The organism is Streptomyces sp. Ru71, from assembly GCF_002920535.1.
Classification (GTDB): Bacteria; Actinomycetota; Actinomycetes; order Streptomycetales; family Streptomycetaceae; genus Streptomyces.
The window spans coordinates 1-203499 of the sequence record NZ_PQSS01000004.1; the positions used below are offsets into that span (position 1 = coordinate 1).

Here is a 203499-nt window from a genome sequence, read left to right on the forward strand (position 1 = left end):
GGCGTAGGTGATGGTGCGGGTGTCGCCCGGCTCGCCCTCCCAGTGGAAGGCGACCTGGTCGCCGTAGCCGGCCTCGACATGGCGGTCCACGCAGTTGTACGCCACGTTCAGCCGGCCGCCGGTGAACCAGCGGGCGTAGGGCGCGTCCGACCAGTCCAGCACCTGGTGCCACTCGGTGTCCCAGTGCAGCCGTCCCGCCTGCTCCGCCCAGTACGCCAGGCGGTCGGCCGCGGCCCCGTCCGACGGTACGGGCACAGTGCTCGGGATCTGGGGGCGGACGCGGTCGTCGGAGCGCGCAGACATGGGGATCCTCCAGTGGGGTGCATGTGTCGGGGACGGGCCGGGAGCGCGGCTGGCCCGTCCGCGGGTGGCCACAGTGGCCGGACAGGGTTGGCGTGAGGTTGGCGGCGGCGTGCGCCTACGGACGCGCGGCGGTCCAGCGGCTCACCACGCGCAGCGCGAGACGTGGCTTCAGCGGTGCCGCGGTCCCGCGGCGCACGGCGCCCTGCCAGACGCCCCAGCCGTAGGCCAGGTCGTCCAGGCGGCGGAGCACCGTGTACGCCGGTGGGGACAGGGAGGTGCCGGAGCGGCGGTGGTCCACCAGCCCCTCGACGACGGCCGCGGCGATCAGCACATGCCGGGCACGGCGGTTGACGGCGGCCGCGGCGAGGGCGACCGGCCAGTGGTGCCGGGTCGCGCAGCGCAGCAGCTGCTCGGCGGTGCCGCGCAGCGCCGCGAGCGCCAGCAGGGCGCCGGCGCGGGCCGGGTGGTCGGCGTCGGGCATCCTGCGGGCCACGCGCAGCGCGGTCAGGCCCGTCAACGCCGCCGCCAGTGCCACCGGGGCGGGCCTGCCGCGCGCCAGCAGGGCGCAGGCGGCCAGCGACCAGGGGGCGGCGTACAGCGGCGGCACCCGGTCGGGGTGACGCAGCGCCAGGTCCGCGGCGCCGGTGCCGTATCCGGCCCGTTGGGCGAGCCAGCTGCGCAGGTCGGTGCGGTGCCGGTGGCCCACCCGGGCGGCGGGGACATAGCGCAGCCGCCAGCCGGCCTCGTGCAGCCGTATGCACAGGTCGACGTCCTCGGCCACGCGCAGGGTCTCGTCGAAGCCGGGGCCGAGGGCCGCGCGGCGGACCACGATGGTGGCGCTGGGCACGTAGGAGAGCGCGGACACGGGGACGACGGGCCCTTCGGCCACGCCCATGTCCAGCGGCGAGCGGAGCTCCTCGTACCGGTCGAGCAGCCCGGGGTCGGGGACCGGCAGCGCGACCACCCGGGGTGCGGCGAGCGCCAGCGCGGGGTCGGCGAACTGCGCCAGCAGCGGGGCCAGCCAGCCCGGCTCCGGCACCACGTCGGAGTCGCAGAACGCCACGTACGGGGTACGGGCGTGGCGCAGCCCGGTGTTGCGGGCCGCGGCCGGGCCCCGGTTGTGCGGGTGGGTCAGCAGCCGGGCGCCGTGCCGGCGGGCCACCTCGGCCAGGGCGGCGGGGTCCCGGGAGCCGTCGTCCACGACCAGCACCGGCAGGTGTGCGGTCGCCGGGTCGGCGCGCAGGGCGGCCAGCAGGTCGTCGAGCCGGGCGGCACGGTCCCGGACGGGGACCACGACGGTGGTGTCGCCGGCCGGTACGGGGGCGGGGCGCGGGTGGACGAGCCCGGCGTCCAGGAGCCGCCGGGCGAGCGCCGCGCTCGTCGCGTCCGTGACGGTGAACCGGCCGTCGCCGAGCCGGCGGACCGCCGCGTCGGTCAGTCTGACCAGCCGCAGCGGTGAACCGCCCACCATGAGCCGTCCGTCGCGGGACCGGTGTGTGCCGGGGGCGAGTTCGACCGTGAAACCGTGCGGCAACGTGGTGTCGGACGGCGATGGCAGCCGGGCACCGAGCGGTCGCGGGCGTACGAGTGTCATGCGGTGAAGCCTCCGTCCGCGTGCAGTACGGAGCCGGTGACGGCGAAGGAGTCGGCGGAGCAGGCCCAGGCGACCACGGCGGCCACCTCCTCCGGTTCCAGGGGGCGTCCGGTGAGCTGCTGTTCGGCGAGCTTGTCGACCTCGGGCAGCTCGTAGAGGTCGGCCGTGGCGCGCAGCATGTCCGTGCGGGTGGAGCCGGGGGACACGGCGAGCGCGTTCACGCCGGTGTCGCGCAGGTCGCGGGCCAGGCCGCGGACCAGTCCGACGACGGCGTGCTTGGCGGCGCAGTAGGCGCCGAGTCCCCACAGGCCGCGGTGCGCGGCGGCCGAGGCGAGGGCGACGAACCGGCCGGTGCGCGGCTGCGGCCTGCGCAGCAGGGCGGGTACGGCGGCGCGGGCGAGGTGGGCGACGCCCAGGACGTCCACCTCCAGCAGGGTCCGCCACTGCGCGTCGGTCTGTTCCCACACCGGGCCGCCGCCGAGCATGACGGCCGCGGCGGCCACGGCGGCGTCGAGACCGCCGAGCTCGCGCTCGGCCACCTGCACGGCGGCCCGCAGCGCGGCCGGGTCGCGCACGTCCGCCTTGACGGTGCGCACCAGGGGGAACTCCCGGCCCAGGGCCCGCAGTTGTTCCGGGGCGGCCAGCGGGTAGGGCACCTCGGGGTCGTCCTCGCAGCGGTCCACGGCGACGACGGCCCAGCCCTCGCGGGCCAGCCTGCGCACGGTCGCCGCCCCGATGCCCCGGGCGGCACCGGTGACCACCGCGACCCTCGGGCCGGTCATCGCCGCGCTCCCACCGGGGCGAGGGCGGGCCGGCGCTCGGAACGGCCGAGCCGGCCCCGCCCGGAGACCCGCCAGGCCCGGATGTCGGCGGCGAGGCGGTCCGCCATGACGTCGAGGAGCCGCTCGCCCTCGCCCGCGCGGGCCCCGGCGGGGTCGCCGAGGACTCCGGACGGGCTGACCCCGCGGACGGACTCGGTGACCAGCCGGTCCATCAGCACTTCGACGGGCTCGGTCGGCCCGGCGACGGCCCGCTCGCCCTGGACGGCCGCGCGCCGCAGCCGCAGCATCATCGAGGTCTCGGCGCGGCCCGCGTGGGCGTCCGAACCCGGTGGCAGGCACGGCCACCAGGCCACGTCCCGGCTCTCGCCGCGCAGCCCGGTCACCGCGTCGGCCAGGCTCACCAGGTTGCCGCCGTGCCCGTTGACCACGAGCAGGCGGCCCGCCCAGCGCAGCATCGAGCGGCCGATCTCGGTGACGAGCAGGCGCAGCGCGTCATGGCCGGCGGACACCGTGCCGGGGAACCCCTCGTGCTCGCCGCTGGCCCCGTACGGCTGGGCCGGGGCGACCAGCACGTCCACCTCGCCCCGCAGCCGGCCGGCGGCCCGCCCGGCGACCGCCGTGGCCACGGCGGTGTCCGTGTCCAGCGGGAGGTGGGGGCCGTGCTGCTCGCAGGAGCCGAGGGGCAGCAGCACCAGCGGGCCGCGGTCGGTGAGGTCCGGCCAGGCGAGGTCGGCGAGCCGGGTCGCGGGACCGGGTGGCGTCGCGGGGGCGGGCTCGGCCGGCATGTCAGACCGCGCCCAGGGTGCGGGTGAAGCCCGGCGGGATCACCAGGTCGTCGCGGCTCAGCTCGTGCACGGAGGAGCGGCCGAGGCCCAGCAGGGCGGAGTCGATGCCGCCGCGCAGGATGTCCAGGACGTTCTCCACGCCGCTCTGCCCGCCGGCGGCCAGGCCCCACAGGTAGGCGCGGCCGATCATCACGGCCTTCGCGCCGAGCGCCAGCGCCTTGACCACGTCGCTGCCCCGGCGCACGCCGCTGTCCAGCAGGACCTCGACCTGACCGCCCACCGCGTCCGCGACGGCGGGCAGGGCGCGGATCGGGGCCGGGGTGCTGTCGAGGTTGTTGCCGCCGTGGTTGGACACCGAGATCGCGCTGACGCCCGCGTCGACGGCGCGCAGCGCGTCGTCCACCCTGCAGATCCCCTTGAGCAGGAACGGCCCGTCCCACTGCTCGCGCAGCCAGCGCACGTCGTCCCAGGAGGGGGGCGGGGTCTGCATCCACTCTCCGTAGGCGCCGAAGAACGTGGGCGCGTCCCCGCCCGGGTCGGCGAGGTTCGGCGCCGTGAGGTCGGGGAGCCGGCCGGACTTCACGAAGTCCAGCAGCCAGCGCGGACGCCGCACGGCCTCCGGCGCGAACCGTGCCATGGCCTTGAGGTCCAGCCGCTCCGGGATCTTCGGGCTGCCCCAGTCCCGGCCGTGCGAGAAGGACCAGTCGAGGGTGACGATCAGCGCCTTCGCGCCGTATGTGTAGGCGTGCTCGATGCGTTGCAGCATCGCGTCCTTGGAGCCCATCCAGTACATCTGGAAGAACGTCTGGGGATTGGCGGCGACGACGTCCTTCAGCGGCTTGCTCGCGAAGGAGCTGAGCCCCATCGCCGTGCCGCGGGCAGCCGCCGCGCGGGCGACGGCCACCTCGCCGTCGGGATGCACGGCCTGCACGCCGGTCGGGGAGATGATCACCGGCAGGGAGATCTGCTCGCCCAGCACCGTCGTCGACTGGTCCCGCTTGGCCGACAGCCCGGCCACATGGGGTGCGAAGCCCAGCTCCGCGAACGCCGCGGTGTTGTCGTCGTAGGAGGTGCCCTTCTCCGAACCGGCCAGCAGGGCGCTGTAGACCGACTTCGGCAGTCGCTTGCCGGCCCTTCGCTGGGCCTCGGCGACCGTCTCGAACCACCCGCTCATCACTCGTCTCCTCTCATGAACACGTGTTCGTCGGCAGCCCGGCCAGCGGGCTCTCGTCACACAGGCGGTCCGGGCGGCCGGTCCGCAGGGCGGGCATGCCCAGCGCGACCGTCCGGTGCGAGTGGTCCTTGCCCTGGCGCGGCAGGGCGCCTGGGTCCACGGCCGACAGCGCGGCGGCGCCATGGCCCTTGACGCACTCCGGGTCGGGGCCGTCCAGCGGAAGGCCGGTGAAGAACTTCGCCGCCATGCAGCCGCCCTGGCAGGTGTCGTAGGCCGGACAGCCCGAGCAGGCGCCCCCGGTGGAGGGCCTGCGCAGCTCGGCGAAGAGCGCCGACTCGCGCCACACCCGGTCGAAGCCGCCCGGCGAGCGCACATTGCCCGCCTTGAAGGCGTCGTGGATGGCGAACGGGCAGGCGTACACGTCGCCGACCGGGTCGATCAGGCACACCACCCGCCCCGCCCCGCACAGGTTCAGCCCGGGGATCGGCTCCGAGCCGAGCGCGTTGAGGTGGAAGAAGGAGTCACCGGTGAGCACCCGCTCGCCGTGACCGAGCAGCCAGGAGTAGATGGCGTACTGCTGCTCGGCGGTGGGGTGCAGGTCGTCCCACACGTCCGCGCCGCGCCCGGACGGCCGGAGCCGGGTGATGCGCAGCTGGGCGCCGTAGCGGTCGGCGATCGCGGCGAAGTCGTCGAGCTGGGACACGTTCTGACGGGTCATCACCACCGAGATCTTGAAGTCCCGGAAACCCGCCTCGGCGAGGTTCTCCATGGCCCGGATCGCCATGTCGTAGGAACCCGGGCCGCGGACCGCGTCGTTGACCTCGCGGGTGGCGCCGTCCAGGGAGATCTGCACATCGACGTAGTCGGTCGCGGCCAGCCGCCGGGCGCGTTCGGGGGTCAGGCGCAGTCCGTTGGTGGAGAACTTCACGCCGACCTGGTGGGCGATCGCGTAGTCCAGCAGCTCCCAGAAGTCGGGGCGGACCGTGGGTTCGCCGCCGCCGACGTTGACGTAGAAGACCTGCATGCGCTGGAGCTCGTCGATCACGGACTTGATCTCGTCCGTGGACAGCTCCAGCGGGTCGCGCCGCCCGGAGGAGGACAGGCAGTGCGCACAGGACAGGTTGCACGCGTAGGTCCACTCCCAGGTCAGGCAGATCGGGGCGTGCAGCCCGCCCTTGAACTGCTCGACGAGGGCGGGCACGCGCTCGGTGGGTGGGGGGTCGTGAAGGGTGGTCATCACCGCGCTCCGGTTCCACTGCGCTGGGGAATGATCATGTCGGCGGCTGCCAGGGAGGCCAGCGCGCGCAGGAAGGCGCCCCGCCGGGCGTCGGGCACCCCGGCGAGGGCGACCCCGACGCTGGGGTGACGGCCGAGCTCCTGGACCAGTTCGACCAGCTCGGGCGCCTTCAGGAAGGACAGCCGGCGGTTGCCGAAGTGGTAGGCGAGCGCCCCGAACGGCTCGGGGCGCAGGGCGACGGAGGGGTTCAGCCGGTAGGGGCGTGCCGCATCGAACGCCGGGGACGTCATGACGGGGGCCTAGTAGACGCCGCACATGCCGTCGATCGAGACCTCTTCGACGAGGACCTCCTCGACGAGCTCGTCGGCGACGTTGACAGTGTCCTGCTCGGCCTTGATCTGTTCCTCGAACACGACAAACCTCCTGAACGGTAAGGGGATCGGGATGCGGCCGGCTCCGCCCTGCGGTGCCCGGGCCGTACTCGACGCTACGGGCGCCTCCCCGCGCCGCTCGCCCTGCTTCCGGCCGCCCTCACCCTGTCCGGTCGGACAGGTGTGCCCGTGCCGGGGCCGGTTGCCGGCGGGGTGTCCCGTCCGATCGGTCAGGTCGCGCCCTGTCCGTCCGGTGCCGCGCTGCCGTCCGAGCGGCCGGTGTCGCCCCGCGCCGCGTTCCCGGAGGGTGAGTCACGCCACCAACTCCGGCACGTCCGTGCTCCACCCCGGACCTCCATGCCGCCGGCCGGCTTGGCCCGGTGGAGCAGTCGACGCAGGACGCGCGGCCCGCCCGCGCGGAGAGGACAGTCGCGATCATGCAGGTCGAAGAACTTCTCAAGCCGTTCCCGATCAAGGAATTCCACCCCTTCCCCCGGGCGCTGATGGGCCCGGGCGCCCATGAGCTGATCGGTCCGGAGGCCAAGAAGCTGGGCTTCAAGCGCACGCTGGTGATGACCACCGGTCTGCGCGGCAGCGACACCGTGCACAAGATCGTCGAGTCGCTGAAGTACCACGGGCTCGAAGTCGTCGTGTACGACAAGGTCGAGTCGAACCCCAAGGACTACAACGTCATGGACGCCGTGGCGCTGTACCAGGAGAACAAGTGCGACTCGTTCGTGTCGATCGGCGGCGGCTCGTCGCACGACGCGTGCAAGGGCGCCCGTATCTCCGTCGCCCACGACGGCCGCAGCGTCAACGACTTCGAGGGCTTCAACAAGTCCGAGAACCCGAAGAACCCGCCGCACATCGCGGTCTCCACCACGGCCGGCACCGGTTCGGAGACCTCGTGGGCGTACGTCATCACCGACACGACCACGGACCCGGACAACCCGCACAAGTACGTCGCCTTCGACGACGCCTCCGTGGCCAGCCTCGCCATCGACGACCCGACGCTGTACTACGACTGCCCGCTGGACTACACCGCGCAGTGCGGCTTCGACGTCCTCGCCCACGCCTCCGAGCCGTACGTCTCGCGGCTGAACTTCCAGCCGTCGCTGGGCAACGCGCTGCACGCCATCCGGCTCACCGCCCGCCATCTGCGCCAGGCCGTGTGGAACGGCCAGGACCTGGCCGGACGTGAGGGCATGATGTACGCCCAGTACATCGCGGCGCAGGCGTTCAACTCCGGTGGCCTGGGCATCATCCACTCCATCTCGCACGCGGTCAGCGCCTTCTACGACACCCACCACGGGCTCAACAACGCCATCGCGCTGCCCCGGGTCTGGGCGTTCAACATGCCGGCCCACTACGAGCGGTTCGCCGACATCGCCGAGGCGATGGGCGTGGACACGCACGGCATGACGAAGGTGCAGGCCGCCGAGGCCGCCCTCGCCGCGGGCATCCGGCTGCTGCGCGACGTCGGCATCCCGGAGAAGTTCACCGACGTCGAGCAGAACACCTACTCCAAGAACCGCCTCGGGCAGGGCCCGACGAAGTTCTACGAGCAGGCCAAGGTGATCAAGGGCGACGCGGCCGACGTCGACCGCATCACCCACCACGTCCTCGGCGACGCCTGCACCCCGGGCAACGCCAAGGAGTGCACGTTCGACACCGTCCGGCCCGTCGTCGAGCACTGCATGAACGGCGACCTGGACGACCTGCTCGGCTGAGCACCTCATGCCCGGGAGCGGGGGGCTGGAGGTCGCCCCCCGCTCCCGCCCCACCGGACGGAGGAACCGTGCCCGCCACACCCGACAACCCCGCGTTCGGCTCGGTCGAGGACGTCGCCGAGCGGTTCGCCGCCCACGGCTACATCGCCGACCGGCGACTCGCCACCACCGTGTTCCTGCAGACCAGGCTGGACAAGCCGCTGCTGCTCGAAGGCCCGGCCGGCGTCGGCAAGACCGAGCTGGCCAAGACGCTGGCCGCCGCCACCGGCCGCCGGCTGCTGCGCCTGCAGTGCTACGAAGGGCAGGACGAGAGCCGCGCCCTGTACGAGTGGGACTACGGCAAGCAGCTGCTGTACACCCAGATGCTGCGGGACAAGATCGGCGACCTCACGGCCGACGCCCCCGACCTGGCCTCCGCCGTGCTGCGGATCGAGGAGCAGGACAGCGTCTTCTTCTCCGACCGGTTCCTCGCACCCCGCCCGCTGCTGGACGCCGTGCGCGGCGAGCAGCCGGCCGTCCTGCTGATCGACGAGGTCGACCGGGCGGACGAGGCGCTGGAGGCGGTGCTCCTGGAGTGCCTGGCCGAGTACCAGGTGTCCGTTCCGGAGATCGGCACGTACACCGCGAAGGTCCCCCCGTACGTCGTGCTGACCTCCAACAACACCCGCGACCTGTCGGCGGCGCTGAAACGCCGCTGCCTGCACCTCTTCCTGGACTACCCGGACGCCGAGCGCGAGCTGGAGATCGTACGCGCCAAGGACACCGGGCTGCCCGAGGCCGCCGCCCGCCACTTGGTGGACGTCGTGCGGGGCCTGCGCGAGCTGCCGCTGCGCAAGAGCCCCAGCATCTCCGAGACCGTCGACTGGGCCCGCACCCTCGCCGTGCTGGGCGTCGACGAACTCGCCCCCGCGGTCCTCGCCGACACCGCCAACGTCGTCCTCAAGTACGAGCGGGACCTGCACCGCGCGCTGGACGTGCTGCCGCGCCTGGCCGACCCCAACCGCACGCTGCCCGAACCCGGCCGGCACCACGGGCACCCGCACCACGGCGGCCACCATCACCACGACGGCGACCACCACGACCACGGCGGGCACGGCGAGGTGGACGGCCGTGCCGTCCGGGCCGCCATGGACCGGCAGGGCCGGCACGACGAGAACTACTACGGCGCCCCCGGCGCCGGGCCGGCGCACCGCACCACCCCCGGTGCCGGCCAGGGCGCCCGCTCCTTCGCCGCCATCGCGCGGCGCCGCACCGACTGAACCCGGGAGGCCTGCATGGAAGCCGGTGTGCACCGATTCGTCCGCGTGCTGCGGCTGTTCGGCCTGCGGGTCTCCGTGTCGGAGGCCATGGACGCCATGCGCGGGGCCGCCCAGCCCGGCGTGCTCGTCGAGCGCGAGACGCTGCGCGAGGCACTGCGCATGACGCTCGTGAAGGACCGCCGCGACCACCCGCTGTTCGACGACCTGTTCACCGCGTTCTTCTCCCTGCGCCCGGTGGACGGCGGCGCCGACGGCCACGGCCACAGCCATGCGCACGACGACCTGTCCGACACGGGTGAGCTGGAGTCGTACACCGTCTCCGAGGAGCCCTCGAAGACCCCGGAGCAGGGCCACAGTCACGGCAAGCCGTCCGACATCCGCGACTTCTTCGACCAGCAGGACCTGGCCCAGCAGTACAACCTGCACCAGGAGGCCAACAAGATCGACCTGGCCTCGATGACCGACGAGATCGTGCTGTCCGAGGACGGCGCGAGCGGCTCGCGCGACGACAGCCCGTCCGTCCAGCTGGAGACCGAGCGGCTGCACGGCGCCGGCATCCCCGGACGGCTCGCTCCGGCGACCGGGCAGCCGATCGGGACGACCCTGACCGTCGCCCAGCACGACGCCCTGCTCGGCTGGCTCGCGGAGCATCAGGACGATCCCGACGACCCGGAAGCAGGTGCGTGGCGCCGGCAGCTGATGGGTGTCGTCGAGAACCTGCCCGAGTTGCTGAAACGGCATCTGGACCGGCTGGCCGAACTGCGGTCGGTGGCCGTGGAGTCCGCCCGGATCGCCGAACGCGCCCGCCTCGAAGCGATCGACGAGGAGGAGCGCGGGCAGCTGGAGGAGGCGCTGCGCCGGGTGGGCCGCACCGTGCACGGCGCCCTCACCAGCCGCAAGCGCAACACCCCGACGGGCCGCGTCCATCCGGGCCGCACCATGCGCCGCAACATGCGCTTCGACGGCGTCCCGTTCCGGCCCGTCACCGTCACCCGCGCCGAGGACAGGCCGCGCCTGCTGGTCCTCGCGGACGTCTCCCTGTCGGTGCGGGCCACCGCCCGCTTCACCCTGCACCTGGTGCACGGGCTGCAGTCCCTGTTCGGGCAGGTGCGCAGTTACGCCTTCGTCGACGAACCCACCGAGATCACCGAGCTGTTCGCCGAGCACCCGCTGGAGCGGGCGCTGGGGCTGGTCTTCGACGGGCTGCCGGCCGGCGGCCTGCTGGACGTGGACACCACCTCCGACTACGGCCGGACCTTCGAGACGCTGCTGACCGAGCACTCCGCCGCGCTGGGCCGCCGCACCACCCTGCTGGTGCTCGGCGACGGCCGCGGCAACGGCAACCCGCCGCGCACCGAGGCGTTCGCAGAGATCACCCGCCGGGTGCGGCAGACCGTCTGGCTGACCCCGGAGCCGCGCTACTCCTGGGGCCTGGGCGCCTGCGACCTGCCCCGCTACGCCGAGTACTGCGACCGCGTGCAGGTGGTCGCCGACCTCGCCGGGCTGGAGCGCACCGCCCTGCGCATGGCGGCGGAGGCGACCGGCCGATGAACACCACCGCACACCGTCAGGGGGAGCCGTCGCCGTGAGCGTCCCGAGCCTGCGCAGCGCCATCGCCGCGCGCCGTATCGACCCGCTGGCGCCGAGCGCGCCCGGCCTGTACGCCGACCACCTGGTACGTGTGGTCCGCGACGGCCCCGCCGCCGGGGGCTGCACCCCGCGCCCCATCGTCCGCACCGCGCACTTCACCCTGCGCCGCCGCGGCCGCCGCGTCGAACTGGGCCACTCGCTGCGCCCCGAACAGCTGGACAACGACCTCGCCGGACTGCTCGCCGAGGAGCTGTTCGCCCCCGGCTGGCTGTCCGGCAGCGACGTCTTCGAGCGGGTCTTCACCGGGGTGGTGCGCTCCTGCGTGGACGGCCCCCTGCCCGCCTGGACCACCTTCTACGACAACACCCTGGCCCGCATCCAGAAGTACTGGCAGGACCCCGAGCCGGCCGAGCACTCCTCGATCGCCGGGTTCGCCCCCGTGTACCGGCGCACGCTCGACCTGGTCCCCGCGGGCAGCGTGCTGGACCTCGGTTCCTGCTTCGGCTTCCTGCCGCTGCTGCTGGCCGAGCGGGACGCGCGGACGGTGATCGCCTCCGACCTCTCCCCCGGCACCATGCGCCTCCTGGGCACGGTGGCCCGCGCCCGGGGCCTCGCGCTCGACGCGCTGGTCTGCGACGCGTCCCGGGTGCCGCTGCCCGACGGCTCGGTGGACACCGTCACCGTCATCCACGTCCTGGAGCACCTGGACCCCGGGCACGGTGACGCCGTCGTGCGGGAGGCGCTGCGGCTGGCCCGGCGCCGGGTGGTGGTGGCCGTGCCGTACGAGGACGAGCCGACCGCCGCGTACGGGCACGTGCGGTGCTTCTCCCCCGAGCAGCTCGCCGCACTGGGCCGCCGCACCGGCCACGGGTTCTCGGTCGACACCTTCCACGGCGGCTGGCTGGTCGTCGACCACGGCTGAGCGAAAGCTCCCCCCAAGAACTGCGCCGCCCCGAAGAGAAACACCCCGACGCAAAGGAGCGTTCCATGGCCCTCTCGGAAACGGAAACGGCGGACTCCGCCGCAGCGCACGCCAAACCCCGGCCGCAGGCCACGCCGGGACCGCTGGACGGGGACCCGGCACTGATCGGCGTGCCCACGTTCATCGTGGGCTCGATCGCCCTCGGCCTCACCCTGGTCGGCTATGTCCCGGCGGGCACCGCCGGAGCACCGCTCGCGATCATCCTCGCGGCCACGGCGCTCGGCCAGCTGATCGCCGCGGTCTGGGCGGCCGCGCTCGGGCAGAGCGCCGTCGCCGCGATCTTCGGTGTCTTCACCGGGTTCTGGCTCAGCTACGCGGTGCTGGTGCTCGGGCTCACCCACGGCTGGTTCGCGATCGCCGGGTCCGCCGCGACCAGGACCCAGGCGCTGTTCCTGATCTCCTGGCTGGCCACCATCGTGCTGCTGACCCTGAGCACGCTACGGCTGCCGGCCGCCTTCACCGTGCTGTTCACCCTGATCGACCTGGCCCTCGCCCTGGTGCTGTCCGCAACCCTGAACGGCTCCAGCACGCTGCAGACGGCGGGCGGCTACACCGTCTTCGCCTTCGTCGCGGTCGGGTGCTACCTCTTCTGGCACGTGACCTCGCTGGCCACCGGAGGGCGCGGCCTACCGCTCGGCCGTCCGGCCGTGAGCTGACGAGCTGAAGGCAGGGAGCGGGGACCGCCGGCGGGCGCTCCCCGCTCCCTCGCGTCAGATGACGCCCGACTTGCTGGCCTCGTAGACGACTTCCGCCCTGCTCCCGGCGTCCATCTTCCGCATGATGTTGCGGACGTGGAACTTCACCGTGGTCTCCGAGATGTACAGCTCCGCGCCGATCTCCCGGTTGCTCAGCCCGTGGGCGAGCAGCCGGAGGACCTTCAGCTCCCGTTCGGTGAACTTGGGCCGCTCGGGCTGCACACGCATCGAGCGCACCATCGCCGCCGCCGCGTGCGAGTCGAAGGCGCTCTCGTTGCGGGCCACCGCGCGGAGGGAACGCAGCAGTTCGGTGGTGTCCACGTCCTTGACGACATAGCCGCGCGCACCGTGCTGGATCGCCTCCACGACCAGCTGGTCGTCGAGGAACGTGGTGAGCACCAGCACCGCCAGGTCCGGGTGGCGCCGGGTGAGCCGGGCGCACAGGTCCAGACCCTCGGTGTCGGCAGCGGTGGAGAGCTTCAGGTCGAGCAGCACGATCTCCGGACGCGTCCGCTCGACGACGGCGTCGGCCTCGGCGGCCGTGCTCGCCTCGCCGACCACCTCCAGGTCGCTCTCGCGTTCCAGGATCGACCTGAGCCCGTGCCGGACGATCGCGTGGTCGTCGACCAGCACGATCCGCAGGACCTGCGTGGGTGCCTGAGCCGGCTGTTCGGCCGTCATCCGCTGCCTCCCGAGTGCTTCACCGGCAGCGGGACGTCGACCCGCAGCAGGACGCCTCCCATCCCCGACCGGCGGATGGACAGTCGGCCGCCGAGCTCCTCCGCCCGGGCGACCATGTTCGCCAGCCCGCGGTGGCGTCCGGCGAGATCGGTGGCCCTCGACAGGCGCAGGGCCCGGCGCAGCTGCGCCGGGTCGCCGCCGCCGTCGTCGGACACGGTCAGCACCACCGCGTGCGGCTGATACCGCAGGCGGACCAGCGCCCGGCCCGCCTTGCCGTGCGTGGCCGAGTTGAACAGGGCCTCGCCGGTGATCCGCAGGAGCGACCGCTCGGCGTCGGGCGGCAGCGGTGCCGGCCGGCCCGCCACCTGCACCCGTACGTCGAGGTCGGTGGGCAGGTGCACCGTGGACAGCCGCTCCAGCAGCACCGGAAGCGGCCCCGCCGGCTCCTGCGAGGTGTGGTGCAGCGCGTAGATCGCGGCGCGCAGCCGCTCCACGGCCTGCCGGTTGAGGTCCTTGGCGCCGGCGAGCCGTTCGGCGATCCCGGCGGCCTCCCCGCCCAGGCCCGCCAGCTCGGCCCGGCACACCTCCACCGTCATCCCCGCGCTGAGCACGTACTGGGAGACGCTGTCGTGGAGTTCGCGTGCGATGCGCCGGCGTTCGTCGTCCAGCGCCTGCCGCTGCATCGCGTCGAGCAGCCGCGCCTGGGTCTCGGCCAGCTCGGCGCTGCGCGCGGCCAGATCCCGGGCCTGCCGCTCCGCCGCCTCGGACAGTTCCTCGGCACGTCCGCGCAGGGTGGTCGCCGCGTGGAACAGGAACGTGTGGTGCAGCGCCACGGCCGCCTGGTTGGCGAGGACCCGCAGGATGGCCAGGTCGGTGTCGGCGACCTCGACACCGGCGCCGGGCTGTGCGGCGATCCCGCCGACCGGTTCGTCGTCCAGGGTCATCGGCGCGCGCACCCAGCCCCGGCCGCGGGAGGGCTCCTGGGCCTCCCAGGGGCGGGTGCGCAGCAGCTGGAGGTGCTCGCGCACCTCGGCGGGTAGGCGGGTCTCGTCGTCGATGAACACGTCGTCCGTGTACAGCAGGAACCGGGGCCGGGCGGCGCGCAGCGCGCCGTCGGCGACGGCCAGCAGCAGCCAGCGGGCGCGCAGATGCTCGGCGGCGGTCCGTACGACGGCCTCGACCAGGGCGCGCGGGCCCTCGGCCGTGCGCACCAGGGCGCGGGAGATCCCGTCGAGCGCCTCCACCGTCCGCTCCAGCCGCTCGGTGGAGCGCACGTACGCGGGGTAGAACGACCGCTTGCCGGACCTCAGTCCGGTGAGCACTCCCAGGTCGGAGGTCTGCGGGGAACGTTCGGGGTCGTTCACCGGGATCGCCTCACAGAGCCTCGCGGAACAGTGTCTCCACGTCCCGCACGTCGACGTCCCTGGGGTTGGTCGCCATGCAGGCGTCCTTGAGCGTCGTGCGGGCCAGCACCGGCACGTCGCGCTCGGCGACCCCGAGACTGGCCAGTCCCTTCGGCACGCCGACGTCGTCCGCCAGCGCCCGTACCAGGTCCGCGAGCTGTGCGGCCACCTCGTGCGGCGGCACACCGGCGACCGGGAGGCCGGCCGCCGCGCCCAGCGCGACGAAACGCTCCGGCCAGGTCTCGGCGTTGAAGCGGATGACGTGCGGCAGGAGCACGCCGTTGACCACGCCGTGCGGGGCGTCGAGCAGGCCGCCGACCTGGTGGCTCATGGCGTGCGTGGCGCCGAGGATGGCGTTGGTGAAGGCCATGCCGGCCTCCAGCGAGGCCTGGGCCATGGCGAGCCGGGCACCGAAGTCCTTGGGGCGGACCTGGGTGCGCACCAGGTTCGCGGTGATCAGCTCGACCGCGTGCAGGGCGTGGATGTCGGTGAGCGGATTGTGCGCCCGGGACACGAACGCCTCGATGGCGTGCGTCAGGGCGTCCAGACCGGTGGCCGCGTTGAGCCAGTCCGGCATGGTGGTCAGCAGCCGCGGGTCGATCACCGAGATCTCGGGGACCAGGGTGCGGCTCACGATGGTGATCTTGATGTGGTGGGTGGTGTCGGTGATCACGGCGAACTGGGAGACGTCCGCCCCGGTGCCCGACGTGGAGGGCACCATCACGGTCGGCGGGATGGGCTGGACGACCTGGTCCACGCCCTCGTAGTCGAGGATGTGCCCGCCGTTGCCGGACAGGATCGCCACGCCCTTGGCGGCGTCGATGACGGAGCCGCCGCCGACCCCCACGATGACGTCGCAGCCGCTGGCCGCGTAGCGCTCGTAGCCGGCCTGGATCTCGCCGTCCTTGGGATTGGGCGTCACGTCGCACCACACCACGGGGCGCAGCCCGGCCCTGCGCAGATGGCCCACCGCCTCGTCCGCCCAGCCCGCCTCCATCAGCCCGGGGTCGGTGACCAGGAAGGGGCGGCGGCCGCCGAGGCGCAGCGCGCAGTGCCCGAGCTCCGTGAGCGAACCGGGCCCGAAGACGACCTCGGGCACATGGAACTTGGCGAGCCGGGCGGACCGCCTGACGGCGTCAGCGCTGCTGCGCTGCGGCCCCAGGAGCTCGCACTGGCACTCGTCACGGCTCCAGTCCGCGCTCGGGTCGTTACCGCCCGCCACCATGACACTTGACCTGGTCGACATGCGACCTCCCAAAGGGCGTCGAGCCCGCAACGCACACGCAACCTTGATTTTACTGCCCGGTTGGCCGATAACTCTGTCGTCAGACCGAAGACCACGCTAGGCGCGCGCACCCACGTGCGACACCTGTCCGATCGGACAGGGTGGACGGACCGGTCGGGCGGGTGCGCCGACTCGGTCCTCGGGGACAATAGCGGTCGTCCCCGTTCGACGGCAGGGGAAATGCAGATGTCACACAGCAGTGACCTCCGGCGGCGCAGGGCCACGCTGGAGAGCGAGTGGTCCCGCCTCGTGCCGCAGATGAGGACGGCCGGATCACGACCGAGCGGTGCCGCGGCACTGCGCCCGGACGTCACCGAGTCCTGGGTGCGCTCCCTGAGCAGCGTCGACCCGAACCGGGACAGTGCCCCGGTCAGCGACGAGGAAGTGCACCACCGCTGGAGCGGCTCCCCGCTGCGCCGCCCGGTCGGCGACCTCGCCGACGAGCTGCGCACCATCGCCGAGGACGCCGGGTTCGTCACCGCGGTCACCGACGAGTCCGGCACCATCCTGTGGACGTGCGGCGGACGCACCATGCGCCGGCGGGCCGAGCGCGTCAACTTCGCGCCCGGCGGCCGGTGGGACGAGCAGGCCATGGGCACCAACGCCCTCTCCCTCGCCCTGCGCACCGGCCGCCCCAGCTCCGTGTTCTCCGCCGAACACCTGGTGACGGCCCTGCACGGGTGGGTCTGCTACTGCGCACCCGTGCACGGGCCGGACGGCCGCGTCCTCGGCGTTCTCGACATGTCCACGACCTGGGACCGCTCGAACCCCCTCGCCATGTCCACCGTGCGCTCCCTGGTGGCCACCGTCGAGGCCCGGCTGCGGACGGAGCCCCAGCTGGTCCCCCGCGACACCCCCGGCCCTGTGCGCCTCACCTGCCTCGGCGCCGAGACGGCCGTACGCGACGGCGTTCCCCTCCTGCTGCGGCCCCGGCAGCTGGAGATCCTGACCCTGCTGGCGCTGGAGCCGGACGGGTACGCCCCGGAGCGGCTGCGCGAGGCCGTGTACGGCGACCGGGCGGTGTCCGCGTCCACGTTCAAGGCGGAGATCTCCCATCTGCGCCGCGCCCTCGACGGCGGGGTCAGCACCCGCCGCTACGCGCTGACCACGCCCGTGTCCTGCGACGCCACCGACGTGCTGCGCGCGCTGCGCGACGGGGACACCGACACCGCCCTGCGCCTGTACCGCGGCCCGCTGCTGCCCCGCTCCCAGGCGCCGGGCATCGAGGAGTGGCGCACCCACCTGGAGGTGGCCGTGCGCGAGGCGGTACTCGCCAGCGCCCGGCCGGAGCACGCACTGCGGTACGGCGAGCGGGCCCCGTACGACGTGGAGGTGCACGAGCACGCGCTGCGTCTGCTCGACCCGCGCGACACCCGCCGCGCCCTGGCGGCCGGCCGCCTCACCTCGGCGCTGCGCCACTGACACCCGGCCCGGCGCCGGGCGCGCTGGGCGCCAACCTCGCGCCAACCTCGGGACCTCACAGTGAACGGCAGCACGACGGCGTGGGCCGTCGGACCGCACTCACCATCCCCCCGAGGAGAGCCGCCATGGTGTACGCGCAGCCGGGAACGGACGGCAGCATCGTCAGCTTCGCCCCGCGATACGACAACTTCATCGGCGGCGACTGGGTCGCCCCCGTGGAGGGCCGGTACTTCGAGAACACGACGCCGGTGACCGGCAAGACGTTCTGCGAGGTCGCCCGCTCCACCGCGGCGGACGTCGAACTCGCCCTGGACGCCGCTCACTCGGCCGCCCCGAAGTGGGGCCGTACCTCCGCCGCGGAGCGGGCCGCGGTGCTGAACCGGATCGCGGACCGGATCGAGGCGAACCTGGAGAAGATCGCCGTCGCGGAGAGCTGGGAGAACGGCAAGCCGGTGCGCGAGACGCTCGCCGCCGACATCCCGCTCGCCATCGACCACTTCCGCTACTTCGCCGGGGTGGTGCGCGCCCAGGAGGGCAGCATCGCCGAGATCGACGCGGACACGGTCGCCTACCACTTCCACGAGCCGCTGGGCGTGGTCGGCCAGATCATCCCGTGGAACTTCCCGATCCTGATGGCCGCGTGGAAGCTCGCCCCGGCCCTGGCCGCCGGCAACTGCGTGGTCATCAAGCCCGCCGAGCAGACCCCGGCCAGCCTGCTCTACGTCATCGACCTGATCGCCGACCTGCTGCCGCCCGGCGTGCTCAACGTCGTCAACGGCTTCGGCGTGGAGGCCGGCAAGCCGCTCGCGTCCAGCCCGCGCATCGCCAAGGTCGCCTTCACCGGCGAGACCACGACCGGCCGGCTGATCATGCAGTACGCCAGCGAGAACATCATCCCGGTCACGCTGGAACTGGGCGGCAAGAGCCCGAACATCTTCCTGCCCGACGTCATGGCCGCCGACGACGACTTCCTGGACAAGGCGGTCGAGGGCTTCGTGATGTTCGCGCTCAACCAGGGCGAGGTGTGCACCTGCCCGTCCCGCGCCCTGGTCCACTCCTCGATCTACGACGAGTTCATGGCCCGCTGCGTCGAGCGCACCAAGGCCATCGTCAGCGGCGACCCGCTGGACCCGGCGACCATGATCGGCGCCCAGGCCAGCAACGACCAGTACGAGAAGATCCTTTCCTACATCGACATCGGCAAGCAGGAGGGCGCCGAGCTCCTCACCGGCGGCAACCCCCGCGCCGTGGCCGGTCTGGAGGGCGGCTACTACATCGAGCCGACGATCTTCCGCGGCACCAACGACATGCGGATCTTCCAGGAGGAGATCTTCGGCCCGGTGGTGTCGGTGACCACGTACGACTCGGTCGACGAGGCCCTGAAGATCGCCAACGACACGCTGTACGGCCTCGGCGCCGGCGTGTGGACCCGGGACGGCAACACCGCCTACCGCCTGGGCCGCGAGATCAAGGCCGGCCGCGTCTGGACGAACTGCTACCACGCCTACCCCGCGCACGCGGCGTTCGGCGGCTACAAGAAGTCCGGCATCGGCCGTGAGACCCACAAGATGATGCTGGACCACTACCAGCAGACCAAGAACCTGCTGGTCAGCTACTCCGGCCAGAAGCTCGGGTTCTTCTGATGGACGCCCGCACCAGGCGCGTCGAGCTGACGCCGGCCGCCGAGGACCTGGTGCGGCGGCTCGCCGGGATCCACGGGCCGGTGATGTTCCACCAGTCCGGTGGCTGCTGTGACGGCAGCGCACCCATGTGCTATCCGCGCGGCGAGTTCCGGGTCGGCGCCCAGGACGTGCTCCTGGGCCGGGTCGCCGGGGACACCCCGTTCTGGATGAGCGCCGACCAGTACGCCTACTGGCGGCACACCCACCTCACCGTGGACGTGGTCCCGGGCCGGGGCAGCGGCTTCTCCCTCGAAGCACCCGAGGGCGTGCGCTTCCTGCTGCGGTCCCGGGTCCTCTCCGACGAGGAGTGGGAGCGCATCGAGGCGGAGCCACCGCTCCCGACCGGGGCGGACGCCCTCGACTGACCGGGCGGCCGGGCGTACGACGTCCACCGCGCCGGCGCAGGCGGTGGCGACGGCGGGGGGCCGGACACCCAGGGTGTCCGGCCCCCCGCCTCCCGTCCGGGCCGGTGGCGCCCCCTCCATCCGGAGAGGGTGAGTGCGCCCCTTCCACCAGCTACGCGGCGACGGACCACCACATAGCCTCAAATGGCCTGCAGTACCAGGCGGATCCCACCGACAGGGCCGGCCATGTCGCCCTCTCCCGCCAGATTCGGGGTCGACCATGTACACCACCACCCTCAACGAGACGAGCAGGCCGCTCGCCGGTTCCTCCCCGCGGGCGCGCTCCGCCGCCCGCCCGCTCGGCGTCCCGCACCTGACGACTCCGGCGGGCCGTCCCCCGCAGGGCGGGGCGGCACTCGCCCGGGAGGCCGTCGTGGCCCTCCCGGCGGAGGTCCGCTGGGTTCCGGTGGCACGCCGCTGCATCGTGGCCGTCCTGGCCCAGTGGGGAGTCCCGGCCACCGACCGGGAGGCCGCCGAGCTCGTCGTCGGCGAACTCGCCGCGAACGCCGCCGAGCACGGCCACCGCGACATGACCGTCCGGGTGTCCCTGCACGCCGGGGACCTGTGGATCTCGGTGACGGACTCGGGCGCCCCGGGCCTGCCCCGGCCCGCCGGCGACGCCGACCCCGATGTGCACGGCCGGGGGCTCGCCATCGTCGAACTCCTGGCCCGGCGGGTGCTCGTCCGGCAGGGCCCGCTCGGCCGGCGGGTCGACGTCGCCCTCCCCCTGAACGGCCGCTTCGGCTCGGACGGTTGACCGGTTCCCCCGGGCGGTTGACCGGAGCGTGATCCTGGGCATCATCCCCTCCCGTCCCCCCACACCTGTCGGGAGCCCCCATGCTGCGCGGCATCGACGTGAGCGCCTACCAGTCCTCCTCCTACGGCACGGACGGCCTCTCCTTCGTCTTCATCAAGGCGACGGAGGGGCGTTCGTACGTCAACCCCAAGCTCGCCGCCCAGACCAAGCACGGCCGCGACGCGGGTCTGGTCGTCGGCTTCTACCACTTCCTGTGGCCGGGCAACCTCACCGCCCAGGCCGAGTACTTCCTGAGCAAGGCCCCGGACCGGCCCGGCGACCTGCTCGCCGTGGACTGGGAGACGACGGGCGAGGGCACCCACGCGAGCAACGCGGAGAAGGACCGTTTCCTCCGCAAGCTGAAGGAACTCAGGCCGCACAACAGGGTGGTGCTCTACTGCAACCGCCACTACTGGCTGAACGTGGACACGACCTCGTACGCCGGCGACGGTCTGTGGATCGCCGACTACGTCACCGCGGGCAAGCCCCGCATCAAGGCCAAGTGGCGCTTCCACCAGTACACGGACGACCCGCACGACAAGGACGTGGCGAACTTCCCCAGCCGCGCCGCACTGCGGGACTGGGCCACACTCTAGGGTGACCCGCATGGATGGCAGAGTCACCGCGGTCAGCAGCAACGGCGTCTACTCGTTCACCAAGCCCAACCGGGAGAGTGTCACGCTCGTCGCCGGGTTCGGGGTGGAGGGGGACGTGCACGGTGGGGCCACGGTGAAGCACCGGTTCCGGATGGCCAAGGACCCCTCGCAGCCGAATCTGCGGCAGGTGCATCTGATCCACGGGGAGTTGTTCGACGAGCTGCGGGCCGCCGGGTTCGAGGTGGCGGCCGGGCAGCTCGGGGAGAACGTCACCACCCGGGGGATCGATCTGCTCGGGCTGCCCACGGGGGCGCGGCTGCTGCTCGGGGACGAGGCCGTCGTCGAGGTGACCGGGCTGCGCAATCCGTGTGCGCAGATCGACGGCTTCAAGAAGGGGCTGCTGAAGGAGGTCGTCGGGCGGGGCTCCGACGGGCGGCCGCGCTTCAGGTCGGGGATCATGGGCGTCGTCGTCGCCGGTGGCGTGGTGCGGCCCGGGGACAGCGTCAGGGTCGGGCTGCCGGGCGGGCCGCACCGGGCGCTGGAGGTCGTCTGAGGCGGCGGCTGTCAGCCGCGGAAGTCCGCCGGGCGCTCCGGGCTGGCCGCCTCCAGCGCCCTGGTCACCGCCTCGACGTCGCCCCGCATGCCGGAGACCGGGGTGCCGGGCTGCTGGCGCCAGGAGTCGTCGAGGCCGCCGGTGTCGACGGTGTCGAAGCCGAGTTCGTCGATCAGCGCCCGGACCTTCGCCTTGGCCGCCTCGTCGTCCCCGGCGACCGGCAGCGCGATGCGGTCGGGGTCGCCGGCGGGACGCGGCCGCTCCAGGAGGTCCTGGGCGTAGGTGGCGTTGAACGCCTTGACCACCGGGTGGCCGAGCTGCTGCTCGGTCCAGCGGCTCTCGGTCAGGCCCTCGTCCTCGATCGCCGCGATCCGGCCGTCGCGCTGCCGCGGGTAGTAGTTGCAGGTGTCGACGACCACGACGTCGTCGGCGGCCTCGTCGAACAGGCCCTTCGGCAGGTCGGGGACCGCCTTGAGCGGGACGGCGACGATGACGATCCCGGCGCCCCGGGCGGCCTCCTCCACCCGCACGGGCGTCGTCCCGGTCTCCTCGGCCAGCTCGGTGAGCGTGTGCGGGCCGCGCGAGTTGGCGACGGAGACCTCGTGGCCGAGGGCGGTGAGCCTCCGGGTCAGGTTGCCGCCGATGTTGCCCGCACCGATGATGCCGATCTTCATGGCTCAGCCCTTCAGGTTCGCTGCGCTTGGTTCGGTTTCCGGGCGAGAACCCGGCGTTATGCCCGGCTATTCCCGGTTTGCGGGCCGAACGGGTGACGGCATCAGATCCGCACGACGATCTTGCCGGTGTGGGCGTTGGACTCCATCAGCCGATGGGCGTCCCGGATGCGTTCGAGGCCGTCGAGGACCTCCCCGACCACCGGGCGCAGGGTCCCGTCGGCGAGGCCGGAGCCCAGGTAGTGGGCGGCGCGGCGGCGGCCTTCGGCGGTGCCGGTGAGGACGAAGTTGCTGTAGCCGTGGACGGTGAGGGGCCACTGCATCGGCAGCACCGTGGGCTGCCCGTCCAGCCAGCCGTAGCAGATCAGGTACCCGTCCTCGGCGGCCGCCCCGCCCAGCGCCGCGAAGCCCGGACCGCCGATCGCGTCCAGGACGATCCCGGCGCCCTTGCCGCCGGTCAGCCGCCGGGTCTCGGTCACCACGTCCTCGTCGTCGGTGACGATCACGTGCTCCGCGCCCAGGTCGAGCAGCCCCTTGCGCTTGGCCTCGGTGCGGGTGGTGACGACGGGCACCGCGCCGGCCCGCCGGGCGACCTGGATGGCGGCCGTGCCGACGCCGCTGGAGCCTCCGGTGATCAGCACATGGTCGCCGGGTGCCATACGGGCCCGCTCGACCAGCGCGCCGTACGCCGTCGTGTACGTCAGCCAGGCCGCGGCGGCCGTCACCTCGTCGACGCCCTCGGGGCGCGGTACCAGGGTGTGCTCCGGCATCAGGACGCGGTCGCCGTAGACGCCGTGGGTGTCGAGCGGGAAGTTGGCGGCGGTCAGCACCGGGTCGCCCGGCGCGAAGGCGGTCACGCCCTCGCCGACCGCCTCGACGGTGCCCGCGGCCTCGTAGCCGTTGCGGGCGGCGGGCAGGGTGGGCTGGTAGAAGTAGCCGCCCGAGCGCAGAAGGGCCTCGGCGCGGTTGAGGGCGACCGCGGCGACCCGGACGAGCACCTCGCCGGGGCCGGGGTCGGGCAGTTCGGTCTCCTCGACGACCAGGACGTCGGGACCGCCGATCTCGTGAAAGAGCACGCTGTGCGCGGAAGTTGGCATGCCGTCGACGCTACGGCCGCGCGGTGAGACGATCCATGCCCGTCTGTCTCGGTTTTCTGTCCGTGCGTCTCGCCGGTGGCGGTGCGGCGGTACGGTGCGGGGCATGGACGTACTCAGCGACGCCGTCGCCGCGATGCGCGCCGGGCGGCCGCACTCGGGCCTGCGGTACAAGTACGGCCCCTGGGGGACCCGGTTCCAGGCCACGGACGGGGCCGGCTTCCACGTGGTGCTGCGCGGCTCGGCGTGGCTGCTTCCGGCCCAGGGCGAAGCGGTCGCGCTCGGCCCGGGGGACGTGGTCTTCCTCGCCCACGGACGCGGACACGGGCTGGCCAGCGCGCCGGGTGAACCCCTGGAGGACTTCGGCCTGGGCGCGGACGGCCGCTGGCCCGATCCGCCGCCGCCCCCGCCGGGAGCGCCCGAACCGCACACGGTCATGCTGTGCGGCGCGTATCTGCTGGACCGCAGCCGCGCCCACCCCTTGCTCACCGAGCTGCCCGAGGTGGTGCACCTGCCCGCGCGGGTCGGCGCCCCCGGCGGGCTGCGGGCGGCGGTGGAGCTGCTGGGGCAGGAGCTGGCGGAGTGCCGGCCCGGCTCCTCCGCCATCATCGCCTCGCTGCTGGACACCCTGTTGCTGTACATCCTGCGCGCCTGGTGGGAGCGCGAGCCGCGGGACGCCGCGCACCAGGGCGGCTGGGCGGCAGCGCTCGCCGACCCGGCCGTCTCCGCCGCCCTGCACGCCCTGCACGACGACCCGGCCCGACCGTGGACGGTGGAGGAACTCGGCGCCCAGGGCGGCCTGTCGCGGGCGGCGTTCGCGCGCCGGTTCACCGCGCTGGTCGGCAGGCCCCCGCTGGCGTATCTGACGTGGTGGCGGATGACCACGGCGGGCCGGCTGCTGCGCGCGGAGGACCTTCCGCTGCGCCAGATCGCCGAACGCGCCGGGTACACCTCGGAGTTCGCGTTCGCCAAGGCGTTCAAGCGGGAGTACGGGGTGGCGCCGGGGCAGTACCGCAGGAGCGCGTCCTAGTCCGGCGGGAAGGGGTTCTCCAGTTCCCTGCCGACCAGCGCCACCGCCTCCTCGGCGTCGCCGTCGGCGATCGCCCGGCAGATCGCCTCGTGAGCGTCGTCGGCGGTGTTCGGGTCGTCGTGGCGCAGGCCGGTCAGGGCGAGGAGTTCCACGAGTCCCTTGCGCAGGACGGGCGTGAACTGCGCGAACAGCCCGGACAGGACGATGTTGTGCGCGGCGGCGACCACGGCCGCGTGGAAGGCGATGTCGGCGTCGACGAAGGCCTCGTCGTCGGCGTCGGCCGCCGCGCGCCGGCGCTCCAGTGCGGCGCGGATCGCGGTGACGTCCTCGTCGGTGCGGCGCTGGGCGGCCAGCCGGGCGGCGTGCACCTCGACGGCGGTGCGGACCTCGTAGACGTCGGTGACCGCGGCCCGGCGCAGCTGGGCGGGCCAGTCCTCGGCCGGTTCGGTGGCGGTGACGAAGACGCCGGCGCCGTGCCGGGGCCTCACCAGCCCGGCGCCGGCCAGCGCGCGCAGCGCCTCGCGCACGGTGGAGCGGCCCACGCCGAGTTCCTTGGCGAGGGTGGTCTCGCCGGGGAGTTTGCTGCCGACGGGCCAGGTGCCGTCGGCGATCTGCGCGCGCAGCCGTTCCGCGGCCTGTTCGACCAGGGGGCTGGGACGGAGGGGGCCGGCCGGGGTCACCGGGGCCCTCCCGGGTGTGCGATCACCGTTCACTTCTCCAACTTGTCTGAGGAGTTCGCCGTTTCCACTTGTCTGAGGAGCTGAGCAGTCGCTAGCGTACCGATCATGACGCTTCGCGGTCTCCTTCTCCTCGGCTGCCGCGGCGGGGTTTGACGCGACCGGCGCCCCGCCGCGGGACGCCGTGCTGCCGGTCACCGTCCGACCGAGCCGAAGGGCAGCCGACGATGACCATCACCACCGACCGACCCCTGTGGAACCCCCAGCGTCCCAGCGGGATGCCGTACCACCGCTACCGCCCCTTCCACGAACGCGTCCGCGTCCCCGTCACCGGCCGCGCCTGGCCCGACGCCCGGCTGGAGCGGGCCCCGCTGTGGGTGCCGGTCGACCTGCGCGACGGCAACCAGGCGCTGGCCGAGCCGATGGACACCCCGCGCAAGCGCCGCCTGTACGACCTGCAGGTCTCCATGGGCTTCAAGGAGATCGAGGTCGGCTACCCGTCGGCCAGCCGCACCGACTTCGACTTCGTCCGCCACCTGGTGACCGCCGGCGCCGTCCCGGACGACGTCACGCCCGTCGTGTTCACCCCGGCGCGCACGGACCTGATCGACCGCACCTTCGAGGCGATCGAGGGCCTGCCCCGGGCGGTGGTCCACCTGTACGTGGCGACCTCGCCGGTGTGGCGGGACGTCGTCCTGCGCCGGGACCGGGGCAAGGTGCGGCGGATCGTGCGGGAGGCCGCCGAGCTCATGGCCCGCCGGGCCGGGGACGCCCCGCACATCCGCTTCCAGTTCTCCCCCGAGACCTACAACCTCACCGAACCCGACTTCGTGCTCGAACTGTGCGACGGCCTGACCGAGTTCTGGGACGCGTCCCCGGACCACCCCGTCACCCACAACCTGCCCGCGACCGTGGAGATCGCCACCCCCAACGTCTACGCGGACCAGATCGAGTACGTCCACCGGCACCTCGCCCGCCGCGACAGCGTCATCCTCTCCGTCCACCCGCACAACGACCGCGGCACCGGTGTCGCCTGCGCCGAACTCGCCGTGCTCGCGGGGGCGCAGCGCGTCGAGGGCTGCCTGTTCGGCAACGGCGAGCGCACCGGCAACGTCGACCTGGTGACCCTCGCGATGAACCTGTACGCCCAGGGCGTCGACCCGATGATCGACTTCGCCGACATCGACGCCGTACGGGAGACCGTCGAGCACTGCAACCGGCTGCCGGTGCACCCGCGCCACCCCTACGCCGGCGACCTGGTGTACACGGCGTTCTCCGGCACCCACCAGGACGCCATCAGCAAGGGCCTGGACCACCACGCCCGCACGGCCAAGGAGCTGGGCGTGCCGGAGGCGGACGCGCCGTGGGAGGTGCCGTACCTGCCGATCGACCCGGCCGACGTGGGCCGCTCCTACGAGGCGGTCATCCGGGTCAACTCCCAGTCCGGCAAGGGCGGCATGGCGTATCTGCTGCGCACCCGTCACGGCCTGGACCTGCCGGCGCGCATGCGGCCCGACTTCTCGCGGATCGTGCAGCGGGCCACCGACGACAGCGGCCGTGAGGCGACCCCCGGCGAGCTGTACGCACTGTTCCGGGGCGCCTACCTCACCGAGGGCGAGATCCGGCTGGGGGCCTGGTCCGCCCCCGGGGACGGCACCGGCTTCGTGTGCACCCTGCACACCGGCGAGCGCGGCTACGACCTGGAGGGCACCGGCACGGGCCCGCTCACCGCGTTCGCCGACGCGCTGGCCGGCGCGGGGTACGCCGTCCAGGTGCTGGAGGTCGCCGAGCACCCGGTGGAGGCGGGCACGCTCGCCTACGCCGAGTGCCGGGTGAACGGGGTCACGGCCTGGGGCGCGGGCGAGGCCGGCTCGGCGCTCACGGCCCAGGTGCGGGCGGTGCTCTCGGCGGTGAACCGGGCGGTGGCCGGGTGACGGACGTCCTGCGCGCCGAGGACGTCCACGTGGTGCGCGAGGGGCGGCCGATCCTGCGGGAGGTGTCCCTCACCGTCCGCGCGGGTGAGCACTGGGCGCTGCTCGGCGCCAACGGGGCCGGCAAGTCCACGCTGCTCAGCCTGCTCGGCGCCCGCGTCCACCCGACCCGGGGCCGGGTCGAGGTGCTGGGCCGCCGTCTGGGCCGGGTGGACCTGCGGGAGCTGCGCGCCCACGTCGGCCATGTCGACCCGCGCCACGCGCCGGCCGGGCCGCTGCGGCTGCGGGACGTGGTGCTGACGGGGCTGACGAACTCCCCGGCGCTGCTGCCCCGCGTGCGCCCGACCCTGCAGCAGGAGGCGCGCGCCGACCGGCTGCTCGCCACCCTCGGCCTGGGCGAGCTGCGCGAGGCGCGCTGGCCCACGCTCTCCCAGGGGCAGCGCGGCCGGACCCTGATCGCCCGCGCGCTGATGCCCGAGCCCCGGCTGCTGCTGCTCGACGAGCCCGCGACCGGCCTGGACCTGCCGGGCCGGGAGCAGCTCATCGAGTCCCTGGACGCACTGCGCCGCGAGCACCCCCGGCTGGCGACGGTCCTGGTCACCCACCACCTGGAGGAGCTGCCGGGGCACACCACGCACGCCCTGCTGCTGCGCGACGGCCGCGCCCTCGCCCAGGGTCCGGCCGCGGACGTCCTCACCGGCGACCAGCTGGGCAAGTGCTTCGACCTGCCGCTGGAGCTGGAGCGGCACGGCGGCCGCTGGAGCGTACGCATCCGGCACCGGTCATGACGAGGGGGCGCCCGCCGGTGACCGGCGGGCGCCCCCTGGTGCGTCACGTCACTTGTTCAGGTGCGCCCAGAACTCGTCGAAGGACAGCAGCTTGTCGCCGTTGAGGTCACGGGACTTGATGATGGCCTCGGCCACCGCCTCGGTGACGTTCCAGTCACCCTCCTGGGCCAGGGCGGTCTTGAACTCGGCGGCGGTGATGAAACCGTCACCGTCCGCGTCGATCCGCTCGAACTGCTTACGTGCTTCCTCGATGTCCGCCACCGATCCGCCCCTTTATGTCGCGTTTCTTACTCGTGCCGGCGTAGTGCCGCAGGTCAGATTAACGGCCCACGCGCGCACTGAGTGCGGCGACCACCCACGCGAACTCCTCCGTGTGGGCCGACCGGCGTTCCTGTCCGTTCACGACGGCCGACAGCTCGCGGTACCGCGCGAGCCGCGCGTTGGAGACGGCCGTCAGGCGTTCCAGGACCGCCGCCGGGTCGGCGTCACCGAGCAGCCCGCGTAGCACCTCCCCGGCCTCGGGCCTCTCGGGGGCGATGCCGGCCCGCAGCGCCTCCCCGGCGAGCTGGACCAGGCGGCTCATGAACCACAGCGACGACCCGGGCGGGACGTCGGGCCCCCGGTCCGCCGCGTTGAACTCGATCATCCGGCGCATCAGCGCGCGGAACTCCGGGTCCTGGATCAGCTCGGCGAGCTCCACCCAGGCGTCCACCTGCTCGGGCGTCGGGTCGTCGGGCAGGTCGGCAGCCGTGAACCGGAGCCGGGTGCGGATGTCCGGGTCGGCCGTGTCGAGCCCGTCGAAGACCTCCGCCATGAAGTCGTCGACGATCCGCCTGCGCTCGGCCGCCGACAGCCGCGCCAGTTTGTTCATCAGGGTCATCTCCTCCGCCGTCGAGCCACGTCGTGCCACGCTCGACAGCACCGCCCGGGTCACCTTCAGCGACCGGATCTGCGCGTCCAGCGCCGCCACGTGCGCGGCGGCCACCTCGGCGACCGTCCGCTCCCCGGCCAGCACCTTGCGCACGTCGTCCAGGCCGAGGCCCAGCTCGCGCAGGGTGCGGATCAGCTCCAGGCGGGCGGCGGACCCGGCGTCGTAGAGCCGGTAGCCGCCGGACGAGCGGGTCACCGGGGTCAGTACGCCCTCGTCGGACCAGTAGCGGATGGTCCGCACGGTCAGGCCCGTGGCGCGGGCCAGCTCGCCGATGGTGAACAGACCGGTGCCGTCTTCGATCATGTGTGTGAGTCTGGGCCTTCCAGTGGGTGGAGACTCAAGGAGCACAGCGGTGGAAACCTTGGCGGACATTGTCGACGCGGCGGCACGCGGCGTCTTCCCGCCGCCGGACGGCGGCACGACGGTGGTCCCGCAGGAGAACGCGCGGGACGCCGGGGTGCTGTCCTTCACCGCGCACTCGGTGATCTTCACCGACGAGGACCCGGAGTGGGTGCACGCCGCCCTGGAGGCGACGGACTGCGACCGGCTGGCGGCGACGCTGAACCCGCTCTTCCTCGCCGCGTTCCTGCGGCGCACCGGCCGCACCACGGAGACCGTCGACGCGCTGCTGGTGGGCTCCGCGCTGCCGGGCGAGCCGGAGGTGGCGTTGAAGGAGATGGCCGGCGACCACCCCCGTATCGCCTACGCCCGCCGGCGCCGCGACGAGGTGCGTGCCTGGTCGGCGGACGGCGGGGTGCTGGTGCTGGGCCGGGGCGTGGCCGGACGGCTGGAGGTGTCGGTGGAGATCGACGAGGACGCACGGCACCGGGGGCTGGGCCGGGCGCTGGTGACGGCGGCCCGGCAGCTGGCCGGGGAGCCGCTGTGGGCGCAGGTGGCGCCGGGCAACGCCCGCAGTGCGCGGGCGTTCCAGGCGGCCGGCTACCGGCAGGTCGGCGCGGAGGCGCTGCTGCGCTCCCGGTGAGGGCGGTCAGCGGAAGATGCCGGTGTGCCCGAGGGAGTAGCGGCCGGGCTGCGGATAGACGGCGAGGCCGTGCGGGCCGCTGCCGACCTTGATGCGGGCGAGCTGCTCGCCGGTGCGGGTGTCGATGGCGTACACCTCGGCGTCGTAGCGCCCGGACAGCCACAGCACCTTGCCGTCGGCGGAGACGCCGCCCATGTCGGGGCTGCCGCCCTGGGGCAGGCGCCACTTCTTGGTCAGCTTGTTCCGGGTGAAGTCGAAGACGGAGACGGTGCCCTCGCCGCGGTTGGAGATGTACATCTCGCGGGAGTCGCGGCTGATGTAGAGGCCGTGGGCGCCCTTGCCGGTGGGCAGCAGCGTGGGCGTGGTGAACCTGTCGCCGTCCAGGACCCACATGCCGTCGGCCATCATGTCGGCGATGTAGAACCTCTTGCCGTCGGGTGAGATCTTGACGTCCTGCGGCATGGCGCCGTGGAACGGCAGCTTCTGCTGCCCGATCACCTTCATCGAGGCCGTGTCCACCTTCAGCAGCTCCCCGCTGAACTCGCAGGAGACGATGAAGTAGCGGCCGTCCATGGAGTAGTCGGCGTGGTTGACGCCGTAGCAGGAGACGGGGACGGTCTTCACCGGCTTCATGGTGTGGGCGTCACGGAAGACCAGTTCCCGGTCCAGGGAGGCCATGACGACGGCGTACTTGCCGTCGGGCGTGAAGTAGAGGTTGTACGGGTCGTGCACGTCGACCGTCTTTCCGGCCTTGCCGGTGCGCGGGTCGATGGGGGTCAGGGTGTTGCCCTTGTCGTTGTTGACCCACAGGGTCTTCAGGTCCCAGGACGGCACGACGTGCTGCGGCTGGCGGCCGACCGGGATCGTCTCGGTCACCTTGTACGTCTTGGGGTCGATGACGGTGACCGTGTCCGACTCGGTGTTGGGCACGTACACCCGGGAGGGGAAGTCCTTGACCACCGGTGAGAGCTTGCCGGGGCGGTCGGCGGCGTAGACGTCCTTCGGGTCGAGGACGGGCGGCATGCCGGGCAGGCCGGGCACGGTGTTCTGCTTCCTGGCCGGGGCGGGCAGGGCCGCCTCGGTGGTCTCGGCGGCGGTGTGCCCCTTGCCCGGGCTGCCGCAGGCGGCGAGGACGGCGAGCGCGGCGCCGGCGATCAGGGTGCGGGTCGTTCGCTTCAGGTGCATCAGCCGATCAGCTCCGTGGTGGTGACCGCGCGCAGGCGGCGACGGTCGAGTTCTTCCAGTACGGCGGGGAGCGCGGCGACCGTGTCCCGGTAGCCGAAGTGCAGGCTCACCACGGAGCCGGCGCGGACCTCGCCGAGGACCTTGCGGGCGACGGCGGCGGCGCCGGGCGCGGTGTAGTCGAGGGAGTCGACGTCGTAGGACAGGACGTGCGGGTAGCCGGCCTCGGCGGCGAGGCGGGTGACGAGCGCGGAGGCGCGCGGGGCGCGGGAGGGGCGGAACCAGGTGCCGATGGAGCCGGTGAGCTTCCTCAGCCGGTCGGCGCAGCCGGTGATCTCGGCGCGCGCCTCGGCTTCCGGCATCGCGTTGATGTCCACGTGGCGCTGGGTGTGGTTGCCGAGGTCGTGGCCGCCGTCGAGGATGCGGCGGGCCAGCTCCGGGTGCTGGTCGAGCCAGGTGCCGACGGCGAGGACGGTGAGGCGGGCGCCGTGCCGTTCGGCCTCGGTGAGCAGCGCGCGGGCGGTCGCGGGATCGCCCTGTCCGTGGAAGGTGAGGGCGACGCGGGGCCGGGTGCGGGGGCCATGGCCGATCTGGGCGGGCTGGTTGGGGTAGGCGCGGGGGGCCGGGGCCGCCTGCGGCGAGCGGGCGGCGCTCTCGGGGTGGGCCGCGACGGGCCGGACGGCGGCACCGTGCGCGGAGCAGGCGGGGGTGAGCGCGGTCCCGGCGAGAAGTCCGGTGCCGGCGCGCAGGGCCGTGCGGCGGTCGGGTACGGTCACCCGACCATTTAAAGGGCGAAGTGTCGCAAATAGGGCTATTCACCCGGTCGCCGCACCCAGCGCGGGTCGCTGTCCTGCGAGGAGCGGCGTGTTCCGGCCGTCGGGCGCGGGTACATCGTTCGGGCCATGGCCGGACACCGCGTCGCCGGGAGGGCCGCATGCGCCGTGCACCCCGCGCCCTGGCCAGGACCCGTGTGATCGGAGCCCTGGTCACCCTGGCCCTCGCCGTCGCTGAGATCCCCTTGGCCGCACTGGCGTTCCGGGAGCACAAGCTGTGGGCGTACGGCCTCTTCGAGCTGCTGCTCGTCGCGGGGGTGGTGAGCCTCGCCATGACCGTCCTCGGCGACGACGACGATCCTCCGGGCCCTGGCGGCGACTACCAGGGCGACGGCGGAGTGGGCCTCGGCATCTGAACCGCCGGCCGGCCCCGCCGGCTCAGCGGTCGCCCACCCGCATCTCGAACCAGGTCGTCTTGCCCCGGGGCAGCAGGTCCACGCCCCAGCGGTCGGCGATCCGGTCGACCAGGAACAGGCCCCGGCCGCTGATGTCCATCTCACGGACCGGCATCAGACAGGGCAGCCCCCGGGAGGGGTCGCGGACCTCGACGCGGATGCGACCGCGCGGCCGGCGCATCCGGAGGCCGAAGACGCGGGCGCCGGTGTGCCGGACGGCGTTGCCGACGAGTTCGGAGACGAGCAGGACGGCGTCCTCGGTGAGCTTGGGGGTCAGGCCCCAGTGGCGCAGGATCACCACCTGGGTCAGCCGGCGCGCGGTGGCCGCGGACTCGGGGCGGGACGGCAGCGGCACATCGTGTTCCGCCGGATTGCCGAACAACTCCAGCGCCTTGAGCGCCCGTTCGTCCTCCACCGCGGGCGACCAGCGCGCCGCCGCCACAGCACGGCCGTGTCCCCGCGGCTGCTCGATGCCCTCCAGCCCCGCCATGCCCCCATCATGGCCGTCCGCAGGGGACTTGGGGGGCGTTCTGCTGGAATACGCCCCCCGGACGCCCCCGTTCCACGCCTTTCGGACGTCATATGCGGCTGGCATTTCGGGGCTTACCGCAGCCTGGCTGACCTGGGACGACGGCTCGACCGGAGGCAATCGACAGGCTCCCTCGACGCAACAGGCTTAAGGTCGCCTTAAGGCTCCCATAAACCGCTCCATCGAGGGACACCACATCGGACGGAACGTCAATTGCAGGTGGACGGCGGCCGGTTCAGAGGAACTTCGCCTTGCCCGGGCCCTCCTCCACGAAGCTCTTCATGCCCCGCTCGCGGTCCTCCGTGGCGAACAGGCCCGCGAACCAGTTGCGCTCGACCGCCAGGCCCGTGTCGATGTCGGTCTCCAGACCGGTGTCGATGGACTCCTTCGCCGCGCGCAGCGCGATCGCCGGACCCTGGGCCAGCTTCGCCGCCCACGCGTGCGCCTCGGCGTACACCTCGGCGGCGGGCACCACCCGGTCGACCAGGCCGAGCGTCAGCGCCTCGTCGGCCTTGACCATGCGGCCGGTGAAGATGAGGTCCTTGGCCTTGGACGGGCCGATCAGCCGGGACAGGCGCTGGGTGCCGCCGGCGCCCGGGATCAGGCCGAGCAGGATCTCCGGCTGCCCGAGCTTGGCGTTGTCGCCGGCGATGCGGTAGTCGGCGCACAGCGCCAGCTCGCACCCGCCGCCGAGGGCGTAGCCGGTGACCGCGGCGACCACCGGCTTGGGGATGCGGGCGACGGCCGTGAACGCGTCCTGCAGGCCGCGGGCGCGCAGGACCATCGCCGTGTGGTCCATGGCCTGCATCTCCTTGATGTCCGCGCCCGCCGCGAACACCTTCTCGCCGCCGTACACAACGACCGCGCGCACGTCGTCGCGGCGGCCGGCCTCCTCGGCGAGTTCCTTGAGCCTGTCCTGCGTGGCGACGTCCAGCGCGTTCATGGGCGGGCGGTCCAGGCGCAGCGTGCCGACGCCTTCGGCGACTTCGAGATGTACGGTCATGCCAGCAGGTTAACGGGGACTAACGGCTACGGATCGAGTGCGCTCGCTCACACCCGGCCGGGGGTCTGGGGGTTGCCCCCCCAGGCAGGCACAGCACCACCACTGACGACATCGGGCCCGGTGCCGTAGGTCACAGCACCGGGCCCGTCGCGCCGGAGGAACTACTTGGTCCACTCCGACCACGGCATGTTCCAGCCGTTGAAGCCGTTGTCCGGGTCGACCGTGCGGTCGTGGGAGTTCTTCACGACCACCACGTCGCCGATCATCGAGTGGTTGAAGAACCAGGCCGCCGGCACACCGCTGTCGTAGCCGCCGCGCACGTCGCGCAGGCCGACGCAGCCGTGGCTGGCGTTGTAGTTGCCGAACGCGTCGCCGCCCCAGTAGTTGCCGTGGATGAAGGTGCCGGAGGTGGTCAGGCGCATGGCGTGCGGGACGTCCTTGATGTCGTACTCGCCGCCGTAGCCGACCGTCTCGCCGTTCATCCGGGTCACCGTCAGCTTCTCGCTGATGACCATCTGGCCGTTCCAGGTGTCGTAGCCGGGCTTGCCGGTGGTGACGTTCAGGGTCTTGACGACCTTGCCGTCCTGGGTGACCTGCATGGTGTGCTTCTTGGCGTCCACGTAGGAGACCTGGTTGCGCCCGATGGTGAAGGACACCGTCTTCTTCTGCTTGCCGTAGACGCCGGGGCGGCCCTCGACGCCGTCCAGGTTCAGCGTGACGGTGACCTTGGTGCCGGACTTCCAGTACTGCTCGGGACGGAAGTCCAGGCGGTCGTTGCCGAACCAGTGGCCCTGGACGTCGACCGCCGGCTCGGTCTTGATCTTGATGGCCTTCTCCACGTCCTGCGGGTGCGTGATGCCCCGGGAGAAGCGCAGCGAGAACGGCATGCCGACTCCGACGGTGGAGCCGTCCTCCGGGGTGAAGGTGCCGGTGAAGGTGTTCTTCGGGGTCAGCGTGGTGAACGCCGAGTCCTCGGCCGCCGTACGGCCCTCGGTGTCCTTGGCGACCGCGTGCACCTGGTACCGGGTGGCGGCGGCCAGATGCGTGGCCGGCGTCCACGTCGCGCCGTCGGCGGAGAGCGTCCCGTCGACCTTGGTGCCCTTGGCGTCCTTGACGACGACCTCGGTCAGCTTCCCCTTGGCGGCGCTGACCTTGAGCGCCCCGCTGGTGTCGACGGCCGTGGCGCCGTCCTTGGGCGCGATGCTGACGACCGCCTCGGACTGCTTGTCCCGCGCGGCCGAGGCGCCCTGGCCCTTGCCGTCCTCCGTGTCCGAACCGCCGCCCCCGCCGCACGCCGTGACGGCGAACAGCACCGCGCCGGCGGCCAGCGCCAGTCCCGCGCGGCCCCGTCCGCGCGCCGCAACCGATGCCCCCGATATCGGCCCGATGTTCAAGTTGTTCTCCCTCCCCCGGGCCGGTCAAGGCCCACACGCCCCGCGCGTCGCGCGCGCATACGGCGCATATTAACTGCCCGGTCAGGAGCGTCGGCGACCCCGGATTGTCACCGTTGTGTCCCAACTCCCCCCCCCGGGCCCGCTCAGCGCACGGCGCCGCCCGCCTTCCACTCCCGCCAGCCCATGTTCCAGCCGCCGAGGCCGTTGTCGGCGGCCACCGTCTTGTCCTTGCTGTGGACGACCTCCACCACGTCCCCGATCAGGCTGCGGTCGAAGAACCAGCCGGCCGGGGTGTCCGAGCCGCCGCCCTTGGCGTCGCGCAGGCCCACGCAGCCGTGGCTGACGTTGGTCCGGCCGAAGACGTCCTCGTCCGCCCAGTAGTTGCCGTGCAGGAAGGTGCCCGACTCGGTCAGCCGCATGGCGTGCGGCACGTCCGGGATGTCGTACTCGCTCTTGCCGTCGGTCTTCTTGAAGCCGACCGTGGCCCCGTTCATCCGGGTGACCTCCAGCATCTCCATCACCACCATCTTCCCGTTGTAGGTGGTGTTCTTCGGTGAGCCGGCGGTGATCGGCACGGTGGTCAGCAGCTCCCCGTCCCGGCGCACCTGCATGGTGTGCTCGGCGGCGTCCACCAGCGACACCTGGCTGCGGCCGATGGTGAAGGAGAACGTCCGGGACTGCAGCCCGTAGACCCCGCGCGCGCCCTCCACGTCCCGCAGGGCCAGGTCGACGGTGACCCGGGTGCCGGGCTTCCAGTAGCGCTCGGGGCGGAAGTCGACGCGGTCCTTGCCGAACCAGTGCGGGCGGATCTCCACGGCCGGCTCGGCCCGCACCCGGATCGCCCGCTCGACGGCGGCCCGGTTCTCCAGCTCCCGGTTGAACTCGATGGACACGATCATCCCGGTGCCGACGACCGAGCGGTTCTCCGGGGTGACGTACCCGATGAAGCGCTCGCCGGGGACGTAGGTGGTGAACGTGGCGTGGCGGGCGGAGCGGTTGCCGTGGCCGTCGACGGCGACCGCGTCCACGGTGTACCGGGCGGCCAGCGCGAGCCGGTCGTCGTCGGGGCGCCAGGTGCGGCCGTCGGCGGAGAGGTGGCCGGGCACCGGGGAGTCCTGGGCGTCCTGGGAGACGACGGCCTTCACCGACTCCAGCCGGCCGTCGGGCACCGTGACGCGCAGCTTCTGCCCGGGCCGTACGCCCTTGGCGGCGTCGTCGGGGGTGATGCGGATGGCGTCCTCGGGCGCGCGGGGTTTGCCGAACACCCGGTCCAGTCCGCCGGAGCCGTCCGAAGTGCAGCCGGCGGCCCCGGCCAGCAGTCCTGCCCATGTCAGTACGGCGGCCAGCGCGGCCCCCGCGCGCCGCGCGCGCCCGTGTACGTGCCTCACGAGCAGCCCAACGAGCGGGGTCGCCCCGGGGAAACGTGAGTGCGAGGCACGGTCTGGGCAGAACTGAGGGGAGGACGACGACACGACGGGGAGCACGGCCTGGGACGCCGTACGCCCCGCAACGGGTCGCGCCATGAGCCGCGGGAGGCTGAAGGGTGTCCAGCGCAGCCGAGCAGGAGGCGGTGAGGGCAGGGCGTGCCGCCGAGCAGGGGCGCCCGGCCGCCGCTGTGAACGGGGCGGAGCGCCTGCCGCTGTGGCCGGGCGCTCCCACGCCGCTGGGCGCCCGCTTCCGGGTCGGCCCGGACGGGGTGGCCGGCACCAACTTCGCGCTGTGGGCGGGCGGCGCCGAGGGGGTGGAGCTGTGCCTGTTCGACGCCGACGGCGTCGAGCGGCGGGTGCGGCTCACCGAACTGACGCACGAGATCTGGCACGGCTTCGTACCCGGCGTGCTCCCCGGCCGGCGCTACGGCTACCGGGTGCACGGCCGCTGGGACCCCTGGACCGGCGGCCGCTGGAACCCGGCGAAGCTGCTGCTCGACCCGTACGCGCGGGCGGTGGACGGAGAGTTCCGGCTGCCGCCGGAGGTGTACGGGCACGTGCGGGACTGGCCGGACCAGCATGTCGCCGACACCGTGCGCGACGAGCGGGACTCGGCGCCGTACGTCCCGAAGGGCGTCGTGGTCCATGACGACGACGACTGGTCCGACGACCGCCGGCCGAAGACGCCGTGGGCCGACTCGGTGATCTACGAGCTGCACGTGCGCGGCTTCACCAAGCTGCACCCCGGCATCCCCGAGGAGCTGCGCGGCACCTACGCCGGTCTCGCCCACCCGGCGGCGATCGAGCACCTGACGCGGCTCGGCGTGACGGCGGTGGAGCTGCTGCCCGTACACCAGTTCGCCCACGAGGACCATCTGCTCAAGCGGGGCCTGCGCAACCACTGGGGCTACAACTCCATCGGCTACTTCGCCCCGCACGCCGCCTATGCCGCCTCCGGCACCACGGGCGAGCAGGTCGGGGAGTTCAAGCGGATGGTGCGCGCGCTGCACGCGGCCGGCATCGAGGTCATCCTCGACGTGGTCTACAACCACACCGCCGAGGCCGGCGAGTACGGGCCCACCCTGTCCCTGAAGGGCATCGACAACCGCGGCTACTACCGTCTGCAGTCCGACGCGCGCCGGTACGCCGACTACACCGGCTGCGGCAACACCCTGCACGTCGTCCAGCCGCAGGTGCTGCGGCTGATCACCGACTCGCTGCGCTACTGGGTGACCGAGATGGGCGTGGACGGGTTCCGCTTCGACCTCGCGGCGGCGCTGGCCCGCTCCATGCACGACGTCGACATGCTCTCCCCGTTCCTGGCGGTCATCGCCCAGGACCCGGTGCTGCGCCGGGTCAAGCTGATCGCCGAGCCGTGGGACGTGGGCTCCGGCGGCTACCAGGTGGGCGCCTTCCCGCCCCTGTGGACGGAGTGGAACGACCGCTACCGCAACGCCGTACGGGACTTCTGGCGGCACGCCCTGCCCGATGTGCGCGAGATGGGCTACCGGCTGTCCGGCTCCAGCGACCTGTACGCCTGGGGCGGCCGGCGGCCGTACGCCTCGGTCAACTACATCACCGCGCACGACGGCTTCACCCTGCGCGACCTGGTGACCTACGAGCGCAAGCACAACGAGGCCAACGGCGAGGGCAACCGGGACGGCAGCGACGACAACCGCTCCTGGAACTGCGGCGCGGAGGGCGAGACGGACGACGAGGGCATCAGGGCACTGCGCCGCCGCCAGCTGCGCAACCTGCTGACCACCCTCCTGCTGTCCACGGGCGTGCCGATGCTGGTCGCCGGCGACGAGATGGGCCGCACCCAGCGCGGCAACAACAACGCCTACTGCCAGGACAACGAGCTCGGCTGGGTGGACTGGCGGCTGCTGGACGAGCCCGGCTGGAAGGCCCTGTTCGACCTGACCTCCCGGCTGATCGCGCTGCGCCACCGCCACCCGGTGCTGCGCCGCCGGGCCTTCTTCTCCGGCCGGCCGCAGGCGGCGGACGGGCTGCGGGACCTGGCCTGGTTCACGGCGCGCGGTACCGAGATGACCGAGCGGGACTGGTACGCGCCCGCCGCGACGCTCGGCATGTACCTCTCGGGGCGGGACATCCCGGGCCGCGACGAGCGGGGGGAGCCGATCCTCGACGACAGCTTCCTCGCCGTGCTGCACGCCGGCGAGGGCCCGGTGGAGTTCGTCCTGCCGGGGCCGCCGTGGGCGGAGCGGTACGAGGTGGTCGTGGACACGGCACGGGAGGAGCAGGCGGAGGCCCCGGGGGCGGCGCACCCGGCGGGCACGGCGATCACGGTGCCGGGGCGGTCGGTGCTGCTGCTGCGGGTGTACTGACCGACAGCCGGGCCCCGGCCTCCCCCTGTGAGGGGTGGCCGGGGCCCGGTGGTGCGATGCGGTGTTCCTGTCGATTCAGCCGAAGGACTTGATCGTGTTCCAGTTCACGGACAGCACGACCCGCACGGGGGCGTTGGTGTTGGTCCGGGACGGGTGGTAGATCCGGGTGTAGCCGTCGGAGGCGAGGCGGGCCCAGATGTCGGGGATCCCGTCGTTGTTGACGTCCGGAATACCGATGGCGGTGGGCACGTTGGCCTCGGTCCAGCTGGTGCCGTAGGCCTCGTCCTTGCCGGTGAGGGAGTTGGCGGCCACCTTGATCGACTCCAGGTCGACGCTGCCGGCGACCGTGCCGGGCTTGCCGTCGCGCTGGTACATGTTGCCGTTGTCCAGGTTGCGCCACAGCAGGTCGGGCGTGCCGTCTCCGTTGATGTCGGCGACGTTGACGATGTCACGGCGGGCCCAGGCGGTGCCCTCCATCAGCGTGGCGGTCTGGAAGGTGGCGCCGGTGTAGCCGGACAGCGTCCAGAACGCGGTGCCGGCCCGCAGCACCAGGTCGGGCAGCTTGTCGCCGGTGATGTCGCCGACGGCCTTGATCTGCGTCCAGGTCGAGGGCGCCGGGGCGTTGGACGGGAGGCGGACCTCCAGGCGCTGGGTGACGTCGTAGCTGCCGTAGCCGTCGCCCGGGTAGAGGTAGAAGTGACCGTCGGGCGACACCGCGAACAGGTCGGTGGAGCCGTCGCCGGGGTAGGCGTCCTGGTAGTGCGTGATCAGGGCGGCCTTGCCGGTGGCCGGGTCGTACCAGTGGCCGGCCGGGTCGGTCTTCTTGTTCTCGTCGTAGGAGGCGGTCAGGCAGTTGTACAGGTCGCCGTCGTCCCCGCCGACGCAGTTGCGCAGGTTGCCGTCGGCGTTGACGATCAGCAGGTCCGGCTTGGCGTCGCCGCCGGTGTCCATCGGGCCGTCGGCGGTGTCCCGCGGCGGCACGTAGAAGGTGTAGTCGGTGCGCTGGCTGGCGTTGCCGTTGACGTCGTAGGCGTACACCTGAAGGGTGTTGGGGCCCGCGTGCGCCGGCGTGAAGTCGGGCAGCGTGGCCGTGTTGCTGGTGGCCGGCACGTAGACCGGGTTGTTGCCCTCGATCGACCAGCGGAACTGCGAGGCGCCTTCGGAGGTGAACTTGACCGCGCCCTTGCCGCCGAACTTCACCGTGGCCCAGGTCTGCCCGTCGGGGGTGGCCTCGGGGAAGACGTCGCTGTCCACGGTGGGCGGCGGCGGGGCGCTGCCGTCGACGGTGAGCCGGCAGGGGTCGGTGCCGGGCGGGAAGTAGGAGGAGACCAGGCCGCCGGAGTCCTCGGCGCGCACGTCCCAGGAGTAGGTGGCCTTGTCCTCCAGCGGGAAGGTGGACGGGATGGTGAGCGTGGCCGTGCCGCTGCTGTTCGGGGTGACCAGGGTGCCCGAGGGCACGGTGCCTCCGGTCTTCCAGAAGCGGAAGCGCAGCTTGCTCAGGTTGCCGTCGGCGTCCTTGGCCGTCGCGGAGAGCACGACGTTGGTCTTGCCGACGGTCACGCCGCTGCCGCCGACGGAGCAGGTGCCGCCGGGCGTGGACTTGCCGCCGGTGGGCTCGGACGGCGGCCGGTTGTAGACGACCTCCATGGCGGCGCTGGTCGCCTTGAACTTGCGCCAGGTCTGGACGTCGGTCTCGGTGGTGGCGCGGATGCCGAAGGTGATGTTCGACCAGCCGCTGTCGGCGCCCTTCTGGGCCGCGTCCTTGACGTTGAAGGACTCGTACTCGTCCGGGCAGGAGGTGGAGGACCAGCCGTGCGCGAAGGACTTCTTCTGCTGCACGGTGGACCAGCTCGGCTGCTTGTTCCAGGTGGTGCCGGAGGAGATCGCCCCGGTGATGGCGAACTGGAACTCACGCTCGGTGCAGGACCAGGAGTGGTTGTTGAGCACCTTGAAGGCCGCGGAGGAGATCGTCGCACCCTTGAGGCTGGAGCTGTAGTTCATCCGCCAGAAGGAGCGGGCGGTGCCGCCGGTCTCGCTCTCGTGGCCGACGCGGGCGTCGGAGGTGCCGGAGGAGAAGTTGGTGCCGTTCCAGAAGCTGGTGTTCGGGTACGGCTTGTAGGCGACCGTCCAGGCCAGCCAGGCGGAGTTGAGCGTGGGGTCGACGAAGACCGGGAACTTCGTGGACGCGTTCGTGAACAGGCCGGTCTGGGCGGCGTTCAGGTCCAGGCGGGTGGTCCCGGTGCCGTCGCCGTCGAGCTTGACGGGCAGGGGGGCGCTGTGGGCGCCGGGCTCGATGCCGCTCAGGCCGGACAGCTTCAGCACGTCGGCCGGCGTGGCGGTCGAGGTGCGCGGGGTGCCCTTGCCCTCGTCCAGCTCGGGGTCGCGGCCGGAGGAGTCCCACGCGAAGGGGGTGGGAATGGAGCCGATCTCCTTGCCGGACTTGTCCTGGACCAGGACGCGGCCGGTGCCGGGGTCGTGGTGGAAGACGGCCGTGGCCGAGCGCAGGCCGTAGGCGACGGTGGCCAGTGCCTCGGACTGCGCGGCTTCCTTGTTCTTGACGATCAGGAGCTGGGCGAAGCCGCCCTCCTCGCGGGCGACCAGCAGCAGGTCGACGCCCGGGAGTACCTCGGAGTACAGGGCGCGGGGACCGTCGAGGACCGGCTCGGGCAGGGTGCCGGGCCAGGTGTAGGCGACGGTGTGGCCGGCGATGTCGACCTCGGCCAGCACCGTGTCCTTGACGTCGGCCAGGGGTGAGCGGGCCAGGGAGCGGTCGGCGTGGCCGGTCCTGGTGCCGCTGGAGAAGCGGATCGGCTGGGCGGCGTTGACGGGCTGTACGCCCAGGTTGCGCGGGGCGTTCTTCACCCGGCGCAGCCGGTTGTCGATCGGCGCCCACGTGCCCGTCGCGGTCTTCGCCCGCGTCGGCGTGGCCGTCATCAGGGTGCGCATCTTGCCGTCGGGCAGCGCCCAGGTCTGCGAGGTGGCGGTGGTCGCGGTGTCGACCAGCACCTGCTTGCGGGTGCGCTTGGCCTCGGCCTGGGCGGCGCTCTCGTCGCGCGGGCCGGTGGAGGCCGGGCGGGCGTCGGTGGCCTTGCCGGCTTCGGGTGGTGAGGCTTCGTCGGGTTGCCACCAGGGCAACAACGCTGCGGTCAGGGCGGCCAGTACGAGGCCGAGGGTGACAGCCAGCCTGGTGCGCGTGCGCACGAAGGGGCTGAGAAAACGAGGCGGCGCGGACACGGCGGCGGTCTACTCCCGTGTGGACCAGGCGGATACGGACAGCACGAACGGCCCCGGTCGGCAGGCCGCGGGGCAAGGTCGCGCACACGATCACACGTTCTTCATAGCCAGTCCATGTATGGAGAATTTATGAAGTTGTGACGATTACAAGGGGAGTACTTGACTCCGCCTTGAAGGTGCCGGACGTGCGGCTTTTGTGTACCTGAAGTGCACCCGACAATACGAGTGGTCACGTTTGTCGACTTGTACCCGAAGGTGACGATCAATCAGTTATCGCGGCGTGGCGCATGTCACTCGGACGTGAGGAACCGCGCGGAATCAGTGTTGAAGCGTGTGGCGGTCATGACAGAGGGTGCGGATTCCATCTGTCGTTTTTCTCGCATGCCTTGGTGGGGTCGACGCGAATGCGCGCTCAAAGTCCACCGTCGTGGCTGGGGCGTTGGCGCCCCGCAGCGACGGAGTCACAACGACGGCGCCGCCGGCAAAGCCGCGCGGCGACCGTCCTTTTGTTGTCCACGGCCTTGTTGGTGACCAGTCTCGGAACGGAGGCCTGGGCGATACCGGGTCCCGGTATGAACCGGGAGGAGGTCAAGCTCCCCGACCTGCCCGAGCCCACCGCGCTGGACGCGGACGAGGAAGCGGAGAAGAACCTCACCACGGCGCCCGAGGTTCCGATCGACCCGTACGCGCCGACAGCGGTCACGCCGTGGGCGGCGGACACGGGTGTCGCCACCCTGGCGGCGGACGCCACGCCGGGCACCACGGTTCCCGTCGACGACCTGCCGATCGCCGTCGGCGTGCCGGTCGGCACCGACCCGGCCGCGATCGACGGCACCTGGAAGGTCGACCTGGCCGCGCCGACCGCGTCCCAGGACGCGAACGTCTCCGGCATGATCATGAAGGTCACGCCGCCGGCCGACGCCGACCCGACGGCCCAGGTCTCGATCGCCGTGGACACCACGAGCTTCGCCGACCTGTACGGCCCGCAGGCCGCCGACCGCTTCGGCCTGGTCCTGCTGCCCAACTGCGTCATGGACGCCCCGGACACCGGTGACTGCGCGCCCGACAGCGGCACGACCACCATGTCGGGCAAGACCGAGGTGCAGCCGGAGCGGCTGCGCAGCTCGGTCAAGGTGGTCCCGGCCGACAAGGCCCCCACGAAGACCAAGGCGGCGAAGAAGGCCGGCAAGCGCAAGATCCTCACCGGCTCGGTGCCGGTCGGGGACCTGCTCGGCGGCGACGCCGGTGCCACCACCTCCGGGGCTTCGGTCCGCACGGCGTCGTACAAGAGCGGTGACGTCCTGCCGGTCGTGGACGCCTCGGGCCCGCAGGTCATCGGCGCGATGGACACCGGTGCCTCGGCCTCCGGCGACTTCACCGCGTCGCCGCTGCTGTCGTCCGGCGACTGGGCGGCGGGTTCGTCCTCGGGCGCGTTCACCTACTCCTACGACGTGCAGGTGCCCGAGACGGCCGGCGGTCTGATGCCGAAGATCTCGCTGGGCTACTCCTCGCAGTCGGTGGACGGCCGCACCTCGGCGACGAACAACCAGGCCTCGTGGATCGGTGACGGCTGGGACTACAACCCCGGTTCCATCACCCGCACGTACGCCAACTGCCGTGAGGACTCCAAGAAGGACGGGTCCAACAACAAGACCCACCGCACCGCGGACCTGTGCTGGGGTTCGATGAACGCCACCCTGTCGCTGGGCGGGATGACCACCGAGCTGGTCTGGGACAAGACCCAGGGCAAGTGGTTCACCGCCAACGGCGACGGCTCGAAGATCGAGCGGCTCACCAGCACGGACAATGGCAACGGCGCCTACAAGGGCGAGTACTGGGTCGTCACCACCAAGGACGGCACCCGCTACCACTTCGGCCTGAACAAGCTCCCGAACTGGACCTCGGGCCAGCCGACCACCGACTCGGTGCTGACCGTGCCGGTCTACGGCAACCACGACGGCGAGGACTGCTACAAGGCCGGCGACTGGGCCCACTCGTGGTGCACCCAGGGCTGGCGCTGGAACCTCGACTACGTCGAGGACATCCACGGCAACGCCATGTCCCTGTGGTGGAAGAAGGCGCAGAACTACTACGCGCGCAACTTCGACTTCAAGGCCCCGGTCGTCTACGACCGCGACGGCTGGCTCGACCACATCGACTACGGCCAGCGCAAGGACACCCTGTTCTCTGCGACCGCGCCGGCCCGGGTGAACTTCACCGTCGCCGAGCGCTGCATTGACGAGGGCACCCTGACCTGCTCGGACGCCAACTTCGAGGACAAGGATCCGGGCAAGTACCGCATCTGGTACGACACCCCGGCCGACCTGAACTGCAAGCAGGTCACGTCCACTTACAAGACGAAGTGCTGGAACGCCGGCCCCTCCTTCTGGAGCCGCAAGCGGCTGGTGCAGATCCAGACCTCCGCTCAGCGCCGTACCGACACCACCGCCCGCCAGGTCGTGGACCGCTACACGCTCACCCAGAGCTTCCCGGTCCTCAAGACCGGCCCCAACACCGCGCTGTGGCTGGAGTCCGTCCAGCGCACGGGCTACGCCCGCAACGGCAGCACGGACCGAAGCGTCACCATGAACGCGGTGCGGTTCGAGTCCAACGCCGAGGACATGCCGAACCGGGTGATGCGCCCGAACGACCCGCGGCCCGGCTTCTCCCGGCTGCGGATCGCGCGTGTCATCAACGAGTACGGCGGCGAGACGGTCGTCACGTACAAGAAGGCCGAGGGTGACTGCGCGACCGGCACCAACCTGCCGGACAAGAAGGACACCGCCGCGCTGAAGGCGAACACGCGGCTGTGCTACCCCTCGTTCTGGTCCCCGGACCCCGAGGTCGAGGACATCGACTGGTTCCACAAGTACGTCGTGGAGTCCATCGAGGAACTGCCCAACGTCGACGGCGCGTTCGCGACGAAGACGGCGTACCAGTACAAGAACCCGGGCTGGAAGCTCGCCGACCAGGAGTTCACCAAGAAGTCCACGCGGACCTACTCACAGTTCGCGGGCGTCGAGCAGACCACGGTGATCACCGGTACGGACGACGCGACGATCGGCTCGAAGCGGTCGAAGGCGGTGACCAGGTTCTTCCGCGGCATGGGTGACACCGTGTCGATGAAGGACATCACCGGCACCGAGATCGCGAAGGACCGCGAGGCGTTCGCCGGTCGCATCGCGGAAGAGCTGGACTACGACAACGCGACCGACGCCGACACCGAGTGGGTCTCGCGCTCCATCACCGTCCCGGAGGCCACCGAGCTGGCCCACCGCGACCGTGACGACGGCCTGGACCCGCTGCGCGCCTGGCGCGTGACCGAGCCCGACGAGATCGCCTACACCAAGTCCTCCGGCAGCAACAGCGACGACACCCGCACCGAGCGGATCGTCAAGACGCACACGACGTACGAGTCCACCTACGGCCTGCCCGTGCTGGTGGAGTCGCTCGGCGACACCGGCAAGACCGGCGACGAGTCGTGCACCAAGTCCGAGTACGTCCACAACACGGCCAAGAACCTGATCGGCCTGTCCAAGCAGGTCCTGGTCTCGCCGACCACCTGCGCGGCCGCCGACTTCGCCAACCTCGGCTCGCTCAGCAGCGGCACCCGTACCGCCTACGACGGCCAGGGCTACGGCGTCGCGCTCGCCGACACCACCAAGGGCGAGGCGTCCGAGACCTGGTCGATCAACGGCGCGGGCACGGGCTGGCAGTCCGACGGCACGACCGAGTTCGATGCCATAGGCCGGGTCACCCGCACCACCGACACGGACCACAAGACGTCGGGCCTGCTCACCTACGAGCCGGCCAACGGCCAGGTCTTCAAGGTGACCGAGACCAACGCCCTCGGTCACTCCGAGGTCCGTGAGATCGAGCCCGGTCGTGGCACCACGACCAAGACGACGGACGCCAACAACCACGTCACCCAGGCCGAGTTCGACCCTCTGGGCCGCCTTGAGAAGGCCTGGTCGGCGGACCGCGCCCCGTCCGACACGGCCGTGCCGGACTTCAAGGCCGTCTACACCGTGCCCGAGTACAAGGAGGGCGAGGACCGCAAGCCGTCCTACGTCACCACGTACACGCGCGGCTACAACGACCACATCGAGACCTCCGTCACCCTCTACGACGGCCTCGGCCGCGAACGGCAGCAGCAGGAGGAGGCGGACGGCGGCGGCTGGCTGATCACCGACACGCTCTACAACAGCTCCGGTGAGGTCTGGCAGACCAACAACGCCTACCTGACCTTCGAGGCCAAGCCGGGCGAGCTGTTCACCCCGGAGGCCGACACTCAGGTCCCCAACATCACGCGCTACACCTACGACGGCTCCGGCCGCGTGCTGCAGGAGACCCCGGTCCTCAAGGTCGCCGACCCGCTGACGGGCGAGGCCGTCTCCAAGGAGGTCCCGGAACGGGCCATCCGCTACGAGTACGGCCTGGACTGGTCGAAGGTGAACAACCCGCAGGGCGTCTCGTCCTACCGGGTCTACACCGACGCCCTCGGCCGCACCCAGCGCGTGGACACCTTCAACCCGGCGGCGCCCGACGGTTTCACGTCGATGCGCTACCAGTACGACACCCGCGGCCAGCTGGTGAAGGCGGTCAACTCCGCCGACGCCACGCACGCGTGGACGTGGACGTACGACCACCGCGGCAACATGGAGACCGCGACGGACCCGGACACGGGCACGACGCGGACGGCGTACGACAGCCACGACCGGCCGTTGACCACGACCAACCAGCGCGGCACGGTCTGGAACGGCTACGACGCCATCTCCCGCCCGACCGAGCAGCGCCTGAACAACGCGACCGGCACCCTGCTGGCCAACTTCACCTACGACCTGGCGCCCGGCGGCAAGGGCATGCCCTACACCGCCACCCGCTACACCGACGGTGAGGCCTACACCCAGCAGGTCGACGGCTACACCAAGGACTACCAGCCGACCTCGACCACGCTGACCCTGCCGGACAGCCTGGCCTCCACCTGGGGCCTGGACAAGTCGTACACGTACTCCCACCAGTACAGCGACAACGGCATGGTGGAGAGCTCCACGCTGCCGAAGATCGGCAAGCTCGCCTCCGAGAAGCTGGTCGTCCGGTACAACAAGGACGGCAAGCCGCTGTCCCTGTCCGGCAAGGACTGGTACGGCTCCGAGACCGTCTACGACCCCTACGGCCAGGTGCTGCGCTCCACGCTCGGCGCCCAGCCCTACCGGGTGTGGACGCAGAACACTTTCGACGAGTCCAGCGGTGAGCTGAAGGACCAGCAGGTCTACCGGGAGAAGGGCGCCACCAACGGCGGCGACACCTCCCTGCTCCCCGGCAACCTCGTCTCCAAGCGCTCCTACACCTACGACCCCTCCGGCAACGTCACCTCCATCAAGGAGGGGGCCACCGGCATCGACGAGCGCCAGTGCTTCGTCTACGACCCGCTGGGCCAGCTCAAGACGGCCTGGACCGCCAAGGACCAGTCCACCTGCACCGCTCCGAAGAACGCCGACGGCTCGCTCAACGTGGCCCCCGGCACCGACAAGTCCGGCTACTGGCAGGAGTACGAGTACGACCTCCTCGGCAACCGCACCAAGCTGACCGAGAAGGACCTCACCGGCAACACCGCCAAGGACGCCACGACCACCTACGCCTACGGCAAGGCCGACGGCACCCAGCCTCACACGCTGACCAAGGTGTCCAAGACCTACACCACGCCGGCCGGCGCGCAGGTCAAGGCCGAGGCGGAGCGTCTGTACGAGCTCACCGGCGAGACCAAGTCCGTCACCTCCCTCCAGAACGGCGACAAGCAGTCGCTGACCTGGACCTATGACGGCAAGGTCGACCGCATCACGGGCGCGGGCAGCGGCGGCAAGACCCCGTACGTGGGCCTTGCCGACAAGTGCCTGGACCTCAAGGGCGGCCTCGCGGTCGCGGCGACGGCGATCCAGCTGTACGCCTGCAACGCCTCACCGGCGCAGAACTGGCGCTTCAGCCAGACCCCGGGCGGGACCAACCCCGACCAGGGCACGCTGAACGTCTACGACAAGTGGTGCGTCCAGCCCGCCGCCAACACCGCGGGGTCGGCCGTCCAGCTGCAGAAGTGCGACGGCTCGGCCGGCCAGGAGCTCAAGCGCAACGCCTCCGGTCAGCTCACCCACGTGGTGTCGGGCCTGTGCCTGGCGGTCCAGGGCGCCAACTCGGCGAACTCGACCCCGGTCGTGCTCGCCACCTGTGACGGCACCAAGGCCGAGCAACTCTGGTTGCCGCAGAACGACACCCGCTACATCTACGGCCCCGACGGCTCCGCCCTGCTGACCATCAAGGGCAAGCAGGCCACGCTCAACCTGGGCGAGGCCGAGGTCACCGTCCAGAAGGGCGGCGTCCTGGTCAACACCCAGCGCACCTACTCCTCGGCCGGCGGCGCGGTCATGCGCTACGCGTACGGCACCGGCGCCGAGAAGCTGGTCGCGATCACCGGTGACCACCAGGGCACCACGTACGCGGAGGTCGCCCTCGACGGCGGCATGTCGGTGCGCATCCGCAAGCAGGACCCGTTCGGCAACCAGCGCGGCGCCGACACAATCGGCGTCAACCGGCAGTCGCACACCGGGTTCCTGGGTGCGGCCGAGGACAGCGCCACGGGCTTCGTCCAGCTGGGCGCCCGGATGTACGACCCGGTGGTGGGACGCTTCCTGTCCGCCGACCCGGTGCTGGACCTCAACGACGTCCTGCAGTCCAACGGGTACGCCTACGCGCACAACAACCCGGTGACCTTCTCCGACCCGTCGGGTGAGGCCATCTCGCTGACGGCCTCGGAGCGGGCCGCGGCCCTCGCCGGCGCGGGCCTGTCGGCGGCGCAGGTCGCGCAGGCCCAGGCCATGATGGGCAAGTCCTTGACCTCGGTGATCCTGGCCGTGGCGTGGGAGACGCTGAAGGACTTCATCGGCATCAACGACGCCATGGCGTGCTTCGGCGGTGACATGTGGTCCTGCGTCGGCATCGTGGTCGACGCGATCCCGTGGACCAAGCTCGGCAAGATCCCGTCGGTGATCAAGGCCGTCAAGCGCACCATCAAGGCGGTCGAGTCCTTCCGCGCGGCCAAGAAGGCGGCGGAACTCGTTCTGAAGGCGGCCAAGGCGGCCGAAGCCGCAGCGCTGAGAGCCAAGAAACTCGCCATCGAGCGAGCGAAGAAGCTGGCAGCGCAGAGAGCGAAGAAGAAAGCGGCCGAAGCAGCCAAACGAACAGCCGACAAGGCGGCGGCAGCCGCCAGGAAGACCGGTAACCCCCGCCACAAGGCGGCCCAGGCCAAGGCGGCCCCGAAGTCGTCGTCGCACAGCGGTGGCGGCAAGGGCGGCGGTGGCAAGGGCAGCGGCAAGGGCGGCGGCGGCAGCGGCGGCTCCAAGCCCGGCGGCAAGTCCGGCGGCTCCTCCAAGAACAACGGAGGCTCCAGCGGCAGCGGCGGTTCCGGCAAGGTCGACGGTGACGGCGACACCTGCAACAGCTTCGTCCCCGGCACCAAGGTCCTGATGGCCGACGGCACCACCAAGCCGATCGAGAAGGTCAAGACCGGCGACAAGGTCGTCACGACCGACCCGAAGACGGGTGAGCGCCGGATCGAGACGGTCACGGCCGAGATCAAGGGCCACGGCCTGAAGCACCTGGTCAAGGTCGTGATCGACACCGACGGCTCGAAGGGGAACAAGACGGCCCAGGTCACCGCGACCGACGGCCACCCCTTCTGGGTCCCGGGGCTGCACGCCTGGGTCATGGCCACCGACCTGCGCGCCGGCCAGTGGCTGCAGACCAGCGCGGGCACCTACGTGCAGGTCGCGGCGATCGAGCGGTGGACGGCCGCTGTAGCGACGGTCCACAACCTCACCGTCAGTGACGTCCACACGTACTACGTGGTCGCGGGCGGTACTTCGGTCCTGGTCCACAACTGCAACAACGTGGCGCTCGGGTACCAGAAGTCGGGCACCGCCAAGTGGGCCGAGAGCGAAGGCTTCACCCACTACATGGACCCGAAGTACATTAACGACTGGAGCACGCACGTCAGGAACGCCATCGACGATCCCGACACCGTGATCCACGTGTACATGGAGGACTTCGAGGGAGGCTTCGAGGGCATGGCCACGCGGGGCCTCGCGGGCGGAAAGGGCGTTCACGCGACGCAGCAGGAAATGGCCTGGATCGCCCGAGCCGTGATCGGCGGACGGAGATCCTGGAACAACGTCCGGTTCTACGACAGGAACGGCCGCGTCGACGTGGACGAGCCCATGTGGCACGAGGGCAAGTGGTACACCGCGTGGACCCTGGAGTGGGCTCCCTGATGACGGACCCCATCGGCCCGTCGGACCCCGCGGGGTCCGACGCCTCCGCCGAGGACTCCCGTCTTCGGTACTACCCCGATCTCGTCGAGAACGGGGGGCTCCGGCCGGCGATCCTCGCGATCGCCGGCGGGCGCCGCACCCAGCTCGGTGTCCCCACGGCAGAGCCGACCCCGTCGGCCTCGCCGTGGGGCACGGCCGAGTTCAGCTCGCCACGGGGAGCCATGCGGGTCGTCCTCGGGTACGGGGTCCGCAGGTTCGCCGTCTCCCTGGACGGCCAGGGGCACGTCTGGGCGAGCGGCAGCACCACCGACCTGTCCCAGGTGGTCGACGTACTGGTCGCCTGGCGGCAGGGTGCCGGCTTGAGGGAACTCGCCGAGCGGTTCCCCTTCATGGAGCCCGGCAGGCTGAGCCAGGCCTACGAGGACGGCAACCCCGTCCAGGCCCAGTGGGACGCGGTCATCGGTGACGACGCCTTCCGCATGTACCGGGAAGTGCTGCTGGCCCTGCGCGAACAGGCGGGTCTGCGCACGTTCTTCCCGTACGTGTCCCACTGGACCCTGCACCTGGACCAGGACCCCCAGGACGCCGAGGCGCAGGAGATCCTGATGCGGCCGGTGACCGACGGCGAGGGCTTCGTCGTCTGGTCGTCCGACGCTCCGGAACGACAGCGGGAGGTGCGCGCCCTGGACGACGTGGTGCGCACGGTCCTGTCGCTGGCGGGCGAGCTCTAGAACCGCCTCACGCGCACCCCGAAGGCCCCGCCGAATGGAGACATTCGGCGGGGCCTTCGGCTTGGACGGTGCCAGAGCCGCTCAGGCGTCCGGAGCACCCGCGGCCCCACCCGAGCCGCGGCGCCACGTGAACGCGCTGTGAAACCGCTCCGTCACGTATTGACGCCCACCCCCGCCCCTGACACCGTGCGTGATCATGAGGCTCTCCGCTGTCCGCACAGGGGTGTGCGTCGCGCTCGTGGCGCGACGCCATGTCGACCTGTGCCGTCAGGCCAGCGCGATCTGTAGCTGACTCTCCTTCCTCTTCCTTTCCTCTCCCGTTCGGCTTTGCCGTGCCCCGCCGTGGGTCACGGCTGTCCTTGAGGACCCTCCATGCCCGAAATATCCCGTCGCGCTTTCACCGGTCTCGTCGGTGGCGGTGCCGTCACCGCCGTCGCCGGTACGGCCTCCGGCGCCGAGGCCGCGCCGCCCACCGAGCGGCCCTTCCGTGCCCGCCCCGGCGCGCGCCCCGGCAAGCGCCCCAACATCCTGTTCGTCTTCGCCGACGACCTCGGCTGGGCCGACCTGTCCGTCTACGGCGCCCCGCACATCAGGACACCGAACCTGGACCGGCTCGCCGCGCAGGGGGTGCGGTTCACCGACGCCTACTCGGGCTCGGCGACCTGCTCCCCGACCCGGTTCAGTCTCTACACCGGCCGTTTCCCGGGCCGTACCAAGGGCGGGCTCGCCGAGCCCATCGCCAACCGCAGCCAGGGCCTCGACCCGCACCACCCCACCCTCGCCTCGCTGCTGAAGAAGGCGGGCTACTCCACCGCGCTGATCGGCAAGTGGCACTGCGGCTGGCTGCCCGACTACAGCCCGACCAAGTCCGGCTGGGACGAGTTCTTCGGCAACTTCGGCGGCGCCCTGGAGTACTTCTCCAAGCTGGGCCAGCTCGGCGACTACGACCTGTACGAGGGCGACGCCACCTACCAGGACCTGCGCTACTACACGACCGTGCTGACCGAGCGGGCCGTGGAGTTCGTCGGCCGGCGGCACGAGCGGCCCTGGCTGCTGAACCTCAACTTCACCACCCCGCACTGGCCGTGGCTCACGGAGGAGGACGAGGAGACCGGCGCCGAGATCGCCGCGAAGATCCGCACCGGGAACGTGCTCGGCGCGCTGCTGCACAACGACGGCGGCTCGGTGGAGAAGTACAAGGAGATGGTGGAGAGCCTGGACGCGGCCGTCGGCGAGGTGCTGGCCGCGCTGCGCCGCTCCGGACAGGAGGACGACACCGTCGTGGTGTTCTCCTCCGACAACGGCGGCGAGCGCTTCTCCTACCAGTGGCCGCTCAGCGGCGCGAAGGCCTCGCTGCTGGAGGGCGGTATCCGGGTCCCGACGATCCTGCGCTGGCCGGCCCGCGTCGACGGCCGTCAGGTCAGCCATGTCCCCGTGTACACACCGGACTGGACGGCGACCCTGCTCCAGCTGGCCGGTGCCCGCCCCGACCCGGCGTACCCGCTGGACGGCCACAGCCTGGCCGGGTACCTGCTGAACGGCGAGGAGGTGCCGCAGCGGGACCTGTTCTGGCGGGTGCGCGGCAACCGGGCCCTTCGGCGCGGCGACCTCAAGTACTACCGGGACGCGGCCGGCAAGGACCACCTGTTCGACCTCGCCGCCGATGCCCGCGAACAGGCCGATCTGGCTCCCGACCGGCCGGAGTTGCTCGCCGAGCTGAAGGCGGCCTGGGAGAAGGTGGACGCGACGCTGCTGCCGTACTAGCCGAGGATGCCGCGGTCGTAGGCCACCGCCACCGCCGCCGCGCGGTCGTTGACGCCGAGCTTGGCGTACAGATGGGTGAGGTGGGTCTTCACGGTGGCCTCGCTGATGAACAACTCGCGGGCGATCTCCTTGTTGGAGGTGCCCCTGGCGACCAGCGCCAGCACCTCCCGCTCGCGGGCGGACAGCGGCTCGTTGCCCGGGGCCCTGGGCGCGCGGACCGCCGAGACCAGGCGGGAGGCCACCGCCGGGGAGAGCACGGTGCGGCCCTCGGCGGCGGCGCGCACCGCGGTGAACAGCTCCTCGCGGGGCGCGTCCTTGAGCAGATAGCCGGTGGCGCCCGCCTCGATCGCCGGCAGGGTGTCGGAGTCGGTGTCGTACGTCGTGAGCACCAGCACCCGGGCGCGGGCGCCGCGCCGGGTCAGCTCCCGGATGGCGTCCACCCCGCCGCCGCCGGGCATCCGCAGGTCCATCAGGATCACGTCGGGGTCGAGGGCGGCGGCGCGCTCGACGGCCTGCACGCCGTCGGCGGCCTCGCCGAGGACCGTGAATCCGGGGGCGGCGGCGAACATGCCGCGCAGTCCGTCCCGGACCACGGGGTGGTCGTCGACGATCAGCAGGGAGATGGCGGGCGCTTCATCGGTCATGGCGCACCAACGGTACGCGAGCCGACAGCGCCGTGCCGTGCCCCGGTTCGGTCTCCACCGTGAGGGAGCCGGCGATGCGTTCGGCGCGGGCGCGCATGCCGCCGAGCCCGAAGCCGCCGGTGTCGCTGCGCTCGGGCAGGGCGAGCGGGTCGAAGCCGCGGCCGTCGTCGCGGATGTCGAGGACGACCTCGTCGCCCATGAAGGACAGGGTGACCCCGGCGCGGGTCGCGTCCGCGTGCCGGGCGGTGTTGGCGAGGGCCTCCTCGGCGATGCGCAGCAGGGTCGCGGAGACCTCGTCGTGCAGCTGCTCGGCGGTGCCGGTGACGGTGAAGTCGGCGCGCACCCCGGTGCGTTCGCCCCAGGCGGCGACCGTCTTCTTCAGCGCCTCGGGCAGCTCGTCGCGGTCCAGGGCGGCCGGGGCGAGGTTGTGCACGGAGCGGCGGGCCTCGCCCAGGCTGTGCCGGGCCAGGTCCAGGGCGCGGACCGTGTGCTCGCGGGCCAGCCGCTCGTCCGGGGTGTTCACGACGACCTGCAGCTGGGCGATGATCCCGGTCAGCCCCTGGGCGAGGGTGTCGTGGATCTCGGCGGCCAGGCGCCGGCGCTCGTCGGCGACGCCGGCCTCGCGGGCCTGGACGAGCAGCTGGGCGTGCAGCGCGGCGTTCTCGTCGAGGGCCTGCTGGAGGGCGGTGTTGGTGCGTTCCAGTTCGACGATGGTGTCGGCGCGGGCCCGGGAGCGCTCCTCCTCCTGGTGGGTGAGGTGGCCGACGACCATCCACAGCACGTTGTTGACGACGAGCATCCCGAAGAACACGCCCCACTGCGTGACGTTCTTCGGCGGCATCCCGCCGGACTGCGAGCCGGCCAGGGTGAGCGAGGTGGCGAACAGGCCGATGCGGTGCCGGCGCCGGCCGGGGATCAGCTCGTCGGCGTCGAAGTACCCGGTGACGGCGTACAGGGCGAAGAAGGGGTTGAGCCAGGTGAGCGCGAAGGCGATGGCCCAGCGCACCGCGTAGAACACCGTGCCCGCGCGGGAGGGCGTCCGGCGGCGGCGTCCGCCTCCGGCGGCGGGGCGGTGGGGGCGCCGGTCCCAGTACAGGTGAAGGAGCAGCGCGGCGCCGACCAGTGCGCCGGCCGCGTACCGCTCGGCGGGTCCCGCCATGAGGTCCTGGGTGGCCGCCGCGATCAGCGTGGCGATGCCGAGCATCCCGTACGGGCCCCAGCGGTGGAACTGGTCCCACCGCTGTTCGAGCTGTGTGTCCTTGGCGACCATGCCTTCAGTCTGCATACGGCCCCCCTGCGCGCCGCGCACTCGCCTACTCCCAGCGGAACCAGCGCACGGCCGCGCCCGTCAGCAGGACCGTCCAGGCGGCGAGCACCGCGAGGTGGCCCCAGCCCGGCCAGTGGCCGGCGGCGGCCTGGTTCAGGGCCTGCGCGGCGGCGCCGAACGGGGTCCAGCCGACGATCCGGGCGAGGACGTCCGGCATGGCCTGCACCGGCACCCACACACCCGCGCAGAACATCATCGGGAAGAACACCGCGGAGCCGATGGCCCCGGCGATCCTCGTGGTGCGCGACAGCGCCGTGACCACCGCGCCGAGCGCCAGCGCGGCGCCGAGTGCCAGCAGCAGGGCGAGCAGATAGCCGGCGCTCTGCCGGGGCAGCGTCACGTCGAAGGCGACCCGGCCCACGGTCAGCGCGAGCAGCGCGGAGAGCAGGGCGGCACCGCCGTACACCACCATGTGGGCGGCGAGCAGGGCGGCGGGGCGGACGGGCGTGGTGGACATGCGGCGCAGGATGCCGCGCTCGCGGTAGCCGGTGAGGGTCTGCGGCAGGCCCTGCACCCCTCCGACGATCAGCCCGAGCAGCACCGCCACCGGGACGTAGACGTCCACGGTCCGCAGTCCGCCGAGGGAGTCGTCGCTCTGCCGGAAGGAGGGGATGGAGCCGAGGATCGCCAGCAGCAGGGTGGGGAAGAGCAGGATCCAGAAGATCGCGCCGGGCTCGCGGCTGAACAGCCGGGCCTCGGTGCGCAGCACGGCGGGGTTCAGGGCGGTCATCGGGCGGCCTCCGTCAGGTCCAGGTACGCGTCGTCGAGCGTGGCGTCGGTGACGCGCAGCTGGTGGGCGGTGATGTGGTGGCGGGCGAGGAGCGTGATCACGGCGTTGACGGTCTCGTCGGTGCCGGAGAGCGTGACGCGGCCGTCCTTGTGCTCGGCCCGGGCCAGCGCGGGCAGCGCGGCGAGGGCGCGCTCGTCCAGTGGCGCGGACGGGGTGAAGCTGATGACGGTGGCGCCGGCCGAGCGGCGGATGAGCCCCTCGGGGGTGTCCAGGGCGGCGACGCGGCCCCGGTCGATCACCGCGACGCGGTCGCACAGCCGCTGGGCCTCCTCCATGAAGTGGGTGACCAGCAGGACGGTGACCCCGCTCGCGCGCACGTCCTCGATCAGCTGCCAGGTGTCGCGGCGGGCCCGCGGGTCCAGGCCGGTGGTCAGCTCGTCGAGGACGACGACGCGGGGGTTGCCGATCAGGGCGAGCGCGATGAACAGGCGCTGCTTCTGCCCGCCGGACAGCTGGGCGAAGCGGGTGGTGAGCTTGTCCGTCAGGCCGAGGCGCTCGGCGAGCGGCCGCCAGTCGAGCGGGCGGTCGTGGAAGGCGGCGTACAGCTGAAGGGCCTCGCGGACGGTGAGCTTGGGCTGCAGCTCGCTCTGCTGGAGCTGGGCGCCGAGCACGCGGGCGACCTGCTCGTGGTCGGCGACCGGGTCGAGGCCGGCGACGCGGACCCGGCCGGCGTCGGGGACGCGCAGGCCCTCGACGCACTCGACGGTGGTGGTCTTGCCGGCGCCGTTCGGGCCGAGGATGCCGAAGATCTCACCCTCCCGGACCGTGAACGAGACGCCGTCGACGACCGCGCGGCCGCCGTAGGACTTGCGCAGGCCGGTGACTTCGATGACGGGGTTGTCGGGCATGGCACCAGCGTCCCGGTCCGGCCCCGTGCCCGGCATCGGCCGTCGCGCTCGATGCGGCATCGGCCGATCGGTTGATGCGGCGCTACGACCTCACCGGTCCCGTCCCGCTTGCGGGGGCTCGCACCGCAGGTCGTAGGACCAGCGGCGGAGCGGGGTCCGGCCGAAACTCGGTGGGCGATGTCAGTGGCGATCCGTAGAGTCGCTGCTGATGGCGACGACACGTGCAACCACCTCGGACCGGTCCGCCGTACGGACGTTGCTGCGCCTGTGGCCGTATGTGCGGCCGGTGCGGGTGCGGCTGTTCACCGCTGCGGGCGTCGCGGTCACCGCCTCCCTGGTGGGGCTGGTGATCCCGCTCGTGCTGAAGTGGATGGTGGACGGCCCGGTCGCCGACCGGGACCCGTCCGGGGTGTGGCTCGGCGCGCTGTACCTGCTGCTGCTCGGCGTCGCGGAGGCGCTGCTGTTCGGACTGCGCAGATGGCTGGTGGCACGGCCGCTGTCGCACGTCGAGGCGGAGATGCGGGCGGATCTGTACCGGCATCTGCAGCGGCTGCCGGTGGCCTTCCACGACCGCTGGGCGTCCGGGCAGCTGCTCTCGCGCGGCACCACGGACCTGATGCTGCTGCGCATGTTCCTGGCCTTCCCGCTGACGTTCCTGCTGGTCAACGGGGTGACGATCCTGGTCGGCGTGCTCATCATGCTGGCCCAGGACTTCACGCTGGGGCTGGTCGTCCTCGGTCCGGCGGTGCCGTTGATCGTGATGTGCGTGGTCTTCGAGAAGCGGTACGCGGACGTGGCGCGGCTCGCGCAGGACCAGGTCGGCGATCTTACGACGGTCGTCGAGGAGAGCGTGCTCGGCATCCGGATCATCAAGGGCTTCGGCCGGCACCGCAGCCAGGCGCGGGCCTTCCGGGAGCTGTCGCGGACCCTGCGCGGCACGGAGCTGCGCAAGGCGCGGCTGCTGGCGGTGATCTGGGCGGTCATCGTGACGCTGCCGGAGGTGGCGATCGGGGCGGCGCTGGTGGTGGGGGCGGTGCGGGTGGCCGACGGGTCGCTGTCCGCCGGCACGCTGGTCGCGTTCCTGTCGACCGCCCTCGCGCTGCGCTGGCCGGTGGAGTCCATCGGCTTCCTGCTGGCGATGAGCCAGGAGGCGGCGACGGCGACGGAACGGTACTTCGAGGTGATGGACGAGGTGCCGGAGTCCTCGGAGGTGCCGGCGCGCACGCGGTACGACGAGGAGGGGCTGCGCCTGCACCAGGTGACGTTCCGTTACCCCGACGCACCCGCCGACGCCCCGCCCGTCCTCGACCGGGTCGACCTGCACATCCGTCCCGGCGAGTCCATGGCCCTGGTCGGCGCGACCGGCAGCGGCAAGACGACGCTCACCGCGCTGATCCCGCGGCTGCACGAGGTGACCTCCGGGCGGATCACCCTGGACGGCGAGGACATCGCGGCCATGCCCCGCGAGGAGCTGCGCGCCAAGGTGGCCGTCGCCTTCGAGGAGCCCACCCTGTTCTCGGCGAGCGTCGGCGAGAACGTGCTGATGGGCGCCGGGGGCGCGGCCGGCGCACCGGAGCTGGAGCGGGCCCTGGCCGTCGCCCAGGCCGACTTCGCGCACGCCCTGCCGCAGGGCACCGACACCCAGGTCGGCGAGCAGGGCCTGAGCCTGTCCGGCGGGCAGCGCCAGCGGCTCGCGCTGGCCCGCGCGGTGGTCGGCCGGCCCCGCTTCCTCGTGCTGGACGACCCGCTGTCCGCGCTGGACGTGCACACGGAGGCCGCGGTGGAGGCCGCGCTGCGCCAGGTCCTCGCCGGCACCACGGCGCTGATCGTCGCGCACCGCCCCTCCACGGTGCTGCTCGCGGACCGCGTCGCGCTGCTGTCGGACGGCCGGATCACCGCCGTCGGCACCCACCAGGAACTGCTGCACACCAACGCCGAGTACGCGCACCTGATGTCGGGCCTGGACAGCCCGGAGGAGGACGACAGATGACGGCCCCCACCACGTCCGTCCCCGCCGCCGACGACACCGAGCCAGCCCGCCGGGGGAAGGACCGCGACCCCTTCGACCGGGACGTCCTGCCCTCCCCGCCCGGCGCCACCGCGGCGCTGCTGCGCTCCCTGCTGGCGCCGATGAGGGCGCGGGTCGCACTGACCGTGCTGGTGCTGCTGCTCCAGCAGGCGGCCGTGCAGGCGGGCCCGCTGCTGGTGGCGTACGCCATCGACACGGCCGTACCGGCGTTCCGCGACGACCGGCACGGGCCGCTGATCGCGGTCGCCGTCGGCTATCTGCTGTGCGCGGCGGCGTCCGGGGCGCTGCAGTTCGTGTTCATCGCGGCCTCGGCACGGGTCAACCAGGACGTGCTGCTGGACCTGCGCGGCCGGATCTTCCGGCACGCCCAGGCGCTCAGCGTGGACTTCCACGAGCGCTACACCTCGGGCCGGCTCATCTCCCGTTCCACCACGGACGTGGAGTCGCTGCGGGAGCTGCTCAGCGAGGGTCTGCAGGAGCTGGTCACGGTCATCCTGTCGTTCGTGTACATCTCGGCCATGCTGCTGTGGCTGGATCTCGGCCTCGGCGCGGTCGCGGTGGCCTCGTTCGTGCCGCTGTACCTGCTGGTGCGGGTGTACCAGCGGCGGGCGGGCGAGGTGTACCGGCGGCGGTCGACGGCGATCGCGTCGGTGATCGTGAAGTTCGTCGAGACGATGAACGGCATCCGGCCGGTGCGCGCCTTCCGCCGGGAGGCGGCCAACGACGCCGAGTTCGCCGTGCTGAACCAGCGGCACGAACGCACCAACGGCGACGCGCTGCTGGAGATGGCCCGCTATGTCGTCGGCTCCCGGCTGATCGCCAACACGGCGGTCGCCGGAATCGTGCTGTGGGGCGCCTACCGGGTGGCCGAGGACTCGCTGGAACTCGGCGTGCTGGCGGCGGCGGTGCTGTACCTGCGGCGGCTGTACGACCCGATCGACCGGCTCGGGATGTTCCTCAACTCCTACCAGTCGGCGGCCGCGTCCCTGGAGAAGATCGCCGGTCTGCTCGCCCAGACCCCGTCCGTGCCCGAGCCGTCGCAGCCGAGGGAGCTGCCGCCGCTCGCCGGTGAGCACCCCGGCCGCGAGGTCGTCTTCGACGGGGTCCGCTTCGCCTACCGCACCGGCGGCGAGGTGTTGCCCCGCTTCGATCTGACGCTGCCGGCCGGGCAGACGGTGGCGGTGGTCGGCTCGACCGGCGCGGGCAAGTCGACGCTGGCCAAGCTGCTCGCCCGGTTCTACGACCCGACCGAGGGGCGGGTGCTGCTGGACGGGGTGGACCTGCGCGACCTGGCCGTGCCGGAACTGCGGCGCGGGGTGGTGATGGTGACGCAGGAGGCGTTCCTGTTCTCCGGCACGGTCGCGGAGAACATCGCCATCGGGCGCCCGGAGGCGAGCCGCGAGGAGATCGAGCGGGCCGCCAAGGCGATCGGCGCGCACGAGTTCATCAGCGCGCTGCCCGACGGCTACGACACCGACGTGCGCAAGCGGGGCGGCCGGATCTCCGCCGGGCAGCGGCAACTGGTCGCGTTCGCGCGGGCGTTGCTGGCCGATCCGGCGGTGCTGATTCTGGACGAGGCGACCAGTTCGCTGGACATCCCGGGCGAGCGGGCGGTGCAGCGGGCGATGGCGACGGTGCTGCAGGGGCGTACGGCGGTGGTGATCGCGCACCGGCTCTCCACGGTGGAGATCGCCGACCGGGTGCTGGTGATGGAGCACGGGCGGATCGTGGAGGACGGCACCCCGGCCGATCTGGTCGCGGGCACGGGCCGCTTCTCGGACCTGCACCGGGCGTGGCGGGACAGCCTGGCCTGACGGCCCCCGCCGCGCCCGCCGGGCCGTGATCCGTTCGACGCTCAGGCCACCAGTCCGCATACCGAACATGAACATCCGGACAACGGACGATTTCCAGCCAACTTGCTGACGCGCTCCTGACAAGAGCCGAGATCTCCTGCCACTCTTCCCACGGCCACTGCACAGCAACCCCACAGCCCCTCGCTGTGCCGTGAACCGCACCGCCGCTTGTGTTTTTCGCGCACCTCCCTGTTCTGCCCGGACGGCTCGATCGGCCGCCCGGTCTCCCCCTGGCCGCGCGACCCGCGGCCACGCAGAAGGAGTCAGTGTTGAGAAGCAGTTCCTCGCGCAGACGCACCTCCCACGCCCTGCACCGCCGCGCCGCCGGCGTCGCCCTCGTCGGCGTCTCCGCCCTGCTCGCCGCAGCGGTCCAGTCGGGTGCCGCGAGCGCCGCTCCGGCCGCGCCGGCGGCCGGCAAGGCCAACCCGGCGCACATGGCCGTCAAGCTCTCCCCGTCGCAGCGCGCCGAGCTGCTGCGCGACGCCGACGCCGCCAAGGCGCAGACCGCCACCCGGATCGGCCTCGGCGCCCAGGAGAAGCTGGTCGTCCGTGACGTCGTCAAGGACGCCGACGGCACCACGCACACCCGCTACGAGCGCACCTACGCCGGCCTGCCCGTCCTGGGCGGCGACCTGGTCGTCGACACCGCGAAGTCCGGCCAGACGCAGCGCGTGATCAAGGCGACGAACGCCCAGCTGAAGGTCGCCGACCTCAACGGCAAGGTCGCCCGGGCGGCCGCCGAGCGGCAGGCCGTGCAGCGCGCCAAGGCCCTCGGCTCCTCCAAGACCTCCGCCGACACCTCCCGCAAGGTGATCTGGGCGGCGAGCGGCAAGCCGGTGCTGGCCTACGAGACGGTCGTCGGCGGCCTCCAGGACGACGGCACCCCGAACCAGCTGCACGTCATCACCGACGCGGCCACGGGCGCCAAGCTCTACGAGTACCAGGGCATCGAGAACGCGACGGGCACCGGCAACACCCAGTACAGCGGCACCGTCTCGCTGACGACGACCCTGTCGGGCTCGACGTACACGCTCAACGACGGCGACCGCGGCGGCCACAAGACGTACAACCTGAACCACGGCACGTCCGGCACCGGCACGCTGTTCTCCCAGACCACCAACACCTGGGGCAACGGCACCACGTCCAACGCCGCGACCGCGGGCGCCGACGCGCACTACGGCGCCGCGACCACCTGGGACTTCTACAAGAACACCTTCGGCCGCTCCGGCATCCGCAACGACGGCGTGGGCGCCTACTCCCGGGTGCACTACGGCAACGCGTACGTCAACGCGTTCTGGGACGACAGCTGCTTCTGCATGACCTACGGCGACGGCTCGGGCAACGCCGACCCGCTGACCTCGCTCGACGTGGCCGGCCACGAGATGAGCCATGGCGTCACCTCCAACACCGCCGGCCTGAACTACTCCGGCGAGTCCGGCGGCCTGAACGAGGCCACCTCGGACATCTTCGGCACGGGCGTGGAGTTCTACGCGAACAACACCTCGGACGTCGGTGACTACCTCATCGGCGAGAAGATCGACATCAACGGCGACGGCACCCCGCTGCGCTACATGGACAAGCCCAGCAAGGACGGCGCGTCCAAGGACAGCTGGTACTCCGGCATCGGCTCGGTGGACGTGCACTACTCGTCCGGCCCGGCGAACCACTTCTTCTACCTCCTGTCGGAGGGCAGCGGCGCCAAGGTCATCAACGGCGTCAGCTACAACTCGCCCACCGCGGACGGACTTCCGGTCACCGGCATAGGCCGGGACAAGGCGCTGCAGATCTGGTACCGCGCGCTGACCACGAAGTTCACCTCCACCACCAACTACGCGGGCGCCCGCACTGGCACCCTCGCGGCGGCCGGTGAGCTGTACGGCACCACCTCGGCCGAGTACAAGGCGGTGCAGGACGCCTGGGCGGCGGTCGCGGTCGGCTCCCGCTCGGGCGGTGGCGGCGGTGGCGGCACGGTGTTCGAGAACACCGCCGACGTCTCGATTCCGGACAACGGCCCGGCCGTCACGTCCTCCATCAACGTCACCGGCCGCACCGGCAACGCCCCGTCCAACCTGCAGGTGACGGTGGACATCGTGCACACCTGGCGCGGTGACCTGGTGATCGACCTGCTGGCCCCCGACGGCACGGCCTACCGCCTGAAGAACTCCAGCGGTTCGGACTCGGCGGACGACGTGCACGCGACGTACACGGTCAACGCCTCGTCCGAGGTGGCCAACGGCACCTGGAAGCTGCGCGTCCAGGACGTGGCCTCCTACGACACCGGCTACATCGACGGCTGGAAGCTGACCTTCCCGTAAGCCGCACAGCCCCGCGACAGGGTGCCGCCCCGGTGGTTCGACTCCCCGGGGCGGTGCCCGTTTTTTACATTCCCGAAACGTTTACCGGACAGTCACTTTTCGGCCAACATCACCAAGAGGGCATGACATGTACGCGCCCTAGATGCCAGTCTTCCCTCACCCGCCGCACAACCTCACGACCACCTCGGCCGGTTGCCCCACAACCGGACCGGTCTCCCCCACAAGGAGCTTGTGTGTCCAGCCCCTTCGCGCGTCACAAGCGCACCACTCTGGCCATCGCCACCGCCGTCGCGGCCGGAGCTCTCCTCACCACCGGTCTGACCACCGGTTCCGCGGCCGCACAGACCCCGGCCCCGCTCGCGGCGGCGCCGGTCCAGCTGTCCGCGGCCGCGCACACCTCCCTCATCCGGGAGAAGCAGGCCGAAGCCGCCGACACGGCCCGGCAGATAGGCCTGGGCGCCCAGGAGAAGCTGGTCGTCAAGGACGTCGTCAAGGACGCCGACGGCACCACGCACACCCGCTACGAGCGCACCTACGGCGGGCTGCCGGTCCTCGGCGGCGACCTCATCGTGCACCAGGCGGCGTCCGGCGCGGCCAAGGGCGTCACCAAGGCCGTCAACGCGGCCATCAAGGTCGCCTCGCTCACGCCCGCCCTGGCCCCGGCCAAGGCCGAGAAGCAGGCCCTGACCGCCGCCCGGGCGGCCGGCTCGCAGAAGACCGCCGCCGACTCCTCCCGCACGGTGATCTGGGCGGCGAGCGGCAAGCCGGTGCTGGCCTACGAGACGGTCGTCGGCGGCCTGCAGGACGACGGCACCCCGAACCAGCTGCACGTCATCACCGACGCGGCCACCGGCAAGAAGCTGTACGAGTACCAGGGCATCGAGAACGCGACCGGCAAGACGCTGTACTCCGGCACGGTCACCCTCAACTCGGTGCAGTCGGGCTCGACGTACCAGCTCACCGACACCGCGCGGGGCAGCCACAAGACCTACAACCTGGCCCGCAAGACGTCCGGCACGGGCACCCTGGTCGCCAACTCGACCAACATCTTCGGCACCGGCACCGCCTCCACCTCCTCCTCCGACCAGACCGCGGCGGCCGACGCCGCCTACGGCGCCGCGGAGACGTGGGACTTCTACAAGAGCACCTTCGGCCGCAACGGCATCAAGAACAACGGCGTCGGCGCCTACTCCCGCGTCCACTACGGCAACGCCTACGTGAACGCGTTCTGGGACGACAGCTGCTTCTGCATGACCTACGGCGACGGTGCCGGCAACGCCGACCCGCTGACCTCCCTCGACGTGGCCGGCCACGAGATGAGCCACGGCGTCACCTCCAACACCGCCGGCCTGAACTACTCCGGCGAGTCCGGCGGCCTGAACGAGGCCACCTCGGACATCTTCGGCACGGGTGTGGAGTTCTTCGCCAACAACGCCTCCGACCCCGGTGACTACCTCATCGGCGAGAAGATCGACATCAACGGCGACGGCACCCCGCTGCGCTACATGGACAAGCCCAGCAAGGACGGCGGCTCCGCCGACTACTGGTCGTCCACCGTGGGCAACAAGGACGTGCACTACTCGTCCGGTGTCGCGAACCACTTCTTCTACCTCCTGTCGGAGGGCAGCGGCGCCAAGACGATCAACGGCGTGAGCTACAACTCGCCGACCTACAACGGCTCCACGGTCACCGGCATCGGCCGCGCCAAGGCGCTGCAGATCTGGTACAAGGCGCTCACCACGTACATGACGTCCACGACCAACTACAAGGCCGCCCGCACGGCGACCCTGAACGCGGCGTCGGCGCTGTACGGCTCCACCAGCACCGAGTACAAGGCGGTCGCCGCCGCCTGGTCCGCGGTCAACGTCGCCTAGCGCACACGGCGGCACCCGGAACGTCTGCGTTCCGGGTGCCGCCGTAGTCTTGGGCCCCATGTCCTTCACGTACGAGGCGGTCGGCGCGACCCGGGACGACCTCGCCGCCTGCCCGCCCGGCTTCCACTCCCTGCACGTGCGCACCCGGCTCGGCGAGGGCGAGGCGGTCTTCCACCGCGCCGCCGAGGCGGTCCTCACCTGGGAGCTGCACCGGGCGATGGGCGTCGGCATCAACGCGAGCGCCGACCGCGCGGCCAAGGACGTCGACGTCACCGTCACCCTGGCCGGCCTGATCAAGGCCCCCTGCCGCATCGTCTGGGCGACCGAGGAGCCCCGCCGGGCCGGCTGGGCCTACGGCACCCTGACCGGCCACCCCGAATGCGGCGAGGAGGCCTTCGTGGTCGACCGCACGGGCGACGGCACGGTCTGGCTCACGGTGGCCGCCTTCAGCCGCCCGGCCAAGTGGTACGCCAAGGCGGGCGGCGCGGCCACCCGAGGCCTCCAACACGCCTACGCCCGCCGCTGCGGCACGATACTGCGCCGCCTGTGCGCGCCGCAGGACGAGTCCTGACCCCCCGCCGGGGCCCCGACCCGGGAACCGGCCGGAGGCGCCACGCGCGCCACGACGCAACCGCAACGGGCCGCCGCAGGCATTCAGGGGCGCTGGGCTGTGCTCGATATGCGGCTGCGCCGCGTGGGCGCGAGTACCCACCACGGCCCGCGCCCGGACGACAACCCCTTACCGAAGCAGCACCCCGGCCCCCTCCCCCAGCTCCTCAGCCGGCACCGTCAAAAGCCCCAGCTCCGCCCCGGACGCCAGCAGCCGGTGATCCGGCAGAATCCGCACCGTGTAGCCGTAGGGCCCCGTCCGGTCCAGCGACAGCGGCCCTTCGTAGGTCCACACGCCCTCCATGTCGGGCCCGCCCACCGGCTTGAGCGGCACCGCCGTCCCCCCGGTGATCCGGTCCTCCGCGTCCACCCGACCGGAAACGGCCTGCACCTCCACGTCGTCCGGCCCGAGCGACCCCAGCCGCACCCGCACCCGAAGGGTGAGCGTGGTCCCCAGCTCGGCCGTGGCACTCGTCGCGGACGTCTCCACGTGATCCACGGAAACGGCCGGCCAGGCCCCCCGCACCCGGGACTTCCACTCCGCCAGCTCCCGCGCCACATCCGGTGTCATCACCCGGTGCGACTGCGCGGCCGGCAGGTACAGCCGCTCCACGTACTCCCGGACCATCCGCCCGGCCAGCACCTTGGGTCCGAGATGCGTCAGCGTCTGCCGCACCATCTCGATCCACCGGTCCGGCAGCCCACCGCGCCCCCGCTCGTAGAACCGCGGAGCGACCCGCTGCTCCAGCAGTTCGTACAGCGCTGCCGCCTCCAGGTCGTCCCGCCGGTCCGCGTCGGTGCCCACCCCGTCCGCGGTCGGAATGGCCCACCCGAAGTCGGGCTGGAACCACTCGTCCCACCACCCGTCCAGCACGGACAGATTGAGACACCCGTTCAGCGCGGCCTTCATCCCGGACGTCCCGCACGCCTCCAGCGGCCGCAGCGGATTGTTCAGCCACACATCGCAGCCGGGGTACAGCTTCTGCGCCATGGCCATGCCGTAGTCGGGCAGGAACACCACCCGATGCCGCACCCGCGGATCGTCGGCGAACCGCACCAGCTCCTGCACCAGCCGCTTGCCCCCGTCATCGGCGGGATGCGCCTTCCCCGCGACGACGATCTGGATCGGCCGCTCGGGATGCAGCAGCAGCTTCCGCAGCCGCTCGGGGTCCCGCAGCATCAGCGTCAGCCGCTTGTACGACGGCACCCGCCGGGCGAACCCGATGGTCAGCACGTCCGGGTCGAGCACCTGGTCGACCCAGCCCAGCTCGGCCGCGCCCGCGCCCCGCTGCCGCCAGGACGCCCGCAGCCGCTGCCGCACCTCGGCCACCAGCTGCTCCCGCAGGTCCCGGCGCAGGTCCCAGATCACCTGGTCGGGGATGTCCGCGACGGAGTCCCAGCGGTCGGAGCCGCCCACGGTCAGCGCGTCCTCGGCGCGCTGCGCGCCGATCTGCCGGGCGCCGAGCCGGAACACCTCGGGGGCGACCCAGGTCGGCGCGTGCACCCCGTTGGTGACGGAGGTGATCGGCACCTCCTCGGGGTCGAACCCCGGCCACAGCCCGGCGAACATCTCCCGGCTCACGCGGCCGTGCAGCACCGAGACGCCGTTGGCGCGCTGGGCGAGCCTGAGCCCCATGACGGCCATGTTGAACAGGTTCGGCTCCCCGCCGGGGTAGGTCTCCCGGCCGAGCCGCAGCACCCGGTCGACGTCGATGCGCGGCAGCTCGGCGTCGGGCCCGAAGTGCCGGGCGACCAGGTCACGGTCGAAGCGGTCGATACCGGCCGGCACCGGCGTGTGCGTGGTGAACACGGTCCCGGCCCGCACCGCCTCCAGCGCGGAGTCGAAGTCGAGCCCGGTGTCGCACAGCTCGGCGATGCGCTCCAGGCCGAGGAACCCGGCGTGCCCCTCGTTGGTGTGGAACACCTCCGGCTCGGGGTGCCCGGTCAGCCGGCAGTACGTCCGTACCGCCCGGACACCTCCTATGCCGAGCAGCATCTCCTGCAGCAGCCGGTGCTCGCTGCCGCCGCCGTAGAGCCGGTCGGTCACCCCGCGCTCGCCGAGGTCGTTCTCCTCGACGTCGGAGTCCAGCATCAGCAGCGGCACCCGGCCCACCTGGGCGACCCAGATCCGGGCCAGCAGCGAGCGGCCGCCGGGCAGGGCGAGGGAGACCTGGGCGGGGGTGCCGTCGGCCTCGTCGAGGAGGGTGACGGGCAGCTCGTTGGGGTCGAGCACCGGGTAGTGCTCCTGCTGCCAGCCCTCCCGGGACAGGGACTGCCGGAAGTAGCCGTGCCGGTACAGCAGGCCCACCCCGATCAGCGGCACACCGAGGTCGCTGGCCGCTTTGAGGTGGTCGCCGGCCAGGATGCCGAGGCCGCCGGAGTACTGGGGCAGCGCGGCCGTGATGCCGAACTCGGGCGAGAAGTAGGCGACCGCGGCGGGCAGTCCCGCGGGCTGGGCCTGGTACCAGCGCTCGCCGCTCACATAGTCGTGCAGGTCGCCGGCGACCGCGGTGAGGCGGCGCAGGAAGCGGCGGTCCTCGGCCAGCTCCGCCAGCCGCGCGGGGCGCACGCTGCCCAGCAGCCGGACCGGGTCGCCACCGCTGGCGGCCCACTGTTCGGGGTCCACGGACTGGAACAGGTCGCGCGTCTCCGTGTGCCAGGACCAGCGCAGATTGCGCGCCAGCTCGCTCAGTGGACGCAAGGGTTCGGGGAGAACGGGTCGGACGGTGAATCGACGGATCGCCTTCACAAGTCACCTCGACGCTGGTGGCTGCCGCCGGCCCACCGCGAGGTGCGCCGGCTCGTCCCTTACGACGGTACCGGCGCGGGTGCCCGCCTCGCTGGGGGCTCCGCGCGCAGACCCCCGTTCGGCCTGAATCGGTCGGGGGTAGACGCACGGCTGGAAACAGTCCGGTCTTGTGCGTAGACATACGCGTGAGTAGTTAACAAAGTTCCGGATTGCCCACCCGAACAGTGTGGGAAGGCTCCAGCGGTAGCCATCGGGGTACCCCTCCAGGCACAACTGCAGACCAGATCTCCCCACAGTCATCCGCCCACCCACGTTGACGCGGACAGGAGCGGTCATGCCCGCCACGCACCACTCGTCAGCACCCCCGAGTCCGAGCACCGCCGCGCCACCCCGGACCAGCGCGCCCGCACCCCCGCCCACGGCCGTCGGCCGGATACCCGTCCTCGACGTCCGCCCGCTCGTCCAGCACGGCCGCCGCCCGGCCAAGGCGGTCACCGGCGAGTCGTTCGAGATCTCGGCCACCGTGTTCCGCGAGGGGCACGACGCCGTGGCCGCCAACGTGGTCCTGCGGGACCCCGAGGGCCGCCCGGGCCCGTGGACGCCGATGCGGGAGCTGGCGCCCGGGACCGACCGCTGGGGGGCCACCGTGACCGCCGGGGCGCCCGGCCGGTGGACGTACAGCGTGGAGGCGTGGAGCGACCCGGTCACCACCTGGCGCCACCACGCGAAGATCAAGATCCCGGCCGGCATGGACACCGAGCTGGTCCTGGAGGAGGGCGCGCGGCTGTACGAGCGGGCCGCCGAGCCGCTGAGCGGTGAGCAGCGGGACGTCCTGCTGGACGCCGTGGCCGCCCTGCGCGACGAGTCCCGTCCCTCGGCGTCCCGGCTGGCCGCCGCGCTGACGCCCGAGGTGGACGCGGTGCTGGCCGCGCATCCCCTGCGTGACCTGGTCACCGCCTCCGACCCGCTGCCGCTGCAGGTGGAGCGGGAGAGGGCGCTGTTCGGCAGCTGGTACGAGTTCTTCCCGCGCTCGGAGGGCTCGCCCGAGCAGCCGCACGGCACGTTCCGCACCGCGGCCCGGCGGCTGCCGAAGATCGCCGAGATGGGCTTCGACGTCGTCTACCTGCCGCCGATCCATCCCATCGGGACGACTTTCCGCAAGGGGAAGAACAACACCCTGACCGCCGAGCCGGACGACGTCGGTGTGCCGTGGGCGATCGGTTCCCCGGAGGGCGGGCACGACACGGTGCATCCCCGGCTGGGGACGATCGAGGACTTCGACTGGTTCGTGGCGCGGGCGGCCGAGCACGGCCTGGAGGTCGCCCTGGACTTCGCGCTCCAGTGCTCGCCGGACCACCCGTGGGTGCAGAAGCACCCGGAGTGGTTCCACCACCGCCCGGACGGGACGATCGCGTACGCCGAGAACCCGCCGAAGAAGTACCAGGACATCTACCCGATCGCGTTCGACGCCGACATGGACGGTCTGGTGGCCGAAACCATTCGGGTGCTGCGGCACTGGATGGACCACGGCGTGCGGATCTTCCGCGTGGACAACCCGCACACCAAGCCGGTCGTCTTCTGGGAGCGGGTGATCGGCGACATCAACGCCTCCGACCCGGACGTGATCTTCCTGGCCGAGGCGTTCACCCGCCCGGCGATGATGCACACGCTGGCCCAGATCGGCTTCCAGCAGTCGTACACGTACTTCACCTGGCGCAACAGCAAGCAGGAGCTGACGGAGTACCTCACCGAACTCTCGGGGGAGGCCGCCTCCTACATGCGGCCCAACTTCTTCCCGAACACCCCGGACATCCTGCACGCCTACCTCCAGCACGGCGGCCGTCCCGCGTTCGAGGTGCGCGCGGTGCTCGCCGCCACCCTCTCCCCCACCTGGGGCATCTACTCCGGCTACGAGCTGTGCGAGAACACCCCGCTCAGGGAGGGCAGCGAGGAGTATCTGGACTCGGAGAAGTACCAGCTCAGGCCGCGTGACTGGGCGGCGGCCGAGCGGGAGGGGCGGACCATCGTCCCGCTGATCACCCGCCTGAACGACATCCGCCGCCGCAGCCCGGCCCTGCGGCAGCTGCGCGATCTGCACTTCCACCACGCCGACCAGGACGCGGTCATCGCGTACTCGAAGCGGAGCGGTTCGAACACGGTTCTGGTGGTGGCGAACCTGGACCCCCACCACACCCAGGAGGCCACGGTCTCGTTGGACATGCCGCAACTCGGCCTGGACTGGCACGAGATGACGCCGGTGCGCGACGAGCTCACCGGCGAGACCTATCACTGGGGCAGGGCCAACTACGTGCGACTCGAACCGGGTTTCCGGCCCGCGCATGTCTTCACCGTCCTGCGACCGTCCACCCCGCAGACCGGAGGGTCACCCACACAATGATCGTCAACGAACCCGTCCCGGACACCTTCGAGGACACCCCGGCCAAGGACCGGGACCCCGACTGGTTCAAGCGTGCCGTCTTCTACGAGGTCCTCGTCCGGTCCTTTCAGGACAGCAACGGCGACGGCGTGGGCGACCTCAAGGGCCTGACCGCCAAACTGGACTATCTGCAGTGGCTGGGCGTGGACTGCCTGTGGCTGCCGCCCTTCTTCAAGTCACCGCTGCGGGACGGCGGCTACGACGTCTCCGACTACACGGCCGTGCTGCCGGAGTTCGGTGACCTGGCCGACTTCGTGGAGTTCGTGGACGCGGCCCACCAGCGCGGCATGCGCGTGATCATCGACTTCGTCATGAACCACACCAGCGACCAGCACCCGTGGTTCCAGGAGTCCCGGCGCGACCCCGACGGGCCCTACGGCGACTACTACATGTGGGCCGACGACGACAAGCAGTACCAGGACGCGCGGATCATCTTCGTGGACACCGAGGTGTCGAACTGGACCTTCGACCCGGTGCGCAAGCAGTACTTCTTCCACCGGTTCTTCTCCCACCAGCCGGACCTGAACTACGAGAACCCGGCCGTGCAGGAGGAGATGATCTCCGCGCTGCGGTTCTGGCTCGATCTCGGCATCGACGGCTTCCGCCTGGACGCGGTGCCGTATCTCTATGCGGAGGAGGGCACGAACTGCGAGAACCTGCCCGCCACGCACGAGTTCCTGAAGCGGGTGCGCAAGGAGATCGACGCGCACTACCCGGACACGGTGCTGCTGGCGGAGGCCAACCAGTGGCCGGAGGACGTGGTCGACTACTTCGGCGACTACGCCAAGGGCGGCGACGAGTGCCATATGGCCTTCCACTTCCCGGTCATGCCCCGCATCTTCATGGCCGTGCGCCGGGAATCGCGCTACCCGGTCTCCGAGATCCTGGCGAAGACCCCGCCGATCCCCGACGGCTGCCAGTGGGGCATCTTCCTGCGCAACCACGACGAGCTGACGCTGGAGATGGTCACCGACGAAGAGCGCGACTACATGTACGCGGAGTACGCCAAGGACCCGCGTATGCGCGCCAACATCGGCATCCGCCGCCGGCTCGCGCCCCTGCTGGACAACGACCGCAACCAGATCGAGCTGTTCACCGCCCTGCTGCTGTCCCTGCCCGGCTCGCCGATCCTGTACTACGGCGACGAGATCGGCATGGGCGACAACATCTGGCTCGGCGACCGCGACAGCGTGCGCACGCCCATGCAGTGGACCCCGGACCGCAACGCCGGCTTCTCCTCGTCCGACCCGGGGCGGCTGTATCTGCCCACGATCATGGACCCGGTCTACGGCTACCAGGTCACCAACGTGGAGGCGTCGATGGCGTCGCCCTCCTCGCTGCTGCACTGGACCCGCCGCATGATCGAGATCCGCAAGCAGAACCTGGCCTTCGGGCTCGGCTCCTACACCGAGCTGCCGTCGTCGAACCCGGCGGTGCTGGCCTTCCTGCGCGAGTACGAGGACGACCTGGTGCTCTGCGTGAACAACTTCTCCCGCTTCGCCCAGCCCACCGAACTGGACCTGCAGCGGTTCGAGGGACGGCACCCGGTCGAGCTGTTCGGCGGGGTGCGCTTTCCGGCCATCGGGGAGCTGCCGTACTTGCTGACCTTGGGCGGACACGGCTTCTACTGGTTCCGGTTGCGCAAGGACGCGCCGTAGAAGACCGGGCGGGGCGGTTTCCACCGCCCCGCCCGGGGCACGCATCAGTAACACCCCGCCCTCACCCCCCGTCCCCCGGGGAAAGGACGTGACGCCATGGCGGAAACGGTCACTGTCTCGGGCACCACCAGCCCCGGCCTCCTCGCGTCACTGGATCCCCTGTTGCGCGAGTGGCTGCCGAGGCAGCGCTGGTTCGCGGGCAAGGGGCGCCCGGTCACCGGGTTCTCGCTGGTCGCGGCCACCGAGCTGCTCCCGCCGTCCGGCCGGCTCGGCCTCTACCACCTGCTGGTGCGCGCCCACCAGCCGCTCACCCTGGGCGCGGCCCCCCACGCCGGCGACTGCTACCAACTGCTCATAGGCGTGCGCGAGGCGCTGCCGCCCCGGCTGGCGCCCGCGCTGATAGGCCATGTCACCGACGGTCCGCTCAGCGGACGCACGGTGTACGACGCCCTGTACGACCCCCGGCCCGCCGATGTGCTCCTGGAGGCCCTGCGCTCCCAGGCCCGCATCGGCGGGCTGCGTTTCGAGCGCGCTCCCGACCAGGACATACGGCCCGGTCTGGTGCCGCGCGTGATGACGGCGGAGCAGTCGAACTCGTCCGTCGTCTACGGCGACACGTTCATCCTGAAAGTACTGCGGCGGGTCGTCCCCGGGACCAACCCCGACCTGGAGCTGCCGCTGGCCCTGGCCCGCGAGGGCTGCGCCCGGGTGCCCGCGCCGACGGCGTGGATCGAGGCCGACGTCGGCGGTGAGGTCCTCGACGGTGACGTGTCCGGCGCCAGTTACGTCCTCGGGGTGCTCCAGCCCTTCGTCCAGGGCGCGACCGACGGCTGGGAGCTGGCGCTGCGGCAGCTGGCCAAGGGTGAGGACTTCGCCGCCGAGGCGCGGGCCCTGGGACGCGCCACGGCCGAGGTGCACACGGCGCTGGCCCGGGCGCTGCCCACCGTCACCCTCGGGCACGCGCAGCTGGAACCCATGGTCCAGGGCATGATCGAGCGGCTGGAGAGCGCCGTCCAGCAGGTGCCGGTGCTCGGCCCGTACGCTCCGGGCCTGCGCACCGCGTTCGAGGCGCTGGCCGACCTGGCCGCCGAGGGGCACACCTGGACCGCGCAGCGCGTCCACGGCGATCTGCACCTCGGGCAGTGCCTGCGCTCGGCGGCCGGCGAGTGGTCACTGATCGACTTCGAGGGCGAGCCGGCCCGGCCGCTGGCCGAGCGGCGGATGCCGCAGCCGGTGGTGCGGGACGTGGCCGGCATGCTGCGCTCCTTCGACTACGCGGCGCACTCGGCGGGCCCGCCGGCCCCCGAATGGGCACGGGCCTGCCGTGCCGCGTACTGCACCGGTTACGCGGAGGCCGGCGGCTTCGACCCGCGCACCGACCCGGTCCTCCTGCGTGCCTGGGAGACCGACAAGGCGATCTACGAGGTCGTCTACGAGGCCCGGCACCGCCCCGACTGGCTGCCGGTGCCGATGGCGGCGATCGAGGAGCTCGCCGCCGCGTCCGAACTGACCTGAGCGACTTTCGATGCGCCTTCCGACCGACGTCCTTTCCAGGAGGCTCCGCCCGTGACCCCCCGTCGACAGTCCAGCGGTCCGGATCCGGCGAACACGCCGCGCCAGGCGGCCGAGGAGACCGGCGCGGTGCACCGCGCCGCCGTGAAGAAGACAGCGAAGAAGGTGGTCGAGAAGACGGTGCGCGAGGCGGTGCGCGAGGCCGCCGCCGAGCAGGAGGTGCCGCAGAAGGCGGCGGTGCCCGCCAAGAAGGCCGCCCGGCAGGCCGCCGCGAAGAAGGCGGCGAAGAAGGTCCCGGCGAAGCGGACGCCCGCGAAGAAGGTCGCCGCGGTCAAACGTCCCGCCGAGGCGGATCCGGCCGACCCGCCGGCCACCGCGCCGCGGGCCGTCCCGGACGGTCCGGATCCGGAGGTGACCGTCCCCGTCCCCGTCGCTCCCGCCCTGGACCTCGGGGACCGTGAGCGGCTGCTCGCCGGTACCCACCACGACCCGCACGCCGTGCTCGGCGCCCACCCGGTGGCCGACGGGGTGGTGGTGCGGGCCCTGCGGCCCTACGCGCGCTCCGTCACCGTGGTCGCCGACGGCGTGCGCGCCGAGCTGCACCACGACGGGGACGGCTTCTTCTCGGGCCTGCTGCCGCTGCGGGAGGTCCCGGCGTACCGGCTGCTGGTGACGTACCGGGACGCCGTGCTGGACACCGAGGACGCCTACCGCTTCCTGCCCACCCTGGGCGATCTGGACCTGCATCTGATCGGCGAGGGCCGGCACGAGCAGCTGTGGCAGGTGCTCGGCGCGCATCCGATGACGCACCAGGGCGTGTCCGGCACCCGCTTCTCGGTGTGGGCGCCGAACGCGCGCGGGGTGCGGGTGGCCGGCACCTTCAACTTCTGGGACGGCACCGCCTTCCCGATGCGCTCGCTGGGCTCGACCGGCGTGTGGGAGCTGTTCGTGCCCGGCATCGGCGAGGGCGAGCTGTACAAGTTCGAGATCACCCGCCCGGACGGCTCCAGGACGATGCGCGCCGACCCGCTGGCCCGCCGCACCCAGGTCCCGCCGGAGACGGCGTCGATCGTCACGTCGTCGCAGTACGAGTGGGGCGACGGGGACTGGCTGGCCCGCCGGGCCGAGGTGCCCGCGCACGAGGCGCCGTTCTCGGTGTACGAGGTGCACCTGGCGTCCTGGCGGCCGGGGCTGACCTACCGCGAGCTGGCCGATCAGCTGCCGGCGTACGTCAAGGACCTCGGGTTCACGCACGTGGAGCTGATGCCGGTCGCCGAGCACCCCTTCGGCGGCTCCTGGGGCTACCAGGTCACCGGCTTCTACGCCCCCACCGCCCGGCTCGGCACCCCGGACGACTTCCGGTACCTGGTGGACCGGCTGCACCAGGCCGGCATCGGGGTGCTGATGGACTGGGTGCCGGCGCACTTCCCGCGCGACGACTGGGCGCTGGCGGAGTTCGACGGCCGGCCCCTGTACGAGCACTCCGACCCGCTGCGGGCCGCGCACCCGGACTGGGGGACGCTGGAGTTCGACTTCGGCCGCACCGAGGTGCGCAACTTCCTGGTGGCCAACGCGGTGTACTGGTGCGAGGAGTTCCACATCGACGGGCTGCGCGTGGACGCCGTCGCCTCGATGCTCTACCTGGACTACTCGCGCGAGTCGGGCCAGTGGACGCCGAACCAGTACGGCGGCCGGGAGAACCTGGACGCGGTGGCGTTCCTGCAGGAGATGAACGCGACCGTGTACCGCAGGGTGCCGGGCGTGGTGACGGTCGCCGAGGAGTCCACGGCCTGGGACGGCGTCACCCGTGCCACCCACCACAAGGGCCCGAGCGGCTTCGGCGGGCTCGGCTTCGGGCTGAAGTGGAACATGGGCTGGATGCACGACTCGCTCCAGTACATGAGCCACGACCCCGTCCACCGCAAGTACCACCACCACGAGATGACGTTCTCGATGGTGTACGCGTACAGCGAGAACTACGTGCTGCCCATCTCGCACGACGAGGTGGTGCACGGCAAGAAGTCGCTGGTGTCGAAGATGCCGGGCGACTGGTGGCAGCAGCGCGCCAACCTGCGCGCCTATCTGGCCTTCATGTGGGCGCACCCCGGCAAGCAGCTGCTGTTCATGGGGCAGGAGTTCGCGCAGGGCTCGGAGTGGTCCGAGGCGCGCGGCCCGGACTGGTGGCTGCTCGACCCGTCCTACGGGGCCGAGGCCGACCACCGGGGCGTGCTGGACCTGGTCCGCGACCTGAACGCCCGCTACCGGGCGACGCCGGCGCTGTGGCAGCGGGACATCCATCCCGACGGCTTCCAGTGGATCGTCGGCGACGCGGCGGAGGACAACGTCTTCGCGTTCCTGCGCTACGACGCCGACGGCAGCCCCCTGCTGGCGGTCTCCAACCTCGCCCCCGTGGTCCGCCCCGACTACCGCCTCGGCGTTCCCGACGACATCCCCGCCTGGCACGAGGTGATCAACACGGACGCGGCCCGCTACGGCGGCAGCGACGTCACCGGCCCCGACCCGGTCAAGCCGGAGCCGCAGGGCAGCCACGGCCGCCCCGCGAGCATCCGGCTGACCCTGCCGCCGCTGGCTACGGTGTGGCTGCGGCCTGCCTGAGCCCGTCGGGCAGCTGCCCGGTGTGCAGGACGCCGAGGCGCTGGGTGGCCCGGGTGAGGGCGACGTACAGGTCGCTCGTGCCGTAGTGGCCGGGCTCGACGACCAGGACGGAGTCGAACTCCAGGCCCTTGGCCTGGCGCGGGTCGAGCAGGACCACGGTCCGCGTCAGGTCGGGCTCCGCGCCGGCCGTCACGCCGTCCAGCCGGGCGGCGAGGCGGCGGTGCAGCTCGCGCGGGGCGATCACGGCGAGCCGGCCCTCGGCCGGGGTCAGCTCGGCGACGGCCTTCTCCACCGCGCCGGGCAGGTCGTCGGTGCCGCGCACCCAGGGCCGTACGCCGGTGCTGCGCACGGACTGCGGGGGCTCGAAACCGGGGTGCTCGGCGCGCACGACGGCCGCCGCCAGCTCCATGATCTCCGCGGGGGTGCGGTAGTTGACGCCGAGGCGGGTGTGCTCCCAGCGGTCCTCGACGTAGGGCGCCAGGATGCCCTCCCAGGAGCCGACGCCGGCCGCCTCGGCGGTCTGCACCGGGTCGCCGACCAGGGTCATCGAGCGGGTCGGGCAGCGGCGCATCAGCAGCCGCCAGGCCATCGGCGACAGCTCCTGCGCCTCGTCGACAATGATGTGCCCGAACGCCCAGGTGCGGTCGGCCGCGGCCCGCTCCGCGGCGGAGCGGTGGTCGGCCTCCTCCTGCCGTTCGGCGAACCGCTCGGCGTCGATGATGTCGTGCGCGGAGAGCACCTCGGAGGACTCCGGGTCGTCCTCCTCCTTGTCCTCGAACTCGTAGGTGCGCGAGGCGTAGGAGACGTCGAGGACGCCCTGGGCGTAGGCGATCTGGGCCTCGCGTTCCCGGTCGGCGCGGGCGCGGGCGAGGCGGTCGTCCTCGCCGAGGAGTTCGGCGGCCTCGTCCAGCAGCGGCACGTCGGCGGTGGTCCAGGCCCGGGTGACCGGGCGGCGGACGGCGGCCGCGTCCTCGTCGCTCAGGTATCCCTCGGGGCCGGCGAGGAAGTCGGCGACCAGCCGCTGCGGGGTCAGCCACGGCCACAGCTGGTCGATGGCCGACCAGACCTCGGGGTTCTCGGCGAGCTCGTCGCGGATCTGGGTGATGTCGCTCGCGTCGAGCAGGCTGGAGCCGTCGTAGGGGTCGGTGCCGACGCGTTCGGCGTACAGCTCGGTGAGGGTGTTGAGGATGTGCCCCTCGAAGTACTCGCGGGCCACGTTGTGCGGCAGCTTGGCGGCGCGGGTCTTCTCCCGGGCGACGTTCACCAGGCCGTCGTCGAGCATGAGGACCTCACGGTCGTGCTCGATGGCGATGACCGGGTCGGGCAGCGCCTGCCGGTCGCGTACGACGGCGGCGAGCACGTCGGCCATGTCCGCGCGGCCCTTGACCGCGGCGGCCTCGGGCGTGTCCGTGGCGGTGGCCCGCACGCCGGGGAACAGCTCGCCGACCGTGGCGAGCAGCACGCCGGTCTCGCCCAGGGCGGGCAGCACCTCGCCGATGTAGCCGAGGAAGGCCGGGTTGGGTCCGACGATCAGCACGGCGCGCTTGGCGAGCAGCTCGCGGTGCTCGTAGAGGAGGTAGGCGGCCCGGTGCAGGGCGACGGCCGTCTTGCCGGTGCCGGGGCCGCCCTCGACGACCAGGACCCCGCGGTGGGGTGCCCGGATGATCTCGTCCTGCTCGGCCTGGATGGTCTGCACGATGTCGCTCATCCGGCCGGTGCGTGCCGAGTTCAGCGCGGCCAGCAGCACGGCGTCGCCCGCCGGGTCCTCGTGGCCGGTGCGCTCCCGGTCGCCGACGTCGAGGAACTCGTCGTGCAGGTCGGTGACCTTGCGGCCCTCGGTGGAGATGTGCCGGCGGCGGCGCAGCCCCATCGGCGTGTGCCCGGTCGCCACGTAGAAGGGCCGGGCCACCTCGGCACGCCAGTCGAGGAGGATCGGGGTGCGCTCGGTGTCGTTCTCGCGCAGCCCGATCCGGCCGATGTGGTGGCTGGTGCCGTCGGTGAGGTCGATACGGCCGAAGCACAGCGAGCCGTCCACCGCGTTCAGCGCGGCGAGCAGCCCCGAGCGCTCGGCGACGAGGATGTCCCGCTCCAGGCGGGCCTGCATGGGCTTGTCGCCCTGCGCGAGCGCGTCCTGGACGGCGGCCTCGGTGTCGCCGCGCAGCGCGTCCACGCGCGCGTACAGACCGTCGATGAATTCCTGCTCGTGCCGCAATTCATCGTCCGGAAATTCGCTGTTTGACAATTCCGCTCCCGCCCGGATATACTGTGCTCACAAAGCTTCTCCGTGACCTCTTTTCAAGGAAGTCACGAACCAATGAATATACGCAAAGAAATCCCCCGAGCGCAATTGCTCGGGGGATTTCTTCTGTTCGGGGGCGGTCAGAGCACGTCGGCGAGCTCCTGCAGCAGCCGCCGCTTGGGCCGGGCGCCCACCATCGACTTCACCGGCTCCCCGCCGGAGAACACCAGCAGGGTGGGCGTGGCCATCACGCCGTACCCGATGGTCGTCTCCGGATTGCGGTCCACGTCGATCTGCACGATCTTGATCCGTCCGGCCTCCTCGGCGGCGACGGCGCTCAGCACCGGCGCGAGCTGCCGGCAGGGCCCGCACCACTCGGCGGTGAACTGCACCAGCACCGGAAGCCCGGCCTGCAGCACCTCGCGCGCGAAGTCCGCGTCGGTCACCTCGGCCACCCCGTCCGCCTTGATCATCTCTCCTGCCCTCCCAGCTCGCACCGCGGCTCCGGACCCCCCGGAACCAGCGCCTCGGCGGCCAGCTCGCCCAGGGCGTGCTCGGCCTTCGCCAGCTGCGCGGCCACGGTCGCCCGCACCCCGCTCAGCTCGCCGATCAGCGCGTCCAGCTCGGCCAGCTTGCGCCGGTAGACCGCGACCGACGCCGGGCACGAGTCCCCCTCGGGGTGCCCGGCGCGCAGGCACTCCACGAACGGCCGGGTCTCCTCCAGCTCGAACCCGACGTCCTGCAGCGTCCTGATCTGCTCCAGCAGCTTCAGGTCCCGCTCGTCGTAGGCGCGGTGCCCGTTGGCGTCCCGGCGCGCGGGCAGCAGCCCCCGTGCCTCGTAGTACCGCAGCGTCCGCGTGGTGGTCCCGGCCCGTGCGGCCAGCTCGCCGATTCGCATGTCCGCGACCGTATGCCTTGACGCCGGCGTCAAGGCAAGCGCGGCAGCAGCGGCTTCTGCGCGACCGGGGAGGACAGCACGATCGACGTGGTGGTCCGGCCCAGCGCCGAGATCTGCTCCAGCACCTGCTCCAGGTGACCGGTGTCCTCCACGGCGACCTTGAGGATCCAGCAGTCCTCGCCGACCACGTGGTGCACCTCGATGATCTCCGGGCGGGCGATCAGCTCCAGGGTCCTGGGGTGCTTGAGGGTGTACCCGCCGTGCGGATCGACCCGCACGAAGGCCTGGATGCCGTAGCCGAGGCGGGCCGGGGTCACACGGGCGCCGTAGCCGGTGACGACCCCGGACGCCTCCAGCCGGCGGACCCGCTCGGTCACCGCCGCCGGGCTCAGCCGCACCCGGCGCCCCAGCTCGCTGAGCTTGATCCGGCCGTCGGTCTGGAGCAGTTCGAGGATCTGCCGGTCCACTGCGTCGAGGGCCGCCGAAGTTTCGTTGGCGGTGGCGCGTGGATGCCGAGGTTCTTTCGGTGCGGCAGCCGGAACTCCCATGGTTCCCCCTTCAGTGCGGACACGAGTGCCGAAAGAATTATCGATGTTGATCCACTCCAGGGGGATGCGATGCGTGAGGTTCTGGTCATCGGTGGAAACCGCTATTTCGGCAAGCGGCTCATCGAGCGGCTGCTGGCCGCCGGGGACCGGGTGACGGTCCTCAACCGGGGGTCGTCCGCGGCGCCGGCCGGGGCGGAGCACCTGGTCGCCGACCGCGACGACGAGAGTGCGCTGCGCTCGGCGCTGGGCTCGCGCACCTTCGACGCCGTCGTCGACCAGGTCTGCTACACGCCGCGCCAGGCTCAGATCGCGCGGCGGGTGTTCAGCGGCCGCACCCGCCGGTACGTGATGACGTCGACGGTCGAGGTGTACGAGTACGAGGACTCCGTGGCGCCCGTGCGGGAGGACGCCGTGGATCCGCACACGGTCGCCGTCGACCTGGAACTGCCCTGGGACGACCCGGAGTTCCTGGAGTCCCACTACGGCGAGGGCAAGCGGCAGGCGGAGGCGGTGTTCGCGGCGGCGGCACCGGACCTGCCGTGGACGTCGGTGCGGGTGGCCCATGTGCTGGGCGGCGCCGACGACTTCACCGGCCGCCTCACGCACTACGCGGACCGCGTCCGGGCGGGCGAGCCGATCCGCGTCCCGCCGGTCAACCGCCCGGCGACGTACATCCACGTCGAGGAGATCGCCGACTTCCTGTTCTGGACGGTGGGCCAGGACTTCACGGGCCCGGTCAACGCGGCCTCGCACGGACTGCTGACCACGGACGACCTGTGCGCGGAGGTCGCGGCGCACCTGCCGGAGGGCAAGACCGTGTTCCGGCCGGTGGAGGTCGGCGAGGTCTCCCCGTTCTCCTTCGCCCGCTTCTACGGCATGGACAACTCCCGGGCCGTCCGGCTCGGTTTCCCCTTCTCCCACGTACGGCAGTGGCTGCCCCGAGCCGTCGCCGAGACCCTCGGAAAGGACCTCTGACATGCGTGACCGCCTTCTGGGCGACGTACGGGTGAGCGCGATCGGACTCGGCGCGATGCCGCTGTCGATCGAGGGCCGCCCCGACGAGGAGCGCGCCGTGGCCACCGTGCACGCGGCGCTGGACGCGGGCGTGACCCTGCTGGACACCGCCGACTCCTACCACCTGCCGGGCGCCGAGCCCGGCCACAACGAGCTGCTGGTGGCCCGCGCGCTGGCGGCGTACGGCGGTGACACGTCCGGCGTGCTGGTGGCGACGAAGGGCGGGCGGGGCCGGCCGGCGGACGGCAGCTGGACGGTCGACGGCTCCCCGCGCCACCTGAAGTCCGCGGCCGAGGCGTCCCTGAAGCGGCTCGGCGTGGAGGCGATCGGCCTCTACCAGCTGCACAAGCCGGACCCCGTCGTCCCGTTCGCCGAGTCGGTCGGCGCCCTGCGCGAACTGCTCGACGAGGGCAAGATCCGGCTGGCCGGGATCTCCAACGCCACCGTGGAGCAGATCCGGCAGGCCCACGAGATCCTCGGCGACAAGCTGGCGTCGGTGCAGAACCGCTACTCCCCCGCCGTCCGCGACAGCGAGCCGGAACTGCGCCTGTGCGCGGAGCTGGGCCTGGCGTTCCTCCCGTGGAGCCCCCTGGGCGGCATCTCCCGCAGCTCCCTGGACGGCCCGTCCCGCCTGGAGGGCGAGAACCGCTTCACGGCCTTCCACACCGTGGCCCGCGACCGGGGCGTCAGCCCCCAGCGGATATGCCTGGCCTGGCTGCTGTCCCACGCCCCGAACATGCTCCCGATCCCGGGAGCGAGCCGCCCGTCCACGATCCAGGACTCGGCGGCCGCGGCGGACCTGGCGCTGAGCACGGAGGAACTGGGGCGGCTGGAGGCGTCGGTGGAGGTCACGGCCCCCGGGGTCTAGAGAGCGACCTTGGCCGCCGCCTCCTTCACCTCCAGCAAGGACTCGCTGCGGCGTTCCTCGTCGAAGGCGCGGCGGCCGCCTCGGAGGCCGAAGAGGCGTTTGGCCAGGGCGATGTAGAGGACCGCCAGGATGTTGAGGACCAGGGTGGCGATCTTCAGCGCGCTGACGTGCTCGGTGAGTTCGTAGATCTCCAGCGGCAGGAAGGCGGCGGTGGCGACCACCGTCAGGTACTCCGCCCAGCGTTTGGCGTACCACAGGCCGACCGCCTCGACGATCTCGACGATCGCGTAGGCGAGGAGGAGGCCGGCGACGAGCAGGAGCGTGGAGTGCTGGTAGCCGAACGCCTTCTGGACGGAGCCGACGACCGGCGAGTGGTCGAGGTCGTAGTGGAAGTGGCGGAAGACCGGGCGAAAGACGTCGAGGTACTCGTCGAAGAGCCGGCGCACCGCGTCCTGGCTGTTGGAGAACTTCCACACCGCTGCCGCGACCAGCACGATGAACACCCCGCGCAGCACCCGCTCGATCGCGAGGAAGCGCAGGATGAACAGGTCCCGCAGCACCTTGCCGCGCGGCACCAGCGGCGCCTCGGCGGCCGGGCCCGAACCGTGCGGCTCGCCGAGGACGAAGTCGCCGCAGCGCAGGCACCGCCACACGTCGCCGAGCGCGGTGTCGGCGTGCAGCCGTACCCGCAGCCGGGGGTCGTCCGGCGCGTACGTCACGTGGCCGCGCCGCGCGCACGTCCGCCGGTTCCAGTCGATGTTCATCCCCCGAGCCTCCTGTGAGAAGCGTGCCGCACCATGACCGGTGCGGCACGCTAGGGGAGGAGGTTAAGAGTTCGGTGAGATTCAGCCGGCCTTGCTGAGCTGCGGCTCCTTCTCCTCGGCCGGCTGCTCCGCCCGCGCCTTGTCCCGGCGCGGCAGCAGCACCGCGACGAGCACCGTGCCGGCGCCCAGGATCACCACGCCGACCAGGCTGGTGTGGGCGACCGCGTCGGCGAAGGAGGAGCCGACGGCGTGGCTCATCTGCCCGGCGCCCTCGGCGAGTTGCTGCGCCTGCGCCTTGAGCTGCGCGGCCTGCTGCGGGCTGCTCGCGTGCGCCGCCTGCTCGGCGAGCGCGCGGGCCTTGTCGCCGATGCCCTGCGCGACGGCGTACCCGGCGCCGACGGAGTCCTGCGCGGTGGTGAGGGCGTCGGCCGGCAGCTTGCTGCCCTTCGTGGCGTCCGCGAGGTGGTCGGAGTACGACGTGGCGAGCAGCGAGCCGAGGATCGCGATGCCGAGCGAGCCGCCCAGCTCCAGCGAGGTGTCGTTCACCGCGCCGCCCACGCCCAGCTCCGCCTCCGGGAAGGAGCCCATGATGGCGTCCGTGCAGGGCGACAGGGCGAGGCCGATGGCCAGGCCGAGGATGACCAGGGGCGCCACGAAGTCGCCGTACGACGATCCCGCGTCGACCTGGGTCAGCAGGGCGAGGGCCGCCGTGCCGCCGACCATGCCCGCGCTCACCGTCCACTTCATGCCGACCCGCGGGGTGAGGTACCCGGTCAGCGCCGAGCCGACGAAGACCGCGCCGGCCAGCGGCAGCATGCGCACACCGGTGTCCAGGGCGTCGTAGCCGAGGACGAACTGCAGGTGCTGGGTGAGGTAGTAGAAGGCGCCGAAGACGGCCAGGAAGAACAGGGCGACGGCGAGGTTGGAGCCGGCGAAGCGGCGCTCGGTGAAGCGGCGCACGTCCAGGATGGGGCGCGGGTGGCGCAGCTCCCACAGGACGAAGGCGATCAGGGCCACGCCGGCCACGACCGCGGCGGTCACCGCCTTGGCTCCCCAGCCGAAGTGTGGGCCCTCGATGATCATGTAGACCAGCGCGCCGGTCCAGATCACCGACAGCAGGCCGCCGACGTAGTCGATCCGGTCGTGGTGCCCCGCCTTGGAGGGCGGGACCAGGACGAAGGCGGCGACGATCGCCACGGCCGCGATGGGCACGTTGATCAGGAAGGTCGAGGACCAGCCGTGGTCGCGCAGCAGCGCCCCCGCGACGACCGGCCCGGCGGCGATGGCGAGCCCGGCGGTGGCCGTCCACAGCGTGATCGCCTTGGCGCGTTCCTTGCGCGGGAACGTCGCCGCCAGCAGGGACAGCGTGGCGGGCATGATCAGCGCCGCGCCGACGCCCATCACGGCACGGGCGGCGATGACCGCCGTGGAGCTGTCGGCGAGGTAGCCGGCCACCGCGCCGCCGCCGAACACGACGAGCCCGAGGACCAGGGCGCCGCGCCGGCTGTACTTGTCGCCGATCGCGCCGAGCAGCAGCATCAGCGCGGCGTACGGGACGGTGTAGCCGTCGATGACCCACTGCAGGTCGGCGCTGGACAGCCCGAGGTCACGGGTCATGTCGGGCGCGGCGACCGTGAGGGCGGTGTTCGCCATCACGATGATCAGCAGGCTGAGGCAGAGGACGAGGAGCGCCCACCAGCGCCGGCGGTAGGGGCCCTCCATCCTCTCGACCGGTTCGTTCATCACGAGTCGCATGGCAGGGATCGCCTTCCTGGACGACAGGACTTGCACAATGGCGTGCAACTGCACAACCATGTGCAATGTACGTCCGTTGCACAGGACTGTGCAAGTCGACGGAAGTCCCGCTCCCGGGAGGAGGGCAGAATGGCTGCCATGACCACGGGTAACACCAGCCGCGCCGACGCCAACCGGCGCCGCATCCTCGACGTCGCCCTCGCGGAGCTGCTGCGCGACCCCGACGCGTCCATGGACCAGATCGCGCGCGCCGCCGGTGTCGTACGACGGACCGTGTACGGGCACTTCCCGAGCCGGGAGGCGCTGATCAGCACGCTGGTCGACGACGCGGTCGAGGCGCTGGCGGCCGCGCACGCCGAGGGCCGCGAGGGAGTGGAGGACCCGGCCGAGGCGGTGGCCCGCTCCGTGCTCGCGGTGTGGGAGATCGCCGACCGCTATCGCCTGCTCGTCGCGCTGGCCCAGCGCACGGTCACCATGCAGGGCATCCGGGAGCGCCTCGGCCCGGTCCGCGAGAACGGCATCCGGCTGCTCCAGCGGGGCCTGGACGAGGGCGTCTTCGCCTCAGCACTGCCGGCACCGGCGCTGGCGTACGTGCACGAGCAGATCCTCTTCGCCCTGATGGAGGCCGTGAACGACGACCTCCTCCCCGCGGCGGACGCGGGCCGCTCGGCGGCGGTCACGGTCCTGACGGCGGTGGGAGTACCGGCAGCAAGGGCGACGGACCTGGTGGAGAAGCTGGCGGCCGAGACCTGAGAAACGCCAAAAGGACACCCGGCAAAGGTTCAGGCAATGCCGGGTGTCCTGGTCAAAGGCGGGAGTGCAGCCCACCTAGGGGCGCGGGGAACTGCGCGACGAGCCACGGACGACCCGCACCCGCAGAACCACGCAAGCCCCCACGGCGCTATGCGTTGGCCAACTGCTTCTCCGGCACCGTCTCAACCTCGGAGTCATCGAGCAGCGTCCGCTCATCGAACGGCACCTCCCCCGCCAGCACCGCGCGGACGCGCTCCGTGTCGATCTCCTTCGTCCACGTCCCGATCAGCACCGTCGCCACCGCGTTGCCCGCGAAGTTGGTCAGCGCGCGGGCCTCGCTCATGAAGCGGTCGATGCCGACGATCAGCCCGATGCCGTCGACCAGCGCCGGCTTGTGCGACTGCAGGCCACCGGCCAGCGTGGCCAGGCCCGCCCCGGTGACGCCCGCCGCGCCCTTGGAGGCGACCAGCAGGAACAGCAGCAGCGGGATCTGCTCGCCGATCGACATCGGCGTACCCATGGCGTCGGCGATGAACAGGGACGCCATGGTCATGTAGATCATGGTGCCGTCGAGGTTGAAGGAGTAGCCGGTCGGCACCGTGATGCCGACGACCGGCTTGCTCACGCCCAGGTGCTCCATCTTCGCGATCAGCCGCGGCAGCGCCGACTCGGAGGAGGAGGTGGACAGGATCAGCAGGAACTCGCGGCCCAGGTACTTGAAGAACGTGAAGACGTTGAGCCCGGCGACGATCCGCAGCAGCGCCCCGAGGACGACGAACACGAACAGCGCGCAGGTGACGTAGAAGCCGAGCATCAGCACGGCCAGCGACTTCAGCGCGTCCACGCCCGCCGAGCCGACGACCGCGGCCATCGCGCCGAACGCGCCGATGGGCGCCGCCCACATCACCATCGCCAGGACGCGGAAGACGAGCCGCTGGATGTGCTCGACGCCGCGCAGCACCGGCTGCCCGGCCTTGCCCATGGCCTGCAGCGCGAACCCGCACAGCAGCGCGACCAGCAGGGTCTGCAGCACCTCCCCCTCGGTGAAGGCGGACACGATCGTCTTCGGGATGATCCCGAGCAGGAACTCGGTGGTGTCCTTGGCCTCGGCGTCGACCTGGGCGTGCCCGGCGTTCTTGACCGCGTCGGTGACGGCGAGGCTGGAGCCGGGCTCCAGGATGTTGCCGACGACCAGGCCGATCGCGAGCGCGACCAGGGACATCGCCAGGAAGTAGCCGAGGGCGATGCCGCCCACGGCCCCGACCTTGGCGGCCTTGCGCACCGAGCCGATGCCGAGCACGATCGTGCAGAAGATGATCGGCGAGATCATCATCTTGATCAGGTTCACGAAGCCCGTGCCGATGGGCTTCAGTTCGACCGCGAAGTCGGGTGCGGCGAGCCCGACGACGATACCGAGGGCGACCGCGACGATCACCGCGATGTACAGGTAGTGGGTGCGGTCCCGCTTCACAGCGGGCGCGGCTGGTGCCGTTGGGGATGTGCTGGCGGCCACGGCTGCCCTCCTTGACGTCTTCGTCGGCATCACCGGCGTGCGGCTCACGTCCGGGCGTTTTGGGGATTGCCGTGACTATCTCCCGGCCCTGTGAGGGCGGTCACCCTTCCGTTCATTTAGTTCACAATCAGCCGCCGAGGCAGACTGACGGCATGCGCATATCCGTTCGCAGACCCCGCAGCCTGGCAGGCCAGCTGTTCGCCATGCAGGCCGTGCTGCTCGCGGTCGTGGTGGCCGGATACGCACTGTTCAGCTACGTCAGCGACCGCAGCCAGGCCGAGCAGGCGGCCGGCCGGCAGGCCACGGCGGTGGCCCGGTCGGTGGCCGATTCCCCGTCGGTGCGCTCGGCCATCCGCACGTCCGATCCGACGGCCGAGCTCCAGCCGTACGCGCTGCGGATCATGCGGGACACCGACGTCGACTTCGTCACGATCATGAACCCGCAGGGCATCCGCTGGACCCACCCCGACCCGAACCAGATCGGCAAGCGTTTCCTCGGCAACACCGCCCCCGCCCTGCGCGGCGAGACCTTCACCGAGACCTACACCGGCACCCTCGGCCCCTCGGTCCGCGCGGTCACGCCGGTCGAGGACGACGACAAGCGGATCGTGGGCCTGGTCAGCGCCGGCATCCGGGTCGAGGCGATCAGCGCACGCGTCCAGGACCAGGTGACCGCCCTGCTCGGCGTCGCGGCGGGGGTGCTGGCCCTCGGCGCGATCGGCACCTACGTGATCAACGCCCGGCTGCGCCGGCACACCCACGGCATGAACGCGGCCGAGCTGAGCCGTATGCACGCCTACCACGAGGCCGCGCTGCACGCCGTACGCGAGGGGCTGCTGCTGCTCGACGGGCAGTACCGTGTGGCGCTGATCAACGACGGCGGACGGGAGCTGCTGGGGGTGAGCGGGGACGTGGTGGGCCGGTCGGTCGCGGAGCTGGGGCTTCCCGCGCCGCTCACGGGGGCGCTGCTGGCGTCCGAGCCGCGGGTGGACGAGGTGCACCTGACGGCGGAGCGGGTGGTCGTCGTGAACACCTCGCCGGTGTCCGGCGGGGAGCGCCGCGGCACGATCGTGACCCTGCGCGACGTCACCGAACTCCAGTCGCTGATGGGTGAGTTGGACTCCGAGCGCGGCTTCACCCAGGCGCTGCGCTCCCAGGCGCACGAGGCGGCCAACCGCCTGCACACGGTCGTCTCCCTGATCGAGCTGGGCCGGGCCGAGGAGGCGGTCGACTTCGCCACGGCCGAGCTGGAGCTGGCGCAGGCCCTGACCGACCAGGTGGTGGCCGCGGTGAGCGAACCGGTGCTGGCCGCGCTGCTGCTGGGCAAGACGGCGCAGGCGAACGAGCGGGGCGTGGAGCTGGTGGTGTCGTCCGACAGCCGCCTGGACGACGGGCTGCTGCCGGCCGACCTGTCGGCCCGGGACCTGGTGACCATCCTCGGCAACCTGATCGACAACGCCGTCGACGCGGCGCAGGGCGGGGTGGCGCCGCGGGTGACGGTGACGGCGTACACGGACGCGTCCGAGCTGGTGCTGCGCGTGGCGGACACCGGGCCCGGCGTCGACCCGGGCCATGCCGACCTGGTCTTCCAGCGCGGCTACTCCACCAAGCCGTCCGGACCGGGCGGGCGCGGCCTCGGCCTGGCCCTGGTCCGCCAGACCGTGTACCGCCACGCGGGCACGCTCACGGTGGCGGAGGCGGCCGAGGGCGGCGCCGAGTTCGAGGTGCGGCTGCCGCTGCGGGTCGGCGCGAGCACCGGGGGCGACGCATGAGCACCGAGCGGCCGCCGATCCGGGTCCTGGTCGTCGAGGACGACCCGGTCGCCGCCGACGCGCACGTGATGTACGTCGGCCGGGTGCCGGGCTTCACCGCCGTCGGCAAGGCGCACACCGGTGCGGAGGCCCGCCGGTTCCTGGACCGCGCGCCGGTCGACCTGCTCCTGCTCGACCTGCACCTGCCCGACGTGCACGGCCTGGCCCTGGCACGGTCGCTGCGGGCCGCCGGCCACCACGCCGACGTCATCGCCGTGACGTCGGCCAGGGACCTGGCGGTCGTACGGGAGGGCGTCTCGCTCGGCGTCGTCCAGTACGTCCTGAAGCCCTTCACCTTCGCCACCCTGCGCGACCGCCTGGTCCGCTACGCCGAGTTCCACGCGGCGGCGGGCGAGGCCAGCGGCCAGGACGAGGTGGACCGCGCCCTTGCGGTGCTGCGCGCCCCGGGCCCGGCGGCGCTGCCGAAGGGGCTGAGCGCGCCGACCCTGGAGCGGGTGACCATGGCGCTGCGCGAGCAGGGGGAGGGCCTGACGGCGACGGCCCTGGCCGAGACGGTGGGCATCTCGCGCATCACCGCCCGCCGCTACCTGGAACACCTGGTGGAGGCGGGCCGGGCGGACCGCAGCCCGCTGTACGGCCAGGTGGGCAGGCCGGAGCTGGTGTACCGGTGGGTGTCGCAGGGGCGGTGAGGCCGGCGGCACGCGCGCTGTCCCCCGGCGGCCGGAGCGGCGTCAGGTGTCGAGCCGCAGCAGCTTGCCGAGCAGCGTGGAGAGCTGGCCGCGTTCGGCCGGCGTGAGGTCCTTGAAGGTGTCGTCGAGGAAGGCGGGGACGGCGTCCTCGGCTTCGGCCAGGAGCCGGCGGCCCGAGTCGGTGATGGTGACGGCGTAGGCGCGGCGATCGCCCGCGTCGCGTTCGCGCCGCACGTGCCCGGCCTTCTCCAGGCCGTCGCAGATGCCGACCATGACGCTGCGGTCGATGCGCAGCTGGTCGCTCAGCACCCGCTGTGAGGTGGGCCCGACGTCGGCGAGCATCTTGAGCACCAGGTGCTGCCCGACGCCGATCCCGGTCTCGGCGGCCCGGGCCTCCGCGGCACGGGCGACGGCGGCGGAGGCCCGGCACAGCGCGATGTCGAGACGCTCCGCGGCGAGTGTCGGGAAGTAGACGGCCTCGCGGTCCGCGGTCCTGGGCGCCATTCGGCCCACCTCCTCTGCCTCTGCGTGTGCGGCGGTCGTCGTCGAGCCTACCAAGAATCGTCTGCGTCCAGATTGTTTGCGCGCCACCCAAGTCATTTGTATGCTCGCCAATCATCTGTAAGCAAATTGTTTGCCCGCAGATTGACGCGGTGATCACTGACGCCCGCACCCGAAACGCGAGGAAGCGGCCATGACTCTGGACCTGACCCCGGACCAACTGCTGTCCACCACCCGCGCCGTGCGCAAACGCCTCGACCTGGACCGCCCGGTGCCGCGCCACCTGATCGAGGAGTGCGTGGACCTGGCCACGCAGGCGCCGACCGGCCGCAACCGGCAGCGCTGGCACTTCGTCGTCGTCACCGAAGCCGACCAGCGGCGGGCCGTGGCCGACATCTTCCTGCGCGCCCTCCCGCTCGCCACCGGCCACCCGCTGACCGAACGCGACGCCTGGCGCATGCACTACCACCCCGGCTCCACCGAGCGCGTCTTCGACGGACTGCGCCATCTGGCCGCCAACATCCACCGGGTGCCGGCCTTCGTCATCCCCGGGGTGGAAGGACGCACCGACCACGCCCCGGTGAGCGTGCAGGCGGGCGCCTGGGGCTCGATCCTGCCGGCGGTGTGGAGCTTCATGCTGGCCGCCCGCGCACGCGGCCTGGGCACCACCTGGACGACGGCGCAAGGCCCACTGGAACGGGAGCTGGCCGAGGTGCTCGGCGTCCCGTACGACGACGTCATGCTGGCCGCGTTCCTCCCGCTGGCCTTCACCCTCGGCACCGACTTCAAGCCGGCCCGCCGGATCCCCCGCGAGCACGTCCTGCACTGGGACCACTGGGAGAGCCGCCCGGCCGGACCCGCCCGGCAGAGCACCCGCTCCGCGCCGGCCGCCGTCAATCCGCCGCACACACATTGACCTGACTAGACCACTCAACTTACGTTCGCACCGCAGCAATCTCCGCGTCACAGCCTCGTGAGCCCGCTGGAGGTCATGCCCGTGCGCCCCACCGCCGCCGTCTCGGCGCTTCTGACGACCGTTCTCGCCTCCGCCGCGCTCACCGCGTGCGGGGGCGGGTCCGGCAGCAGCCCCGACACCGTCAAGGTCTCCTTCAAGCAGTCGACCGACAACTCCGTCCATGTGATGGACGACTATCTCGCCGGTATCAAGAAGCAGTTCGAGGCCTCCCACCCCGGCAAGAAGGTCGAACTCGTCCCCATCAAGGCACCGGACTCGGAGTACTACACCAAGCTCCAGCAGATGCTCCGCTCCCCCAAGACCGCGCCGGATCTGGTCTACGAGGACACCTTCCTCATCAACTCCGACATCACCAGCGGGTACTTGAAGCCGCTCGACGCGTATCTGGCGAAGTGGCCCGACTGGCAGCAGTTCATCGACACGGCCAAGGCCGCCGCGAAGGCCCAGGACGGCAGGACGTACGGCGTTCCGGACGGGACCGACACCCGGGGGCTCTGGTACGACAAGGGCGTCTTCGCCAAGGCCGGGCTGCCCGTGCCCTGGCAGCCGAAGACCTGGGACGACGTGCTGTCCGCGGCCCGCGCCATCAAACAGAAGGTGCCCGGTGTCACCCCGCTGAACGTCTACACCGGCAAGCCGGCCGGTGAGGCGGCCACCATGCAGGGGTTCGAGATGCTGCTGTACGGCACCGGGGACGGCACGAGCGATCCGCTGTACGACGCCGGCAGCAAGAAGTGGGTGGCCGGCGGGCAGGGGTTCAAGGACGCGCTGGCGTTCGTCGAGACCGTCTACAAGGAGAAGCTGGGCCCCGACGTCTCCACCGCCCTCGACCCCAACATCCAGACCATCGTGCGCGGTGAGCTGCTGCCCAAGGGCAAGCTGGGCATCGACCTCGACGGCTCCTGGCTGCCGCAGGACTGGCTGCCGGGGGCGGGACACGAGTGGCCGCAGTGGTCGCAGAGGCTGGGGCTCGCCGCGATGCCCACCCAGCACGGGCAGGCGCCCGGCAAGGTGAGCATGTCCGGCGGCTGGACCTGGTCGATCCCGGCCAAGGCCGGCAACCCCGACCTCGCCTTCGAGTTCGTCAGAACCATGCAGACCAAGGCCAACGCCCAGAAGTGGTACATCGCCAACTCGGGCATCGCGGTGCGCCGGGACGTCGCCGCCGACCCCGCGTACGCCGGCGCCCAGCCCGGCATCAAGTTCTTCACCGACCTCGTCGCCAGCACCCACTACCGGCCCGCCTACCCGGCGTACCCGAAGGTGTCCACGGCGATCCAGGAGGCCATGGAGGGCGTGACGACCGGGGACGTGAGCGTGGAGAAGGCGGCGGCCGGATATGACGAGGCCCTCAAGGACGTCACCGGCGGCCAAGTGGTCGAGAAATGACCTCCCGCGTCCTGCCCCGCACCCTTCCCCTCGTCCCCGCCCTGGTCCTGCTGCTGCTCTTCCTCGCCGGGCCCATCGCCTACTGCGCGTACATCGCCTTCACCGACCTCCAGCTCACCGGGCAGGCCCACTCCTCCTTCGTCGGGCTGGACAACTTCCGCCGGGCCTTCGGCGACGAGGACTTCCTCAACGCCGTATGGCTGACCCTCGTCTTCACCGTCGTGTCGTCGCTGCTCGGGCAGAACACGCTGGGGCTGGCGCTGGCCGCGCTGATGCGGCGGGCGTCGAAGCCGGTGCGCACACTCACCGGCGGGATCGTGGTGACGGCCTGGGTGCTGCCGGAGGTGGTGGCCGGGTTCCTGCTGTACGCCTTCTTCCGCAAGGAGGGCACGCTCAACGCGATCCTGGACGCGCTGCATCTGCCGTCCCAGAACTGGCTGTTCACGCTGCCGATCCTCGCCGTGTCCTTCGCCAACGTCTGGCGCGGCACGGCGTTCTCCATGCTGGTGTACTCGGCCGCGCTCGCCGAGATCCCGCAGGAGATCACCGAGGCCGCCGAGGTCGACGGCGCCGGCGGGTGGCGCCGGCTGTGGCACATCACGCTGCCGATGATCCGGCGGTCCATCGCGACCAACCTGATGCTGAACACCCTGCAGACGCTGTCCGTGTTCGGGCTGATCTGGGTGATGACCCGGGGCGGGCCCGGCGGGAGGAGCCAGACGCTGCCGCTGTTCATGTACGAGCAGGCGTTCCAGAACAGCATGATCGGCTACGGCACGGCGGTGGCGCTGCTGCTGCTCGTCGTCGGCTCGCTGTTCTCGGTGGTGTATCTGCGGCTGCTGCGGACGGAGGTGTGAGCACCGCCATGGCCCGCACGCTCACCTCCCGCCGCGCCGCCCGCCGGCTCGCCGCCGATCTCGGGCTGCTCGTGGTGGCGGCCGCGTTCTGCCTGCCGCTCGCCTGGGTGGTGCTGTCGTCCGTCGATCCGCACGCCGATCTGCGCGTGAAGGTGCCGGACGGGGTCACGTCCGGCAACTACGACGCGATCCTCACCTCGGACATCACCTTCACGCCGCTGCTCAACAGCCTGATCCTGTGCGGCGGCGCGACCGCCCTGACCGTGGTGTGCGCCGCGCTCGCCGCCTACCCGCTCTCCCGCTTCCGCTCCCGGTTCGCCGGACCGTTCCTGCTGACGGTCCTGTTCGCGACCTGCCTGCCGATCACGGCCGTCATGGTGCCGGTGTACGCGCTGTTCGTGCAGGTGAACCTGATCGACACCATGCAGGGGACCATCTACTTCTTCGCCGCCTCCCAGCTGCCCATGGCCATCTGGCTGATGAAGAACTTCATGGACGGCGTGCCGAAGGAGCTGGAGGAGGCCGCCTGGACGGACGGGGCGTCGTCGCTGCAGTCGCTGGTGCGGATCGTGCTGCCGCTGATGGGTCCCGGACTGGCCGTGGTGACCGTGTTTTCCTTCGTGATGATGTGGGGCAACTTCTTCGTGCCGTTCATGTTGCTGATCACCCCGGACCAGATGCCGGCGTCGGTGAGCATCAACGAGTTCTTCGGCAACCGGGGCATGGTCGCCTACGGTCAGCTGGCGGCGTTCTCGGTGGTCTACTCGACGCCGGTGATCGTTCTGTACGTGCTGATCGCGCGGCGGATGGGCGGCGGTTTCGCCCTGGCCGGGGCGGTCAAGGGGTGACACGTGCCGAGAAGGGTAAAACCTACGGAACCGTAGCTTCCTACAATCCGTGATCCTGTCCGAACCGACCGTAGTCATTCCTTGAACGCCGCTCTAGGTTGTGCCGGGTGCGCCATCCCTCATCTCCCTCGAACCCGCCCGGCCCCCCGTTCAACGCCCTGGCCGCCCGCCGGCTGCGTGCCGCCCTCGGCATGGGACCCGAACACGTCGCCCACGGCATGCGGGTGTCGTACGGACTGCCGTACGTCACCCCGGATCTCGTGATCGCCTGGGAACGCGGCATGACCGCCCCCACCAATGCCGAACTCACGGCGCTGGCGGGCATCCTGTGGTGTGCGCCGGGTGAACTCATCGCCCGTCCGCGCACCCTGCGCGAGCACCGCATGGCCCGCGGGGTGGCCCCGGAGGACGTGGCCCGGGTGGTGGGCATCGACCTGCGCTCGTATCTGCGCATGGAGGAGACCGGGGACTGGCGCGGCAACGAGCGCCAGTCCGCGGCGCTCGCCGAGGTGCTCCGGCTGTCGCTGCCGGACTTCGTGGCCGTCACCGGGCGCGAGGAGCGCCTCGCCGAGCTGCTGCGCAGTGCGACGACCATCCGCTGGCAGGGGTATGTGCGCCCGGTCGCCAAGGTCGCGCCGCTGGACCGGGGCATCCTGGAGGAGGTCCTGCAGGAGCTGCACGAGGACTACCAGGGCCACATGGCCGCCACCCTCAGCTGGGGCGGCGGCAGCAGCGACTCCCAGGAGACCGGCCGCGCCTTCCTGGAGGCGATCGTGGAGAACTTCTGGGCGGCCGTGAGAAAGAGAACCGGCTAGAGAAACGAGAACCGGCCGGCGGAGGGTCTAGAAGACCGACTCCGCCTCGTCCATGCGGTCCTTGGGGACCGTCTTCAGCTCGGTCACCGCCTCGGCCAGCGGGACCATCACGATGTCCGTGCCGCGCAGGGCGGTCATCTTGCCGAACTCCCCGCGGTGCGCGGCCTCGACCGCGTGCCAGCCGAAGCGGGTGGCGAGGACCCGGTCGTACGCGGTGGGCGTGCCGCCGCGCTGGACGTGCCCGAGGATGACCGGCCGGGCCTCCTTGCCCAGGCGCCGCTCCAGCTCGTGCGCCAGCGCGGTGCCGATGCCCTGGAACCGCTCGTGGCCGAACTGGTCGATCTCGCCCTTGCCGTAGTCCATGGTGCCGTCGGCCGGGTGGGCGCCCTCCGCGACGCAGACCACGGCGAACTTCTTGCCGCGCGCGAAGCGCTCCTCGACCATCTTCACCAGGTCGGCCGGGTCGAAGGGGCGCTCGGGCAGGCAGATGCCGTGCGCGCCGGCGGCCATGCCGGACTCCAGGGCGATCCAGCCGGCGTGCCGGCCCATGACCTCGACGACCATCACGCGCTGGTGGGACTCGGCGGTGGTCTTCAGCCGGTCCATCGCCTCGGTGGCGACGCCGACGGCGGTGTCGAAGCCGAAGGTGCGGTCGGTGGAGGAGATGTCGTTGTCGATGGTCTTGGGGACGCCGACGACCGGCAGGCCCGCGTCGGAGAGCATGCGGGCCGCGGTCAGCGTGCCCTCGCCGCCGATCGGGATGAGCGCGTCGATACCGAAGTCGCTGACGATGTCGGCGGCGTTCTCGCAGGCCTCGCGCAGCCGGTCGCGCTCCAGCCGGGAGGAGCCGAGGATCGTGCCGCCGCGGGCGAGGATGCCGCTGACGGCGTTCAGGTCGAGGCTGCGGTAGCGCCCGTCGAGCAGGCCGGCGTAGCCGTCCTCGAAGCCGATGACCTCGTCGCCGTAGTTGTCCACCGCCCGGTGCACGACCGACCGGATGACGGCGTTCAGGCCGGGGCAGTCGCCGCCTGCGGTGAGAACTCCGATGCGCATCGTGCTGTGTCTCCTGCTCGCTGTGGGTACCGGTGAGCTCCTCCCGATTGTTCCACGTCCCTGACCAGCGGAACGTCTTGACGGGCGCCTTATCTGTGTCCAGGGGTATTGTCAAGAGGGTTCCGCTCACCTCCGTGGGCGATTTTTGTACACGGAGGTGTACGCCGCGGACGCAGGCCCCCTGGCCGTGGATCTCACAGACGTAGACCTCACAGACGAAACGGAGAGCACACGTGACGCGCAGCGTGTACGTGACCGGTATCGACCGCGGCGACGGCCGCCAGGTCGTCGAGCTGGGGGTCATGGAACTCCTGACCCGGCAGGTCGACCGGGTCGGCGTCTTCCGCCCGCTCGTGCACGACGGCCCGGACCGGCTCTTCGAGCTGCTGCGCGCCCGCTACCGCCTCTCCCAGGACCCGGCGACGGTCTACGGCATCGGCTACGACGAGGCGTCCGCGCTCCAGGCCGAGCGCGGCACGGACGAGCTGGTCGCGGTGCTGGTGGACCGCTTCCACCTGGTCGCCCGCGACTACGACGTCGTCCTGGTCCTCGGCACCGACTTCGCCGACACCCAGCTGCCCGACGAGCTGTCGCTGAACGCGCGCCTGGCCAACGAGTTCGGCGCCTCGGTGATCCCGGTCGTGGGCGGCAGGAAGCAGGGCGCCGAGGCGGTGCTCGCCGAGACCCGCAACGCCTACCGGGCCTACGACGGCCTGGGCTGCGACGTGCTCGCGATGGTCACCAACCGGGTCGCCCGCGAGGACCGCGACGCGATCGCCGAGCGGCTGGCCGGCCGGCTGCCGGTGCCCTGCTACGTCGTTCCCGACGAGCCCGCGCTGTCCGCGCCGACCGTGTCCCAGATCGCGCACGCGCTGGACGCCAAGGTGCTGCTCGGCGACGACTCGGGCCTGGCCCGCGACGCGCTGGACTTCGTCTTCGGCGGGGCGATGCTGCCGAACTTCCTCGGCGCCCTGACCCCGGGCTGTCTGGTCGTCACCCCCGGCGACCGCGCCGACCTGGTCGTCGGCACGCTGGCCGCGCACAGCGCCGGCACCCCGCCGATAGCCGGCGTGCTGCTCACCCTGAACGAGGTCCCCGGCGAGGACATCCTCACCCTCGCCGCCCGCCTCGCCCCCGGCACCCCGGTGCTGTCGGTGTCCGGCAACAGCTTCCCCACCGCCGCGCAGCTGTTCTCCCTGGAGGGCAAGCTGAACGCGGCCACCCCGCGCAAGGCGGAGCGGGCGCTCGGCCTGTTCGAGCGCTACGTCGACACCGCCGACCTCAACAAGCGGGTCTCCGCGCCCAGCAGCGACCGGGTCACGCCGATGATGTTCGAGCACAAGCTGCTGGAGCAGGCCCGCGCCGACAAGCGCCGGGTGGTGCTGCCGGAGGGCACCGAGGAGCGCGTGCTGCACGCCGCCGAGGTGCTGCTGCGCCGCGGGGTGTGCGACCTGACCCTGCTCGGCCCGGTCGACCAGATCCGCAAGAAGGCCGCCGACCTCGGCATCGACCTGGGCGACACGCAGCTGATCGACCCGGCGACCAGCGAGCTGCGCGACGCCTTCGCCGAGAAGTACGCGGCCCTGCGCGCCCACAAGGGCGTCACCGTGGAGCTGGCCTACGACGTCGTCTCGGACGTGAACTACTTCGGCACCCTGATGGTCTCCGAGGGCCTGGCCGACGGCATGGTGTCGGGCTCGGTGCACTCCACGGCGGCCACCATCCGGCCCGCCTTCGAGATCATCAAGACCAAGCCGGACGCGTCGATCGTGTCGTCGGTGTTCTTCATGTGCCTGGCCGACAAGGTGCTCGTCTACGGCGACTGCGCGGTCAACCCGGACCCGAACGCCGAGCAGCTCGCCGACATCGCGATGCAGTCGGCGACCACGGCCGCCCGGTTCGGCGTCGAACCGCGGATCGCGATGCTGTCGTACTCCACCGGCACCTCCGGCGCCGGCGCCGACGTGGAGAAGGTGCGCGAGGCGACCGAACTGGCCCGGCTGCGCCGCCCCGACCTGAAGATCGAGGGTCCGATCCAGTACGACGCCGCCGTGGAGCCGTCGGTCGCGGCGACCAAGCTGCCCGGCTCCGAGGTGGCCGGACAGGCCACGGTGCTGATCTTCCCCGACCTCAACACCGGCAACAACACCTACAAGGCCGTGCAGCGCTCGGCCGGCGCGATCGCGGTCGGGCCGGTGCTGCAGGGCCTCAACAAGCCCGTCAACGACCTGTCCCGGGGCGCGCTCGTCCAGGACATCGTCAACACCGTCGCCATCACGGCGATCCAGGCCCAGTCCCCCACCGAGAAGGCAACACAGCAGTGACCGGCACCCGCGTCCTCGTCCTCAACTCCGGCTCGTCGTCGGTGAAGTACCAGCTGCTCGACATGCGCGACAGCAGCCGGCTGGCCGTGGGGCTGGTCGAGCGGATCGGTGAGCAGACCTCCCGGCTCAAGCACACCCCGCTGGCCTCGGGCGGTGTGAGCCGGGAGTTCAACGGCCCGATCGCCGACCACGACGCCGCGCTGAAGGCCGTCGCCGAGGAGCTGTCCAAGGACGGCCTGGGCCTGGACTCCCCCGAACTCGCCGCGATCGGGCACCGGGTGGTGCACGGCGGCAAGCAGTTCACCGAGCCGACCGTCATCGACGACAAGGTGCTCGCGGAGATCGAGCGGCTGATCCCGGTCGCCCCGCTGCACAACCCGGCCAACCTGACCGGTATCCGCACGGCGACGGCGCTGCGCCCCGACCTGCCCCAGGTCGCCGTCTTCGACACCGCGTTCCACACGACGATGCCGGAGTCGGCCGCGCGCTACGCCATCGACGTCGAGACCGCCGACCGGCACCGCGTGCGCCGCTACGGCTTCCACGGCACCTCGCACGCGTACGTCTCCCGGGCGACGGCGAAGCTGCTGGGCAAGGCACCCGAAGAGGTGAACGTGATCGTGCTGCACCTGGGCAACGGGGCGTCGGCCTCGGCCGTGCGGGGCGGCAGGTGCGTGGACACCTCCATGGGACTCACGCCTTTGGAGGGCCTGGTGATGGGTACGCGCTCCGGAGACATGGACCCGGCCGTCATCTTCCATTTGATGCGTGTTGGTGGAATGTCCGCCGACGAGATCGACACTCTTCTGAACAAGAAGAGCGGACTGATCGGGCTGTGCGGGGACAACGACATGCGGGAGATCCGCCGCCGGATCGACGAGGGCGACGAGCGTGCGCGACTCGCCTTCGACATTTACATTCACCGGCTGAAGAAGTACATCGGCGCCTATTACGCCGTGCTCGGGCGGGTGGACGCGGTGGCCTTCACGGCCGGGGTCGGGGAGAACGCGGCGCCGGTGCGCGAGGCGGCGATCGCGGGCCTGGAGGAGCTGGGCCTGGCGGTCGACGGCGAGCTGAACGCCGTACGCGGTGACGAGCCGCGGCTGATCTCGCCGGAGTACGCGCGGGTTGCGGTGGCGGTGGTGCCGACGGATGAAGAACTGGAGATCGCGACGCAGACATACGCACTGGTCGGAATGAACAACTGAACTGAGCGCACCTGAGCAATAGGGCACTCATTTGTACTTTCCGCCAGACGGAATATTCCGTAGCGAAACAAACCGATAGGATCGCCCCATGCGCCGTTCGAAAATCGTCTGTACTCTCGGCCCCGCGGTCGACTCCCACGAGCAGCTCGTCTCGCTGATCGAAGCCGGCATGAACGTGGCCCGCTTCAACTTCAGCCACGGCACCCACGCCGAGCACCAGGGCCGGTACGACCGCCTGCGTGCCGCGCAGAAGGAGACCGGCCGTCCCATCGGCGTCCTCGCCGACCTGCAGGGCCCGAAGATCCGCCTGGAGACCTTCGCCGAGGGTCCGGTCGAGCTGGAGCGCGGTGACGAGTTCGTCATCACGACCGAGGACGTTCCCGGTGACAAGCACATCTGCGGCACCACGTACAAGGGTCTGCCCGGTGACGTGGCCAAGGGCGACCAGGTCCTGATCAACGACGGCAACGTCGAGCTGAAGGTCATCGAGGTCGAGGGCCCGCGGGTGCGGACGATCGTCATCGAGGGCGGCGTCGTCTCCGACCACAAGGGCATCAACCTGCCCGGCGCGGCCGTCAACGTCCCGGCCCTGTCCGAGAAGGACATCGAGGACCTGCGGTTCGCGCTGCGCATGGGCTGCGACCTGGTCGCCCTGTCCTTCGTCCGCGACGCCAAGGACATCAACGACGTCCACCGCGTCATGGACGAGGAGGGCCGCCGCGTCCCGGTCATCGCCAAGGTGGAGAAGCCGCAGGCGGTGCAGAACATGGAGGACGTCGTGATGGCGTTCGACGGCGTGATGGTCGCCCGTGGCGACCTGGCCGTCGAGTACCCGCTGGAGCAGGTCCCCATGGTGCAGAAGCGCCTGATCGAGCTGTGCCGGCGCAACGCCAAGCCGGTGATCGTGGCGACCCAGATGATGGAGTCGATGATCACCAACTCCCGCCCGACCCGCGCCGAGGCCTCCGACGTGGCCAACGCGATCCTGGACGGCGCGGACGCGGTCATGCTGTCGGCGGAGTCGAGCGTGGGCGCGTACCCGATCGAGACCGTCAAGACGATGTCGAAGATCGTCACCGCGGCCGAGCAGGAGCTGCTCAGCAAGGGCCTGCAGCCGCTCGTGCCGGGCAAGAAGCCGCGCACGCAGGGCGGTTCGGTGGCCCGCGCGGCCTGCGAGATCGCCGACTTCCTCGGCGGCAAGGGCCTGGTCGCCTTCACCCAGTCCGGCGACACCGCCCGCCGTCTGTGCCGCTACCGCGCGGTCCAGCCGATCCTGGCGTTCACCACCGACGAGAACACCCGCAACCAGCTGACGCTGAGCTGGGGCGTGGAGCCGTACGTGGCGCCCTTCGTCAACAGCACCGACGAGATGGTCGACCTGGTCGACCAGGAAGTGGTCAAGATGGGCCGCTTCAACGAGGGCGACATCGTGGTGATCACGGCCGGCTCCCCGCCCGGCGTCCCCGGCACCACCAACATGGTCCGGGTGCACCACCTGGGCGGCAACAACCGCGACTGACCCCGCGGGAGTTCCCGTACGGCGCTGAGGGCGCCCCCTGTGACAGGGGGCGCCCTCAGCCTTTGTGCGGCTCCCGAACGGGTCTGTGGGGACGCTCGGCGGGTCCTGCGGGAGCGCGCTCAGTCCGTGTACAGATGCATGCCCGGCACGTGCAGGGTGCCGCCGAACTGGGCGGCCTGGGTGACCTTCACATTGGTGAAGTAGATCAGCGGGATGTTCAGCGGCGGCGGGCTGTCCGGGCTGAACGTGATCGGGATCAGGCCGAAGAGGTTGCCGGAGATGGACTCCGTGTACATCACCGTGGAACCGTTGCGGATGGTGGACGTCGAGCCCTTGGCCGCCTGCACGTGGTAGGTCTTGCCGGAGTTCTTGTCCTTGACGATCTGGTGCAGGTCGCCGATGTCGGTGCCGCCGGAAATGACGTACTTCAGCACCTTCTTGGTCTTGCCGCTGCTGGTCTTCACCTCGACGACGCCCTGGTAGTCGGCGCTCTTCAGCAGCAGCGAGCTGGCCTGGAGGTACCAGGGGTCCTCGGCCACCGGCACCTTGTTGTCGACGCCGCCCTCGTCCTCGGTGGCCGCCACGCAGTCGTCGGGGGTGGCGCTCGCGGAGGGGCTCGGCGTGGCGGTGGCCGCGTCGGCCGCCTCGCCGACCGCGTCGGTGGTGTCCTTGACCGTGCCGGTGACGTTGTCAGTCGTGTCCTTGACCGTGTCGGTCGCCTTGTCGGTCGTGTCCTCGACCGTGCCGGTGACCTTGTCGGTCGTGTCCTTGACGGTGCCGGTCACCTTGTCGACCGTGCCCGTGGCGGAGGCCGAGGGCGAGGCGGTGGGCGTGGAGCCGGCGGTGGGCGTGGGCGAGTTCTTGTCGCCGCCGCCGAAGATGCCGGTGATGGCGTCGCCGATGCCGTCGAGCAGGTTCTTGTCCGTCGCGGACGGCGACGGGGTGGGCGTCGAGGACGTGCTCCCCGTGGACCCGGTGGACCCGCCGGACTTCGGGGACGCGGACGAGGCGGACGGCGAGGGCTCGGCCTTGTCGCCGGAACCTGAATCCGGCGAAGAGGACGGGCCGTCGGAGGCGTCCGGGGAACCGGTGGCCGACGGCTCGGGACTCGCGTCGTCCTTCGAGCCGTCCTTCGCCTCGTCGCTCTGCGAGGCGGACGGCGACGGGGTGGCCGAGGCGTCCTCGCCGTCCTTGCCGAGCGCGTCGACGCAGTCCTGGTAGTCGTCGGCCAGCTTGGACGTCGCGGTCGGCGCGTGGTCGTCGGCGACGGCGAGCGTCGGGGTCATCCCCATCGCCATGAGGACCGCGGTGGGCATCGCCGCGACGGCTATCGCCTTGCCGGCCGGCAGGTGGAACCGGGTGAACAGCGGCTTGCGCGGGGCCGCGTGGCGCGGGCCCGTTCTGTCGTGGGCGGCGGCACTCTCGGTGCGGACCTCGTCAGCCGACACGGCGCCCCCCGTCCGAGTCCTCGGCCGCCGGCGGGGCGGCCGGGTCCAGGGGCGCGTCGTCCGACTCCTGCCGCGCCGCACCGCGCTGCGGCCTGGCCGGCGCCCAGGAGACGGCGAGGGCGCCGCCGATGAGCGCCAGCAGGAAGCCCATCAGGAAGCCGCCGATGTTGGAGACCACCAGGGACACCAGGGCGAGGAGGATCGCCGCGACGCCGGCGAAGACCCGCGTCGCCTTCTGGAACCACATCGTCAGGCCCAGCGTGATCAGCAGCACGCCGATGATGAGGGAGCCGGCGCCGGCGGTGGTCGCCATGGCGATCGACATGGTGCCCAGCTTGAGCGTGGCGTAGGGGAAGTAGGCGATCGGCACCCCACCGAGCAGGGTGAACAGGCCTGCCCAGAACGGCCGGGTGCGCCGCCAGTCACGGAATCGCAGACGCAGCCGGGTGACGTTCCCGGCGCTCTGGACCGGAATCTCGGCACTCATGGAAAACAGCTCCCTGGGTCCGGTGGAAGTACGTACCGGCTCGGCCGCAGGCGTGCAGAAGCCGGAATGTGGAGTCGGGGGTGGCGCGGACGGCGCGTTGCCTGGTGGTGCGGGGCGGGGAAGCGAGCACTCCCCCGCCCCGCCTGGTATCAGCTCAGCTGTGCCAGATCACCGTGCGGCGGCGACCGTCAGTAGCACTCCATCTTGGAGTCCGTACCGAGGCGCATCTTCAGGCCGCTGAGCTTGAAGGTGCCGGCCGTGGTCGCCCACGCGGTCTGCTTGACGTCGGTCAGGTCGGCCGAGTCGGCCTGCTGGGCGAAGCCGCCCGGCAGCACGTTGTCGCCGCTCTTGACGGCGGGACCCTTGTTCTGGTCCTGGACCGCCACACCGATGTCGATGTTGTTGAACGTGGCATCGGCGTCGAGCTGCGCGACGTCGATGTACAGGTTCTTCGCCTCGACCTTGTGGTCGGCGTCCGGCCCGGCCTCAAGACGGAGGTAGATCGTCTTCCCTATGAGGGGGATCTCCGTCTTCACGGACTGACACATGTTGGTGATCTCGGCCGTCTTGAACGACGAGATCGCGACCGGACGGGCCGTCTTGGTCTTGCCGTCGGTCGAGGTGTAGCCCGTGTCGATGCCGCCGTACTGGGCGAAGCCGTCACCGTGCAGCTTGCCGGCCGACACCTTGAACTCCTGGCCGGACACGCTGAAGGACGCGGCGAGCGCACCCTGAGCGAGGCCGACACCGATCGCCGCCGCGGCTGCCACGCTGGGCACCATGACGACGGCGAACCGCTTCCATCTGGTCCCGCCACGCACCTGGGACTCCATATTTCCTCCTTCTCGGACGTACATCTCCTGACCGCCTCAAGCCCCCTAGACGGCGGCTCAGCCGGGCAGGGATGGGAGAAGTGCTACGTCCTCGGGAAGGAGCGCCGCGCTCGGTGGCGCTGGAACGCGCCCGAATCACCGGCGATCACCCCCGAGCGACAACCACTGGTCGCGCCTGACACGCATCACGCACAACCTTGCTGGACAGGCTTCACCGACGGGCGAAGACCCCCCTGTCCAAGAGCCGGCGCCACTGCCGTCGGCTCTGCTCGGTGGGGACCCAGGAAGTCCCGCCACCCGATTGGCTGTCGGGCTACGGGAATGGACCGAGCGTCGCCGATCGTGGTGCATTCTCGCCGCCGACACAAGGGGGTTCGTTACTCGCTAGTAACGGCCGGATCACCGCTCGGCGACCCACAGGTCTCAGGCGGCGACACAGGGTGGCTCCAGCCCTCGGGACAAAACCGTTGATCGCTGGACAGAATCTGACAGAAGCACTGCCTGGACTTACTCGTAGTAACAGCGGCCGCGATTACCAAGATTTGGTAAAGCGCGGCCGCAGTGGAGGCGTCTCGGCGAACTTTTCACTCGGGCATCACATGCCCTCGCGTTTAGCGACTGGTCGGCGCGGGGCCCCCGCGCGGGCTCAGAACAGGGCCCGCGCCAGCGCCCGCCGGGCCGCGGTCACCCGGGGATCGTCGGCGCCCACGACCTCGAACAGCTCCAGCAGCCGCAGCCGTACGGCCTCGCGGTCGTCGCCCACCGTGCGCTGCACGGTCTCGACCAGGCGCCCGAAGGCGTCCTCGACATGGCCGCCCACCAGATCCAGGTCGGCGGCGGCGATCTGCGCCTGTACGTCGGCCGGCTTGTCGGCGGCGTCCTTGCGCACCTGCTGCGGGTCCAGGTTCTGCACCCGCTGGAGCAACTCGGCCTGGGCGAGGCCGAGTTTGGCCTCGGGGTGGGCGGGGTCGTCGGCCAGCACGTTCTGGTACGCGCGGACCGCACCGGCCAGGTCGCCCGCGTCCAGCGCCTGCGCGGCGGCGTTCAGCGCGGCGTCGTAGGGACCCTCGGTCCTGGCGTCGGCGGGGGTGCCGCCCGGCTCGGCGTTCGGGTCGACGGTCAGGCCGGTGATGCCGAAGCGCTGCTCGGCCACGGCCACCAGCTGGTCCAGGGTCTGGCGGATCTGCTCCTCACCGGCCGCGCCCTGGAAGAGCGGCAGTGCCTGGCCCGCGACGACGGCGAAGACGGCCGGGATGCCCTGGATCCCGAACTGCTGCATCAGCATCTGGTTGGCGTCGACGTCGATCTTGGCGAGCACGATGCGCCCGTCGTACTCGACGGTCAGCCGCTCCAGCACCGGGCTCAGCTGCTTGCAGGGCTGGCACCACTCGGCCCAGAAGTCGATGACGACCGGCACCTCGGCCGACCGCTGTACGACGTCCCGCTCGAATCCGGCCTCATCGACGTCGAAGACGAGGTCCGCCGGGGAGACGGCGCCCGCCCCGCCCTGCCGCGCCGCTTCCGCGCGCGCCTGCTCGGCCTTGGCCTTGGCCTCCTGGGCCGCCTTCACCGCGGCGAGGTCGACGACGCCGCTCATGGACATGTTCCGTGGCTGCATGCGTCTATCCTCCCCCGTCCGCGTGCCTGCGTGAAAAACGATGTGAAAAGCCAGGCCTGGCCGTTGTGTACTGTGCGGCGCCGGGTCCCCACCCACGCGCCTGTGGTCGTCGCCCGTGTACGTCCCTCACAGGCTTTCGCTACGACTCGTAGCGTAATGGCATCCGCCGTCCGCGCGACACCACTCCCCGGTGATCTCCCTCACGGCCGCACCGGGAAAAGCCGGACAACGGCCGGATATGGTCGGGGCATGCAGAGCCGCAGCCCCGCCGCCCGACCCGGCCGTCCGCGCAGCGCCACCGCGGCCACCGCCATCCTGGCGGCGACGCGTGAGGCGCTGGTCGAACTGGGCTGGTCCAAGCTCACCCTGGGAGACGTGGCGACGCGCGCCGGGGTTGCGAAGACGACGCTGTACCGCCGGTGGTCGGGCAAGAACGAGCTGGTCGTCGACGCGGTCGCGGAACTCTTCGACGAGCTGGAGCTGCCCGACCGGGGCAGCCTGGCCGCCGACATAGAGGGCGTCGTCCTCCAGTTCGCGGCGATCCTGGCCCGCCCGGAGGCCAAGAGCGGTCTGATGGCGGTGGTGGCGGAGTCCACCCGGGACGACGCCCTGCGCGAACGCATCCGCGAGTCCATCGTCGAACGCCAGAAACGGCTGGTTCTGGAGGGTCGCGCGCGAGCCCAGGAACGCGGCGAGCTGCCTCCCGAGAGCGACCCCGAGGAGGCAGCCCGCACGGCCGACCTGATCTTCGACGTGGTGGCAGGAGCGGTGGTCCACAGAACCCTGGTCAGCGCGGAACCGGCAGACGAGACCTGGGTCCACAACTTCACCCGGGTACTGCTACTGGGCCTGACGCACTCCGGATAGGCGCACCTACCCCGCCCCGGCCAGCCGCAGCACCGGGGGCCGGGGCAACGCCGGGCACCTGGCCCAAGCCCCGGCCCGCCACCTAGAACCCCGCCGGCTCCGTGTACACCCCCCACTCGTCCCGCAGCACCCCGCAGATCTCACCCAGGGTCGCCTCCGCCCGCACCGCGTCCAGCATGGGCTCGATCATGTTCGCCCCGGAACGAGCCGCAGCCAGCATGCCGTCCAGAGCAGCCCGCACCGCGGACTCGTCCCGCGCAGCCTTCCGCTCGGAGAGCACCCGGACCTGCTCCCGCTCCACCTCATGGCTCACCCGCAGGATCTCCAGATCCCCGGTGACGGACCCGGTGTGGACGTTGACGCCCACGACCCGCTTCTCGCCCTTCTCCAGAGCCTGCTGGTACCGGAACGCGGACTCGGCGATCTCGCCGGTGAACCACCCGTCCTCGATCCCGCGCAGGATGCCCGAGGTGATCGGCCCGATCGGGTGCTGCCCGTCCGGGTGCGCCCGCAGCCCCCGCTCCTTGATCTGCTCGAAGATCTTCTCCGCGTCGGCCTCGATCCGGTCCGTCAGCTGCTCGACGTACCACGAACCACCCAGCGGATCGGCCACGTTGGCGACCCCGGTCTCCTCCATCAGCACCTGCTGCGTGCGCAGCGCGATCTCCGCCGCCTGCTCGCTCGGCAGGGCCAGTGTCTCGTCGAGGGCGTTGGTGTGCAGCGAGTTGGTCCCGCCGAGCACCGCGGCGAGCGCCTCCACGGCCGTACGCACGACGTTGTTGTACGGCTGCTGGGCCGTCAGCGAGACACCGGCGGTCTGCGTGTGGAACCGCAGCCACTGCGACTTCTCGGACTTCGCCCCGTAGACGTCCCGCATCCACCGCGCCCAGATCCGGCGCGCGGCGCGGAACTTGGCGATCTCCTCGAAGAAATCGACGTGCGCGTCGAAGAAGAAGGACAGACCGGGCGCGAAGACGTCCACGTCGAGCCCGCGCGACAGCCCCAGCTCCACGTACCCGAAGCCGTCCGCGAGCGTGTACGCCAGCTCCTGCGCGGCCGTCGCCCCGGCCTCGCGGATGTGGTACCCGGAGACGGACAGCGGCTTGTACGCGGGGATCTTCGCGCTGGTGTACTCCATCAGGTCGCCGATCAGGCGCAGATGGGGCTCGGGCTGGAAGAGCCACTCCTTCTGGGCGATGTACTCCTTGAAGATGTCCGTCTGCAGCGTGCCGTTGAGCACGGACGCGTCGACGCCCTGCCGCTCGGCGGCCACCAGGTACATGCAGAAGACGGGCACGGCGGGCCCGCTGATGGTCATGGAGGTGGTGACGTCCCCGAGCGGGATGTCCTTGAAGAGCACCTCCATGTCGGCCGCGGAGTCGATGGCCACGCCGCAGTGCCCGACCTCGCCGAGCGAGCGGGGGTCGTCGGAGTCGCGGCCCATCAGCGTCGGCATGTCGAAGGCCACGGACAGGCCGCCGCCGCCGTTGCCGAGGATCATCTTGTAGCGCTCGTTGGTCTGCTCGGCGTTGCCGAACCCGGCGAACTGCCGGATGGTCCACGTACGCCCTCGGTATCCGGTCGGGTACAGCCCGCGGGTGAAGGGGTACTCCCCGGGCCAGCCGATCCGCTCGAAGCCCTCGTATGTGTCCCCGGGTCGGGGCCCGTACACCGGCTCCACGGGATCGCCGGAGAGCGTGGTGAAGTCAGCGTCGCGCTTGCGCGCGGCGTCGTACCGGGCCTGCCAGCGTCGGCGGCCCTCCTCGATGGCGTCAGCGTCCATACCTTCGAATTTACTAGGACGTCCTAGTAAATGTCGATGGCTGACCGCCGTACAGGTGTACGGCGGTGGGGTCCGGGGCCCGCAGGACCGGCGCGGTCAGGCCTTGGCGGCCACGGGGGCCGGGTCGCCGGCCGCGGCCTCCAGCTCGCGGCTGATCCTGCGCTCGACGAAGAAGGCGGCCGTCGGGATGGTGCCCGCGAGCAGCACCCACAGCTGCTTGCCGACCGGCCACTTCGCCTTGGAACCGAGGTCGAAGGCGAAGACCAGGTACAGGACGTACAGCCAGCCGTGCGCGATACCGACGACCTTGACGAAGCTGTCCGCCCCGTCCATGTCGATGCCGTACTTGGCGACGCAGCCCAGGGTCAGCAGGACCAGCAGCACGCCCGTCACGTAGGCCATGACGCGGTAGCGGGTCAGCACGCTCTTCTTCATGGCTTCGAGCGTAACCGCCCGTTCCGGGAGATCTTGCCCGGGGTCACGTGGACCGGGTCACTCCCGGGTCACTGCTCCTCGAAGTCCTTGGCGGCGATGCGCAGCGGGCGCAGCAGCGCGAAGATCTCCCCGCACTCCTCGGCGTCGTACACCCCGAGGCCGAAGTCCATCGCCATCAGGTCGCGGGTGGCGGCCTCGACGACCTCGCGGCCCTTGGCGGTGATGGAGGCCAGGGTGCCGCGGCCGTCGTTGGGGTTGGGCCGCTTGGCCACCAGACCGGACCTGACCAGGCGGTCCACGGTGTTCGTCACGGAGGTGGGGTGCACCATGAGGCGCTCGCCGATCTTGGACATCGGCAGCTCGCCCTCCTTGGAGAAGGTGAGCAGCACCAGCGCCTCGTACCGCGCGAACGTCAGCCCGTACGGCTTGACCACCGCGTCCACCTCGGCGAGCAGGATCTGGTGCGCACGCATGATCGACGTGATCGCACCCATGGCCGGGACATTGCCCCAGCGCTGCTTCCACAGCTCGTCTGCGCGGGCGATGGGGTCGAACGGGAGGCTCAGAGGCTTCGGCACGTCATCAGACCCTACCGGTCGGTCATATGCCGGTCAGCCCCGTCTCGCGTTTCGGTCGCCGCCGCCCGCCTCCGCGTCCGCCGGGCCCCGGCCGCCAGCAGCGCGCAGACCGCGCTGCCCGCCACCCCGGCGCCCGCGACGGTCGCGGTCACCCCGGCGAACTCGGCCACCGCGCCGGCCAGCGCCATGCCCACGCCCTGGGTCGTCATCAGGCCCGCGGTGAGCAGGGTCATCGCCCGCCCGCGCAGCTCCTCGGGCACGTCCCGGACCAGCCACTGGTCCAGGCCCAGGGTGTAGGCGGCACCGGCCCCGGAGACGACGAGCAGCGCGAGCGACGCCGCCGGCCCCGGGTGCAGCGCGTACCCGGCGTAGGGCAGCAGGCTCAGGCAGACCAGCGGCAGCGCGATCCGCTCGCGGGCGGCCGGACGCAGCCGGGAGCCGGCCAGCACCTCGCCGGCGATCGTGCCGACCGGCAGCGCGCACATCAGCAGGCCCAGCCCGCCTGAGCCGACGCCCAGCTCGGCGGCGTACGGCGCGGCCAGCGCCTCCGGCACGACGGCGAACAGCGGCGGGATCCAGAACAGGAGCAGCAGGGCCCTGACCCGGCGGTGCGCGAGCACCTGCCGCGCCCCGCGCAGCGAGTCGGCGACGAGGGCCCCGCCGTCCCGCGCCCGGGCGGGCCGCCGCCGGGTGCCGAGCCGCAGCAGCGCGGCGGAGGCGAGGAAGGTCCCGACGGTGATCAGCAGGGCGTGCCGCGGCGATACGGCGGTGAGCAGCACGCCGCCGAGGCCGAACCCGGTGAGCAGCGCGCCCTGCGAGACGATCCGCAGCAGGGAGCGGCCGAGCACGAACAGGTCGCCGTCGCCGAGGATGTCGGCGAGGGTCGCCATCCGGGTGCCCTGGAAGACCGGCGCGACGACGGCGAGGCAGCAGCGCAACGCGAGCAGCACGGCGATCCCGGTACCCGGGGCGGCCATCGGCACCACGCACCCCGCGCACACCAGATCACACACCACGAGCACCCGCCGGGCGGGGTACCGGTCGGCGAGCCCGGCGAGCAGCGTCCCACCGACCAGGTTGGGCAGAAACCCGAGCGCGAAGGTGAGCGCACTGAGCAGCGGCGACCCGGTCCTGTCGAATACCAACACGGACAACGAGATCTCCGCGACGACCAGCCCCAGCAACGAGAACGCGTGCGCGGCGAAGACGGCCCGGAACTCACGCACCGCAAAGAGCCCCCGGTAACCGACGGCCCCCACCCCCACCCGGAGCGCGGGCGGGGGCGTGGCTGTGGGCGTGGGGCCCGGGTGGGGGCCGGTCGGTTCGGGCATGGGCAGAAGGCTGCCCGGCAGGCCCGCACCGGCCTAGACTTTCGGCTCTGGCCGAATCTTCCGGAGGCGTCCGTGTCGCCGTCGCGACTGCACTTCGCGGAGGGTGACTTCCTGCGCTGCCGCTTCGCCCTGTCGCCGCTGTGGGAGACCCAGGAGGTCGTCCGCACGCTCAAGCGGACCGAGCGGCACGGCTATCACGCGCCCTGGCTGCGCAGGACCCGCGAGGCGGCCGGCCGGCTGGACCTGGGCGCGCTGTGGCTGCTGATGCCGTGGCGCGGCCACTCCCCCGACTGGCTGTGCCCGCCGCCCACGGGCCCCGCGGCGACGTTCGAGGAGGAGATCGCCGCGGTGCGCGCCGCCGATCCGGAGGCCGCCCGCGCCGACACGGCCCGCTCCCTCGCCGACACCCCGGGCGCGCTGGAGTCGGCGCGGGGCCGGGCCTGGCTCGCGGACCCGGAACTGATGATCTCGGAGCTGGCGGACGCGCTGGAGGAGGTCTGGCACACCCTGGTGGCGCCGGACTGGCCCCGGCTGCGCGCGCTGCTGGAGGCCGACATCGCCTTCCACTCCCGGCGGCTGGCCGAGGTCGGCCTGGGCGGGCTGCTGCCGGAGATCAACCGGGGCTTCGGCTGGCACGCCGGGACGCTCACGGTGGAGTACCGGGGCGAGCACGAGCGGCATCTCGGCGGGCAGGGCCTGGTGCTCATGCCGAGCGTGTTCATCTGGCCGGACGTGGTCAGCACCTTCGAGCCGCCGTGGCAGCCGACGCTGGTCTACCCGGCGCGGGGCATCGCGGGACTGTGGGCCGAGCCTGCCGACCGTGCCCCCGACTCGCTGGTGCGGCTGCTGGGCCGCGGCCGGGCCGCCGTTCTGACGGCCCTGGCGGACCCGGCGAGCACCACCGCCCTCGCCCACCGCCTCGGCCTGGCCCCGTCCTCGGTCTCCGCCCATCTGACGGCACTGCGCGAGGCCGGCCTGCTCACGGCCCGCCGCTACGGCCACCAGGTGCTGTACGAGCGGACCCCGCTGGGGATGGCGCTGGCGGCGGGCGGGGACTGAGGGTCTGGTCGGCTACTGCTCGGCCGCCAGGTGCCGCTCGACCGTCTCCACCTTGGAGGTGAGGCCGTCGGTCACACCGGGCCGGATGTCGGCCTTGAGGACCAGGGACACCCGAGGAGCGCGCGCCTCGACGGCGGCGACGGCCCGCTTGACGACGTCCATGACCTCGTCCCACGACTCACCCTCGATCGAGGTGAACATCGCGTCGGTGCGGTTGGGCAGCCCGGACTCGCGGACCACACGGACGGCGTCGGCGACGTACTCCCCCACGTCCTCGCCGACGCCGAGGGGCGTCACGGAGAAGGCGACGATCATGCTCCCACCATTCCTTCCTTGCGGGCCCGGGCGGCGATGACGGCGTCCTCGGCCTCGCGGCGCAGCTTGCGCTCGGCGAAGAAGCCACCGGTGGGCAGGACCGACAGCACGAAGTAGAGGGCGGCGGTCTTCAGCGGCCACTTGGCGCGGTTCCAGGCGTCCGCCCAGAAGATCACGTAGAGCACGAAGAGAACGCCGTGGACCATGCCCATCACGGGCACCGCGTCGAAGTCCGTGGTCCGCTTCAGCACCGAGCAGACGAGCAGGATCAGGAAGGACACGGCCTCGGGTGCGGAGACCAGGCGGAGGCGGCGGAGGGCGGTGGCGGTCTTGATGTCCACGGGTCACCTTCGGTCGGGGGGTACGGCTGCCGTTTGTGAACGGACGCACAAGCGTTCACCCATTGTGGCAAACCCCGCCCGTAGGGGTCCGCTCAGGGTCGTTCTCCACCCACGGGCCCTGTCCTCTCCCACCACCGCACGGCTACTTTCTGCGCGTGGCGATGTTCCGACTGCAAGGCAGCAAGGTGCTCGCCGTCGACATGACCGGGGACGCCGTGAAGGCGAAGAACGGCTCGATGGTCGCGTACGACGGGCAGATGGCCTTCAAGAAGCTGTCCGGGGGCGGTGAGGGTCTGCGGGGGATGGTGACCCGGCGGCTCACCGGGGAGCAGATGACGGTGATGGAGGTGAGGGGGCAGGGGACCTGCTGGTTCGCGGACCGCGCGGCGGAGATCAATCTGGTGACCCTCCAGGGGGACAAGCTGTACGTCGAGTCGAGCAATCTGCTCGCGACCGACGCCGCTCTGCGCACGGGCACGACGTTCACCGGGCTGCGCGGGGCCTCGCAGGGCAACGGGCTGTTCACGACGACGGTGGAGGGGCACGGCCAGGCGGCGATCACCTCGGACGGGCCGGCGGTGGTGCTGCGGGTGTCGCCGCAGTACCCGCTGAGCGTGGACCCGGGCGCGTACATCGCCCACCAGGGGAATCTGCGGCAGTCCTTCCAGTCGGGTGTGACGTTCCGCACGCTCATGGGCGAGGGCGGCGGCGAGGCCTTCCAGATCCGGTTCGAGGGGGACGGGCTGGTGTACGTGCAGCCGAGCGAGCGCAACACGATCGCGGGGGACGTCTGAGATGGCCTTCCGTGAGATCAACTCCAAGATGGTCGAGGCCACGGTGGCACCGGGGCAGCGGCTGTACAGCCAGCGCGGGGCGATGCTGGCCTACCGGGGCGAGGTGTCCTTCACCCCGAACGTCCAGGGCGGCCAGGGCGGGCTCATGTCGATGATCGGGCGGCGGATCGCGAACGAGGCGACGCCGCTGATGACCGTCGAGGGCAGCGGCACGGTGCTGTTCGGGCACGGCGGCCACCACGTCCAGGTCCTCCACCTCACCGGCGACACGCTGTACGTCGAGTCCGACCGGCTGCTCGCCTTCGAGGGCACCCTGACGCAGGGCACCGTGTTCCTGGGCGCGCAGGGCGGCGTGATGGGCATGGTCCGGGGCCAGGTCAGCGGGCAGGGGCTGTTCACCACGACCCTCAAGGGCCACGGCGCGGTCGCCGTGATGGCGCACGGCGGGGTCTTCGAGATCCCGATCACCCCGCAGCGGCCGGTGCACGTCGACCCGCAGGCCTATGTCGCCCACCACGGCGACGTGCGCAACAAGCTGTCCACCGCCCTCGGCTGGCGGGACATGGTGGGCCGCGGCTCCGGCGAGGCGTTCCAGCTGGAGCTCAGCGGCAGCGGTGCGGTCTACGTCCAGGCCTCGGAGGAGAAGCTGTGAGCACCCCCTACGGCGCCGGGCCGGTCGTGCACGACCCGGCGACCCTGCCCGCCGACGACAACGTCAACGCGTACACCTTCTGCGTGGAGCTCAAGGGCAGCCAGTGGTTCCTGCAGAAGGGGAAGATGATCGCCTACTACGGGGCGATCGAGTTCAACGGCATCGGGCACGGCCGGCTGGACCGTCTGGTCCGCACGGCGTTCCATTCGCCTCTGCACGCGAGCGACTGGGTGGTGGCCGAGGGCTCGGGCAAGATGCTGCTCGCCGACCGGGCCTTCGATGTCAATTCGTATGACTTGGATGACGGCAATCTGACCGTTCGCTCGGGCAATCTGCTTGCTTTTCAGCCAAGTCTGTCGCTCAAGCAGTCGATCGTGCCGGGCTTTCTGACCCTGATCGGAACCGGGAAGTTCGTGGCCGCATCTAACGGTCCGGTGGTGTTCATGGAACCCCCGCTCCGGGTGGACCCCCAGGCGCTCGTCGGCTGGGCCGACTGCCCGTCCCCGTGCCATCACTACGACCACGGGTACCTGACGGGTGTACTGGGCGGTCTACGTGCGATGACGGGCCTGGGCGGGGTGTCCGGAGAGGAGCATCAGTTCGAGTTCGTGGGGGCGGGCACGGTCCTGCTCCAGTCGACGGAGACACTCATGGCGGAACAGCCGTCGGGGGCACCTCCCGCACAGCCGGGGGTACCCGGTGCCGGCGGGGCGCACGGTCCGGCCGGAGGGCAGTCGGGGGTACCGCGCCTTCCCGGACAGCTGGGCGACCTCCAGCGTCGCTTCGGGCTGTGAGCGGTAGTCTGCGGAGTGTGACGTCGAACGCGTGCGCACTGTCACACCACCCTCAGTAGTTCGCCTTTCAACTTCTTAGGTAGACTTCATTCATGGAGACCGAGACGGCCACCCGGTGGCTGACGGATGCGGAGCAGTGTGCCTGGCGTACTCATCTGGACGTCAACAGGCTGCTGACGTACCAGCTCGAAAAGGATCTGCAGCCGTTCGGCCTGACAATGAACGACTACGAGATCCTGGTGAACCTCTCCGAGTCGGAGGACCAGCGGATGCGGATGAGTGACCTCGCCTCCGCCACGCTGCAGTCCAAGAGCCGGCTCTCCCACCAGATCACGCGCATGGAGAACGCGGACCTCGTGCGCCGGGAGAACTGCGAGTCCGACCGGCGCGGACTGTACGCCGTGCTCACCGAGCACGGCATGGAGACGATGAAGAAGGTCGCACCCCACCACGTGGACTCCGTGCGCCGCCACTTCATCGACCTCCTGTCCCCGGAGGCCCTCACCGAGCTCGACAAGGCGCTGAGGCCGATCGCAGACCACCTGCGCACCCAACGCGGCCGCCCCTGAGAAACGCGATTGGCTGGTCGCGCCGGTTCCCTCGGCGCCCCGTGAGGGGCGCGGGGAACTGCGCGACCAGCCACGACGCGTCCGCAGCCGGGGGACGGCCGTCAGACCGACGGCGTCGCCCCCTCGGTGAGCCCGGCGACCAGCTCGTCCGCCGCCCGGTAGGGGTCCAGCTCGCCGGCGACGATCCGCTCGGCCAGCGTCGGCAGATGCCGATCCCCGTGCAGATCGCCGATACGCTCCCGCAAAGCCGTGACCGCGATGGTCTCGACCTCGCGCGCCGCGCGCGCCAGGCGGCGCTCGGCGAGAACCCCGCGCTCCTCCATCCACGCGCGGTGCTTCTCCAGCGCCTCCACGACCTCGTCGACGCCCTCGGCACGCGCCGCGACCGTCTTGACGATCGGCGGGCGCCAGTCGCCGGCGGCGCGGGCCTCGCCGAGCCCCAGCATGTGGTTCAGCTCGCGGGCGGTGGCGTCGGCGCCGTCGCGGTCGGCCTTGTTGACGACGTAGACGTCACCGATCTCCAGGATTCCGGCCTTCGCCGCCTGGATGCCGTCGCCCATGCCCGGCGCGAGCAGCACGACGCTCGTGTCCGCCTGGGAGGCGATCTCGACCTCGGACTGGCCGACGCCGACGGTCTCCACCAGGATCACGTCGCAGCCCGCCGCGTCCAGCACGCGGATCGCCTGCGGGGCGGCCCAGGCGAGGCCGCCCAGGTGGCCGCGGGTCGCCATGGAGCGGATGTAGACCCCGGGGTCGGAGGCGTGCTCCGACATCCGCACCCGGTCGCCGAGCAGGGCGCCGCCCGAGAAGGGGGACGACGGGTCGACGGCCAGGACGCCGACCCGCTTGCCCTGCTTGCGGTACGCCGTGACCAGCGCGGAGGTGGAGGTGGACTTGCCGACGCCGGGGGAACCCGTCAGGCCGACGACGTAGGCGTTGCCGGTCAGCGGGGCCAGCGCCGCCATGACCTCCCTCAGCTGCGGGGACGCCCCCTCCACCAGGGAGATCAGCCGGGCCACGGCACGCGGCCGGCCTTCCCTGGCCTGGGCCACCAGCGAGGAGACGTCCTGCATCACTGCTCCGTTCACATCAGGGTCGTACGAGGAAACGAGACTCAGGCCTTGGGTACCCGCACGATCAGTGCGTCACCCTGGCCGCCGCCGCCGCACAGCGCGGCCGCGCCGACCCCGCCGCCCCGGCGCTTGAGCTCCAGCGCCAGGTGCAGGACGAGCCGGGCACCGGACATGCCGATGGGGTGGCCCAGGGCGATGGCGCCGCCGTTGACGTTCACCTTTTCCGTGGACACCCCGAGGTCCTTCATTGACTGCACGGCGACCGCCGCGAAGGCCTCGTTGATCTCGATCAGGTCGAGGTCGGAGACCTCCAGGCCCTCCTTCTTCAGGGCGTGCAGGATCGCGTTCGACGGCTGCGACTGCAACGAGGTGTCCGGGCCCGCCACATTGCCGTGGGCGCCGATCTCGGCGATCCAGTCCAGGCCCAGCTCCTGGGCCTTGGCCTTGCTCATCACGACCACGGCCGCCGCGCCGTCGGAGATCTGCGAGGAGGTGCCGGCCGTGATGGTGCCGTCCTTGGTGAACGCCGGACGCAGCTTGCCCAGCGACTCCGCGGTGGTGTCGCCGCGGATGCCCTCGTCCTTGCTGAACAGGACCGGGTCGCCCTTGCGCTGCGGGATCTCCACCGGGGTGATCTCCGCCTCGAAGATGCCGTTCTTCTGCGCGGCCGCCGCCCGCTGGTGGGACAGGGCGGCGATCTCGTCCTGCTCGGCGCGGCCGATGCCGAGACGGGTGTTGTGCTTCTCGGTGGACTCGCCCATGGGGATGTTCTCCCACGGGTCGGTCAGGCCGTCGTAGGCCATCGCGTCCAGCATCTGCACCGCGCCGTACTTGAAGCCGTCCCGGGACTTCGGCAGCAGGTGGGGGGCGTTGGTCATGGACTCCTGACCGCCGGCCACGACGATGTCGAACTCGCCGGCGCGGATCAGCTGGTCCGCGAGGGCGATGGCGTCGAGGCCGGAGAGGCAGACCTTGTTGATGGTGAGCGCCGGGACGTTCATGGGGATGCCCGCCTTGACGGCCGCCTGACGCGCCGGGATCTGGCCCGCGCCGGCCTGGAGCACCTGGCCCATGATCACGTACTGCACCTGGTCGCCGCCGATCCCCGCACGGTCGAGGGCGGCCTTGATCGCGAAGCCGCCGAGGTCGGCTCCGGAGAAGGACTTCAGTGAGCCCAGCAGTCGCCCCATGGGCGTCCGCGCGCCCGCGACGATCACCGAGCTGTTCGTTGCAGTTGCCATGAGCTGCGATCCCCTTACCGGCCCGCACGGCCGAGGAGTGAACGAGGGTTTACTTCGAATGTACTGAGTGGCACTCCGTGCCGTCACCGGCCCGTCGGTGTGATCGCGCGCACGTTGCGTAACCACTCGCCGAGCGCTCCACTAACAGCATGCTGACGCGAATCGACCACATCGGGATCGCCTGCCACGACCTCGACGCCACCGTCGAGTTCTACAAGGCGACGTACGGCTTCGAGGTGTTCCACACCGAGGTCAACGAGGAGCAGGGCGTGCGCGAGGCCATGCTCAAGATCAACGAGACGTCCGACGGCGGCGCCTCCTACCTCCAGCTGCTGGAGCCCACCCGCGAGGACTCCACGGTCGCGAAGTGGCTCGCCAAGAACGGCGAGGGCGTGCACCACATCGCCTTCGGCACTGCAAACGTGGACGCCGACTCCGAGGAGATCCGCGGCAAGGGCGTCCGCGTCCTGTACGACGAGCCCCGGCGCGGTTCCATGGGCTCCAGGATCACCTTCCTGCACCCCAAGGACTGCCATGGCGTCCTGACAGAACTGGTCACTTCCGCCCCCGTTGAGTCGGACGAGCACTGACCCTCGTACATAAGGGCCGGTAGGGTTGGGTGCGGTCGCCGCCCAACCCAGCGGCGTACCGCATGTCCGGGGTCCGGTTTAGGGGGACGGGCGACGGGGCAGCAGCCCATGCTCCGCCGTTGATCTGACACCATTCCCCGGGGGCCCCGTTCGGCGGATGGACGGAGCTCGTTGGAGAGACTTGCGACCAGGGGACGGATGGGACCGCGCAGTGCGGGGCTACGAGAGCCAGGAGCGGGAGCCGGCGGCTGACGTCGACCACCTCACTCGGTTCGAAGCCGAGATGAAGCGGCTGAAGACCGAGCGGGAAAAGGCGATCCAGCACGCCGAGGACCTCGGCTACCAGGTCGAGGTGCTGCGCGCCAAGCTGCACGAGGCGCGTCGCACCATCATGTCCCGGCCCGCCTTCGACGGCGGCGACATCGGCTACCAGGCCGAGCAGTTGCTGCGCCAGGCGCAGATGCAGGCCGACCAGATCCGCGCCGACGCCGAACGCGAGCTGAGCCAGGCCCGCGCCCAGACCCAGCGCATCCTCCAGGAGCACGCCGAGCAGGCCGCGCGGCTCCAGGCCGAGCTGCACCAGGAGGCGGTGACCCGCCGCCAGCAGCTGGACCAGGAGCTGGCCGAACGCCGGGCGACGGTCGAGTCGCACGTCAACGAGAACGTCGCCTGGGCCGAGCAGCTGCGCGCCCGCACCGAGGCGCAGGCCCGCCGGCTCATGGAGGAGTCCCGCGCGGAGGCCGAGCAGGCCCTGGCCGCCGCGCGCGCCGAGGCCGAGCGGCTGACCGCCGAGGCCCGCCAGCGGCTCACCAGCGAGGCGGAGACCGCCCGCGCCGAGGCCGAGCAGATCCTGCGCCGCGCCCGCGCGGACGCCGAGCGGCTGCTCAACGCCGCCTCCACGCAGGCCCAGGAGGCCACCGACCACGCCGAGCAGCTGCGCACCTCCACCGCGAGCGAGTCGGAGGCCGCGCGCCGTCAGGCGCAGGAGCTGAGCCGCAGCGCGGAAGCCCGCATGGCGGAGGCCGACGCGGCGCTGCGCGAGGCCCGCGCCGAGGCGGAGAAGCTGCTCACCGAGGCCAAGGAGGCCGCCGCCAAGGCGCTGGCGAGCGCCGAGGCCGCCAACGAGACCCGTACGCGCACCGCCAAGGAGCAGGTCGCCCGGCTGGTCGGCGAGGCCACCAAGGAGGCCGAGACCACCAAGGCGGAGGCCGAGCAGCTGCTCGCCGACGCCCGCGCCGAGGCGGAGAAGACGCTCGCCGAGGCCGTGGAGAAGGCCCGCAGCGTCACCGCGGAGGAGTCTGCCTCCCAGCTGTCCAAGGCGGCCAAGACCGCCGAGGACGTGCTCAACAAGGCGTCCGAGGACGCCAAGCAGACCACCAAGGCCGCCGCCGAGGAGGCCGAGCGGATCCGCCGGGAGGCCGAGGCCGAGGCGGACCGGCTGCGCGCCGAGGCGCACGAGATCGCCGAGCAGCTCAAGGGCGCCGCCAAGGACGACACCGAGGAGTACCGCGCCAAGACGGTCGAGCTGCAGGAGGAGGCCCGCCGGCTGCGCGGCGAGGCCGAGCAGCTGCGTGCCGACGCGGTCGCCGAGGGCGAGAAGATCCGGGCCGAGGCCCGCAGGGAGGCCGTCCAGCAGATCGACGAGGCGGCCAAGACCGCCGAGGAGCTGCTGGCCAAGGCCAAGGCGGACGCCGACGAGCTGCGCCAGACCGCCACCGCGGACAGCGAGAAGGTGCGCACCGAGGCCATCGAGCGGGCGACCACGCTGCGCCGGCAGGCCGAGGAGACCCTGGAGCGCACCCGCGCGGAGGCCGAACGGCAGCGCGCGGAGGCCGGCGAGCAGGCGGAGGCGCTGAAGGCGGACGCCGAGCGGGCCGCGCGCGAGCTGCGCGAGGAGACCGAGCGGGCCATGGCCGCCCGGCAGGCCGAGGCCGCCGAGGAACTGACGCGGGTGCAGTCGGAGGCCGAGGCGCGGCTCGCCGCCGCCGAACAGGCCCTGAGCGACGCCCGTGAGGAGGCCGCCCGCATCCGCCGGGAGGCCGCCGAGGAGAGCGACCGGCTGCGCGCCGAGTCCGCGGAACGCATCCGTACGCTGCAGCAGCAGGCCGAGACCGAGGCCGAGCGGCTGCGTGACGAGGCCGCCGCGGACGCCTCCGCCTCCCGCGCGGAGGGCGAGGCCGTCGCCGTACGGCTGCGCTCGGAGGCCGCCGCCGAGGCGGAGCGGCTGAAGTCGGAGGCCCAGGACAGCGCCGACCGGCTGCGCGCCGAGGCGCAGGCCGCGGCGGAGCGGCTGGCGGCGGAGGCGTCGGAGACGCTGGCCGCGGCGCAGGAGGAGGCCGCCCGGCGCCGCCGGGAGGCCGAGGAACTCCTCGGCTCCGCCCGCCAGGAGGCCGACCAGGAGCGCGAGCGGGCCCGCGAGCAGAGCGAGGACCTGCTGGCGGCGGCGCGCACCCGGGTGGAGGAGGCGCAGGCCGAGGCGACCCGGCTGGTGGAGGAAGCCGACCGGCGTGCCTCCGAGATGGTCTCCGCCGCCGAGCAGCACGCGCAGCAGGTGCGGGACTCCGTGGCCGGGCTGCACGAGCAGGCGCAGGAGGAGATCGCCGGCCTGCGCAGCGCCGCCGAGCACGCGGCGGAGAGGACCAGGCGGGAGGCCGAGGAGGAGGCGGACCGGGTCCGTTCCGACGCCTACGCCGAGCGGGAGCGGGCGAGCGAGGACGCCTCACGGCTGCGCCGGGAGGCGAACGAGGAGGCTCAGGCCGCCAAGGCGCTCGCCGAGCGCACCATGGCGGAGGCCATGGCCGAGGCCGAGCGGGTGCGTTCGGACGCCGCCGAGCACGCCCAGCGGGTGCGCACGGAGGCCTCGGACGCCATCGCGCAGGCCGACCAGCAGGCGGCGCGTACGCGGGCGGACGCCCGGGAGGACGCCAACCGCATCCGCTCGGACGCCGCGACGCAGGCCGACACGCTCATCACCGAGGCCCGCAACGAGGCCGAACGCCTCACCACCGAGACCATCACCGAGACGGACCGGCTGCGCGCGGAGACCGTCGCGGAGGCCGAACGCGTCCGCACCGAGGCGCTCCAGGAGGCCGAGCGGCTGCGCGCCGAGAGCCGCGAGGAGGCCGAGCGGCTGCGCACGGAGGCCTCGGAGGTCCGCAGCGAGGCCGAGCAGACCGCCGCCCGTACCCGGGCGGACGCCCGGGAGGACGCCAACCGCATCCGCTCGGACGCCGCGGCCCAGGCCGACACCCTCATCTCCGAGGCCCGCAACGAGGCCGAACGCCTCACCACCGAGACCGTCACGGAGGCGGACCGGCTGCGTGCCGAGGCGGCCGCCGAGGCGGAGCGGGTCCGCGCCGAGTCGGTCGCCAAGGCGGAGAAGCTGGTCGGGGACGCCACCGCGGAGGCGGAGCGGCTGCGTGCCGAGGCCGCCGAGACGGTGGGCAGCGCCCGCCAGCACGCCGAGCGCGTCCGCACCGAGGCCGAGCGGGTCAAGGCGGAGGCGGCCAAGGAGGCCGAGCGTCTGGTGACGGCCGCCCGCGAGGAGGCCGAGCGCACCCTGGACGCGGCCCGCAAGGACGCCAACAAGCGCCGCAGCGAGGCCGCCGAGCAGGTCGACAAGCTCATCACGGAGACCACGGCCGAGGCGGACAAGCTGCTCACCGAGGCGCAGCAGCAGGCGCTGAAGACGACCGCGGACGCCGAGGCGCAGGCGGACACGATGGTCGGCGCGGCCCGCAAGGAGGCCGACCGGATCGTCTCCGAGGCGACCATCGAGGGCAACACCCGGGTGGAGAAGGCCCGTACGGACGCCGACGAGCTGCTGGTGGGCGCGCGCCGGGACGCCACCCAGATAAGGGAGCGGGCGGAGGAGCTGCGCGACCGCATCACCTCCGAGATCGAGGAGCTGCACGAGCGGGCCCGCCGTGAGGCCGCCGAGACCATGAAGTCGACCGGCGACCGCTGCGACGCGCTCATCAAGGCCGCCGAGGAGCAGCTGGCCAAGGCGGAGGCGAAGGCCAAGGAGATCGTCTCGGAGGCCAACTCCGAGGCGGGCAAGGTCCGTATCGCCGCCGTGAAGAAGGCCGAGGGCCTGCTGAAGGAGGCCGAGCAGAAGAAGGCCCGCCTGGTCAAGGAGGCCGAGGAGCTCAAGGCGGAGGCGGTCCGCGAGGCGCGGCGCACGGTCGAGGAGGGCAAGCGCGAGCTGGAGATCCTGGTGCGCCGCCGCGAGGACATCAACGCCGAGATCTCCCGCGTCCAGGACGTGCTGGAGGCGCTGGAGTCCTTCGAGGCCCCGGCGTCCGGCAAGGACTCCACGGTCAAGGCGGGTGCGACGGTCGGCGCCCCTCGTTCGGGTGGCAAGTCGTCGGACGGCTAGCGCCGGAGGGGTCCGAGAGGGCAGCCTGGGTCGACGGCACGGAGGGGAAGCGGAAGTGACGCGGCGGTGTTCCGGGTGGTTGAGCGGGGGCTTTGACCATGTCTTGGCAAGTGGTCCGCCGTTCAGCCACCCAAAAGGGGTGTCATTCTCCAGATCAAACGCGTATCCGCTCGATGACACGCCGTTCTGACCCCTAGGATTCCACCTATCACCTCACCGGTCTCATTCGACAGGAACCCCATGAGCGACACTTCCCCCTACGGCTTCGAGCTTGTGCGGCGTGGGTACGACCGCGCTCAGGTGGACGAACGTATCTCCAACCTCGTCTCCCAACGTGACCAGGCCAACGCCCGCATCACCGCTCTGGAAAAGCGCATCGAGGAGCTGCACCTCGAAACGCAGAACGCTCAGGCCCAGGTGACGGACGCCGAGCCGTCCTACGCCGGCCTCGGCGCGCGCGTCGAGAAGATCCTGCGCCTCGCCGAGGAAGAGGCCAAGGAGCTGCGCGAGGAGGCCCGTCGCGCGGCCGAACAGCACCGCGACCTCGCCGAGTCGGCGGCCCAGCAGGTGCGCAACGACGCGGAGTCGTACGCCGCCGAGCGCAAGGCGAAGGCCGAGGACGAGGGCGTCCGGATCGTCGAGAAGGCCAAGGCCGACGCGGCGCAGCTGCGTGCCGAGGCGCAGAAGGACGCGCAGTCCAAGCGCGAGGAGGCGGACGCCCTCTTCGAGGAGACCCGCGCCAAGGCCGCCCAGGCCGCCGCGGACTTCGAGACGAACCTCGCCAAGCGCCGCGAGCAGTCCGAGCGCGACCTGGCCTCCCGTCAGGCCAAGGCCGAGAAGCGGCTCGCGGAGATCGAGCACCGCGCCGAGCAGCTGCGCCTGGAGGCGGAGAAGCTGCGCACGGACGCCGAGCGCCGCGCCCGCCAGACGGTGGAGACGGCCCAGCGCCAGGCCGAGGACATCGTGGCCGACGCCAACGCCAAGGCCGACCGCATCCGCTCGGAATCCGAGCGCGAGCTGGCGGCGCTCACCAACCGTCGCGACTCCATCAACGCCCAGCTGACGAACGTCCGCGAGATGCTCGCCACGCTGACCGGTGCGGCGGTCGCTGCCGCGGGTACGCCCGGTGAGGACGAGCCTGTTTCTCGTGGGGTGCCGGCGCAGCAGTCCCGGTAACTGCAGGTCTTGCGAAGCCCCCTGCCTTTCCACTGGCGGGGGGCTTCGTTCCGTCTTAGCGTGGCCGCATGATCGAGCTTGAGGGGCTGACCAAGCGGTACGGCGAGAAGGTGGCGGTGAACAATCTGAGCTTCACCGTCAGACCCGGCATCGTCACCGGCTTCCTCGGCCCCAACGGCGCGGGCAAGTCCACCACCATGCGGATGATCCTGGGCCTGGACCGGCCCACGGCCGGGGATGTGCGGATCGACGGCATCCACTACCACCAGCTCAAGGACCCGCTGACGTACATCGGCGCGCTGCTGGAGGCGAAGGCCTGGCACGGCGGGCGCAGCGCCTACAACCATCTGCTGTGCCTCGCCCAGAGCAACGGCATCCCGGCGAGCCGGGTGCGCGAGGTGCTGGAGACGGTCGGTCTGACGGCGGTGGCGAAGAAGAAGACCAAGGGCTTCTCGCTGGGCATGGGACAGCGGCTGGGCATCGCGGCCGCGTTGCTCGGCGATCCTCGGATCCTGATGTTCGACGAGCCGGTCAACGGCCTCGACCCCGAGGGCATCCACTGGATCCGCAATCTGATGAAGTCTCTGGCGGCGCAGGGGCGGACCGTGTTCGTCTCCTCCCACCTGATGAGCGAGATGGCGCTCACCGCCGACCATCTCGTGGTCATCGGGCAGGGCCGGCTGCTGGCCGACACCTCGATGGCCGACTTCATCGCCCGCAACTCCCGCGCCTACGTGCGCATCCGCACCCCGCAGCGCGAGCGGCTGCTCGACGTCCTGCACCAGGCGGGCATCACCGCCGGGGAGACCGGCGGCGGGGCGCTGGAGGTGGAGGGCGGCAAGAGCGAGCAGATCGGTGAGCTGGCCGCGCGGCACCAGATCGTGCTGCACGAGCTGAGCAGTCAGCAGGCCTCCCTGGAGGAGGCGTTCATGCAGCTGACCGCGCAGGCGGTGGAGTACCACGCACACGACGGCACACCCCCCGCGCGGCAGGAGCCGTGGGGGGCCGGCTGGCAGAAGGGAAGCTGAGCCATGGCGGCGGTCCAGGTCATCCGTTCGGAGTGGACCAAGATCCGGTCGGTGGCGTCCACCGTCTGGACGCTGTCCCTCGCCGTGGTCGTCACCATCGCCCTCGGCATGCTCATCTCGGCGCTGTCGAAGAACGAGTTCGGCAATCTGAGCCGGCGCGACCAGCTCTCCTTCGACCCCACCTTCATCAGCTTCGCCGGGATGACGCTCGGCCAGCTGGCCATGATCGTGTTCGGGGTGCTGGTGGTGTCGAACGAGTACAGCACCGGCATGATCCGCGCGTCACTGGCCGCCGTGCCGCAGCGCGCCACCTTCCTGTTCAGCAAGGTGGCCGTGGCGACCGGGCTGGCCCTGGTCGTCGGCATGGCGACCAGCTTCGTGGCGTTCTTCCTCGGGCAGGCGATGCTCGGCGAGTACCGGGCCTCGATCGGTGACCCGGGGGTGCTGCGGGCGGTGTTCGGCGGCGGGCTCTACATGACGCTGATCGCGATGTTCTCCATGGGCGTGGCCGCGATGCTGCGCTCGCCGATGCTGTCGCTGGGCATCCTGATGCCGTTCTTCTTCCTGATCTCCAACATCCTGGGCAACGTCAGCGCGACGAAGAAGGTCGGCCAGTACCTGCCCGACCAGGCCGGCAGCCGGATCATGCAGGTCGTCACCCCGCTCGACGACACCACCCCGTACGGCCCCTGGGGCGGCCTCGGGATCATGCTGGCCTGGGTGGCGGCGGCACTGCTCGGCGGCTTCGTCCTGCTGCAGCGGCGTGACGCGTAGTCTTTGCCTTCTCTTGGCTGGAACCGTCAGCGCCTGGATATCCTCCTAACCCTTACGGGGGCGTGTGCCCCGCTGTCCTGAACCTTGCGATGGGTGCGGAGCATGATCGAAGCAGTCGGCCTGACGAAGCGCTACGGCGACAAGACCGCTGTGTACAACCTCTCCTTCCAGGTGCGGCCCGGTGCCGTCACGGGCTTCCTCGGGCCGAACGGCTCGGGCAAGTCGACGACCATGCGGATGATCCTCGGCCTGGACAACCCCACCGCCGGGTCGGTGACGATCTGCGGCCACCCCTACCGCCGGCTGCCCAACGCGGCCCGTCAGGTCGGCGCCCTGCTGGACGCCAAGGCCGTGCACGGCGGCCGCTCCGCCCGCAACCACCTGCTGAGCCTGGCCCAGCTGTCCGGCATCCCGGCCCGCCGCGTCGACGAGGTGCTCGGCGTGGTCGGCCTGCAGGACGTGGCCAAGCGGCGCTCCAAGGGCTTCTCGCTCGGCATGGGCCAGCGGCTCGGCATCGCCGCCGCGCTGCTCGGCGACCCCCAGGTGCTGCTCTTCGACGAGCCGGTCAACGGCCTCGACCCCGAGGGCATCCTGTGGGTGCGCAACCTGATGAAGGCGCTCGCGGCCGAGGGGCGGACGGTGTTCGTCTCCTCCCACCTGATGAGCGAGATGGCGCTGACCGCCGACCACCTCATCGTCATCGGGCGCGGCCAGCTGCTCGCCGACATGAGCGTGCAGGACTTCATCGCCGCCAACTCCGCCGGCTTCGCGCGCGTGCGCACCCCCGACACCGAGCCGCAGCAGCGCGAGAAGCTGACGGCCGCGCTGATCGAGGCGGGCGGCCAGGTGCTGCCCGAGCAGGACGGCGCGCTGCGGGTGACGGGGCTGGTGCTGCCGCGCATCTCGGACATCGCCCACGAGCACGACGTACGGCTGTGGGAGCTGAGCCCGCACCAGGCCTCCCTGGAGGAGGCGTACATGCGGATGACGCAGGGCGCCGTGGACTACCGCTCCACGATCGACCAGAAGGCGGGCCTGCAGCAGCCGCTGCCGCCGGGCGCCGAGCCGCCGATGCCGGTGCCGGGCCAGGGCCAGCCGGGCTGGTACGCCCCGCCGCCGCCCCAGCAGGGCGGACAGCCGTTCACCCCGCCCCAGGGCCGGCCGGGCCCCTACGGCGCCCCGCAGGCGCCCGCCGCCCCGGGCGCGGCCCCGGCCAACCCGTACGCACAGCCGGCCCCGGCGCCGCAGGCACCCCCGCAGCCGGCCCCCGCGCAGCCCACCGCGCCACCGGCCGCCGCGCCACAGGCCCCCGCGCCCGCCGCCGCCCCCTCCGCCGAACCCACCACCGCCCAGTCCGAGGACGCCCGATGAGCTCGCCCCAGATCCCGACGCCGCAGGCCGCGCCGACCTGGCAGACCGCGCCCGGCGCCCCCGTCTACACCTCGCCGATCCCGATCGTGCGCACCCACCTGGGGCACGCCATCGCCTCGGAGTGGACCAAGCTGCGCTCGGTGCGCTCCACGATGTGGACCCTGGGCGTGTTCGTGCTGCTGGTCGTCGGCATCGGTCTGCTGACCGGCGCGCTGGTCGCGGCCAACGCCTCGCCGGAGAGCATCGCGGACACCAGCGCGCTGCCGTACGGGCTCTTCGGGGTGCTGTTGGGCAGCGTGTGCGTGATCACCCTGGGCGTGCTGACGACGGCCTCGGAGTACGGCACCGGCATGATCCGCACCACGACCGTGGCCTGTCCGGCGCGCGGGCGGGTGCTGACGGCGAAGGCGATCGTGCTGTTCGCGGTCACCTTCACGGTCACCCTGCTGTCGACCGCCTTCGTCTCCTTCGCGCTGAGCGGCATCCTTACCGACGCGGCGGAGCCGACCGGCGGGGAGTGGTTCAAGGCGACCGTCGGCGTCTCGCTCTACATCGCGCTGCTCGGCCTGTTCTCGTTGCTGATCGGCTCGATCATCCGGCACTCGGCCGGCGCCATCACGATCATGATCGGTCTGGTGCTGGCGCCGCTGGTGATCGCCCTGTTCATGGTGACGGAGTCGCTGCAGAAGGTCCGCGAGTTCCTGTTCGACTACTCGATCCCGACCCAGCTCGGCGTGTTCTACACCACGTCCATCGGCGAGTCCGGCCCGTCCGGCTGGGACCCGCTGTGGATCGCGCTCGCCGCGACGGCCGCCGCGTTCGCCGGGGCGTGGGCGCTGCTGGAGAAGCGGGACGTGTAGCCCGTACTCAGAACTTCGGCGCGTTACGGGACCGCTGCACCCGCGTGGTGCGGCGGTCCCTGGCGTTCCAGCAGGCCTTGTGCCAGTGGCGCCGGTCGTCCACACCCGCGTGCTCGGGCCAGGCGACGACGTGCGGGACTCCGTCGGGGATGAGCTGGTCGCAGCCCGGGCAGCGGTAGCTCTTGCCCTGGGCGCTCGCGCCCGCCACGTGCCGTACGCTCCAGTCCTCGCCCTGCCAGCGCACCGACGACTGCCAGCCGCCGTAGCGGTTCGCCTGGTCGTCCTCTGCGCTGCGGCCGAGCGAGCCGGAGCCCTTGGGACGGTTGCGACGCGGGGACACGGAACACCTCACGGAGCTATACAGGAAGCACGGGCCGCATCCAGCGTACGCGGCACGCTCCGGGGTACTCCCCGGCCCAGGGCGGGCCGAGCACCCCCGCAAGTCCCCCTGTGGGGCGGCCCGTTCCCCGGGATTCTCCCGACAATCCGCAAATTACTCCGCCAGGCCGTGTCCTCGGCACGTGTCAGACGGTTATGCCGGGTGGGGGAGCTCCGCGTCGGAGCCGAGGAAGCAGGAAAAGCGATGCGCGTTGGTAGTTTCGTGTTGGCGGCCCAGTTCCCCGGTCAGGGCCAGGGAGAGGCGCTGCACCGCGCGGTCCGCTCCGCCGAGGTCGCCGAGGAGGCGGGGCTCGACACGGTCTGGCTGGCCGAGCACCACTTCGTGCCGTACGGCACATGCCCGTCCGCGATCACCCTGGCGGCGCTGCTGCTGGGCCGCACCCGCAGGCTGCGGGTGGGCACGGCGGTCAGCGTGCTGCCCACCGTCCATCCCGTCGCGCTCGGCGAGCAGGCCGCGCTGCTGCACCTGACGAGCGGCGGCCGGTTCTCGCTGGGCGTGGGGCGCGGCGGGCCATGGGTGGACCTGGAGGTGTTCGGCACCGGCCTGGAGGCGTACGAGCGCCACTTCCCGGAATCACTCGATCTGCTGATGCGCTGGCTGCGCGAGGCGCGGGTGTCGGCGGACGGCGAGCGGTTCCGCTTCCGCGAGGTGCCCGTGGTGCCGCGGCCCTCGGAGGCGCTGTCGGGCGCAGCGGGTCCGGAGGTGGTCCTGGCGTGCACCTCCCCGTCGAGTGTGCGGCTGGCGGCCGAGCGGGGGCTGCCGATGCTGCTCGGGATGCATGTCGGCGACGAGGAGAAGGCCGAGATGGTCGCCCTGTGGGGGCGGCACGCGCGGGCGGCGGGCCGCGGCGAGGACGAGATCCGGGCGGCGGCGCATGTGTCGGCCGGCGTCTGCCAGATCGCCGACCGGCGCACGGACGCGGAGGAGACCCTGACGAAAGCGATGCCGGGCTGGCTGAAACAGGGCCTCGACGCGCATGTCACGGTCGACGGCCGGCACCGCCGGATGCGGGACCCGCTGGCGTACACCGAGCTGCTGTGCGGGCTGCACCCGGTGGGCACGCCGCGGCTCGCCGTGGACCGGCTGGCCGCGACCAGCGAGCGGACCGGTATCTCCCGGTTCGCCCTGCTGGTGGAGGGTTCTGGCGACCTGGCGACGACGGAGGAGAACGTCCGGCGGCTGGGCGCCGAGGTACTCCCCCACCTGCGCTGACGGCCGCCCTGGGAGCTTGCCGCTCCGGTACCGACGTCTGCACCTCCCAGATACGGAGCGGCAAGCGGGTGGCTCACTGCGTCAGCAGTCCCGCAGCTCCGGGGACTGGTTCAGCAGCTGGTTGCGGATCGAGGTGAAGCGCGCCAGCGTCTCGTCCACCGAGGAGTCCATCGGGAACACCGCCACGCGGTGGCAGTTCTGGAAGGCCAGCCGCACCCCGAAGTGCCGCTGCAGCGCACCGCGTATCGCGTCACTGGCGAGCGCGCGCAGCAGCTGGCCGCGCGCCTGCTCGTCCGGCGGGGGCGTCTGGTTGTCGGCGAACTCGCCGCCGTCCACCTTCAGCTGGGCCACCAGGGAGCTGATCATCTCCCATGCGTAGGGCAGGGAGGTCCGGACGCAGTCGACGAATGCTGCTTCGTCGACCTCGCCTCGCTCGGCCTGTTCGAGTAGGGCCGGTGAGACGTCGAGCGACATGGGTTCTCCTCTCGCACCCCCGCCGAGCAGGGGTTGCCGGACACGGAAAGGGGAGCCCGCGATGCCGAGATACCGAACACGGTGAGTACACGCATAGCGACCTCCCGTTTTCTACGGTAGGCAACAGACCGTGACCGCACCAGGCGAATGGGCAGATAGGAACGCCCAGTTGGGCACACAATCGGCCAGTGTGGAACAGGCGGAATCAGGGAGATTAGGGGCGGCTCACAGGGCGAATCGCGTGCACCCGCGTCCGTCGAGTAGCGTTGCCGACCATGCGTCTCGTCATTGCCCGATGCTCCGTGGACTACGCCGGCCGGCTCACCGCCCACCTGCCCTCCGCACCCCGACTGATCCTGGTCAAGGCGGACGGCAGCGTCTCCATCCATGCCGACGACCGGGCCTACAAGCCCCTGAACTGGATGTCGCCGCCGTGCACGCTGAAGGAGGGCACGGGCGAGGAGGAAGGCGTCTGGACCGTCGTCAACAAGGCAGGCGAGAAGCTGATCATCACGATGGAGGAGATCCTCCACGACTCCTCGCACGAGCTCGGTGTCGACCCCGGCCTGATCAAGGACGGCGTGGAAGCGCACCTTCAGGAGCTGCTCGCCGACCGCATCGAGACCCTCGGCGAGGGCTACACCCTCATCCGGCGCGAGTACATGACCGCGATCGGCCCGGTCGACATCCTGTGCCGGGACGCCGAGGGGCAGACCGTGGCCGTGGAGATCAAGCGGCGCGGCGAGATCGACGGCGTGGAGCAGCTCACCCGGTATCTGGAGCTGCTCAACCGCGACCCGCACCTGGCGCCGGTCCGCGGCATCTTCGCGGCCCAGGAGATCAAGCCGCAGGCCCGGGTGCTGGCCACGGACCGCGGCATCGGCTGCCAGGTGCTGGACTACGACGCGCTGCGCGGCATCGAGGACGACAAGCTGCGGCTGTTCTGAGCACGCCTGCCCCACGGCGGTGAGGGCCGGGTCCGTCTGATGCGGACCCGGCCCTGTCGCGTATCCCCGGCTGCGGCGTGGTCAGGCGCTCACGGTCGTGCCGGACACCGACGGGGAGCCGTCCGGGGACGTGCTCGACGCCGGCGCGCTCGCCGAGTCGCTGGTCGTCGGTGTCGTTCCACCACTGGTGGTCCCGCCGGTGGTGTCGCCGGTCGTGCCGCCGGTGGTGTCGCCCGTGGTCCCGCCGGTGGGGTCGCCCGTCGTGCCGCCGGTCGTCCCGCCCGTCGGGTCACCGGTCGTACCGGTCGACGTCCCGCCGGTGGGGTCGGTGCTGGTGCCCCCGGTCGGGCTGCCGCTGCTGCTGCCGCCGGTGGGGCTGCCGCTGCTGCTCCCCGTCGACCCGCCGGTGGAGCCGCCGGTGGTGGTCGTGCCACCCCCCGGCACGCTGGAGGACCCGCTGGGCCGCGGCTTGCCGGACGTGCCGCCGGAGGTGCCGCCGCCCGCCGGCTTGGCGCTCTCCGACGGTCCGGCCGTCGGCGTCGGGTCGTCCGCCGTGCCGTAGGTGCCGTCGGGGCCCGGGTCGGTGGGACGGCTGGTGGCCTTGCCGGTGTCGCCGTCGGCCTTGCCGTCGTTCTTCTGCGGGACGTCCGCGCCCAGCTCGCCGTCGTCGACGCCCTGGCTCGCGGACGGGTTGACGCCGACCTGGTCGGAGGGGGTGTGCGCGTCGTTGTCGGACGTCGCGCCGAGGGTGACCACCGTGCCGAGCACGGCCACCAGCAGGGCGCCCGCGCCGGCCGCGACGAGGTTGCGCCGGGCCATGCTGCGCAGTCCGCCGCCCTTGGGCTTGGCGGCCGGGCCGTACGGTTCGGCCTGGTGGGTGACGAGGGTCCCGGTGTCGCCCTGGGCGGGCCGGGGCAGCTGCGGGAACGGCGCGGGCACGCCGGCGGCCGGGGAGGCGGACTCCTCGGAGCGGGCGTCGGGCACCTCCTCCCCCGCCGTCACCGGGAGGCCGGGCACATCGCCCGCGCGGTCGGCGACCAGGGCGAGGGCGCGGCGCCCGGCGACGGTGCCCCGCTTGTCGGAGACCGCGCCGCGCAGCGCGACGGACGCCTCCAACTCGGCGCGGGCCCGGTCGAGCTGTCCGGCGCACACCGCGAGGACCCCCAGCTCGTGGTGGAACCAGGCCTGTTCGGCGACCTCGCCGGCCAGCCGGGAGGCCTCGGCGCCCGCGCGCAGGGCCCGCTCCCAGGCGCCCCGGTCGAGGCCGGCGGCGAAGGCGGGGGCGGCGGTGCGGGCGAGCTTGACGGCGGTGTGCTCGCCGTCCTCGTCCGCGCCCGCGGAGACGATCGGGGTGAGCGCGGCGAGCACGGCGTCCGCCTCGGCGCAGACCCGCTCGGGGGTGACCGAGGGGTGTCCGGCCCACCAGGTGTAGTGCCGGGCGGCGGTGCGGGCCTGCTCGGTGGCGTCCTCGGCGTATCCGGCGGCCTCCAGCTGGGTCTGGACGCCGGCGGCGAGCCGGTAGCGGGAGCCGACCGGGGAGACCAGTCCGCAGGCGGCGAGTTCGCCGAGCGCGGCGTCGGCGTGGGTGTCGCCGACGAGCGCGGGCAGATGCGCCTGGTGGGGCACCTCGCCGCCGAGGGCGACGGCGAAGCGCAGGGTGGCGCGGGCGGAGGCGCTGAGCCGGGAGGCGAGCAGCGGGGCGGGCGCGGCGGCCTCGCCGAGGGAGGGCAGCGGTATGTCCTCGCCCGGCTCGGCGGGCACCGGGGCGTCGGAGGGCACGGCGTCGTCGAACACGCCGTACTCGTCGACCGCTTCGGCGCCCGCGCGCAGCCGGTCGCGCTGCCGCAGCAGGGCGCCGGCCTGGACGAACCGCAGCGGCAGGCCCTCGGACTCGAACCACAGGTCGCCGGCCCAGTTGGACTCGTCCTCGGTGAGGGCACGGCCGACGGCCTGTTCGATCAGCTCGATGCCGCCGGCCCGGTCCAGGCCGCTGAGGAAGACCTCCTCGACGGCGGAGTCGGCCAGGGGCGCGGGCACGTCCGGGGTGGCGGCCAGCAGCCAGGCGCACTCGGGGGTGGCGTCCAGCAGCTCGTCCAGCGCGGCCCCGCCGAACTCCAGGTCGTCCAGGACGACGACGGCGCCGATGTCGCGGACGTACTCCAGCAGTTCGTCGCGGCCCGGGCGGTGCCGGGGCGCGTCGTGGACGGTGCGGAACAGGTCGTGCAGCAGCTCGTCGGCGGTGCGGTGGAAGCCGCTGAGTCGGATGACGCCCTCGGGGGCGAGGTCCGCGCAGTCCTCGGCGACCACGTCGAGCAGGCGGGTGCGGCCGGAGCCGGCCGGCCCGGTGAGGCGTACGGAGCGGCCCCGGGCCAGCAGGCGGACCAGGCGCTCGCGCTCCTCCTGACGGCCCAGCAGCGGCAGCTCGGGCCGGGCGGGGCCGGGTGGCACCGGCGGCGCGGCGGCGCGGTCGGCCTCGGCGCGGTCGGCGGCGCTGCGCCGGGTGGGCCGGCCGGGCCGCTCGGCGGGCGGGCACGGCTCTATCTCGCTGCCGTCGACGGGGTTGACGGTGACCAGCAGATCGCCGGAGACGAGCTGGACCATGCGGGCCTGCGCGGGCCCGTGCTGGCCGAGATCGGGTGTGAGGGGGTCCCTGGACGGACGTGGGCGCGGCGGCTGGCCGTCGCCCTCATGGCCGTACTCCTCGGGGCCCCGGGTGTTCGGGTCCATAGGTTCAAGCCCCCCAAAAGCGTCGTGTGGCGGTAGCCCCTCCCGGCCTTGCTGCACACTGCGCTGTCGCTTCTGGTCCGGTGCCCGGTCGAGGGTTGCGGGCGGCGGGCAGACGAACCGTAAACCTTCGCTCAGTATCTCCGACAGCCCGGGGTACCGTGCCGTCCGAGACGTCACAGTCTCGTGAGGATTGGGCGCGGGGGGCGTTTCGCCGGGTCTAGGCCGCGCGCCGAGTGCCCCCGTGCGCCGGGGTCACACCCGGGGCAGCGAATCCACCGCGAGACCGCCCTCGATGGCGAGGATGCGGTGCAGCCGGGTCGCCACCAGCAGGCGCTGCATCTGCGGGGGTACGCCGCGCAGCACGAGGCGGCGGCCGCAGCGGCCGGCCCGGCGGTGGACGCCCATGATCACACCCAGTCCGGTGGCGTCCCAGAATTCCAGTTCGGACAGGTCGAGCACGAGGTCGCCGACGCCGTCGTCGACCGCCGAGTGCAAGGCCGTACGGGCGTCCGCCGCGCTGCGGACGTCGAGGCGGCCCCCGACGACCAGCTCGGCGTGGTCGCCCCTGATGTGCATATGCGCTCCTCGTGGGTGCGGTGGCGTACTCCGTGAGTGCTGTGCCAGGTCTGACTGCGTCGGTGGCAGTGCGGTTGCTGGCTGTAAGCGAACCGATACCTGATTCACCCCGGAGGGTTACCTCTCCGGGGTGAGTGCGGTGATCAGTACGTGTAGAAGCCCTGCCCGCTCTTGCGCCCGATGTCACCGGCGTCCACCATCCGGCGCATCAGCTCCGGCGGGGCGAACTTCTCGTCCTGGGACTCGGTGTAGATGTTGCTGGTGGCGTGCAGCAGGATGTCGACGCCGGTGAGGTCGGCGGTGGCCAGCGGGCCCATGGCGTGGCCGAAGCCCAGCTTGCAGGCGGTGTCGATGTCCTCGGCGGTGGCGACGCCGGACTCGTACAGCTTGGTGGCCTCCACCACGAGGGCGGAGATGAGACGGGTCGTCACGAACCCGGCGACGTCGCGGTTGACGACGATGCAGGTCTTGCCGACGGACTCGGCGAACTCGCGGGCGGTGGCGAGGGTTTCGTCGCTGGTCTTGTAGCCGCGGACCAGCTCGACGAGCTGCATCATCGGCACCGGCGAGAAGAAGTGCACGCCGACGACCCGCTCGGGGTGCTCGGTGGCCGCCGCGATCTTGGTGATCGGGATGGCGGAGGTGTTGGAGGCGAGGACGGCCTCCGGGCGCACGATCTTGTCGAGCGCGCGGAAGATCTCGTGCTTGACCTCCAGCTTCTCGAAGACGGCCTCGACGACGATGTCGGCGTCGGCGGCGGCGTCCAGATCGGTGGTGGGCGTGATCCGGGCGAGCGCGGCCTCGGCGTCCTCGGCGGCGAGCTTGCCCTTGCTCACGAACTTGTCGTACGACGCCTTGATGCCGTCGGTGCCGCGGGTGAGTGCCTCGTCGGTGACGTCGCGCAGGACGACGTCCCAGCCCGCCTGCGCGGAGACCTGGGCGATGCCGGATCCCATGAGACCGGCCCCGATGACGGCGAGCTTCCGTGCCACTGTGCGACTCCCCTGATACGCGCTGTCGTGGGGCCCCGGCGTCCCGTTCCCCTCGTCCGCTGCGGTTGCGAGGGTGCGCCCGGCGCCTCGGGTCGGAACTCACCAGGCGCCGCCGGGCAGGGGAAGGGTCACTCCGGGGCCAACATCTCTCCGGCGGACACTAGCGCCCGTGAGGGGCGGCGCGGCGGAGTTAGTAACGCGTTTCACGTCTCACGGGGTGAGACACCGGTCACGTCGGGGGGCGGGGCGAGTTGACGCGGCGTCGGCGGCCGCCGGGTCTCGCGCGCCCTGGGGTGCCGCCGCACGGGCGAAGGGTCCCGGAAAGACCCTTTGTGCCGCTTGTCCGCGCGCTGGCACCGCGGTTCCCGTCTGCTGTATATCCGTGCGCCTCCCCTGCCGGCTCGTGAAGGAGTACGCCCGTGAGACCCCGTTCCGCCGCCGCCCTGGCCGTCCTGCTCGCCCTCGCGCCGGCCGGATGTGCCGGGTCCGGCGGCGACGAGGGCGGCCCGACGACCGCGGGACGGCCGCCGGCCTCGTCGCCCTCCTCCTCCGCACCGGCCCCCCGGACGGCCGGGGAGTTCCTCGCCCGGGCGAGGCAGGCCCTGTCCGCACGACACGGCTGGACCTTCACCGTGAAGGGCAGCGAGAGCCTGACGTCACCGGGCGGCCGCAGCAGCGCCGCCTACACGGCGACGGTGGACCGCACCCAGTCCCCCGAGGCCCTGCACTCGACGGGCACCACCCGCGCCAAGGGAACGAGCAAGCCGGAAGAGGTCTACGTCGTCGGCGGGACCGGACACGTCAAGAAGGGCGACGCGGCCTGGAGGAGCGGCCCGCTGACGGACCCGGAGATCGCGGACACGGTGGAGGACCCGGTCGCCGCACTGGAGGCGTTCGGGGGCTACGACGGCGTCACCGTGCACCGGTCGGCCGACGGGGTCGAACTGCGGGTGACCGTGGTCTCGGCCGCCCTCCCGGACGTCAGGGAGCGGGCCGTGGTGAAGAAGGCGGTACGCGAACTCACGCCGACCCTGGAGCGGTTGCGCGCGGCGGGTGTCACGGCGCGACGGGACGGGACGGGACGGGATCAGGGTGGACCGGGTCGAGGAGGTCCTCACCCTCGACCCGACGACGTACCGCCTCACCTCCCACCGCTTCCGGTGCGCCTTCGTCATCCCCTCCAGCGCGGGGAGCCTGCGCTACGGCCAGGAGGTGACGGAGCGGACCAAGGGCGTCTTCCCGGGAACCATCTCGCTTCCTGCGGGAGTGGGCTGAGCGAGACGGGCGGTGGGCCCGGGGCCGCCGGTCAGTCGACGCGGTCGCCCAGACCCAGCACCGCCGGGTTCCTGCCGGGGAAGTTCGTCGGCATGCCCGGCACCTCGATGGTGCGCCCGTACACGCCGGCCAGGAAGGCGACGGCGCCGACCGGGAACTCGTACCACTCGGCGTTGTCCGTGCGGACGACCACCGGCCATGCGTCCGGGCCCGCGGGGCTCGTCCTCCAGTAGAAGGCGTCCCCCGCGTTGGACGACGCCCAGGAGATCAGACCGCCCGGCCGGGGGTAGGGAACGTAGCCCTCGGTGTCGCCCATCTCGTACAGGTCCTGGAGGATCTCGTCGTCCCTGGATGCCGACGCCCAGGGCTCCTCGGCGCCGGGCGTCGGAAGGGACACCATGAGGAAGTCGTCGATGACCAGCACCGGGTACGCCTCCGCCAGGGACCGGAAGTCGGAGGGCAGCGCCGTACCCAGGGCCGCCGTGAGGGCGGCCCAGTCCACGGCACGCCCGCCCGGCGCACGCCACCGCGTCATGGCCGGAAGCGCGGCCTCCAGCGATGTGAGTGTCTCCGTCACGGTCAGCCGATCGCGATGCGCGGGTGGGCGCCGGGGCTGATCCAGCCCATGATCTTGTCCATCGTCGCGCGCGGCACCGACACGCAACCGGCCGTCGCTCCGGACCCGTTGACGTGGAGGAAGATGCCGGCTCCCCGGCCGGGCGTGGCCGGCCACCGGTTGAAGTTGACGACCAGGGCCTTCGCGTACTGCGTCGGATAGTTGATCAGGTGCTCGCTGCCCCGGTCGCCGGACTCGGTGAGCGGGAAGTCGGCGCCCTGCTCGCCGTGCATCGAGTTGTAGAACCTCGACTCCGGGTCCTCCACCCACCAGTCGTCGGAGTCGACGACGTGGTACGGCATGCTCGTGCCGCTGGACTCGACGCCGAAGCCCTCGGTGATGGTGTAGGTGCCCGAGGGCGTGGTGTACGTCCCCTGCCGGCGCGTCGAACCGTCCGTCACACCGTTCGAGCCGACCCGTCCGGCGCTCGTCGTGAACTGCGCCTTCCACCCCGACGATCCCTTGGACCAGGCCGTGACCGTGGCGTAGGAACCGCTCGCCTTGACGGTGATGACCTGGGTCGCGTCGCCCACCTGGACGGGGACGGGGAAGTCGGGGGCGCTCGACGTCCGGGAGCTCTGGGCGTCCCCGCTCCCGCTCCCGGACGCGGCCGTGGACGCCGTCCGCTGCGACGAGGCGCCGGCGCTCGGCTCGGCGGACGCGGAGGCGGACGCGGACGCGGACGACGAGGCCGACGCTGACGCGGACGCCGACGGCGACGCCGAACCGGATGCCGACGCGGACGCGCTCGCCGATCCGCTCGGCGTCGCGGCCAGGTCGCCGGCGTCCGCCGCCACCTGCTCCGCGGACGGGGCGTCGCCCCCGTCGCTTCCGCAGCCGGTCACGAGGAGCAGCGCCCCGCCGGCGGCGGCCGCGGCGAGCGCTCTGCGGGTGCGGAGGGAGGACCGCTGGACGAGGGGCAGTTCGGGTATGTCGGGCAGCACGAGGAAACCTTCGAGGGGTAAGGGGCTAGGGGGAAACGGGCGCCGGGCGGGGTCAGCCCCGTGTCTCGCCGCCCGCTGAGGGGAGCGCGCCGGAGCAGGTGGCGCGGCCGAACGAGCCGCTGGCCGTGGCGCTCTGGACGTGGCGCCCGCGGATGGCGAGGGCACAGCGCGCGGTGCCGCCGTCCTCGCCGAGCACGATGCTGATGACCGGGTCGTGGCCGACGGGTACGTCGACGCTGGTCCGCCAGGGCAGGTGTGCGCCCCGGACCACGGTGGCCTTCCCGGACTCGCTGCGCGCCTGGAACGTGAGGTCGGCGGTGCCGGTGCCGGTGACCTCGTAGGTGACCGGGGCCGTGGGCGTCTGCGGGTGCGCCGACCGCTTGTCGTCGTCACCGCCGTCGAGGACGCCGTACAGCACCAGTCCGCCGCAGGCGGCCAGTACGGCACCGGCGATCAGCAGCCCGGCGCGGTCGGGGCGGCGGAACCAGGAGCGCGCGCTTTCCGGCGCATTCGGGGATTCCGGCGTTTCCTCAGACGATTCGAGCTTTTTCGCGGCAGCCCGCACCGACGGCTTTTCCTCACCCATGGGCATTCCCTTTCCGCTCCGGAACCGGCCCCTTATACGCGATGGCGTACGGCGCTCGCAAGCGAAGGGACAAAACGGGCGCCGATATTCCAGGATTGCCGAACTGTCGGACTTGCGAAGTCACTTGACGTGCTGTCACCAGCGTGATTACAACCTGCGGCGCCGCTACGTCTGGCCTGCTCATCGACGCATGCCGGACGTTTTCGGACACCTTTCATAACGTCTGAGAAAGGGAAAGGGTTGCAGTGAGACCCACAAGGGGCAGGCTAATTGCGTGCCTGGTGGTGGCCGCACTGACAAGCAGTGCGCTACCCCAGGTCGCGTATGCGGCGCCCGCACCGGACGACGGCAACGGCACATCAATTGTCGACGCCGTCAAGGGCTGGTTCACGGGCGACGACGACGATCAGAATGCGGGCAGGCCTCCGTCGCACGACGAGCTGGGCGTGGCCGACCGGCAGAAGCTGCCGAAGGGCGCGAACGCGCCCAAGGCCGTCCGCGTCAAGGAGCTGACGGACCGGCGCACCTCCAGCGCCCGGTTCTGGCAGCTGTCGGACGGCCGCGTCGAGGCGGAGCTGTCGGCGGTGCCGACGGCGTACCGGGACGCGAAGTCGAAGTCCTGGAAGACGATCGACACCACGGTCCGCGGCTCCGACGCGCCCGGCTTCGACTTCGCCAACACCACCAACGAGGGCCGCAGCTGGTTCGGCGGAGACTCCGGCCGGCTGGTCCGCTTCCAGGCGCCGGACGGCCGCAGCGTCACGCTGGGACTGGCGGGCGCGGGCAGGAAGCTCAAGCCCACGGTCAAGGGCGACAAGGTCACCTACCGGGACGCCGTGAACGGCGCCGACCTGGAGTACGGCGTCGGCCCGGGCCGGGTGAAGGAGAACATCACCCTCACCGAGCGGCCCACCGGACCGCTGACGTTCACCTTCACGCTCGACACCGCCGGGCTCACCCCGAAGGCCCGCAAGGACGGCTCGATCGCGCTGTACGGCGAGCTGCCGAACACGCCGGTGATGGTGATCCCGGCGCCGTACATGACGGACGCCAGGAAGGCGGACGCCTCGGTCTTCGGGAAGACCTACAGCACCCGCGTCACGCAGAAGCTCGTGAGGGACGGCGACGGCTGGAAGCTGACCGTCTCCCCGGACGCGAAGTGGCTCGCGGCCAAGGAGCGGCAGTACCCGGTCGTCATCGACCCCACGATCACGATCGCGCCCTCCCCGTCCGCCTCCCAGGACACGATGGTCCTGTCGGACTCGGCGTCCACGAACTTCAACACCTCGTGGAAGCTGTCGGCCGGCAAGACCGACACGGGCATCTCGCGCTCGCTGATCAAGTTCCCGCTGAGCGAGATCCCGTCGGGCACGAAGATCGACTCCGCCCGCCTGGAGATGTACTTCGACCAGGCGCACACCACCAACGCCAACGATGTCACCATCGGCGCCTACCGGGCGACCGGCGCGTGGGACGAGTCGACGGCGACCTGGTCCAACACCAGCTCCCTCGTGGGTGAGCTGTCCGGCACCAGCGTCCAGGTCGACGACGGCGACGCGGGCACGACCGCCGCGACCGGCAGCTGGCCGGCGTCCACGTCGACGCTCAAGCAGTACGGCGTCAACGGCGACTACCTCGCCAACAAGGACTCCGTCGCCGGGGACACCTACACCTGGCAGCCGAAGATCCCGGAGACCGCGTCGTACCGGGTGGACGTGCACTACGTCGCCGCCACCGACCGCGCCACGAACGCGCCGTACACGGTGACCTCGAAGGCCGGCACGGCCACCTACACGGTCAACCAGCAGTCCGGCACCAACGGCGTGTGGGCCTCGCTGAACGGCGGCACGCAGATCGACTTCAACGCCGGTACGGCCGGCAAGGTCGTCCTCGGCGACGGCCCGGCCTCCACCTCCACCGCCGTCATCGCGGACGCGGTGCGCTGGGTGAACCCGGCGTCGATCGTGAAGAACACCGGCGAGTACAACCAGTGGCACAAGTTCCCGGTCACGGACACCGTCCAGGGCTGGCTGAACGGCACGTACGCCAACAACGGCTTCGTGCTCAAGGCCACGGACGAGTCGTCCACCGCCCCGACCGGCGGCCCGCGCTACGAGGCCGGTGACGGCGACTACGGCGGTGAGACGGCGACGATCCCGCGGCTGACGGTCACCTACGGCAAGGTCGGCACCGCCCTGAACTCGCCCACGGTGATCCACTCCACGGGCCCGGAGCTGAGCTGGAAGGCGTACACCAACACCACCGGCGACACCGGCTACGACATCGCCGAGTACCAGCTGCACCGCTCCACGCAGCAGGCGTTCACCCCGTCTGCGGCCACCCTGGTCGCGCCGATCGACAAGAGCGCCACGGCCTACACGGACACCACCGCGACCCCGACCCCGGACTCCTCCTCGGTGGAGATCGGGCGGTCGTACTACTACCAGCTCGCGGTGAAGACGAAGAACGGCCAGCTGCTGGGCTCCCCGACCCGGATCGTCGGCGTGCCGAAGGCGGGCCGCACCATGCGGCTGATCCAGGGCACGACCGGGGTCACGGACACCACGCTGTCCTCGGGCCAGCCGACCACCAACGAGGACACCATCGCCTCGTACGGCATCGGCCAGAAGTGGCTGGAGGTCGGCAACAACTCCACCACCTACGGCAAGGCCCGGGCGGCGCTGAAGTTCACCACCAGCGCGATCCCGACCACGGCGACCGTGCTGGAGTCCCGCCTGTTCATGTGGGGCGCGGAGACCACCACCGGCACCAACGGCGCCGTCTACGAACTCCACGGCCTGACCAAGGACTTCAACGAGACGCAGGCCACCTGGAACAACGCCACCTCGACGACGGCGTGGACCACGGCCGGCGGTGACTACTCCGCCACCGTCTCCGACACGGTCGCGCAGGTCTCCGAGGTCGGCCGGCACTGGTGGGACGCCACGTCCCTGACCCAGGGCTGGATCAAGACGCCGACCAGCAACAAGGGCGCGCTGGTCAAGCTGAAGGACGAGTCGGCCACGGGCCCGCAGGAGCGCACCCTGTTCCTGGCCTCGGAGGCGGCCGACCCGCAGCTCGGCCCGCTGCTGCGGGTGATCTACGTCGACTCCACCACGGAGGACACGTACTACGCGCCGACCACCCCGGCCCGGATGACCCCGAACTCCACGTACACGGTGGACTTCACGGTCACCAACACCACGTCGAGCGCGTGGGCGGCCGGTGAGCGGGTCCTGTCGTACACCTGGAAGCTCCCCGACGGCACGGACGTCACCACGGGCGGCAACCAGGCGTCCACGGCGATCCCGGCGCTCTCGCCCGGCCAGTCGGCGACGATCAAGGCGACGGTCAACACGCCGATCAACTCCGACAACGGCAACAAGCGCACCGACTACGTGCTCGGCTGGGACGTGAAGAAGGTCTCCGACGGCTCCTGGCTGTCGGTCACCAACCCCTCCATCCAGCCGCTGAAGCAGAACGTGGCGGTGGAGGACCCCACCTCCAACACCCTGGGCCTGGAGAAGTTCTACTCCTACGCCGGCAAGAACACCGGCGCCGGCTCGACGGTGATGAACAACGTCGCCTCCGGCAACAGCGTCTGGTCCTACGACGCGATCAACAACCCGGGGCGCGGGGTCAACACCTTCTTCCGGGTGGCGTACAACTCCCTGGACACCTCGGACACGGTGCTCGGCTACGGCTGGTCCGGGCAGGCGTCCGGGCCGCTCAGGCTCGGTGCCCCGCTGGACTTCCACCCGAACCCCAACCCGACCGAGGTCAGGCTTCCGGACGGCGACGGCACCACACACGTCTTCCGCAAGCAGGCCGACGGCACCTGGAAGGCCCCGGCGGGCGTCCACTTCAAGCTGGACTTCAAGACCGGCACGGACTGCACCCCGGACAAGGACGACACCACCGACGCCTGGACGCTGACCCGTCCGGACGGCATGCGGTTCCTCTTCGGCTGCGACGGCTATCTGACGTCGGTCGTCGACAACGACGGCAACACGCAGACGTACACCTACGAGGAGCGCAAGTCCAACAACAAGCCGACCAAGTTCCTCACCTACATCACGGACCCGGTCGGCCGGCAGTCGCTGACGGTCGACTACTACAAGAAGGGCGACGCGTCGTACGAGTACATCGACGACACGGGCGCCAAGGTCAGCGGCACCAACCTGACCAACTCCAAGATCTACGACCACATCAAGTCCGTCACGGACATCTCGGGCCGGAAGCTCACGTTCTACTACACGACCAAGGGCCTGATGGGCCGGATGGTCGACGGTGAGGACTCCTCCCAGCCCAAGGTCTTCAAGTTCACCTACGACGCCACCCAGGGCAACAAGAACGTCAAGCTGGTCACGGCCACCGACCCGCGCGGGCACGACACCAAGCTGGCGTACTACGCCCCGCAGACGGGTGACGACCCCAAGTACCACTGGTGGACCAAGACCGTCACCGACCGGCTGAACGGCACCACCGGCTTCACGTACGCGGCCGACACGGCGAACACCAAGTTCACCGACACCACGGTCACCGACGCCGAGAACCACACGACGAAGCACGTCACGGACGACTTCGCCCGCCCGGTGCAGATGACGAACGCCAAGTCGCAGACCACCAAGCTGGCCTGGGACGCGGACAACAACGTCACGTACCTGGAGGAGGCCAACGGGGCGAGGGCGGCGTACTGCTACGACGCCAAGACCGGTTACCCGCTGCGCCAGTGGGACCCGGAGACCACCAAGTCGTGGACGTCGTTCAACCCGACCGACTACTGCGACCCGGCGAAGTACCCCTCCGGCGCGACCGCGTTCGAGTACCAGACGCGGGCCGACGGCTACTCCGCGAACCTGTACCGCAAGACGTCCCCGCTGGGCAACGTCTGGCAGTTCGGCTACGACAACTTCGGCAACCCCACCTCGGTCACCGACCCGGAGGGTGTCGCGACGACGTCGGTGCCGGACGACTTCATGTCGACGACCACGTACGACGCGTACGGCCAGCCGCTGACGGAGACCGACGCCAACGGGCACACCACGAAGTACGCCCAGTACAGCGCGTCCGGTTACCCGGAGAAGATCACCGACGCGAAGAACAACACGACCACGTTCGTCTACGACGAGCGCGGCAACACCCGTGAGGTCGTCAACGCCAAGAAGGACGCGAGCGGCCAGGGCGCCAAGGTCACCCAGGACTACGACTACTTCGGCCGCCCGCTGGCGAAGAAGGAGCCCAAGGACCAGGCCGCCGGTGTCTTCATCACCACGCCGGCCCCGGTCTACGACGCCAACAACAACATCGAGAAGGCGTACGCCCCGAACGGCGCCGTGACCACCACGGTCTACGACGCCGCCGACCAGGTCACCGACCAGCTCGACCCGGTCGACACCACCGGTGACCCCGAGCGGCGCACGACGACCACGTACGACAAGGTCGGCAACGTCCTGACGGTCACCGAGCCGAAGGGCAACCTGACCACGACGGCCGGCGACTACACGACCACGTACTCCTACGACGAGATCTACCAGCCCCTCGCGTCCGTGGACGCCAAGGGCAACAAGACCTCGGCCGTGTACGACAACGTCGGCAACGTCGTCACCGTGATCGACCCGAAGAAGAACGCGACGGCCGACACCACGGACTTCACCACGAAGTTCGAGTACGACCTGGACCACCGGGTCGTGAAGACGACCGACGCGGCGGGCAAGTTCACCACCGTCCACTACGACCTCGACGGCCGCACCGACCGGACGACGGACGCCGAGAACAACACCACCGAGTACACCTTCGACCGGCGCGGCCTGACCACCCAGGTCAAGGTCCCGTTCGACAAGGACGGCTCGGGCAACATCACCTACCGCACGACCAAGTACGAGTTCGACGAGGTCGGCAACCAGACCAAGGTGATCAGCCCGCGCGGCGTCGAGACCACCGACGACGCGACCGACTTCACCACGGAGACGGTCTACGACGAGCTGAACCGGGTCAAGGAGACCCTGAGCCCGTTCGACAAGGACGACTCGCGGTACTCCACGCCGGACCACACGTACTACACGTACGACGAGGTCGGCCAGCTGAAGGAGGTCTCCGCCCCGCCGTCGCAGGGCCAGACCGTCCGCAACATCACGTCGTACGAGTACTACGACAACGGCTGGGTGAAGTCCTCGAAGGACCCCTTCGAGATCACCACGACCTACGACTACAACGAGCTCGGCCAGCAGACGAAGAACACGCTGACTTCGTCCGGCGGTTCCTCGCAGCGCACCATGACCTGGGACTTCTATCCGTCGGGCAACCAGAAGGCGCGCTCCGACGACGGTGTCCCGGTCGGCAGGCAGGTCGTGGTCGTCGACTCCACGGACGCCAACAACACCGCGACGCAGGGTGCGTGGGACTCCTCCCAGGCGCTCGGCCAGTGGGGCTACGACGTCCGCACGAGCGGCGCGGGCACGGGTGCGGACACCTTCACCTGGCAGCTCAACATCCCGCAGGACGGCACCTACGAGGTCTTCGTCCGCTACGGCGACGTGACGGGCGCGGCCACGAACGCACCCTTCACGATCACCCACTCCACAGGCTCGGCGACCAAGCCGGTGGACGAGTCGAAGAACTCCGGTCAGTGGGTCTCGCTCGGCTCGTACAGCTTCACCGAGTCCGGCACCCAGAAGATCACGCTGACCGACAACGCCAACGGCACGGTCGTCGCCGACGGCATCAAGCTGGTCCGCTCCAACACCGGGGAGACCGACAACGAGAAGAAGGACTTCACCTACACCTACGACCCGGACGGCCTGCTGAAGGAGGTCAAGGACCTCTCGCCGGGCGCCAAGGCCGACACGTACTCCATGACCTACGACGAGCTGGACCAGCTCGCGAAGGTCGAGGAGAAGCTCGGCACGACGGTCAGGAACACCACGTCCCTGACCTATGACGCCAACGGCAACATCGCCTCGACCACGCACGACGTGACCTGGTCGAAGCTCGACTACGACGTCCGCGACATGATCTCCAAGGTCACCAACGCGGACTCGCCGACGGCCGGCAACCAGCAGATCTCCACGTTCACCTACACCGACCGCGGCCAGCCGCTGAAGCAGGTCAAGCCGAACGGCAACACCGTCGACTTCACCTACTACCTCAACGGCGCGGCCAGGTCCCAGGTGGAGAAGACGTCGGCGGGCACGGTCGTGGCCAGCCACGACCTGGAGTACGACCCGAACGGCAACCGCTCCAAGGACACCGCGAAGCTGATGAACGCCGACAACGCGTCGGCCTACGTCAACACGGTGTCGAGCTTCGCCTACGACCCGCAGGACCGCATCCAGCAGGTCACCAAGACCGGCGACGGCGCGGGCACCGAGTCGTACGTCTACGACGGCAACTCCAACGTCGTCGAGCAGACGGTGAACGGGTCGACAACCACCTCGGTCTACGACCGCAACCGCCTGCTGAAGACCACGACGGCGGGCATCGCCTCCACCTACAACTACGACCCGCTGGGCCGCCTGGACACCGTCTCGTCCAACGGCTCGGTGCAGGAGAAGTACACCTACGACGGCTTCGACCGCATCGCCAAGCACACCGCGGGCAGCGGTGCCTCGGCGCGGACGACGACGTACGTGTACGACGCCTTCGACCGCACGGCCTCCGAGACCACGTCCGGGCCCAACGGGAAGACGACGCTCTTCACCTACCTGGGCATGGAGGACAAGGTGCTGCGGGAGGAGGTCGCCGGCAAGGCGACCAAGTCCTACCAGTACGCGCCGTGGGGCCAGAAGCTCACCCAGATCAAGCACAACACCGACGGCAGCAAGGAGTACTCGCACTACACGTACCACCCGAAGGGTGACGTCGAGGCGATCACCAAGCCGGACGGCACCACCCGGGCGACCTACGGCTACACCGCGTACGGCTCGGACGACGAGAAGCAGTTCACCGGCGCCGACAAGCCGGACGCGGCCAACCCCGACAAGGACGCCTACAACGAGTACCGCTTCAACGCGATGCGGCACGACGACGGTTCCGGCACCTACGACATGGGCTTCCGGAACTACGACCCCGGCCTGAACCGGTTCCTCACCCGGGACATGTTCGGCGGCGCCCTGGACGACATGGACCTGACCACGGACCCGTACACGGGCAACCGGTACGCGTTCGCGGGCGGCAACCCGATCTCCTTCGTGGAGCTGGACGGCCACCTGTTCGGCATGTCGTGGTCGGACATCGGCCACGCCACGCTCGACGTGGTCGGCATGGTCCCGGTCGTCGGCGAGGCGGCCGACGTCGCCAACGGCATCTGGTACGCGGCCGAGGGCAACTACGTCGACGCGGCCCTGTCCATGGCCTCCGCCATCCCCGGCGCCGGCAACGCGGTCACCGCCGCGAAGTGGGCGAAGAAGGGCGCGAAGGCGGTCGACGCGGTCAAGAGCGGCAACAAGGCGGCCAAGGCCGGCAAGGCGGCCAAGGCCGAGAAGGCGGCGTCGAAGGGCGGCAAGGCCAAGTCCGCACCGAAGCACGCCAAGCCGAAGGGCAAGGGCAACGGCGGTTCGGCCGCCAAGTCGTGCAAGAAGGGAGCGAAGAAGAACAGCTTCGTTCCCGGCACCAAGGTGTTGATGGCCGACGGCACGGCCAAGCCCATCGAGGACGTCAAGCAGGGCGAGTACGTCCTGGCCTCCGACCCGGAGACCGGCATCCTTCAGGCCCGTATGGTCACCGACACCATCTCCGGTGACGGCGTCAAGCACCTGGTCACCCTCACCGTCGACCCCGACGGCAAGAACGGCGAGGCCAAGCCGACCACCATCACGGCCACGGCCAACCACCCGTTCTGGCTGCCGGACTACGGCAAGTGGGTCGAGGCCGCTGACCTGAAGCCCGGAATGTGGCTGCAGACCGCGGCCGGCACCTGGGTCCAGGTCACCGCGATCGACGACACGTACCGTACGCAGCGGGTCCACAACCTGACCGTCCAGGGCCAGCACACCTACTACGTCCTCGCCGGCGGGGCACCGGTCCTCGTACACAATGCGGGCTGTGACCCGGTAGAAGTCACCGTCCGGTACCAGGAGGGCATGTCCAAGACGGAGTTCGCCAAAAAGGCGCAGGCATTGCAGAAACTGGGTGATGAGGGGGCACTTTTCAAGGCTCCGAACCCGGTCGCGCGCAACTCCGCCGTCACAAAGAACTACAAGGGGGACCTGATTCGGCGGGTGTACGACCAGTACGGCTCAACGAATCCGGAATTCGCCGACAAGCTGAAGGACCGGATCCTGAACCGCATGGATCCCGACCATGTGCACGAGCTGCAGCTCGGTGGTCCGGACACGGCTGATAACCTCAAGATGCTGGACCGCTTCACGAACTGGCACGTAGGTACTCAGCAGATCTGGCCACAGATCAAGAACCTGGACGACTTCACTCCGATCAAGATCAGGATTGAGTGGTGATCGAGACATGAGCAATGAGCTCCAGCGGGTTGTCGAGGCCCTGAGAGACTCGATGGGCAGGCGGCCGGAATGGCGCATGATGAACTCGCTGCCCGCTGGGGCTCAGCCCAGAGAAGTTTCAGCCGAACTGCCGGAATCACTCAGGAATTTCCTTCTGGTCGCGAACGGTGCCACCTGCGGTGACGTCACCATCTTCTCGACCAGCGTGATTGACCAGATGCAGTTCTATGCGGACCCGATTCCAGATGCTCAGGTGACCCTCGGCCGCGAGGAGTGGCTGTGCGGCGGAGTCATCTCTGACGAACCGTTCTTCGTGAACCGCTTGAGCGGAGAAGTCTGGTACTTCCCGGACACAGGGGTCGAGTGGTGGCAGTCTCCGTCGTTCGAGATGGCCGCCGAAGACTTCACCTCCTTCTTCTTGGAATTCGTGGCAGGACCGCGCTATGTGGACCTGTCCGCCACAGGACGCGAAGACCAATGGGCTGAAATGCTCAGCCACTTGGGCCTCCTGGACTAGATATCCCATGGTGGCCGACGCGCCGGCCGCAGTTCGGGAAGCGGCGTCAGGCGAATGAGCGACCTGTTCCGGTGGAACATCCGGTAACGCTGTGGCCGGGGAGGGACCATACCTCCCCGGCCACAGGTCTGTTGGGAAGGCAACGCCGAGCGCCGGAAGCCACCAGGGCAACCTACGGCTTGGCCAGGCATTCGAACCACACCGTCTTGCCGTCGCCGACAGGGCGCGGCGTCACGCCCCACCGGTCCGTGACCGACTCCACCAGCAGCAGGCCACGCCCTCCCTCGTCCAGTAACTCCCCGCTCCCCCGCGCCGGCAGACCCGCGCAGTCGTCGGAGACCTCCACCCGTACCGCGCCGGGCAGCAGCAGGAAGCAGATTCCACAGCGCCGGCCCGGCACGTGCCGGACCACGTTGGTCAGCAGCTCCGTCAGCGCCAGTTCCGCCGCGTCGGCCACGTCGGGCAGGCCCGAGCCCTCCAGATACAGCCGCAGGATGCGGCGCAGATGCCGCACCGAGTGCTCACCCAGCGCGAACTCGGCACGGTAGCGCGGCTGAAAGTCCCTCGTCCGTGGGCCGGTTACGTCGTTCATGCCCCCACACTGCGACGGGTCGCTTACGCTCGACTACGCAGCGAAACCAACGCCGTGAGGTGTTGCAGGCCGGAGGTACGACGTGGCCAACGTCCAGAATCTCGACCCCACCGCTTCCCCGCTCGACTACTACGGCTGGGAACTGCGCCGCCACCGCGAGGCCGCCGGCATGAGCCAGGGCCAGCTCGGCGAGGTCATCTTCTGCACCGGCTCACTGATCGGCCAGATCGAGACGACGAGACGGGTCCCCACACGGGACTTCTCCGAACGGGTCGACGCCGCGCTGGGGACGGACGGCCTGTTCTCGCGCCTGGTCGGGCTCGTGCTGCGCAGCCAACTGCCCACCTGGTTCCAGCCGTACGCCGAGATGGAGGCGAAGGCGACCTACATCTCCACGTATCAGGCGCAGCTCGTGTACGGGCTGTTGCAGACGGAGGAGTACGCGCGGGCCGTGCTCAGCGTGGACTGCCACACCGACCTGGACCGGATGCTGGCGGCACGGATGGAACGCCAACGCATCCTCCAGCGAGACCAACCGCCCGCGCTCTGGGTCGTGCTGAGCGAGGCCGCATTGCTCTTGGAGATCGGCAGCCCTGACGTCATGCGCCGCCAACTCACTCACCTGTTGAGTTTCCGGCAGAACCCCTGGGTGCAGATCCAGGTGCTGCCGTTCTCAACGGGGCAACACACCGGCATGATGGGGACGTTCACCTTACTGAGGTTCGATGACGACCCCGACCTCTTCTACGCGGACGGCTACGCCCAAGGCCACATGACAGCCGATCCGAGCGTGATCAAGGAGCGTTCGGTCGGTTACGCTCGCTTGCAAGCCTCGGCCCTCTCCCCCGAGGACTCGGCGAGACTGATCACCCGCTTGATGGAGGAACGCTATGCGCCCCCGCACAGCACCGAGGAACGTTCAGTGGCGTAAGTCCAGCTACAGCGGAAGCAACGGCGGCGAGTGCCTCGAAGTCGCCGACAACCACACCACCGTCGTCCCCGTCCGGGACAGCAAGAACCCCGCCGGCCCCGTCCTGCTCATCGGCGGAGCCGCCTGGCAGGCGTTCGTGGACGGGCTGCGCTAGGCCCACACGGCCTTCACCACGACGTGGCCCGCCGCGGCCGCCCGCCCGTAGAAGCCCCGCAGGTCCCGGTGGTGGTCGAGGAACTCCTGCCTGGCCAGTGACGCGTCCTGGAAGAGACTCAGCTTGGCACCGGCGGTGTTCCACAGCTCGTCGAAGGAGACGGCGGCGAGGAAGTCCGCCGCCTGTGACACGCCGGGCTGGTCCAGGATCATCAGGGGCGGGTCGAAGAGGTCCGCGCTGTGGGCGACGGGGCGGCCGCCGTAGATCGGCAGCGTCCAGGACTGATCGGCGCCGCTTCCGGTCGACTCAGCCGCGGCGTAGAGGTCGTTGACGGAGTTGAAGACCTTGTTGATCGAGCGGGCGATGCCCGCCGCGTACTCGCCGGGGAGGTTGTCCCAGGCCTCGGACATGAACGCCGCCAGCCAGGTGTGGTCGTCCCGGATCTCGGACGCGGCGACGGCCCGCAGGTGCAGGTGAATGCTCACGGCGACGAGTGTCCCAGGTGCCAGGAGCGCGCCTCACGCCCCCCGCACCGCATACTCCAGCACCCGTTCGCTGAGCAGCTCCTCGACCTCGTCGAGGAGCTGGAGCGTCTCCCGGGACACCTCCGCCGGCTTGCGCTCCTTGAGCATCTCGCGGCCGATGGAGGCGAACACCGTCGCGTAGATCCAGCAGATCTGGCCGGCCATGAGGTCGGGCAGCGGGTCGTCGGCGGCGGCGCCCGTCTCCTCGCACAGCGCCGCCCGCAGGTTGTCGTGGCTGTCCTGCTGGAGCATCCACAGCCGGGAGCGCAGCGTCGGCGCCTCATGGATGACCCGCATGAACCGGCTGTACCCCTCCATCAGGCCGACGCGCGGTGAGACGGCCTCGACCTCCTCGCGCAGCTCCCGCAGGACGGCGCGCGCGGCGGACTCCCCCACGTCCCGGCCCCGGACCCAGCGGGCCAGCCGGTCGACGACGCCGGCCGAGCGGTCCAGGAAGAGGTCCTCCTTGGCGGGGAAGTAGTTGTAGACGGTGTTGACGGAGACGTTCGCCGCCTCGGCGATCTCCGCGACCGTCACCGCCTCGAAGCCGCGCTCCAGGAACAGCCCCGTGGCGACATCCGAGATGTACTGCCGGGTCTGCCGCTTCTTCCGCTCCCTGAGCCCCTCTGCCATGCCCTCATCCTAGCTTCGCTGGGGCTGCTGAAAACTTGGAGTCATTGCAAAATTTCAGAGACTCTGTTTTTCTGTGGAGCATGCCAGCAGTCATCAGCGCGTCCGGACTGGCGCGCACCTTCACGACCAAGCGCGGCCCCGTCGAGGCCGTGCGCGGTATCGACCTGACCGTCCACGAGGGCGAGATCCTCGGCTTCCTCGGCCCCAACGGCGCCGGGAAGACCACCACCCTGCGGATGCTGACCACCCTGCTGAAACCGACCGGCGGCACCGCCACCGTCGCCGGGCACGACCTGGCGACCGACCCGGTCGGCGTGCGCCGGGCCTGCGGTTACGTCGCCCAGTCCGGCGGCGTCGACCCGCAGATCGGCGTCCGGGAGGAGCTGGTCACGCAGGGGCGGATGTACCGGCTGACGAAGAGCGAAGCCGTCGCCCGCGCCGAAGAACTCGCCCGCGACCTGGGCCTCACCGAGCTGCTCGACCGCACCTGCGGAGCCCTGTCCGGCGGGCAGCGGCGGCGCCTCGACATCGCCATGGCCCTCACCCACCGCCCCCGCGTGCTCTTCCTCGACGAGCCGACCACCGGCCTCGACCCCGGCAGCCGCGCCGACCTGTGGGACCTGGTGCGCCGGCTGCGCGACGAGCACGGCACGACCGTCTTCCTGACCACGCACTACCTGGACGAGGCCGACGCCCTCTCGGACCGCCTGGTGATCGTCGACAAGGGCACGGTCGTCGCCGAGGGGACGCCGGGCGCGCTGAAGCTGCGGTACGGCGGCTCGATCGACGCCACCCTCCAGGACACCTTCCTCGCCATCACCGGCCGGGGGCCAGCCGCCCCGGCCGACGCCGCCCCGGTAGCCGTATAGGACGCCACCGATGCTGTTGCACGACACCGGCCTGATCTACGGCCGCTATCTGCGCCAGACCCTGCGCTCCCGCTTCGCGATGCTCTTCGGCGTGCTGATGCCGCTGCTGTACCTGCTGTTCTTCGGACCGCTGCTCACCGATCTGCCGCTGGGCGGGAAGGGCAGCTCATGGCAGGTGCTGGTGCCTGGCCTGCTGCTCCAACTCGGCCTCTTCGGCGCCCTGTTCGCGGGCTTCATGATCATCCTGGAGAACGGCCAGGGCGTCGTCGAGCGGATGCGGGTCACCCCCGTCAGCCGGCTCGCGCTGCTGCTCGGCCGGGTGCTGCGGGACGCCACGGTGTTCGTCTTCCAGGCGGTGCTGCTGGTGCTGGCCGCACTGGTGATGGGGCTGCGGGCTCCCGTCCCCGGGGTGCTCATCGGCTTCGGCTTCGTCGCGCTGCTGACTCTGTCGCTGGCGTCGCTGTCGTACGCGGTGGCGATGAAGGTGCGCAGCCCGCAGGAGTTCGGGCCGCTGATCAACGCCGTCTCCATGCCGTCGATGCTGCTGTCCGGGCTGATGCTGCCGATGACCCTGGCTCCGGCCTGGCTGGACGTCCTGTCCCACTTCGTGCCGTTCCGCTACATGGTGGACGCCATGCGCGACGCCTACGTCGGCGAGTACGCCACCGCGCACATGCTGTACGGCGTCGTCGTCGCCGTCGGATTCGCGGCGCTCGCCGTGACAGTGGGCACACGAGTGTTCCGGAAGGCCGGGGCGTAACTACGCTGGCCGCATGGTCAATCTGACGCGCATCTACACGAGGACCGGCGACAAGGGCACCACCGCCCTGGGCGACATGAGCCGGGTCCCCAAGACCGACCTGCGCATCTCCGCGTACGCCGACGCCAACGAGGCCAACGCGGTGATCGGCACGGCGATCGCGCTGGGCAACCTCGACCAGGAGATCGTCAAGGTCCTCACCCGCGTCCAGAACGACCTGTTCGACGTGGGCGCGGACCTGTCGACGCCGGTCGTGGAGAACCCGGAGTTCCCGCCGCTCAGGGTCGAGCAGTTCTACATCGACCGGCTGGAGGCGGACTGCGACCGCTTCAACGAGCAACTGGAGAAGCTGCGCTCCTTCATCCTCCCGGGCGGCACCCCGGGCGCGGCGCTCCTCCACCAGGCCTGCACGGTCGTACGCCGCGCCGAGCGCTCGACGTGGGCGGCCCTGGAGGTCCACGGCGACATCATGAACCCCCTGACGGCGACCTACCTCAACCGCCTCTCGGACCTCCTGTTCATCCTGGCCCGCACGGCCAACAAGGAGACCGGTGACGTGCTGTGGGTGCCGGGCGGCGAACGCTGAGCCCTCAGTCGGACCGGGCGGGCGCCTTCTTCGGGAACAGCGTGTAGCTCGCGGCGATCAGGGCGTTGATGCCGATCACCCAGAGCATCCGTGTCTGCCACACCCGCAGCGAGCCGGTGTCACCGTCGTCGCCGACGTACCAGACCGCCGCCTGGAGCAGGGCCAGCGCGACCACGGAGGCGAGGATCCAGCGGCCCGCGACCTTCCACTCGTGGACGGCGCGGGCCGTGCCGTACTTCGGGGGGCGTGCCGGCGGCGGGCCGTCCGCGAAGCGGTGGGCGAACCTGGCGTCGGCCCACTTGATCGTCGCGTGTCCGAGGCCCGCCGTGAAGCCGATGTACACCGCCGCGAGACCGTGCCGCCAGTTCGGCTCGGCGCCGTTCTTCAGGTCGATCGCGGTGACGGCGAACAGCACCACCTCCAGCAGCGGCTCGCACAGCAGCAGCGCGAGAGAGGTGCGCGGCATCCGCAGCAGGTAGCGCGTGGCCAGTCCGGCCGCCAGCAGCACCCAGAAGGCCACCTCGCAGGCGATGACCAACCCGACGATCACGGTTCGCTCCTCTCGCTCACCCCTCCAGGGTTCCGTGGCCCCGCGCCGGTTTCGTCGTCGCCGGTGACGATCTCGCGGTACATCGAAAGATGCAGTCCAGGACCCTGCCCGGGGTGCACGCGCAGGGGGTGCCGGCCGTGTTGGATGGGCACCATGGCCGTACGACTGTCCCGCCCGCACCCGTTCGACCGCCGGGTGGCACTGTGCGGGCTGCTGGGCGGCCTGCTGCTGTGGGGGATCGGCCTGGGCAACCGGGACGCCGCCGAACCGAACGCGCTCCTCGACGGCCGCTGGCCGATCCTGCCACCGCTGGTGGTGATGGCCGGCTGCGAACTGCTGCGGCGGTCCGCGCCCCGCACCGCGCTGCTCGTCGGCACGGCCGCGCTGGCCGCCGACACCCTGACCCAGGGGAACCTGGCGACCGTCCTCATGTTCACGGACGTGATGTACGCGGCCGTCCTGTACGGCCCGGCCGCCTCCGCACGCCGCATCCTGTGGATCACCGGACTGGTCACCGCGGCCGCGACCCTGGTGCCGCTCGCCGTCTGGCGAATGCCGGAGGCGGTGCTGATCGGTGTGCTCACCGGCATCGTGACCTTCGGGCCCGCCTCCACCGGCTGGATCGTCCGCAACCACCGCGACGCCGCCGAGGCCGCCCGGCTGCGCGCCGAGCAGACGGCGCTGCTGGCCGAGATGGACCGGGCCCAGGCCGTCACCGCCGAGCGCGCGCGGATGGCACGGGAGCTGCACGACCTGGTCGCGGGCCCATCTGTCCGCCATCGCCATCCACTCCACCGCCGCCCTGTCCATCGACGACCCGGCGACCACCCGGCAGGCGCTGGCCGTCATCCGGGAGAACAGCGTCGACGGGCTGGCCGAGATGCGGCGGCTGATCGGCATCCTGCGCGACGGCAGCGGCGACGACGAACCGGCCGCCGCCCCGACCGTCGACGGACTCGGCGCACTGGTCGACGGTGCCCGCGCCAACGGCCTCGACGTCCGCCTGGACGCGCGGCACGGTCCCCTGCCCGTGCCTGTCGGCCTCGCCGCCTACCGGATCGTGCAGGAGTCCCTCACCAACGCCCTCAAACACGCCTCCCCCGGCCCCGTCACCGTCGCCCTGACGCGCCGGGACGGCCGCCTGGACGTCGGCGTGACCAGCCCCTACGACGGGCCCGCCGGTCCCCGCGCACCCGGCTCCGGGGCCGGGCTCGTCGGCATGCGGGAGCGGGCGTCGCTGCTGGGCGGCACCTTCCAGGCGGGTCCCGAGGGCGCCGTCTGGGTCGTACGGGCGATGCTGCCCCTGCCGGAAGGAGACCACCAGTGATCCGTGTCCTCGTCGCCGAGGACCAGTCCGCCGTGCGCGCCGGGCTGGTGCTCATCCTGCGCAGCGCGTCCGGCATCGAGGTGGTCGGGGAGGCGGAGGACGGGGAGCGGGCGGTGGCCCTGGCCCGGGAGCTGCGCCCGGACGTGGTCCTGATGGACGTTCAGATGCCGCGGCTGGACGGGGTGGCGGCGACCCGTCGGGTCGTGGCCGAGGGGCTCGCGGACGTGCTCGTGCTGACCACCTTCGACCTCGACGCGTACGTCTTCGGCGCGCTGCGCGCGGGCGCGGCCGGGTTCCTGCTGAAGAACACCGAGGCCAAGGACCTGATCGAGGCGGTGCGCACGGTGGCCCGGGGCGAGGGCATCGTCGCGCCCGCGGTGACCCGGCGGCTCATCGCCGAGTTCGCCGCGCGGCCGGCCCGCGGGACGGGCGCGGATCCGGCCGTTCTCGACTCCCTCACCCGGCGCGAGCGCGAGGTGCTCTCCTGCCTCGGCGAGGGGCTGTCGAACGCGGGGATCGCCGAGCGGCTGGACATGGCCGAGGCGACCGTGAAGACGCACGTCAGCCGCCTGCTGGGGAAGCTGGAGCTGCGCAGCCGGGTGCAAGCGGCGGTGCTGGCGCAGGAGTTGGGGATCTGACAGCAGCCGCATCCGGCGGAATGTCAACTGGTCCAGACCTATTGACCCTTGGTCCAGACCTTTCTATTCTCGCGGCACCGTGGGCGTGAAGGCTCAGTCATGCCCCTGACATCCCCACATACAGAGGAGGCGCAGCATGCGCTTCAGACACCGGGCCGCGGCAGGGTTCGCGACCCTGTTGCTCCCCCTGGCCGGTGTGGTCGGTCTCGCGGGTCCCGCCCAGGCCGCGACCAACGCCACCGCCACCTTCACCAAGACCAGCGACTGGGGCACCGGCTTCGGTGGTCAGTGGACCATCAAGAACACCGGTACCAGCTCCATCGCCTCCTGGACCGTCGAGTGGGACTTCCCCGCCGGCACCAAGGTCACCTCCGCCTGGGACGCCACGGTCACCAACTCCGGTGACCACTGGACGGCCAAGAACGTCGGCTGGAACGGCACCATCGCCCCGGGCGCGTCGGTGTCCTTCGGCTTCAACGGCTCGGGCCCGGGCTCCCCGACCAGCTGCAAGCTCAACGGCGACAGCTGCGACGGCACCACCGTCCCCGGTGACGCCGCCCCCTCCGCCCCGGGCACCCCCACCGCCTCCTCCGTCACCGACACCTCGGTGAAGCTCAGCTGGGGCGCGGCCACCGACGACAAGGGCGTCAAGAACTACGACGTCCTGCGCGACGGCACCAAGGTCGCCACGGTCACCACGACGTCGTACACCGACACCGGGCTGACCGCAGGCACCGACTACTCCTACACCGTCCAGGCCCGCGACACCGCCGACCAGACCGGCCCGGTCAGCGGCGCGGTCAAGGTGCACACCACCGGCGGCGGCACCACTCCCCCGCCCACCACCGGTGACAAGGTCAAGCTCGGCTACTTCACCGAGTGGGGCATCTACGGCCGCAACTACAACGTCAAGAACCTCGTGACGTCCGGCTCCGCCGCCAAGATCACCCACATCAACTACGCCTTCGGCAACGTCACAGGCGGCCAGTGCGCCATCGGCGACTCCTACGCCGACTACGACAAGGCGTTCACCGCCGACCAGTCCGTCAGCGGCGTCGCCGACACCTGGGACCAGCCGCTGCGCGGCAACTTCAACCAGCTGCGCCAGCTGAAGGCGAAGTACCCGAACATCAAGGTGCTGTGGTCCTTCGGCGGCTGGACCTGGTCCGGCGGCTTCGGCCAGGCGGCGCAGAACCCGGCCGCGTTCGCGGACTCCTGTTACAAGCTGGTCGAGGACCCGCGCTGGGCCGACGTCTTCGACGGCATCGACATCGACTGGGAGTACCCGAACGCCTGCGGTCTGTCCTGCGACACCTCCGGCGCGGCGGCGTTCAAGAACCTGATGTCGGCGCTGCGCGCCAAGTTCGGGGCGAACAACCTGGTCACCGCCGCGGTCACCGCGGACGGCTCGGCCGGCGGCAAGATCGAGGCCGCGGACTACGCCGGTGCCGCCCAGTACGTCAACTGGTACAACGTGATGACGTACGACTTCTTCGGCGCCTGGGACGCCAAGGGCCCGACCGCCCCGCACTCCCCGCTCACCTCGTACAGCGGCATCCCGAAGGCGGGCTTCACCACCGCCGACGCGATGGCGAAGTTCAAGGCGATCGGCGTCCCCGCCAACAAGCTGCTCATCGGCATCGGCTTCTACGGCCGCGGCTGGACCGGCGTCACCCAGGACGCCCCGGGCGGCACCGCCACCGGCCCGGCGGCCGGCACCTACGAGCAGGGCATCGAGGACTACAAGGTCCTCAAGACGTCCTGCCCGGCCACCGGCACCGTCGCGGGCACCGCGTACGCCCACTGCGGCAGCAACTGGTGGTCCTACGACACCCCCGCCACCATCGCCTCCAAGATGAGCTGGGCCAAGACCCAGGGCCTCGGCGGAGCCTTCTTCTGGGAGTTCAGCGGTGACACCGCGAACGGCGAGCTGGTGAACGCGATCAGCAGCAACCTGTAAGACCTGCCAGAAAGCTCCTAAGCGACATTGACGCGCTGACCGGGCGGGGCTGCTTCCAGCCACGCGAGGAATCCGGTCAGCGCGTCTTCGCTCATCGCCAGTTCGAGGCGGGTCCCCTGATGGACACAGGCGAGGATCACCGCGTCGGACAGCAGTGCCAGCTCCTCCTCGCCCTCGGGCAGCCGGCGGCCGGCCACCTCGATGGAGGCGCGCTCCAGCACGCGGCGCGGACGCGGGGAGTAGGAGAAGACCCGGAACCACGCCACCCGGTCACCGCTGTACCGGGCCACACCGTACGACCAGCCCTTGCCGCTGGTGTCGGGTTTCTCCGCCACCTCCCAGCGCAGGCTGCAGTCGAAGGTGCCCCCGGAGCGCTGGATCAGCCTGCGCCGCAGACCGAAGACGAACAGACCCAGCACCACGAGGGCAACGACGATTCCGCACACAGTCAGAGCGAGGACCATCGACTACCGACCTCCTCGACTCCTAGGTAACGGAACGGAAAAAACTTCCAGATCTGCCTCAGCCGCGGTCGGCTCCGGATCACTCCGGTGCCGACCGCGGCTGAGTAGGTCATCGTCAGGCGTGCTCGCTTCTCAGCGCGCCGCCGCCGCACGCAGTCGTACGTCCGCGCGGCGCTGAGCGGAGGCGTCGCCCTCCGCCTTCGCGCGCTCAAGCTCACGCTCGACACGCTGGACGTCGATCTCGTCGGACAGCTCGGCGATCTCCGCGAGCAGGGACAGCTTGTTGTCGGCGAACGAGACGAAACCGCCGTGCACCGCGGCGACGACCGTCCCTCCCTCGCTCGTCCGGATGGTCACCGGGCCCGACTCCAGCACACCGAGCAGCGGCTGGTGACCGGGCATGACGCCGATGTCGCCGGACGTGGTGCGCGCGACGACCAGGGTGGCCTCACCGGACCAGACCTGGCGGTCGGCAGCGACCAGCTCGACGTGCAGCTCAGCAGCCAAGGGTGGCTCCTCGGGTCACCACCCGGCGGGAGTGCCGGGTGTTGGGGTCAATTCTAAGGGGCGTGAGTGAGGGGGCGGGACGTGCCCGCCCCCTCACCCGAACTCAGGGAGTTCAGGAGACGCCGAGCTCCTTGGCGTTGGCCTTGAGGTCCTCCAGGCCACCGCACATGAAGAACGCCTGCTCCGGGAAGTGGTCGAACTCGCCGTCGCAGATCGCGTTGAACGCGGCGATCGACTCGTCCAGCGGCACGTCCGAACCGTCCACGCCGGTGAACTGCTTGGCGACGTGGGTGTTCTGGGACAGGAAGCGCTCCACGCGACGGGCACGGTGGACGACGAGCTTGTCCTCCTCGCCGAGCTCGTCGATACCGAGGATCGCGATGATGTCCTGGAGGTCCTTGTACTTCTGCAGGATGTTCTTCACGCGCATGGCCGCGTTGTAGTGGTCCTGCGTGATGTAGCGCGGGTCCAGGATCCGGGACGTGGAGTCCAGCGGGTCCACGGCCGGGTAGATGCCCTTCTCGGAGATCGGACGGGACAGAACCGTCGTCGCGTCGAGGTGGGCGAAGGTGGTCGCCGGGGCCGGGTCGGTCAGGTCGTCGGCGGGGACGTAGATCGCCTGCATCGAGGTGATCGAGTGACCGCGGGTCGAGGTGATGCGCTCCTGCAGGAGGCCCATCTCGTCGGCCAGGTTCGGCTGGTAACCCACCGCGGACGGCATACGGCCGAGCAGGGTGGAGACCTCGGAACCGGCCTGCGTGAAGCGGAAGATGTTGTCGATGAAGAACAGCACGTCCTGCTTCTGGACGTCACGGAAGTACTCGGCCATGGTCAGGCCGGCCAGCGCGACGCGCAGACGGGTGCCCGGGGGCTCGTCCATCTGACCGAAGACCAGCGCGGTCTTGTCGATGACGCCCGAGTCGGACATCTCCTCGATGAGGTCGTTGCCCTCACGGGTGCGCTCACCGACACCGGCGAACACGGAGACACCGTCGTGGTTGTTGGCGACGCGGTAGATCATCTCCTGGATGAGCACCGTCTTGCCGACGCCGGCGCCGCCGAACAGACCGATCTTGCCGCCCTTGACGTACGGGGTCAGCAGGTCGATGACCTTGACGCCGGTCTCGAACATCTCGGTCTTCGACTCAAGCTCGTCGAAGTTCGGCGCCTTGCGGTGGATCGGCCAGCGCTCGCCGTCGTAGGACTCGTCGACGTTCAGCACCTCACCGAGGGTGTTGAACACCTTGCCCTTGGTGAAGTCGCCGACGGGGACGGAGATGGCGGAGCCGGTGTCCGTCACCGGGGCCTGGCGGACCAGACCGTCGGTGGGCTGCATGGAGATGGTGCGGACCAGGCCGTCACCCAGGTGCTGGGCGACCTCCAGGGTCAGCGTCTTCTTCGCGCCCTCGTTCGCCGGGTCGGCGACCTCGACGTGCAGGGCGTTGTAGATGTCCGGCATCGCGTCGACGGGGAACTCCACGTCGACGACCGGGCCGATGACCCGGGCGACGCGGCCCGTAGCCGTCGCGGTCTCAACAGTGGTGGTCATTTATCGGTCACTCCCCGCGGTCGCGTCGGCCAGGGCGCTCGCGCCACCGACGATCTCGCTGATTTCCTGGGTGATTTCGGCCTGACGGGCCGCGTTGGCAAGACGGGAGAGCGTGTTGATCAGCTCGCCCGCGTTGTCGGTGGCCGACTTCATCGCGCGCCGCGTGGCGGCGTGCTTCGAAGCGGCCGACTGGAGCAGCGCGTTGTAGATGCGGCTCTCCACATAGCGCGGCAGCAGGGCGTCGAGGACGTCCTCCGCCGAGGGCTCGAAGTCGTACAGCGGCAGGATCTCGCCCTGCGGCTTCGCCTCCTTGGCGACCTCTTCGAGACGCAGCGGAAGCAGCCGGGCGTCGAGCGCCGTCTGCGTCATCATCGAGACGAACTCGGTGAAGACGATGTGGAGCTCGTCCACACCACCCTCGGCCGTGTCCTTCTCGATCGCCTCGATCAGGGGCGCCGCGACCTTCTTGGCGTCCGCGTACGACGGCTCGTCGGTGAAGCCCGTCCACGACTCCGCGACCTTGCGCTCACGGAAGTTGTAGTGGGCGACACCGCGCCGGCCGACGATGTACGTGTCGACCTGCTTGCCCTCGCGCTCCAGGCGCTCGGTCAGCTGCTCCGCCGCCTTGATGGCGTTGGAGTTGAAGGCGCCGGCCAGACCGCGGTCGCTCGTGAGGAGCAGGACCGCGGCACGGCTCGGGTTGTCCGCCTCGGTGGTGAGCGGGTGCTTGGTGTTCGAACCCGTACCGACCGCCGTGACCGCGCGCGTCAGCTCGGTCGCGTAGGGAGTGGAGGCCGCCACCTTGCGCTGCGCCTTGACGACGCGCGAGGCGGCGATCATCTCCATCGCCTTCGTGATCTTCTTGGTCGCGGTGACGGATCGGATGCGACGCTTGTAGACCCGGAGCTGGGCTCCCATGAGTCAGGTCCTTCCTTACGTCACTTGGCGGCGGACGGGGCGTCCTCGCCGAGCAGCTTGCCGTCCGAGGTCTCGAACTGCTTCTTGAACTCGGCGATGGCGTCGGCGACGGCACCGAGGGTGTCGTCGGACATCTTGCCGCCCTCGCGGATGGAGGTCATGAGGCCCTGCTCCTTGCGGTGCAGGTACTCCAGCAGCTCCTTCTCGAAGCGGCGGATGTCGGCGACCGGGACGTCGTCCATCTTGCCGGTGGTGCCGGCCCACACGGAGACGACCTGGTCCTCGGTGGACATCGGCTGGTACTGGTCCTGCTTCAGCAGCTCGACCATGCGCTGACCGCGCTCCAGCTGGGCCTTGGACGCGGCGTCCAGGTCGGAACCGAAGGCGGCGAACGCCTCCAGCTCACGGAACTGGGCGAGGTCCACGCGCAGACGGCCGGAGACCTGCTTCATGGCCTTGTGCTGCGCGGAGCCACCGACACGGGAGACGGAGATACCGACGTTCAGGGCCGGGCGCTGACCGGCGTTGAACAGGTCGGACTCCAGGAAGCACTGGCCGTCGGTGATGGAGATGACGTTGGTCGGGATGAACGCCGAGACGTCGTTGGCCTTGGTCTCGACGATCGGCAGACCGGTCATCGAGCCCGCGCCCATCTCGTCGGAGAGCTTCGCGCAGCGCTCCAGCAGACGGGAGTGCAGGTAGAAGACGTCACCCGGGTAGGCCTCACGGCCCGGCGGGCGGCGCAGCAGCAGGGACACGGCGCGGTAGGCGTCGGCCTGCTTCGACAGGTCGTCGAAGATGATCAGGACGTGCTTGCCCTGGTACATCCAGTGCTGGCCGATGGCGGAACCGGTGTAGGGCGCCAGGTACTTGAAGCCGGCCGGGTCCGACGCCGGGGCGGCGACGATGGTCGTGTACTCCAGCGCGCCGTTCTCCTCCAGCGCGCGGCGGACCGACGCGATGGTGGAGCCCTTCTGGCCGATGGCGACGTAGATGCAGCGGACCTGCTTCTTCGGGTCGCCCGAGCGCCAGTTGTCGCGCTGGTTGATGATCGTGTCGACGGCCAGCGCGGTCTTGCCGGTCTGACGGTCACCGATGATCAGCTGACGCTGACCGCGGCCGATCGGGGTCATCGCGTCGACGGCCTTGTAGCCGGTCTCCATCGGCTCGTGCACCGACTTGCGCTGCATGACCGTGGGGGCCTGCAGCTCAAGGGCGCGGCGGCCGTCGGTCTCGATCTCGCCGAGGCCGTCGATCGGGTTGCCGAGCGGGTCGACGACACGGCCGAGGTAGCCCTCGCCGACCGCGACGGAGAGGACCTCACCGGTGCGGGTGACCGGCTGCCCCTCCTCGATGCCGCTGAACTCGCCGAGGACGATGGCACCGATCTCGCGCTCCTCAAGGTTGAGGGCGAGGCCGAGGGTGCCGTCCTCGAACTTCAGCAGTTCGTTGGCCATGGCCGAGGGCAGGCCCTCGACCTTCGCGATGCCGTCGCCGGCAAGGGTGACCGTACCGACCTCCTCGCGCGAGGCCGCGTCCGGCTTGTACGACTGGACGAAGGTCTCCAGTGCGTCCCGGATCTCCTCCGGCCGGATCGTGAGCTCCGCCATCTGGGTTCCCTGCTCTCCTTGTTGGGCCCGAAGTTTCACTTTGGGGGTCTGGGGGCGACCCCCAGGAATCCTCTGCACGGCCCAACCAGGGCCGTAAGTACGTACTGCTTTTGTCGCGATGTCGCGTTGCTGCTAGCTCGCCATGCGGCGCGCGGCGTCTTCCAGCCGGTCCGCGAGGGAGCCGTTGATGACCTCGTCACCGACCTGCACCCGGATCCCGCCGAGGACCTCGGGGTCCACGTCGAGGTTGAGGTGCATCCGACGGCCGTAGAGCTTGGACAGAGCCGCGCCGAGGCGCTGCTTCTGGCCGTCGCTCAGCGGCACCGCCGAGGTGACGACGGCGACCGTGCGGTCCCGGCGGTCGGCGGCGAGCTTGGACAGGGACTCCAGTCCCGCTTCCAGGCTACGTCCCCGCGGCGCGGTCACAAGGCGCGTCACCAGACGCTCGGTGGTGGGCTTGGCGCGACCGCCGAGCAGGCTGCGCAGCAGCTCGCCCTTGGCCGGCGTGCCCGCCTTGCGGTTGGTCAGCGCGGCGCGCAGCTCGGTGCTGGAGGAGATGATCCGGCCGAACCGGAACAGCTCGTCCTCGACGTCGTCGAGCGTGCCCGAACGCTGGGCGGCGGTGAGGTCGGCGATGTCCGCCAGCTCCTCAAGCGTGTCCACCAGGTCCCGGGACTGCGACCAGCGGGAGCGGACCAGACCGGCCACCAGGTCGGCGGTCTCGCCGCTGACCTGGGTGCCGAGCAGGCGCTGGACCAGCTCGGCCTTGGCCTCACCGGCCTGCGCCGGGTCGGTGAGGACCCGACGCAGCGACACCTCGCGGTCGAGCAGCGCGGTGACGGCGGCCAGCTCGTCGGCGAGCTTCGCCGGGTCCACTGCCGTGTTGTCCGTCAGCGCGTCCAGACGCTCGCGTGCGGCGACCAGGGCCTCGCGGCTCGCTCCGTGCGCGGTCATCGAGTCGCCTCGGCCTTCTCCTCAAGCTCGTCGAGGAAGCGGTCGATCACGCGGCTCTGCCGGGCGTGGTCCTCCAGGGACTCGCCGACGAGCTTGCCGGCCAGCTCCGTGGCGAGCTTGCCGACGTCCTGCCGCAGGGCGGACGCGGCGGCCTTGCGGTCGGCCTCGATCTGCGCGTGGCCGGCGGCGATGATCTCCTCACGCTGCCGCTGGCCCTCGGCGCGCATCTCGGCGATGAGCGTGGCACCCTGCTCCTGCGCCTCCTGGCGCAGGCGCGCGGCTTCGTGCCGGGCCTCGGCGAGCTGGGCCTTGTACTGCTCAAGGACGCTCTGGGCCTCGGTCTGCGCGGCCTCGGCCTTCTCGATACCGCCCTCGATGGCCTCGCGACGCTCTTCCAGAACCTTGTTGATGGTCGGGAGGAGCTTCTTGGCAAGGAAGCCGAAGACGATGACGAAGGCGATCAGGCCGATGACGAGCTCGGGCCACGGCGGAACGAGAGGGTTCTCCTTCTCGGCCGCCAGAACCATGAGGTTCACATCAGTGCCTTTCGTCGAATGGGGCTGTCGCTGTCGTCCGTCTTAGTAAACGAACGGCATGACCAGGCCGATGAGGGCGAGCGCCTCACAGAAGGCGAAGCCGAGGATCTGGTTGGCGCGGATGAGGCCGGCCGCCTCGGGCTGGCGGGCCAGGGCCTGGGTGCCGTTACCGAAGATGATGCCGACGCCGACGCCCGGGCCGATCGCGGCGAGGCCGTAACCGATGGAGCCGAGGTTGCCGTCGACCGCAGCGAGGGTCTGGAGAGCGGACATGCCGGTTCTTCCTTCTCTTTCAGTGACCGGTGGGGGTTGGCCACCGGGTGTCTGTGGGTGGGGTGAGGGCGGGTGCTCAGTGGTGCTCGGCGAGCGCGCCCTGGATGTAGGTGCACGTCAGCAGGACGAAGACGTACGCCTGCACGGCCTGGATGAAGAGCTCGAAGAGGGTCATCACCACGGTCATCGAGAACGAGACCGCGGAGTAGGCGATGCCGATGCCGTTCAGCATGTACCAGCTGGCGACGGTGAAGAGGACCAGCAGGGTGTGACCGGCGAACATGTTCGCGAACAGTCGCACGGCGTGGGTGAACGGGCGGACCAGCAGGTTCGAGAAGAACTCGATGGTCATCGACAGCGGCAGAACGGCGCCGAGCGACTTGTCGTAGCCGGTGACGTTCTTGAAGAAGCCGACGAAGCCCTGACGCTTGAAGGTCAGGACGACCCACGTGATGTAGACGATCGCGGCGAGCACGATCGGGTACGCGATGATCGACGTGACCGGGAACTGGGCGACCGGGATGATCGACCAGAGGTTCATCATCCAGACGAAGAAGAACAGGGAGACGGCGAGCGGGACGTACTTCTCGCCCTCGCGCTTGCCGAGCGTCTGGTAGACGATGCCGGTGCGCACGAAGTCGTAGCCCGCCTCGGCGATCATCTGGAGCTTGCCCGGGACGACCTTGGGCTTGGCGAACGCCGTCCAGAAGAAGCCGACCACGATGATCGAGCCCAGCAGGGCCAGCAGCATCGGCTTGTTGAAGTAGAAGCCGTTGCCGTCAGCGTCGCCCACGATCGGCTCGAACATGAACGAGTGCAGGCCCGGTGCGACCTTGTCGAAACCACACCCGTCGAACAGGTGGCAGCTCGAGTCGAAAGCGAGCGTCTGCGTCGGGTCAGCACTCACCGCGGGCTCCTTCAGCGTGGCGCATGTGTACGGCAACCTCGTTGTGTCGGCGCGGCGTGCGGCCGCGGTTCGGCACGGGACTGGTGTTACGGATGTGGGGGCGGCTGGGGGGCATCTCGCCTCGCGAATGAGCAGGCGTCAGCTCAGATGCCCGCGCCCGCGATGCCGCAGTTGGCACCGGACGATAGCAGGATCTCTCATGCGTCTTTATCCCGGCCCTACCCCTCACGACGAATGCCCCGTCTTCTCGGGCTTGTCGGGCTCGACGTAGAGGATCTTGGCCTTCATGTGGGCACGCGTCTGCGCGGCGATCCACGCGAGCGTGGTCGCGACGAGCGTCAGCGCGAAGGCCTTGGGGTGGAACAGCGTCGTGTGCTTGAAAGCCGCGACGAAGACGAACAGCAGCAGGATCTGAGCCGCGTAGAGCATCAGGCCCATCGCCTGGAAGAGGTGCGGAAGCGATTTGGCAGTGCGCTGCAGAACGTAGAGACCGATCCCCATGAACAGGATCACCACCAGCGTCGCGACGACCGCTCCGACCGCACCCTTGCCGCCGGCGACCACACCGCTCACGACGGCGGCGACAGCGCCGACGGCGGCCGTGGGCACGGCGGCCTGGGCCAGGATCCGGACGTCGTTGGACGGCATGGCGGCAACTCCGCTTTTCACAGGGGGCAAGGGGTGTCGTCATGGACGAGCGTAGTCCCGGGCCGAGGGGTGAAGACCTCGCACCGAGGGACCCTCGCACTAGGGTTCTTCGGTTCTATCCGGGGTTCTCGTGAACCGTATCACAAACTATTTGATGCAGTCTTTACCTGGTAGGTGTGCTTGCTGTCACACATGAGAGTGACAGTGCGCGTCTGTGCAGAAACGGTGCCCATTTGTCTGGTATTGGAGCGGATTGCTCCCCCACGACTTGGCAATGCTCTAGTCAGATTCTTACCTTGCGCGTCAGCACCGGACGTCAGCGCGAGGTGCCGGCCTTCCGCCGGTCGTGGAGGCGCGAACGGGCGCCGATGGCGGTCGCCCCGTTGACCCCGGAGACACCCGGGGCACCCGCGGCGATCGGGGTGCGCTCCGTCTCGGGGCCGTCGGCGCCGTGCGCGCGGCGGGCCGCGGGCTCGGCGAGCACGGCCGCCCGGCGCCGGCGGCGGCGCCGGTAACGCGGCGGCACGAAGCGCTCCGCCCAGTACGGGGCGCGCGGCCTGAAGCGGGGCAGCAGGAGCAGCACCAGACCGAGCGCGCTCAGCAGGACGACACCCAGCACGATCCACACGGACGCCGAGTTGACCGAGTAGGCCAGCGTGCCGAACGCGATCAGCGCCGACCAGAAGTACATGATCAGCACCGCCCGGCTGTGCGAGTGGCCGATCTCCAGCAGCCGGTGGTGCAGATGCCCGCGGTCCGCGGCGAACGGCGACTGGCCGCGCCAAGTGCGCCGCACGATCGCCAGGATCAGGTCGGCGGCCGGGATCGCGATGATCGTCAGCGGCAGCAGCAGCGGGATGTAGACGGGCACCATCTGGTGCACGGTGTTGCGCTCGGAACCGGCGAACAGCACGTCCGGATCGACCTGGCCGGTGACCGAGATCGCACCCGCCGCCAGCACCAGACCGATCAGCATCGAGCCCGAGTCGCCCATGAAGATCCGCGCCGGGTGCATGTTGTGCGGCAGGAAGCCCAGGCACATGCCCATCAGCACGGCCGAGAACAGCGTCGCCGGGGCGGCGGCCTCGATGCCGTACGAGTACCAGATGCGGTAGGCGTACATGAAGAACGCGGCCGCGGCGATGCAGACCATGCCGGCCGCGAGGCCGTCCAGACCGTCGACGAAGTTCACCGCGTTGATGGTGATCACGACCAGCGCGACCGTGAGCAGCGTGCCCTGCCACTGGGTGAGCGCGACCGTGCCGACACCGGGGACCGGCAGCCACAGGATCGTCAGACCCTGGACGACCATCACACCGGCGGCGATCATCTGGCCGCCCAGCTTGATCAGGGCGTCGATCTCGAACTTGTCGTCCAGGACGCCGATCAGCCAGATCAGCGCCGCGCCGGAGAGCAGGGCGCGTGGTTCGTTCGACTTCTCGAAGACCTCGTTGAGGTTGGTGAGATGGTCCGCGACCAGCAGGCCCGCGCACAGGCCGAAGAACATCGCGATACCGCCGAGCCGCGGAGTGGGTTCGCGATGCACGTCGCGCGCCCTGATCTCCGGCATCGCACCGGCCACGATGGCGAACTTCCGTACCGGCCCTGTCAGCAGATACGTCACCGCGGCCGTGATGCAGAGCGTCAGCAGGTATTCACGCACAGGCTTCCCCACAGGTCTCGCTGGCCATCTCAGCCTCACACCCTAGCGAGGTGCGCATATGGTTGTGGACTTCCGGGTAGCCAGGATGGTTGCACGCGGAGCTGTGCGGCACGGCTGCGGGCTGGGCACGGCAGTGCGCCTACCCCGGTTCAGCCGGGATACGGCGGGAACGCCTCGGCCAGTTCCCGGACCTCGTCCCTGACCCGCTTGGCCTCGGGGCCGTCGCGCAGGGCCGCCGCGACGAGCGCCGCGATCCGGACCATCTCCGGCTCGCCCATGCCCTGGGTGGTGACGGCCGCGGTGCCCAGCCTGAGACCCCGGGCGTCGCCGTGCGGCAGCGCACAGCAGTCCATGACGATCCCGGCCGCGGCGAGCCGGCCGCGGGCGGTGCGGCCGTCCACGCCGAGGGGTGCGGGGTCGGCGGTGATCAGGTGCGTGTCCGTGCCGCCGGTGGTGACCACCAGGCCCTCGGCGGCCAGGTGACCGGCGAGCACGCGGGCGTTGGAGACCACCTGATGGGCGTACACGGCGAACGCCGGTGTTGCCGCCTCGCCGAACGCCACCGCCTTGGCGGCGATGGTGTGCATCTGGGCGCCGCCCTGGGTGAAGGGGAACACCGCGCGGTCCACGCGCTCGGCCAGCTCGTGCCCGCACAGGATCATGCCGCCGCGCGGACCCCGCAGCACCTTGTGGGTGGTGGCGCACACGATGTCCGCGTACGGCACCGGGCTGGGCGCCGCGCCGCCCGCGACGAGCCCGATGGGGTGCGCGGCGTCCGCGATGAGGTAGGCGCCCACGTCGTCGGCGACCTCGCGGAAGAAGGCGTAGTCGGGGTGGCGGGGGTAGGCGATGGAGCCGCACACGATCGCCTTGGGGCGGTGGGCGCGGGCCAGGGTGCGGACCTGCTCGTGGTCGATGAGGCCGGTCTCGGCGTCCACGCCGTAGGGCACGAAGTCGAACCAGCGGCCGGAGAAGTTGGCCGGGGAGCCGTGGGTGAGGTGACCGCCGTGCGGCAGGCCGAGGGCGAGGACCTTGTCGCCGGGGCGCAGCAGGGCGGCGTAGGCGGCGAGGACGGCGGAGGAGCCGGAGTGCGACTGCACGTTGGCGTGCTCGGCGTTGAAAAGGCTCCGCGCGCGGTCGATGGCGATGCGTTCGGCCACATCGACCATCTCGCATCCGCCGTGGTGGCGGGCGCCGGGGTAGCCCTCGGCGTACTTGTTGGCGAGCGGGGAGCCGAGGGCGGCCAGCACGGCCGGCGAGGTGAAGTTCTCGGCGGCGATCAGCTGAAGGGTCGTCGACTGCCGGGTGCGCTCACCGAGCAGCACGTCGGCGAGCTCGGGGTCCTGCCGGCGCAGGACGTCCATCTGCGGGGCGTGGGTGACCGACATGACGGACTCCCGGACGGTCGACGGTGACGTACGTCCAAGGTAGCCCGCGGCGCGTACGGGGGCGCGGTACGTGCGGCCGGGCGGGGGTGGTCTCGCGACTGCGGGTGCACGGGGGCCGGTCGCGCAGTTCCCCGCGCCCCTTCAGGTTGGCCTAGCTGCGGGCGGGTAGTTCGTCCAGCCAAGACGCGCGCAGTCATGCGTCTGCGGGTGCGCGGTGGCCGGTCGCGCAGTTCCCCGCGCCCCTTGGTTGGCATAGCTGCGGGCAGTCGTGCCGCTGGGGCGGCACGGGGGGCGCTGGGGGTCCCCCCTGCTCGAAGAGCTTGGGGGAGGCACCCCGTAGCGCCGGGCTGCGCAACCCACCCCCGGCCAGCCGCAGCACCGGGCGCCTACATGCGGGCCGGGACCCCCGTCAGTGCTGTCACCACCGGGTCCAGGGCCTCGTGGATTTCCTCGCCCACGCTGCGGAAAAAGCCCAGCGGCGCCCCGTACGGGTCGTACACCTCGTCCGCCTCCGCCGTCGGCGCCTGGAGCCACCCGCGTAGAGCGGCCGCCGCACGGACCAGCGACCGCGCCCGGTTGACCACGCCCTCCTCCAGCGGAGGCAGCGTCGTGGGGTCTATCGCCCGCACCAGCCGCGTGAACTCCTTCAGCGTGAACGTCCGCAGCCCCGCCGAGTGCCCCATCGAGATCACCTGGGCCCGGTGGTCCCGCGTAGCGGTCAGCACCAGATCCGCCCGGATCACGTGCTCGTCGTGCAGCTCCCGCCCGGTGAACCCGGAGGCATCCGCCCCGAAGTCGGCCAGGACCGTCTCCGCGTGGGACTCCATCGGCGCCCCCTCGTGCCCCCACGTGCCCGCGCTCTCCACGATGATCGGGCCGCCCAGGATGCCGAGGCGCTCGGAGACGAAATGGCGGGTCAGCCGCTCGGTGATGGGCGAGCGGCAGACGTTGCCGGTGCTGACGTGGAGGATGCGGAAGGTGTCGCGGGGGAAGCCGAAGGTCGTGGTCTCCTCCCCGTTGAAGCCCCCGCCGGCTATGCCACGCCCCGCGTCAGGGGCCGTCAATTCGCCACCTCAAGGTCGGGTACGACCTTGCGCAGCTCCTCCGGGGAGAGCGCGCCCTCGCGCAGCAGGACGGGTACCTCGCGGGAGACGTCGACGATCGAGGACGGCACGTTCCCGGGCGTGGGACCGCCGTCCAGGTAGACGGAGACCGAGTCGCCGAGCATCTGCTGCGCCGCGTCACACGTCTCCGGCGCCGGGTGACCGGTGAGGTTGGCGGAGGAGACGGCCATCGGCCCGAACTCGGTGAGCAGCTCGATGGCGACCGGGTGCAGCGGCATCCGGATGGCCACCGTGCCGCGCGTGTCACCGAGGTCCCACTGCAGCGACGGCTGGTGCCGGGCGACGAGCGTCAGCGCGCCCGGCCAGAACGCGTCGACCAGCTCCCAGGCCTTCTCGGAGAAGTCCGTGACCAGGCCGTGCAGCGTGTTCGGGGAGCCGATCAGCACGGGCGTGGGCATGTTGCGGCCCCGGCCCTTGGCGGCGAGCAGATCGGCGACGGCCTCCTTGGAGAACGCGTCGGCGCCGATGCCGTACACCGTGTCCGTGGGCAGCACCACGAGCTCGCCGCGACGGACGGCGGACGCGGCCTCGCGCAGACCCGTCACACGGTCGGTCGCGTCGTTGGTGTCGTATCGCCGTGCCATAACTAGCGGGCCTCCTCGTACACGTACTGCGGGGTCGAAGACTGTGTGATGCTCACGGCAGCGCCTTGCGGGCGGTGGCGAAGCGTGGGCGGTTGTTGAGGTCGGGGTGGTCGGCCGCGTCGGCCCAGCCCTTCTCCTCGGTGAAGATCCACGGCACCTGGCCGCCCTGCGTGTCGGCGTGCTCGACGACGACGAGGCCGCCGGGGCGCAGCAGGCGGTGCGCGGTGCGCTCCAGGCCGCGGATCAGGTCCAGGCCGTCCTCACCGGAGAACAGGGCCATCTGCGGGTCGTAGTCGCGGGCCTCGGGGGCGACGTACTCCCATTCGGTGAGCGGGATGTACGGCGGGTTGGAGATGACCAGGTCGACCTGGCCGTCCAGGTCCGGGAAGGCGGTCAGGGCGTCGCCCTGGCGCAGCTCGACCCGGGAGCCCTCCACGTTCTTGCGCGTCCAGTGCAGGGCCTCGTCGGACAGCTCGACGGCGTACACGCGGGAGCGCGGGACCTCCTGGGCGAGGGCGAGCGCGATGGCGCCGGAGCCGGTGCACAGGTCGACGATGCACGGCTCGACGACGTCCATGGCGCGTACGGCGTCTATGGCCCAGCCGACGACGGACTCGGTCTCCGGGCGCGGTACGAACACGCCCGGGCCGACCTGGAGCTCCAGGTACCGGAAGTAGGCCCGCCCGGTGATGTGCTGCAGCGGCTCACGCTGCTCGCGGCGGGCGATGACCTCCCAGTACCGGGCGTCGAAGTCGGAGTCCTTCACGGAATGCAGCTCGCCGCGCTTGACGCCGTGCACGAACGCGGCGAGCTCCTCCGCGTCGGTGCGCGGCGAGGGCACGCCCGCGTCGGCGAGCCGCTGGGTGGCCTGGGCCACCTCTGCGAGCAGCAGGTTCACGCAACTCCTCCGGGTGCTTGGTCGTGCCTTACGCTGCGGCGAGCTTCGCGGCCGAGTCCGCGTCGACGCAGGCCTGGATCACCGCGTCGAGGTCGCCGTCCAGGACCTGGTCCAGGTTGTACGCCTTGAAGCCGACGCGGTGGTCGGAGATGCGGTTCTCCGGGAAGTTGTACGTGCGGATCTTCTCGGAGCGGTCGACGGTGCGGACCTGGCTGCGCCGGGCGTCGGCGGCCTCCCGCTCCGCTTCCTCCTGCGCCATCGCGAGCAGCCTGGAGCGCAGGATACGCATCGCCTGCTCCTTGTTCTGGAGCTGGCTCTTCTCGTTCTGGCAGGAGGCGACGACTCCGGTCGGCAGGTGCGTGATGCGCACGGCGGAGTCGGTGGTGTTGACGGACTGCCCGCCGGGGCCGGAGGAGCGGTAGACGTCGATGCGCAGGTCGTTCGGGTTGATCTCGACGTCGACCTCCTCGGCCTCGGGCGTGACGAGCACACCGGCGGCGGAGGTGTGGATACGGCCCTGGGACTCGGTGGCGGGGACGCGCTGCACGCGGTGCACACCGCCCTCGTACTTCAGGCGGGCCCACACGCCCTGGCCGGGCTCGGTCTGGCCGCGGGTCTTGATGGCGACCTGGACGTCCTTGTAGCCGCCGAGCTCGGACTCGGTGGCGTCGATGATCTCCGTCTTCCAGCCGACCCGCTCGGCGTAGCGCAGGTACATGCGCAGCAGGTCGCCCGCGAAGAGGGCGGACTCGTCACCGCCGGCGCCGGCCTTGATCTCCAGGATCACGTCCTTGTCGTCGCTGGGGTCGCGCGGGACGAGGAGCAGGCGGAGCTTCTCCGTCAGTTCCTCGCGCTGCTTGTCCAGCTCCTTGACCTCGGCGGCGAAGTCGGGGTCGTCGGCGGCCAGCTCGCGGGCGGTCGCGATGTCGTCGCCGGTCTGCTTCCAGGAGCGGTACGTGGCGACGATCGGGGTGAGCTCGGCGTAGCGCTTGTTCAGCTTGCGCGCGTTGGCCTGGTCGGCGTGGACCGACGGGTCGGCGAGCTTGGTCTCCAGGTCGGCGTGCTCGCTGACGAGTTCCTCGACGGCCTCGAACATCTTGGGCTCCTGCTACTGCGGGGAAAAGGGGGAAGGCGGGCGACCAAAAACGCCGGTCCCGGCGCACACGCCACGTGGGCGTGCGGCCGTGGACCGGCGAAATGGGGCTCGCTACTTCTTGGAGCCGGCGGCCTTGCCGAAGCGGGCCTCGAAGCGGGCCACACGGCCACCGGTGTCGAGGATCTTCTGCTTGCCCGTGTAGAACGGGTGGCACTCGGAGCAGACCTCGGCCCGGATGGTGCCGGACTCGATGGTGCTGCGGGTGGTGAACGACGCGCCGCAGGTGCAGCTGACCTGCGTCTCGACGTACGCGGGGTGGATGTCGCGCTTCAAGGTGTCTCCTAGGTTTCGGGAGGGCGCCGGGTCGCCTGCCGCGGGGTGCGGGGGCGTGAACCGGGGCCGACGTACCAGTCTGCCAGGACTGGGGCCATCCCCCAAAACCGGGGGTTGCTCTGTTCTATTCCGTGCGGGTGCGTGGTGCTTGCTCGCGCAGTTCCCCGCGCCCCTTCAGTTGGCCACGACGCCGTTGGCTTCGCCCGTGGCCGTGCCCTTCGTCGCCGCCTCGGGAATGGGCTGGTCGTTCTGCAGCGCGTCCCAGACCAGCTCGGCCTTCGTCTTCTCGACCAGGACCCGGTTGCCGTTGTTCGGGTCGTACCGGACCGGCATCGTGACCATCGTCATGTTCGCCGGGCTGATGCCCTTGAGGCCGCCCGCGAAGGAGATCAGGGAGTTCACCGAGCCGAGGCCGGAGTCGGTCGTGACGGCCTTGGTGGAGGTGTCGGCGAGGTCGTACAGCTTCTTGGGGCTGGTGAAGACGCCGATGTCCTTGACCTGCTTGACCAGCGCCTTGATGAAGGCCTGCTGGAGCTGGATACGGCCCAGGTCGGAGCCGTCGCCGACGCCGTGCCGGGTGCGGACCAGGCCGAGGGCCTGCTCGCCGTCGAGGCGGTGCGTGCCGGCCTTGAGGTTCAGGTGGCTGTCGTGGTCGGTGATGTCCTTGGTCGTGGTGACCTCGACACCGCCCAGCTCGTCGATGAGCTTCTGGAAGCCCGCGAAGTCGACCTCCAGGTAGTGGTCCATGCGGACACCGGTGAGGGACTCGACGGTCTTGACCGCGCACGGGGCGCCGCCGGTGGAGTAGGCGGAGTTGAACATCACGCCGTCCGCGGCCGGGTAGGTGTTGCCCTTGGTGTCGGTGCAGGCCGGGCGGTCGATGAGGGTGTCGCGCGGGATGGACACCACGCTCGCCTTCTTGTGGCCCTTGTACACGTGGATGATCATCGCCGTGTCGGAACGGGCGCTTCCGTCGTCGGACCCGCCGCCGAGCTTCTTGTTGGTGCCGGAGCGGGTGTCGGAGCCGAGGACGAGGATGTTCTGCGAGCCGTTTTCGACCTTCTCCGGGCGGTCCGTGCCCAGCATCTGGTTGATGTCGACGCTGTGGATGTTGCCGTTGAGCTTGAAGTAGACGTAGCCCAGACCGCTGCCGCCCAGCACGACGATGCCCGCGGCGGTCCAGGCCGCGACCCGGGCGCCTCTGCGCCTGGCGCGGGGCTTGCGGCGGCGGCCCTTGACGCGGTGGCGCCGGCCGCTGGAACCGGGCGCCTCGGGTATGCCGGGACCCGGCGTGCTCTCGGCGGTCATGTGCTCCTCAGCTCGTCTGGAATCCATGGTCACCCCGATCGGGAGGACGGGGAAACTCGGGACAGGGTTGCACAACACCTTGTGACCGACGGGTGCCCAGGTCGTCACCATTCGTCACCGCCACGGTCTTCCGTACGGTGCTCACCTGCGGGTTTCGCCGACGGGCGGCGACGGGCGCGAACGGCGCCCCTGTGGCACAGATCGCAGGCGACGAGTGAACGCACGCAAAGAGTGAGGGCCACCCCTTGCCGGGATGGCCCTCACTCTTCATGCGCTGCTGATGTCAGTCGCCGTTGCCGGGAGCCGGCGTCGTCTTCTGGATCTGCATCAGGAACTCGACGTTCGACTTGGTCTGCTTCATCTTGTCGAGGAGCAGCTCGATCGCCTGCTGCTGGTCCAGCGCGTGCAGCACACGGCGCAGCTTCCAGACGATGCCCAGCTCCTCCGCGCCGAGCAGGATCTCCTCCTTGCGGGTGCCGGACGCGTCGACGTCCACCGCGGGGAAGATGCGCTTGTCGGCGAGCTTCCGGTCGAGCTTGAGCTCCATGTTGCCGGTGCCCTTGAACTCCTCGAAGATCACCTCGTCCATGCGGGACCCGGTGTCCACCAGCGCGGTGGCGAGGATGGTCAGCGAGCCGCCGTCCTCGATGTTGCGGGCCGCACCGAAGAAGCGCTTCGGCGGGTAGAGGGCCGTGGAGTCGACACCACCGGACAGGATGCGCCCGGAGGCCGGGGCGGCCAGGTTGTAGGCGCGGCCCAGACGGGTGATGGAGTCCAGCAGGACGACCACGTCGTGACCCAGCTCGACGAGGCGCTTGGCGCGCTCGATGGCCAGCTCGGCGACCGTGGTGTGGTCCTCGGCCGGGCGGTCGAAGGTCGAGGAGATGACCTCGCCCTTCACCGACCGCTGCATGTCGGTGACCTCTTCCGGACGCTCGTCGACGAGGACGACCATCAGGTGGCACTCGGGGTTGTTGTGGGTGATCGCGTTGGCGATCGCCTGCATGATCATGGTCTTGCCGGTCTTCGGCGGGGCCACGATCAGACCGCGCTGGCCCTTACCGATGGGCGAGACGAGGTCGATGATGCGGGTGGTGAGGACGCCGGGGTCCGTCTCCAGACGCAGGCGGTCCTGCGGGTAGAGCGGGGTCAGCTTGTTGAACTCCGGGCGGCCGCGGCCGTGTTCGGGCGCCATGCCGTTGACGGAGTCCAGGCGGACCAGCGCGTTGAACTTCTCGCGCCGCTCGCCTTCCTTGGGCTGGCGGACCGCACCGGTGATGTGGTCGCCCTTGCGCAGGCCGTTCTTGCGGACCTGGGCGAGGGAGACGTACACGTCGTTCGGGCCCGGCAGGTAGCCGGAGGTCCGGATGAAGGCGTAGTTGTCCAGGATGTCCAGGATGCCCGCGACCGGGATCAGGACGTCGTCCTCGGCGATCTGCGGCTCGGAGGCCATGTCGTCGCGGCCACGACGGCCACGGCGGTCACGGTAGCGGCCGCGACGGCCACGGCGGCCGCCCTCGAAGTCGTCGTCGTCCTGCTGCTGGCGGTCCTGACGGCCGCCGCCCTGCTGCTGGCCCTGCTGCTGACCGCGCTGGCCACCCTGCTGGTCGTCGCCCTTACGGCGGTCACGGTCGCCGCGGTCCCGGTCCCGGTCGCGGTCCCGGCCGCGCTCACGGCGGTCACGGCGGCGGCCCTCGCCGCCCTCACCGGCGTCGCCCTTGGCCTCGCCCTGCTGCGGCTGCTGCTGCGCGGGCGTCTCGGCCTTCGGCTCGCTCTTGGCCTCGGCGGCCACCGTCTCGGGGCTGCCGGCCTCGGCGGTCGCGCGGCGACGGCGACGCTCGCTCGGGGCGTCGTCGGAGGCCGGCTGGCCGGGGATCTCGATCTGCTGCTGGGCCACGGCCTTCTCGGCGGGGGCATCAGCGGCCTTCTCCGCCTTCTTCGCCGGGTTCTCGCCACTCTCGGCGGACTCGCCGGTGCGGGCCTTGGAGGTGGCCCGGCGCTTCGGCTTGGTCTCGGCGGCGGGCTCGGCCTTGGGAGCCCCTCCGGAGGCCTGCGCCTCCTTGATGACCTCGATCAGCTGGCTCTTGCGCATCCGCGCGGTGCCCCTGATGCCGAGGCCGGAGGCGACCTGCTGCAGCTCGGCCAGCACCATGCCCTCAAGGCCGGTACCGCGGCGCCGCCGGGAGCCGGCACCGGATGCAGGCGCGGAGGCGTCCGTGGCGGGCGCGGCAGCGGTCTCCTCGACACGTGCGCCCATCAGATCGGTGGTGTCGCTCACGAAGGGTCCTTCCCTGGAGCGGACGTCGGCCTGTCTGGCTCGGCGACCGGTTGTGCTGTCCGACTCCGGTCCTTGCTGTGTGGACGAAGCCGGGGCGGTGGTCCGCCAAAGCGGCGGAAGAGATATCTGGTGATGGCGCTACCCCGAGCCGTGGCACCCTGTGTCACGTGGCGCGGTCGCACCGATTCCGGAGCGTGCCCATCGGCCCGCTCAGCGCCCGCATACGGCGTACTGCCCAGGTACGACGTACGGGACACAGTGCGGCGTGGGGAGCTCCCGGAAGAATGTCTGTCCCGGACGGGGACACGAGGCACCTCGCCATGGTGGGGTCGGGTGCAGACTTGAGGTTAACACTACCGGATCCAACAAACATTCCCCCTCTCCTAATCCGGCAAGCGTGTGTCAGGTCGCGAGCGGCAGCACGCTCGCGCCCTCCAGGTCCAGGCTGAGCCGGTTGGCCGCCCAGTCCGCGCCCGCCAGAGCTTCGACCTTGTCGGCGCTGGCCGCGTCGACGAGTGCCATGACCGTGGGTCCGGCGCCGGAGATGACCGCCGGGATGCCGTCGGCGCGCAGCCGCTCCACCAGTGCCGCGCTCTCCGGCATGGCGGGGGCGCGGTACTCCTGGTGCAGGCGGTCCTCGGTGGCCGGCAGCAGCAGCTCGGGGCTGCGGGTGATTGCCTCGACGAGCAGCGCGGCGCGGCCGGCGTTGGCGGCGGCGTCGACGTGCGGCACGGTACGCGGGAGCAGGCCCCGCGCGGTCTCGGTGAGGACCGGCTTTCCGGGCACGAAAACCACCGGAACGATGGAATCGGAGGGCTTCAGCCTGATCGCCCGGGCGGCGCCGGCCTCCATCCAGGCGATGGTGAAACCGCCGAGCAGGCAGGGCGCCACGTTGTCCGGGTGGCCCTCGATCTCGGTGGCGAGCTCCAGCAGGGCCGCGTCGTCGAGCCTGGACTCGCCGCCTATGGTCACGGCGCGGGCGGCGACGATGCCGGCGCAGATGGCGGCGGAGGAGGAGCCGAGGCCGCGGCCGTGCGGGATGCGGTTGGCGCAGACGATCTCCAGGCCGCGGGGCTGGCCGCCGAGGGCGTCGAAGGCGGTGCGCATCGAGCGGACCAGGAGGTGGCTCTCGTCGCGCGGCAGGGTCTCGCTGCCCTCACCGGCGATGTCGATGTGCAGCCCGGAGTCGGCCACCCGGACGACGACGTCGTCGTAGAGCCCCAGCGCGAGGCCGAGGGCGTCGAAGCCCGGGCCGAGGTTGGCGCTGGTGGCGGGGACGCGCACCCGGACGGCGGCGGCGCGGAACGCTGGACCGGCCATCGCTCGTTGACTCTCCTTGAGCTGCGTGATGGTCGAATGACATTCGATAGGTGCCATGGAACCCTGCGGCCGCGCGGACGACGCGGCACGCGGCACATGCGGTGGAGGCATATGCGGCGGGCGGGTTCGGTACAGCCTATCGAAGGAAGGTTCTGTGGCGACATAGGGCGCACAGGAGGCGCACGATGCGTGTCGCGAGCCCCCTGTGCATCCGCCATGGGGATTCCCCAGGTACGTCGTCCGTTCACTCGCGCCGGTGCGCGAGCGTGCCCCGTGCGCTTACGCGAGCCCGAGGCGCTCGGCGGCGGTGGCCGCGTCGACCGGGACGGTGACCGGCTGCGGAGCGCCGGCGACGGCCCAGTCGGGGTCCTTCAGACCGTTGCCGGTGACGGTGCACACGATCTTCTGGCCCGGGTCGACCTTGCCCTGCTCGGCGGCCTTCAGCAGACCGGCGACGGAGGCGGCGGAGGCGGGCTCCACGAAGACGCCCTCCTGCGAGGCCAACAGCCGGTAGGCGCGCAGGATCTCACGGTCCGTCACCTCGTCGATGGCGCCGCCCGATTCGTCCCGCGCCGCCAGGGCGTACTGCCAGGAGGCCGGGTTGCCGATGCGGATGGCGGTGGCGATGGTCGAGGGGTCCTTGACGACCTCGCCGCGCACGATGGGCGCGCTGCCGGAGGCCTGGAAGCCCCACATCCGGGGGGTGCGGGAGGCGATGCCGTCGGCGGCGTACTCCCGGTACCCCTTCCAGTACGCGGTGATGTTGCCCGCGTTGCCGACCGGCAGGACGTGGATGTCGGGCGCGTCGCCCAGCATGTCCACGATCTCGAAGGCGGCGGTCTTCTGACCCTCGATACGCACCGGGTTGACCGAATTGACCAGCGCGACGGGGTAGTTGTCACTCAGCGCGCGGGCCAGGGTGAGGCAGTCGTCGAAGTTGCCGTCGACCTGGAGGATCTTCGCGCCGTGCACGAGGGCCTGGCCCATCTTGCCCAGCGCGATCTTGCCCTGCGGCACCAGCACGGCGGACACCATGCCCGCGCGCACGCCGTAGGCGGCGGCGGAGGCGGAGGTGTTGCCGGTGGAGGCGCAGATGACCGCCTTGGCACCCTCCTCCTTCGCCTTGGAGATGGCCATGGTCATGCCGCGGTCCTTGAAGGACCCGGTCGGGTTCGCACCCTCCACCTTCAGGTGGACCTCGCAGCCCGTGCGCTCGGAGAGCACCTGCGCGGGCACGAGCGGCGTGCCGCCCTCGCGGAGCGTCACGACCGGCGTGGTGTCGGAGACGGGCAGCCGGTCCCGGTACTCCTCGATGATTCCGCGCCACTGGTGGGTCATTGCTGGTTACTCTCCTTCAACCCGCATGATGCTGGCGACACCCCGCACGGTGTCGAGCTTGCGCAGCGCCTCGACGGTCCCGTTCAGGGCGGCGTCGGACGCGCGGTGGGTGACGACGACGAGGGAGGCCTCGCCGTCCTTGCCCTGCTGGCGCACGGTGTCGATGGACACCCCGTGCTCGGCGAAGACGGTCGCGACCTGGGCGAGCACACCCGGTTTGTCCGCCACGTCGAGGCTGATGTGGTAGCGCGTGACGACGTCGCCCATCGGCGACACCGGCAGGGCGGCATACGCCGACTCGCCGGGCCCGGTGGACCCGCTGAGCCGGTTGCGGCACACGGCGACCAGGTCGCCGAGCACGGCCGAGGCGGTGGGCGAACCGCCCGCGCCGGGGCCGTAGAACATCAGCTGACCGGCGGCGTCGGACTCGACGAACACGGCGTTGTACGCGCCGCGCACGGAGGCGAGCGGGTGGGTCAGCGGAATCATCGCGGGGTGCACGCGCGCGGTGACGGACCGGCCGTCGGCGGCCCGCTCGCAGATGGCGAGCAGCTTGATGGTGCAGCCCATCTCCTTGGCGGAGGCGAAGTCGGCGGCGGTGACCTCGGTCATGCCCTCGCGGTAGACGTCGTCGAGCCGCACGCGCGTGTGGAAGGCGATCCCGGCGAGGATGGCGGCCTTGGCGGCGGCGTCGAAGCCCTCGACGTCGGCGGTCGGGTCGGCCTCGGCGTACCCGAGCGCGGTGGCCTCGTCGAGGGCCTCCTGGTACCCGGCGCCGGTGGAGTCCATCTTGTCGAGGATGAAGTTGGTGGTGCCGTTGACGATGCCGAGCACCCGGTTGACCTTGTCGCCGGCGAGGGACTCGCGCAGCGGCCGGATCAGCGGAATCGCACCCGCGACGGCGGCCTCGTAGTACAGATCCCGGCCGTGCTCCTCGGCGGCGGCGTGCAGGGCGGCCCCGTCCTGGGCGAGCAGGGCCTTGTTGGCGGAGACGACGGAGGCGCCGTGCTCGAAGGCGGTGGTGATGAGGGTGCGGGCGGGCTCGATGCCGCCGATGACCTCGACGATCACGTCGATGTCGCCGCGTTTGACGAGGGCGGTGGCGTCGGTGGTGATCAGGGCCGGGTCGATGCCCTCACGGACCTTGCCGGGGCGCCGTACGGCGACACCGGCGAGCTCGACGGGGGCCCCGATCCTGGCGGCGAGGTCGTCGGCGTGCGTCGTCATGATGCGCGCCACCTCTGAGCCGACCACTCCACAGCCCAGCAGCGCCACCTTCAGCGGACGCGTACGCATCATCCGACCTCGTTTCCTCATACCGTCTACGGTTGGACCAGTCTCACTCAACGGACGGGATTTTCTGCCCTCGGTCCGGATCGTGAGACTTTTATTTCATTTCCGAACGGGGCGGAAGCCGGAAGATCTTCCGCCGCCGTCCGTGGTTCACCCGCCCGTCACCCGACGTCGAGCCGGAGGAGGTCCTCCTCCGTCTCCCGCCGGACGATCACCCGGGCCTCGCCATCCTTCACGGCGACCACCGGCGGGCGCAGCACATGGTTGTAGTTGCTGGCCATGGACCTGCAGTACGCCCCCGTCGCCGGTACGGCGATGAGGTCGCCCGGCGCCAGGTCGGCCGGCAGGAACGCGTCACGCACCACGATGTCGCCGCTCTCACAGTGCTTGCCGACGACCCGGGCGAGCATCGGCTCGGCGTCGGAGGCACGGGAGACCAGGGCGACGCTGTACTCGGCGTCGTACAGCGCGGTGCGGATGTTGTCGGACATGCCGCCGTCGACGGACACGTAGGTGCGCAGCCCATCGAGCGGCTTGACGGTGCCGACCTCGTACAGCGTGAAAGCGGTCGGCCCGACGATGGCCCGCCCGGGCTCGACGGAGATCCGGGGAGTGCGCAGCCTGGCGGCCTCGCACTCACGGGTGACGATCTCGGTGAGCGCCTTGGCGATCTCGTGCGGCTCGCGCGGGTCGTCGTCGCTGGTGTACGCGATGCCGAGACCGCCACCGAGATCGATCTCGGGCAGCTCGACCCCGTGCTCGTCACGGATGTCCTTCAGCAGCCCGACCACCCGGTGGGCGGCGACCTCGAACCCGGACATGTCGAAGATCTGCGACCCGATGTGGCTGTGGATACCGATCAGCTCAAGACCGTCGAGCTGAAGCGCCCGCCGCACGGCCTCGGCAGCCTGCCCACCCGCAAGCGGAATCCCGAACTTCTGGTCCTCGTGCGCGGTGGCGATGAACTCGTGCGTGTGCGCCTCGACGCCGACGGTGATCCGGATCTGGACGCGCTGCACCTTCCCCAGTTCCCGCGCGATGTGGGCGACGCGCACGATCTCCTGGAAGGAGTCGAGCACGATCCGCCCGACCCCGGCGTCGACGGCCCGCCGGATCTCCTCACTCGACTTGTTGTTGCCGTGGAAGGCGATGCGCTCGGCGGGCATCCCGGCGGACAGCGCGGTGGCGAGCTCCCCGCCGGAGCACACATCGAGGTTGAGCCCCTCCTCGTGCAGCCAGCGCACGACGGCCCGGGACAGGAACGCCTTGCCGGCGTAGAAGACGTCGGCCTCGGCCCCGAAGGCGGTGCGCCAGGCACGCGCACGCGCCCGGAAGTCGGCCTCGTCGAGGATGTAGGCCGGGGTGCCGTGGGTCTCGGCGAGCGTCTTGACGTCGATCCCGCCGACGGTGAGTACGCCCTGGTCGTCCCGCCCGACGGTCTGGGCCCACACCTTGGGGTCGAGGGCGTTGAGGTCGGTGGGCGGGGCGGAGTAGTGCCCCTCGGGGAGGACGTCGGCGTGACGGGGCCCGGCGGGATGTGCGGAACGGCTCATGTCTGGGTCTCTTTTTGGCTCAGAGGTGGTCGGGTGCGTCGATGCCGAGCAGGGACAGGCCGCCGGCCAGCACCGTCCCGGCGGCTTCGGCGAGCGCGAGCCGGGCACGGTGGGCGGCCGAGGGTTTCTCCTCACCGCGCGGCAGCACACCGGGCAGCGACGCGAGGGTGGCGTCGGCGACGGTGACGAGATGCCGGGCGAGCCGGTCGGGGCGGCGCTGGGTGACGGCGGCGCGCAGGATCCGGGGGTGATCGGCGAGGGCGGCGACGAGCTGGTTCTGCTGTTCGACGGCCCCCGGCTCGGGGGCGAAGCCGAGATCGGCGGCGTTGCGGTGCAGGGCCCGGGTGCGGGCGTGGGCGTACCGGACACGGAACAGCGGATTGGTCTCCCGCTGCACCAGGTGGTCGGCGGTGATGCGGGGCCGGTCGTGCGGGGCGGGGTACAGCAGCGCCCAGCGGGCGGCGTCGGCGCCCAGCGGGGTCGGGTCCTCGGGCGCGGGCACCGGCCGCAGATCGGCCCGCGGCCCGTGGGCGTGCTCGATCTCGACGCGGGCGCCCTGCGTGCCGGCGATCCGCGCGAGAACGTCGGCGACGACTTCGGCGCGGATCTCGTAAGGGACGCGCAGCGTGATGACCTGCCCAGCGAGGGCGTGATGGTGCCCGTACGCTCGCCCTTCGCGCAGAATCCGCCGAACAAGATCCTCTGTCTCCGCGCGTTCGAGACGGAAGTTGAGGAAGCCGGGCCCGGTGATCTCGACACCGCGGACGCCGGCGGCGCGGGTGAGGTGCCTCTGCAGGACCTCGGCGACGTACTGCGGCGACTGCCCGGCGGGCCGGGCGAGCTTCAGGGCGATGTTGGTCGCGTAGTCCCCGCACCCGCCGGGCCCCGGCACGGTGACCACGGCCCGCTCAGGAACGGCGACGGTCAGCTCCCCCTCGTCGACAGCACGACGCACCGCGCGCAGCACGGTACGGGAGAGCTCGACGGGGGTCACGGGACAAGCGTAGGGGAGGAGGGGGGTGGGTAGGCGAGCCGGTTTCGGCTGGTTCCGGGATGTGGACGGGGAGGTGGGCGGGAAGGTGATCAGCTCCCGGGGTTTCCGCCGCCCGCGCCCCTGTCGGGGTCCCCGCCGGCCGGGACGCCCCCACTCCCCCGAGCCACGACGGAACCGTCCGCCGGGGTCTCCTGCCCCTCCTGGATTGCCCCACCGCGCCCGCGCTCGATCAATTCCCTGACGACCCGGATGAGTTCCCCCGGCTCGAAGGGCTTGGCGAGGAAGGCGTCGACGCCGGCGTCGAGACCGGCGTCGACCTCGTGCGGCGTACAGCCGCTGACGATCGCGACGGGGAGGTCCCGGGTACGGGGATCGGCACGCAGCCGGGCGACGGTCCGCAGACCGTCCAAACGGGGCATGACGACGTCGAGGGTCACAAGATCGGGCTGCACCTCGTGCACCACATCAAGACACTCGGCACCATCGGCCGCGGTCACGACCTCGATACCCTCCAGTTCGAGGTTGACCCTGATCAGCTGCCGGATGACCTTGTTGTCGTCCACAACGAGGACCCGGCCCGACGCGCCTGACACAACTTGAGAGTAGGTCCAGACCGGCCACCGCGTCCGGCTTTTGGTGACTTCCACCCCGTGAGGGGGACGGGGCGCCGTGGGGCTGACGCGGGGGGATGGTGGGTGGGGGGGCTCTGCGGGCTGCTTCCGGAGAGGGGTGCCGGGATCTGCCCGGAGGGGTGCCGGGATCTCCTGGGGAGGGGTGCCGGAATCCGCCGGGAGCGGCGCCGGGATCGCCTGGGGGAGCCTGCCGGGATCTGCCCAGGACGGCGCCGGGATCTCCCCGAGAGGGTGACGCTCGGGCGTCCTGGGAGTGACGCCGGGATCTTCCGGGAAGATCGACACCGCCGCGGAAACCCGTTCATGACCACCCCGTCGGAGCTGGTAGTGTTCTACCCGTCACCGCGACCGAGCGGACGACACGCCCCCGTAGCTCAGGGGATAGAGCAACGGCCTCCGGAGCCGTGTGCGCAGGTTCGAATCCTGCCGGGGGCACCCTGTATGAGGTGCCCAAAGACCCCGTCACCAGCGGAAACGCTGAGGCCGGGGTCTTCGCGTTTGTGCAGGCGTATGCAGCCCTCAGCGACCCTAAGACGCGGTCTGTGGATATTCGTGGACCTAGACGGGGAAGTCCCTCAGCCGGCGACCTTGGCGATGATGCGGTCGATCTCCTCCCGGCCGAAGGCTCGCAGGGTCGTGCTACGGACGTTGCCCCACGCGCCGACCTGAAGGAGCACTGCGGTGGCAGTCTCGTCGTCGGGCGCCTCCACGACAGCCACGATGTCGTACTGGCCGACGGTCCAGAAGAGGTTCAGGACCTTCACCCCGAGCTTCTGAGCCGCTGCCGTGAAGGCTTCGGCACGTTGCGGGGTGTCCTTGTAGCTGCGGATTCCCTGGTCGGTCCAGTTCAGCAGCGCAATAAACGTCGGCATGATCTTTACCCCTGTAAGTAGACGCACCTAGTCGTGGTCAACTCTGGGCATCATCCGCGTAATGCGCATGAGAGGGGCCTCTGAACGAGTGATGGAAGCCGGCCTGACTTCATGGCCCGGCCCGATATACACCCGGAGCCACCGGTGCGAAATTCCTGAGGACAGGAACGCCCCTCTCGACCAAGGCAGGCCGATGCCTCCGGAACAAGTCCGGGGGCATCAGAGCTGCCGGCGTCTGCGATCACTCGTACTCGCGCAACAGCTCCTCGATCTTCCGGTTGGCGAGCGCCCGCATACGCCAAGGCTTTGAGGTCGGGCTCATCCCCGTCCAGGAACACGGCTACCTTGCATCGGGTAAATATGGCGTGCCCGTCAGCCGGCGTCCGGCCATTGCTCAGGGGGTGGTGACGGCTTCGGCTCGTTCCGTTGCGCCTCGCGGGCGTTCTCTCCTCGCAAGGCCGTCAGCCACGGCCATAGATCCGGCAGCGGTTGTGCCGGGCAGGCCAGACGGTGCTCGATGCGGCACCGCTGGAACTGATCCGGCGGGCACACCCCGTAGACGGTGACCCGTCCGTCCGACAGCTCGATCCACCGGTGCTCCGCCGGCACCATGTGCGCCAGCGGAGCCATGTCCGGTTCCAGCATCACCCAGTCATACTCAAGCGTCGCCACCCGATCTTGCGGTAGACCGCAGTACGGGCAGCGCGACTGTCCGCTGCCCAGTCGGCCCGGCGTCTTCTCCAAAGCCCCCATACGGCGAGGGTCGGCATCTCGGCGGCCTGCGCGTAGAGCGCGAACCGGACGGGACGCATGGGGCAGTCGTACGCTGAGGCGATGGAATGCGACGCATTAGGTGATACTGGCAACCACCGGACGACGACACACGGCCGAGAGTCAGCCGGCTGATGCCGGTGGGGCCATGACGGGGTGTCAGCCAGGAGCGCGTCTACGTCACGACAGCATTTCTCCTGACGCGACCTCCTCGACGACCGCTTCTGGCCCTTCTGTCGTCCATCGGCTGAGAAATTCGTCCAGCCGGCCACTTTGCAAGCACGCCGCGACCGAGTTCAAGTCCAGGGCTGCCTGCAGACTCGGATCGTTGAGGACGGGCCGATTGAACGCGAAGATCGCGTCGTAGAGGTACTTCAGTCTGTCCTTGTGGATCCTGTAGTAATCGCCATCCAGGATGAAGTCGGCACCTTGGCCCCAGCGAATGTCGACGAGACCGTCGATGTAGCCGGACCTCAGGAACACTGGATCCAGGTTGGCGACCAGGGCCCCGCGTACCTTCAGGGCGGAGGCATCGTCCCTGTAGTAAGAGCCGAACTTGACCAGCTGGTAGGTGCCCTTTTTTATGTCGTCAGTGCGTCCCAGGCCCGGCTTGGTCTTGTTCGAGTCGATCTCGTCGCCCCAGCCGTTGACGAGATAGGCCAATCGCGCGGTCCGTCCCTGCCGCTGGACCTTCGGCGTGCTGTACGCCTCGTACAGCTCGATCCAGGCAGCCAGGTAATCGCGGAAGTTCTCCGGTTCACGGAAGTACTCGATCATGGGCACGTACGGCCAGTCACCAGCGCTCCTCTCGCCGAGCGGGACCGACCAATCCCGGTGAGGAATCGACAGGTTGAGCGGTACGCCAGCCAAGTTCATGTCGACCAGTGCGTGTTGGCTGTACTCCCGAGGCTCGCCGGACGCGTCTGTGAACAGGGGCTCCGGCAGGTCGACGACGAGCGGGAACGTGACCATCGGCGAGGCCTTTATTTCGAACAACAGGAGAAGATCCTCGCGGTATCCGATGGCGTCGACATCATGCGACTGCTTTGTGATGGTCGCCACCGCGAAAGGTTCATCGTTCGCCGCCGCGATCATCTGCAGCAGCAGGACTGAGACCACCGTGGTGATCTCGCCTATGTGGTGACTTGTCGGCTTGTGCTGTGCGCCGTTGAGCCTGGGCCCCAGGCCTTCCTCAAGACAACAGTACGGACACTGCTTGAGGAAGGAGTAATAGGCTTTCGGGCTGCCGTGTCGACGGCTGCAGTAGATCCACTTCGAGTTGACCACTCGACCGTGGAGATACTCAGCGTTCGAAACGAGGTCGAAGGCAGCTGAGAGCGTCAGCTGAAAGAGTGCGCCCTTACTGAAGGCTCTCTCCAGAACCGGGTCGTCCAGATGCTGTTCCTCCTGGATCAGCTCCTTGTACGAGTTGATCAGAACGCCCAGCAGTTGGCTTGCGCGCCTGACGTCAACGAAGTCGTTGTTCAGAAGGTCCGGATCTGCCAGACGCAGCAGATCCGCGATCTTGTCCTTCTTGGAGGAGTCGGCGAAGTCCGGAAACTTTATCGTCACGCAATTGCCCCGAAGTCCAGCTCAGGCTGACCTTGTACCTTTTGGTGTCGCCGGGCCTCGTCCGAGCTTGTCAGCAAGGGTTTGGTGGCACAGTCGATCATGCATCGTCTCACACCAGGCCAGCCAGTATCACTGGATCCCGTAGGACTGAAGTGGGTTCTTTCCGGGGCCTCGTTCTCCAACCCGTTCGCTTCCCTCGGGTAACCGTGCGGCCGGGTCAGGGACTGGCGCGGGACGCGCCCGCTGAGGCGGCCACCACGCATATCACCGCCACCCACTGCGACCAGCGGAGCGACTCACCCAGTACGACGAGGCCTATCAGGGCCGCCATCGCTGGTTCCAGGCTCATCAGGATGCCGAAGACTCGTGGGGGGATCCTGCGCAGGGCTTCCAGGTCCAGGGAGTAGGGGATCACCGACGAGAGCAGGGCCACGCCCAGGCCTGCCAGCAGGATCCATGGGTGGAACAGGGCCGTTCCGCTGTCGGACAGTCCGACGGGGACGGTCATCAGGGCTGCCACGGCCATGCCCAGGGCCAGGCCGTTGCCTTCCGTGGTGTGGCGGCCCAGTGCCGCGCCGACCAGGATGTACAAGCCCCAGCAGGCACCTGCGGCCAGGGCGAACAGGAGGCCCGTGAGGTTGAGGTCGCCTCGGCCCTCCATCAGCAGGATCACGCCGCCTGCCGCCAGCAGGGCCCAGAACGCGTCCAGCCAGCGCCGCGACCCGAGCAGGGCCACGCCCAAGGGGCCGAGGAACTCCACGGTCACCGCGATTCCCAGGGGGATTCGGGACAGTGAGAGGTAGAAGCACAGGTTCATCAGGCCCAGCGTCACGCCGTAGGCGAGGATGACTGTCCAGGTGCGGCGGTTCATGCGCAGGGACGGGCGCCAGGTCAGGAGCAGTACCGCTGCCGCGAAGAACAGGCGTAACGCCACCGTTCCGAAACTGCCCACCTCGCTGAACAGGTGCTTGGCCAGTGCCGAGCCCAGCTGAACGCTCACGATGCCGAGCAGTACCAGTGCCGTCGGTGGGATCGCGCCGAAGGCCCTACCCGTCAATTCAGCGAGGGGAGTGCTGCGTTCGGGGCTTTTGGCATTCGTCGTGGCCACGCGTGGATTGTCGGAGAACGGGTGCTGTGCGTCACCTGGTTTTCCGTCACGGCCGTCGGGCCATCGGGGCCCGGCAGCGCCGCGCCCTGCTCGCCGGTCCAGTCCTGCTGCTGGAGCCGGACGTCGGCTGTTCGGCGCCTGCGCCGTGTCCCCGCATTCCCTGCTGCGCCGAGCCGCCGCCGACCCGCTGCTCGACCGGACCGGTCTGCCCCGCGCCGCGACCGCGTGACTTCGGCCACAGGTGTTGGTCGGTGGGATCGGCAACCCGCCTCGGGGGGAAGTTTCCTGACGGTTCGTCGGGCTTGTGCAGTGGCGTACGTCACGTGACGCAGTTCTCAGGTTCGGCTTTCAACTGTGGTTTTTTCGCCTTTCGGACGCTTCACTCATTCCCGTCCGCTTTACGCCACTTCGGGCACAGGAAGTGTGTTGCGTCATGTCCCATTCGCACGATTCGTTCGATACGTCCATGAGCCGACTCCCCCTCAATCCCCACTCCGTCAGCGCCGCCGAGGTCATACCGGGGGATCTCATCGACCTTGCCCCCGCGGGTGCCGAGCGGGGGTGGTGGTACGTCGTCCTGCACACCCTGCCGGAGGCTCCCGAGTGGATTCGGCTCACCGTGCGGCCCGCGCTCGGGGGTGGGGAGCGGGAGGAAGTCGTCGCGCGGGAGGCCCGGGTCACCGTCGGCGGGCGGCGGGTGGATCCCGCGAGCGTGCCGCTGATGGAGTCGGCGGACCTGGAGGGTGTTCCGTTCCGGGACGGGGACCGGGTCGGTGTCCTTCGGGTCGTCGATCCCGACGCCGTCGAGGTGACCTACGTACGGCGGTGGGGGGTGTGGCATGAGGATCTCGATGCCGGGAGTGGTGTCGCTCACTCCGACGAGGACGTGCGGGAGTGGGCGGCCGTCGCCCGGTCGGGTGGCGAGGTCGTCGTGCGGTACCGGGCGCGGGCCGTCGCCGAGGCCGCCGCTGCGCGGCCCCGCCGGGTCGTCGTCACCGGGCTGGGTGCCGTCACACCGTTCGGTCTCGGTGTCGGGGAACTGTGGCGGGGGCTGCTCGACGGGCGGCACGGGATCCGGGAGGTCGATGATCCCGAGTTCGCCGAGTTGCCGGTGCGGGTCGCCGGGGTCGTGCCCGTCGATCCGGCCGAGGTGCTGCCGCGTGCGGCCGCGCGGCGGATGAACCGGGCCGCGCAGTTCGCCGTGCTGGCGGGTCGGGAGGCGTGGGCGGACGCCGGGTTCCAGGACGGGGGGACCGAGGCCAGCGGCGTCGATCCGGCGCGGGTCGGGGTCAGTCTCGGGGCCATCCTCGGGGACGCGTCCGTGCTCGTCGGCGGCGACCGCAAGCTGCGCGAGCGCGGGCCCCGGGGCGTGTCGCCGCTCACCACGCCGATGACCGTGCCCTCGCAGGCCGCCTCGCAGGTCTCCCTCGACCTGCACATCACCGGGGAGGCCCGGACCGTGACCAGTGCCTGCGCGTCGGGGACCGAGGCCATCGGGGAGGCCATCGACCGCATACGGTACGGCCGCGTCGACGTCGCCCTCGCCGGGGGTGCCGAAGCGGTGATCACGCCGGCGATCATGGCCTCGTTCGCCGCCATGCGGGCGCTGTCCCAGCACGGCGTCGACAGCGAGGTCTCGCCCTCGCGGCCCTTCGCCAAGGACCGGGACGGGTTCGTCAACGGAGAGGGCGCCGGGGTGCTCGTCCTGGAGGCCGAGGAGCACGCCCGGGCCCGCGGTGCGCGGATCTACTGCGAGGCCGCCGGCTGGGGGCTGTCCGCCGACGCCCACCACATGGCCGCGCCCGATCCCAGCGGCAGCGGCGTCGCGCTCGCGCTGCGGCGGGCCCTGCGGGACGCCGGGGGGCATGTCGTGGACGTCGTACACGTCAACGCGCACGCCACGGCGACCGTGGAGGGGGATCTCGCGGAGGCCGCGGCGCTGCGGGACGTACTGGGCGAGCGGGCCGTGCCGGTCACCGCGCTCAAGGGGCACCTCGGGCATCTGCAGGGGGCCGCGGGCGGTGTCGAGGCCGTCGCCGCCGTGCTCACGCTGCGGGACGGGGTCGTACCGCCGACCGTGGGGTGCGCGGAGGTGGACGACGGGATCGGGCTGGACGTCGTGACCGGCGCGGCGCGCGAGCTGCCGCGGGACGGGGACCTGGTGCTCAGCAACTCGTTCGGCTTCGGCGGCCACAACGCCGTGCTGGCGCTGCGGCGGGTGGCGTAGGGCCGGGGCTGGAGCGCCGGTGGTGGGGGGTGGCGCGCGCCGTGTAGGGCCTGCCGGGGCACGCCCCGGGCCGGGGCACTGGTGGCGGGGGGACAGCGGGCGCGGCGCCACTCCTGCGGCAGGTGGCGTGGGCCTGGGGCCGGCGTACCGGGCCGCCGGAAGACGGCGGGCGCACCTCGCTGGGTCTGCGGCGGGTCGCGTCGGCCCGGGGCGGAAGACCGGATGGTGGCGCTGAGACGACGACCACCACCCGCCGCGCCGGGCCAGCGGCAGCGGCGCACGCCCCGGGACCAGAACACCGGGGGCGGGAAGCCGGCCCGCCCGCCGCAGGCCCCGGGCGACATATGATCGGGGCCAGCACTCCGATGGATGGCAACCCCTCACACCGCGCCAGCCCAGCGGCTTCCCTCAGGACCACAACACCAGGTGGCGCGAAGACGGCCAGCCTCCTTACGTCCTGCCGCGCGTGCCGTACGACCCGAGCCAGAACAAGCCAGAACACCGGATCTTCCTGAGCAGGCTCCCCCTCACGCCGTCCGCTTGCGCGTCGCCGTCTTCTTCGCCGGGGTCTTCTTCGTCGTGCTCTTGGTCGACGCCGTCTTCTTCGTGGTGCTCTGCGCCGACTTCGTCGTCGTCTTCTTCGCCGTCGTCTTCTTCGACGCGGCCGTCTTCTTCGACGCGGCCGCCGGTGCCTTCTTCGCGGCGGGTGCCTTCTTCGCCGTCGGCTTGCGCTGCTGCAGTGGCCTGACCTCGGCCTCCTCCGCCGCCGGGGTCTCGCCCCGCGACTCGCGGGCCGCGCGCACGCTGTTCTCCAGGGCCGCCATCAGGTCCAGCACCTTGCCGCCGGCCGCCGGCTCGGGGGCCTGTGGCAGGGCCTCGCCGGCCACCTTCGCGGCGATGACCTCCTCGACGGCCTCCCGGTACTCGTCGTGCAGGTCCTCCAGGTCCACCTCGCCGAGGGTGTCCATCAGGGCGTCCGCCAGGTCCAGCTCCTTGTCGCGGACGGTGACGTTGGCGTCCGGGGCGACGCCCTCGGGGGCGCGGACCTCGTCGGGCCACAGCAGGCCGTGCATGGCGATGGCCTCGCCGACGACGCGCAGCATGCCCAGCCGCTCGCGGCCGCGCAGCGCGTACTTGGCGATGGCGACCTTGTTGCTGCGCTTGAGCGCCTCCCGCAGCAGGGTGTACGGCTTGGCGGCGGGGGCGCCGCTCGCGGCGAGGTAGTACGCGGCGTCCATCTGGAGCGGGTCGATCCGGTCGGCCGGGACGAAGGCCACGATCTCGATGGTCTTGGCCGTCGGGATGGGCAGGCTGGCCAGGTCCTCGTCGGTGATCGGGATGATCGTGCCGTCCGCGTCCTCGTAGCCCTTGCCGATCTCCGACTGCGTGACCTCGCGCTCCTCCAGCTCGCAGAACTTGCGGTACCGGATGCGGCCGCCGTCCTCGGTGTGGATCTGGCGGAACGAGATGGAGTGGCTCTCGGTCGCGTTGACCAGCTTGATCGGGATGCTGACCAGGCCGAACGAGATGGCGCCGTTCCATATGGATCTCACGTGCACACCCTTTCGGTCGGGTTCGTCCGCATGCGTACGGATATCTCCCATTCGCGTGGGATTCTCATCGTATGACGCCGATCACAGAGGTGGAGGGGCGGCGGATCGCGCTCAGCAACCTGGAGAAGGTGCTCTATCCGGCGACCGGGTTCACCAAGGCCGAGGTGCTGCACTACTACGCGACCACGGCCGAGGTGCTGCTGCCCCATCTGCGCGACCGTGCGGTGTCCTTCCTGCGCTATCCGGACGGGCCGGACGGGCAGGTCTTCTTCACCAAGAACGTGCCCCCCGGTACGCCCGACTGGGTCACGACCTCCCCCGTGCCCCGCTCGGAGGGGCCGGCGCGGATGGTGGTGGTGCAGGATCTGGCGAGCCTGATGTGGGCGGCGAACCTGGTCGCCGAGTTCCACACGCACCAGTGGCGGGTGCAGACGCCGGACGAGGCCGACCGGATCGTCTTCGACCTCGACCCCGGCGCCCCCGCGACGATCGTCGAGTGCTGCGAGGTCGCGCTGTGGCTGCGGGAGCGGCTGGCGGCGGACGGGATCGAGGCGTACGCGAAGACCTCGGGGTCCAAGGGGCTGCATCTGCTGGCCGCCGTACGGACCACGTCGTCCGAACGCACCTCCGAGTACGCCAAGCGGCTCGCCGTCGAGGCGGAGAAGGCCATGCCGCGCCTGGCGCTGCACCGGATGACGCGGAGCCTGCGGCCCGGGAAGGTGTTCGTCGACTGGAGCCAGAACGCCGCCCGCAAGACGACCGCCTCGCCCTACACCCTGCGGGCCCGCTCCCGGCCCTGGGTGTCCACTCCCGTGACCTGGGAGGAGGTCGAGCAGTGCGGGTCCCCCGAGCAGCTGGCCTTCGGCGCCGGGGACCTCGCCCCGCGGGTGCAGGACTACGGCGACCTGCTGGCCCCGCTGCTCGATCCGGACCGGGCCGGGACGGTCCCCTGACCGCTCAGCCCCGAGCCCGACCGGTTCCCTGACCGCTCAGCCCCGAGCCCGACCGGTTCCCTGACCGCTCGCCCCCGGGCCGGCCGGTCCCCTCACCGCGCAGCCCCTGCTCAGACCGCGCTCAGACCCTGGCCCACGTGTTCCGGTCGCGGGCCATCGCATGCAGTGCCTCCACGTCCGCCGGCTTCAGTACGCCGCCCTGTCGGGCCAGCTCGGGCAGGTCCGCGTCCGTCACGACCCGCACCCCGCGCGGCGGAGCGGTGACGTTGACGGCGGCCGGTGCGAGCAGGCACAGCACCGGGCGGACCTCGGCGGTCAGCGCGTAGGAGGCGCGGGCGGCGCTCGCGCGCACGGCGCGCAGCAGCGGCACGGGGTCGCGGCGGCCCAGGGTGAGCATCGGGTCGGCGACCGTGGCCTTCTGCTTGCGGGCGTGCACGGCGTGCAGCGCGTACAGCCCGCCCGGCCCGATCAGCAGGTGGTGGACGCGGTCGCCGCCCGGCAGCGGGATCGAGTGCAGCGCGTGCCAGCCGGCCCCGTCCAGCCGGTCCAGCGCCTCCCCGACCGTCTGCTCGGCCTCCAGCGCCCGGCGGCGCGGGTCCGGGCGCAGCCGGTGGGCCGGGCCGGGGTCGCGCTCCAGGGCGACCAGGAGGGCCTCGCCGGGGCGGTTGGGGGCGAGGTCGTCGTCCGGGTGGAGGCTGAGGCGTGCCAGTTCGGCGGGTGTGGGCACCGGTGGCGGGCCCACCGCGACCTGGCCGGTGAGGAACGGGCCGAGGGCGTCCAGGACGGCCTCCCGGTGGTCTTCGCTGAGCAGGTTCACCCGGGCGGCCTCACGGTCGTACCAGGCGACGTGCCGGCCGTCCGTGAGGCAGACGTACAGCCGTTCGTGGCCGTGCCGATAGGTCGGTATGACGCGCAGTCGGCTCATGCACCATCACCCCAACGACCATGGGAACAGGCGGGGTGCTCCCGGGGCAAGAAGGCGGTTACCTTGGGAGGGAGTTGCGCGGGCGGGACAGTGGTGAGCGCGGTTGGGGAGGCGCCGTTGCGTACGCGTGGGAAGCAGCCCGACGTACCCGCTCCGGACAGCCCGTGGAGCGAGATCGTGCCTGGTCTGTGGATGGGTGGACACGAGTTCCGGGGGACGTCCGGACGGCTGGAGTTCGCCGTCGTGCGGGACGAGTTCGACCTGGTGCAGACGCTGCTGCGGCTGCCGGGGCACGGCCCCGATCCCGGGATCGAGCACCATGTGTGGGACATCCCGGACGGGCCGCTGGACGGCACGCAGCTCGCGGGTGTGCTGCGGCTGGCCCGGGCGGTGGGCGAGGCGCTGGACGACGGCCGGCGCGTCCTGGTGCGCTGCTACCACGGCTACAACCGCTCGGGGCTGGTGGTGGCGCAGGCGCTGATCCACCGGGGGCACTCGGCGGAGGAGGCCATCCGGCTGATACGGTCCCGTCGCTCGCCGTGGGCCCTGCACAACGAGCTGTTCGTGGCGTACCTGCGGGCCGGGCTGCCGACGGTGCGGTTGCTGGAGGAGCTGGCCGAGTAGCCTCCTGCGTCGGCGGGCCCGAACACACCTTCTGTGAGGGCAAGCCCGAGCGGCCCGCTCGGTCAGCAAAAAGGACTTACCTACGAATAAGGTGTACGGGGCCCTCGCACATCCCTACCCACAGGAGTCCCGTGCCCCGCCGCCGATCGCGTGCCGTCCTCGCCGTCCTCGCCGTCGCGCTGGGGGCGGTTTCCGCGGGCTGCGGCGACAGCGGGGCGCTGCAGGGCGCGGGGCCCACGCCGACCGCGGTCAGCCCGGCCCGGCTGTGGCCGTCGCTGACGCCGGCGTCGTCCCCGGCGTACGACATCGACGAGGTGGAGCGCGAGGTCGTCAAGGGCGTGAGGGTGCCCGGTGACGACATCCGCAAGGTCGATCCGGCGGCGATCGTGCGCGCCGAGATCGCGGCGCATCCGGCCACGTACAAGACGGGCGGGAAGGCCGGGGAGACGTTCCCGGAGACGGCCCGCCTCCTGGACGACTGCGATCAGGGGCCCGAACGGGGCAAGTGCCCGGTGCTCAAGCCGTACTACCGGGACCTGACCGGGGACGGGCACGACGACCTGGCGCTGGGCTTCCGGCTGCTGCCCGGGCCGATGACGGCCGTACGCGTGTACACCGTGGACCGGCACCGGCTGGTGCAGGTGATGAAGTGGGAGGACGCCGTGAGCGCCGTCGAGGTGGCCGGGCGTTCGCTGGTCATCAGCTCGCCGTCCGACCTGGCGCGCTACGAGTACCGGCTGGAGTGGACCTGGGACCCCGACCAGAAGGCGATGCTGCTCACGCACGACGAGATGGTGCGCACGGCGGGTGACGGGCACGGGCGTCATCCGTCGCGCAAGCCGGCCTCCCCCTCGCCGTCCGGTTCGTCCTCGCGCTCGCCGTCCGGTTCGCCGTCGGCCTCCGGGTCGGCAGGTGCGCGGTGAGACGACCGGCGCTGATGAGACGACCGGTGCTGCCCCAGTGGTCCGGGGCACTTGCGGTGAAGGCGGCGGTCTTCATCACCGTGATGTGCTGCGCGCTGGCCGCGCTGCTCGGGGTGCTGGTGCATGTGCAGGTCACGAACCAGACCGTGGGCCAGGCCCGCGACCTGGCGCTGGCCCGGCTGGCGGACGCCACGCAGGCCTTCGAGGCCGGGGACACGCTGCTGCCGGAGGCCGCGGTGGACCCCGTGGACCTGCCCCGTCCGCTGCGCGGGCTCGCTGCTGCCGGGCGGCGCGGCACGATGGTCGGTGAGCACCGCGGGCAGCCCGCGATGTGGGCGGCGGGGCCGGTGGAGGGCGGCCACGCGCTCGCCGTACGCGTGGACTACGCCCAGCAGGCCCGCACCATCCAGGGCCTGGACTCGGCGATCCTGTGGTCCTCGGCGCTCGCCATCGGGGCGACGGTGCTGGTGGGGGCGTTCGCGGTGACCCGGGTGACACGGCGGATGCACGCCACGGCACGGGTGGCGCGGCGGATCAGCGCCGGGGACCTGGACGCGCGGGTGAACGATCCGCGGGCCGGGGACCCGTCCCGGCCCCAGGACGAGGTCGCCGCGGTCGCGGCCGCGCTGGACTCCATGGCCGCGTCGCTGCAGGGCAAGCTGCTGGCGGAGCAGCGGTTCACGGCGGACGTGGCGCACGAGCTGCGCACGCCGCTGACCGGGCTGCACGCGGCGGCGGAACTGCTGCCGCCGGGGCGGCCGACGGAACTGGTGCGGGACCGGGTGGCCGCGCTGCGCACCCTCACCGAGGACCTGCTGGAGATCTCCCGGCTGGACACCGGCCGGGAGCGGCTGGAGGTGGACAGCGAGGAACTGGGGGCGCTGGCCGAGCGGGTGGTGCGGGCGTCGGGGACGCCGACGCGGGTGCGGGTCGTGCGGGACGCCCGGGTGGAGACGGACCGGCGGCGGCTGGAGCGGGTGCTGGGCAACCTCGTGTCCAACGCGCACGCGCACGGGCGGGCGCCGGTGGTGGTGACGGTGGACGGGCCGGTGGTGACCGTACGCGACCACGGGGACGGCTATCCGGACTACCTCGTGGCCCACGGCCCGCAGCGGTTCCGCACCGAGGGCGGCGCGAAGGGCCACGGCCTGGGCCTGACGATCGCCCTGGGCCAGTCGGAGGTACTGGGCGCCCACCTCACGTTCACGAACGCACCGGACGGCGGAGCCCTGGCCACCCTCACCCTGCCGCCGGCTCCACCAGGAGTACGGGACTCGTCCGACTGACTCTTCGCGGGCGCCACGCGGTCGGGCCGGGTCTCCCCGATGGACCAGCGTGGCGCGCGGCCGGGCGTGGGCGCTCCTAACGTGGCGATTGGTCAGCTTTCGCCCCTCATGGAGGTACCCCCATGTCCCAGCGCCGTCGCCGGCTCGCCCGGTTCGCCATAGCCGCCGCCAGTGCCGTGCTCGTCACATCCGTCGTGGCCACGCCCGCCCTCGCCGACGACGACTGGGGCGACGACCCGTCAGCCTCCGGGCAGCAGACCGGGCAAGGGTGGGGAAGCGACGACGACCCCTCCGCGTCCGGCCAGGAGGACGCCGGCCGGGGCGACGAGGGCGCCTCCGACGAGGGCGGCTCCGGCACGAACTGGCAGCAGCAGGGCGGCGGACAGGGGCAGGGGGAGGGACAGAGCCAAGGTCAGGGCCAAGGTCAGGGCCAAGGGCAGGGGCAGGGGCAGGGCCAAGGGCAGGGGCAGGGGCAGGGCCAAGGGCAGGGGCAGGGAGGACGCGACGAGGACAGCGGCCAGGGCCAGGGTGGACGCGACGAGGAGAGCGGCCAGGGCCAGGGAGGGCGCGACGAGGAGGGGGGATGGCAGGAGCAGGGGGGTGAGCACGACGGGCGGCTGGGCCAGGGGACGGGTCACCGTGGGGACGCTGCTGTTGCGCAGCGCGCCCACCCGCGGCAGCCAGGTCATCCGTGCCGTCCACCGCGGTGACGTCGTCAGCATCTTCTGCAAGACCCGCGGCCAGGGCGGCGACGGCCTGTGGTACCTGCTGACGGACGGCACCTGGGCGTGGGGCCCGGCCCGCTCCATCCAGGTCTTCGGGTCCTCCCCGCGCTGGTGCTGACACACCCTCAGCCCAGGACGCAGCACAAGCCGCCCTATTTGGGTAAGTTCCGGACATGATGAAGGCCGGAACCGGAATCACCGTGGCAGCGGCGGACGCCCCCGCTCCCCCGGTCCCCCTCCCCCGGCGCCGCGGGGTCGAGCTCACCCTCATCGTCGTCGCCGTCCTGCTGTCGGTGTACGGCTACTGCGCGGTGGGACTGGCCCGCACCGGCGCAGTGCCGCCCGGCGCCGCCGGCTACGGCGCCGGGCTCGGCGTCCTCGCGCTGCTGGCGCATGTGATGGTCCGGCTGCGCGCCCGGCACGCCGATCCGCTGCTGCTGCCGATCGGCGTCCTGCTCAACGGGCTCGGGCTCGTGCTCATCTACCGGCTCGACCTGGAGACGCCCGCCGACCGGGCCGCCCCCACCCAGCTGGTGTGGTCGACGCTCGGCGTGGGGCTGTTCATCATCGTCGTCGCGATGCTGCGCGACCACCGCGTACTGCAGCGCTACGCCTACGTGTGCGTGGCCGCCGCGCTCGCGCTGCTCACGCTGCCGATCCTCTTCCCGGCCGTGAACGGCGCCCGGATCTGGATCCGGATCGCCGGGTTCTCCATTCAGCCCGGCGAGTTCGCCAAGGTGCTGCTGGCCGTCTTCTTCGCCGCCTACCTCGCCGCCAACCGCACCGCGCTGACGTACGCCGGACGCCGGGTGTGGCGGCTGCAGGTGCCCACCGGACGGGTGCTCGGGCCGATCGTCGCCGTGTGGCTGGTGAGCGTGGGCGTGCTGGTGCTGGAGCGGGACCTGGGGACCTCGCTCCTCTTCTTCGGACTCTTCGTGGTGCTTCTCTACGTCGCCACGGGGCGCTCGGGGTGGATCGCCGTCGGCCTGCTGCTCGCCGCGCTGGGCGCCGTCGCCGTGGGGCGGCTGGAGCCGCATGTGCACGCCCGCATCGAGGACTGGCTGCATCCGTTCGCCACGATCGAGGCCGGGCAGGGCCCCAACCAGCTCTCCCAGTCGCTGTTCGCCTTCGCGGCGGGCGGGCTGCTCGGCACCGGGCTGGGCCTCGGGCACTCCGTCCTCATCGGCTTCGCCGCCAAGTCCGACTTCATCCTGGCCACCGCCGGGGAGGAGCTGGGCCTGGTGGGTCTGTCCGCGGTCTTCCTCCTCTACGGGCTGCTCGTGGAGCGCGGGTACCGGGCCGGGCTGGCGCTGCGCGACCCCTTCGGGCGGCTGCTCGCCGTGGGGCTCGCCTCGATCGTCGCGCTGCAGGTGTTCGTCATCGCGGGCGGGGTGACCGGGCTGATCCCGCTGACCGGGATGGCGATGCCGTTCCTGGCGCAGGGCGGGTCCTCCGTCGTCACCAACTGGGCGATCCTGGCGCTGCTCATCCGCCTCAGCGACTCGGCCCGCCGGCCCGGCGCGACCCCGGAGGCGCCATGACCCGCTACATCCGCCACGCCGCGTTCTTCTGCGCCCTGCTGCTGACCGCGCTGCTGGTCAACGCGGCCCGGGTGCAGCTCGTGGTCGCGCACGGCTACGACGGCAACCCGGCCAACCGGCGTCCGACCATCGCCCGCTACGCCCAGCCGCGCGGCGACATCCTGGTCGGCGGCCGGCCGGTCACCGCCTCCCGGGACACCGGCGAGCAGCTGCGCTTCGAACGCGCCTACACCGACGGCCCGTTGTACGCGCCCGTCACCGGGTTCGCCTCGCAGGTGTACGGCACGACCCTGCTGGAGCACACCGAGGACGCCGTGCTGTCCGGCACCGACCCGATGCTGTCGTCGCTGCCGCTGCTGGGCGAGCTGACCCGGGCCCGTGACCCGGGCGGCGACGTGGTGACCACCCTCGACCCCGAGGCGCAGCGGGCGGCGTACCGGGGGCTGGCCGGGCGCAAGGGCGCGGTGGCCGCGATCGAACCGTCGACGGGACGCATCCTGGCGCTGGTGTCCGCCCCGTCGTACGACCCCGGGGTGCTGTCGGGCAACGGGCCGGAGGCGGCCCGCGCCTGGGCGCAGCTGAACGACAACCCCGACAAGCCGATGCTGAACCGGGCCGTGCGCCAGACGTATCCGCCGGGCTCCACCTTCAAGGTGGTCACCGCGGCGGCGGCGCTGGACGCACGCCTGATCCGGAACCTGGACGAGCCGACCGACTCGCCGGACCCCTACCGGCTGCCGGGGACGACGACGCGGCTGACGAACGAGGGCGACGGCTGCCAGGACGCCTCGTTGCGGGACGCGTTCGAGTGGTCCTGCAACACGGTGTTCGCCAAGCTCGGGGTGGACGTGGGGGCGGAGCGGATGGTGCGCACGGCCGAGAGGTTCGGCTTCAACGACCCCCGCCTGCGGATTCCCTTCTCGGTGGCGCGGAGCACCTTCGACACCACCGTGGACCGGGCGCAGCTGGCGCTGTCGTCGATCGGCCAGTACAACACGCGGGCCACGCCGCTGCAGATGGCGATGGTCGCGGCGGCGGTGGCCGACGGGGGCCAGCTGCGGCCGCCGTATCTGGTGGAGCGCACCGCCCGGCGCGGCGGCGCGACGGTCCGCACGGCCGGGCCGCGTCCGGCGCGGCAGGTGATGCTCCCGTCGACGGCGGCGAAGCTGCGGGAGCTGATGGAGGGCGTGGTGCGCGAGGGCACCGGCACCAACGCGGCGATCCCCGGCGCGCTGGTGGGCGGCAAGACCGGCACCGCGCAGCACGGCCTGGGCAACTCCGGTACGCCGTACGCCTGGTTCGTGTCGTGGGCGCAGGACGAGCGGGACATGGAGGCGCGGGTCGCGGTGGCGGTGGTGGTGGAGGACGCCTCGGCGAACCGCGGGGAGATCAGCGGCGGGGGAACGGCGGCGCCGATCGCGCGGGCGGTGATGCAGGCGGTGCTCACTTCCTGAGACGGGCACTACCGCGGAACGGATACACCGACCTACCGTGCGGCCATGACCGACACCGCGTACGAACTCGCCCAGGTGAACATCGCACGTCTCAGATTCCCCCTCGACTCACCGGAGTTGAAGGACTTCGTGGACAGCCTCGACCCGGTCAACGCCGACGCCGACGCGGCGGACGGCTTCGTGTGGCGGCTGCAGAGCGAGGGCGGCGACGCCACCGACATCGCGGTCTTCGGCGACGAGTGGCTGATCATCAACATGTCGGTGTGGCGGGACACCAACGCGCTGACGGCGTTCATGTACCAGGGCCGGCACCGGGAGATGCTGGCCCGCCGCCGGGAGTGGTTCGAGCGGGTGTCGGAGGCGATGGCGACCCTGTGGTGGGTGCCGGCCGGCCACCGCCCGACGGTCGCCGAGGCCGAGGCCCGGCTGCTGCACCTGCGGGCCAACGGCCCCACGCCGTACGCCTTCACGCTGCGTACGACGTTCCCGGCGCAGCACGCGGACCCGGTCCTCGGCGCCTCCCCGGCCCGGGGCGCCGCCGAGGACCTGGAGTGCCCCGTGTAGCCGGGCCTAGACCGGCTTGATCAGCTCGGCGCGGACCTGGAGGGCCGTCTTGGCGGCGGCCTCCAGGTCGACCTTCTGCGGGTCCTGGGTCATGGTCTCGGCGGTGATCTCGGCGATCGAGGCACCGGTGTTGTCGTCGACCCAGCCGCAGATCGGCACCGTCAGGGTGGTGCCCATCTGCTCCTGGGTGAGCACCTCGCAGGTGACGGTGATGCCGGAGCTGTCGGGATGGAAGTCCTTCGGCGGTACGACGACCTTGGCGCCGTCCCCCTCCTGGGCCCCCTTCATCATGCTGTTCCGGGCCTGGTCGGTGCGCTTGAACCGCCCGTACATGCCGGAGACCACCAGGGTGCCCTTGGTCTGGTCGCCGCCCAGGGCGTACTGGCCGACGACGGCGTGGGTGTCCTTGGCGTCCCAGGACCCGTCGGCCTCGTCCTCGATCTTCTGCCCCTCGGAGCCGGACAGGTCCTGGCTGAGCGTGTAGCGGCCGGCGAGCAGCGTCTTGGACAGCACCAGCTTGTTCTTGGCCTCGGGGAAGCCGCCGCCCTTGGATCCGGCGAGCGCCAGGGCCGCCACGACCACCACGATCAGGGCGACGACCCCGCCGACTATGCCGAGCACCAGCCCGCGCCGCTTCCTGGGCGGCGGGGCCATCGGCGGGGCGCCCCACCCCCCTGGCTGCGCGGGGTAGGGAGCAGGCGGCTGCTGCCCGTACGGACCGGGCGGCTGCTGCCCGTACGGCGGATGACCCTGGGCGGGAGGCTGACCGTAGGGACCCGGCTGCTGCCCGTACGGGCCGGGCTGCTGCCCGTACGGATTCTGCTGAGGGTAAGGATTCTGAGGAGGCGTGGACACGCCAGAACCGTACTCCAGGGGCGTCAGGCGCCGCCCGCCCCCTCCTCGATGGCCTCGGCGACCTCCGCGACCCGCTCCCTCTCCTCCGCCGCGAAGCGCTCGGCGTCGAGCCGTTCGGCGATCTCCTCGTCCTGGTTCATCAGCAGGTCCAGGTCGGAGTCGCCCAACTCCAGCACGCCCAGGTCGACATACGCCTCCTGCAGGCGCTTGCCCCACAGCCCGATGTCCTTCACGCACGGCACGATCCGGCTGAACAGCAGCTTGCGGAACAGCCGCAGGAACTCGGACTTCTCACTGAGCTGCTCGGCCTCGGCCTTGGGGATCCCGAAGTTCTCCAGGACCTCGGTCCCCCGCAGCCGGTCGCGCATCAGATAGCAGCCCTCGATGACGAACTCCTCGCGCTCGCGCAACTCGGCATCGGTGAGCTGCCGGTAGTAGTCCCGCAGCGCCATCCGCCCGAAAGCGACGTGCCGGGCCTCGTCCTGCATCACATAGGCGAGTATCTGCTTGGGCAGCGGCTTGTTCGTCGTGTCCCGAATCATCCCGAAGGCGGCCAGCGCCAGCCCCTCGATGAGCACCTGCATCCCCAGGTAGGGCATGTCCCACCGGCTGTCCCGCAGCGTGTCGCCCAGCAGGGCCTGCAGATTGTCGTTGATCGGATAGACCAGCCCGATCTTCTCGTGCAGGAAACGGCCGTAGATCTCGGCGTGCCGGGCCTCGTCCATGGTCTGGGTGGCGGAGTAGAACTTGGCGTCCATGTCCGGCGCCGACTCCACGATCCGCGCCGCGCAGATCATGGCGCCCTGCTCACCGTGCAGAAACTGGCTGAACTGCCAGGAGGCGTAGTGCCGGCGCAGCTCGGCCCGGTCGCGGTCGGACATCTTCGCCCAGTACCGGCTGCCGTACACGGACATGGCCTCGTCCGGCGTGCCGAGGGGGTCGTAGGGGTCGACCTCCAGATCCCAGTCGATGCGCTTGGCCCCGTCCCACTGCTTGTCCTTGCCCTTCTGGTACAGGGCGAGCAGGCGGTCGCGGCCGTCGTCGTACTCCCAGCTGAACCGGGCCGCGCCGGATGCGGGCACCTCCCAGTGCGAGGCGCCCGGGTCGTCGGCGTAGAGATCGAAGGTCGGCATGCCTGGCAGGCTCACACGGGCCGGACACGGGGTCAACGAGTTCCTGCGCACACAGGTCGCGCGAGTTGCTGCACGGGGGATTGACGAGCTTGCTGACAAGCAGTCTCATAAGAGAACGTGACCGGCGGGTAACTCCGCCCTGCCCCCCCCGCACGACGAGGTGGATGAGCCATGACGACGACCCTGACGGAAGCCGATGCGCTGGACGGCCTGCGCGACGCGCTCGGCCTGCTCAAGGACCGCGAACAGGTGGCCGAACGCCTCCTCGCCTCCTCCGCGAAGCACTCCTTCGACCCGGACAAGGAGCTGGACTGGGACGCGCCCTTCGAGGAGGGCAAGTGGTTCTGGCCGCCAGAGCTGGTGTCGCTGTACGACACACCGCTGTGGAAGCGGATGAGCGAGGAGCAGCGGATCGCGCTCTCCCAGCACGAGGCCGCGGCGCTCGCCTCACTCGGCATCTGGTTCGAGCTGATCCTCATGCAGCTCCTGGTCCGCCACATCTACGACAAGGCGGCGACGAGCGCGCACGTCCGCTACGCCCTCACCGAGATCGAGGACGAGTGCCGGCACTCCAAGATGTTCGCGCGGGTGATCTCCCGGGGCGGGACGCCCTGGTACCCGGTGAGCCGGGTGCACCAGAACCTGGGCCGCCTGTTCAAGACGATCTCCACCACGCCGGGGTCCTTCACGGCCACGCTGCTCGGCGAGGAGGTGCTGGACTGGATGCAGCGGCTGACGTTCCCGGACGAGCGGGTGCAGCCCCTCATCCGTGGCGTGACGCGCATCCACGTCGTGGAGGAGGCCCGTCACGTCCGCTACGCCCGTGAGGAGCTGCGGCGCCAGATGCTGACGGCGCCGAAGTGGTCGCAGGAGTTCACCCGGGTCACGTCCGGGGAGTTCGCCCGGGTCTTCTCGGTGGCCTTCATCAACCCCGAGGTCTACACCAACGTGGGCCTGGACAAGCGGGAGGCCATGGCGCAGGTCAAGGCCAGCGGCCACCGCCGAGAGGTCATGCAGACCGGCGCGAAGCGCTTGACGGACTTCCTGGACGACATCGGAGTCCTCCGAGGAGTGGGCCGCCGCCTGTGGAAGTCGTCCGGCCTGCTGGCGTAACCCTGCGGGGGCCGCGTTCACTGGCACCGGCACTGCAGCGGGCCGGGGGTGGGTATGCAGCCCGGCGTCGCTTCGGCACCCGCGCCACGGCGGGCCGGGGGTGGGTTTCGCTCACCGGCGCTGGCGGGGTGCCTCCCCCAAGCTCTTCGAGCAGGGGGGACCCCCAGCGCCCACCCGTGCCGCCCCAGCGGCACGACTGCCCGCAGCTACGGAGCGGGAGAGCCGCCCACGGCGAGAAGGGGACGGGTGGGGGTGTCCGCCCGCAGCGGCCGGCACCGCCGACCCTCACCGCGTCGGGGACAGTGGCCGGACCGAGGACGGACACCCCCGACCCGGCCC

At 71.2% G+C, this 203499-nt stretch carries 173 protein-coding genes, 1 tRNA gene and 1 pseudogene; 80 read left to right on the forward strand and 95 right to left on the reverse strand.

Annotated elements, in window-relative coordinates; translation table 11 throughout:
- The 8 genes from C3489_RS03730 to mftA all read right to left on the reverse strand — a co-directional run.
- Positions 1-303, reverse strand: a 303-nt coding sequence (locus C3489_RS03730; protein WP_308460797.1) for an acetyl-coenzyme A synthetase N-terminal domain-containing protein, incomplete at its 3' end; no start/stop codon positions are given.
- 115 nt (positions 304-418) lie between these two features.
- Complete coding sequence (gene mftF, locus C3489_RS03735) at positions 419-1897, reverse strand: mycofactocin biosynthesis glycosyltransferase MftF (protein WP_103779825.1); 1479 nt, start codon at positions 1895-1897, stop codon at positions 419-421.
- Positions 1894-2679 (reverse strand): mycofactocin-coupled SDR family oxidoreductase, encoded by a 786-nt coding sequence (locus C3489_RS03740; RefSeq protein WP_103779827.1) that lies wholly within the window; start codon positions 2677-2679, stop codon positions 1894-1896. The genes mftF and C3489_RS03740 overlap by 4 nt, the downstream gene beginning before the upstream one ends.
- Positions 2676-3464 carry a mycofactocin biosynthesis peptidyl-dipeptidase MftE gene (mftE, locus tag C3489_RS03745; RefSeq protein ID WP_103779829.1) on the reverse strand — a complete coding sequence of 263 codons (789 nt, stop codon included), beginning with the start codon at positions 3462-3464 and terminating at the stop codon, positions 2676-2678. The genes C3489_RS03740 and mftE overlap by 4 nt, the downstream gene beginning before the upstream one ends.
- Before the next feature lies 1 nt (position 3465).
- Entirely contained in the window at positions 3466-4638 is a 1173-nt protein-coding gene (gene mftD, locus C3489_RS03750; RefSeq protein ID WP_103779831.1) for a pre-mycofactocin synthase MftD, read from the reverse strand.
- Positions 4639-4651: 13 nt separating this feature from the next.
- Positions 4652-5875: a mycofactocin radical SAM maturase gene (mftC, locus tag C3489_RS03755; protein ID WP_103779833.1), complete on the reverse strand. Its 1224-nt coding sequence runs from the start codon at positions 5873-5875 to the stop codon at positions 4652-4654.
- Complete coding sequence (gene mftB, locus C3489_RS03760) at positions 5875-6165, reverse strand: mycofactocin biosynthesis chaperone MftB (RefSeq protein ID WP_103779834.1); 291 nt, start codon at positions 6163-6165, stop codon at positions 5875-5877. Before mftB ends, mftC begins: the two co-directional genes overlap by 1 nt.
- Before the next feature lie 9 nt (positions 6166-6174).
- Positions 6175-6288 (reverse strand): mycofactocin precursor MftA, encoded by a 114-nt coding sequence (mftA, locus tag C3489_RS03765; protein WP_103779836.1) that lies wholly within the window; start codon positions 6286-6288, stop codon positions 6175-6177.
- 395 nt (positions 6289-6683) lie between these two features.
- Between mftA and mdo the strand changes: the two genes are divergently transcribed.
- The 5 genes from mdo to C3489_RS03790 all read left to right on the forward strand — a co-directional run bounded on the left by mdo (position 6684) and on the right by C3489_RS03790 (position 12463).
- The gene (gene mdo / locus C3489_RS03770; RefSeq protein ID WP_103779838.1) at positions 6684-7976 is read left to right on the forward strand and encodes an NDMA-dependent methanol dehydrogenase; all 1293 of its coding nucleotides are present in this window, start codon (positions 6684-6686) and stop codon (positions 7974-7976) included.
- A 68-nt stretch (positions 7977-8044) separates the two neighbouring features.
- On the forward strand, positions 8045-9235 hold the full coding sequence (locus C3489_RS03775; RefSeq protein ID WP_103779840.1) for a MoxR family ATPase: 1191 nt from the start codon (positions 8045-8047) through the stop codon (positions 9233-9235).
- Positions 9236-9262: 27 nt separating this feature from the next.
- Positions 9263-10786 (forward strand): VWA domain-containing protein, encoded by a 1524-nt coding sequence (locus C3489_RS03780; RefSeq protein ID WP_258054546.1) that lies wholly within the window; start codon positions 9263-9265, stop codon positions 10784-10786.
- A 34-nt stretch (positions 10787-10820) separates the two neighbouring features.
- The gene (mftM, locus tag C3489_RS03785; protein WP_103779843.1) at positions 10821-11747 is read left to right on the forward strand and encodes a mycofactocin oligosaccharide methyltransferase MftM; all 927 of its coding nucleotides are present in this window, start codon (positions 10821-10823) and stop codon (positions 11745-11747) included.
- Between the two features lie 65 nt (positions 11748-11812).
- On the forward strand, positions 11813-12463 hold the full coding sequence (locus tag C3489_RS03790) for a GPR1/FUN34/YaaH family transporter (RefSeq protein WP_103779845.1): 651 nt from the start codon (positions 11813-11815) through the stop codon (positions 12461-12463).
- Between the two features lie 54 nt (positions 12464-12517).
- On the opposite strand, the gene C3489_RS03795 is transcribed toward C3489_RS03790, so the two are convergent.
- Genes C3489_RS03795 through C3489_RS03805 form a run of 3 tightly spaced genes read right to left on the reverse strand, consistent with a single transcriptional unit; the run spans position 12518 to position 15832 of the window.
- Entirely contained in the window at positions 12518-13183 is a 666-nt protein-coding gene (locus C3489_RS03795) for a response regulator transcription factor (RefSeq protein ID WP_103779847.1), read from the reverse strand.
- On the reverse strand, positions 13180-14547 hold the full coding sequence (locus tag C3489_RS03800; protein ID WP_103779849.1) for a sensor histidine kinase: 1368 nt from the start codon (positions 14545-14547) through the stop codon (positions 13180-13182). The genes C3489_RS03795 and C3489_RS03800 overlap by 4 nt, the downstream gene beginning before the upstream one ends.
- Positions 14548-14557: 10 nt before the next feature.
- Positions 14558-15832, reverse strand: coding sequence for an iron-containing alcohol dehydrogenase (locus tag C3489_RS03805; protein ID WP_103779851.1), 1275 nt, complete (start codon positions 15830-15832; stop codon positions 14558-14560).
- A gap of 225 nt (positions 15833-16057) precedes the next feature.
- Here C3489_RS03805 and C3489_RS03810 point away from each other — a divergent pair, with 225 nt between their 5' ends.
- The 6 genes from C3489_RS03810 to C3489_RS03835 all read left to right on the forward strand — a co-directional run bounded on the left by C3489_RS03810 (position 16058) and on the right by C3489_RS03835 (position 21324).
- Positions 16058-17293: a helix-turn-helix domain-containing protein gene (locus tag C3489_RS03810; protein WP_103779853.1), complete on the forward strand. Its 1236-nt coding sequence runs from the start codon at positions 16058-16060 to the stop codon at positions 17291-17293.
- A gap of 125 nt (positions 17294-17418) precedes the next feature.
- Positions 17419-18936 carry an aldehyde dehydrogenase gene (gene adh / locus C3489_RS03815; protein ID WP_103779855.1) on the forward strand — a complete coding sequence of 506 codons (1518 nt, stop codon included), beginning with the start codon at positions 17419-17421 and terminating at the stop codon, positions 18934-18936.
- Positions 18936-19340: a DUF779 domain-containing protein gene (locus C3489_RS03820; RefSeq protein WP_103779857.1), complete on the forward strand. Its 405-nt coding sequence runs from the start codon at positions 18936-18938 to the stop codon at positions 19338-19340. Before adh ends, C3489_RS03820 begins: the two co-directional genes overlap by 1 nt.
- Positions 19341-19599: 259 nt before the next feature.
- Positions 19600-20136, forward strand: a complete 537-nt coding sequence (locus tag C3489_RS03825; RefSeq protein ID WP_103779859.1) for an ATP-binding protein — start codon at positions 19600-19602, stop codon at positions 20134-20136.
- 80 nt (positions 20137-20216) lie between these two features.
- Positions 20217-20771 (forward strand): glycoside hydrolase family 25 protein, encoded by a 555-nt coding sequence (locus C3489_RS03830; RefSeq protein ID WP_103779861.1) that lies wholly within the window; start codon positions 20217-20219, stop codon positions 20769-20771.
- A gap of 10 nt (positions 20772-20781) precedes the next feature.
- The gene (locus C3489_RS03835; protein WP_103780126.1) at positions 20782-21324 is read left to right on the forward strand and encodes an MOSC domain-containing protein; all 543 of its coding nucleotides are present in this window, start codon (positions 20782-20784) and stop codon (positions 21322-21324) included.
- Positions 21325-21335: 11 nt separating this feature from the next.
- Here C3489_RS03835 and C3489_RS03840 read toward each other — a convergent pair whose 3' ends face one another.
- Positions 21336-21998, reverse strand: a complete 663-nt coding sequence (locus C3489_RS03840) for an NADPH-dependent F420 reductase (RefSeq protein ID WP_103779863.1) — start codon at positions 21996-21998, stop codon at positions 21336-21338.
- A 101-nt stretch (positions 21999-22099) separates the two neighbouring features.
- Positions 22100-23092, reverse strand: a complete 993-nt coding sequence (locus C3489_RS03845) for a zinc-dependent alcohol dehydrogenase family protein (protein ID WP_103779865.1) — start codon at positions 23090-23092, stop codon at positions 22100-22102.
- Between the two features lie 103 nt (positions 23093-23195).
- Here C3489_RS03845 and C3489_RS03850 point away from each other — a divergent pair, with 103 nt between their 5' ends.
- Positions 23196-24119 carry an AraC family transcriptional regulator gene (locus C3489_RS03850; RefSeq protein ID WP_103779867.1) on the forward strand — a complete coding sequence of 308 codons (924 nt, stop codon included), beginning with the start codon at positions 23196-23198 and terminating at the stop codon, positions 24117-24119.
- Here the strand turns inward: C3489_RS03850 and C3489_RS03855 are convergent.
- A complete protein-coding gene (locus C3489_RS03855) occupies positions 24116-24799 on the reverse strand; it encodes a FadR/GntR family transcriptional regulator (protein ID WP_103779869.1) in 684 nt (227 codons plus the stop codon). The genes C3489_RS03850 and C3489_RS03855 overlap by 4 nt on opposite strands.
- Positions 24800-25023: 224 nt before the next feature.
- Here C3489_RS03855 and C3489_RS03860 point away from each other — a divergent pair, with 224 nt between their 5' ends.
- Positions 25024-26730, forward strand: a complete 1707-nt coding sequence (locus C3489_RS03860) for a 2-isopropylmalate synthase (protein WP_103779871.1) — start codon at positions 25024-25026, stop codon at positions 26728-26730.
- On the forward strand, positions 26727-27515 hold the full coding sequence (locus tag C3489_RS03865) for an ABC transporter ATP-binding protein (RefSeq protein WP_103779873.1): 789 nt from the start codon (positions 26727-26729) through the stop codon (positions 27513-27515). Before C3489_RS03860 ends, C3489_RS03865 begins: the two co-directional genes overlap by 4 nt.
- 48 nt (positions 27516-27563) lie before the next feature.
- Here the strand turns inward: C3489_RS03865 and C3489_RS03870 are convergent, their stop codons facing one another.
- The gene (locus C3489_RS03870; RefSeq protein WP_103779875.1) at positions 27564-27776 is read right to left on the reverse strand and encodes an EF-hand domain-containing protein; all 213 of its coding nucleotides are present in this window, start codon (positions 27774-27776) and stop codon (positions 27564-27566) included.
- A 58-nt stretch (positions 27777-27834) separates the two neighbouring features.
- Positions 27835-28749: a MerR family transcriptional regulator gene (locus tag C3489_RS03875; protein ID WP_103779877.1), complete on the reverse strand. Its 915-nt coding sequence runs from the start codon at positions 28747-28749 to the stop codon at positions 27835-27837.
- 49 nt (positions 28750-28798) lie between these two features.
- On the opposite strand from C3489_RS03875, the gene C3489_RS03880 reads away from it, so the two are divergent.
- A complete protein-coding gene (locus C3489_RS03880; protein ID WP_103779879.1) occupies positions 28799-29428 on the forward strand; it encodes a GNAT family N-acetyltransferase in 630 nt (209 codons plus the stop codon).
- 6 nt (positions 29429-29434) lie between these two features.
- Here C3489_RS03880 and C3489_RS03885 read toward each other — a convergent pair whose 3' ends face one another.
- Together C3489_RS03885 and C3489_RS03890 are read right to left on the reverse strand one after the other, a co-directional pair.
- Positions 29435-30613 carry a YncE family protein gene (locus C3489_RS03885; RefSeq protein WP_103779881.1) on the reverse strand — a complete coding sequence of 393 codons (1179 nt, stop codon included), beginning with the start codon at positions 30611-30613 and terminating at the stop codon, positions 29435-29437.
- The gene (locus C3489_RS03890) at positions 30613-31386 is read right to left on the reverse strand and encodes a polysaccharide deacetylase family protein (RefSeq protein ID WP_103779883.1); all 774 of its coding nucleotides are present in this window, start codon (positions 31384-31386) and stop codon (positions 30613-30615) included. Before C3489_RS03890 ends, C3489_RS03885 begins: the two co-directional genes overlap by 1 nt.
- Positions 31387-31544: 158 nt before the next feature.
- On the opposite strand from C3489_RS03890, the gene C3489_RS03895 reads away from it, so the two are divergent.
- Positions 31545-31799 carry a hypothetical protein gene (locus C3489_RS03895; RefSeq protein WP_103779885.1) on the forward strand — a complete coding sequence of 85 codons (255 nt, stop codon included), beginning with the start codon at positions 31545-31547 and terminating at the stop codon, positions 31797-31799.
- Between the two features lie 22 nt (positions 31800-31821).
- Here C3489_RS03895 and C3489_RS03900 read toward each other — a convergent pair whose 3' ends face one another.
- The 4 genes from C3489_RS03900 to C3489_RS03915 all read right to left on the reverse strand — a co-directional run bounded on the left by C3489_RS03900 (position 31822) and on the right by C3489_RS03915 (position 36152).
- Positions 31822-32328, reverse strand: coding sequence for an ATP-binding protein (locus C3489_RS03900; RefSeq protein WP_181139476.1), 507 nt, complete (start codon positions 32326-32328; stop codon positions 31822-31824).
- Positions 32329-32602: 274 nt separating this feature from the next.
- Positions 32603-33370 carry an enoyl-CoA hydratase/isomerase family protein gene (locus C3489_RS03905; RefSeq protein WP_103779889.1) on the reverse strand — a complete coding sequence of 256 codons (768 nt, stop codon included), beginning with the start codon at positions 33368-33370 and terminating at the stop codon, positions 32603-32605.
- A gap of 161 nt (positions 33371-33531) precedes the next feature.
- Positions 33532-34764 carry an Ig-like domain-containing protein gene (locus C3489_RS03910; RefSeq protein WP_181139477.1) on the reverse strand — a complete coding sequence of 411 codons (1233 nt, stop codon included), beginning with the start codon at positions 34762-34764 and terminating at the stop codon, positions 33532-33534.
- A 143-nt stretch (positions 34765-34907) separates the two neighbouring features.
- Positions 34908-36152, reverse strand: a complete 1245-nt coding sequence (locus C3489_RS03915; RefSeq protein ID WP_103779891.1) for an Ig-like domain-containing protein — start codon at positions 36150-36152, stop codon at positions 34908-34910.
- A gap of 155 nt (positions 36153-36307) precedes the next feature.
- Between C3489_RS03915 and glgX the strand changes: the two genes are divergently transcribed.
- Positions 36308-38539, forward strand: a complete 2232-nt coding sequence (gene glgX, locus C3489_RS03920) for a glycogen debranching protein GlgX (RefSeq protein WP_103779893.1) — start codon at positions 36308-36310, stop codon at positions 38537-38539.
- Between the two features lie 75 nt (positions 38540-38614).
- Here the strand turns inward: glgX and C3489_RS03925 are convergent, their stop codons facing one another.
- Positions 38615-41773 carry a DNRLRE domain-containing protein gene (locus tag C3489_RS03925; RefSeq protein ID WP_103779895.1) on the reverse strand — a complete coding sequence of 1053 codons (3159 nt, stop codon included), beginning with the start codon at positions 41771-41773 and terminating at the stop codon, positions 38615-38617.
- A 572-nt stretch (positions 41774-42345) separates the two neighbouring features.
- Between C3489_RS03925 and C3489_RS03930 the strand changes: the two genes are divergently transcribed.
- The 4 genes from C3489_RS03930 to C3489_RS03940 all read left to right on the forward strand — a co-directional run bounded on the left by C3489_RS03930 (position 42346) and on the right by C3489_RS03940 (position 52589).
- The gene (locus tag C3489_RS03930) at positions 42346-50094 is read left to right on the forward strand and encodes a ricin-type beta-trefoil lectin domain protein (RefSeq protein ID WP_258054547.1); all 7749 of its coding nucleotides are present in this window, start codon (positions 42346-42348) and stop codon (positions 50092-50094) included.
- The gene (locus tag C3489_RS03935) at positions 50094-50825 is read left to right on the forward strand and encodes a hypothetical protein (protein ID WP_146075271.1); all 732 of its coding nucleotides are present in this window, start codon (positions 50094-50096) and stop codon (positions 50823-50825) included. Before C3489_RS03930 ends, C3489_RS03935 begins: the two co-directional genes overlap by 1 nt.
- A 196-nt stretch (positions 50826-51021) precedes the next feature.
- Complete coding sequence (locus C3489_RS39940) at positions 51022-51117, forward strand: putative leader peptide (protein ID WP_374936717.1); 96 nt, start codon at positions 51022-51024, stop codon at positions 51115-51117.
- Positions 51118-51197: 80 nt separating this feature from the next.
- Positions 51198-52589 carry a sulfatase gene (locus C3489_RS03940; RefSeq protein ID WP_103779900.1) on the forward strand — a complete coding sequence of 464 codons (1392 nt, stop codon included), beginning with the start codon at positions 51198-51200 and terminating at the stop codon, positions 52587-52589.
- Here C3489_RS03940 and C3489_RS03945 read toward each other — a convergent pair.
- Genes C3489_RS03945 through C3489_RS03960 form a run of 4 tightly spaced genes read right to left on the reverse strand, consistent with a single transcriptional unit; the run spans position 52586 to position 56198 of the window.
- Positions 52586-53233 carry a response regulator transcription factor gene (locus C3489_RS03945; RefSeq protein ID WP_103779902.1) on the reverse strand — a complete coding sequence of 216 codons (648 nt, stop codon included), beginning with the start codon at positions 53231-53233 and terminating at the stop codon, positions 52586-52588. The two genes, C3489_RS03940 and C3489_RS03945, sit on opposite strands and share 4 nt — an antisense overlap.
- Positions 53223-54503 carry a sensor histidine kinase gene (locus C3489_RS03950; RefSeq protein WP_103779904.1) on the reverse strand — a complete coding sequence of 427 codons (1281 nt, stop codon included), beginning with the start codon at positions 54501-54503 and terminating at the stop codon, positions 53223-53225. The genes C3489_RS03945 and C3489_RS03950 overlap by 11 nt, the downstream gene beginning before the upstream one ends.
- 43 nt (positions 54504-54546) lie before the next feature.
- Positions 54547-55281, reverse strand: coding sequence for an ABC transporter permease (locus tag C3489_RS03955; protein WP_181139485.1), 735 nt, complete (start codon positions 55279-55281; stop codon positions 54547-54549).
- A gap of 5 nt (positions 55282-55286) precedes the next feature.
- Positions 55287-56198 carry an ABC transporter ATP-binding protein gene (locus C3489_RS03960; protein ID WP_181139478.1) on the reverse strand — a complete coding sequence of 304 codons (912 nt, stop codon included), beginning with the start codon at positions 56196-56198 and terminating at the stop codon, positions 55287-55289.
- Between the two features lie 208 nt (positions 56199-56406).
- Between C3489_RS03960 and C3489_RS03965 the strand changes: the two genes are divergently transcribed.
- From C3489_RS03965 to C3489_RS03985, 5 genes are all read left to right on the forward strand, one after another.
- Positions 56407-58188, forward strand: coding sequence for an ABC transporter ATP-binding protein (locus C3489_RS03965; protein ID WP_103779910.1), 1782 nt, complete (start codon positions 56407-56409; stop codon positions 58186-58188).
- The gene (locus C3489_RS03970; RefSeq protein WP_103779912.1) at positions 58185-60041 is read left to right on the forward strand and encodes an ABC transporter ATP-binding protein; all 1857 of its coding nucleotides are present in this window, start codon (positions 58185-58187) and stop codon (positions 60039-60041) included. The genes C3489_RS03965 and C3489_RS03970 overlap by 4 nt, the downstream gene beginning before the upstream one ends.
- 308 nt (positions 60042-60349) lie before the next feature.
- Positions 60350-62395: a M4 family metallopeptidase gene (locus C3489_RS03975; RefSeq protein WP_103779914.1), complete on the forward strand. Its 2046-nt coding sequence runs from the start codon at positions 60350-60352 to the stop codon at positions 62393-62395.
- A 233-nt stretch (positions 62396-62628) separates the two neighbouring features.
- Positions 62629-64269 carry a M4 family metallopeptidase gene (locus C3489_RS03980; RefSeq protein WP_103779916.1) on the forward strand — a complete coding sequence of 547 codons (1641 nt, stop codon included), beginning with the start codon at positions 62629-62631 and terminating at the stop codon, positions 64267-64269.
- Between the two features lie 58 nt (positions 64270-64327).
- Positions 64328-64840 carry a DUF1990 domain-containing protein gene (locus tag C3489_RS03985; RefSeq protein ID WP_103779918.1) on the forward strand — a complete coding sequence of 171 codons (513 nt, stop codon included), beginning with the start codon at positions 64328-64330 and terminating at the stop codon, positions 64838-64840.
- A gap of 168 nt (positions 64841-65008) precedes the next feature.
- Here C3489_RS03985 and C3489_RS03990 read toward each other — a convergent pair whose 3' ends face one another.
- Positions 65009-67627 carry a glycosyltransferase family 1 protein gene (locus C3489_RS03990; RefSeq protein ID WP_103779920.1) on the reverse strand — a complete coding sequence of 873 codons (2619 nt, stop codon included), beginning with the start codon at positions 67625-67627 and terminating at the stop codon, positions 65009-65011.
- Positions 67628-67961: 334 nt separating this feature from the next.
- Here C3489_RS03990 and C3489_RS03995 point away from each other — a divergent pair, with 334 nt between their 5' ends.
- The 4 genes from C3489_RS03995 to glgB all read left to right on the forward strand — a co-directional run bounded on the left by C3489_RS03995 (position 67962) and on the right by glgB (position 75850).
- Positions 67962-70025: an alpha-1,4-glucan--maltose-1-phosphate maltosyltransferase gene (locus tag C3489_RS03995; protein WP_103779922.1), complete on the forward strand. Its 2064-nt coding sequence runs from the start codon at positions 67962-67964 to the stop codon at positions 70023-70025.
- Complete coding sequence (gene treS / locus C3489_RS04000) at positions 70022-71722, forward strand: maltose alpha-D-glucosyltransferase (protein WP_103779924.1); 1701 nt, start codon at positions 70022-70024, stop codon at positions 71720-71722. Before C3489_RS03995 ends, treS begins: the two co-directional genes overlap by 4 nt.
- 96 nt (positions 71723-71818) lie before the next feature.
- Entirely contained in the window at positions 71819-73237 is a 1419-nt protein-coding gene (locus tag C3489_RS04005; protein ID WP_103779926.1) for a phosphotransferase, read from the forward strand.
- Between the two features lie 51 nt (positions 73238-73288).
- A complete protein-coding gene (gene glgB / locus C3489_RS04010; RefSeq protein WP_181139479.1) occupies positions 73289-75850 on the forward strand; it encodes a 1,4-alpha-glucan branching enzyme in 2562 nt (853 codons plus the stop codon).
- On the opposite strand, the gene C3489_RS04015 is transcribed toward glgB, so the two are convergent.
- From C3489_RS04015 to C3489_RS04030, 4 genes are all read right to left on the reverse strand, one after another.
- Entirely contained in the window at positions 75825-78062 is a 2238-nt protein-coding gene (locus tag C3489_RS04015; RefSeq protein ID WP_103779928.1) for a UvrD-helicase domain-containing protein, read from the reverse strand. The genes glgB and C3489_RS04015 overlap by 26 nt on opposite strands.
- Positions 78063-78229: 167 nt before the next feature.
- Positions 78230-78562, reverse strand: coding sequence for a co-chaperone YbbN (locus C3489_RS04020; RefSeq protein WP_103779930.1), 333 nt, complete (start codon positions 78560-78562; stop codon positions 78230-78232).
- Positions 78559-78987, reverse strand: a complete 429-nt coding sequence (locus C3489_RS04025; protein WP_103779932.1) for a MerR family transcriptional regulator — start codon at positions 78985-78987, stop codon at positions 78559-78561. Before C3489_RS04025 ends, C3489_RS04020 begins: the two co-directional genes overlap by 4 nt.
- A 29-nt stretch (positions 78988-79016) precedes the next feature.
- Positions 79017-79535, reverse strand: a complete 519-nt coding sequence (locus C3489_RS04030; RefSeq protein WP_103779934.1) for an Lrp/AsnC family transcriptional regulator — start codon at positions 79533-79535, stop codon at positions 79017-79019.
- A 69-nt stretch (positions 79536-79604) separates the two neighbouring features.
- Between C3489_RS04030 and C3489_RS04035 the strand changes: the two genes are divergently transcribed.
- Complete coding sequence (locus C3489_RS04035; protein ID WP_103779936.1) at positions 79605-80510, forward strand: NAD-dependent epimerase/dehydratase family protein; 906 nt, start codon at positions 79605-79607, stop codon at positions 80508-80510.
- Position 80511: 1 nt separating this feature from the next.
- On the forward strand, positions 80512-81417 hold the full coding sequence (locus C3489_RS04040) for an aldo/keto reductase (protein ID WP_103779938.1): 906 nt from the start codon (positions 80512-80514) through the stop codon (positions 81415-81417).
- Here the strand turns inward: C3489_RS04040 and C3489_RS04045 are convergent.
- Positions 81414-82181, reverse strand: coding sequence for a DUF2127 domain-containing protein (locus tag C3489_RS04045; protein WP_103779940.1), 768 nt, complete (start codon positions 82179-82181; stop codon positions 81414-81416). The genes C3489_RS04040 and C3489_RS04045 overlap by 4 nt on opposite strands.
- Positions 82182-82262: 81 nt before the next feature.
- On the reverse strand, positions 82263-83936 hold the full coding sequence (locus C3489_RS04050; RefSeq protein ID WP_103779942.1) for an MFS transporter: 1674 nt from the start codon (positions 83934-83936) through the stop codon (positions 82263-82265).
- Positions 83937-84065: 129 nt separating this feature from the next.
- Between C3489_RS04050 and C3489_RS04055 the strand changes: the two genes are divergently transcribed.
- Positions 84066-84689: a TetR/AcrR family transcriptional regulator gene (locus tag C3489_RS04055; protein ID WP_103779944.1), complete on the forward strand. Its 624-nt coding sequence runs from the start codon at positions 84066-84068 to the stop codon at positions 84687-84689.
- Positions 84690-84837: 148 nt separating this feature from the next.
- On the opposite strand, the gene C3489_RS04060 is transcribed toward C3489_RS04055, so the two are convergent.
- The gene (locus C3489_RS04060) at positions 84838-86232 is read right to left on the reverse strand and encodes a cation:dicarboxylate symporter family transporter (RefSeq protein WP_103780132.1); all 1395 of its coding nucleotides are present in this window, start codon (positions 86230-86232) and stop codon (positions 84838-84840) included.
- Between the two features lie 122 nt (positions 86233-86354).
- On the opposite strand from C3489_RS04060, the gene C3489_RS04065 reads away from it, so the two are divergent.
- Entirely contained in the window at positions 86355-87974 is a 1620-nt protein-coding gene (locus C3489_RS04065) for a sensor histidine kinase (RefSeq protein WP_103779946.1), read from the forward strand.
- The gene (locus C3489_RS04070; protein ID WP_103779949.1) at positions 87971-88663 is read left to right on the forward strand and encodes a response regulator; all 693 of its coding nucleotides are present in this window, start codon (positions 87971-87973) and stop codon (positions 88661-88663) included. Before C3489_RS04065 ends, C3489_RS04070 begins: the two co-directional genes overlap by 4 nt.
- Positions 88664-88705: 42 nt before the next feature.
- Here the strand turns inward: C3489_RS04070 and C3489_RS04075 are convergent, their stop codons facing one another.
- Complete coding sequence (locus C3489_RS04075; RefSeq protein WP_103779951.1) at positions 88706-89167, reverse strand: MarR family winged helix-turn-helix transcriptional regulator; 462 nt, start codon at positions 89165-89167, stop codon at positions 88706-88708.
- A 190-nt stretch (positions 89168-89357) separates the two neighbouring features.
- On the opposite strand from C3489_RS04075, the gene C3489_RS04080 reads away from it, so the two are divergent.
- The 5 genes from C3489_RS04080 to C3489_RS04100 all read left to right on the forward strand — a co-directional run bounded on the left by C3489_RS04080 (position 89358) and on the right by C3489_RS04100 (position 94049).
- Entirely contained in the window at positions 89358-90080 is a 723-nt protein-coding gene (locus C3489_RS04080; RefSeq protein WP_103779953.1) for a nitroreductase family protein, read from the forward strand.
- Positions 90081-90155: 75 nt separating this feature from the next.
- Positions 90156-91529 carry an extracellular solute-binding protein gene (locus C3489_RS04085; RefSeq protein WP_103779955.1) on the forward strand — a complete coding sequence of 458 codons (1374 nt, stop codon included), beginning with the start codon at positions 90156-90158 and terminating at the stop codon, positions 91527-91529.
- A complete protein-coding gene (locus C3489_RS04090; RefSeq protein ID WP_103779957.1) occupies positions 91526-92386 on the forward strand; it encodes a carbohydrate ABC transporter permease in 861 nt (286 codons plus the stop codon). The genes C3489_RS04085 and C3489_RS04090 overlap by 4 nt, the downstream gene beginning before the upstream one ends.
- An 8-nt stretch (positions 92387-92394) precedes the next feature.
- Complete coding sequence (locus C3489_RS04095; protein WP_103780134.1) at positions 92395-93234, forward strand: carbohydrate ABC transporter permease; 840 nt, start codon at positions 92395-92397, stop codon at positions 93232-93234.
- A gap of 98 nt (positions 93235-93332) precedes the next feature.
- Positions 93333-94049, forward strand: a complete 717-nt coding sequence (locus C3489_RS04100; protein WP_374936718.1) for a helix-turn-helix domain-containing protein — start codon at positions 93333-93335, stop codon at positions 94047-94049.
- 27 nt (positions 94050-94076) lie between these two features.
- Here C3489_RS04100 and C3489_RS04105 read toward each other — a convergent pair whose 3' ends face one another.
- Complete coding sequence (locus C3489_RS04105; RefSeq protein WP_103779961.1) at positions 94077-95102, reverse strand: ATP-dependent 6-phosphofructokinase; 1026 nt, start codon at positions 95100-95102, stop codon at positions 94077-94079.
- A 233-nt stretch (positions 95103-95335) separates the two neighbouring features.
- Between C3489_RS04105 and pta the strand changes: the two genes are divergently transcribed.
- The 3 genes from pta (at position 95336) to pyk (ending at position 100153) form a co-directional block, all read left to right on the forward strand.
- Positions 95336-97426 (forward strand): phosphate acetyltransferase, encoded by a 2091-nt coding sequence (gene pta, locus C3489_RS04110; protein WP_103779963.1) that lies wholly within the window; start codon positions 95336-95338, stop codon positions 97424-97426.
- The gene (locus C3489_RS04115) at positions 97423-98634 is read left to right on the forward strand and encodes an acetate kinase (RefSeq protein ID WP_103779965.1); all 1212 of its coding nucleotides are present in this window, start codon (positions 97423-97425) and stop codon (positions 98632-98634) included. The genes pta and C3489_RS04115 overlap by 4 nt, the downstream gene beginning before the upstream one ends.
- An 88-nt stretch (positions 98635-98722) precedes the next feature.
- Complete coding sequence (pyk, locus tag C3489_RS04120; RefSeq protein WP_103779967.1) at positions 98723-100153, forward strand: pyruvate kinase; 1431 nt, start codon at positions 98723-98725, stop codon at positions 100151-100153.
- Positions 100154-100272: 119 nt separating this feature from the next.
- On the opposite strand, the gene C3489_RS04125 is transcribed toward pyk, so the two are convergent.
- The 4 genes from C3489_RS04125 to C3489_RS04145 form a co-directional block, all read right to left on the reverse strand.
- A complete protein-coding gene (locus tag C3489_RS04125; RefSeq protein WP_103779969.1) occupies positions 100273-101601 on the reverse strand; it encodes a hypothetical protein in 1329 nt (442 codons plus the stop codon).
- A complete protein-coding gene (locus C3489_RS04130; protein WP_219821922.1) occupies positions 101591-102088 on the reverse strand; it encodes a DUF6114 domain-containing protein in 498 nt (165 codons plus the stop codon). The genes C3489_RS04125 and C3489_RS04130 overlap by 11 nt, the downstream gene beginning before the upstream one ends.
- A gap of 188 nt (positions 102089-102276) precedes the next feature.
- On the reverse strand, positions 102277-102921 hold the full coding sequence (locus C3489_RS04135) for a DUF6230 family protein (protein ID WP_103779971.1): 645 nt from the start codon (positions 102919-102921) through the stop codon (positions 102277-102279).
- Positions 102922-103567: 646 nt separating this feature from the next.
- Positions 103568-104539, reverse strand: coding sequence for a tetratricopeptide repeat protein (locus C3489_RS04145; protein ID WP_103779973.1), 972 nt, complete (start codon positions 104537-104539; stop codon positions 103568-103570).
- Positions 104540-104788: 249 nt separating this feature from the next.
- Here C3489_RS04145 and C3489_RS04150 point away from each other — a divergent pair, with 249 nt between their 5' ends.
- Positions 104789-105406, forward strand: a complete 618-nt coding sequence (locus tag C3489_RS04150; RefSeq protein WP_103779975.1) for a TetR/AcrR family transcriptional regulator — start codon at positions 104789-104791, stop codon at positions 105404-105406.
- A gap of 82 nt (positions 105407-105488) precedes the next feature.
- Here the strand turns inward: C3489_RS04150 and C3489_RS04155 are convergent, their stop codons facing one another.
- The 4 genes from C3489_RS04155 to C3489_RS04170 form a co-directional block, all read right to left on the reverse strand.
- Positions 105489-107189, reverse strand: a complete 1701-nt coding sequence (locus tag C3489_RS04155) for a methylmalonyl-CoA mutase (protein ID WP_103779977.1) — start codon at positions 107187-107189, stop codon at positions 105489-105491.
- Between the two features lie 96 nt (positions 107190-107285).
- A complete protein-coding gene (locus C3489_RS04160; protein ID WP_103779979.1) occupies positions 107286-107624 on the reverse strand; it encodes a DUF3817 domain-containing protein in 339 nt (112 codons plus the stop codon).
- Positions 107625-107692: 68 nt separating this feature from the next.
- Positions 107693-108202: a MarR family winged helix-turn-helix transcriptional regulator gene (locus tag C3489_RS04165; RefSeq protein WP_103779981.1), complete on the reverse strand. Its 510-nt coding sequence runs from the start codon at positions 108200-108202 to the stop codon at positions 107693-107695.
- A gap of 11 nt (positions 108203-108213) precedes the next feature.
- Entirely contained in the window at positions 108214-109533 is a 1320-nt protein-coding gene (locus tag C3489_RS04170) for an MFS transporter (RefSeq protein ID WP_107499730.1), read from the reverse strand.
- A gap of 72 nt (positions 109534-109605) precedes the next feature.
- Between C3489_RS04170 and C3489_RS04175 the strand changes: the two genes are divergently transcribed.
- Complete coding sequence (locus C3489_RS04175) at positions 109606-110592, forward strand: DUF5937 family protein (RefSeq protein WP_103779985.1); 987 nt, start codon at positions 109606-109608, stop codon at positions 110590-110592.
- A gap of 12 nt (positions 110593-110604) precedes the next feature.
- On the opposite strand, the gene C3489_RS04180 is transcribed toward C3489_RS04175, so the two are convergent.
- The gene (locus C3489_RS04180; RefSeq protein ID WP_103779987.1) at positions 110605-110907 is read right to left on the reverse strand and encodes an MTH1187 family thiamine-binding protein; all 303 of its coding nucleotides are present in this window, start codon (positions 110905-110907) and stop codon (positions 110605-110607) included.
- The gene (locus C3489_RS04185; RefSeq protein ID WP_103779989.1) at positions 110904-111248 is read right to left on the reverse strand and encodes a DUF3817 domain-containing protein; all 345 of its coding nucleotides are present in this window, start codon (positions 111246-111248) and stop codon (positions 110904-110906) included. Before C3489_RS04185 ends, C3489_RS04180 begins: the two co-directional genes overlap by 4 nt.
- A 161-nt stretch (positions 111249-111409) precedes the next feature.
- Between C3489_RS04185 and C3489_RS04190 the strand changes: the two genes are divergently transcribed.
- From C3489_RS04190 to C3489_RS04205, 4 genes are all read left to right on the forward strand, one after another.
- Positions 111410-112042, forward strand: a complete 633-nt coding sequence (locus tag C3489_RS04190) for an AIM24 family protein (protein WP_103779991.1) — start codon at positions 111410-111412, stop codon at positions 112040-112042.
- A 1-nt stretch (position 112043) separates the two neighbouring features.
- Positions 112044-112694, forward strand: a complete 651-nt coding sequence (locus C3489_RS04195) for an AIM24 family protein (RefSeq protein WP_103779993.1) — start codon at positions 112044-112046, stop codon at positions 112692-112694.
- Complete coding sequence (locus tag C3489_RS04200) at positions 112691-113488, forward strand: AIM24 family protein (RefSeq protein WP_103779995.1); 798 nt, start codon at positions 112691-112693, stop codon at positions 113486-113488. The genes C3489_RS04195 and C3489_RS04200 overlap by 4 nt, the downstream gene beginning before the upstream one ends.
- Positions 113489-113580: 92 nt before the next feature.
- Positions 113581-114057, forward strand: coding sequence for a MarR family winged helix-turn-helix transcriptional regulator (locus C3489_RS04205; protein WP_103779997.1), 477 nt, complete (start codon positions 113581-113583; stop codon positions 114055-114057).
- A 101-nt stretch (positions 114058-114158) separates the two neighbouring features.
- Here the strand turns inward: C3489_RS04205 and meaB are convergent, their stop codons facing one another.
- Entirely contained in the window at positions 114159-115130 is a 972-nt protein-coding gene (gene meaB, locus C3489_RS04210) for a methylmalonyl Co-A mutase-associated GTPase MeaB (RefSeq protein WP_103779999.1), read from the reverse strand.
- A 41-nt stretch (positions 115131-115171) separates the two neighbouring features.
- Positions 115172-116371: an acetyl-CoA C-acetyltransferase gene (locus tag C3489_RS04215; protein WP_258054548.1), complete on the reverse strand. Its 1200-nt coding sequence runs from the start codon at positions 116369-116371 to the stop codon at positions 115172-115174.
- A gap of 149 nt (positions 116372-116520) precedes the next feature.
- Between C3489_RS04215 and mce the strand changes: the two genes are divergently transcribed.
- From mce to C3489_RS04250, 7 genes are all read left to right on the forward strand, one after another.
- Positions 116521-116961, forward strand: a complete 441-nt coding sequence (gene mce, locus C3489_RS04220; RefSeq protein ID WP_103780003.1) for a methylmalonyl-CoA epimerase — start codon at positions 116521-116523, stop codon at positions 116959-116961.
- A gap of 211 nt (positions 116962-117172) precedes the next feature.
- On the forward strand, positions 117173-121339 hold the full coding sequence (gene scy / locus C3489_RS04225; protein WP_103780005.1) for a polarized growth protein Scy: 4167 nt from the start codon (positions 117173-117175) through the stop codon (positions 121337-121339).
- Positions 121340-121579: 240 nt separating this feature from the next.
- A complete protein-coding gene (locus tag C3489_RS04230; RefSeq protein ID WP_103780007.1) occupies positions 121580-122515 on the forward strand; it encodes a cellulose-binding protein in 936 nt (311 codons plus the stop codon).
- Positions 122516-122583: 68 nt separating this feature from the next.
- A complete protein-coding gene (locus tag C3489_RS04235) occupies positions 122584-123543 on the forward strand; it encodes an ABC transporter ATP-binding protein (RefSeq protein ID WP_103780009.1) in 960 nt (319 codons plus the stop codon).
- A gap of 3 nt (positions 123544-123546) precedes the next feature.
- Positions 123547-124317: an ABC transporter permease gene (locus tag C3489_RS04240; RefSeq protein WP_103780011.1), complete on the forward strand. Its 771-nt coding sequence runs from the start codon at positions 123547-123549 to the stop codon at positions 124315-124317.
- 102 nt (positions 124318-124419) lie between these two features.
- Entirely contained in the window at positions 124420-125688 is a 1269-nt protein-coding gene (locus C3489_RS04245) for an ABC transporter ATP-binding protein (RefSeq protein ID WP_103780013.1), read from the forward strand.
- Positions 125685-126548 carry an ABC transporter permease gene (locus C3489_RS04250; RefSeq protein WP_103780015.1) on the forward strand — a complete coding sequence of 288 codons (864 nt, stop codon included), beginning with the start codon at positions 125685-125687 and terminating at the stop codon, positions 126546-126548. Before C3489_RS04245 ends, C3489_RS04250 begins: the two co-directional genes overlap by 4 nt.
- Before the next feature lie 7 nt (positions 126549-126555).
- Here C3489_RS04250 and C3489_RS04255 read toward each other — a convergent pair whose 3' ends face one another.
- Positions 126556-126888 carry an ATP/GTP-binding protein gene (locus C3489_RS04255; RefSeq protein WP_103780017.1) on the reverse strand — a complete coding sequence of 111 codons (333 nt, stop codon included), beginning with the start codon at positions 126886-126888 and terminating at the stop codon, positions 126556-126558.
- A 243-nt stretch (positions 126889-127131) separates the two neighbouring features.
- Here C3489_RS04255 and C3489_RS04260 point away from each other — a divergent pair, with 243 nt between their 5' ends.
- Entirely contained in the window at positions 127132-128160 is a 1029-nt protein-coding gene (locus C3489_RS04260) for an LLM class flavin-dependent oxidoreductase (RefSeq protein WP_103780019.1), read from the forward strand.
- A gap of 81 nt (positions 128161-128241) precedes the next feature.
- On the opposite strand, the gene C3489_RS04265 is transcribed toward C3489_RS04260, so the two are convergent.
- Positions 128242-128634 (reverse strand): SCO5389 family protein, encoded by a 393-nt coding sequence (locus tag C3489_RS04265; protein WP_103780020.1) that lies wholly within the window; start codon positions 128632-128634, stop codon positions 128242-128244.
- A 275-nt stretch (positions 128635-128909) separates the two neighbouring features.
- Between C3489_RS04265 and nucS the strand changes: the two genes are divergently transcribed.
- Entirely contained in the window at positions 128910-129581 is a 672-nt protein-coding gene (gene nucS / locus C3489_RS04270; protein ID WP_103780022.1) for an endonuclease NucS, read from the forward strand.
- An 81-nt stretch (positions 129582-129662) separates the two neighbouring features.
- Here nucS and C3489_RS04275 read toward each other — a convergent pair whose 3' ends face one another.
- The 3 genes from C3489_RS04275 to C3489_RS04285 all read right to left on the reverse strand — a co-directional run bounded on the left by C3489_RS04275 (position 129663) and on the right by C3489_RS04285 (position 133876).
- Complete coding sequence (locus C3489_RS04275; RefSeq protein ID WP_103780024.1) at positions 129663-132308, reverse strand: ATP-binding protein; 2646 nt, start codon at positions 132306-132308, stop codon at positions 129663-129665.
- A 252-nt stretch (positions 132309-132560) separates the two neighbouring features.
- Entirely contained in the window at positions 132561-132884 is a 324-nt protein-coding gene (locus tag C3489_RS04280; RefSeq protein ID WP_103780026.1) for an STAS domain-containing protein, read from the reverse strand.
- 143 nt (positions 132885-133027) lie between these two features.
- Entirely contained in the window at positions 133028-133876 is an 849-nt protein-coding gene (locus C3489_RS04285; protein WP_103780028.1) for a 3-hydroxyacyl-CoA dehydrogenase family protein, read from the reverse strand.
- 1092 nt (positions 133877-134968) lie between these two features.
- Between C3489_RS04285 and C3489_RS04290 the strand changes: the two genes are divergently transcribed.
- Positions 134969-135151, forward strand: a complete 183-nt coding sequence (locus C3489_RS04290) for a hypothetical protein (RefSeq protein WP_146075272.1) — start codon at positions 134969-134971, stop codon at positions 135149-135151.
- Between the two features lie 31 nt (positions 135152-135182).
- Here C3489_RS04290 and C3489_RS04295 read toward each other — a convergent pair whose 3' ends face one another.
- From C3489_RS04295 to C3489_RS04305, 3 genes are read right to left on the reverse strand one after another with little or no spacing between them, the layout of a single operon-like run.
- Positions 135183-135728, reverse strand: a complete 546-nt coding sequence (locus C3489_RS04295; protein ID WP_258054549.1) for an SMI1/KNR4 family protein — start codon at positions 135726-135728, stop codon at positions 135183-135185.
- Between the two features lie 2 nt (positions 135729-135730).
- On the reverse strand, positions 135731-136711 hold the full coding sequence (locus C3489_RS04300; protein ID WP_308460798.1) for a L,D-transpeptidase family protein: 981 nt from the start codon (positions 136709-136711) through the stop codon (positions 135731-135733).
- Between the two features lie 52 nt (positions 136712-136763).
- Positions 136764-137297 carry a hypothetical protein gene (locus C3489_RS04305; RefSeq protein ID WP_258054550.1) on the reverse strand — a complete coding sequence of 178 codons (534 nt, stop codon included), beginning with the start codon at positions 137295-137297 and terminating at the stop codon, positions 136764-136766.
- Between the two features lie 284 nt (positions 137298-137581).
- On the opposite strand from C3489_RS04305, the gene C3489_RS04310 reads away from it, so the two are divergent.
- Both C3489_RS04310 and C3489_RS04315 read left to right on the forward strand, forming a co-directional pair.
- Entirely contained in the window at positions 137582-146752 is a 9171-nt protein-coding gene (locus C3489_RS04310; protein ID WP_308460799.1) for a DNRLRE domain-containing protein, read from the forward strand.
- A gap of 7 nt (positions 146753-146759) precedes the next feature.
- The gene (locus tag C3489_RS04315) at positions 146760-147269 is read left to right on the forward strand and encodes a hypothetical protein (RefSeq protein WP_103780032.1); all 510 of its coding nucleotides are present in this window, start codon (positions 146760-146762) and stop codon (positions 147267-147269) included.
- A 172-nt stretch (positions 147270-147441) separates the two neighbouring features.
- Here the strand turns inward: C3489_RS04315 and C3489_RS04320 are convergent, their stop codons facing one another.
- The gene (locus tag C3489_RS04320; RefSeq protein ID WP_103780034.1) at positions 147442-147861 is read right to left on the reverse strand and encodes an ATP-binding protein; all 420 of its coding nucleotides are present in this window, start codon (positions 147859-147861) and stop codon (positions 147442-147444) included.
- 82 nt (positions 147862-147943) lie between these two features.
- Here C3489_RS04320 and C3489_RS04325 point away from each other — a divergent pair, with 82 nt between their 5' ends.
- Positions 147944-148792, forward strand: coding sequence for a helix-turn-helix transcriptional regulator (locus C3489_RS04325; RefSeq protein WP_103780036.1), 849 nt, complete (start codon positions 147944-147946; stop codon positions 148790-148792).
- Positions 148752-148946, forward strand: coding sequence for a DUF397 domain-containing protein (locus C3489_RS04330; protein ID WP_103780038.1), 195 nt, complete (start codon positions 148752-148754; stop codon positions 148944-148946). Before C3489_RS04325 ends, C3489_RS04330 begins: the two co-directional genes overlap by 41 nt.
- On the opposite strand, the gene C3489_RS04335 is transcribed toward C3489_RS04330, so the two are convergent.
- Together C3489_RS04335 and C3489_RS04340 are read right to left on the reverse strand one after the other, a co-directional pair.
- On the reverse strand, positions 148943-149431 hold the full coding sequence (locus C3489_RS04335; RefSeq protein WP_103780040.1) for a DUF1877 family protein: 489 nt from the start codon (positions 149429-149431) through the stop codon (positions 148943-148945). The two genes, C3489_RS04330 and C3489_RS04335, sit on opposite strands and share 4 nt — an antisense overlap.
- A 33-nt stretch (positions 149432-149464) precedes the next feature.
- The gene (locus tag C3489_RS04340) at positions 149465-150103 is read right to left on the reverse strand and encodes a TetR/AcrR family transcriptional regulator (protein ID WP_103780042.1); all 639 of its coding nucleotides are present in this window, start codon (positions 150101-150103) and stop codon (positions 149465-149467) included.
- An 80-nt stretch (positions 150104-150183) separates the two neighbouring features.
- Here C3489_RS04340 and C3489_RS04345 point away from each other — a divergent pair, with 80 nt between their 5' ends.
- From C3489_RS04345 to C3489_RS04355, 3 genes are read left to right on the forward strand one after another with little or no spacing between them, the layout of a single operon-like run.
- Positions 150184-150972 carry an ABC transporter ATP-binding protein gene (locus C3489_RS04345; protein WP_103780044.1) on the forward strand — a complete coding sequence of 263 codons (789 nt, stop codon included), beginning with the start codon at positions 150184-150186 and terminating at the stop codon, positions 150970-150972.
- A gap of 10 nt (positions 150973-150982) precedes the next feature.
- Positions 150983-151732 (forward strand): ABC transporter permease, encoded by a 750-nt coding sequence (locus tag C3489_RS04350; RefSeq protein ID WP_103780046.1) that lies wholly within the window; start codon positions 150983-150985, stop codon positions 151730-151732.
- A 13-nt stretch (positions 151733-151745) separates the two neighbouring features.
- Positions 151746-152318, forward strand: a complete 573-nt coding sequence (locus tag C3489_RS04355; RefSeq protein WP_103780048.1) for a cob(I)yrinic acid a,c-diamide adenosyltransferase — start codon at positions 151746-151748, stop codon at positions 152316-152318.
- A gap of 4 nt (positions 152319-152322) precedes the next feature.
- Here the strand turns inward: C3489_RS04355 and C3489_RS04360 are convergent, their stop codons facing one another.
- Positions 152323-152868, reverse strand: coding sequence for a hypothetical protein (locus tag C3489_RS04360; RefSeq protein WP_103780050.1), 546 nt, complete (start codon positions 152866-152868; stop codon positions 152323-152325).
- 153 nt (positions 152869-153021) lie between these two features.
- Here C3489_RS04360 and C3489_RS04365 point away from each other — a divergent pair.
- The 3 genes and pseudogenes from C3489_RS04365 to C3489_RS04375 all read left to right on the forward strand — a co-directional run bounded on the left by C3489_RS04365 (position 153022) and on the right by C3489_RS04375 (position 156793).
- Positions 153022-154195: pseudogene (locus C3489_RS04365) on the forward strand (sensor histidine kinase).
- Positions 154192-154833 (forward strand): response regulator transcription factor, encoded by a 642-nt coding sequence (locus tag C3489_RS04370; RefSeq protein WP_103780052.1) that lies wholly within the window; start codon positions 154192-154194, stop codon positions 154831-154833. Before C3489_RS04365 ends, C3489_RS04370 begins: the two are co-directional and overlap by 4 nt.
- Positions 154834-154969: 136 nt before the next feature.
- Positions 154970-156793, forward strand: a complete 1824-nt coding sequence (locus tag C3489_RS04375; protein WP_103780054.1) for a glycoside hydrolase family 18 chitinase — start codon at positions 154970-154972, stop codon at positions 156791-156793.
- 17 nt (positions 156794-156810) lie between these two features.
- Here the strand turns inward: C3489_RS04375 and C3489_RS04380 are convergent, their stop codons facing one another.
- From C3489_RS04380 to C3489_RS04500, 25 genes are all read right to left on the reverse strand, one after another.
- The gene (locus tag C3489_RS04380) at positions 156811-157257 is read right to left on the reverse strand and encodes a DUF2550 domain-containing protein (RefSeq protein WP_103780056.1); all 447 of its coding nucleotides are present in this window, start codon (positions 157255-157257) and stop codon (positions 156811-156813) included.
- A gap of 132 nt (positions 157258-157389) precedes the next feature.
- Positions 157390-157764: a F0F1 ATP synthase subunit epsilon gene (locus C3489_RS04385; RefSeq protein ID WP_103780058.1), complete on the reverse strand. Its 375-nt coding sequence runs from the start codon at positions 157762-157764 to the stop codon at positions 157390-157392.
- 112 nt (positions 157765-157876) lie between these two features.
- The gene (gene atpD, locus C3489_RS04390) at positions 157877-159313 is read right to left on the reverse strand and encodes a F0F1 ATP synthase subunit beta (protein WP_103780060.1); all 1437 of its coding nucleotides are present in this window, start codon (positions 159311-159313) and stop codon (positions 157877-157879) included.
- The gene (locus C3489_RS04395) at positions 159314-160231 is read right to left on the reverse strand and encodes a F0F1 ATP synthase subunit gamma (protein ID WP_103780062.1); all 918 of its coding nucleotides are present in this window, start codon (positions 160229-160231) and stop codon (positions 159314-159316) included.
- A 20-nt stretch (positions 160232-160251) separates the two neighbouring features.
- Positions 160252-161841, reverse strand: a complete 1590-nt coding sequence (gene atpA / locus C3489_RS04400; RefSeq protein ID WP_103780064.1) for a F0F1 ATP synthase subunit alpha — start codon at positions 161839-161841, stop codon at positions 160252-160254.
- A gap of 132 nt (positions 161842-161973) precedes the next feature.
- Positions 161974-162795 (reverse strand): F0F1 ATP synthase subunit delta, encoded by an 822-nt coding sequence (locus C3489_RS04405; protein WP_103780066.1) that lies wholly within the window; start codon positions 162793-162795, stop codon positions 161974-161976.
- Positions 162792-163322 carry a F0F1 ATP synthase subunit B gene (locus C3489_RS04410; RefSeq protein ID WP_103780142.1) on the reverse strand — a complete coding sequence of 177 codons (531 nt, stop codon included), beginning with the start codon at positions 163320-163322 and terminating at the stop codon, positions 162792-162794. Before C3489_RS04410 ends, C3489_RS04405 begins: the two co-directional genes overlap by 4 nt.
- Before the next feature lie 51 nt (positions 163323-163373).
- Positions 163374-163604, reverse strand: a complete 231-nt coding sequence (gene atpE / locus C3489_RS04415) for an ATP synthase F0 subunit C (protein WP_103780068.1) — start codon at positions 163602-163604, stop codon at positions 163374-163376.
- Positions 163605-163680: 76 nt separating this feature from the next.
- Positions 163681-164511: a F0F1 ATP synthase subunit A gene (gene atpB / locus C3489_RS04420; protein ID WP_103780070.1), complete on the reverse strand. Its 831-nt coding sequence runs from the start codon at positions 164509-164511 to the stop codon at positions 163681-163683.
- A 225-nt stretch (positions 164512-164736) separates the two neighbouring features.
- On the reverse strand, positions 164737-165159 hold the full coding sequence (locus tag C3489_RS04425) for a hypothetical protein (RefSeq protein WP_103780072.1): 423 nt from the start codon (positions 165157-165159) through the stop codon (positions 164737-164739).
- 316 nt (positions 165160-165475) lie between these two features.
- On the reverse strand, positions 165476-166822 hold the full coding sequence (locus tag C3489_RS04430) for an MraY family glycosyltransferase (RefSeq protein WP_103780074.1): 1347 nt from the start codon (positions 166820-166822) through the stop codon (positions 165476-165478).
- Positions 166823-166971: 149 nt separating this feature from the next.
- Complete coding sequence (gene glyA / locus C3489_RS04435; RefSeq protein WP_103780076.1) at positions 166972-168210, reverse strand: serine hydroxymethyltransferase; 1239 nt, start codon at positions 168208-168210, stop codon at positions 166972-166974.
- Between the two features lie 386 nt (positions 168211-168596).
- Complete coding sequence (locus C3489_RS04440) at positions 168597-169274, reverse strand: protein-tyrosine-phosphatase (RefSeq protein WP_103780078.1); 678 nt, start codon at positions 169272-169274, stop codon at positions 168597-168599.
- Entirely contained in the window at positions 169271-169918 is a 648-nt protein-coding gene (locus C3489_RS04445; protein ID WP_103780080.1) for an L-threonylcarbamoyladenylate synthase, read from the reverse strand. The genes C3489_RS04440 and C3489_RS04445 overlap by 4 nt, the downstream gene beginning before the upstream one ends.
- A 52-nt stretch (positions 169919-169970) precedes the next feature.
- The gene (prmC, locus tag C3489_RS04450) at positions 169971-170816 is read right to left on the reverse strand and encodes a peptide chain release factor N(5)-glutamine methyltransferase (protein WP_103780082.1); all 846 of its coding nucleotides are present in this window, start codon (positions 170814-170816) and stop codon (positions 169971-169973) included.
- A gap of 28 nt (positions 170817-170844) precedes the next feature.
- Positions 170845-171912 (reverse strand): peptide chain release factor 1, encoded by a 1068-nt coding sequence (prfA, locus tag C3489_RS04455; RefSeq protein WP_103780084.1) that lies wholly within the window; start codon positions 171910-171912, stop codon positions 170845-170847.
- Between the two features lie 111 nt (positions 171913-172023).
- Positions 172024-172245, reverse strand: coding sequence for a 50S ribosomal protein L31 (gene rpmE / locus C3489_RS04460; protein WP_030740744.1), 222 nt, complete (start codon positions 172243-172245; stop codon positions 172024-172026).
- Positions 172246-172419: 174 nt separating this feature from the next.
- A complete protein-coding gene (locus tag C3489_RS04465; protein WP_103780086.1) occupies positions 172420-173553 on the reverse strand; it encodes an LCP family protein in 1134 nt (377 codons plus the stop codon).
- 283 nt (positions 173554-173836) lie between these two features.
- Entirely contained in the window at positions 173837-175831 is a 1995-nt protein-coding gene (rho, locus tag C3489_RS04470) for a transcription termination factor Rho (protein WP_103780088.1), read from the reverse strand.
- 402 nt (positions 175832-176233) lie between these two features.
- Positions 176234-177151 (reverse strand): homoserine kinase, encoded by a 918-nt coding sequence (gene thrB / locus C3489_RS04475; RefSeq protein WP_103780090.1) that lies wholly within the window; start codon positions 177149-177151, stop codon positions 176234-176236.
- Positions 177152-177430: 279 nt separating this feature from the next.
- Entirely contained in the window at positions 177431-178489 is a 1059-nt protein-coding gene (gene thrC / locus C3489_RS04480; protein ID WP_103780092.1) for a threonine synthase, read from the reverse strand.
- A gap of 6 nt (positions 178490-178495) precedes the next feature.
- A complete protein-coding gene (locus C3489_RS04485; RefSeq protein ID WP_103780144.1) occupies positions 178496-179785 on the reverse strand; it encodes a homoserine dehydrogenase in 1290 nt (429 codons plus the stop codon).
- Positions 179786-179943: 158 nt separating this feature from the next.
- Complete coding sequence (gene lysA, locus C3489_RS04490; protein ID WP_103780094.1) at positions 179944-181335, reverse strand: diaminopimelate decarboxylase; 1392 nt, start codon at positions 181333-181335, stop codon at positions 179944-179946.
- 19 nt (positions 181336-181354) lie between these two features.
- Entirely contained in the window at positions 181355-182329 is a 975-nt protein-coding gene (nrtL, locus tag C3489_RS04495) for an ArgS-related anticodon-binding protein NrtL (protein WP_103780146.1), read from the reverse strand.
- Between the two features lie 89 nt (positions 182330-182418).
- Positions 182419-182976 (reverse strand): response regulator, encoded by a 558-nt coding sequence (locus tag C3489_RS04500; RefSeq protein ID WP_181139480.1) that lies wholly within the window; start codon positions 182974-182976, stop codon positions 182419-182421.
- A gap of 348 nt (positions 182977-183324) precedes the next feature.
- Between C3489_RS04500 and C3489_RS04505 the strand changes: the two genes are divergently transcribed.
- Positions 183325-183396 (forward strand) — tRNA-Arg (locus C3489_RS04505).
- Positions 183397-183536: 140 nt separating this feature from the next.
- Here C3489_RS04505 and C3489_RS04510 read toward each other — a convergent pair.
- The 4 genes from C3489_RS04510 to C3489_RS04525 form a co-directional block, all read right to left on the reverse strand.
- Positions 183537-183833: a GYD domain-containing protein gene (locus C3489_RS04510; protein ID WP_103780096.1), complete on the reverse strand. Its 297-nt coding sequence runs from the start codon at positions 183831-183833 to the stop codon at positions 183537-183539.
- A 372-nt stretch (positions 183834-184205) separates the two neighbouring features.
- A complete protein-coding gene (locus C3489_RS04515; protein ID WP_103780098.1) occupies positions 184206-184586 on the reverse strand; it encodes a DUF6083 domain-containing protein in 381 nt (126 codons plus the stop codon).
- A 198-nt stretch (positions 184587-184784) separates the two neighbouring features.
- Positions 184785-186176, reverse strand: coding sequence for a hypothetical protein (locus C3489_RS04520; RefSeq protein WP_103780100.1), 1392 nt, complete (start codon positions 186174-186176; stop codon positions 184785-184787).
- Between the two features lie 217 nt (positions 186177-186393).
- Positions 186394-187176 carry a DMT family transporter gene (locus C3489_RS04525; protein ID WP_258054551.1) on the reverse strand — a complete coding sequence of 261 codons (783 nt, stop codon included), beginning with the start codon at positions 187174-187176 and terminating at the stop codon, positions 186394-186396.
- A gap of 574 nt (positions 187177-187750) precedes the next feature.
- On the opposite strand from C3489_RS04525, the gene C3489_RS04530 reads away from it, so the two are divergent.
- Positions 187751-189511 carry a beta-ketoacyl synthase gene (locus C3489_RS04530; protein ID WP_258054553.1) on the forward strand — a complete coding sequence of 587 codons (1761 nt, stop codon included), beginning with the start codon at positions 187751-187753 and terminating at the stop codon, positions 189509-189511.
- A gap of 527 nt (positions 189512-190038) precedes the next feature.
- Here the strand turns inward: C3489_RS04530 and C3489_RS04535 are convergent.
- Positions 190039-191064, reverse strand: coding sequence for a Ku protein (locus C3489_RS04535; protein WP_103780148.1), 1026 nt, complete (start codon positions 191062-191064; stop codon positions 190039-190041).
- Positions 191065-191135: 71 nt separating this feature from the next.
- Here C3489_RS04535 and ligD point away from each other — a divergent pair, with 71 nt between their 5' ends.
- Positions 191136-192017, forward strand: a complete 882-nt coding sequence (gene ligD, locus C3489_RS04540; protein WP_103780106.1) for a non-homologous end-joining DNA ligase — start codon at positions 191136-191138, stop codon at positions 192015-192017.
- A gap of 121 nt (positions 192018-192138) precedes the next feature.
- On the opposite strand, the gene C3489_RS04545 is transcribed toward ligD, so the two are convergent.
- Positions 192139-192942 carry a nuclease-related domain-containing protein gene (locus C3489_RS04545; protein WP_103780108.1) on the reverse strand — a complete coding sequence of 268 codons (804 nt, stop codon included), beginning with the start codon at positions 192940-192942 and terminating at the stop codon, positions 192139-192141.
- A gap of 117 nt (positions 192943-193059) precedes the next feature.
- On the opposite strand from C3489_RS04545, the gene C3489_RS04550 reads away from it, so the two are divergent.
- The 3 genes from C3489_RS04550 to C3489_RS04560 all read left to right on the forward strand — a co-directional run bounded on the left by C3489_RS04550 (position 193060) and on the right by C3489_RS04560 (position 195775).
- A complete protein-coding gene (locus tag C3489_RS04550; protein ID WP_181139482.1) occupies positions 193060-193566 on the forward strand; it encodes a dual specificity protein phosphatase family protein in 507 nt (168 codons plus the stop codon).
- A 131-nt stretch (positions 193567-193697) separates the two neighbouring features.
- Positions 193698-194489, forward strand: coding sequence for a hypothetical protein (locus tag C3489_RS04555; RefSeq protein ID WP_258054554.1), 792 nt, complete (start codon positions 193698-193700; stop codon positions 194487-194489).
- Between the two features lie 14 nt (positions 194490-194503).
- Positions 194504-195775 (forward strand): HAMP domain-containing sensor histidine kinase, encoded by a 1272-nt coding sequence (locus C3489_RS04560; protein ID WP_103780112.1) that lies wholly within the window; start codon positions 194504-194506, stop codon positions 195773-195775.
- 239 nt (positions 195776-196014) lie between these two features.
- Here C3489_RS04560 and C3489_RS38535 read toward each other — a convergent pair whose 3' ends face one another.
- On the reverse strand, positions 196015-196413 hold the full coding sequence (locus tag C3489_RS38535; protein ID WP_181139488.1) for a hypothetical protein: 399 nt from the start codon (positions 196411-196413) through the stop codon (positions 196015-196017).
- A 1-nt stretch (position 196414) separates the two neighbouring features.
- Here C3489_RS38535 and C3489_RS38990 point away from each other — a divergent pair, with 1 nt between their 5' ends.
- From C3489_RS38990 to C3489_RS04580, 4 genes are read left to right on the forward strand one after another with little or no spacing between them, the layout of a single operon-like run.
- A complete protein-coding gene (locus C3489_RS38990; protein ID WP_219821923.1) occupies positions 196415-196618 on the forward strand; it encodes an SH3 domain-containing protein in 204 nt (67 codons plus the stop codon).
- A 55-nt stretch (positions 196619-196673) separates the two neighbouring features.
- A complete protein-coding gene (locus C3489_RS04570) occupies positions 196674-198041 on the forward strand; it encodes an FtsW/RodA/SpoVE family cell cycle protein (protein WP_103780114.1) in 1368 nt (455 codons plus the stop codon).
- On the forward strand, positions 198038-199495 hold the full coding sequence (locus C3489_RS04575) for a penicillin-binding transpeptidase domain-containing protein (protein ID WP_103780116.1): 1458 nt from the start codon (positions 198038-198040) through the stop codon (positions 199493-199495). Before C3489_RS04570 ends, C3489_RS04575 begins: the two co-directional genes overlap by 4 nt.
- A 45-nt stretch (positions 199496-199540) precedes the next feature.
- The gene (locus C3489_RS04580) at positions 199541-200059 is read left to right on the forward strand and encodes a DUF3291 domain-containing protein (protein ID WP_103780118.1); all 519 of its coding nucleotides are present in this window, start codon (positions 199541-199543) and stop codon (positions 200057-200059) included.
- Between the two features lie 6 nt (positions 200060-200065).
- Here C3489_RS04580 and C3489_RS04585 read toward each other — a convergent pair whose 3' ends face one another.
- Both C3489_RS04585 and C3489_RS04590 read right to left on the reverse strand, forming a co-directional pair.
- On the reverse strand, positions 200066-200713 hold the full coding sequence (locus C3489_RS04585; protein ID WP_308460800.1) for a hypothetical protein: 648 nt from the start codon (positions 200711-200713) through the stop codon (positions 200066-200068).
- 224 nt (positions 200714-200937) lie between these two features.
- Positions 200938-202047, reverse strand: a complete 1110-nt coding sequence (locus C3489_RS04590) for a ferritin-like domain-containing protein (protein WP_103780122.1) — start codon at positions 202045-202047, stop codon at positions 200938-200940.
- A 171-nt stretch (positions 202048-202218) separates the two neighbouring features.
- Between C3489_RS04590 and C3489_RS04595 the strand changes: the two genes are divergently transcribed.
- Entirely contained in the window at positions 202219-203160 is a 942-nt protein-coding gene (locus C3489_RS04595; protein ID WP_103780124.1) for a diiron oxygenase, read from the forward strand.
- Positions 203161-203499: the final 339 nt, after the last annotated feature.

What these genes read in the sequence shown, in the direction of transcription:
- C3489_RS04230 (WP_103780007.1), top strand. Translation starts at nt 121,580, where the DNA reads ATGAGCGACACTTCCCCCTACGGCTTCGAGCTTGTGCGGCGTGGGTAC.
- C3489_RS04560 (WP_103780112.1), top strand. Translation starts at nt 194,504, where the DNA reads ATGAGACGACCGGTGCTGCCCCAGTGGTCCGGGGCACTTGCGGTGAAG.
- C3489_RS03875 (WP_103779877.1), bottom strand. Translation starts at nt 28,749, where the DNA reads ATGATCGAAGACGGCACCGGTCTGTTCACCATCGGCGAGCTGGCCCGC.
- C3489_RS04170 (WP_107499730.1), bottom strand. Translation starts at nt 109,533, where the DNA reads ATGCCCGAACCGACCGGCCCCCACCCGGGCCCCACGCCCACAGCCACG.
- C3489_RS03850 (WP_103779867.1), top strand. Translation starts at nt 23,196, where the DNA reads ATGGACGTACTCAGCGACGCCGTCGCCGCGATGCGCGCCGGGCGGCCG.
- mdo (WP_103779838.1), top strand. Translation starts at nt 6,684, where the DNA reads ATGCAGGTCGAAGAACTTCTCAAGCCGTTCCCGATCAAGGAATTCCAC.
- nucS (WP_103780022.1), top strand. Translation starts at nt 128,910, where the DNA reads ATGCGTCTCGTCATTGCCCGATGCTCCGTGGACTACGCCGGCCGGCTC.
- C3489_RS04085 (WP_103779955.1), top strand. Translation starts at nt 90,156, where the DNA reads ATGCCCGTGCGCCCCACCGCCGCCGTCTCGGCGCTTCTGACGACCGTT.
- C3489_RS04395 (WP_103780062.1), bottom strand. Translation starts at nt 160,231, where the DNA reads ATGGGAGCCCAGCTCCGGGTCTACAAGCGTCGCATCCGATCCGTCACC.
- C3489_RS04070 (WP_103779949.1), top strand. Translation starts at nt 87,971, where the DNA reads ATGAGCACCGAGCGGCCGCCGATCCGGGTCCTGGTCGTCGAGGACGAC.
- C3489_RS04215 (WP_258054548.1), bottom strand. Translation starts at nt 116,371, where the DNA reads ATGGCAACTGCAACGAACAGCTCGGTGATCGTCGCGGGCGCGCGGACG.
- C3489_RS39940 (WP_374936717.1), top strand. Translation starts at nt 51,022, where the DNA reads ATGAGGCTCTCCGCTGTCCGCACAGGGGTGTGCGTCGCGCTCGTGGCG.
- C3489_RS04080 (WP_103779953.1), top strand. Translation starts at nt 89,358, where the DNA reads ATGACTCTGGACCTGACCCCGGACCAACTGCTGTCCACCACCCGCGCC.
- atpE (WP_103780068.1), bottom strand. Translation starts at nt 163,604, where the DNA reads ATGTCCGCTCTCCAGACCCTCGCTGCGGTCGACGGCAACCTCGGCTCC.
- C3489_RS04305 (WP_258054550.1), bottom strand. Translation starts at nt 137,297, where the DNA reads ATGGGTGAGGAAAAGCCGTCGGTGCGGGCTGCCGCGAAAAAGCTCGAA.
- meaB (WP_103779999.1), bottom strand. Translation starts at nt 115,130, where the DNA reads ATGCAGGACGTCTCCTCGCTGGTGGCCCAGGCCAGGGAAGGCCGGCCG.
- C3489_RS04105 (WP_103779961.1), bottom strand. Translation starts at nt 95,102, where the DNA reads ATGCGCATCGGAGTTCTCACCGCAGGCGGCGACTGCCCCGGCCTGAAC.
- C3489_RS04510 (WP_103780096.1), bottom strand. Translation starts at nt 183,833, where the DNA reads ATGCCGACGTTTATTGCGCTGCTGAACTGGACCGACCAGGGAATCCGC.
- C3489_RS04580 (WP_103780118.1), top strand. Translation starts at nt 199,541, where the DNA reads ATGACCGACACCGCGTACGAACTCGCCCAGGTGAACATCGCACGTCTC.
- C3489_RS04350 (WP_103780046.1), top strand. Translation starts at nt 150,983, where the DNA reads ATGCTGTTGCACGACACCGGCCTGATCTACGGCCGCTATCTGCGCCAG.
- C3489_RS03970 (WP_103779912.1), top strand. Translation starts at nt 58,185, where the DNA reads ATGACGGCCCCCACCACGTCCGTCCCCGCCGCCGACGACACCGAGCCA.
- C3489_RS04320 (WP_103780034.1), bottom strand. Translation starts at nt 147,861, where the DNA reads ATGAACGACGTAACCGGCCCACGGACGAGGGACTTTCAGCCGCGCTAC.
- C3489_RS04150 (WP_103779975.1), top strand. Translation starts at nt 104,789, where the DNA reads ATGCAGAGCCGCAGCCCCGCCGCCCGACCCGGCCGTCCGCGCAGCGCC.
- C3489_RS04585 (WP_308460800.1), bottom strand. Translation starts at nt 200,713, where the DNA reads ATGGCCCCGCCGCCCAGGAAGCGGCGCGGGCTGGTGCTCGGCATAGTC.
- C3489_RS04205 (WP_103779997.1), top strand. Translation starts at nt 113,581, where the DNA reads ATGGAGACCGAGACGGCCACCCGGTGGCTGACGGATGCGGAGCAGTGT.
- C3489_RS04340 (WP_103780042.1), bottom strand. Translation starts at nt 150,103, where the DNA reads ATGGCAGAGGGGCTCAGGGAGCGGAAGAAGCGGCAGACCCGGCAGTAC.
- C3489_RS04515 (WP_103780098.1), bottom strand. Translation starts at nt 184,586, where the DNA reads ATGGGGGCTTTGGAGAAGACGCCGGGCCGACTGGGCAGCGGACAGTCG.
- C3489_RS04020 (WP_103779930.1), bottom strand. Translation starts at nt 78,562, where the DNA reads ATGATCAAGGCGGACGGGGTGGCCGAGGTGACCGACGCGGACTTCGCG.
- C3489_RS04280 (WP_103780026.1), bottom strand. Translation starts at nt 132,884, where the DNA reads ATGCACATCAGGGGCGACCACGCCGAGCTGGTCGTCGGGGGCCGCCTC.
- mftB (WP_103779834.1), bottom strand. Translation starts at nt 6,165, where the DNA reads ATGACGTCCCCGGCGTTCGATGCGGCACGCCCCTACCGGCTGAACCCC.
- C3489_RS04130 (WP_219821922.1), bottom strand. Translation starts at nt 102,088, where the DNA reads ATGAGTGCCGAGATTCCGGTCCAGAGCGCCGGGAACGTCACCCGGCTG.
- C3489_RS03895 (WP_103779885.1), top strand. Translation starts at nt 31,545, where the DNA reads ATGCGCCGTGCACCCCGCGCCCTGGCCAGGACCCGTGTGATCGGAGCC.
- C3489_RS04330 (WP_103780038.1), top strand. Translation starts at nt 148,752, where the DNA reads ATGCGCCCCCGCACAGCACCGAGGAACGTTCAGTGGCGTAAGTCCAGC.
- C3489_RS04445 (WP_103780080.1), bottom strand. Translation starts at nt 169,918, where the DNA reads ATGGCACGGCGATACGACACCAACGACGCGACCGACCGTGTGACGGGT.
- C3489_RS04575 (WP_103780116.1), top strand. Translation starts at nt 198,038, where the DNA reads ATGACCCGCTACATCCGCCACGCCGCGTTCTTCTGCGCCCTGCTGCTG.
- C3489_RS04545 (WP_103780108.1), bottom strand. Translation starts at nt 192,942, where the DNA reads ATGAGCCGACTGCGCGTCATACCGACCTATCGGCACGGCCACGAACGG.
- C3489_RS03740 (WP_103779827.1), bottom strand. Translation starts at nt 2,679, where the DNA reads ATGACCGGCCCGAGGGTCGCGGTGGTCACCGGTGCCGCCCGGGGCATC.
- C3489_RS04260 (WP_103780019.1), top strand. Translation starts at nt 127,132, where the DNA reads ATGCGCGTTGGTAGTTTCGTGTTGGCGGCCCAGTTCCCCGGTCAGGGC.
- C3489_RS04195 (WP_103779993.1), top strand. Translation starts at nt 112,044, where the DNA reads ATGGCCTTCCGTGAGATCAACTCCAAGATGGTCGAGGCCACGGTGGCA.
- C3489_RS04355 (WP_103780048.1), top strand. Translation starts at nt 151,746, where the DNA reads ATGGTCAATCTGACGCGCATCTACACGAGGACCGGCGACAAGGGCACC.
- C3489_RS04190 (WP_103779991.1), top strand. Translation starts at nt 111,410, where the DNA reads ATGTTCCGACTGCAAGGCAGCAAGGTGCTCGCCGTCGACATGACCGGG.
- C3489_RS04465 (WP_103780086.1), bottom strand. Translation starts at nt 173,553, where the DNA reads ATGACCGCCGAGAGCACGCCGGGTCCCGGCATACCCGAGGCGCCCGGT.
- C3489_RS03935 (WP_146075271.1), top strand. Translation starts at nt 50,094, where the DNA reads ATGACGGACCCCATCGGCCCGTCGGACCCCGCGGGGTCCGACGCCTCC.
- thrB (WP_103780090.1), bottom strand. Translation starts at nt 177,151, where the DNA reads ATGGCCGGTCCAGCGTTCCGCGCCGCCGCCGTCCGGGTGCGCGTCCCC.
- pyk (WP_103779967.1), top strand. Translation starts at nt 98,723, where the DNA reads ATGCGCCGTTCGAAAATCGTCTGTACTCTCGGCCCCGCGGTCGACTCC.
- mce (WP_103780003.1), top strand. Translation starts at nt 116,521, where the DNA reads ATGCTGACGCGAATCGACCACATCGGGATCGCCTGCCACGACCTCGAC.
- atpA (WP_103780064.1), bottom strand. Translation starts at nt 161,841, where the DNA reads ATGGCGGAGCTCACGATCCGGCCGGAGGAGATCCGGGACGCACTGGAG.
- C3489_RS04240 (WP_103780011.1), top strand. Translation starts at nt 123,547, where the DNA reads ATGGCGGCGGTCCAGGTCATCCGTTCGGAGTGGACCAAGATCCGGTCG.
- C3489_RS04065 (WP_103779946.1), top strand. Translation starts at nt 86,355, where the DNA reads ATGCGCATATCCGTTCGCAGACCCCGCAGCCTGGCAGGCCAGCTGTTC.
- C3489_RS03805 (WP_103779851.1), bottom strand. Translation starts at nt 15,832, where the DNA reads ATGTCGACCAGGTCAAGTGTCATGGTGGCGGGCGGTAACGACCCGAGC.
- C3489_RS04425 (WP_103780072.1), bottom strand. Translation starts at nt 165,159, where the DNA reads ATGCCGTCCAACGACGTCCGGATCCTGGCCCAGGCCGCCGTGCCCACG.
- mftE (WP_103779829.1), bottom strand. Translation starts at nt 3,464, where the DNA reads ATGCCGGCCGAGCCCGCCCCCGCGACGCCACCCGGTCCCGCGACCCGG.
- C3489_RS03965 (WP_103779910.1), top strand. Translation starts at nt 56,407, where the DNA reads ATGGCGACGACACGTGCAACCACCTCGGACCGGTCCGCCGTACGGACG.
- C3489_RS03900 (WP_181139476.1), bottom strand. Translation starts at nt 32,328, where the DNA reads ATGGCGGGGCTGGAGGGCATCGAGCAGCCGCGGGGACACGGCCGTGCT.
- C3489_RS04345 (WP_103780044.1), top strand. Translation starts at nt 150,184, where the DNA reads ATGCCAGCAGTCATCAGCGCGTCCGGACTGGCGCGCACCTTCACGACC.
- C3489_RS03940 (WP_103779900.1), top strand. Translation starts at nt 51,198, where the DNA reads ATGCCCGAAATATCCCGTCGCGCTTTCACCGGTCTCGTCGGTGGCGGT.
- C3489_RS03830 (WP_103779861.1), top strand. Translation starts at nt 20,217, where the DNA reads ATGCTGCGCGGCATCGACGTGAGCGCCTACCAGTCCTCCTCCTACGGC.
- C3489_RS04160 (WP_103779979.1), bottom strand. Translation starts at nt 107,624, where the DNA reads ATGAAGAAGAGCGTGCTGACCCGCTACCGCGTCATGGCCTACGTGACG.
- C3489_RS03845 (WP_103779865.1), bottom strand. Translation starts at nt 23,092, where the DNA reads ATGCCAACTTCCGCGCACAGCGTGCTCTTTCACGAGATCGGCGGTCCC.
- C3489_RS03795 (WP_103779847.1), bottom strand. Translation starts at nt 13,183, where the DNA reads ATGACGGCCGAACAGCCGGCTCAGGCACCCACGCAGGTCCTGCGGATC.
- C3489_RS04180 (WP_103779987.1), bottom strand. Translation starts at nt 110,907, where the DNA reads ATGATCGTCGCCTTCTCCGTGACGCCCCTCGGCGTCGGCGAGGACGTG.
- C3489_RS04275 (WP_103780024.1), bottom strand. Translation starts at nt 132,308, where the DNA reads ATGGACCCGAACACCCGGGGCCCCGAGGAGTACGGCCATGAGGGCGAC.
- C3489_RS04375 (WP_103780054.1), top strand. Translation starts at nt 154,970, where the DNA reads ATGCGCTTCAGACACCGGGCCGCGGCAGGGTTCGCGACCCTGTTGCTC.
- C3489_RS04005 (WP_103779926.1), top strand. Translation starts at nt 71,819, where the DNA reads ATGGCGGAAACGGTCACTGTCTCGGGCACCACCAGCCCCGGCCTCCTC.
- C3489_RS04030 (WP_103779934.1), bottom strand. Translation starts at nt 79,535, where the DNA reads ATGGGAGTTCCGGCTGCCGCACCGAAAGAACCTCGGCATCCACGCGCC.
- C3489_RS03905 (WP_103779889.1), bottom strand. Translation starts at nt 33,370, where the DNA reads ATGACCGTACATCTCGAAGTCGCCGAAGGCGTCGGCACGCTGCGCCTG.
- C3489_RS04315 (WP_103780032.1), top strand. Translation starts at nt 146,760, where the DNA reads ATGAGCAATGAGCTCCAGCGGGTTGTCGAGGCCCTGAGAGACTCGATG.
- C3489_RS04135 (WP_103779971.1), bottom strand. Translation starts at nt 102,921, where the DNA reads ATGGAGTCCCAGGTGCGTGGCGGGACCAGATGGAAGCGGTTCGCCGTC.
- C3489_RS04040 (WP_103779938.1), top strand. Translation starts at nt 80,512, where the DNA reads ATGCGTGACCGCCTTCTGGGCGACGTACGGGTGAGCGCGATCGGACTC.
- C3489_RS04035 (WP_103779936.1), top strand. Translation starts at nt 79,605, where the DNA reads ATGCGTGAGGTTCTGGTCATCGGTGGAAACCGCTATTTCGGCAAGCGG.
- mftD (WP_103779831.1), bottom strand. Translation starts at nt 4,638, where the DNA reads ATGAGCGGGTGGTTCGAGACGGTCGCCGAGGCCCAGCGAAGGGCCGGC.
- C3489_RS03930 (WP_258054547.1), top strand. Translation starts at nt 42,346, where the DNA reads ATGAACCGGGAGGAGGTCAAGCTCCCCGACCTGCCCGAGCCCACCGCG.
- C3489_RS04060 (WP_103780132.1), bottom strand. Translation starts at nt 86,232, where the DNA reads ATGCCGACGAAGACGTCAAGGAGGGCAGCCGTGGCCGCCAGCACATCC.
- glyA (WP_103780076.1), bottom strand. Translation starts at nt 168,210, where the DNA reads ATGTCGGTCACCCACGCCCCGCAGATGGACGTCCTGCGCCGGCAGGAC.
- C3489_RS03790 (WP_103779845.1), top strand. Translation starts at nt 11,813, where the DNA reads ATGGCCCTCTCGGAAACGGAAACGGCGGACTCCGCCGCAGCGCACGCC.
- C3489_RS03810 (WP_103779853.1), top strand. Translation starts at nt 16,058, where the DNA reads ATGTCACACAGCAGTGACCTCCGGCGGCGCAGGGCCACGCTGGAGAGC.
- C3489_RS04530 (WP_258054553.1), top strand. Translation starts at nt 187,751, where the DNA reads ATGAGCCGACTCCCCCTCAATCCCCACTCCGTCAGCGCCGCCGAGGTC.
- C3489_RS04025 (WP_103779932.1), bottom strand. Translation starts at nt 78,987, where the DNA reads ATGCGAATCGGCGAGCTGGCCGCACGGGCCGGGACCACCACGCGGACG.
- C3489_RS04045 (WP_103779940.1), bottom strand. Translation starts at nt 82,181, where the DNA reads ATGAACATCGACTGGAACCGGCGGACGTGCGCGCGGCGCGGCCACGTG.
- C3489_RS04050 (WP_103779942.1), bottom strand. Translation starts at nt 83,936, where the DNA reads ATGCGACTCGTGATGAACGAACCGGTCGAGAGGATGGAGGGCCCCTAC.
- ligD (WP_103780106.1), top strand. Translation starts at nt 191,136, where the DNA reads ATGACGCCGATCACAGAGGTGGAGGGGCGGCGGATCGCGCTCAGCAAC.
- C3489_RS04235 (WP_103780009.1), top strand. Translation starts at nt 122,584, where the DNA reads ATGATCGAGCTTGAGGGGCTGACCAAGCGGTACGGCGAGAAGGTGGCG.
- C3489_RS04245 (WP_103780013.1), top strand. Translation starts at nt 124,420, where the DNA reads ATGATCGAAGCAGTCGGCCTGACGAAGCGCTACGGCGACAAGACCGCT.
- C3489_RS04595 (WP_103780124.1), top strand. Translation starts at nt 202,219, where the DNA reads ATGACGACGACCCTGACGGAAGCCGATGCGCTGGACGGCCTGCGCGAC.
- C3489_RS04485 (WP_103780144.1), bottom strand. Translation starts at nt 179,785, where the DNA reads ATGCGTACGCGTCCGCTGAAGGTGGCGCTGCTGGGCTGTGGAGTGGTC.
- C3489_RS04590 (WP_103780122.1), bottom strand. Translation starts at nt 202,047, where the DNA reads ATGCCGACCTTCGATCTCTACGCCGACGACCCGGGCGCCTCGCACTGG.
- C3489_RS03995 (WP_103779922.1), top strand. Translation starts at nt 67,962, where the DNA reads ATGCCCGCCACGCACCACTCGTCAGCACCCCCGAGTCCGAGCACCGCC.
- C3489_RS04095 (WP_103780134.1), top strand. Translation starts at nt 92,395, where the DNA reads ATGGCCCGCACGCTCACCTCCCGCCGCGCCGCCCGCCGGCTCGCCGCC.
- C3489_RS03835 (WP_103780126.1), top strand. Translation starts at nt 20,782, where the DNA reads ATGGATGGCAGAGTCACCGCGGTCAGCAGCAACGGCGTCTACTCGTTC.
- mftC (WP_103779833.1), bottom strand. Translation starts at nt 5,875, where the DNA reads ATGACCACCCTTCACGACCCCCCACCCACCGAGCGCGTGCCCGCCCTC.
- C3489_RS03945 (WP_103779902.1), bottom strand. Translation starts at nt 53,233, where the DNA reads ATGACCGATGAAGCGCCCGCCATCTCCCTGCTGATCGTCGACGACCAC.
- C3489_RS03840 (WP_103779863.1), bottom strand. Translation starts at nt 21,998, where the DNA reads ATGAAGATCGGCATCATCGGTGCGGGCAACATCGGCGGCAACCTGACC.
- C3489_RS04155 (WP_103779977.1), bottom strand. Translation starts at nt 107,189, where the DNA reads ATGGACGCTGACGCCATCGAGGAGGGCCGCCGACGCTGGCAGGCCCGG.
- C3489_RS04055 (WP_103779944.1), top strand. Translation starts at nt 84,066, where the DNA reads ATGGCTGCCATGACCACGGGTAACACCAGCCGCGCCGACGCCAACCGG.
- C3489_RS03885 (WP_103779881.1), bottom strand. Translation starts at nt 30,613, where the DNA reads ATGCACCTGAAGCGAACGACCCGCACCCTGATCGCCGGCGCCGCGCTC.
- treS (WP_103779924.1), top strand. Translation starts at nt 70,022, where the DNA reads ATGATCGTCAACGAACCCGTCCCGGACACCTTCGAGGACACCCCGGCC.
- mftF (WP_103779825.1), bottom strand. Translation starts at nt 1,897, where the DNA reads ATGACACTCGTACGCCCGCGACCGCTCGGTGCCCGGCTGCCATCGCCG.
- C3489_RS04145 (WP_103779973.1), bottom strand. Translation starts at nt 104,539, where the DNA reads ATGCAGCCACGGAACATGTCCATGAGCGGCGTCGTCGACCTCGCCGCG.
- thrC (WP_103780092.1), bottom strand. Translation starts at nt 178,489, where the DNA reads ATGACCCACCAGTGGCGCGGAATCATCGAGGAGTACCGGGACCGGCTG.
- C3489_RS03950 (WP_103779904.1), bottom strand. Translation starts at nt 54,503, where the DNA reads ATGGTCGCCAAGGACACACAGCTCGAACAGCGGTGGGACCAGTTCCAC.
- C3489_RS03820 (WP_103779857.1), top strand. Translation starts at nt 18,936, where the DNA reads ATGGACGCCCGCACCAGGCGCGTCGAGCTGACGCCGGCCGCCGAGGAC.
- adh (WP_103779855.1), top strand. Translation starts at nt 17,419, where the DNA reads ATGGTGTACGCGCAGCCGGGAACGGACGGCAGCATCGTCAGCTTCGCC.
- C3489_RS04250 (WP_103780015.1), top strand. Translation starts at nt 125,685, where the DNA reads ATGAGCTCGCCCCAGATCCCGACGCCGCAGGCCGCGCCGACCTGGCAG.
- C3489_RS04265 (WP_103780020.1), bottom strand. Translation starts at nt 128,634, where the DNA reads ATGTCGCTCGACGTCTCACCGGCCCTACTCGAACAGGCCGAGCGAGGC.
- C3489_RS04090 (WP_103779957.1), top strand. Translation starts at nt 91,526, where the DNA reads ATGACCTCCCGCGTCCTGCCCCGCACCCTTCCCCTCGTCCCCGCCCTG.
- C3489_RS04570 (WP_103780114.1), top strand. Translation starts at nt 196,674, where the DNA reads ATGATGAAGGCCGGAACCGGAATCACCGTGGCAGCGGCGGACGCCCCC.
- C3489_RS04405 (WP_103780066.1), bottom strand. Translation starts at nt 162,795, where the DNA reads ATGACCGCGCACGGAGCGAGCCGCGAGGCCCTGGTCGCCGCACGCGAG.
- C3489_RS04410 (WP_103780142.1), bottom strand. Translation starts at nt 163,322, where the DNA reads ATGGTTCTGGCGGCCGAGAAGGAGAACCCTCTCGTTCCGCCGTGGCCC.
- C3489_RS03985 (WP_103779918.1), top strand. Translation starts at nt 64,328, where the DNA reads ATGTCCTTCACGTACGAGGCGGTCGGCGCGACCCGGGACGACCTCGCC.
- prfA (WP_103780084.1), bottom strand. Translation starts at nt 171,912, where the DNA reads ATGTTCGAGGCCGTCGAGGAACTCGTCAGCGAGCACGCCGACCTGGAG.
- C3489_RS03825 (WP_103779859.1), top strand. Translation starts at nt 19,600, where the DNA reads ATGTACACCACCACCCTCAACGAGACGAGCAGGCCGCTCGCCGGTTCC.
- C3489_RS03860 (WP_103779871.1), top strand. Translation starts at nt 25,024, where the DNA reads ATGACCATCACCACCGACCGACCCCTGTGGAACCCCCAGCGTCCCAGC.
- C3489_RS04075 (WP_103779951.1), bottom strand. Translation starts at nt 89,167, where the DNA reads ATGGCGCCCAGGACCGCGGACCGCGAGGCCGTCTACTTCCCGACACTC.
- atpD (WP_103780060.1), bottom strand. Translation starts at nt 159,313, where the DNA reads ATGACCACCACTGTTGAGACCGCGACGGCTACGGGCCGCGTCGCCCGG.
- lysA (WP_103780094.1), bottom strand. Translation starts at nt 181,335, where the DNA reads ATGAGCCGTTCCGCACATCCCGCCGGGCCCCGTCACGCCGACGTCCTC.
- C3489_RS04380 (WP_103780056.1), bottom strand. Translation starts at nt 157,257, where the DNA reads ATGGTCCTCGCTCTGACTGTGTGCGGAATCGTCGTTGCCCTCGTGGTG.
- C3489_RS03960 (WP_181139478.1), bottom strand. Translation starts at nt 56,198, where the DNA reads ATGCCCGACAACCCCGTCATCGAAGTCACCGGCCTGCGCAAGTCCTAC.